This is a genomic window from Anaerovibrio sp. JC8 (assembly GCF_002100115.1).
GTDB lineage: Bacteria > Bacillota > Negativicutes > Selenomonadales > Selenomonadaceae > Anaerovibrio.
Genome location: NZ_ANBM01000004.1, coordinates 115,343 through 301,642 on the forward strand (window position 1 = coordinate 115,343; position 186,300 = coordinate 301,642).

Annotated in this window: 161 protein-coding genes and 3 tRNA genes (1 of these 164 running past the window's edge); 8 read left to right on the forward strand and 156 right to left on the reverse strand. The window is 44.1% G+C overall.

Annotation, left to right across the window (positions count from 1 at the left end; genetic code table 11):
* The 13 genes from D081_RS04915 to mfd all read right to left on the reverse strand — a co-directional run.
* Positions 1-92: the beginning of a type III pantothenate kinase gene (locus D081_RS04915; RefSeq protein WP_085023007.1), read on the reverse strand. The gene continues 673 nt to the left of window position 1, outside the view; only the first 92 of its 765 coding nucleotides appear in the window; the start codon lies at positions 90-92; its stop codon lies off the left edge, out of view.
* Positions 76-1,086 (reverse strand): biotin--[acetyl-CoA-carboxylase] ligase, encoded by a 1,011-nt coding sequence (locus D081_RS04920; RefSeq protein ID WP_085023155.1) that lies wholly within the window; start codon positions 1,084-1,086, stop codon positions 76-78. The genes D081_RS04915 and D081_RS04920 overlap by 17 nt, the downstream gene beginning before the upstream one ends.
* Positions 1,087-1,173: 87 nt before the next feature.
* Positions 1,174-3,171 carry an ATP-dependent zinc metalloprotease FtsH gene (ftsH, locus tag D081_RS04925; RefSeq protein WP_085023008.1) on the reverse strand — a complete coding sequence of 666 codons (1,998 nt, stop codon included), beginning with the start codon at positions 3,169-3,171 and terminating at the stop codon, positions 1,174-1,176.
* A 95-nt stretch (positions 3,172-3,266) separates the two neighbouring features.
* Positions 3,267-3,803: a hypoxanthine phosphoribosyltransferase gene (gene hpt / locus D081_RS04930; protein WP_085023009.1), complete on the reverse strand. Its 537-nt coding sequence runs from the start codon at positions 3,801-3,803 to the stop codon at positions 3,267-3,269.
* 1 nt (position 3,804) lies between these two features.
* Positions 3,805-5,223, reverse strand: coding sequence for a tRNA lysidine(34) synthetase TilS (gene tilS / locus D081_RS04935; protein ID WP_143272127.1), 1,419 nt, complete (start codon positions 5,221-5,223; stop codon positions 3,805-3,807).
* Positions 5,224-5,278: 55 nt separating this feature from the next.
* Entirely contained in the window at positions 5,279-5,770 is a 492-nt protein-coding gene (locus D081_RS04940; protein WP_085023011.1) for a S1 domain-containing RNA-binding protein, read from the reverse strand.
* Positions 5,771-5,860: 90 nt separating this feature from the next.
* Complete coding sequence (locus D081_RS04945) at positions 5,861-6,166, reverse strand: septum formation initiator family protein (protein WP_085023012.1); 306 nt, start codon at positions 6,164-6,166, stop codon at positions 5,861-5,863.
* A gap of 49 nt (positions 6,167-6,215) precedes the next feature.
* Positions 6,216-7,247, reverse strand: a complete 1,032-nt coding sequence (locus tag D081_RS04950; RefSeq protein WP_085023013.1) for a hypothetical protein — start codon at positions 7,245-7,247, stop codon at positions 6,216-6,218.
* A gap of 155 nt (positions 7,248-7,402) precedes the next feature.
* Entirely contained in the window at positions 7,403-8,518 is a 1,116-nt protein-coding gene (locus D081_RS04955) for a glycosyltransferase (RefSeq protein ID WP_085023014.1), read from the reverse strand.
* A 116-nt stretch (positions 8,519-8,634) separates the two neighbouring features.
* Positions 8,635-9,393, reverse strand: a complete 759-nt coding sequence (locus D081_RS04960; RefSeq protein WP_085023156.1) for an SDR family NAD(P)-dependent oxidoreductase — start codon at positions 9,391-9,393, stop codon at positions 8,635-8,637.
* A 100-nt stretch (positions 9,394-9,493) separates the two neighbouring features.
* Positions 9,494-9,826 (reverse strand): HU family DNA-binding protein, encoded by a 333-nt coding sequence (locus D081_RS04965; RefSeq protein ID WP_085023015.1) that lies wholly within the window; start codon positions 9,824-9,826, stop codon positions 9,494-9,496.
* Positions 9,827-9,962: 136 nt separating this feature from the next.
* The gene (gene mazG, locus D081_RS04970; protein ID WP_085023016.1) at positions 9,963-11,405 is read right to left on the reverse strand and encodes a nucleoside triphosphate pyrophosphohydrolase; all 1,443 of its coding nucleotides are present in this window, start codon (positions 11,403-11,405) and stop codon (positions 9,963-9,965) included.
* 18 nt (positions 11,406-11,423) lie between these two features.
* On the reverse strand, positions 11,424-14,726 hold the full coding sequence (mfd, locus tag D081_RS04975; protein WP_085023017.1) for a transcription-repair coupling factor: 3,303 nt from the start codon (positions 14,724-14,726) through the stop codon (positions 11,424-11,426).
* A 233-nt stretch (positions 14,727-14,959) separates the two neighbouring features.
* Here mfd and D081_RS04980 point away from each other — a divergent pair, with 233 nt between their 5' ends.
* Complete coding sequence (locus D081_RS04980) at positions 14,960-15,607, forward strand: hypothetical protein (protein WP_085023018.1); 648 nt, start codon at positions 14,960-14,962, stop codon at positions 15,605-15,607.
* Between the two features lie 68 nt (positions 15,608-15,675).
* On the opposite strand, the gene D081_RS04985 is transcribed toward D081_RS04980, so the two are convergent.
* The 6 genes from D081_RS04985 to D081_RS05010 form a co-directional block, all read right to left on the reverse strand.
* Positions 15,676-17,283 (reverse strand): CTP synthase, encoded by a 1,608-nt coding sequence (locus D081_RS04985; protein ID WP_085023019.1) that lies wholly within the window; start codon positions 17,281-17,283, stop codon positions 15,676-15,678.
* Positions 17,284-17,310: 27 nt separating this feature from the next.
* Positions 17,311-17,688, reverse strand: coding sequence for a DNA-directed RNA polymerase subunit delta (gene rpoE / locus D081_RS04990; protein ID WP_085023020.1), 378 nt, complete (start codon positions 17,686-17,688; stop codon positions 17,311-17,313).
* A 45-nt stretch (positions 17,689-17,733) separates the two neighbouring features.
* Complete coding sequence (argS, locus tag D081_RS04995; protein ID WP_085023021.1) at positions 17,734-19,395, reverse strand: arginine--tRNA ligase; 1,662 nt, start codon at positions 19,393-19,395, stop codon at positions 17,734-17,736.
* Positions 19,396-19,437: 42 nt separating this feature from the next.
* Positions 19,438-19,869, reverse strand: coding sequence for a DUF1934 domain-containing protein (locus D081_RS05000; RefSeq protein WP_085023022.1), 432 nt, complete (start codon positions 19,867-19,869; stop codon positions 19,438-19,440).
* A gap of 187 nt (positions 19,870-20,056) precedes the next feature.
* Positions 20,057-20,518 carry a chemotaxis protein CheX gene (locus D081_RS05005; RefSeq protein WP_085023023.1) on the reverse strand — a complete coding sequence of 154 codons (462 nt, stop codon included), beginning with the start codon at positions 20,516-20,518 and terminating at the stop codon, positions 20,057-20,059.
* Positions 20,519-20,521: 3 nt separating this feature from the next.
* A complete protein-coding gene (locus D081_RS05010; protein WP_233127426.1) occupies positions 20,522-21,385 on the reverse strand; it encodes a response regulator in 864 nt (287 codons plus the stop codon).
* A 326-nt stretch (positions 21,386-21,711) separates the two neighbouring features.
* Between D081_RS05010 and putP the strand changes: the two genes are divergently transcribed.
* Positions 21,712-23,178 (forward strand): sodium/proline symporter PutP, encoded by a 1,467-nt coding sequence (gene putP / locus D081_RS05015; protein ID WP_255375007.1) that lies wholly within the window; start codon positions 21,712-21,714, stop codon positions 23,176-23,178.
* A gap of 368 nt (positions 23,179-23,546) precedes the next feature.
* Here putP and D081_RS05020 read toward each other — a convergent pair whose 3' ends face one another.
* A complete protein-coding gene (locus D081_RS05020) occupies positions 23,547-24,482 on the reverse strand; it encodes a glycosyltransferase family 2 protein (RefSeq protein ID WP_085023024.1) in 936 nt (311 codons plus the stop codon).
* Between the two features lie 177 nt (positions 24,483-24,659).
* Here D081_RS05020 and D081_RS05025 point away from each other — a divergent pair, with 177 nt between their 5' ends.
* Positions 24,660-25,061 (forward strand): GtrA family protein, encoded by a 402-nt coding sequence (locus tag D081_RS05025; RefSeq protein ID WP_085023025.1) that lies wholly within the window; start codon positions 24,660-24,662, stop codon positions 25,059-25,061.
* Positions 25,062-25,124: 63 nt separating this feature from the next.
* Here the strand turns inward: D081_RS05025 and D081_RS12520 are convergent, their stop codons facing one another.
* The 14 genes from D081_RS12520 to D081_RS05090 all read right to left on the reverse strand — a co-directional run bounded on the left by D081_RS12520 (position 25,125) and on the right by D081_RS05090 (position 33,817).
* The gene (locus D081_RS12520; RefSeq protein WP_143272128.1) at positions 25,125-25,304 is read right to left on the reverse strand and encodes a hypothetical protein; all 180 of its coding nucleotides are present in this window, start codon (positions 25,302-25,304) and stop codon (positions 25,125-25,127) included.
* The gene (locus D081_RS05030; protein WP_085023026.1) at positions 25,279-25,560 is read right to left on the reverse strand and encodes a BrnT family toxin; all 282 of its coding nucleotides are present in this window, start codon (positions 25,558-25,560) and stop codon (positions 25,279-25,281) included. Before D081_RS05030 ends, D081_RS12520 begins: the two co-directional genes overlap by 26 nt.
* Positions 25,561-25,787: 227 nt before the next feature.
* Positions 25,788-26,153, reverse strand: a complete 366-nt coding sequence (locus D081_RS05035; protein WP_085023027.1) for a hypothetical protein — start codon at positions 26,151-26,153, stop codon at positions 25,788-25,790.
* A 15-nt stretch (positions 26,154-26,168) separates the two neighbouring features.
* A complete protein-coding gene (gene floA / locus D081_RS05040) occupies positions 26,169-27,179 on the reverse strand; it encodes a flotillin-like protein FloA (RefSeq protein WP_085023028.1) in 1,011 nt (336 codons plus the stop codon).
* A 24-nt stretch (positions 27,180-27,203) separates the two neighbouring features.
* Entirely contained in the window at positions 27,204-27,458 is a 255-nt protein-coding gene (locus D081_RS05045) for an NfeD family protein (protein ID WP_085023029.1), read from the reverse strand.
* Positions 27,459-27,873: 415 nt separating this feature from the next.
* A complete protein-coding gene (locus D081_RS05050; RefSeq protein ID WP_085023030.1) occupies positions 27,874-28,410 on the reverse strand; it encodes a transcription repressor NadR in 537 nt (178 codons plus the stop codon).
* Positions 28,411-28,519: 109 nt separating this feature from the next.
* A tRNA-Val gene (locus tag D081_RS05055) sits at positions 28,520-28,595 on the reverse strand.
* 40 nt (positions 28,596-28,635) lie between these two features.
* Positions 28,636-28,710 (reverse strand) — tRNA-Glu (locus D081_RS05060).
* A 2-nt stretch (positions 28,711-28,712) separates the two neighbouring features.
* Positions 28,713-28,788 (reverse strand) — tRNA-Asn (locus D081_RS05065).
* Between the two features lie 80 nt (positions 28,789-28,868).
* Entirely contained in the window at positions 28,869-30,080 is a 1,212-nt protein-coding gene (locus tag D081_RS12525; protein WP_143272129.1) for a YecA family protein, read from the reverse strand.
* Between the two features lie 49 nt (positions 30,081-30,129).
* Positions 30,130-31,347, reverse strand: a complete 1,218-nt coding sequence (locus D081_RS05075; protein WP_233127427.1) for an N-acetylmuramoyl-L-alanine amidase — start codon at positions 31,345-31,347, stop codon at positions 30,130-30,132.
* A 124-nt stretch (positions 31,348-31,471) separates the two neighbouring features.
* Positions 31,472-32,254, reverse strand: a complete 783-nt coding sequence (locus tag D081_RS05080) for an amino acid ABC transporter ATP-binding protein (RefSeq protein WP_085023031.1) — start codon at positions 32,252-32,254, stop codon at positions 31,472-31,474.
* Positions 32,235-32,879, reverse strand: coding sequence for an amino acid ABC transporter permease (locus D081_RS05085; protein ID WP_027397363.1), 645 nt, complete (start codon positions 32,877-32,879; stop codon positions 32,235-32,237). Before D081_RS05085 ends, D081_RS05080 begins: the two co-directional genes overlap by 20 nt.
* Before the next feature lie 140 nt (positions 32,880-33,019).
* On the reverse strand, positions 33,020-33,817 hold the full coding sequence (locus tag D081_RS05090; RefSeq protein WP_085023032.1) for an amino acid ABC transporter substrate-binding protein: 798 nt from the start codon (positions 33,815-33,817) through the stop codon (positions 33,020-33,022).
* Between the two features lie 234 nt (positions 33,818-34,051).
* Between D081_RS05090 and D081_RS05095 the strand changes: the two genes are divergently transcribed.
* Positions 34,052-35,116: an HD-GYP domain-containing protein gene (locus tag D081_RS05095; protein ID WP_198941955.1), complete on the forward strand. Its 1,065-nt coding sequence runs from the start codon at positions 34,052-34,054 to the stop codon at positions 35,114-35,116.
* A gap of 86 nt (positions 35,117-35,202) precedes the next feature.
* On the opposite strand, the gene D081_RS05100 is transcribed toward D081_RS05095, so the two are convergent.
* The 9 genes from D081_RS05100 to D081_RS05140 all read right to left on the reverse strand — a co-directional run bounded on the left by D081_RS05100 (position 35,203) and on the right by D081_RS05140 (position 44,384).
* Complete coding sequence (locus D081_RS05100) at positions 35,203-36,420, reverse strand: ABC transporter permease (RefSeq protein WP_085023033.1); 1,218 nt, start codon at positions 36,418-36,420, stop codon at positions 35,203-35,205.
* Positions 36,410-37,126 (reverse strand): ABC transporter ATP-binding protein, encoded by a 717-nt coding sequence (locus tag D081_RS05105; protein ID WP_085023034.1) that lies wholly within the window; start codon positions 37,124-37,126, stop codon positions 36,410-36,412. Before D081_RS05105 ends, D081_RS05100 begins: the two co-directional genes overlap by 11 nt.
* Positions 37,127-37,144: 18 nt before the next feature.
* Entirely contained in the window at positions 37,145-38,272 is a 1,128-nt protein-coding gene (locus tag D081_RS05110; RefSeq protein WP_085023035.1) for an efflux RND transporter periplasmic adaptor subunit, read from the reverse strand.
* A 35-nt stretch (positions 38,273-38,307) separates the two neighbouring features.
* A complete protein-coding gene (locus tag D081_RS05115; protein WP_085023036.1) occupies positions 38,308-39,618 on the reverse strand; it encodes a TolC family protein in 1,311 nt (436 codons plus the stop codon).
* Positions 39,619-39,918: 300 nt separating this feature from the next.
* Entirely contained in the window at positions 39,919-41,070 is a 1,152-nt protein-coding gene (locus tag D081_RS05120) for a S41 family peptidase (RefSeq protein ID WP_143272131.1), read from the reverse strand.
* A 101-nt stretch (positions 41,071-41,171) separates the two neighbouring features.
* Complete coding sequence (locus tag D081_RS05125; RefSeq protein WP_085023038.1) at positions 41,172-42,305, reverse strand: murein hydrolase activator EnvC; 1,134 nt, start codon at positions 42,303-42,305, stop codon at positions 41,172-41,174.
* Positions 42,306-42,314: 9 nt separating this feature from the next.
* Entirely contained in the window at positions 42,315-43,202 is an 888-nt protein-coding gene (ftsX, locus tag D081_RS05130) for a permease-like cell division protein FtsX (RefSeq protein ID WP_085023039.1), read from the reverse strand.
* Entirely contained in the window at positions 43,192-43,878 is a 687-nt protein-coding gene (gene ftsE / locus D081_RS05135) for a cell division ATP-binding protein FtsE (RefSeq protein WP_085023040.1), read from the reverse strand. The genes ftsX and ftsE overlap by 11 nt, the downstream gene beginning before the upstream one ends.
* A 173-nt stretch (positions 43,879-44,051) precedes the next feature.
* On the reverse strand, positions 44,052-44,384 hold the full coding sequence (locus D081_RS05140) for a helix-turn-helix domain-containing protein (RefSeq protein ID WP_085023041.1): 333 nt from the start codon (positions 44,382-44,384) through the stop codon (positions 44,052-44,054).
* Between the two features lie 132 nt (positions 44,385-44,516).
* On the opposite strand from D081_RS05140, the gene D081_RS05145 reads away from it, so the two are divergent.
* Positions 44,517-45,893 (forward strand): MBOAT family protein, encoded by a 1,377-nt coding sequence (locus tag D081_RS05145; protein WP_085023042.1) that lies wholly within the window; start codon positions 44,517-44,519, stop codon positions 45,891-45,893.
* Between the two features lie 12 nt (positions 45,894-45,905).
* A complete protein-coding gene (locus tag D081_RS05150) occupies positions 45,906-47,021 on the forward strand; it encodes a hypothetical protein (protein ID WP_085023043.1) in 1,116 nt (371 codons plus the stop codon).
* Positions 47,022-47,094: 73 nt separating this feature from the next.
* On the opposite strand, the gene D081_RS05155 is transcribed toward D081_RS05150, so the two are convergent.
* From D081_RS05155 to D081_RS05500, 70 genes are all read right to left on the reverse strand, one after another.
* Positions 47,095-47,787 carry an Rpn family recombination-promoting nuclease/putative transposase gene (locus tag D081_RS05155; protein ID WP_085023044.1) on the reverse strand — a complete coding sequence of 231 codons (693 nt, stop codon included), beginning with the start codon at positions 47,785-47,787 and terminating at the stop codon, positions 47,095-47,097.
* A gap of 458 nt (positions 47,788-48,245) precedes the next feature.
* The gene (locus D081_RS05160) at positions 48,246-48,629 is read right to left on the reverse strand and encodes a hypothetical protein (RefSeq protein WP_198941956.1); all 384 of its coding nucleotides are present in this window, start codon (positions 48,627-48,629) and stop codon (positions 48,246-48,248) included.
* Positions 48,630-48,642: 13 nt separating this feature from the next.
* Entirely contained in the window at positions 48,643-49,569 is a 927-nt protein-coding gene (locus D081_RS05165) for a ketopantoate reductase family protein (RefSeq protein ID WP_085023045.1), read from the reverse strand.
* A gap of 199 nt (positions 49,570-49,768) precedes the next feature.
* Positions 49,769-50,881, reverse strand: coding sequence for a polysaccharide pyruvyl transferase CsaB (gene csaB / locus D081_RS05170; RefSeq protein WP_085023046.1), 1,113 nt, complete (start codon positions 50,879-50,881; stop codon positions 49,769-49,771).
* Between the two features lie 25 nt (positions 50,882-50,906).
* Entirely contained in the window at positions 50,907-52,952 is a 2,046-nt protein-coding gene (locus D081_RS05175) for a DUF5693 family protein (protein WP_085023047.1), read from the reverse strand.
* Positions 52,953-52,966: 14 nt separating this feature from the next.
* A complete protein-coding gene (locus D081_RS05180) occupies positions 52,967-53,665 on the reverse strand; it encodes an LmeA family phospholipid-binding protein (protein WP_085023048.1) in 699 nt (232 codons plus the stop codon).
* 16 nt (positions 53,666-53,681) lie between these two features.
* The gene (prfB, locus tag D081_RS05185; protein ID WP_085023049.1) at positions 53,682-54,788 is read right to left on the reverse strand and encodes a peptide chain release factor 2; all 1,107 of its coding nucleotides are present in this window, start codon (positions 54,786-54,788) and stop codon (positions 53,682-53,684) included.
* 107 nt (positions 54,789-54,895) lie between these two features.
* Entirely contained in the window at positions 54,896-57,442 is a 2,547-nt protein-coding gene (secA, locus tag D081_RS05190) for a preprotein translocase subunit SecA (protein WP_085023050.1), read from the reverse strand.
* Positions 57,443-57,765: 323 nt separating this feature from the next.
* Positions 57,766-58,314: a ribosome hibernation-promoting factor, HPF/YfiA family gene (gene hpf / locus D081_RS05195; RefSeq protein WP_085023051.1), complete on the reverse strand. Its 549-nt coding sequence runs from the start codon at positions 58,312-58,314 to the stop codon at positions 57,766-57,768.
* A gap of 170 nt (positions 58,315-58,484) precedes the next feature.
* Positions 58,485-58,685, reverse strand: a complete 201-nt coding sequence (locus D081_RS05200) for a cold-shock protein (protein ID WP_085023052.1) — start codon at positions 58,683-58,685, stop codon at positions 58,485-58,487.
* Positions 58,686-58,926: 241 nt separating this feature from the next.
* Positions 58,927-59,646, reverse strand: coding sequence for an amino acid ABC transporter ATP-binding protein (locus tag D081_RS05205; RefSeq protein ID WP_085023053.1), 720 nt, complete (start codon positions 59,644-59,646; stop codon positions 58,927-58,929).
* Positions 59,643-60,299 (reverse strand): amino acid ABC transporter permease, encoded by a 657-nt coding sequence (locus D081_RS05210; protein WP_085023054.1) that lies wholly within the window; start codon positions 60,297-60,299, stop codon positions 59,643-59,645. The genes D081_RS05205 and D081_RS05210 overlap by 4 nt, the downstream gene beginning before the upstream one ends.
* 130 nt (positions 60,300-60,429) lie before the next feature.
* Positions 60,430-61,203, reverse strand: a complete 774-nt coding sequence (locus tag D081_RS05215) for a basic amino acid ABC transporter substrate-binding protein (protein WP_085023055.1) — start codon at positions 61,201-61,203, stop codon at positions 60,430-60,432.
* 104 nt (positions 61,204-61,307) lie between these two features.
* Positions 61,308-61,601 (reverse strand): zinc-ribbon domain containing protein, encoded by a 294-nt coding sequence (locus D081_RS05220; RefSeq protein WP_027397393.1) that lies wholly within the window; start codon positions 61,599-61,601, stop codon positions 61,308-61,310.
* A gap of 122 nt (positions 61,602-61,723) precedes the next feature.
* A complete protein-coding gene (locus D081_RS05225; RefSeq protein ID WP_085023056.1) occupies positions 61,724-63,472 on the reverse strand; it encodes a hypothetical protein in 1,749 nt (582 codons plus the stop codon).
* An 80-nt stretch (positions 63,473-63,552) separates the two neighbouring features.
* The gene (locus D081_RS05230) at positions 63,553-64,245 is read right to left on the reverse strand and encodes a glycosyltransferase family protein (RefSeq protein WP_233127433.1); all 693 of its coding nucleotides are present in this window, start codon (positions 64,243-64,245) and stop codon (positions 63,553-63,555) included.
* Positions 64,246-65,195: 950 nt separating this feature from the next.
* Positions 65,196-66,770 (reverse strand): hypothetical protein, encoded by a 1,575-nt coding sequence (locus D081_RS05235; protein ID WP_085023057.1) that lies wholly within the window; start codon positions 66,768-66,770, stop codon positions 65,196-65,198.
* 29 nt (positions 66,771-66,799) lie between these two features.
* A complete protein-coding gene (locus D081_RS05240) occupies positions 66,800-68,497 on the reverse strand; it encodes a phospho-sugar mutase (protein WP_085023058.1) in 1,698 nt (565 codons plus the stop codon).
* 139 nt (positions 68,498-68,636) lie between these two features.
* Positions 68,637-70,034, reverse strand: a complete 1,398-nt coding sequence (locus D081_RS05245; RefSeq protein ID WP_085023059.1) for a helix-turn-helix domain-containing protein — start codon at positions 70,032-70,034, stop codon at positions 68,637-68,639.
* A gap of 50 nt (positions 70,035-70,084) precedes the next feature.
* A complete protein-coding gene (locus D081_RS05250) occupies positions 70,085-70,870 on the reverse strand; it encodes a DUF6557 family protein (RefSeq protein ID WP_085023060.1) in 786 nt (261 codons plus the stop codon).
* 49 nt (positions 70,871-70,919) lie between these two features.
* Positions 70,920-72,047: a UDP-galactopyranose mutase gene (gene glf / locus D081_RS05255; RefSeq protein WP_085023061.1), complete on the reverse strand. Its 1,128-nt coding sequence runs from the start codon at positions 72,045-72,047 to the stop codon at positions 70,920-70,922.
* Between the two features lie 22 nt (positions 72,048-72,069).
* Positions 72,070-72,381 carry a type II toxin-antitoxin system RelE/ParE family toxin gene (locus tag D081_RS05260; RefSeq protein ID WP_085023062.1) on the reverse strand — a complete coding sequence of 104 codons (312 nt, stop codon included), beginning with the start codon at positions 72,379-72,381 and terminating at the stop codon, positions 72,070-72,072.
* The gene (locus tag D081_RS05265) at positions 72,378-72,659 is read right to left on the reverse strand and encodes a prevent-host-death protein (RefSeq protein WP_085023063.1); all 282 of its coding nucleotides are present in this window, start codon (positions 72,657-72,659) and stop codon (positions 72,378-72,380) included. Before D081_RS05265 ends, D081_RS05260 begins: the two co-directional genes overlap by 4 nt.
* Positions 72,660-72,779: 120 nt before the next feature.
* Complete coding sequence (locus D081_RS05270; RefSeq protein ID WP_158087558.1) at positions 72,780-75,740, reverse strand: flagellin; 2,961 nt, start codon at positions 75,738-75,740, stop codon at positions 72,780-72,782.
* Positions 75,741-75,799: 59 nt separating this feature from the next.
* Entirely contained in the window at positions 75,800-77,569 is a 1,770-nt protein-coding gene (locus D081_RS05275; protein WP_085023065.1) for a flagellinolysin, read from the reverse strand.
* 145 nt (positions 77,570-77,714) lie between these two features.
* Positions 77,715-79,238, reverse strand: coding sequence for an adenylyltransferase/cytidyltransferase family protein (locus D081_RS05280; RefSeq protein ID WP_085023066.1), 1,524 nt, complete (start codon positions 79,236-79,238; stop codon positions 77,715-77,717).
* A 5-nt stretch (positions 79,239-79,243) separates the two neighbouring features.
* The gene (locus tag D081_RS05285; protein WP_085023067.1) at positions 79,244-82,048 is read right to left on the reverse strand and encodes a LicD family protein; all 2,805 of its coding nucleotides are present in this window, start codon (positions 82,046-82,048) and stop codon (positions 79,244-79,246) included.
* Positions 82,049-82,104: 56 nt separating this feature from the next.
* Positions 82,105-84,408, reverse strand: coding sequence for a hypothetical protein (locus D081_RS05290; protein ID WP_085023068.1), 2,304 nt, complete (start codon positions 84,406-84,408; stop codon positions 82,105-82,107).
* 43 nt (positions 84,409-84,451) lie between these two features.
* Positions 84,452-85,423, reverse strand: a complete 972-nt coding sequence (locus tag D081_RS05295; protein ID WP_085023069.1) for a transketolase family protein — start codon at positions 85,421-85,423, stop codon at positions 84,452-84,454.
* Positions 85,423-86,265 carry a transketolase gene (locus tag D081_RS05300; RefSeq protein ID WP_198941957.1) on the reverse strand — a complete coding sequence of 281 codons (843 nt, stop codon included), beginning with the start codon at positions 86,263-86,265 and terminating at the stop codon, positions 85,423-85,425. The genes D081_RS05295 and D081_RS05300 overlap by 1 nt, the downstream gene beginning before the upstream one ends.
* Positions 86,243-87,010: an SDR family NAD(P)-dependent oxidoreductase gene (locus D081_RS05305; protein ID WP_198941958.1), complete on the reverse strand. Its 768-nt coding sequence runs from the start codon at positions 87,008-87,010 to the stop codon at positions 86,243-86,245. The genes D081_RS05300 and D081_RS05305 overlap by 23 nt, the downstream gene beginning before the upstream one ends.
* 10 nt (positions 87,011-87,020) lie before the next feature.
* Positions 87,021-88,211: an acyl-CoA reductase gene (locus tag D081_RS05310; RefSeq protein WP_085023072.1), complete on the reverse strand. Its 1,191-nt coding sequence runs from the start codon at positions 88,209-88,211 to the stop codon at positions 87,021-87,023.
* The gene (locus D081_RS05315) at positions 88,201-89,280 is read right to left on the reverse strand and encodes an acyl-protein synthetase (RefSeq protein ID WP_085023073.1); all 1,080 of its coding nucleotides are present in this window, start codon (positions 89,278-89,280) and stop codon (positions 88,201-88,203) included. Before D081_RS05315 ends, D081_RS05310 begins: the two co-directional genes overlap by 11 nt.
* Before the next feature lie 4 nt (positions 89,281-89,284).
* On the reverse strand, positions 89,285-89,926 hold the full coding sequence (locus D081_RS05320) for a GNAT family N-acetyltransferase (RefSeq protein ID WP_143272133.1): 642 nt from the start codon (positions 89,924-89,926) through the stop codon (positions 89,285-89,287).
* Positions 89,923-91,326: an AMP-binding protein gene (locus D081_RS05325; RefSeq protein WP_085023074.1), complete on the reverse strand. Its 1,404-nt coding sequence runs from the start codon at positions 91,324-91,326 to the stop codon at positions 89,923-89,925. The genes D081_RS05320 and D081_RS05325 overlap by 4 nt, the downstream gene beginning before the upstream one ends.
* Before the next feature lie 15 nt (positions 91,327-91,341).
* Positions 91,342-91,581: an acyl carrier protein gene (locus D081_RS05330; RefSeq protein ID WP_085023075.1), complete on the reverse strand. Its 240-nt coding sequence runs from the start codon at positions 91,579-91,581 to the stop codon at positions 91,342-91,344.
* 24 nt (positions 91,582-91,605) lie between these two features.
* Positions 91,606-92,658: a ketoacyl-ACP synthase III gene (locus D081_RS05335; RefSeq protein ID WP_085023076.1), complete on the reverse strand. Its 1,053-nt coding sequence runs from the start codon at positions 92,656-92,658 to the stop codon at positions 91,606-91,608.
* Between the two features lie 4 nt (positions 92,659-92,662).
* Positions 92,663-93,433: an SDR family NAD(P)-dependent oxidoreductase gene (locus tag D081_RS05340; protein WP_085023077.1), complete on the reverse strand. Its 771-nt coding sequence runs from the start codon at positions 93,431-93,433 to the stop codon at positions 92,663-92,665.
* Positions 93,434-93,446: 13 nt separating this feature from the next.
* Complete coding sequence (locus D081_RS05345) at positions 93,447-94,106, reverse strand: MBL fold metallo-hydrolase (RefSeq protein WP_158087559.1); 660 nt, start codon at positions 94,104-94,106, stop codon at positions 93,447-93,449.
* Between the two features lie 43 nt (positions 94,107-94,149).
* Positions 94,150-94,368 carry a hypothetical protein gene (locus D081_RS05350; RefSeq protein ID WP_085023079.1) on the reverse strand — a complete coding sequence of 73 codons (219 nt, stop codon included), beginning with the start codon at positions 94,366-94,368 and terminating at the stop codon, positions 94,150-94,152.
* Positions 94,369-94,391: 23 nt separating this feature from the next.
* Positions 94,392-95,447 carry a 3-oxoacyl-ACP synthase III family protein gene (locus D081_RS05355; RefSeq protein ID WP_085023080.1) on the reverse strand — a complete coding sequence of 352 codons (1,056 nt, stop codon included), beginning with the start codon at positions 95,445-95,447 and terminating at the stop codon, positions 94,392-94,394.
* A gap of 22 nt (positions 95,448-95,469) precedes the next feature.
* Positions 95,470-96,228 (reverse strand): hypothetical protein, encoded by a 759-nt coding sequence (locus D081_RS05360; protein ID WP_085023081.1) that lies wholly within the window; start codon positions 96,226-96,228, stop codon positions 95,470-95,472.
* A gap of 70 nt (positions 96,229-96,298) precedes the next feature.
* Entirely contained in the window at positions 96,299-97,429 is a 1,131-nt protein-coding gene (rffA, locus tag D081_RS05365) for a dTDP-4-amino-4,6-dideoxygalactose transaminase (RefSeq protein ID WP_085023082.1), read from the reverse strand.
* A 26-nt stretch (positions 97,430-97,455) separates the two neighbouring features.
* On the reverse strand, positions 97,456-98,943 hold the full coding sequence (locus D081_RS05370; protein ID WP_085023083.1) for a hypothetical protein: 1,488 nt from the start codon (positions 98,941-98,943) through the stop codon (positions 97,456-97,458).
* Between the two features lie 165 nt (positions 98,944-99,108).
* Positions 99,109-100,401, reverse strand: a complete 1,293-nt coding sequence (locus tag D081_RS05375; protein WP_085023084.1) for a class I SAM-dependent methyltransferase — start codon at positions 100,399-100,401, stop codon at positions 99,109-99,111.
* 123 nt (positions 100,402-100,524) lie between these two features.
* Positions 100,525-102,000, reverse strand: a complete 1,476-nt coding sequence (locus D081_RS05380; RefSeq protein ID WP_085023085.1) for a glycosyltransferase family 1 protein — start codon at positions 101,998-102,000, stop codon at positions 100,525-100,527.
* Positions 101,984-103,111 carry a DegT/DnrJ/EryC1/StrS aminotransferase family protein gene (locus D081_RS05385; protein WP_085023086.1) on the reverse strand — a complete coding sequence of 376 codons (1,128 nt, stop codon included), beginning with the start codon at positions 103,109-103,111 and terminating at the stop codon, positions 101,984-101,986. The genes D081_RS05380 and D081_RS05385 overlap by 17 nt, the downstream gene beginning before the upstream one ends.
* A 19-nt stretch (positions 103,112-103,130) precedes the next feature.
* Positions 103,131-103,559, reverse strand: coding sequence for a hypothetical protein (locus D081_RS05390; RefSeq protein WP_085023087.1), 429 nt, complete (start codon positions 103,557-103,559; stop codon positions 103,131-103,133).
* A 16-nt stretch (positions 103,560-103,575) separates the two neighbouring features.
* Positions 103,576-104,022 carry a hypothetical protein gene (locus D081_RS05395; RefSeq protein ID WP_158087560.1) on the reverse strand — a complete coding sequence of 149 codons (447 nt, stop codon included), beginning with the start codon at positions 104,020-104,022 and terminating at the stop codon, positions 103,576-103,578.
* A gap of 79 nt (positions 104,023-104,101) precedes the next feature.
* Positions 104,102-104,713 (reverse strand): glycosyltransferase family 2 protein, encoded by a 612-nt coding sequence (locus D081_RS05400; protein ID WP_158087561.1) that lies wholly within the window; start codon positions 104,711-104,713, stop codon positions 104,102-104,104.
* Between the two features lie 85 nt (positions 104,714-104,798).
* On the reverse strand, positions 104,799-106,226 hold the full coding sequence (locus D081_RS05405) for a glycosyltransferase family 9 protein (protein WP_085023090.1): 1,428 nt from the start codon (positions 106,224-106,226) through the stop codon (positions 104,799-104,801).
* Between the two features lie 12 nt (positions 106,227-106,238).
* On the reverse strand, positions 106,239-107,366 hold the full coding sequence (locus D081_RS05410; RefSeq protein ID WP_085023091.1) for a class I SAM-dependent methyltransferase: 1,128 nt from the start codon (positions 107,364-107,366) through the stop codon (positions 106,239-106,241).
* A gap of 15 nt (positions 107,367-107,381) precedes the next feature.
* On the reverse strand, positions 107,382-108,371 hold the full coding sequence (locus tag D081_RS05415; RefSeq protein WP_085023163.1) for a GDP-mannose 4,6-dehydratase: 990 nt from the start codon (positions 108,369-108,371) through the stop codon (positions 107,382-107,384).
* 30 nt (positions 108,372-108,401) lie between these two features.
* Positions 108,402-108,761: a hypothetical protein gene (locus tag D081_RS05420; RefSeq protein WP_143272134.1), complete on the reverse strand. Its 360-nt coding sequence runs from the start codon at positions 108,759-108,761 to the stop codon at positions 108,402-108,404.
* Positions 108,762-108,834: 73 nt separating this feature from the next.
* Positions 108,835-109,548, reverse strand: a complete 714-nt coding sequence (locus tag D081_RS05425; RefSeq protein ID WP_085023093.1) for a hypothetical protein — start codon at positions 109,546-109,548, stop codon at positions 108,835-108,837.
* A gap of 202 nt (positions 109,549-109,750) precedes the next feature.
* Positions 109,751-111,001, reverse strand: a complete 1,251-nt coding sequence (locus D081_RS05430) for a glycosyltransferase family 2 protein (RefSeq protein WP_085023094.1) — start codon at positions 110,999-111,001, stop codon at positions 109,751-109,753.
* A gap of 90 nt (positions 111,002-111,091) precedes the next feature.
* On the reverse strand, positions 111,092-113,404 hold the full coding sequence (locus D081_RS05435) for an NTP transferase domain-containing protein (protein ID WP_158087563.1): 2,313 nt from the start codon (positions 113,402-113,404) through the stop codon (positions 111,092-111,094).
* Positions 113,397-114,260 (reverse strand): phosphorylcholine transferase LicD, encoded by an 864-nt coding sequence (locus tag D081_RS05440; protein WP_085023096.1) that lies wholly within the window; start codon positions 114,258-114,260, stop codon positions 113,397-113,399. The genes D081_RS05435 and D081_RS05440 overlap by 8 nt, the downstream gene beginning before the upstream one ends.
* Before the next feature lie 45 nt (positions 114,261-114,305).
* Positions 114,306-115,499 (reverse strand): hypothetical protein, encoded by a 1,194-nt coding sequence (locus tag D081_RS05445; protein ID WP_085023097.1) that lies wholly within the window; start codon positions 115,497-115,499, stop codon positions 114,306-114,308.
* A gap of 177 nt (positions 115,500-115,676) precedes the next feature.
* On the reverse strand, positions 115,677-115,940 hold the full coding sequence (locus D081_RS05450) for a hypothetical protein (RefSeq protein WP_085023098.1): 264 nt from the start codon (positions 115,938-115,940) through the stop codon (positions 115,677-115,679).
* 12 nt (positions 115,941-115,952) lie between these two features.
* A complete protein-coding gene (locus tag D081_RS05455) occupies positions 115,953-116,981 on the reverse strand; it encodes a DUF2971 domain-containing protein (RefSeq protein ID WP_085023099.1) in 1,029 nt (342 codons plus the stop codon).
* Positions 116,982-117,374: 393 nt separating this feature from the next.
* On the reverse strand, positions 117,375-118,682 hold the full coding sequence (locus D081_RS05460; protein WP_085023100.1) for an ATP-binding protein: 1,308 nt from the start codon (positions 118,680-118,682) through the stop codon (positions 117,375-117,377).
* Between the two features lie 248 nt (positions 118,683-118,930).
* Positions 118,931-120,175 carry a type II toxin-antitoxin system HipA family toxin gene (locus tag D081_RS05465; protein ID WP_143272135.1) on the reverse strand — a complete coding sequence of 415 codons (1,245 nt, stop codon included), beginning with the start codon at positions 120,173-120,175 and terminating at the stop codon, positions 118,931-118,933.
* Positions 120,150-120,497, reverse strand: coding sequence for a helix-turn-helix domain-containing protein (locus D081_RS05470; RefSeq protein ID WP_085023101.1), 348 nt, complete (start codon positions 120,495-120,497; stop codon positions 120,150-120,152). Before D081_RS05470 ends, D081_RS05465 begins: the two co-directional genes overlap by 26 nt.
* Positions 120,498-120,618: 121 nt before the next feature.
* Positions 120,619-120,921: a nucleotidyltransferase family protein gene (locus tag D081_RS05475; protein ID WP_085023102.1), complete on the reverse strand. Its 303-nt coding sequence runs from the start codon at positions 120,919-120,921 to the stop codon at positions 120,619-120,621.
* Positions 120,922-120,961: 40 nt separating this feature from the next.
* On the reverse strand, positions 120,962-122,191 hold the full coding sequence (locus D081_RS05480; protein ID WP_198941962.1) for a nucleotide sugar dehydrogenase: 1,230 nt from the start codon (positions 122,189-122,191) through the stop codon (positions 120,962-120,964).
* Between the two features lie 88 nt (positions 122,192-122,279).
* The gene (locus D081_RS05485) at positions 122,280-123,050 is read right to left on the reverse strand and encodes a glycerophosphodiester phosphodiesterase (protein ID WP_198941959.1); all 771 of its coding nucleotides are present in this window, start codon (positions 123,048-123,050) and stop codon (positions 122,280-122,282) included.
* A gap of 2 nt (positions 123,051-123,052) precedes the next feature.
* The gene (locus D081_RS05490; protein ID WP_085023105.1) at positions 123,053-124,405 is read right to left on the reverse strand and encodes a Gfo/Idh/MocA family oxidoreductase; all 1,353 of its coding nucleotides are present in this window, start codon (positions 124,403-124,405) and stop codon (positions 123,053-123,055) included.
* Between the two features lie 16 nt (positions 124,406-124,421).
* Positions 124,422-125,741: a metallophosphoesterase gene (locus D081_RS05495; protein WP_085023106.1), complete on the reverse strand. Its 1,320-nt coding sequence runs from the start codon at positions 125,739-125,741 to the stop codon at positions 124,422-124,424.
* Complete coding sequence (locus D081_RS05500; RefSeq protein WP_085023107.1) at positions 125,741-128,371, reverse strand: hypothetical protein; 2,631 nt, start codon at positions 128,369-128,371, stop codon at positions 125,741-125,743. Before D081_RS05500 ends, D081_RS05495 begins: the two co-directional genes overlap by 1 nt.
* Before the next feature lie 174 nt (positions 128,372-128,545).
* On the opposite strand from D081_RS05500, the gene D081_RS05505 reads away from it, so the two are divergent.
* Positions 128,546-129,448 (forward strand): alpha-1,2-fucosyltransferase, encoded by a 903-nt coding sequence (locus tag D081_RS05505; RefSeq protein ID WP_085023108.1) that lies wholly within the window; start codon positions 128,546-128,548, stop codon positions 129,446-129,448.
* A gap of 7 nt (positions 129,449-129,455) precedes the next feature.
* Here D081_RS05505 and D081_RS05510 read toward each other — a convergent pair whose 3' ends face one another.
* Genes D081_RS05510 through D081_RS05570 form a run of 13 tightly spaced genes read right to left on the reverse strand, consistent with a single transcriptional unit; the run spans position 129,456 to position 144,556 of the window.
* A complete protein-coding gene (locus D081_RS05510; RefSeq protein WP_143272136.1) occupies positions 129,456-130,631 on the reverse strand; it encodes a glycosyltransferase family 2 protein in 1,176 nt (391 codons plus the stop codon).
* Positions 130,621-132,270, reverse strand: a complete 1,650-nt coding sequence (locus D081_RS05515; RefSeq protein WP_143272137.1) for a hypothetical protein — start codon at positions 132,268-132,270, stop codon at positions 130,621-130,623. Before D081_RS05515 ends, D081_RS05510 begins: the two co-directional genes overlap by 11 nt.
* 20 nt (positions 132,271-132,290) lie before the next feature.
* A complete protein-coding gene (locus tag D081_RS05520) occupies positions 132,291-133,463 on the reverse strand; it encodes a glycosyltransferase (protein ID WP_085023110.1) in 1,173 nt (390 codons plus the stop codon).
* Between the two features lie 39 nt (positions 133,464-133,502).
* A complete protein-coding gene (locus tag D081_RS05525) occupies positions 133,503-134,600 on the reverse strand; it encodes a DegT/DnrJ/EryC1/StrS aminotransferase family protein (RefSeq protein WP_085023111.1) in 1,098 nt (365 codons plus the stop codon).
* Between the two features lie 21 nt (positions 134,601-134,621).
* The gene (locus D081_RS05530; RefSeq protein WP_085023112.1) at positions 134,622-137,105 is read right to left on the reverse strand and encodes an acyl-CoA reductase; all 2,484 of its coding nucleotides are present in this window, start codon (positions 137,103-137,105) and stop codon (positions 134,622-134,624) included.
* A 1-nt stretch (position 137,106) separates the two neighbouring features.
* Entirely contained in the window at positions 137,107-138,231 is a 1,125-nt protein-coding gene (locus D081_RS05535) for an iron-containing alcohol dehydrogenase (RefSeq protein ID WP_085023113.1), read from the reverse strand.
* A gap of 12 nt (positions 138,232-138,243) precedes the next feature.
* Positions 138,244-139,698 (reverse strand): class I adenylate-forming enzyme family protein, encoded by a 1,455-nt coding sequence (locus D081_RS05540; RefSeq protein WP_085023114.1) that lies wholly within the window; start codon positions 139,696-139,698, stop codon positions 138,244-138,246.
* Positions 139,695-139,934, reverse strand: coding sequence for an acyl carrier protein (locus tag D081_RS05545; protein WP_085023115.1), 240 nt, complete (start codon positions 139,932-139,934; stop codon positions 139,695-139,697). The genes D081_RS05540 and D081_RS05545 overlap by 4 nt, the downstream gene beginning before the upstream one ends.
* A 12-nt stretch (positions 139,935-139,946) precedes the next feature.
* Entirely contained in the window at positions 139,947-140,489 is a 543-nt protein-coding gene (locus tag D081_RS05550; protein WP_085023116.1) for a GNAT family N-acetyltransferase, read from the reverse strand.
* Positions 140,479-140,901 (reverse strand): FdtA/QdtA family cupin domain-containing protein, encoded by a 423-nt coding sequence (locus tag D081_RS05555; protein ID WP_085023117.1) that lies wholly within the window; start codon positions 140,899-140,901, stop codon positions 140,479-140,481. The genes D081_RS05550 and D081_RS05555 overlap by 11 nt, the downstream gene beginning before the upstream one ends.
* A gap of 23 nt (positions 140,902-140,924) precedes the next feature.
* Positions 140,925-142,283 carry a hypothetical protein gene (locus D081_RS05560; RefSeq protein ID WP_085023118.1) on the reverse strand — a complete coding sequence of 453 codons (1,359 nt, stop codon included), beginning with the start codon at positions 142,281-142,283 and terminating at the stop codon, positions 140,925-140,927.
* Positions 142,284-142,297: 14 nt separating this feature from the next.
* On the reverse strand, positions 142,298-143,326 hold the full coding sequence (locus tag D081_RS05565) for a CatB-related O-acetyltransferase (protein ID WP_085023119.1): 1,029 nt from the start codon (positions 143,324-143,326) through the stop codon (positions 142,298-142,300).
* Between the two features lie 6 nt (positions 143,327-143,332).
* On the reverse strand, positions 143,333-144,556 hold the full coding sequence (locus D081_RS05570) for an autotransporter strand-loop-strand O-heptosyltransferase (RefSeq protein WP_085023120.1): 1,224 nt from the start codon (positions 144,554-144,556) through the stop codon (positions 143,333-143,335).
* A gap of 82 nt (positions 144,557-144,638) precedes the next feature.
* Here D081_RS05570 and D081_RS05575 point away from each other — a divergent pair, with 82 nt between their 5' ends.
* Positions 144,639-146,162, forward strand: coding sequence for a DUF4422 domain-containing protein (locus tag D081_RS05575; RefSeq protein ID WP_158087565.1), 1,524 nt, complete (start codon positions 144,639-144,641; stop codon positions 146,160-146,162).
* On the opposite strand, the gene D081_RS05580 is transcribed toward D081_RS05575, so the two are convergent.
* The 30 genes from D081_RS05580 to D081_RS05725 form a co-directional block, all read right to left on the reverse strand.
* Positions 146,139-147,425, reverse strand: coding sequence for a tetratricopeptide repeat protein (locus D081_RS05580; protein WP_085023122.1), 1,287 nt, complete (start codon positions 147,423-147,425; stop codon positions 146,139-146,141). The genes D081_RS05575 and D081_RS05580 overlap by 24 nt on opposite strands.
* A 135-nt stretch (positions 147,426-147,560) precedes the next feature.
* Positions 147,561-148,739 carry a glycosyltransferase gene (locus D081_RS05585; protein WP_085023123.1) on the reverse strand — a complete coding sequence of 393 codons (1,179 nt, stop codon included), beginning with the start codon at positions 148,737-148,739 and terminating at the stop codon, positions 147,561-147,563.
* The gene (locus D081_RS05590) at positions 148,732-149,739 is read right to left on the reverse strand and encodes a tetratricopeptide repeat protein (RefSeq protein ID WP_085023124.1); all 1,008 of its coding nucleotides are present in this window, start codon (positions 149,737-149,739) and stop codon (positions 148,732-148,734) included. Before D081_RS05590 ends, D081_RS05585 begins: the two co-directional genes overlap by 8 nt.
* Positions 149,740-149,781: 42 nt before the next feature.
* Positions 149,782-152,820 carry a hypothetical protein gene (locus D081_RS05595; RefSeq protein WP_369823996.1) on the reverse strand — a complete coding sequence of 1,013 codons (3,039 nt, stop codon included), beginning with the start codon at positions 152,818-152,820 and terminating at the stop codon, positions 149,782-149,784.
* A 304-nt stretch (positions 152,821-153,124) separates the two neighbouring features.
* Positions 153,125-155,563, reverse strand: a complete 2,439-nt coding sequence (locus D081_RS05600) for a glycosyltransferase (RefSeq protein ID WP_085023126.1) — start codon at positions 155,561-155,563, stop codon at positions 153,125-153,127.
* Positions 155,553-158,399, reverse strand: coding sequence for a glycosyltransferase (locus tag D081_RS05605; RefSeq protein WP_085023127.1), 2,847 nt, complete (start codon positions 158,397-158,399; stop codon positions 155,553-155,555). Before D081_RS05605 ends, D081_RS05600 begins: the two co-directional genes overlap by 11 nt.
* A gap of 151 nt (positions 158,400-158,550) precedes the next feature.
* Positions 158,551-159,852 carry a flagellin gene (locus D081_RS05610; protein ID WP_085023128.1) on the reverse strand — a complete coding sequence of 434 codons (1,302 nt, stop codon included), beginning with the start codon at positions 159,850-159,852 and terminating at the stop codon, positions 158,551-158,553.
* Positions 159,853-160,015: 163 nt separating this feature from the next.
* On the reverse strand, positions 160,016-162,385 hold the full coding sequence (locus tag D081_RS13060; RefSeq protein ID WP_143272139.1) for a flagellin: 2,370 nt from the start codon (positions 162,383-162,385) through the stop codon (positions 160,016-160,018).
* A 188-nt stretch (positions 162,386-162,573) separates the two neighbouring features.
* A complete protein-coding gene (locus D081_RS05620; RefSeq protein WP_085023130.1) occupies positions 162,574-163,878 on the reverse strand; it encodes a flagellin in 1,305 nt (434 codons plus the stop codon).
* Positions 163,879-164,127: 249 nt separating this feature from the next.
* Entirely contained in the window at positions 164,128-165,429 is a 1,302-nt protein-coding gene (locus D081_RS05625) for a flagellin (RefSeq protein WP_085023166.1), read from the reverse strand.
* Between the two features lie 185 nt (positions 165,430-165,614).
* Positions 165,615-166,922, reverse strand: a complete 1,308-nt coding sequence (locus D081_RS05630; protein WP_085023131.1) for a flagellin — start codon at positions 166,920-166,922, stop codon at positions 165,615-165,617.
* Positions 166,923-167,028: 106 nt separating this feature from the next.
* The gene (locus D081_RS05635) at positions 167,029-167,370 is read right to left on the reverse strand and encodes a hypothetical protein (RefSeq protein WP_085023132.1); all 342 of its coding nucleotides are present in this window, start codon (positions 167,368-167,370) and stop codon (positions 167,029-167,031) included.
* A gap of 1 nt (position 167,371) precedes the next feature.
* Positions 167,372-167,758, reverse strand: coding sequence for a flagellar export chaperone FliS (fliS, locus tag D081_RS05640; RefSeq protein WP_039209488.1), 387 nt, complete (start codon positions 167,756-167,758; stop codon positions 167,372-167,374).
* Positions 167,759-167,777: 19 nt separating this feature from the next.
* Positions 167,778-171,194 carry a flagellar filament capping protein FliD gene (gene fliD, locus D081_RS05645; protein ID WP_085023133.1) on the reverse strand — a complete coding sequence of 1,139 codons (3,417 nt, stop codon included), beginning with the start codon at positions 171,192-171,194 and terminating at the stop codon, positions 167,778-167,780.
* Positions 171,195-171,209: 15 nt separating this feature from the next.
* A complete protein-coding gene (locus D081_RS05650; RefSeq protein WP_233127428.1) occupies positions 171,210-171,665 on the reverse strand; it encodes a flagellar protein FlaG in 456 nt (151 codons plus the stop codon).
* A 34-nt stretch (positions 171,666-171,699) separates the two neighbouring features.
* Positions 171,700-171,921, reverse strand: a complete 222-nt coding sequence (gene csrA, locus D081_RS05655; RefSeq protein WP_085023135.1) for a carbon storage regulator CsrA — start codon at positions 171,919-171,921, stop codon at positions 171,700-171,702.
* Between the two features lie 3 nt (positions 171,922-171,924).
* Positions 171,925-172,368, reverse strand: coding sequence for a flagellar assembly protein FliW (gene fliW / locus D081_RS05660; RefSeq protein ID WP_085023136.1), 444 nt, complete (start codon positions 172,366-172,368; stop codon positions 171,925-171,927).
* Positions 172,369-172,437: 69 nt separating this feature from the next.
* Positions 172,438-173,031, reverse strand: a complete 594-nt coding sequence (locus D081_RS05665) for a DUF6470 family protein (protein ID WP_085023137.1) — start codon at positions 173,029-173,031, stop codon at positions 172,438-172,440.
* A gap of 45 nt (positions 173,032-173,076) precedes the next feature.
* Positions 173,077-174,408 (reverse strand): flagellar hook-associated protein FlgL, encoded by a 1,332-nt coding sequence (gene flgL, locus D081_RS05670; protein ID WP_085023138.1) that lies wholly within the window; start codon positions 174,406-174,408, stop codon positions 173,077-173,079.
* Between the two features lie 28 nt (positions 174,409-174,436).
* Positions 174,437-176,068, reverse strand: coding sequence for a flagellar hook-associated protein FlgK (gene flgK, locus D081_RS05675; RefSeq protein ID WP_085023139.1), 1,632 nt, complete (start codon positions 176,066-176,068; stop codon positions 174,437-174,439).
* Between the two features lie 39 nt (positions 176,069-176,107).
* Positions 176,108-176,575, reverse strand: a complete 468-nt coding sequence (locus D081_RS05680) for a flagellar protein FlgN (RefSeq protein ID WP_085023140.1) — start codon at positions 176,573-176,575, stop codon at positions 176,108-176,110.
* Positions 176,576-176,577: 2 nt separating this feature from the next.
* Positions 176,578-177,063 carry a flagellar protein FlgN gene (locus D081_RS05685; protein ID WP_085023141.1) on the reverse strand — a complete coding sequence of 162 codons (486 nt, stop codon included), beginning with the start codon at positions 177,061-177,063 and terminating at the stop codon, positions 176,578-176,580.
* A 36-nt stretch (positions 177,064-177,099) separates the two neighbouring features.
* Positions 177,100-177,375, reverse strand: coding sequence for a flagellar biosynthesis anti-sigma factor FlgM (flgM, locus tag D081_RS05690; protein WP_085023142.1), 276 nt, complete (start codon positions 177,373-177,375; stop codon positions 177,100-177,102).
* Between the two features lie 160 nt (positions 177,376-177,535).
* A complete protein-coding gene (locus D081_RS05695) occupies positions 177,536-177,949 on the reverse strand; it encodes a hypothetical protein (RefSeq protein WP_085023143.1) in 414 nt (137 codons plus the stop codon).
* A gap of 320 nt (positions 177,950-178,269) precedes the next feature.
* The gene (locus D081_RS05700) at positions 178,270-178,929 is read right to left on the reverse strand and encodes a ComF family protein (protein WP_158087568.1); all 660 of its coding nucleotides are present in this window, start codon (positions 178,927-178,929) and stop codon (positions 178,270-178,272) included.
* Between the two features lie 226 nt (positions 178,930-179,155).
* Entirely contained in the window at positions 179,156-181,321 is a 2,166-nt protein-coding gene (locus tag D081_RS05705; protein WP_085023145.1) for an ATP-dependent RecD-like DNA helicase, read from the reverse strand.
* A 241-nt stretch (positions 181,322-181,562) separates the two neighbouring features.
* Positions 181,563-183,518 carry a ribosomal protection-like ABC-F family protein gene (abc-f, locus tag D081_RS05710; protein ID WP_085023146.1) on the reverse strand — a complete coding sequence of 652 codons (1,956 nt, stop codon included), beginning with the start codon at positions 183,516-183,518 and terminating at the stop codon, positions 181,563-181,565.
* A gap of 61 nt (positions 183,519-183,579) precedes the next feature.
* Complete coding sequence (locus D081_RS05715) at positions 183,580-184,935, reverse strand: LCP family protein (protein WP_085023147.1); 1,356 nt, start codon at positions 184,933-184,935, stop codon at positions 183,580-183,582.
* A gap of 127 nt (positions 184,936-185,062) precedes the next feature.
* Entirely contained in the window at positions 185,063-185,848 is a 786-nt protein-coding gene (locus D081_RS05720) for a histidinol-phosphatase HisJ family protein (protein WP_085023148.1), read from the reverse strand.
* A gap of 1 nt (position 185,849) precedes the next feature.
* Complete coding sequence (locus tag D081_RS05725) at positions 185,850-186,104, reverse strand: TIGR03905 family TSCPD domain-containing protein (protein ID WP_037330146.1); 255 nt, start codon at positions 186,102-186,104, stop codon at positions 185,850-185,852.
* Between the last annotated feature and the right edge of the window lie 196 nt (positions 186,105-186,300).

Consider the following 186,300-nt stretch of genomic DNA (forward strand, 5'->3'; position numbering starts at 1 on the left):
TCCGTGGACACACGCCAGTGACGGTACAGCTTCTTGCCGTCGTAGGTTCCCAATACCACATTACTGTTACCAATATCAATTACTAAAAGCATACTTGCCTCCAACTTTCAGATTATTTTTCCGGGGGCGAATGGACACATCCCCTGCATAAACCTTGCGGATTTCACTGCTGCCCTCCGGCTGTACCAGCAGGGCACCATCGGTATCAATATCCACGGCCCGGCCGGCGAAGGTTTCATTGATTCCCAGCACATTTATGTCCTCTCCCAGGGTAACGGACAGCTTTCGCCATCTGTCCAGCACCCCATCAAAGCCATTGCGTCTGGTATCCAGATAATTGGCCTCCAGCCGACGGAGAACCCGCTGGAAAAAGGCCACCCTGTCAAAATCACCGATGAACATGGACATGGAGCCGGCCTTGTCCTTTATATCCTCCGGAAAGGTGGTCGGGTCAATAATGGCATTAATTCCCATACCAATGACCACGTAATTTATGCGGTCAATTTCCGCACTCATTTCCGTCAGAATGCCCACCAGCTTCCGACCCTGATATAATATATCATTTGGCCACTTAATGCCAGCCTCCAGACCAACCTCGTGCATGGCCTCCACAATGGCCACCGCCGCCAGCAGGGTACACTTCGGTGCCTCCTGAGGCAGAAAATCCGGCTTTAGGATAACAGAAAACCAGATGCCCCCCTTGGGACAGAAGAAGCTCCGGTCCAGGCGGCCCTTGCCGGTGTTCTGGCTTTCCGCCACCACCACCGTGCCATCGGGAGCCCCCTGGGCTGCCAATCGCTTGGCCTCATTGTTGGTGCTGCCGATATCCTCAAAGGCCACTATCTGGCTGCCAATAACCTTGTTTCCCAGGCCGTGGCTGATGACCTCCGGCAGCAGCCTGTCAGGAGCCCCCACCAGCTTGTAGCCGTTACGGGCCTGACTGTCGATATTGTAGCCCGCATTTTTCAATTCATTTATATGCTTCCAGACAGCAGTACGGGATACCCCCAGCCTTTCTGCTATATCAGCCCCGGAGAGGTAACGGTCCCCGGCGCCCCGTAGCAGCTCCAAAATCCCCTGTCGCATAACAAAAAATCCTCGCTTATTTCCATAAACCATCAAAAGGGGCTGCTGCATCTATGGATTACATGCTTCAGCCCCTATGAATACTTTTTATTTATCAGTGGTACTATTCAGTTTTGGTTCCGGCTCAGTATAAGGAACCTCCACCTCGTCCTCAGCCTTTTCAGCAGCCGCATCACCATCGGCAGTTGCCTGCTCCACCGGCTCTACGGGAATCAGCTTTGGCTCATTATCGTCATCCTTAGGCTCTTCCGGCTTCTTTTCAGCCTCTTCCTTTTCGGTGACATTACCAAAGCCAACCAGCTCCTTCAGCTCTGCAGCCTCCAGAGTTTCCTTCTCAATGAGGGCCTCGGCAATAACATGCAGCTTGTCGATATTTTCAGTAAGGAGCTCACGGCAGGCCTCATAGGCCTCCTCAATGTACTTGCGAACCTCACGGTCAATATCGCTGGCAACCTCTTCAGAATAATTTCTCTGATTATTGATGTCACGGCCAAGGAAAACCTGATGGTCACGGCTCTCACCATAGGCCACAGGACCAAGGGTAGGACTCATACCATACTGGGTAATCATGCTTCTTACCAGCTGGGATGCCCGCTGAATATCATTCTGGGCACCGGTGCTGATTTCCTTCAGCACAACCTCCTCGGCTACACGGCCTGCCAGCAGGGTTTTCAGCTGGTCAAGGAGCTCGCTTCTGGTAGCATAGGAACGGTCCTCCTTAGGAAGCATGAGGGTATAACCGCCCGCCCTTCCTCTAGGAATAATGGTAACCTTGTGAACAGGGTCAGCATTTGGCAGGAGCATGCCCACCAGAGTATGACCACCCTCGTGATAAGCGGTCAGCTTCTTTTCCTTATCGCTCATCACCTTGGACTTGCGCTCAGGACCGGCCATTACACGTTCAATGGATTCCTCCATCTCCTGCATGGCAATGGACTTCTTGTCCCGGCGGGCAGACAGAAGAGCCGCCTCATTTACCAGATTGCTGAGGTCAGCACCGGTAAAGCCGGGAGTACGTCTTGCCAGCACGTTGAGGTCAACGTCCTTGTCAATCGGCTTGTCCTTGGTATGAACCTTCAAAATAGCCTCACGGCCCTTAACATCCGGCTTGTCCACCACAATCTGGCGGTCAAAGCGGCCCGGACGCAGCAGAGCTGGGTCCAGAATATCCGGACGGTTGGTAGCCGCAATAATAATAATGCCCTCGTTGGCAGCGAAGCCGTCCATTTCAACCAGCATCTGGTTAAGGGTCTGCTCACGCTCATCGTGACCGCCACCAAGGCCGGCACCACGCTGACGTCCTACGGCATCAATTTCATCAATAAATACAATACAAGGTGAGTTCTTCTTGGCCTGATCAAAGAGATCACGGACACGGGAAGCACCCACACCTACGAACATCTCCACGAAGTCGGAACCACTGATGGAGAAGAACGGTACACCGGCCTCACCGGCAACGGCCTTGGCCAGCAATGTCTTACCAGTACCCGGAGGGCCAAAGAGCAAAACACCCTTTGGAATCTTGGCACCCAGCTGATTAAACTTGGCTGGCTGCTTAAGAAATTCTACTACTTCCTCCAGCTCCTGCTTGGCTTCATCAGCACCGGCCACATCCTCAAAGCGGACCTTCACCTTGTCGCCGCCGCTCATTTTAGCCCGGCTCTTGCCGAAGGACATAACCTTGCCACCGCCCCCCTGGCTCTGCTGCATGATAAAGAACCATACACCAACCAGCAACAGGATAGGCAATACAGAGGACAGCAAGGTGGACCACCATGGTGGCTCCGGCGGATTTTCTGCCTTAATATCTACCTTCTTGTCCTCCAGCAGCTTGATAATATCGCTGCGCTCACTAGGATAGGTAGGCAGAACCGTAGTAAACTCTGTACCATCACTTAAGGTACCCTTTATGATGTTTTCAACAATAACAACCTTGGCAACCTTACCATCATTGATTTCCTGGACAAAGGATGAATAATTCATCTCCATCTTGGAAGGACCCTTGGCAGAGAAATAATCAATCAATGATATGGCAACCAGAATGATGAGCAGGTAAAAACCCACATTACGGATAAACTTATTCAAACCTCAACCCCCTAAAAAGGCAATAATCTCTACAAATAATGATTATATCACATTGAAAGATTATCTTACAAACCCATGAAAATTTCATGAATAAATCATGAATAAATTTCTCTCTTCAAAACGCCAATTACAGGCAGGTTTCTGTATTTTTCAGCATAATCAAGGCCATAGCCCACCAGGAACTCATCCGGAACCTCAAAGCCGCAGTAGTCGATATTTACCTCAACCTGACGGCGGGATGGCTTGGAAAGAAGGGCACACAGCTTCACGCTGGCCGGCTTGCGTTCACGGAGGAGAGCCATGAGGTTGGTCATGGTAAGACCGGAGTCAATAATATCCTCCACCAGAAGGACGTGACGGCCGGCAATATCCTTGTTCAGATCCTTCTTGATATTCACCTTGCCGCTGGACACAGCAGCATCACCGTAGCTGGAGGCCGCAATAAAATCAATGTTGATTGGCAGTTTGATCTGTCTGATAAGGTCTGTAAAGAACACTGCTGCACCATTCAGGATACCTACAACAACCACGTCCTTGCCCTCATAATCCTTGGCAATCTGCTGACCCAGCTCTGCAACCTTTGCTGCAATAGTTTTTTCATCAAACATTACACTTTCCAAATCATTTTTCATTTTATTCTTCTCCTTTTCCATAAGAAAGTATTACATACTGCTTCGTATCCTTGTCAGCCAGGGCCACAGATGTCTGCCGCAGTCCTGCCACCCAGATGATTTCATCACTGTGGGAGCTGACCACCAGTGGTACGCTGTCCCGGCTGCTCCGTTCTACCTTGGCATCAACAAAAAAATCCTTCAGCTTTTTGCTGCCGGCTTCCAGCCTGATTCTGTCACCATCCTGACGATAGCGCACAACAAGCTCTGTACCGCATTTTTCGGCGTCACAATAAATTTTACATCTTGAAAAAGGGGCTTCCCCTTCCAAAGAATCTGTCACAAAAGCAGAAATAGAACCGCCTCCGGGCAATTCAACCTTACTTCCCAATTTAAGAATTATTTTATATGGTGTATCTTTTATTGTACCATGACTTGTCAAAAATTCATCATTATTTTTTGATAAATAAAAAAAGCCATAGCTGATTTTTCCCAAACAACGGTGGGACAGATTAAGAGATGTTCCTGTGGCCCCTTTCTTTATAAGCTCCAGCACAGCTTCAACATGCTGAAAGCCAAAGGCTTTACCCGGTCTGAGCTGACCCACCATATACTGAATCAGCCGCCGCTGAATGGCCAGTGGCTCCTGCAGAAAGTCCCCCACCGGGCACTTCAGGGTGTTGCCTTTCCCCGTATCCTGACTAATGAGCCTGTCCGCCGCCTGCCGGCACAGGCTGTCCAGCAGCTCCTCCTCGGGAGCCGTCAGCTCCGCCAGCTGGCACAGGCTCTGGGATATATTGGGGTTATACTCACTCTGCAACAGGGGCAGCAGCTGAAGCCGCAGCTTGTTGCGGGTGCAGTCCGGCTCCTGGTTGGTGGCATCCAGACGGGGGCTCAGCCCCTGCTGACGGCAATACTCCACCAGCTCAGCCTTGGTAAAGCCCAGCAAGGGGCGGATAAGATTATCCCTTTTTGGCAGCATTCCCGTCAGCCCCTTCATACCAGTGCCACGCAGAAAGTGCATCAGCACCGTTTCCGCCTGGTCATCGGCATGATGGGCCGTGGCAATAAGGGCATTATTCAAGCCTTCAGCCAGCTGCTGCAGAAAAGCATAACGCATTCTTCTGGCACAGGTTTCAAGGGACTCTCCGCTTTCCCTGCTCAGCTGGGGAATATTGCCCGACTCCGCATAAAAAGGAATCCCCTTATTCTGGCAATAATCCCGTACAAAGGCCTCATCATCCATGGAGGCCTGGCCCCGAATGCCGTGCTCGTAATGGGCCGCCACCACCTTAATGGCCAGCTTGTCCCTCAGCCCCCATAGCAAATCCAGCAAAGCCAGAGAATCCGGCCCCCCGGAGCAGGCCACGATTACGGTCTGTCCCGGCTCCGTCACAAAATGGGACTGCCAATATTCTGTTAGGCTTTTTTCAATGGCCATAATGCCCTCCAAAATACAAGAAAAGCACCTTTTAAAAAAGGTGCTTTCAGAAAGCTTATCTTCTGCGGCCACCGCCACGGCCACCGCGCTTTGAATCAGTCTTGCGGCTAAGGTCAGTCAGGCGCTCATCACTGTCCTTAAGGAAGCGGGAAAGCTTATCCTCAAAGGATGCAGTTGCGTTATTAAAGCGACTGCTGCCACCGGCACTGCGGGCAAAGCCGCCTGCTGGTCTGCTGCCCATGCTTGAACGTGGTTCAAAATTTTTCTTTTCAAAAGGCTTCTTTTCCGGGCTTGGCTGCTCCTCCTGCTTCTTCTCCTGAGCACGCTTTATGGAAAGAGCAATCTTTCCCTTTTCATCAACGGAAAGTACTTTGACCTTTACATTGTCCTGCTCATTCAGGAACTCACTAACACTATTGACATAAACGTCGGCAACCTCGGAAATATGTACGAGGCCAACCTTTCCCTCCGGAAGGTTAACAAAAGCACCAAAATTAGTAATGCCAGAGACAACGCCCTCAACAATACTACCTACTTCAATGGACAAAATACTTCCTCCTTAGATAATACAACACTAACACACGTATTGTACCACCCTATTTCTTACAGTGTCAAGAAAATCAAGGGTCTAAGCCCCTTACTTTTTTTGATAAATATAAGGTATTTCCCCATCCTTGGTCATACCCAAATCCTCACGGGCCAGCTTCTCCACATAGGCCGGATCCGCCAGCTGCTCCTTTTCCTGCTGCAGCAGCTCATTTTCCTCCTGGGCCGCCTTCAGCCTTGCCTCCGCCTGAACCTTGTCCTGGCTCAGATCGTGATAGGTGAAGGCCTGCTCCCCCAGCTTAAAGGCCGCCAGCAAAAACATGACCGCCATTATAATAACGAACCAGTTAATCTGACGCCTCTGAGGCCTTACAACATGCAATTTTGCCCTGCTCACAAACGTCCTCCTTTCTGGTTCATACACATCGTCAAAATCACACTAAAAATTACGTTTCACTCCACTGATAATAATCCGTTGTGGCAATACGCCTGTAGATGGAATTGCACTCATCACAGGCAAAGCGGGCCACCGTATCTCTCATATCGGCACGGCCATTGATAATCTTAACCGCCTCCGGCTCAAGATATCTCATGTTGGCACCACAGCGCGGGCAGGCACAGTTGCCATTTTCGTCCCGCTTCAGCTGCATTGGCTCCAAATCACCGGTGCCAATGATTTTCTGCCGCTCCGGAGTCAGGGTAAGCTCCTTCAGCTCAAAGACCTCATAAAGGCCGGAGCTCAGCAGCTCACGGTAAAAGGTATCACAGCGGCGACAGATATAACGCGGCTTGACATTTTCATAATCCACCTTGCCATTGACCACCCGGACCTGTCCCCCGTCGGAAAATTCCAGCTCCTGGTTGCAGACAGGACACAGATAACGGCCGGAGCCACTCTTGGCCAGGGCCACCACCGGATTGATATCCGTAACCGTATCCGTTGCAGTCTGAGGCTCCTCCTCATCCTCCAACGGGAAGGTATCATAAAGCCCGGAGCTTAACAGCTCACGGTAAAATACCCGGCAATCATCACAGATGAACTTGGGCTTAATGCTTTCATAATCCACCTTGTCCCCAATGACCTTGATGGCACCGCCCTCAGTACACCTCAATGTCTTGCTGCAGCGTGGACACTTGAAGCTGCCACCCTGCCCCTTAATGAGGTGAACCACCGTCTCCACATCCTTGGACATGGAAGCCGCCTCCTGATTCTCAGAGGCGGTAGAATCCAGATGCATGGCCTTTGCTTCTTCCTTCAGCTCCTCATCCAGATCAAAAACATCATAGTAGCCGGAATGAAGCATCTCTCTGTAAAACTTCTGGCAATAAAAGCACACATGACGAGGCTTTATATTTTCATAATCCACCTTGCCATCAACAACCCTGACCTGTCCACCATCTTTATATACCAAGGGTCTGCCGCACTCCGGGCACAGCAGGGCCTCATCATTTCCTTTTTCTAATGCGGTAACTGACACCTTAACCACCACACACTTTCTATAAAAGTATAGGAAGAATAGAAAAATAGAAACTCCCCAGATAATCCAGAAAGTTTATTAATAAAAATATTATAACATGAAACTAAAAATTGAATACATAAAAAAATTGCATTTATTGGCAAAAATTCATTCTCTTAGCTCATATATTCTGCTATGGTAGTGGCAGCGTCGGTACGCCTGAATTTTCGGGAATTCTGGCTCATAAGGGCCAGCTTTTCCGGATGCCGCAACAGGTCCCCGATAATCTTGGCCAGACTGTCGCCGGAATGGAGCCAAACAGCCATGCCTCCCTCGGACATGAAGCGGGCATTATCCGTCTCAGGACCGGGAATAGGCTCATGAAGCACCATTGGAAGTCCCAAGGACATGGCCTCTGTCAGGGTGAGGGCCCCCGGCTTGGTTATGATAACATCGGAGGCTGCCATCAGCAATGACACCTTGTCCGTATATCCAAGGGCTGTAATATGGTGGTGAGAAGTAGCCGCAAAGGCCTCCACCTTCCTTTTCAGCTCCTCGTTGCGGCCCGCAATAACCAGCAGCTGCAGCTTTTCCCTAATCTTCTCCAGCTGGTCCAGGGCACCGTCCATACCCCCAAGGCCCAGACCGCCACCCATCATCATAATCACCGGATAATCCATGGACAGGCCCAGCTCTCGGCGGCACTCTGCCTTGTCATAGCCACGGCAGAAGGGCTCCGATACTGGAATGCCGCTGACGTGGATAATATCCCGGCTGATGCCGAATTCCACCAGCTGATCCCGCATGGATTCAATGGCCACAAAATAATGGTTCAGCTTGGGGCAGACCCACATCTGATGCACGGAATAATCCGTAATTATGGCACAGGAATCAAAATCCGCCTTTTTGTGCTCCAGCAGATGGGACACCGCATCCGCCGGAAAGGGATGGGTGCAGATAATGGTATCCGGACGGTATTTCCTTATAAGAGACTTCATGGAATACACAATGACGGAGCTCATGGCCCATTTTACAAAGCCACCCTTTTTCCGGCCGGCAGTAAACTGATACATAAACTCGTAGAGGTTGGGCACCAGATTCAGCATGGTCAGATAGCCGTGCTTCATCATGGCATTAATCCAGGAGGTTTTCATGGACATGAAATCAATGATATTTATGACAGCCTCCGGATGCTGTTTTTGGATGCTTTCAGCCACTGCAGCCGCAGCCTTTTCATGGCCTGAGCCCACCGAGGCCGTTACAATTAGAAAGGACTTGCCCTCCGACATCATCCTTCTACCTCCATAAGTGCAAAATTTAAACTCGACTAAATTAAGCGGGAGCAAAACCCCCGCTTAATATGGCTAATTTTATCACACCGCCAACAAAGTAGCAACATTATCCAATTTTATGCCGTAATTCCCCCGTCAACGCTCCAAATGGCACCGTTGACAAAGGCCGCCTCATCAGAGGCCAGAAAATCAATAACCGCCGCAACTTCCTCAGGAGTGCCGATTTTCCCCAGAGGATAAACAGAGCTCATTTCCCGCAGAGCCTCATCCCGGTCAGGATACTGCTGCAGCTGCTTTTCCGTAAGGGGAGTCATTACATCCCCCGGACACACGCTGTTGACCCGGATATTCCACGGCGCCAGCTCCAATGCCATGGCCTTTGTAAAGAGATTCACTGCCCCCTTGGAGGCACAGTAGGCACTGCACAGCATATTGCCGTGAACTCCCGCATCAGAGGAAACATTGACTATAGCCCCGGAGCCCTGCTTCTTCATTTCCATTGCCACCTGCCGGGTCATGAAATAGGTCCCCTTCACATTTACATCCATGATGAGGTCAAAGTCCTCCTCATCCATATCCTCAATGGCCCGCTCAAAATAAATTCCCGCAGAGTTGACCAGTATATCTATGCGCTTATAAATATCCAGGGTCTTTTGCACCGCATCGGCGCAGTCACTTAGCTTTCGCACATCACAGGGAATATAATTGCACCTTGCATTGCTGACCTTTTCCATCACGGACTTTACAGCCCGCAGGCCACGGTCAGTATCCCGTCCCAGCATGACCACATTATATCCCTTTCCTGCGAATCTTTTGGCGGCAGCCAGCCCTATTCCGGAGGTGCCCCCGGTTATAATAACAGTTTTAGTCTCCATAATCATAAGTATCCTTTATATAGGCCAGGCCCAATAAGGGCAACAAAAAGGCTGCCTCAGAAATTGTGGCAGCCAGATTGTATTACTTTAAAAAGCCTGATTATCTTTTCTTGCCCTTCTTGGCTTTCTTGTCTTTCTTAGCTGGAGCAGCACCCTTCTTAGGGTTAACGGAATCCTTCAAAGCCTTACCAGCCTTGAATACAGGGTTCTTGGAAGCTGCGATCTTGATTTCCTCACCAGTCCGAGGGTTACGGCCGGTACGAGCGGCACGAGCCTTAACCTCGAAAGTACCAAAGCCAATCATCTGAACCTTGTCGCCTGCTACCAGGGCTTCCTGTACGCTTGCGAACAGGCCGTTTACTGCCTTTTCAGCATCCTTCTTGGTAAGACCTGCCTTTTCTGCAACCTTTGCAACCAACTGAGACTTATTCATATACATCCTCCTCTTATTTAGGTTTTTCTGAAACCCGCATAATTGCTTGGTTTCTACCCCTTCATTGTCTCCAATATACCATAAACACTAGGTTTCTGCAATAAAAGTCTCAAAAATTATTGGATTTTTTTGAATTTTAGCACAATTTTGCCATGTTCCAGAGCTCATCCAGCTCATTTAAGGTGAAATCAGACCAGTTTTTCCCCGATTCCTTCACCTTATTTTCCACAAAATGAAACCGCTCCGTAAACTTGCGGTTGGTGTTCATAAGAGCCAATTCAGCATCTACCTTCAGGAAACGGGCCAGATTTACCACCGTAAAGAGCACATCTCCCAGCTCCTCCTCAATATGCTGTGGATTCCCCTCAGCCTGGGCCTCCTTCAACTCGTCAACCTCTTCCTTTATCTTGTCCCATACCGGCGCTATTTCGTCCCAGTCAAAGCCCACCTTGGCCGCCTTGTGCTGGAGCTTCTGGGCACTCATAAGGGCAGGCAGCCCCTTTGGTACCCCGTCCAGTACGGATTGGCGCTCCTTCTTTTCCTTCTTTTTGATGGACTCCCAGGCCAGCACTGCCGCTCCCGCATCAGCCGCCTGTACATCCCCGAAGATATGAGGATGACGGCGCACCAGCTTCTCCGTGGCCTCATCAATAACCTGCTGCATGGAGAAATCTCCTGTTTCCTCCGCCATGCGGGCATGGAACACCACCTGCAGCAGCAAATCCCCCAGCTCCTCGCACATGAGATGCGGGTCCTGCAAATCAATGGCCTCAATTACCTCATAGGTTTCCTCAATGAGATTGGTGCGGATGCTTTCATGTGTCTGGGCAATATCCCAAGGACAGCCCCCCGGAGAACGGAGAGTATGGACAATATCCTTCAACGGGGTAATGTCAAACTCACTCTTCCGCTTAAATGGCGGCACATACAGGCTGGTGAGATAATCAATATCCGGCTGACGGTCCAGCTCAAAGAGCTCAATGGTGCGGATGCTTTCGTCCGGCATACCCAGCTTATGGATGTAGGTTATAGGATACTCATCCGGAAAAACCTCCATAAGGCTCAGCTTGGTATCGGAGGCAATGCGGTCATTATAAACTTGGGTTATAACCAGCCCCGTAGGCATATCCACCGGCAGCTGGTCAAAATCCTCTGCATCAATAATGGTCATGCCCTCAATAGGGTCAATGCCCAGCTTGCTGTACAGCACCTCCACGAAGCTCATGCCCGGCTGGATATCCAGCTCAATCCCGGCCTCACGGCAGTATTCCCGCAACAGCACCACGGTTTTTTCCGCCACCATGGGACTACCGGGAACAGCGTATACCAAATCCTCGGAGGCCGCCTTCTTCACCAGGTCCCTGGCAATGGCCTCATAAAGGGCCTCAAAGCTCTCGGCCCCCTCATAAAAGCTGTCATAGGAGACAAAGCTGACTCCCCGCTCCTTTATCATGGGCACCGTAGGGTGCTTTTCCGTCCGAAAATACAGATGCTCAGCCCCTTGCATACGCTCCCAGCTGTCCATGGTTATAAGGCCAAAATCCCCGGGACCAAGGCCGATAACAGTTATACTGCCCATTTATACAATCCTCCCAATTTATCTTGACGCGGCACCGGCCACAGCCTTGCCGTTCATGATTTCCATAATTTCCAGCACAAAATTGTGAATGGTGGTCCCCGGCACAATGCTCAAATCAATAAGCATGGCCTTGGCCTCATTGTCAAACTTGACGTGATTGCCGTACATCCCCGATATCTCCAGCAGATTTTCTGTCGGACACTTAGGCTTCCCAGCAAAATATATTTCCAGATACTGGCTGCCCTCGGTAATGCGCTGAACCCCCACCTGGCGTGCCTCATTCCGGATACGGGCCACCGTAAAGAGATTCAGTACGGACTGTGGCGGATCACCAAAGCGGTCCACCAGCTCATCCATGAGGATATCAAGGGCATTGTTGTTTCTGAGGGCTGCCAGCCGCTGATAAATTTCAATCTTGTGCATGGCATCTCCCACATACTCATTGTCAATGTAGGCCTGCACCTTGATTTCCACCAATGGGTCCGTCTGGTGCACCACCGGCTTGCCGGTCTTAAGCTCCTGCACCGCATCATCCAACATACGGCAATACATTTCAAAGCCCACGCTGGCAATATGCCCATGCTGCTGGGAGCCCAGAAGATTGCCGGCACCACGGATTTCCAGATCCCTCATGGCAATCTTAAAGCCGGCACCCAGCTCCGCAAATTCCTTGATGGCCTGCAGACGCTTCTCTGCCACCTCGGACAGCACCTTGTCCTGCTTGTACAACAAGTAGGCATAGGCGATATTACGGGAGCGGCCCACCCGGCCCCGCATCTGATACAGCTGGGCCAGACCAAACTTGTCCGCATCATACACGATGATAGTATTGGCATTGGACACATCTAGGCCGCTTTCTATGATGGTGGTGGACAGGAGAATATCAAACTGCCCCTCGTAAAATTCCACCATAACACGCTCCAGCTGGGCCTCCGGCATCTGGCCATGGCCCACCCGTATATTGGCATCGGGCACCAGCTTTTCCAGCCGGTCCAGCATGGAATAAATACTCTCCACACGGTTATAGACAAAATAAATCTGTCCACCCCGCTTCAGCTCCCTGTTAATGGCATTGCGGATAATGTTGTCATTTTCCTCCACCACATAGGTCTGGACAGGAAACCGCTCCTGGGGCGGTGTCTCAATAACGCTCATATCCCGGGCCCCAGCCAAGGACATGTGCAGGGTGCGGGGAATAGGGGTAGCACTGAGGGTAAGCACATCAATGCCCACCGCCATCTGCTTTATCTTTTCCTTCTGGGACACCCCGAAGCGCTGCTCCTCATCCACTATGAGAAGCCCCAGATCCCTGAATTTGACCTTCTTGGCATTGAGAATGGCGTGGGTACCGATGAGAATATCCACCTGTCCCGACTCCACCCGAGCCACCACAGCCTTCTGCTCCTTCTGGCTTCTAAAGCGGTTAATGACCTCCACCGATGGGCCAAAATTGTGGAATCTCTCCGCAAAGGTCTGGTAATGCTGCTGGGCCAAAACCGTAGTAGGCACCAGCACCGCCACCTGCTTGCCGTCCATAACCGCCTTGAAGGCCGCACGGACAGCCACCTCCGTCTTGCCAAAGCCCACATCACCGCAGAGCAGACGGTCCATGGGCTGCTGCCGCTCCATATCCGCCTTGATTTCCGCAATGGCCGTCAGCTGGTCATGGGTTTCCTCATAAGGGAAGGCATCCTCAAATTCCCGCTGCCATACAGTATCCGGGGAAAAGGCATAGCCCTCGTCACTCTTGCGCTTGGCGTAGAGATTTATCAGCTCCTTGGCAATATCCTTGACGGAGGAACGGACCTTGTTCTTGGTCTTGTTCCAGCTGGAGCTGCCAATCTTATGGAGCCGTGGCACCTCCCCCTCCTTGCCGATATACTTCTGCAGCAGGCTCACCTGGTCCGTAGGCACAAACAGCCGGTCCTCGCCCCCATACTGGATATAGAGATAATCCCGCTTGACCCCGTTTATTTCCTCGGTCTTTACCCCGCAGTACTTACCAATACCGTACTGGGAATGAACCACATAATCCCCCACGTTGATTTCCCGGAAGTGATGTATGCGGTCCTCCTTGCTGACACGGGACAGACGCTTTTTCTGGCGGCCGAAAATATCCTTTTCAGTGACCACCACCAGCTTGGCCCCGGGCAGCTCAAAGCCGTTCAGCAGGCTCCCCTTCACAACGGTGGCCACCCCCGGACGAAGAGCAGTTTCCGTATCCCCCTCAACGGAGGCCAGACGGTGACGGGCCAGAATTTCCCGCACCGACTCCACCTTGGCCATATCGCCCAAAGTGACAATCACCTGATTTTTATCTGCCAGCCAGCCCTCCATATCATTGGAAAACATATCAAACTGCCGCTGGTAGGAGGCCACCCCCTGGACAGACACGCCAATAAGGTGGTCCAGATTTATGCTGTGAAGGCTATGAAGCATCATGGCCATATATATTACATTGTAGGAATTGATCTTCCCCAGAAAATCCTCCCAGGAAAAAAGCCGTCCCTTAATATCCGGGTTCTCCTTGGCCAGCTTGATGATTTCCTCACGGACCTTCAAGGGGTCATCAATAATGACCGCCGCCTCGGTGGTGAGAAATTCAGTAAACATGGCCTTCCGGTGCTTGTCGTCAAAGACATCAAAGGGTAGAATTTCCGCCTTGTCGCACTTTGATATGGAGGTCTGTGCTTCCACATCAAAAAAGCGGATGGAATCCACCTCGTCATCAAAGAACTCAATACGATACGGGGCGTGGCTGTTCACCGGGAACACATCCACAATACCGCCGCGGACGCAGAACTCACCCTGCATATCCACCTGGTCCACCCGGTCATAGCCCATCTTTACCAGATGGTCCAGCAAATCATCCCGTTCAATGACATCCCCCACCTTCAGCTTCAGGCTCAGTGCCCGGAACTGCTTTGGTGAGATACCCTTTTGGGCTGCCGCCTGGGCCGTGGCCAGAATAATTCTGGTATCCCCCTTAAGCAGGCTTCCCAATATTTCCATACGGCGGGAATTTCTGGCAATGCCCTTGGCCGCCGCATTAAAATCCACCATATCCAGCACCGGCAGCTCAGCCACCTCAGCCTCCGGAAGCAGGGCGGCGAGATTTTCCCGCCAGGCCGCCAGCTCATCCTGGTCATAGGTTATGATGATGCTTGTCCTGGGATTTTCTGCATAACAAGCAGAAAAGGAGGCATGCTTTTGCGTACCGGATAAACCATACACAAAGGCCTGCCCCTTTCCTCTGTTATAGCAGGTGCTCATTTGCTCTATTGAACTGTCCTTTAACATGACAGATAACAAATTCTGCATTTTTTCACCTTACACTTTTCTATTTATATCAATAACTATCTGCTCAAAACTACCATATATAATATCATAATCCCCCTCCTTTAGCATACCTGTTTTCCCCATAAAAATGTATACACGTATACATTAAATTGAAGTTAATTTCTGAATATTAAGTTTACGATATAAAGGTATAGGATAGGGCAAACTGTCTTTGCTCATAATTTTTCTTTTAAGGATGAAGGAGGAAGATGAACATGGATGTTAACACTATTTCTTCTTTGTCGCAGCAGACAGCAACGGTGAAGGCCAGTGTGACCAAAAGCACTACCACCAATGAAGCGACACAAGAAACCACAACCACCGAGGCATTCTCCCTGGATATTTCCACGGAAGTAAAGAAGGCCTCCACTGCACTGGGCAAGCTAACTCCCGAACAGGTTGACGCATTACAGGATGGCATCAACAAGAGCTATCAGTTAATGATCAAGACCCTTACAGAGCAAAACGCCATGCTGCAGGGCTATCTGGACCAAGGTCTGTTCTCATTTGACTTTGACGGCATACAGATCGGTCTGGACAAGTTTGTATTGCCGGAGGTAGCTACCACTCCTGAGGAAGCCGAACAGGCTGTCAGCGAGGGTGGCGATTACTCCGTAGATGCCGTGGCAACCCGTATCATGGACATGGCCACCTCCATTGCCGGCGGTGACCCTGAGAAGTTAAAAATGATGCAGGAAGCCGTAGAGGAAGGATTCCGCCAGGCCGGCATTGTCTGGAAGGAAGCCATCGGGCAGGATGAAATGCCACAGATTACCCAGGATACCCATGATGAAATCACCAACCGCTTCAACAAGCTGTTTGAGGAAATGGGCATCAATGTAAAGCCTGCTGCCGAAGAGTAAAGAACCAAAGGGCCTGTTACAAGTCGTAAAAACGATTTGCAACAGGCCCTATCTTTTTTTATTTTATATTACTTTACATCCAAGGCAGCGGTTACGAAGTCTCTGAACAGTGGATGTGGGTTGTTTGGACGGGATTTGAGCTCTGGGTGGAACTGGGAAGCCACGAACCAAGGATGGTCCTTGACCTCGACAATTTCTACAAGGCTGTCATCCGGGAGGGTACCGGAAATTACCAGACCGGCATCCTGCAGCTCCTGACGGTACTTGTTGTTGAACTCATAGCGGTGACGATGACGCTCGCTGATTTCCAGAGTGCCGTAAGCAGCCTCGGTCTTGGTACCAGCCTTGATCTTGCAAGGATATGCGCCAAGACGCATGGTGCCTCCCTTGTCCTCCACATCAACCTGGGATTCCATAAGGTCGATAACAGGGTGGGTGCTCTCAGGACAGAACTCGGAGCTGTGGGCATCGCTCATGCCGCATACGTGACGGGCAAACTCGATAACTGCACACTGCATGCCAAGGCACAGGCCCAGGAATGGCAGCTTGTTCTCACGGGCATACTGAATGGCCATAATCTTGCCTTCAACACCGCGGTCACCAAAGCCACCCGGTACAAGGATACCCTTGCAGCCGGCAAATACCTCATCCAGATCAGGATTCTTGGTGTTCTCCAGCTCCTCGGCATTGACCCAGGTAATCTTCACGTCAGCCTCGTTGGCAATACCGGCATGATGGAGAGCCTCAGTTACGGAAATATAGGCATCCGGCAGCTCAACGTACTTACCAACTACGGCAATCTTAACACGCTTCTTAGGATTATTAATCTTATGAACCATCTGCTCCCAGCTGTCCATGTTTACTGGAACATAATCCATGTTCAGCTTTTCCATGGCAATGCGGTCCAGGCCCTCAGCCTGCATCATGAGAGGAACCTCATAGATGGTGGAGGCAGTTCTGTTCTCAATAACAGCTTCCTTGTCCACGTCGCAGAACATGGCCAGCTTTGCCTTCATCTCGTCAGTGATAGGCTTCTCGGTGCGGCATACCAGAATATCCGGCTGGATACCGATGCTGCGGAGCTCCTTAACACTGTGCTGGGTAGGCTTGGTCTTCAGCTCGCCGGCTGCGGAAATGTATGGAACCAGGGTAACGTGGATGTAGAGCACATCGTTCTTGCCTACTTCCTTCTTCACCTGGCGGATAGCCTCCATAAATGGCAGGGACTCAATATCACCTACGGTACCGCCGATTTCGGTGATAACTACATCAGCACCGCTCTCAGCTGCCACATCGTATACACGCTGCTTGATTTCATTAGTGATATGAGGAATAACCTGAATGGTCTTGCCAAGGTAGTCGCCACGGCGCTCCTTGTTCAGTACGTTCCAATAAACCTTACCAGCGGTAATGTTGGAGCCCTTGGTCAGATTAATGTCAATAAAACGCTCATAATGGCCCAGATCCAGGTCAGTCTCCGCACCATCATCGGTAACGAATACCTCACCATGCTGATAAGGGCTCATGGTACCAGGGTCAATGTTAATATATGGATCAAACTTCTGAATGGTAATGTTGTAACCGCGGTTCTTCAACAGACGGCCCAGTGAAGCTGCGGTGATACCTTTACCAAGGGAAGAAACAACGCCGCCAGTGACAAAAATGTACTTTGCCATTTTCTAATCCTCCTATACACTAAAAAATTACATGCTTTCCTGAATGCTCTCGAACTTGTGGGTATCGTTGGCCTTTTTCTTTTCAGAAGCAGCAGCTTCCTTGGAAATAGTGCGAACTGTACGGGAAGCCTTCTTCTTCTCAACAGGGTACCACTCAGTCAGGCCCCACATACCATCATTTCTATAGGTGAAGCGGCTGTCCATGTTAATCTGGGTATAAATCTCAGAAATAGCCTCCGGAAGGGACTGGACAGGCTTCTTCTTTCTCTTGATAACCTCCAGAATGAGGTCCTTGAAATACATTGGCTCGTAAGCGGAGGAATCCACTACATTGCCAAGATCAGCATTGTGCTCTGCAAGAATATAAGCGGCAACTTCAACATCAGTACTCTTTAAATAATCCACTTTAAAAACTCCTTAACTTATATTATATCGTAAAACAAAATTTAATTACATCTTTTCCGGTGCAGAAACGCCCAAAATTCCCAAAGCATGGCGAATGGTATGGGCAGTAACGGTTACCAGGGCCAGTCTGGCCTCTGCCAGATTCTCATCCACGCCCAGAATACGGCACTGGTTGTAGAAGCTGTGGAACTTGCCGGCCAGCTCGTAGGCGTAGCGGGCAATGCGCTGTGGTGCGTACTCAGCCGCTGCGCGCTCAATTTCTTCCTCATATTCCTGAAGCTTGTTGATGATATCTATTTCAGTTTCATCCACCAGCAGGGAGAGGTCCACATTGTCAGTAACCTTCAGGCCGGTTTCCTCCGCCTGACGGAAAATGCTGCAGATACGGGCATGGGCATACTGGATATAGTAAACTGGGTTTTCGTTGCTTCTGGACTTGGCCAGATCAAGGTCAAAGTCCAGCTGGCTGTCCATGGAACGCATGATGAAGAAGTAACGGGCCGCATCGGTGCCTACTTCCTCAATGAGCTCTGCCAGGGTAACGGTCTGGCCGGTACGCTTGCTGAGCTTTACCAGCTCGCCGCCACGGAGGAGGCGGACCATCTGGAGCAGCAATACATCCAGATTGTCAGCATTGAAGCCCAATGCACTCATGGCTGCCTTTACACGGCAGATATAGCCGTGGTGGTCGGCACCCCAGATATTAATGAGCTTGCCGAAGCCACGCTCAAACTTGTCCTTGTGGTAAGCAATATCAGCAGCAAGATATGTAGGCACGCCGTTGTCACGGATTACTACACGGTCCTTGTCGTCGCCGTAGTCGGTGGACTTCAGCCAGAGGGCACCTTCCTCTTCGTAAATCTTGCCGTTCTTCTGCAGTACCTCAACCGCAGCCTTTACCTTGTCAGGATGCAGGGTGCGCTCGCTGTACCATACGTCGAACTCACAGTTGAAGGCCGCCAGATCTTCCTTAAGGGCTGCCAGCTTTTCCTTCAAAGCCAGCTCCTTGAAAATGTCCAGACGCTCTTCCTCGGACATATTGAGGTACTTGTCCCCGTCCTTCTTGATAATGCGCTGGGCGGTGTCGATGATATCCGCACCGTGGTAGCCATTTTCCGGGAAGGTATCCTCAGTGGCCTTGCCCAGCAGCTCCAGATAGCGGTGGTCAACGGACATGGCCAGATTGTTGATCTGGTTGCCGGCATCATTGATATAGTACTCGCTGGTTACAGGATAACCAGCTGCTCTCATTACATTTACCAGGGCACTGCCTGCTGCAGCACCACGGCCATGGCCTACATGAAGCGGGCCAGTTGGGTTGGCGCTGACATATTCCACCTGAACAGGCTTCATGTCCTTCTTTGGCAGCTGGCCAAAGGTCTCCCCACGGTCCATAATGGCCTTCAGACCATCATAAATTACGTTGGACTTCAGAAAGAAATTAATAAAGCCCGGGCCGGCAATTTCCACCCGCTCCAGCCAATCACCCTTGATGCGGCCAGTAACCTCCTCGGCAATCTTCCGGGGATTCATGCGGAATGCCTTGGCAGACTGCATGGCAAAATTGGTGGCGAAATCACCCATTTCCTTCTTTGGCGGAACCTCGAGAATAATATTTGGCAGCTCTGCCTCCGGGAACACACCCTCGGAAATGGCCGTCCTGGCAGCTTCTTCAATGGCAGCCAGCAATGTATCCTTAATATCCAAATCTATAGCCTCCCAAACCTTATAATTTACTATCCATAATATCTATTTATCAGCATTGCTGATTATTATATGAAGCTCGTACTCACCCACCGGCGAACCGTTGACCGTCAAATCGTAAAACAGGTCTATTTCGCCTGAGGCACCGGCTTCATCCATGCGTATTTCCAGCGTTCTGGTGTTGATGTGCAGCTCCATGGGGCCGTAAGGTGTACGGTACATGGTGCTGGTCTTTTTGTCGCTGGAAAAGGTCATTTCCGTATCCACGGCACCACGACGGAAAATTGTCAGGCTCTCACCATCGGTTTTGATGGTGGTGGCAATGACGTTTTCCTGGTCCATGCTGCTGTCATCATATTTGATGTAATGCTTTTTGTTACGGAAATAATACTGGCCCTCCGCCAGGTGGGAAACCTTTTCCCGCTTGCCGTTAAGGTCCTTTTGAAAGCCGGAAGTAACCACCTTTACCTTGTTCATAATGGTCCTTCAATTCCTCATTTTCTATCGAACAAATATTTGGTTCTGCGTTTTTACAAAACTATATCTAGTATAGCCAAAAAACATATTCTTGCCAAGAATTTTTTAATTTTTTTCAGGGCAATAATCAGCCTTCATCAACACGCAAAAAAGGGACTGCCGAAGCAATCCCTTTCATGTGTAATTGTTACTGCTGCACTGCAATATCGATTTCCACCTGATGGCCGCTGACATCCATGATAACACACAGATACTGCTCGTTGCTAATCTTTATCTGGAAATCATTGCCCACGGTAAGTGACGGGGTGGAAATATCCACCTCCAGCCCCAGGGCGGTCAGATTGGTGGCGGCATTGGCCGTCAGCATATTGGACATTTCGGAAATAGCACTCTGGGCCATTTCGTCAAAGTTCTCCACCGGCATACCCATCATCATAGTGGAAGCGATGAATTTGGCGGTGTCCTCACTCATATTATAAACGACGTTTCCTCTTATCTCCTTGGTAAAACCAACGATTACAGCAACGCCTTGACTTACAGCATTTTGTTCATTTACGGTCATACCTGTACGCTGTGGTGTTGGAAAGCCCATCTGAGGAAGTACAGTCGTAAATGCATCTATAAACGGATTAACCAGTTTTACATCCATAAGTTATACTCCCCTCGCAAAACCCACATTCATATGTACATCGCCATAAGACGTCTTAGCTTTTACATTAAAAGAAATTAGCTCAGGATTGGACAGAACTATATCCGAACCAATGACTGTCCCCGGAGGCGTAATACGCATCTCCTTGTCCTTAAACACGTCATTAACCCGTGATACAGCACGACCGGTAATAATATTACCAGCCTCCTCAATAGCAGCCTCTGCCTCGTCGGCAGACAAATCATCCTGAGGATCCAGACCCAGCATAGCCTTGCTGAGGCTGTACATGGTATCGGAATCCATATAAAGCGCAACACGTCCCTTAGGCTCACCAACAATACCGATAACAGCTGCCACACCGTTTACACGAAGGACAGACTCCTCATTCTGGGAAATTTCAATCTCACTCTGAATACCAAAAATAGACACCAGACTCTGCTGGAGCACCTTGGCAAAGGTGGTCACATAGGACTCCCTATAAACAGCCACTGCACCTACATTCTCATTGCACATAATCATGAGCGTATCAATAAGCTCATTGGTGCTGACAGGCTTCTGGAGGAAGGAGCCGATGCCGGCCATACGGCCCTGCATAATCAGCTTGGCATCCTTCATGGCACTGATCATGACGATCTTCGCCTTTGGATCTATAGCATGAATACGGCGGGTGCACTCAATACCATCTGCATCCGGCAAATTCATGTCCATGGTAACAACATCCGGTTTAGTCTTAGCATAAAGAGCTACTGCCTCTGCAGAATTCTCAGCCATTGCGCAAACTTCAAAATTAGTCTTGGCCAGCATGGAGCTAACCATCATACGGCTAATTCTTGAATCATCAACCACCATAACCTTGACTTTTTCCACAAACAATCACCTGCGCTTTTCGTGTAATTTATCCTTCTTTATAAATATTCGCCAAAAAAGTAAAAATCCTTCTAAAAGTACGAAAAAACTATATTTGTTTCTTCTAGTATACAAAAATTAGTAGAGCAATTCAAGGAAAAACGTCCCAGCCGCCCTACAATCGAAGGGTTACTAACTATTAGAATTCTTTATAAAATAAAAAAATCCTTCTTATTTTTTGTTTTTAATTTAGGACAATCCAAAAACCCATTTGCCAAGAAGGAAGTCTTATATGTATAATAGGAAAGTATTAAATTTTGATATAGGAGGAATAACTTTTGGATAATATATTAATAATTTCGGCCTTTGTGATATATCTGGGGCTGATGATGTTTATCGGGCTGTACTATTATAGAAAAACCACCAATATGGATGACTATATAATAGGAAACAGAAAGCTGGGAGCGTGGGTAACCTCCCTTAGTGCCGAGGCCTCTGATATGAGTGGCTGGATGCTGATGGGACTGCCGGGTGCCGCTTATCTGGCGGGGCTTAATGCCGGCTGGATTGCCGTGGGCCTTGCCCTGGGTACTTATGCCAACTGGAAATTCATTGCGGCACGGCTGCGGAAATTTACGGAGATAGCCAACAATTCCCTGACCCTGCCTGACTTTTTCCAGAACCGTTACAATGATAACAGCAATGTGCTGCGGATAGCACCGGCTATTTTTATCATTATCTTTTTCGTAATTTATACCAGCTCCGGCTTTGTCAGCGGCGGCAAGCTGTTCTCCACCCTCTTTGGGCTGGAATACTCCACTGCTGTGCTGCTGGGCGCCTTCGTGGTGGTATTCTACACCCTCACCGGCGGCTTCATGGCTGTATGCTGGACTGACTTTATTCAGGGTGTCATGATGTTCTTTGCCATTATCATGGTGCCTGCTGTGGCGGTATATGCTTTGGGCGGTGTTTCCAATACGGCTGCTGCGGTAAATATTATGAATCCCACCTTCTTTAACCCGTTCCTGGGGCCTGATGGTTCCACTATTTCCTTCATTGAATTTATTTCCCTTATGGGCTGGGGCCTTGGCTACTTTGGTCAGCCTCATATATTGATTCGCTTTATGGCCATCAAATCCTCCAAGGAGCTGAGCCATGCCATGCATATTGCCATGGTTTGGGTGGCCATTTCCCTTGCTGCTGCGGTGGCTGTGGGTATCGTGGGTAATGTGTATCTCACTGAAACCCTGACGGGACCAAAGGTGGAAACTGTATTTTTGGTAATGACCGAGCAGCTCTTTACTCCATTTGTGGGTGGTCTGATTATGTCCGCGGTACTGGCGGCTATCATGAGTACTGCCTCTGCCCAGCTGCTGGTAGCTGCCTCTGCTTTTTCCCAGGACTTCTACCGCTCCGTATTCCGGAGGGAAGCCGGCCAAAGTGAGCTTATCTGGGTAAGCCGCACCGCGGTGCTGGTTATCTCTGCCATGGCTATCGGGCTGGCCATGAATCCAAACAACTTTATTCTGGATATGGTTTCCTACGCCTGGGCCGGCTTTGGTGCTGCCTTTGGTCCGGCTCTCATCATGTCTCTGTTCTGGCGCCGGGCTACCAGAAATGGTGTGCTGGCCGGTATTATCGTAGGCGGCCTTACGGTTCTCATCTGGAAGCAACTGGCCCTCTTTGGACTTTATGAGATTATTCCGGGCTTCATCTTCTCCCTGCTGGCCATTTACATTGTCAGCAAAATGGATAAGGAGCCAAGCCGGGAAATCACTGAAATGTTTGATTCCGTGCAGCATTCTGATATTTAAAAAATAAATTTGAAAATAATTGAAAATTTTTCTCATTTAGGTATTGAAAATCATTTTCAGTTGTGCTATATTATATTCAAGCTTTGAAGAAAGCGTAACTCTCCTAAATATAATACACACACACTAGAAAAGGGATTCCCTCTCGCACTGGGAATCCCTTTTCTAGTGCAAATAACAGCAGCAAAAAGGCAGAAACTGTTATCTTTCGCTCGGTTCCGGTGCTAAAACCATTTTTTGATCTGTAATTAGCAGCAAGAAAAATCGAACTCGCTTCGCTCAGACAACGATATTTTCTCGCTGTGTAAGTTATCAAAAAATAGTTTCTTCACGCACCGAAACCTAATGCTCAAGACAATCAGTTTCTGCCTTTATTTCTCGTCTTTTGGTTTACCGCGGCCGATCAGGTACAGCGGTCTGTTCTTTACTTCTTCGTAAATGCGGCTGATGTACTCGCCCATGATGCCCAGGACTGTGAGCTGGACACCGCCAAAGAACAGAATACTGGCGGTAATGGTAGCCCAGCCGGCTACTGCATCGTCAAAAACAAATTTGGATACGATTACGTGGAGTATCAGCAGTATGCTCAGCAGACCGCAGCCTACACCGATATATAAGCCTATGCGCAGGGGCAACGTGGAAAAGGCCATAACCCCGTCAATGGCCAAGTGAAGCATTTTCTTTGGAGAGAACTTGGACACGCCTGCAAAGCGCTTTGGAGCCACAAATTCTATCTGGGTCTGCTTGAAGCCCATGGAGCCGATCATGCCCCGGATAAAGCGGGCATGCTCACGGTAGCGGCGGAAGGCCTTTACTACCACCTGGTCCATAAGGCGGAAGTCGGAGCCGCCCTCCTGGATATGCACACTGGAAACCATGTTCAGCAGCTTGTAATAATAGGCAGAGGTCAGCTTCTTCAGGGCTGATACGCCCTCAGTGGTCTTGCGGATGGTCTGCACCACCTCATAGCCCTCTTCCCACTTGGCCAGCAGGGTCGGAATCAGCTCAGGCGGATGCTGCATATCTCCATCCATCATAATAACCGCATCACCGTCTGCATGGTCAAGGCCGCAGGTCAGGGCCAGCTGATGGCCGGAATTCTTGGCCAGAAAAATAGACTGAACCCTGGAATCCTTTTTCTCCAGCTCCCGCAGAATTTCCCGGCTGCGGTCCTTGGAGCCGTCATCCACGAAATCCAGCTCAAACTCGTAGTCCAGCTTATCAAAAACATCTACAATGGACTGATAAAAATGCTCTATATTATCTTCCTCATTGTATACAGGAACAACAACTGATATAATCTTCATGGTTATCTCTTTTCTCTCGTGTTATCTATTATAAAATACTTAGATTATTATAACGCCTTTGTTCAAATTTTGCCACCGGCAAAATACTCCTATTAGCGTTTCAACGAGGTGCTATCATTTTTGACCTCGTTATACGTTTTTAAAAGTTAATTCTCAATAGTTTTTAAGGGGACCCCAATGAAATTAATCGAAAAAACCAAGCATCATTTTTTGACAAAAGAATTTTTCCTGTTTCTGGTCATTGGCTGCATCAATACCTTCAACTGCACCTTTATGGCCTGGCTCTGCTCCTTTGTCATCACTGATGCCAACCTGACCTTTAATATCGGCTACATACTGGCCAACCTGTGCGCCTGCTGGATGAACAGCCGCTTCGTATTTCATGACACCCTGTCCATCAGCCGTTTCATTAAATTCTTCATATCATATATACCAAACTACATTATTCAAAATATTATAGTTATTATCTTCTACAATTGGCTGGATTATCCTCCTATAGTAAGCTATCTTATTGCGGCTATACTGGGTATTCCTATTACATTCCTGATGGTAAAGATCTTCGCCTTCGGGCGGAAGTAAAAAAAGGAACTGCATCATGCAGTTCCTTTTTTGATGTCATCTCATCCGTCGCAAGCGGAAGGCTTAAATTGCACTCTTTCTTGGCTTTACCCGATGAAATCTCTTTGCATCATCATCTGTCAATGGAGGGCAATCAGGATCAAAAACTAATGGCATATCCTTGGCTCTGTCTTCTTCCATTTTCATCCGTTCCGGAGTCATGTAAGCATCAATCTCTTCAGACGTCATAGTCACTATAGCCATAATAAATCGCCTCCTCCTTCTTAGTGGCTCTTCTTGCACTTATAATTCTTATCGTATCACCTTTTCGGTCAGTACATACAACGAAGAGGATATCTCTGACCTTTCCCAGCACATCGTATCGATATTCTCCATTAATAAAATAACAATCCGATTCGAGTCTTTCTGAGTCATCAAAAACTTTCTTTGCATATTGAAAAGAAAAACCATGCTTATTTATGTTGTCCTTGTTTTTCTTTTCATCCCATTCAAATTTCATTCTCCCTCATCTGCCTTTATTATACCATACCAATTATATTTCTTAGAAAACAATTTCTCTTAAACCAATATCTACATTATTCATTATAATTTAGTTAATATTTTTATATGTTTTTATTATATATTCTAAATATATTTTGTTCAATCTTTTTATTTCATAAACTATATAATTATAAAAAAATAACAGCCACACAAAATGATGTGTAGCTGTTATCGGGTTGCATTATTTTAAAAGTGTCTACGGCGGGCTTTGGGTTTGCCCAGAATCTCGGACCAGATTATGGCCCGGGCCATGCCGCCCATGGGCTTTTTTCTGTGCTCTATGGTATAGGAAGGGTCCTGAGGAGGTTCCTCATGCTTTTCCTCATAATCATCCGTGTGCCGGGTCAGATATTCCTGATAAGGATTATGGACCTGGGCATATTCATAGGGATGATGGGGCCTGTGCTGTGGCGGAGCGGGCTCCGTTGGCATTTTTATGTCCGGCGGCTGCCAGTCCTTAGGAATGGGCTGAGCCGGCGGCTTTTTCTTGTCCAGCACGTTGCCAATAATCACCACAAAGACAAATACGAGTAATGGAGCTATATATTCCATAGCATTTCACCTGCTTTACTTAATAGGCGGTGGAGTCAGCGGGCTGTCGTCGGCACTGCGGCTGATGCTGTCACGCATATCCGTATCAGCCTTGATATTGTTCAGGTTGTAATAATCCATTACCCCCAAGTTGCCGCTCTTCAGGGCCTCAGCCATGGCGTGTGGTACCTCTGCCTGTGCCTCTACTACCTTGGCTTCCATTTCCTGAGTATAAGCCTTCATTTCCTGCTCCTTGGCTACGGCCATGGCACGGCGTTCCTCCGCCTTGGCCTGGGCAATGCGCTTGTCAGCCTCGGCCTGATCGGTCAGAAGCTCAGCACCAATGTTACGGCCTACATCAACATCGGCAATATCAATGGAGAGAATCTCAAAGGCAGTACCCGCATCCAGGCCCTTGCCCAGCACTGTCTTGGAAATATCGTCCGGGTTGGCCAGCACATCGGTATGGCTCACGGAGGAACCAACGGTGGTTACGATACCCTCACCGACACGGGCAATAATGGTAGGCTCACCGGCACCACCAACCAGACGGTCAATATTGGCTCTTACAGTTACACGGGCCTTGATACGCAGCTCAATACCGTTCTTGGCCACAGCGGAAACCACCGGGGTCTCGATAACCTTTGGATTAACGCTCATCTGCACTGCTTCCAGTACGTCACGGCCGGCCAAATCAATGGCAGCAGACCGCTCGAAAGGAAGCGGAATCTGGGCTCTGTGGGCCGCAATAAGGGCATCTACTACCTTATCCACGTTACCACCGGCCAGGAAATGAGCCTCCAGCTGGTTAACCTCAACACTGAGGCCAGCCTTGTTGGCCTTAATCAGCGGGTAAACGATGCGGGAAGGAATAACCTGACGAAGCCGCATACCCACCAATGTGAAAATTCCTACAGGCACGTTGGCAGCCTTGGCGGCTATCCACAACCGCAAAGGTACAAAGTGCAGGAACACAAAGAGGAATATTATTCCCAGAAAAATCCATAATCCGCTGAAATCCAGCAGAAAATCCAATGCTTTACTCATTAAATACACCCTTTCAATATATTATTATCTTACAACCACATGGTTGCCGTTAACAGCAATGACCTTGACCTCCTGACCCTTGGGGATATAGTCTCCCTCAGAAACCACATCCACCGGCTCACCGTTGATGACAACGGTGCCGGCAGGCCGCAGCTCCCGGGTCACGATGCCCTTGCAGCCCAGCAGCTCCGACTGCTCCACTGCGCTGACATAGCCTTTTTCTGTTGAGGTCTGGTCCTTCAGCACAAAGCTGTGCCACAAATCGCTCCAAAAGGACATCTTAATCCCTCCTTATCTATTAGGGTGACAGGGGCTGGCGTCTTTCACGACGTCCCAGTGCTAAAACTTTTTCTTGCTTATATATAGTGGCAAAAATCATAACTCGCGTTGCCCTACACGACTAGTTTTGCATCGCTCAGACAGATGATTTTTCCCACTAATATTACGGTAGAGCAACAAAAAGTTTCTTGACGCACTGGTACTAATTGTTCAATCCACCAGCCCCAGTCCCCCCCTGCATATCATCATATTTCATAAAGAGGTACGTGGGTGGGTATATATGGGGACGTATTTTACGTCGGTACTTAGTGAATTCAAGCCAATGGCGCAGAATGAACTTAGTATCCACTACGTAAACTAGTGAGCGCGAGCGTTCCCAATGTATGCCTACCCACGGTACCTCGCATTATATCAACTACTTCTGATTATTAGCTGAAAGATTGGCGCAGATGTTTTCCTGCCGCAGCTGGTTCTTGATGCGGTCCAAGGATTCCTGGTCCGGCACCTCGATGGTGTGAAGATGGACCCCCTGGGTCACAATGGAAAGGGGCTTCCCGGCACATTCCTGCATGCGCTTGTCAAAGACCTCCACATCATGGCGGTTGCGGAGCATCAGATCGGCCCTGATTTCTCCATAAAGAGGGTGCTCCACAATAACATCCCGCACATAGCCGCCGTTATCCACGATGATTTCCAGCTCCCGGCGCATCTGCTCCGGACCATGCTTGCAGGCGATAATCCCCACAATGCCATGGATTTCCTCGTCCTCGGGCATTACATAGCCCCTTGGGGTAGCATATATAGTAGCACCGCCAGCACGGATAACGCTTATATCCCCCACAATAATCTGGCGGCTCACATTAAACTTCTTGGATAAAAAACCTCCCGTGAGAGGTCCCTTGGCCTGCTTCAATTCCTTCAGCAGCAGGCTCCGACGTTCCTGAGTGTCCATAATATTCCCCTCCTTCTTTCATTGTATTAAAGCCGTATAAAAAAAGCAATTATCCAATAAAAAAAGCAAACAAAAAAGGCTACTGATTACAGTAGCCTCAATTTTCAAATGGTGGGCGCTAACGGGATCGAACCGCTGACATTCTGCTTGTAAGGCAGACGCTCTCCCAGCTGAGCTAAGCGCCCGTATGAAAAGGGGATTGGGTAATCCCCTCTGTTTTTGAAATGGTGACGCGTACGGGATTCGAACCCGTGAAGCCGCCGTGAAAGGGCGGTGTCTTAACCACTTGACCAACGCGCCATTGGCTCCTCGAGCAGGACTCGAACCTGCGACATACGGATTAACAGTCCGTCGTTCTACCGGCTGAACTATCGAGGAATCTTTTTAATGTCGGTGATGTCGACAAGTGATATAATACTGCATTTCAAAATAAAATGCAAGCATTTTTTCAAAAATTTTTAGTAATTTTTGTCCAGGCAGCAATTCTTGTACTTCTTGCCGCTGCCACAAGGGCATGGATCGTTACGGCCAATCTTCTTGCCAACCCGTACAACAGCCTGGCGTGGCATACTGGCCAGCTCGTCCTCGGTGTGGCCCTTCAGCACCCATTTAGGCAGGGTGTTGTTGTAGCGGCCGATAAGGCCATAAAGCTCCTGGGTCTCCTCCATCTTTGGCAGAACCAGCTTCTGGTCCTTCAGGAAGCCCACGATCTCCTTCATGCCGTAGCCGTTCTGAATGATGATATTAATGGAACGAACTGCCTCAGCAGCCTGAAGCACGTCCAGATTGCACTTGTTCATAAGGAACTGGGCCAATGCTCTGTAGGCACCGGTGGACTCCACATAAGACTCCTGACCGGCATCCCAAACCTTGTTATAAGGCAAGTCAGCATAATCAAGGGCGGTGTTCTTCATCTGCTCTGCCTGAAGAGCCTCCACATTCATGAGCTCCGCATACATCAGCTCATGCTTGCCGGCCTGAATATTGTCAAACCAGCAGCCACCATTGAGAATAATGCCGATAAAATCAGCAAACTCCAGCTCATCATCAATGTAATAACAAACCTTGGCATAAAGCTGGTCATAATCCATTACGCCATAGTAGAACACCAAACCGGAGGCCAGACGGATAACCTCGGTGTTCAGGGCAGTTGCCTGCTGGTAGGCAGCATTGTTGATCTTGCCGTATTCCTTCTGAATCTCCTTTGGCATATACCAAACCAGCTTGCCGTCAGACAGGCCGCAGTACATGATACCGATACCGCGGAGATAATCCAGACGGCCGTCATCTATCTGCAAATCCCCTGCCAGGCCCTTGTGCTTGCAGGCATAATCAAAGATATCCTTCTGCTCCTCAAAGGCACTTACAAACCAGTGCTGGGCAAACTTGATGACCTCAGGCTTCACGGCCTCAACCATCTCAGCCTTCTTAACGCGATTAATATTGGAAGCCACCGGCAGATTCAGATTGTACTGAATATCCTCCAGCTCAGTCTTGGTAAGGGCATTCAGGGCCTCCTCCAGAGTCAGCTTCTCCGGAAGCTTATGACGGCGCAGGCTCTTCATGCGCTCTGCCTTCTGCTCGGCGATAACTTTGTTGAACTGCTCATCGGAGAAGGTAAATTCCTGCTCCACAGCCTCATTCATATTTTCCATATTTTTATCAGCCAAATCACTCAACCTCACATATTTTCATATTCAAACAAAATGTATTATTTTATCAGCCAAAGAATTTTTTAATTCCATTAAGGATACCGTCTGCGGCCTTTCTGATGCCCGCCTCGGAATTCAGCAGACGCTCCTCCCGCTCATTGGAAATAAAGGCAGTTTCCAGCAGAATTGCCGGCATATCCGTGTGCTTTACAACATAGAAATTGCAGCTCTTGGTGCCACGATTACCCGTAGACAAGGAGGATACTACCCCCTCGGATACATACTGGGCCAGCCGTCTTGATGCCTTGGTGCCCTTGCCATAGAAATAGCCGGTGGTACCGCTTGGGCTGCTGCTGGTAAAGGAATCCATGTGTATAGAAATAAAGATATCTGAATTATTTTTATTGGCTATGTCACAACGGGCCTGAAGCTCCTCAACATCGGTGGCCCTTTCCCGCTTGGCGGATACCTCAATATCCTTGTTTCGGGTCATAATGACCTTGGCCCCCTCCTCTGTCAGCTTCTTCTGAAGCTCCAGAGCTATGCGGAGGGTTATGCTCTTTTCCGTAACTCCTGTCGGGCCAATGGCACCCACATCACAGCCACCATGACCGGCGTCAATGGTGATTATCTTGCCGCTGATACCAGGTGTAAATTCCGGCTCCACCACCGGCTTTTCCACAGTTTCCGGCTTCTCCGGCTCTTCCTCCGGCTTGTTGTCATTGGTAGTAGGCGGTTCCGGCGTTGTTGGCTCAGTAGGCTTGGTATTGCCCGTATCAGAGCCGCCCTTGCCAAAGTCTATGCCTGCACCGCTGGAGCCCTTGCTTACATTGCCGAAATCCAGCACCAGCCTGTGGCCTGTAGGGCCCCCTGCCAGTGAAAAGAACTTGCGGTTATTGGCATTCATGGTGCTTTCCACCACAATACGCACTGTATTGGGATCAAACTGGGCCAGACGCACGGTCTTGGCAAACTGGCTGCCAATATTGACGGTCTTTTTGGCCTCGGGACTAATCCAGGCCCCCTGGACATCCACCACAACCCGGGGTGGATTACTGAGAACACTGGTCTTAATGGTAACATCCTTGGTGGTATCCAGCACAATACGGGCCTTGTCCTTGTCGGAGCTAACCCTTACATCCTTGATCTCCGCCATATTGGCCATGCGCTGGGCAAAGGTTGCCGCCTGAGCCTCCGAGGTGGAGAAAAACATAAGAAAACCAGCCAAAAGCAGCATTAATCCGGCAACTTGCAGATAGAGGCCTTTAGCTTTAAGAAAATACATAATAAAAATTCCCCCAAAAATGGGCCTTGCGCCCAAAGAACAAGCATAATATTTTCATTTTCTTCCAATATAAATTAGAAGAACAAATTTCTAAGTAGAAATTCTATCATATAATTATGAAAAATTAAAGCATGTTCTTGAGGAAGGCCTGGGTACGCTCCTCCTGTGGATGGTCAATGACCTGCTGGGCCGGGCCCTGCTCCACAATAACCCCGTCAGCCATAAATACCACCTGGTTGGCTGCCTCTCTGGCAAAGGCCATTTCGTGGGTAACCACCAGCATGGTCATGTGCTCTGCTGCCAGCTCCCGCATGGTTTTCAGTACCTCGCCGGTGAGCTCGGGATCAAGGGCAGAGGTCGGCTCATCAAAGAGCATAATATCCGGCTTCATGCAGAGAGCCCGGGCAATGGCCACACGCTGCTGCTGACCGCCGGAGAGACGGGATGGATAATTGTCCCTTTTCTCAAAGAGGCCTACCTTCCGAAGCAGCTCCTCCGCCTCGGGGATTACCTCCTCCTTCTTGCGCTTCTGAACCTGAACCGGGGCCTCCAGCAAATTCTGCATCACGGTCATGTGAGGGAACAGATTGAACTGCTGAAACACCATGCCGGTACAGGAGAGAATATCCCTGGCTTCCTTTTCAGAAACGTATTCGGCAACATTTTCACTGTTGTTCTGGGCCAAAGCACGGCCCTTGATTTCGATTTTTCCGGAATCAATGATTTCCAGACGGTTAATGCAACGAAGGAGGGTACTCTTGCCGGAGCCGGATGGACCGATGATGGCCTTGGTTTCGCCCTTTTTCAAATCAAGGTCAATACCCCGCAGTACCTCCAAATCCTCAAATCGTTTATGAATCTGCGTCAGACGCAGCATCACTTCATTATTATTGGTCATATTTTCCATAATATGCCTCCAGCTTCTTGAAGCCCCACGTCAGTACGGCTGTCATAATAAGGTAGAAAACTGCTGCCACCACAAACGGTGTCATGTCAAATTCCCGCTGTACGATGGTACGGGCCACCCGCAAAAGGTCATTCATGGCCAGAATATAAATGAGGGAGGTATCCTTTACCAGATTAATGGTCTCATTGCTCACCGGCGGCAGAACGTAACGGATCATCTGTGGAATGATAATGCGGCGCATGGTCTGCTTGTGGGTCATGCCCAAAGTCTTGGCGGCCTCATACTGGCCACGGCTGATGGACTGGATGCCCGCACGGAAAATCTCCGCAAAATAGGCTGCATAGTTTAATGTAAATGCCAGCAGGGCTGCCACCAGATCAGGCAGCATAATGCCCACCATCGGCAGGGCAAAATATACGAACAACAGCTGCAGCATCAATGGTGTACCACGCATGAGCCAAATATAAAATTCCATGAACCGGCTTACCAGCTTCAGGCTGGACAAGCGGCCAAAGGCAGCCAGCAGGCCCAATGGCAGTGAAAAAATCAGTGTAATGAAGAATATCTGCAATGTGACCTGGGTGCCTTCCAGCATCAGGACCACTGTATGCAATAAGCTATCCATATAAGTAGTAATCCCCTTTTAAATATTTCATTAATTTTCCGCTTTACCGTAGCAAAGCACTAAGCCTATATATTTTACATCAAAAAAAGGACTATTGCAAACCGATGCAATAGCCCTTTGGGTTATCATTTTTTAAATTATTATTTCTTCTTTAAAGTGATGTCCTTGGTGAACCACTTCTCGGAAATCTTTGCTACGGTGCCGTCAGCAATCATTTCGTCGAATACCTTCTGTACCTTGTCACGGAGAGCCTGGTCATCCTTGCGGAATGCAAAGCCGAACTGGGTTACATCACCGATAACGGTATCAATGGCGGTAATCTTGTCAGGGTGCTTGCTGATGTAGTAACGGCCGATAATCTCATCACCAACAACGGCATCAATGCGGCCATTTTCCAGATCCATGAATGCATTGATGAAATCAGGATAGTATTTTACTTCCTTCATGGAAGCCTTCAGATCCTTCTTGCCCTCGAAGTATTCCTCAGTGGTACCGCCGCTCTGGGTACCGATAACCTTGCCGGCAAGGTCAGCCTCGGAGCCAATCTTTACGCCCTTGGAGGTAGCCACGAATACAATCTGGCGGTTGTCCATGTAAGGGTTGGAGAAGAGCATGTTTTCCTTGCGCTTCTCGGTGATGTCCAGACCATTCCAGAGAACATCAACACGGCCGCTCTTCAGCTCAGCCTCCTTGGAGTTCCAGTCAATAGCCTTGAATTCCACATCACAGCCCAGGCGCTTGGCAGCCTCCTTGGCCAAATCAATATCAAAGCCGGTTATTTCATTCTTCTCATCCTTGAAGCCCATTGGAGGGAAATTATCATCAAGGCCAACCACGATTTTCTGTGGTGCATCCTTCTTGGCAGCGTTGTTGCCACAGCCTGCCAGTGCAGCCATAGCCACTACCAGCATCATACAAATAGCCAAAATCTTCTTCATAAAACAATACACTCCTTTTTGAAATAAGTTATTGCATTTTCAATACGCATATTATACTTTAGTTCGTTAATGTATTGCAAGAGAAAAATGATAAAATATTAAAATTTATATTCAACTTCTCCGACTTTTGTCCAGTTATAAATATTTTTTTATATTTTTTTCCTTTATGGTAGGATTTTTACAGTATCATATAGAAATGTACAATGGTAAATAATGAATCTGGGGGGACTATGTATGAAAGAATTAACAATAGATGAATTAGAGCCTGGGATGGAGCTTGCCCGCACCATTCTCAACGACGACATGGTTGTTATTCTGTCGGAAAACACCCTGCTGACCAAGGCTCACATCACCAGACTTGAATTCCTTAATGTTCCTTATGTATATGTAAAAGATGAATACGAGCTCAGTCCAAACTACCAGAATGTTATGGCTATGTTTAACCGTAGCAATGCATTCGCTGCCCAGTACCGGGAGGTAGTCCATGAGGTAAACGACATCTTTACCTCCACCCTGAAGGACAATCAGATTCCTGCGGAAAAGACCAAGGAGCTGGTCAAGGAGGACCTGATGCCGATGTCCAAGCAGAGTGGTGCCATTGATTATCTCTACGAGCTTAATCACATGGCTGACGACGTGTACAACCACTCCATCCGTGTATCCATTCTGGCAGGTGTTATCGGCAAGTGGCTGCTGATGCCATCCAGACAGGTGACTGATTTGATTACTGCCGGCTTCCTTCACGATATCGGCAAGGTTCATTTCCCAGAACGCCTGCAGAACCGTCAGGTGGAGACCCTGAAGGGTGAGGACTTTGAAACCTATCAGCAGCACACCTACGACGGCTACAAGATTCTGGCCACCAGCCCGGAGCTTTCCGAAGGCATTAAGATGGCTGCCCTGCAGCATCATGAGGCCATGGACGGCACTGGCATTCCGGATGCCATCGGCGGGGACAAGATTCATCAGTTTGCCCGCATCATTGCCATTGCTGACCTCTATGATAACATCACCACAGAGCGTGAGGGCTTTGTCCGCCAGACTCCGTTTGCAGCCATTGCCAAGATTACGGAGCTCATGTACAGCAAGCTGGACCCGGAAATCTGCGTAGTTATCCTGAAGCGCATCAAGGATGCATTCCTGGGCTCCACCGTAGTGCTGAACAACGGCCTTACCGGCACCATTCTCCGTTATCCTGATGATCTGGCCATTCATCCGCTCATCAAGATCGACCAGGACAACATCATCGATTTGAACGAGCATCGTGGAATCAAGATTGTAGAATACAACGCAAAATAACGAATATCAAAAAAATCCTGTTGCAATCGCAACAGGATTTTTATTTTCTCAAAGTCAACTCATACAATTAGTGTGAGAAGGTGTATTTATTCATATCTCAATGCCTCAATAGGGTCCAGCTTGGCCGCCTTGCGGGCAGGATATATTCCGAAGAACAGGCCGATGCCCACGGAAAAGCTGAAGGACACAAGGACCGGCAGTGGCGTAATAACGGTGGTGAAATCACCAAACTTGCCCACCAGCATGGACAGGCCGCAGCCCACCCCGATGCCGATGATGCCGCCCACAACGCCGATAACCACCGACTCAATGAGGAACTGCATCATAATATTCTGGAAGGTAGCCCCCAAAGCCTTGCGGATACCTATTTCTCTGGTACGCTCCGTAACGGATACCATCATGATATTCATAATGCCGATACCACCAACTATCAGGGATATACCGGCAATACTGCCCAACAACAGGGTCAGCATGGTGGTGGTCTGGTTCATGGTTTCCATAAGGCTGGTCATGTTCCGGACATTGAAATCGTCCTCCTTGCCCCCAATTATCTTGTGACGCTGGCGAAGGAGCACCTCAATATCCTCCTGAACCTGGTCCATCTTGTTGGGATCAGACACCTGAATATTTACCGAGGATACATGATTCATGGCCATGAGACGTTCCATGGCAGTAGTCAGGGGCACAATAACCACATCATCCTGGTCCTGCCCCATTGAGGACTGGCCCTTGCTTTCCAGCACGCCAATTACCTTGAAGGGCTGGTTGTTGACACGGATATTCTGGCCCACCGGGTTGCTGCTGCCAAAAAGATTGGTGGCAACGGTGCTGCCGATAACAGCCACACGATTTCTCTTAATATTGTCGCTATCGCTGACAAAGGAGCCGGTACCCACTTCCAAAGAACGGATGGACATATATTCCGGCGTTACCCCCATAACTGATGAATTCCAGTTCTGGTTGCCATTTACTATCTGATAGGATTGGGACACGGTAGGAGAAACAAAATCTATATTCTTGACCTTGTTTTTGATGGCCACTGCATCATCATATTTCAAACTGGTCCGGGAGCCCGCCGCCCCCCGGATGCCACCTCTGTTGGCGGAGCCTGGAGAAACGATGAGCATATTGCTTCCCAGTGAAGAAATACTGCTTACTACATTGCTTTTTACGCCCATGCCCACGGATACCATGGCAATAACGGCACCAACGCCGATGATGATACCCAGCATGGTCAGCAGGGAACGCATTTTGTTGGCCAGCAGGGCGGTAAAGGCCATGGAAAAGCTCTCTTTAAACAACATCAAGAACCACGCCCTTTCCCTCATCCCGGGTGATTACGCCGTCCCGCACCAGCAGCTGACGGCTGGCACAGACCGCAATATCCGGCTCGTGGGTTACCAGTATAATGGTACGCCCCTTTTCGTGCATGGACTGGAAAATCTCCATGATTTCCTTGGTTGACTTGGTATCGAGATTACCCGTAGGCTCATCCGCCATAATAATCTGAGGATCGTTTACCAGAGCCCGGGCAATGGCCACACGCTGGCGCTGGCCACCGGAAAGCTCATTGGGCTGGTGATCGGCCCTGTCCGCCAGTCCCACCTGCTCCAGATAATACATGGCCCGTTCCTCCCGCTCATCAGAGCCCACCCCGGCATAAACCAGTGGCAGGGCCACATTTTCCAGAGCGGAGATTCTGGACAAAAGATTAAAGTTCTGGAACACAAAGCCAATTTTCTGGTTGCGGGTCCTGGCCAGCATATCATCACTTAAATGGGCCACCTCATTGCCATCCAGCTTATAGGAGCCCATGCTGGGACGGTCAAGGCATCCCAGGATATTCATAAGGGTGGACTTGCCGGAGCCGGAGGGCCCCATAAGGGCGGCAAATTCCCCCTCCTTGATGTCAAGGTCAATGCCGTTAAGGGCCGCTACCTCCTGGTCACCCATTTTATACAGCTTTTTTATTCCTCTGAGGCTGATAGTAATTTTCTCAATATTACTCATTGCGCATCAACCTCCGTCTTACATTGGGGGGCCGCCTGGTCCTCCGCCCCTGGAGCCACTGGCAGCAGCACTGCTCTTGGCCTTGTAGGTAATGGCAACAGTATCGCCATCAGAGAGGCCCTTCTCTATTTCCACAAATTCGTCACTGTAAATGCCAGTGGAAACATAGCGTTTCTCCGTGGTGCCGTCCGGCAGGCTCAGTTGCACATAGGAGCCCTTGGTATCGGTCTTTAAGGCGGAAATCGGCACTACCAGTGCATCCTCCTTTTCGGAGGTTACAATATCCACTCTTGCGGTCATGGCCGGCAGCAGCAGATTATCCGGGTCATCCACGTCCAATACCACATAATAATAAATTACGCTGGCACTGGAGGAAGACGAGGAGCTGTTGCTGGAATTGGTATTCCAGCTGTTGGTCACGTCGGTCTGGGAAATCTTGGAAACCCGGGCCGTAAAGGTCTTGCCGGTATATGTATCAACTGTAAAGGTGGCGTTCTGGCCCACCTTCACGCTGCCAATATCAGTTTCATCCACCTTGGCTAGAATCTGCTTCTTGCTCATATCCGCAATGGTCATAATAACAGTAGGGTTGCTGTTGCCCTGCACTGCCATGGTTCCGGCGGATTTAGGCTCGCCTACCACAACACCGTCCATAGGGGCCACGATAATGGTCTCGCTCAAATCAGACTGGGTTTTCTCCAGATTACTGGAGGCAGTGTCGAAGGTCAGCTGGGCATCCTCCAGCTCCTCCTGGGACTTGGCACCAATGGAATTGAGATATTCCACACGATGGTACTTGCTTCTGGCGTTAATGAGCTTGAACTCCGCCTGGTCGTTGGAGGCCTCATAATCCTTGCCGTCCAAAATGGCCACGGTCTGGCCCGCAGTTACCTTGTCGTTCTCCTTTACCAGCACCGACTTGATACGGGCTGTAATCTTGGAGCTTACCTCTACGGAATCCACAGGACGGATGGTGCCGGTGGCGGATACCGTGGATTTTATCTTCATGCGCTGAACCTGGGCCATTTCAGTGGTTGGCTTGTTTTTCTCAGCATTGGAGCTGCTGAAATATGTATAGGCACCAAATATTGCCACCAATATCACAATAACCACGCCAGCTATGGTGAAGGTCTTTTTCTTTCTCATAATCATGCCTCTTTTCTCATTGGGGAATCACCCTGTTACTTGGCCAGGGGAGCATTGGAAACCGTGGAGGCAGACGGATGAACATCCAGCCCCATATCGCTTTCCACAGCGGCCTTGTGCCTTGCATAGTCGTACTGGGCACTGATGTGGTTGTGCCGGGCGGTAGACAAGGCATTCTGGGCATCAATAATATCCAGCATTATGCCCTCGCCGGCCTTGTATTTCTCGTTGGCAATGAAGTAATCCTCCTCAGCCTCCCGCACGGCTTCCCGGGTAGTTTCAAAGCGTCTTTCCGCTTCACGCATGCTGTTGTAATCGTTGCGGACATTCATGTCCACTGCGCTCTGATCCTTGCTGAGAGTCAGCTTGGCAGTTTCCAGCTCCACAGCGGCAGCATTGACCTTACCCTTGGTAACGCCGCTGTCCCAAATGGTCCAGTTGACACCGATGGTGCCGGATACACTGTGGTTATCCCGCTCCGGCAGCACCTGCTTGTTCCAGCCGGTGCTTACACTGAGGTCCACCGTTGGCATATAGCCCGCCTTTGCATTCTTCAGGGCCAGCTCCTTCTGCTTCACCTGATAGGCATCCACAATAAGGTCCTTGCGGTTTTCCAAAGCATAGGATACACAGGAATTTACATCCTCAGAAAATGGCTCATAAACAAAATCATCTGTCAGCTCCAGAGGCTCCCTCTGGTCCATGAAAAGGAGATTTTTCAAGGTGCCGAGACTGTTTTCATAGGCATTCTGCCCCTTTATGAGGGACTGTCTGGCATCAGCCAGCTCAACCTGGGAGCGCAGCACATCTATTTTGGCCTTGCTGCCGGCACTGTACAGCTGCTCCACGATAGTCAGATGCTGCTGGTATCTGTCCACGGACTCCTGATAAACCAGGGTCTGCTTTCTGGCCTGCAGCACATTGTAGTAGGCCTTGATAACATCCAGCCTTGTGGTCTCCCATTTCCGCTGGGTCTGAAGCTTGGCAATATCCACGCCGATTTCCGCATTTTCAATATTGCGGCCGTTTATGTTGCCGTTATAAATTGGCAAAGAGGCTGAAACGCTGGTTTTGTTGCCATTATCCCAGCCCAAATCATTCTGCTCGGACTTGGAGAAATTGGTTCCCACCTTAACATTAAAGCTGTTGCTGCCCCGGGCCTGACTCAGCTTCGCCTGGGCCGCATCCACGCCAAGTCTTGTTATATTCACGTCAGGATTATTAACCAAGGCCGTCTGTATAGCCTCCTCCAGGGACAATGCCGCACATTCCCCCGTTGACGGAGCACCTACCAAAAAACCACTGGCAGCCAGCAATACGGCTCCTATTAAAAGTCGCTTTTTCATACTATACGTCCTTTCAAGTTTTCCCAGCCTCATAGCAGGAGTAAACCATAAAAAAATCTAACTAAACATACAATTAAGTAACATGTGAATAGGTACATATGGTGAACGCTCTCGCTCACTAGTTTACGTAGTGGATACTAGGTTCATTCTTCGCCTTTGGCTTGAATTCACCAAGTACCAACGTAAACTACGTCCCCATATATACCTATTCACCTTATTTACCTGTTCCTGCTCATAGTATATTCACTAAGCATAAATATTTTATAAACTAAAAATTAAAATACCATTAATTTTAACTTCTTACTGGAGTTTTTCCTTCATAACTTCCACAGCCTTCAAAAGCTGCACGTCCTCCGTAGGATGCTCCGGCAGGGCGATTTCCACGTCCGGCTGGATGCCGATACCATCAATGCTGGCACCGGATGGGGTGTAATACTTGGCCACGGTCAGCTTGATGCCGTCCCCTCTGAACAGAGGCAAAATGGTCTGAACGGAGCCCTTGCCGTAGGATTTCATTCCCACAAGGGTAGCTGCCCCCCTGTCCTTCAAGGCTCCCGCCAATATCTCAGAGGCGCTGGCACTGTTGCCGTCGATAAGCACCACAATAGGCATGCTTGGACCCGTAAGGCTGGATGTAAACACCTGCTTGCTGCCGGTGTTGTCAATAAGGGATACCACCTCGCCCTCCGGAACCACCTGGTTGGCAATTTCCATGCAGGAGTTCACCAATCCACCAGGGTTGGCCCTAAGGTCGATAATCAGTCCCTTGGCATTTTGTTCCTTCAGCTTGTCCAAGGCCTCCGTAAATTCCCTGCCGGTGTTTTCACTGAAGGAGGCAATGCGAATGTAGCCAATTTCCGTATCCGGAATCATATTCCCGGCTGCCGTGGTCATGGCAATACTGGAACGGGTCAGGGTATAGTCCTTGTCCGCCTCACCCTGACGGCGAATGGTGATAACCACCTGGGTGCCCTCCACACCGCGGATTTTCCCCACCACTTCCTCCGGCTGAAGCTCGGAAACAGGGGTACCCTCCACAGCAATGACCTCATCCCCGGCCTGAAGGCCTGCCTCCTGGCCCGGAGTATTTTCCATAACTGACATAATGTGGCAATGGCCCGGCTCCGCAAAGCTCATAACCACGCCAATGCCCCCGAAGGTGCCACTGTTGATATTGCTGAGCTGACGGAATTTTTCCTCGTCAAGGTAAATTGAGTATTTATCCCCAAGGGATTTCATCATGCCGTCAATGGACCCGTTAATAAGTACAGTCCGATCCACATCACCGTCGTACTTGTCCTCCACGAAGTTCACTGTGGCAATAAAGCGGAGCATATCCCCGGCCTTTCCCACGGTACCACCCAGCATATAAAAGATGACACAGCATACCGCCAATAAGGTAACCAGCGCCGTGCCGACTACCAGAAGAACACTTTTCTTAGTCTGACTCATGAACATTCTCCAATCATTCTTCCTAAAATAACCCCAAAGCGAAGCAGAGCCCTTTCACCTGCCACAAAGGCAGGCGAAAGAGCACGCTGAAACTTTATAAATTACAAATAACTATATGGACTTACAGGCTCACCGTTTTCACGGACCTCGAAATGACAGTGAGGGCCTGTGGAATTACCGGTAGAACCACACATTGCAATGGTCTGGCCCTGGGTTACGGATTCACCCTCCCCAACCAGGAGAGACTCATTATGGCCATACAGGGTGGTAATTCCGCCGCCGTGGTCAATAATGACAGTGTAGCCGTAGCCGCTGATCCAGCCGGCGTGAATAACCGTGCCGCTGGCCGCTGCCACAATAGGCAGGCCGTAATCGCCGCCGATATCCAGACCGCTGTGATAGCGCTGGGTACCAAAAATAGGATGGGTACGCCAGCCAAACTCAGAGGTAATCGGACCGTCCAGCGGCCATATCATGGCCCCGGAGCCGCCTGCTACATAGCTGCCCCCCACCATCTGGCTGCGCTGAATCATGCGGGTAATCTCCTGGGATGCCGCCATGATTTCCTCATATGCCTGCTGGGAAACCTCCCGGTCATATTCGGCCTTTTCCAAAAGCACCTGCTGGGCCTGCTTCTTGTCCAGCATATTACGCTGCTTGATTTCCGCGTCGGCCACCAGCACCTCCACCTCAGCCTTGTCCTTTTCCAGCTTAGCCTTGGTGCTCATGACTACGTCGCGGTCAGCCTTAACCTTCATAATAAGGTCATAATCATGCTTGATAATGCGCTTCAGTATGTCCATGCGGGTAAGGAAATCGGAGAAATCCTTGGCTCCAAAGAGCACATCCACATAGCTTATCTGGCCGTTGATATATATATCCCTGACGCGCTTGGCCAGCATCTTGCTCTTTACCTTCAGCTCCTTCTCGGTCTTGTTCAGAAGCTCGGTATTTTCCTCTATATCTGACTGAACCTTGTCCAGCCTGCTCTTTACATCGTTGTATTCAGCAGTGGCCTGATCCACTTCCTCCTGCAAAATGCGGAGCTTTTCGGACAGGCTGTCCACCCGGGCCTGGGCCTCATTGGTGATCTCCTGCTGCTGGGCCGCCTTTTCCTGTAAATCCTGAAGCTGACTCTCCAGATCGTCAGCCAGGGCAGTTCCCGCCACGGACAGTGACATGAGAACGGCCATTATAAGACTTCCCGTCTTATGCTTGGTAGTAAAAAAACTCATAGCCCCACCTCAGACCTTCAGGAAACGCTTGATGGAAACGGTACTTCCGATAGCTCCCATAATCATGCCGCCAATGACAACAATCATGGTCACATAGGTGAGGAACGGCTCCTCCGGAATAAGCGGGAAGAAGGCCAGGGTATCATATATCTTGGCAGTAATGCCGGAGTAGGTCAGCCGCAGGACAATGGAGGCAATAATACTGCCCAAGAAGCCCAGCACAATACCCTCCAGCACAAATGGCCAGCGGATAAACCAGTCAGTGGCGCCTACGTATTTCATAATGGCAATCTCCTTGCGGCGGGCAAACACCGTAAGGCGGATAGTATTGGAAATAATAAACAGGGTGGCCAGAGCCAGCACCATCATCAGGGCAAAGCCGAAAATACGGATCAGACGGGTGATGTCAAAGAGGTGCTCCATAACATCCTGTCCATACTTGGCACTGTCTACTCCCTCGAACCGTTCAATGTTTTCAGCGGCGGTTTTAACCATTTCCGGCTGCAAAACCATAACCTCAAAGGAATCCGGCAACGGATTGGTGTCATCCAGGGCATCCAGCAGGGTCTTCTGGTCTCCCAGACGCTCCTTGAATTTCTCCATGGCCTCTTCCTTAGGAACGAAGGTTACCTTTTCCACGCCCTGCATTTTCTTAAGGTCAACCTCCAGCGACCGGGCATCATCCCTCGAGAAATTATCCTCCAGATACACCTTTATCTGAACCTGGGACTCCATGGTATCCACCATTTTGTTCATGTTCATGACCAGCATGAGGAACATGCCGAAAATCAACAGGGAAACTGCCACAGTACCGATGGAAGCGACAGACATCCAGTTGTTGCGCTTCAAGGAGTGGGCCACTTCCCTAACGAAATACTCAATAGTATTAATTGTCATAGCCGTAACCTCCCCGTGCCTCATCACGGACTATCTCACCATGTTCAATGGCAATAACCCGCTTCTGCATGGCATCTACAATGCTCTTGTCATGAGTTGCCATAACGATGGTGGTACCATTGGCATTAATGCTCTTGAAAATGTCCATAATGCCCCAGGAAGTTTCCGGGTCCAGGTTACCAGTTGGCTCGTCAGCAATAACGACAGCCGGATTATTTACAACAGCCCGGGCAATGGCAACACGCTGCTGCTCACCACCGGAGAGCTGATTCGGAAAGCACTTGTACTTGTCACGCAGGCCTACCAGGTCCAGCACGTTGTTCACGTTGCGCTGCACCATGCGTCTTGGAGCCTCAATAACCTGCATGGCAAAGGCGATGTTTTCATATACGGTCTTGTCGGGAAGCAGTCTGTAATCCTGAAAGATAACTCCCAGGGAACGACGCAGATAAGGCACATCCTTGTTGGACATGCGGATAATATCCCGGCCATTCACAGTGAGGATACCAGAGGATGGCAGGACCTCACGGAACAGCATTTTAATAAAGGTGGATTTGCCGGCGCCGCTGGGGCCAACCAAAAAGACAAACTCACCCTTTTTGATATCTACATTGATATGATTGAGGGCAATGGCACCATTGTCATATACCTTCATGACATCATTCATATGAATCATTGAGAAACCTCCATTTCTACACTAAACTTAATTTTATCACAAATGGAGATATTCTAAAAGAATTATCAATTAGAGGATTTTGATTTAGCCAAACACTTTCAGTTAATCCTAATGAAAAAAGAGAGCTGATGCAACAACATTTTGCAGCAACTCTCTTTAATTATTTCAATAACTTACTTTTTTCGATACAGAACCCGCAATAAATCCCGCAGCATTTCCCTTTCATCATCTGTAGGAAATTGAGCATATATGGTATATCGGCCATTAATCAATATATTTTCCAAATCAGCCAGGTCATCCTCCAAAGACGGGTCATCATTTCCCAGTAGATAATCAATGGATACACCGAAGAAATTGGCAATCTTTTTCAGTGTGGCATAGTCTGGTTCCCTGATTCCACGCTCATATCGGCTATAAGTGTTTTGCATTATATCCAGCTTCTTGGCCACTTCTAATTGTGACATTTCCTGATGTTCCCGCAATGTTCGTAATCTTTCCCCAAACATACACTATCCCTCCTGCTTTAAGAGTACGATAATGCATTTTATAATTATCCTATTTGGGATATTTTTATTGATAATATCCATTTAGGGATATATAATTTAAAAGAGACATTTTCTTAACTGGGAGGACTTACATTGCTCTTTAATTCATATCCATTTATTTTTGTGTATTTGCCAATTGTATTTGCAGCCTTTTTCCTAACGGCTAAATATATCAGCCATCGGGCTGCAACATTTACTTTGGTATTGGCATCCTTCGTTTTTTATGGTTACTGGGATGTGAAATATGTTCCATTACTCTTTGGTTCCATTTGCTTCAACTATTTTATAGGAGGACAACTGGATAAACACACAAAATCCAAATTTTGGCTGGTTGTGGGACTTGGGATCAATATTTTACTGCTGGGGTATTTCAAGTATACAGATTTCTTCCTAACTACCATCAATGATATTAATGGAGCCCAAGTATTTGATCTGCCTCATATTGTATTGCCTTTGGGTATTTCCTTTTTTACATTTACCCAGTCGGCTTATCTGGTGGATGCATACAGAAAGGAAGCCGCTCCCCATAATTTTCTGACCTACTGCGAATTTGTAACCATTTTCCCTCATCTGATTGCAGGACCGATTATTAATCATAAGGAAATGATCCCACAGTTTATTAATGAAAAGACATTCCACATTGATTATAAAAATATTGCCTTAGGGCTTACCATTTTTACATTCGGATTATTTAAAAAGGTAGTAATTGCTGACAAGCTGGCTGTTTGGGCAAACGAAGCCTTTAGCCATGTAAGTTCATTGACCTGTACCGAGGCCTGGGTGGGAGCTCTTGGCTATACCTTACAGCTTTATTTTGATTTTTCTGGCTACAGTGAAATGGCTATTGGGCTTGCTTTGTTATTTAATCTCAAAATGCCTACCAACTTTAATTCCCCTTATCAGGCTCGTAGTATTATTGACTTTTGGCGTCGTTGGCACATGACATTAGGCTTGTGGGTAAAGAATTATCTATACATTCCTATGGGTGGTAATCGCCATGGCGAGTTTAGTAAAATGCGAAATCTCTTTGTGTCAATGCTGATAATTGGCCTGTGGCACGGAGCAGGCTGGACGTTTATTATTTGGGGCGGCATCCATGGCCTATTACTTATGATAAACCACCAATGGCGCAGACTGAATATTAATCTCCCAAAAGTCATTAATTGGGGAATGACGTTCCTATGTGTAATGATATGCTGGGTGTTCTTTAGAGCGGAATGCTTCAATGATGCAATTAATGTATTGAATAGTATGGTAGATTTTCAGTCTCTCGGCATGACAGGGCTCAAAAGACTAGCAGTACTGTGTATAATGATTGGAATACTAACAGTAGTACCAAATCCTCTTATTCTTGTGCAAAATTTTACAGCTAATAATAAGTGGTTGTTAATAGCATGTGTATTATTTTTGATCAGTATATATAGAATTGCTTCAACTGGCACTGGAGATTTCTTATATTTTCAATTTTAGGGAGCATAAAATATGGAGTATCAACGGTTTGTAGAACGGTTCGTAGTAATAAACTTTTCAATGATAGTAGTTATTTTTTCTATATCATATTTTTTATTGGGGATTTGTAAAGAAAATTATAGTGATAACGAAATAGTACAGGATTATAAGAATATACTTTATGGTAGTGCACTAGATGATGGTGCTTTACTAAAGCTTGATATTGTAGAAAAGGAAAAACCGAAAGTAGTAGCCTTGGGTTCGTCACGAGTAATGCAATTTCGTGCAGAATTTTTTAACGACAGAGATTTCTATACATTGGGTGGTATAGGTGCTTCTGTTGACGAGGTGGTATTCGCATGGGATATAATACGAGAATCCTATATACCTGATGTTATTATTATTGGAATTGACCCTTGGTGGCTTAATCCAAATTTTAAACAAGAGAATCGTTGGACTAATTTATATACCAACCAATATGGAAAATATATAAATATATATAAAAACAAGAAAATAATGAAACAAATTTTAAACACAGATGATATTAAAGAAATAGATCCATTAAGCGGATTAAAAAACATTGGACTTGATGCTGCCGTAAATGGCAATGGGTATCGTTTATCTGATGGGAGCAGACAATATGGAAAAATCATTCAAGATAAAGAAGATAATGATACTCGTTTCAAAAGTACCTATGAGCGAATGGATAAAGGAGCCGTTGGGGATAGGTTTGTTTGGTGTGATAGCATATCTAATCAAGAATTGAATAAACTAAAAAACTTATTAGCACAAATACAACAATCAGGTGCACAGATTGTTGTATTTTTACCACCATTTCCCCATGAAGTCTATAACTACATGGATAATAGCATTCATTTCCATGATTACTTACATGCCTATATGGATGAAACGAAAAGAATGTGCTCTGATTTAGATATTCCATGGTATAATTTCACTGATTTAGCGACAACCGGTGGCTCTGATGATGAAACAATAGATGGTTTTCATGGTTCCGATGTTGCATACGCTAGAATTACCTATCTGCTTGGTAAAAATAATATACTCACCAATTACGTTGATAATGATAAATTAGAATATGCCATAAACCATCCTATTGATAATTTTCAAGTAATTCCCGCTTCAAAATAATTTACTTCACATAAAACTGCCCTTAATACACATCATTTATGTACTAAGGGCAGTTTTTATTTATTAGCTTGATTCAGTTGTAGGCCAAATTGTTTCTCTTGGCAATTTCCATAACATTTTCCAGAGGGGTATCAGCCTGTCGCGAGATTTTTTCGTATGGTTCACGGTCTTTGAGCATATTAATAACAACCTTTATAGTTTTTGCTTCCGTAGCTTTCTTGGTGGCTTCTTCAGCTGCTTCTTCTGCCCTGACTTCCATGGCCCTGTTCCAATCCCATTTGAAATTTACCATATCCAAAACCTCCCTCTGTTCCTTGTTGGAGAAATAGTCTTTCAAAAAATCATTTTCTTTACAATACTGTATAGCCTTAATAATAGCTTGACGAAGGGGTTTGCCCTCAGATATTTTCTGCCGCACCTGGGCAACGAAGATACTGTAGCACTTCAAATCATTGCATTTTTGCAAAAGTTCACTGCTTTTATCATAGTTTATGTTAAAAGCCGAAAGCTCCAGCTCCAAAGAATGAGTTTTTTCCGTAAAAGCATCTGACAATCGCATTGTCCAATGCTCCGGTGTCTCACCAGTACCGTTGTAAAACACATAAAACTCTGGTGCAGGAAGTAGTATACGAGTCTTTTTGTAGGGAGCATCAGGTTTAACTCTTTGCCGGTACAATTTAGCAATGTACCAAAGCATCCGTAGTGGCATATTTTCCGACAGTGTTGACTGGTGTTCCATGAGTACGATATGACGGTTCCCCACCATAAAGCTGATGTCATTCTTGATATCTTCAAAAAAATGTTCCCCGTAAGGTAGTAATCTTGATGTCCTTTATAGCGACCTTCTCACCAGTCAAAGCATAATAGATTCCCTGTAGCCTCTTTTTGTCATTAAAAATGTCACGAAACAGTGAATCCTTATATGTTCGTCTAGCCTTCATAAAACGCCCCTCCCATGTCATTTTTAAAAAAATCGACCATGGGAAAGCCCTTAAAAGGCTTCTTTTACATGTATCCTCCCAATCTCAACCTAATTTTATCACAAAAGCGGATAACCTAAAAGAAATATGTTATGGCTCATTCCCTCACATTTCACGATTTCATTCCCTCACATTTCACAATTTCATTCCTTCACATTTCACAATTTCATTCCCTTATATTTCATGTACAAAAAATACCCTTAGTACACAACTGAGTGTACCAAGGGCATCTTTACATCAATATTTATTCCAAAATCCTGCCATCACGGGAGATGGTTATCACCTGCCACGAGAGGAATTTGCCGCTATTTTTCAGGGCCGTTTCTGCGGCTCTTTGGAGACCACCACAGCATGGTACCTCCATGCGGAGAATTGTTACGCTCTTTATATCATTATTGCTGATGATTTCCGTCAGCTTCTCACTGTAATCTCCCTCATCCAGCTTTGGACAGCCACTCATGGTTATTTTCCCTTTCATGAAATCCTCATGGACATTGGCATAGGCATAGGCGGTACAATCCGCTGCAATCAGCAGCTTGGCCCCATCATAAAATGGTGCCTGGGTTGGGAGCAGCTTTATCTGGCATGGCCACTGATTAAGCCGGGACACTGGACGGGCAGAAGTCATTGGCTGATTATCATTATTTTATTGCCTTAGCAGCTCCCCAGTCATTTATCTTCTCATAAAGTGGCACTAAAACGCCATATTCCTTGCCCAGGTTCACCACTCTGATTACCAGACCGCTGAATTCTGACTGGCGGCCCTGTATAATATCCCGCTGCATGGACATGGTGGAATCTGGCTTTAAATTGTCCATCATTTTCAAACCCACTTCCACCAGATCCTGTTCAAATTCCACTCCCATGGCTTTGCCTAGGGTTACTACTTCCTTTATAAGTCCAATGAAAGTATCCCGTTCCTCCCCCGGGTGCTGGAAATTTTCACAGGTGGCATCAAAATAGGCTCCCGCTGCGGCAGCCGGTGATACAAATGCGAATTTCTGCAAGGCATCACGGATAATATTAGCACTGAAATGCCCCTTTATCTCTGCCTCACGCAAAACGCCCTCCAGCTGCTGGGCAGTATCCTTCAGATTTTCCGCCTGACCCGGCCGATAGCCATAAATTACCCGCAGAATTTTGTTGGACTGATAGATTACCCCCGGGGACTCAATTTCACTCATAACGTAAATACAGCCATCCAGACAGGTGTACTCCGTAAGCTGCTCCTGCATTACCCCGCCGGTGCCAAAGACATTCAGGATAGGAATTATCAGGGTATCCTTGAACATCTTCGCTTTGACAAAGGCAATAGCGTCCTCTAAATTGTAATATTTCACGCAGACAAATAATACATCAGGAGTATCGCTGTATTCCGCTTCAGTACAGGCCTTAAGATTATCTATGGTCTCAGTGCCCCGATGGTTGGTATGAAGCACCAACCCTTTTTCTTTAATGGCTTCCAAATGCTTTCCTCTGGCTATCAGTGTCACATCATTGCCAGCCATGGCCAAATAAGCCGCCAAGGTTCCGCCGGTTCCCCCAGCACCAAAAATACAAAACTTCATAACCCCTGCTCCTCTCATAAATTTGTTTCCTGCTAATATTTTAGCACAAAAAAGAGGTACTCAGTTAGGTACACCGGGGAACGCTCTCGCTCACTAGTTTACATAACGGTTACTAAGTTCATTCTTCGCCTTCGGTTTGAATTCACTAAGTATCGACGTAAACTACGTCACCTTGTGTACCTAACTGCAGTACCTCATATTATTTAGCTTTTTCTTTCTTCTTTTTATCCATCAGTTCAGTGGCCAGCTCGGCATTGCGCATGGCAAGGCGGCGCAACTCGGCAAAGAGCTTTTCGTTCTTCTTGCTGAAGCCTGCCTTGTCATTCCACTTGGACCGAACCTTGTTCACAAGCTCATCATACTTGACGTTTTCCAAGTCTCCCACTGGGCTTTCCCCTACAGATTCCAGGAAGCGGTCAATTTTCGGGTCATAGGATACACCAATCATCGGCACTCCCATAACAGCCGCAAAAATCAGGGCATGGAGACGGACACCAATCAACAGATCCATATTGCCCACGATGGACAGCAGCTCCTTGGTGGTATATTCCTTGTGAAGCACCACCGCGTTGCAGCTGGTCATGGAGGCCACCATTTCCGCACAATGCACATCCTCAGGATACTGCATTGGCAGGAAAATTATTCTGGCATCAAATTCCTGGGCTATCTGGTCTGCCGCCCTGGCAATAACTGCCTTGTAATGGGTCCAGTCCTGCCACTCACGGACGGAAATACCCACCAGCGGCTTGGCCCCGAAGGCATTGTTTTCCTTCAAAATGGTGCGGCCGATATTCTTGTCCACTGGATGAATGGCATGCACCGGGTCAGAGGTGCACTCTATGGCCGGGTGACGAATCTTCATCTGAGCCAACTCACCCAAGGAGCCCCTGTCCCGGACTGTAATCTGCTTGATGCCATTGCCCACCAGACGCATAATCCAACGGGCCATGCGCCCCTGAATCGGGCCAATGCCCTGGGCGTACAGCATAACCGGCGTGCGCATTATCTCCGCCAGCACAATAATCATCAGATAGTAGTACAGGCTGCGACGGCTGGTAACATTCTGCAGCAGGCTGCCACCGCCGCTTATCAGCAGGTCTGCCTTGTACAAGGCGCCTATAATGCTTCCAATATCCAGCCAGCCCACGGAGTTCACCTGATGGCGCTCCCTGGTATCGGCGGGATCTGCGGAAATAACTGTAATATTTAAATTGGGATCCAAATCCGACAATACTTCAACCATAGCTGCCAGCATTGCTTCGTCGCCGGCATTTCTGGAACCGTAATACCCGGAAATTACAACATTACTCATGTCTGTTGTCATTCCTTACCTTTACTTATTTTAGAGAGCTCAGCTTCGGGGCAACGAATCTGCTCCAGAGCTGAACGAGAATCATACAGATAGCACCTATAACTGCTCCCAGCACAATACCGCCAATGCCGCGGGCAACGGACATAAATATTGGGGACCGCATGTGAGCGAAGGTCTCAACCATGGAGCCCTGTCCAATGGTGGCAATGAGCACCAGTGCAAAGAGTACCATGGTAGGCCACTTGCGGAACCATCCCAGTACAGCCAGCATAAAGGCCGGATGACCAATGAGAAGCTCCTTGGACCGTGGGCGGGCATACATGGCCTGCTCCAAGAAGGCCCTGAATTTCAGCTCAGTGGCGGAAACAGGCATGCCCATGGTGTGACCGGAACGGGCCACAAATACCACGCCGGCAACCAATACCAAAAACAGAATCAGCAGGGATTTCACCTTTACAGGCATATCCAGCATCTTGCGGCACTGGGCCATAAAGCCCTCTGTGTCGTCCAGCTTGCCGTCAAAGACGTCAAAGCGCTGGAGGAAGGCAATGGCCACCAGAATAATCGGCAGAATAAAGGTCAGCTTGATGCCCCGGAAGATATTGACCTCCAGCAGATATTCCGTATCTGCCAGAGAGCCTGACAAATAGGAGGCACCCACATAAGACATAATACCACAAGTAAAGATGGCCACCAAGCCGGTGCCAATAATCTTCACCAGTGAAGCCTGCTCATCGGGGCTCTTGGCCCGGAATCTGTCCAGCTGCCAAATCACGGCAATGGCCGGGAATACGTTGGCACTCAGAAGGGCTGCCACCACCCGGATCTTGTTGCCATGGCCCATGAGTACAGGGCCGGCAGCCGCCAAAATGCCAATAATCAGCAAACCATAAATATACTTGGACTTAAAGCCGGGAATAATGAGGCAGAGGTACAGCACACAGGCTGCTGCCACGCCCACCATTACCAGAGCTCTCAGCCAGGCGGCAGGATAGAAGTGGTCAAACACACCAGCCTTGCCGATGGTATAGCCCTGGGCTTCCAGCTTGTCCCGAACTGCGGAAAAATAATTCATATTGGTTTCCATCAGGGTCATGCCAGGAGCCGGCTTGTCAAAAATCTTCAGGAGATTGTAGCGGATGTTGCGCTCAGCATCGGTGTTGGCCCAACGCTCCACACACTCCCCGATTTTCATTTTCTTCTGCTCATCCTTTGGAATGGAATAGAGACGGGCCGACAGATAATCGTTGGCCTTGGCAATTTCCAGCATACCATCCTGCTGGAAGAACTGGAGCTGGGTGGTGCCCTCAATCATACCAACAGGCAGGCCACGCTCCGCCATTTTCTTGGCAGTATATTCAGAGCAATTAGGAGCACCCAGGGTTTGGGAGCCGGAAAATACGATGCCGGATACCTTGTAATCGTCAATGCGCTTAAAGAAGGCATCCACATCGTCCTCAGTACATTTGTTGTAGTTGGTTGGACGGGCCAGCACATAGAAGCCGCCCTTGTTGACAGCCTCCATTTCATCCGTTGGCATGCCCAAATCCATTTTCTCGAAGGACTCGAACTGGGCCTTTACTGCAAGCACCGTGGAACCGCCAACATTGAGAGCTGTTACCCTGTCCTTGCCGAGACGGCGCACCAGATCCTCATGAACCTCCTTGAAGGTCTGGGCATGATGGCCGGTTACATAAATCTCAGTGCCCTTGATGGTGCCGTCCTCCACCAGCTTACGCCAGTTAGGGTCGGTCATGGCACCGGTCTGATAGTTGGTAAGAATATCACTGCCATTTACTGCAGTGGTCTTGCCGTTTACATTGAGTTTCTTGAAGGTGGTTTCATAAACAGCCAGGGAGGTAATTCCCGCTTCCTTGGCCTGCTTCATGACCTCGTCCACCGGCAGGCCCTCACATTCAGCCAGGGCCACCAGATCCTCATAATCCACGATCAGCTCAATGGAATTATTGCGGACCTCCACCTCATGACGCTGAATGTTAATAAACAGTGAAGCAAACAGGCCGATAACAATCAGCACAATTAATAATTTATTATACGCAAACTGCTTCATCGCAATTTAACTCCTCATTTATCATTTATATGACGGCTGGCCTTGATAATAACACGGCCCTCCTGCATTTCCACATCGTCCACCTCAACACGGACAGGCATCTTGTGCAAGTCAAAAAGAAGAATGTCCCCGAAGAAATTGCCGATAACCGCCTTGCCAAAGACAGCGTTGCGGATATCAAGATTTGTCATGTGAAAATATACGGCACCCTTTTCCTCAAAGACAATCCCCGCCAGGGTAAGGTCTGCGGTGCGGCCCAGCAGCTTAACTGTGCCGGTGGCCGACAGCTTTTCCTTGTCCATGGTGGCGGTTACGTTTTCCACCTGGTCCAGCTTGTCCTGAAGAAGGTTCTGAAGGGACTCCTGGGAGATAATCCCGGTCATTTCCAGCCTGTCGGCAGAACGTATGGCTGAGCCATCCCGGGCGTTCAGCTTGGTCAAATCGCCGTTGACATTTTCCCCGTCCAGGGTCAGCTTGTCCACCCGGACGTCACCTACCATGGCATTATCCGCATCTATGTGGATGGTGTCCATGTGGCCTGCCAGAAGCATAAAGCCTGCCACGCTGGAAACCTTCACATTTACGTTTTCCGCCTTGGTGGCGTCCTCTATGCTGTGGGCAATGGAGGACTGCACAATAAAGGGCAGAATCAGCTGGCAGAACACCAGCAGTACCACTATTGCCGCTATACCAAACTTTATTGCTTTGCTCACTTAAATCACCTTATTATCAAAGCTGATGATTGGCCTTAGCCCGCAGGAAGGCCTCAATGAACATATCGATTTCACCGTCCATAACGGCACCGGTGTTGCCGGTTTCCGCATTGGTACGGTGGTCCTTGACCATGTTGTATGGATGGAATACGTAGGAACGGATCTGGCTGCCCCACTCAATCTTCTGCTGGTCGCCCTCCAGAGCCGCAATTTCCTTTTCCTTCTTCTCCTCTTCCAGCTCAAAGAGCTTGGCCCGGAGCATTTTCAGGCACTGCTCACGGTTCTGGAGCTGGGAGCGCTCGTTCTGGCACTGTACCACGATACCCGTAGGCTCATGGGTCATGCGGACTGCAGAGGAAGTCTTGTTGATGTGCTGACCACCGGCACCGGAGGCGCGGTAGGTATCAACACGAACCTCATCCATATTAATCTTAACCTCTTCCGTATCATCCAGCTCCGGCATAATGTCGCAGGCACAGAAGGAGGTGTGGCGACGGGCTGCGGAGTCAAATGGAGAAATGCGCACCAGACGGTGTACACCCTTCTCGGACTTCAGGAAGCCATAGGCGTTATGACCCTTGATAAAGAGGGTAACGGACTTAACGCCGGCCTCATCCCCCGGCAGGAAGTCAGCTGTTTCCACGGTAAAGCCATGACGCTCCGCATAGCGGCCGTACATTCTCAGCAGCATGCTGGTCCAGTCCTGGGCCTCGGTACCGCCGGCACCGGCGTGGAGGGTCAAAATACAATTGTTGGCATCATACTTGCCGGAGAGCATAACCTCCAGCTGCAGCTCCTCCAGAGCCTTGTCAATGGCCTCCATATCAGCCTTGATATCTTCCTCAACGCTTTCGTCCTTGTCCTCCATGCCGATTTCCCACATTACCTGGACATCGTCATACTTGGCCACAAGCTCCTTGTACTTATCCACGCTGATTTTAACGTCGTTAAGCTCCTGGTTGATTTTCTGGGCACTTTCCGGGTCATCCCAGAAGGTTGGCTCGCCCATCTTATATTCAAGCTCTGCTATTTTTTCTTCTTTATGAGCTACATCAAGAGCCTTTTCCATCTCCTTCAGCCGCTCCTGGAGTGCCCCAATACCTGGCTTCAAATCCTCCAGCATGTTCTCACATCCTATTTTTATTTTATTTCTTTAAGCAAGATAATCCCCTCTGCCACAAATGTGGGAGAGGAGATTAAATCATATCATATATTTAAGCCAATGGCCAATTATTTGTCACGACCGCAGCAATTCTTGTACTTCTTGCCGCTGCCGCATGGGCATGGGTCGTTACGGCCGATTTTCTCGCCCTTGACAACAGGCTTCTGCTTGGTCTTTTCCTCAGAATCATCCGCCTGGGCATGGGAGCTCTTGGCCTGGGCCAGACGCTGCTTTGCCTGCTCTTCCATGGCACGCTGCTGCTCTGGGGTAATGATGTTTACACGATACATCATGGTGGCAATATCAGTCTGGATGGCATCGACCATGGACTGGAACATATCGTGGCCCTTGATCTTGTACTCAACCAGCGGATTGCGCTGACCATAGGACAGGAGACCAATACCCTCACGGAGCATATCCATGTCATCAAGATGCTCCATCCAGTGGTTATCAATAACACGAAGCATAACGATGCGCTCCAGCTCACGCATATTGACCTCGCCAAACATCTTCTCACGAAGCTCGTAGGCCTCGGTAGCCATATTCATGAGGGTTTCCTGAACCTCGTCGCGGCTCATTTCCTCCAGCTCCTCCAGCTTCAGCTTGCCTGCAGGAGCATAAATCTGCTCAGCGTCCTTAATGAGGTCACCCAGGGTCCACTGCTCAGGATAGAGCTTGGCATTGGCATACTGATCCATTTCGGACTCGATAATCTGGCCAATCATGTGCATGATGTGTTCCTTCAGGTCCTCGCCCTTCAGCACCTGCTTGCGCTCCTTGTAGATAACCTCGCGCTGCTGGTTCATAACATCATCATATTCAAGGACATGCTTACGCATATCGAAGTTGCGTCCTTCTACCTTCTTCTGGGCATTCTCAATGGACTTGGTAATCATCTTGTGCTCAATCGGGTCATCCTCGCCCATGCCCAGACGGTCCATAATGGAGGAAATGTTCTTGGCACCGAAGAGACGGAGCAGATCATCCTCCAAGGAGAGATAGAAACGGGAATTACCAGGGTCACCCTGACGGCCGGCACGACCGCGGAGCTGGTTATCAATACGGCGGGACTCATGACGCTCAGTACCCACGATAAAGAGACCGCCCAGCTCAGGCACACCCTCGCCCAGCTTGATATCGGTACCACGGCCCGCCATGTTGGTGGCAATGGTAACGGCATTCTTCTGACCTGCGTCAGCAATGATTTCTGCTTCCTTCTCATGGAACTTGGCATTCAATACATTATGGGAAATGCCACGCTTTCTGAGAATTGCACTGATTTCCTCGGACTGGGCAATGGAGGTGGTACCAATGAGGATTGGCTGGCCGGTGGAGTGAATTTTCTCCACATCATTGGCCACAGCCTTCAGCTTGGCACGACGGGTCTTATAGATAACATCCGGGAAGTCGGTACGCTTAACCGGCATATTGGTAGGCACCACTACTACCGGCAGGTTGTAAATCTTGATAAACTCGTCTTCCTCGGTCTTGGCAGTACCGGTCATACCACCCAGCTTCTTGTACATGCGGAAGTAGTTCTGGAAGGTAATGCTGGCCAGAGTCTGGGACTGACGGCGAACCTCCAGGCCCTCCTTGGCCTCGATAGCCTGATGGAGACCATCGGAATAACGGCGGCCTTCCATAAGACGGCCGGTGAATTCATCGACGATAACGATTTCGCCCTCTTTAACCACATAATCACGGTCACGCTTCATGAGAGCCTTGGCACGGAGAGCCGCAGTGAAGCAGTGGGACATCTCGATGTTCTCGGAGTCGTACATATTCTTTACGCCCAGGAACTTCTCAACCTTGGCAACTGCACCCTCGGACGGAGCAACAGTCTTCTGCTTCTCATCAACGGTGTAGTCCTCACCGGCCTTCAAAATCTCAACGGCCTTGGCCATGCGGGTATACATATCGGTAGACTTGGTGCCGGCACCGGAAATAATCAATGGAGTTCTGGCCTCATCGATGAGGATACTGTCCACCTCATCCACGATGGCAAAGTTCAGCTCACGCTGTACCATCTGGTTAAGGTCTACCACCATGTTGTCACGGAGATAGTCAAAGCCATACTCGTTGTTGGTACCAAAGGTAATATCGCAGCTGTAGGCAAACTTGCGCTCAGGGAAATCCATGTCGTGCTTAATCAGACCTACACTGAGGCCCAGGAAGTTGTACAGACGGCCCATCCACTCACTATCGCGCTTGGCCAGATAGTCGTTGACGGTAACCATGTGTACGCCCTTGCCGGTGAGGGCATTCAGATATACAGGGAGGGTTGCCACCAGGGTCTTACCTTCACCTGTACGCATCTCGGCAATCTTGCCTTCATGGAGGCAGATACCACCAATCATCTGCACATCAAAATGACGCATACCCAGCACACGGCGGGATGCCTCACGAACAACGGCAAAGGCCTCCGGAAGAATATCATCCAGGGTCTCACCGTTGGCAAGACGCTCCTTGAATTTTTCTGTATTTTTAACCAATGAGGAGTCGCTGAGCTCGGTCAATTCCTCTTCATAGGAATTGATCTGGTCTACGATTGCTCTCATACGTTTTATTTCTTTTTCATTATTGTCGCCTAAAAATCTTTTAAAGATGCCTAACAACAAAACTCACTCCTAACGAATTGGATATGTGCATAAAAACACCTCTTAACAGTTTAACAAACTATATTATAGAAGTCAAAAGAAACCTCTCTATTTAATATAGGTAAATGGGCGCAGGAAAAGGCCGCTGCCCGCACGACCTACGAGCAACGGCCCCTTCTATAATTTACCGATCCTACAACCGGCAAAAGTCTTTATTTATCCGAGGCTAACGGTTGCTAATACTCCTTCCTCTTGGGTGGGAGTTAAGCACCCGTAAAGCCATGGGTAAAATTCAACTAAATTCAGGCGGAGCTAAAACTCCATCTGAATAAGTTATCATTTTATCTGTTATCGGACTCGATCAAGCCATACTTGCCATCGGAGCGGCGATAAACTACGTTGACCTCTTCGGTATCAGCATCACGGAATACGAAGAAATCGTGATTCAGAAGATTCATCTGCATAATAGCCTCCTGAACGTCCATAGGCTTTACGATGAACTTCTTGCGCTTAACGATAGGATACTCATCCTCCTCGTCCTCAACCCGGGCCTGGACTGCGTTGGCAGCGAATGCCTCATCCAGCAATGTACCATCGCGGAAACGGCGCTGCATCTTGGTCTTATGCTTATGTATCTGGCGTTCCAGCTTTTCAATGACCAAGTCAATAGAGGCATACATGTCATGGGATGCTTCCTCTCCCCGGAGAAGCACGCCCTGCACAGGAACTGTAACCTCTACAAGGTGACGGTCCTTCAAGACACTGAGCAATACAGAAATTTCGCCAACCGAATCGAAGTATCTGGTAATCTTGCCGATCCTTTTCTCCACATAATCTCTCAGGGCTGGGGTAATCTCTACATTTTTACCTCTGATAGTGAATGTTGTCATACTAACATCCCCTTTCCATTTTCTATGTATTATAATATTCTCCATTTTGAGAGAAAATCCTTTTATTAATTTCAAATCTTCACACTTAGGACTGAATCCCCTGTTTTTTGCATTAAAAAAGGTGTTCCGGAAATACTTCCGAAACACCCTGTGATTTACATTATTAAGAATCAGGCCTTCTTAACAACATTAGCTGCCTGAGGACCGCGTGCACCTTCAACGATCTCAAACTCTACAGTCTGACCCTCGTTGAGTGTCTTGAAGCCTTCATCCACGATTGCAGAGAAATGTACGAAAATATCGTCGCCACCTTCACGCTCGATAAATCCATAACCCTTTTCAGCACTAAACCACTTAACCTTACCTTCCATTTTGAAACCTCCTAGAAATCCCCGGTTAAAAACCGATAAAACTAACACGTTTAGTCTAGCACCTATAGTTAGCATCTGCAACTATCTTAGTAATTATAATTTAACTGTAAATTACCCCAAAACAGAAAAAAATATAATGGCTAAACTATATTAAGAAATTAATATAAGTTTAACCATTATTTTAAGATTTTTTATATGGTTCTGTGAGAATTTTCAAAAAATTATATTCTATTTAGTCAGGTCACAAAATCTTGGAGAAGAACAATTTTGTCCTTTCTTCCTTTGGATTGTCAAAAACGTCCTTAGGAGGACCCTGCTCAATAATCTGGCCCTCATCCACAAAGAGGAGTCTGTCTCCCACCTCACGGGCAAAGCCCATTTCGTGGGTAACAATGGCCATGGTCATGCCCTTGTTGGCCAGGGCCTTCATAACGTCCAAAACCTCTTTTACCATTTCCGGGTCCAGGGCGGAGGTAGGCTCGTCAAAAAGCATAACCTTCGGCTTCATGGCAAGGGCCCTGGCAATGGCCACACGCTGCTGCTGGCCGCCGGAAAGCTGTGGTGGATATGCATCGGCCTTGTCAGCCAGTCCCACCTGGTTAAGCAGCTCCATGGCAGTCTTTTCCGCTTCCTCCTTGGAAACCTTCCGCACCTTCATAGGGGCCAGGGTAATGTTCTGGAGCACCGTCATGTGAGGGAACAAATTAAACCGCTGGAACACCATGCCGATTTCCTCACGGGCCTTGTTGATATTGGCCTCGCCGTTCAGCTCAATGCCGTCCACAACCACCTTGCCGGAGGTCGGTACCTCCAGCATATTCATGCAGCGAAGGAGGGTACTTTTACCGGAGCCGGATGGCCCGATAATTACCACTACCTCCTTTGGATTAATATGCAAATTTATGCCTTTTAATACTTCGTGATCCTCGAAGGACTTCCGCAAATCTTTAATATCTATCATGATGTCTTCAACCTCTTCTCCATATATGCCACCAGACGGGAAATTGCCAGGGTCATTACCAGATAAATAACAGCTACGCTAAGCCAGATTTCCAGTGAACCGTAGGTTCTGGCAATAATCAGCTGGCCCCGGCGGGTCAGCTCCTCAAAGCCGATAACAGACACCAGTGAGGAATCCTTCAGCAGGGCAATAAACTCGTTGCCCAGTGGTGGAATAATGTTCTTGAATGCCTGTGGCACAATGATATACCGCATGGTCTGAACCCAGGTCATGCCCAATGAACGGCCTGCTTCCATCTGGCCCTTGTCGATGGCCTGAATGCCCGCACGGAAAATCTCCGCCACATAGGCACCGGAGTTGATGCCGCAGGCGGTAATGGCTGCCACGAAGGGGTCCACCCGCTGGCCCAGCATCAACGGCAGGGCAAAGTAAATCAGGAATATCTGAACCAAAAGAGGTGTGCCCCGCAAAAAGTCAATATACACTGCCGCCAGCATACGCAGCGGAGCCACATGGGAAATGCGGGCAATGCCCACAAACATACCGATAATCATACCCAGTCCTACCGACAGGGCCGTAATCTTAATTGTAATGCCCGCACCCAGAAGAAGCAGGGGAAAGGATTGTATTACCAAGTCAAAATTAAAACTCATTTACAACTCACCTGACCATTCTAATTTATATTCTAAACAACATATTGGTATAATTATACAGTTTATACATGTCTATGTCAAGCGGACAAAAAAGGCTGTTGCCCACGCAACAGCCTTTGTATGCATTCAATTATTTAACGTTGCCAAACCACTTCTGATAGATCTGGTCGTACTTGCCATTCTCCTTCAGCTTCTTCAGAGCCTCGTTGATCTTGGTCTGGAGCTCAGGATTATTCTTGTTGATGGCCATACCGTAGTCCTCGGAGGTCAAGAGCTCGGAAAGAACCTTAACATTGTCGTTCTTGGACTCAACGATATAACGATCATTAACCGGACGGTCATTGATAACTGCATCTACGCCCTTGGCGTTCAGCTCAATGAAGGTATCAGCGGAGGAATTCAGCTCCTTAACCTCAGCAGAGCCCAGCTTCTTGGCCTCAGTTGCAGAGGTGGTACCAATCTGTACGGCAATCTTCTTGCCCTTCAGGTCCTGGAAACCCTTGATGGAATCATCATTCTTGGCAAGCATGATGGAAAGACCGGATTTATAATAAGGGTCGGAGAAAAGAACCTTCTGCTTGCGCTCATCGTTAATGGTCATACCGGAAATAATAACATCGATGTTGCCAGCCTCCAGGGATGGAATCAGGCCATCAAATGCTACATTGTTGATCTCAACCTTGTAACCCATTTCCTCACCGATAGCACGGATAAGATCCATATCAAAGCCCTCGTAAGCACTAGGATCAGAGCCCTGGAACTCAAATGGAGCAAAGTCAGCATTGGTGCCGACCTTCAGAACCTTCTCACCCTCAGCAGCCTTCTTATCACTGCCGCAGCCTGCTACCATAGCCATTACAGCCATCAGGGCAGCCATGCACAACACTAAAATCTTCTTGGACATGTTTAAATTTCCCCCTTTGGAATTAGAGATAAACTTTTATGTACAAGAGAAGCCCGGAGAAAGACACTCGCCGGGCTTCTTCGCCATAACTGATTCAGTTCTGATTAAGCATTCTTTTTTGCCTGGAAGCAGTCACGGCAGTATACTGGACGGTCGTTCTTTGGCTCGAATGGAACCTCAGTCTCCTTGCCGCACTCAGCACATACTACAGTGAACATCTGACGCTGCTCTCTTGCGCCCTCGCCATCACGGCTGCGACGTCTCTTGTCGCGGCAATCGCGGCAGCGTACAGGCTTGTTCTCAAAGCCCTTCTCTGCATAAAATTCCTGCTCTCCTGCGCTAAAGATGAACTCCTTGCCACAGTCCTTACATGTTAAAGTCTCGTCTACAAAAGCCATTAAAAAATCCCCCATAATTCTGATTTGACATCCCGCTGTACTCTTACTACTTACCTACTTCCAGGTGGTCAAAGAGACATCCTTACCCGTCAAGTATATATGTAAAAATGAAAAAAAGCAAGCTAAACTTTACAATAGGTAGCCCAAATCTGCTTAAATTTATTCTCTATATCCGCCATATACGACTTATTGTCCATCAGACGTGACATTCGTATCATTTTTGGCAAATCATGATGCAATTCGTTCAACTTCTCCACCTGACGTCCCAGCTGCACCGCCTTGCTTACATAAGTACGGCTTCCATCGCAGATAAGCTCCGGCAAGCCCGCCGCCTGCAAAATGGTTTCCCCGTAACGGGAGCCGTGGGAATGTCCCTTCAGGGTGACCACCGGCACACCCATGGACAAAGCATCACAGGTGGTGAGCCCTCCACAATATGGTGAGGTATCCAGACAGATATCTATATCCTGATACTGGGTGAGATAATCCGGACTGAAGGGCCGCAGCTCCAGCTTGTCAGGGTTGCCCCCGATGCGACGGAACCGTTCCAGAATAATCTCCCGCCCCGATGGCACGCTGCAGGTCTTGTTTTTAAGCACCAGCTTGGAAGGAATGCTTTCCAATATATTGCGCCACATGAGCAGCATATCGTCGGTAACCTTGGCAAAATTATTGAAGCAGCCGTAAGTAACATAGCCATTGGCCTTGGCCGGGGCATCCGCCCCTTCAAATTTCATGGTTCTCAGAGTGCCGGGGCTGAAACAGAGGTGACAGCCCTCAACCTTCAACAGCTTCTCCGTAAATTTCCTCTGGTCCCCAGGAGCAGGGCAGCATACATCATCCGTCAAAAAGTAATCCACGGTGCCAAGCCCCGTGGTGTTGATATATCCGATGCCGGAAACCTGCACCGGGGCAGGACGATAGCCCAATATTGGCAGACAGTTATTCTGGCTGTGGCCGGACAAATCCACCAAAATATCTATGCGGTCATCGAAAATCTGCCGTGCCACTGCGCGGCTGTTCTTGCCGTACATATCCCGCCATACGTCGGGCATCTTCATGAACCGCTGGGTTATATGATCCTTTTTGCCGGTGGAATAAGCATATACTTTAAATTCATTGCGGTTGGCATCCTTTAAAAACGGCGTAAAGAAATAGGCCGCCGCATGCTGACGAAAGTCGGGAGAAATATACCCTATCCGCAGGGAATGATTTTTCCGCCTTTTGTCCTTGTCATGAGGAAATTTCACCTCTGTCCGCAGCAGGCTGGCATATTGGTTATGCTGCTCAAACTGACGGTCCGTGCCGCTTTCGCGGTAATTGGTCAAAAACAGGGCATTGCTGTGATACTGGGCCTTTTTCTTAATGTCAGACACCGTCCGGCTGGCCTTGAAGGTCGCTTTTGCCGCCTTATCCGCAGCCCCTGCCAGCAGACAGGTATCCGCATAAAAGGTATAGCCACGCTCAATAATCCGATGGCTGGTATCGTCCCATTTTCCCTTGCCCACGCTGACATCAAACCGCTTAAACAGCTGCTCGTAGGCCTCCATGGCCTTATCAAGGATAAACTGAGCACCATAAAAAGCAGCCGTAGCAAACAAGCCCCGCAAATTCGCAACCGCCACTGTTTTCTGAGAGTCCAGATGCCACAGCTGGTCCAGGGCAGATTCTGCCGTTTCAAAGTCCTCAAGATAAACCGACGCCTCCGCCACTATGGCCCAACCCTCAGCATTATTCAAATCTTCATCCAAAATCTCCCGGCCACAGGCCCGCATGCTGGAGAAATTCCCATCCTCCAAAAACATTTCCGCCTTGTCAGACCAGGAAGATTTTTTAGATTCATTATCCTTGCTGCTCAATTTGTACACCATCCAAAATAAATTCTTCCAATATGTACTTATTCGCTAAACTTTTCTTAAATCCTCTATAGGGTCTTTAATTAGAAATTCCGTTAAATCTCCGGATTCAATTCATGGCCATATTCCTTAAGAAATATTTTCTGGTACTGCTTATAGGTGGGATCCAAAGCCTTTTCCTTTGGACTGTGAATACACCAGAAGCCCTCCTCCTGATTTGGCACCACAACCCTGTGGCCATGGCGGCGCATTTCCATGCACTGGGAAATCTCATAAAAATGCCAGCCCGTGAACAAATCCTCCCGCCAAGGCAAATCCACCTGGGTGACAAGGATAAGGCCATCAACGGCTTCAACCTCCACATAAGGCCCCTCAATGTCCAGACAGACGCTGTCCACCACGCTTTCCGCCTCACAGGCGTGAAGCACCCGGCCCACAGTACGGAGGCCATCCCACCAGATGCCCGTCTCCGGCAGGCTACGGGCCCCAATGACTCCCAGGGCACCGATGGTTTTATCCTCAAAAATCTTCAATACATCACTGATAAAGTGCCTGTTGGCAATGAAGGTATCCTGATGGAGATACACCTTGTATTTGGCATTGGTCTGCTTCATGCCCATATTGTAGCCCTGGCACATTGACTTGGCCCCCCGCACGGGAACCAGCTCCACCGCCATGCCCTCCGGCACCTCTAAATTATTGATGTAAAGCTGGCACTCCTGATACCATTCTTCCTTATTAATACAGGTTATGAAGGCAAATTTGTTTTCCGGGGCTGCTGATGCAATATTGGCTGGAGCCTTGGTCTGCGTTTTCTCCTTGTGGAGAGGAGCAGCAACCTCCGGCATATCCAATGCCTGCAGAAAATCCCGGGCCCATTCTTCATGGCCCATGGCAGAAAGCTCACTAACGAAATGGGCAGCAAACCGCTCCCGATAATAAACCGCCTGATACACGAAATCCGCCACATATTCCGGAAAAATCATCTTTTCCTCAAAAAGCTGCCACAGCTGCTGCACATTGTCCTGAGCATCAATACCGTATTCAATACGCCGCAGACGGTTGGACAACTCCCGACGGATTTCCTTGGTGTACAGCTTCTTTAGGGCCAGCACCTCGTCAATGGATTTGGTGGCCCTTACCAGCCATGTCCTTACCGCCAGATCGTTGCCATCATTTTCAAAGCCAAGCTTTTCCAGCTCAGCAATAAAATCCTTGTCAGGCTGCTTTTCATCCTGCACCGGCAGGAAGGAAGCATCTTTATAAAAGGAAGCCCCCAGCAGGGACATCATTTCATTGCGGGTAAAGACATGGGTGCAGACATGATAAAAATGCCCGTCCCGCAAGTCCCGAATATTACGCCAATATCTGGCGTTGGTAAAGGAAGTCAGCAGATAGCCTGTATCCTTTAAATAATTCCCCAGCCCCGAGGCAATATCCTGAGGATTCCAGGCCTCCAAAAACAGATTTTCCCCCATGATAATATCAAAGGAATCCTCCTCCAGGGGCAGCCGCTGGGCCAGAAAATTCACCGTAACCCAATGAATATCCAGCTCTGCATGTTCCTCCCGCAGGGACTCATCATCCTCTGATACCACCACAAAAAGCTCCGCCCCGGGCATAAGGGAGCGAAGCTCATGAATATATTCCACGTTTTCTATTAACAGAACCCGCAGCTGTTCTTCTGTATGATGTAAAAAGTTAAGTAAGCAAAGTGTCTGTCCGTCCGCCATCTTTCCTACCTTTTCCCATCCATTAACTGGTGATAAAGCTGCTCCACCTGGGCTGCATATCCCGCCTCATCCATCAGAGGAGAGGCCTTCACCATATCCCGCAGCTGGAGGCGCAAATCCGCCACCACATCCGGGTTGTTTCCCAAAGCCGCGGCTATTTCCACATATTCCGCCGGCTCAGAGGTGGTCATATCCTCAAGGCCCATATTCATCAGCATACTGTAGCCAAAACGCTGGCCCCGGCTGTCCCCGTAAAGGCTTACCACGGGAACGCCCATATACATGGCTTCGAAGGTGGTCATGCCCCCGGTGTATGGGAAGGTGTCCAAAGCAATGTCCATATCCCCATATTGCTGGAGATAGTCCTCGCTAAAGCCCCGAAGCTCCACCCGGTCTGCGGGAATTCCGCATTTTCCCAGCCTTTTCAGCGTATACTCCCGGCCAGTTTCGTGGTCAAAGAGCTTGTGCTTCAAAAGCAGCCTGCTCTGAGGTACCTTACTTAAAATCTGTCCCCATAATTTCAGCATATCATCCGTAACCTTGGCGAAATTATTAAAGCAGCCATAAGTAATATAACCATTGCGTTGCCATGGTGCTTCTGCAACCGCCGGCATTTTCTTGAAGATATGGAAGCAGAAATGGCTGTTCTTTACCGGCAGGAGCTTTTCCACATAAGCATCCTGCTGCTCCGAGCCACTGCAGTATTCATCTCCCAGAACATAATCCACTGCCTGCATGCCGGTACTGCCCACCCAACCAATGGCGGACAGCTGAATACGGGCCGGCCTGTAGGCCAGCACCGGCAGCATGTTGTTGCTTGTATGGCCACCAAGATCCACCAGAATGTCGATTTCATCAATATGAATCTGCCGGGCAATTTTGTCGTGAGTCCAGCCACAGACCTGACGGTACACATCCGCCTTTTCACGGAAGGACTTGGTAACGGCGTCCTCATCCTTATTGCCGGCATAACAGAAAATCTGAAATTCCTTGTTATTGGCCTTGTCCAGCAGCGGCCACAGCAACGAGCTCACCGGGTGCTGACGAAAATCACTGGACAGATAGCCAATGCGAATACGATGATGACTGCGGGGCTTTGGTGTATACGGCTCCACATTGCCCTCGGATAACAGGGCATCATAGCCCTCATAAAGGGTCTGCCAAAACTCCTTGTCCGTATCCGGCAGGGAAGCCGCCGCAAAAACAGCATTGCTGTATTCCACCAGCTTCTGCTGCCACTCCTCTTCATGCTCCACCGATTGCAGAAAGCTCTCCACAGCCTTGTCTGCCCGGCCGATGGTGTTGTAGGCCTGCCCCAGCATGCTGTACACGGTGCCCTTGAGCTCAGGCTCGTCGGTACAGCCGCTTTTTTCCAGAGACTCCAAAATTGCCAGCTCCCCCAGCACATCCTCCAGGGAGCGCTTGATATACGCTCCCAAAAGCTGTGCCTTGGAAACCTGGTCTCCACCTGCTTCCAGCAAGGCCCCCATGGCATCGTCTGCCCTGTGGAACAGCCCCATTTTCCAAAGATCGTGAATCTTGATATAAAGCTTCCAGCATTCCTTGGTCATATTCGCCATATCTATCACCCATAAAACCTTATTTTAGGCTACACGGCTGCTATCATATCCCCACAAGCTGCCGCGATTTCCCTCTCTGCCTCTTCTGCTATCTGTCTGCTGTCCCCGCTGACGCTGAGATACAGCTTTAATTTTGGCTCCGTGCCGCTAGGACGTACCACCACGGAAATATTGTTTTCCAGCTTTATTTTCAGCACATTGGACTTTGGCAGGCCGTTAAGCCCCTGGCTGTAATCCTCCACCTGAAGTACCTTGCGGCCGGCAAAAGCATCCCCGGCAGCCACATTTTCCCGCACATGGGTCATGATAGCCTGCATTTTGGCCATGCCCGCAGAACCATCAAACTTGTAGCTGTGAAGGGTATTCAGGCAATATCCGTACTTGGCATACAGTTCATTGAGCTTGTCCAGCAGGGATACCCCATGGGTCTTGTAATAGCTGAACATCTCGCAGACTATGTAGGCACCGTCTACGCCGTCCTTGTCCCGAACATAGCCCCCGGTGAGATAGCCATAGCTTTCCTCAAAGCCAAATACATATCTGTCTTCTTCGTCATTGCTCTCCAAAATTCCTATCTGCTCACCAATAAATTTAAAGCCAGTAAGGACATTGATGGTCTCCATGCCGTAATCCGCCGCAATTCTGTCGGCCATATCAATGGTAACAATGGTCTTTATAAGGAGAGGCTTCTCTGGCATGGTGTCGTGCTTTGTCCGCTGGCTGCAGATATAATCCAAAAGCAGCAGCCCCACCTCATTGCCGGTGAGAAGCTGATAATCCCCGTCATTATTTTTCACTGCAATACCAACACGGTCACAGTCCGGGTCCGTGGCCAGCATCAAATCCGCCCCGATCTTTTGGCAATACTCAATGCCCAAAGCCAGTGCTTCCTTTATTTCCGGATTTGGATAAGGGCAGGTTGGGAAATTGCCGTCCGGTTGTCTCTGCTCCTCCACCAAGGTAATGTTGGTGTAGCCCTCCTCCTTGAGAATCCGGGTCACAGGCTCCAGACCGGTGCCATTTAATGGAGAATAAACAATGGACACATTCTTGTCGATGTCCTCCCCGTAAAGCACGGACTGGTCCTTTACTGCCTGCAAAAAGCTGTCAAAGACCTTATCCTCAATATAGCTGATTTTTCTGTCATCAAGGGCAGCTTCAAAGGAGGTGGTCTGAACCCCATCAAAAATGTCCACCACTTCAATGGATGCCAATATCTCCTTGGCCGCCTCAGTGGTAATCTGGCAGCCATCAGCCCCGTAAACCTTGTAGCCGTTGTACTGGGACGGATTATGGGAAGCGGTTATCATAACACCGGCACTGGTGCCCAAATAACGCACTGCATAGGATACAGTTGGCACCGGCAGCAGACGGTTCCAGATAAATACCTTTACCCCATTGGCCGCAAACACACTGGCCGCTACCCTGGCAAATTCATCGGATTTCAGGCGGGAATCGTAGCCAATGGCCACGCTGGCCTCCTGACCATACTGCTGACGCAAATATGCAGCCAAACCTTGGCTGGCCTTGGCTACAGTATGAATATTCATGCGGTTGGTGCCGGCACCGATAACGCCACGGAGTCCCCCGGTGCCAAAGGCCAAATTCCTGTAAAAGCTGTCCTCTATCTGCGCCTCATCATAGCCCCGCAGCTCTGCCTGCAATCCCTCATTGGCCTGCTCCAGCCAACGCTTATATTCTTCTCTGTAATCTCTCACTTCTGTCATTTAAAACCTATCCTATACTTAAATTTTTTGCTACATTATATGATACAATGCTTTAGCCTTTTTGAAAATATCATTGGCTAATTTTTAGCTCAGTTTCGGCGGCTTCCAGGGCCTTGGCAATGGTTACATCCATATCATATTATGATTTCTCTTTTATTTCCCAATGACCACTATAACCACGCCCCACATAAGATAGTTGTGGTATCTTCTTTATTTCCCGCTCAATTGTTTTCTTACTAACACCAAGGTTTTCCGCAATATTTGCTCTTGTCATTTTATTATTTTCACGAATCATTTTTAAAATTGCTTTAGCATATTTTCCTTGGGCGACATCTTGGGCGACATCTTGGGCGACATCTTGAGGGACAACCTCATGTCTATCATAATAATTCAAATTATATAAAATCAAAACAAAACCACTATTATCAGCAATGAATTTAGGCATCAATTCTTCTCTCGAATTTTCCTGAAAATCATAATCCTCAAGAATCTTCTTGAAACCGCTGCCACGACGCTCCATTAGTAGTAACCTACTGAAAATATCAGCCAATACCGGATTGCGTCTTTTTGAAGATATGGTTCTTAAATCTTTTCCTTCGAGGGTAGAGCCATCCACCATACCACCCGGAGAATAAATCTCCAAACGGTCATCAAACATATCTATGTGTACTTCGCTGCCTATTTCCAGGTAATTTCTATGAATCAAGGCATTAACCAGTCCCTCAGTTACCGCACGTTCAGGATACTCCGGATATTCCACTCTACTTGTAGGTAATTTCCTCCATGCTTTTCTGTTATTCCGCATTATAAATTTAAGACCATCTTGAAACAACGAAACTAGACCACCTGAGTATTCTTCATCATCTATGGCATCCATCAAACCTGATGCTTTAGTAAGTCCATTCCATCTGGTGCAAAATACACGGGAATGCCTTACAGGAGATTCATCCGCAAGAAGAGCCCCAGCATTGGTAAGATTGCCATTCCCATCCACTATCCCGAAGGACTCATAATCCGTTTCTTCAAAGGATTTACCTGTACGCTGCTTATATACGGAACGGAGTTTGGTAAATGCCATATCTTCAAATCTGAACTTCGAAGGGAGGCTGTCATAACTCTGACCACTTCCCCGAATTATAAGTTCCCGAAGCTGAGCAGGCGTAGCCGGAATGCTTTCATTGCCAACACGTATATAGGCTATCAGCTGGCCTTCACCAGAATAGTAGTATGGTGTTTCATCGCCAACCATCACCTCTACCATGATAAGGTCTTTACCCTCAACTTTTTCAAAGGACAGTTTAAACTTAGGAATAGGATTCATGCGGTTCTTTATTGTTTCGCTAATAATCTCCGCATCACCCTTGGCATCATCCAAACCGATAACCTGTTCATCATCCGACAATCCCCAAATCAGTTTCCCTCCGAAAGTATTGGCAAAAGCACTGACACTCTTCAACCAGCTTTTGGGCTTTTTAATCTCAAGACTTTGCTTTTTGTCGTATTCAGTTGATTCACCAATAAGATGTTCAATCTCCATATTAATAATCCCCTAATCTATTCCGAACCTCATAATACGTGAGTTATACGTTATTTACAAACACTACCAATTTCCTCCCCAACAGTCCGTAATTCACTAATAACGGCATTAGCTGTAAGAGCATGGTATAAAGCAAAACTTCTATCTTCCTCTTCTTTCTCCTCTTCACTACGAGTATCTTCAGACACTCCCAGTTCCTTACGAAGGTCTTCATAATCATGGAAAAACTTTTTCTGTTCCTCTAAAGGCATTTTTTCTATTTCTTCAATCTCTTTAATCGACGCATCCAATTCCTGTCTATGCTCTTTCTGAGATTCTTCGGTCATTCCATTAAATGTCATTTCCTCCAACATTGCGAATATACAATCTTGCAGTCCAATGCGTTGTAAATTACCTACGCTCACCTGATAACCAAGTATCTCACTCCAAAGATTAAATTCAAATGCATAACCTTCAGGGCGGCCTTCATTTATTTCACGTATATACCGCTTTATTTCATCAGTCGGTAAATTCTTCAAATTATCAAATGAATGAAAACTGCGTTTTGCTATAGCCGTGCAATATTTACTCAGTTCATCACGTTTATACAAACATACGTCAATATATTCATCAACCTCACCGTCCCAATTATCCCATACGCTTGAAAAAACAGCTATATCATCTGACTTCACATAGGAGTAGCTGGCCATTCGAGAGAGAAAATCACTCCAAGAACGAGATATTTTTCCATAATCATGTACACTGAGAACATTATCACTCTCAATAGTTTTCCGCACTATCGCATCAAGATCAACCAACTTCAGTAGTTCTTGTACCGTTATAAAAGCTTTTGTCACGCCAGTCCCCCCATTCACTCTATTTCTTAATTATCTTTTTTTAAAATGATTACGTATCATAAGTTTTTAACTCACTTTCAGCATTTTCCAAGGCCTTGGCGATGGTTACATCCATGTCATAGTAGGAATAGGTTCCCAGGCGGCCACCGAAAATTACGTTATTGAGCTTTGCCGCCTCTGCCTTGTACTGGGCATACAGAGTACTGTTTTTCTCGTCATTAACAGGGTAATAAGGCTCGTCTCCCTTTTTCCATTCTGAGGAAAATTCCCGGGAAATCACGGTTTTCGGCAAATCATTGCCATTTTCATCCTTGCCAAATTCAAACCACTTGTGCTCAACAATCCTGGTCCATGGTGTTTCCCGATCCGTATAATTAACTGCCGCATTGCCCTGGAAATTAGGCATATCCAGCAGCTCATTTTCAAATCTTACCGAGCGGTATTCCAAGGTGCCCAGCTTATAATCAAAGAACTCGTCTATTGGGCCGGTGTAGAGGATTTTCTCGGCAATATTTTCGTACCCACTCCGTTTTTTAAGGAAGTCCACCCCAAGCCGAACTTCGATGCCCTCCAGAAGATTCTCCACCAGCTTGGTATAACCACCCATAGGAATCCCCTGATAAAGGGCATTGAAATAATTGTTGTCGTAGGTGTAGCGCACCGGCAGCCGCTTTATGATGAAAGCTGGCAAATCCTTGCAGTCACGTCCCCATTGCTTTTCCGTGTAACCCTTAATGAGCTTTTCAAAAATATCCCGGCCCACCAAAGAAATGGCCTGCTCCTCCAGATTCTTTGGCTCCCCCTTTATCTCCTGCCGCTGCTCCGCAATCTTGGCCGCCGCTTCCTCCGGAGTCACCACTCCCCACATCTTGTTGAAGGTGTACATATTAAAGGGCAGGGAATACAGCTCTCCCTTGTAGTTTGCCACCGGAGAGTTGGTGAAGCGGTTAAATTCAGCGAATTTATTCACATAATCCCACACGGTTTTATTATTGGTATGAAAAATATGGGCACCATATTTGTGGACATTAATGCCCTCCACCTTTTCCGTGTACACATTTCCCCCAATATGGTCCCGCCGATCGATAACCAGCACCTTTTTCCCTGCTGCCCTGGCCTGCTGGGCAAACACCGCACCGAACAGGCCGGAGCCTACTATTAAATAGTTATACTGCATAGAATGGTCCTCTCTTTTGGTTTTAAGTATCAAACAAGCTGCCATAATCACTGCGGTCGTCCAGCACTAAATCTATATATACAACCTTTTCCTTTTTATTCACCCGATAAACCAACCACAAATGGAGCCAAAAAGGAATCAGTCTATACATAGGTGGCAGATACTTCAACCGACGCGCCCCACGTTCAGGCATATTTTCCAAAGACTCTTTGCCACTAATAAAGGCATCAATGAACTTTTGCCCCAAAGCCTCATCCTGCACAATAGTAAGCTCAGCGGCCTTTGTCACCAACTGCTCTTTTGCATTTGGTGAAACAATTACAGTATATTTCATTTCTTAGCCGCCTCTTTTACCGCCCGTCGCATCATCTCCACAACTTCATCGCAGGAATAATCTGGTACGCCATCACGTCTTGCTTCTTCTATTCCCAATAGTTCTTCCCTAAGCGAAAAAGCTGCCTCACGACGGTTATAATTATCTATGTCCATTACAACCAGGTCACCTTCGCCATTCTTGGTTAAATAAACCGGTGAAGCTGACTCCCGACATAGTTTTGCAATACCATTATAATCCTGTCTTATGGACGCTGATGGTTTTATTATGGTTTTCATACCGCTCACCTCGATATAGCAATATTTGTATTATATTTATATGTAATTATACTACATTGACTTGTTTAGGTATAGAAAAACCTCACCCAACAGCTAAAAGCTGACGGATGAGGTTATGTTTCATTGTAGCAAATTAAGTACATTGCTACTATTCTGGTTAGACTGACTCAACATAGCTTGGCCAGACTGAGCTAAAATTTCAGCCGTAGCCAAATCCAAGGAACTCTTCGCCATATCTGCATCCCGAATAACAGACTCCGCGGACATGGTACTTTCCTGATCTGTAATAATATTCGCTTCTGCGTGTTCCATGTGAACTATCTGAGCACCAATCAATGTATTGGCATCGATAAGGTATTGAAGCCCCTTGTCCAATGTTCCTTCAACCTTAGGAGGCCCATCCGTTCCCAATAGCTTCTCCCTTTTCTCACTTGTCATAACACTATAATCGTCCAGAGAATATGTCCCTACTTTGTAACCAAATATATGGTCCATGGTAGTCTGTGGAATCCTGACATGAATATTGGCACTGGCGCGGTCAGTATGATGGATAACCAAATCATTAACATATATGTGGCGTACATCCTCTACAATATTATCCAATACACCATCAGCAATTTTAGCACCGTGAGACTGTTTATCCGGAAAACTACTATCATTAAGAACAGTAAAACGCCGTTTATCATATATTGTAATGGTTCCTTTATCATAATCGGCCGCCAATTCAAACATATGCTTGTAGTCATTTATTAGCCAATCAGCCAACCCCTGAGGATTTTTATTGCCATCACCTTCGTAAATTGTCTTCACCAACGACTGCACATCCGTCACATCAGATACATCCACCACAAAAGTCTTAATATCCTGCGAACCAGTACCACTCTTCGGTCTGTCATCTGCTACTGGACTAATACCATTGACAAATTGAAGATTAACCCACTGCGACTTATCAGTAGCACAATAGAACCTCACTCCTTTACCATCAAGAGTCGCAGCAATATCTCCATTAGTGCCAAAAAAACTTGCGAAATCAATTGTATAGTCCCGTAAATCCCCTTCCCGGAAGGAAATGTATTCTTTATCTGCATCCAAACCCAATACATCAGATTCAGACGTATTATTAGGATCATAATCTATTTTACCAGCCGTATATGACCTGAATTTTAAGCCGATTGTAGCATCAGAAGAATCTTTTACTTCTTCCGTTAGCTTTATAAATTTATATTCTGAACCAACATATCCATAGGTGCCTACCCGTGGAGTTAACAAATCTGCAAATGCCTTTGATACAGTTTTCCCCCCTTCAACACCTTTTCGTAGGGTATCTAGGTCAATAATATTATAGCCATTTAACTTATATATGCTCTCTATGGCAGGTGCCTTACCACTGTCAATAAATTCATATCTTAACTCATACAAATATGGATATCCATTATTTCTAATATAGTAACCGCGTGAAAAACCTTTCCCAACCAATGCATCTATAAACGCTTCTGCTTTATCCATATCAGAGGTATTATACCCGGATAAATCCCAATTCCAATAAGCATATCCCCCCTCTATCCCTTCCTGTTCTGTAATTCCGCCCAGTGCCGTAGTAGTTTTTGCTTGAGTTATTCCGTCAGTTACACTATATGAATTTCCTGTTTCACCACTTACCAATGATGTCAGTTTCATGGTGCCACCAGAAAAATCGAGTCTCATACCACCATAACTGCTATTTCCGAAACTATAGCTACCTGTACAATTTTTCCCTACAACCACACAGCCAGTACTAGGGTCCTTTTCTGGTGGATTATTTCCACTAACAAAGATAACATGTTCAGTAAATTCGGCCGCTTCACCTGCCTTGCCTGCCTTCAACGTTATTCCCGAATTATCTGCCACACCGCTAATATCTTTAGATATGGTCGCATATGTAGGATATTTAACTATAACTGACTTAGGTTTGTCTGTTGCAGGATCATATTCATCGCGATATTCCGCATTTTGCCCATTCTCAAGGTGAAAATCTCCTAAACCAGTAGTTATAGCCTCCTGACGCATACCTGTTAATCCATATATATTATATTTATCAGTGTCATTTGAATCCGCAGCACTAGCTTTGACAGTAAATACTACCTTCTCATTTGATACAGAATCCACGCTTACATCATAATAACTGGACAACTTACCTTTAACAGTATTTGCTATTGCCGCAGCAATTTCATTTTTATTTGTTTTTCCAGAAATATCAATTACAACACTATTATCAACATATTTTGCATTTGTGTCATCCGTTAAGACAAAATTCATTTCCGGTAAATACTGATGATACTTAACCGCAAATGAAGCATTATTCAATGCAGAAATCGGTGTTGTACTTAAATCAATAGTAATTTGTTTGGCTTGACTAGTTGTAGCACCGTGTAAAAAAGACTTTGAATCATCTGCAGGATCACTCGCAGCCTGTGTGTCATACCCAGGTATCGAATTTACTTTTACTTTATTCACATTATACCCATCGTATTTAACCGAATCTGAATCACTGCCAAATGTATCAAACGGTCCTATCTGTTCGTCCAGGTCGCCGAAATTATCCGGTATCAAGTTCAGACTGTCACTGCCCTCTACCAAAACAGCTTTATCCAATATCCGCCAACTGCTCACTGTTTCTTGGACAGTGTCGCCTAACAGTAATAACTTTTTATTAAATGTGGTCTCTGCCGCAATATCATTTATCTCATCATAATACTGGCTGATTTCCTTCTGGATAATCGCCCTATCCACATCTGTATTGGTATCATTGTGTGCATCAATTACCTTCGCCTTAATGGTACGGAGAAGGTTAATCTGGCTCTGAATGGCACCCTCAGCCGTGCGTAACATAGAAGCACCATTCTTTACGTTGGCCTCGTCCTGTTCTAAAGCCCGAATACGCACCCGCATTTTTTCGGAAATAGCATATCCAGAAGCATCATCACCGGCATTGCGAATTTTCTCACCTAATGCAAGCTGAGCTGATGCCTTGGATTTTTTCTTGGTATTTTTGTTAAGTTCTCCCAAAATCATATTGGAAGAAATGTTATTGACAATTCCCATTTGGAGACCCTCCTCCAACAATGAAAACACTAACTGAATGAATAACATTAACTAAAATACTATTGTAACAAGCTAAGTACCGCCGACGAACTCTGATTTGCCTGACTCAACATGGACTGAGCCGCCTGCAGCAGAACATTGTTCTTGGTGTAGTCTGTCATTTCTTTAGCCATATCGGAATCCCTTATTACACTTTCAGCCGAAGTAACATTTTCCGTTGCCGTAGTAATATTAGCTATTGTATAGTCCAACCGACTGTGCAAAGCACCTATCTTTGTCAGTTGATCCAGGGCCCGCTCAATGGATTTATCCAACTGAGCAATAGCATTTGAGGCATCTGTCTGAGTCTGCACACTGACATTTTTGCCATTCTTGTCCTGAAGGCCAAGCGCTTGGGCATCCACATTGGAAAATACCGCATGGATATTCTGAGCTGCCTTGGTCCCCGTCTGGAAGAACAGGCCACCCTTTATCTGCATATATTCCATTGGCCAGTTTACTTTTAGGCCATTTATATAAGTGTGGTCATTATCCGGATTGGTCCAGTATTTCACAGACCCACCCTCCGGCACAACGGAATCCTTTGTTTTATCCTTGCGGCTCACTCCGGCATCATGACCAGTAATAGCCCCGGTATCATCATTGTACAGGTCTATATCACAATAATCTTTCAAAAAGTTGGCTCCAGCCGTTCCTTCATCCGCTGCCATCTGTGTCTGCATGGCGGAAAACGATGCAAACTTACCCTTTGTAGCGGCACTTACCGCTGCATCTATACGGGCAGTAGTCATTGCCCCCGTACCATCAGCCAATGAACTCATAAAATGCGTCAAAGCCTGTTCGGCAGTAAAGCCACTTTGAGCTGCCATATAGCGGAACATTACATAGCCGGCTGCATATTGGTTTTCATCCCCTGTACCCGGACTAGTGCTAAGAGTGTTCGCTATATTCCCCGCCAAGGACGTAATAGTATCCCTCCGCAAATCATCAATACCATGAATAACCTCAGCAGCTCCTTCTGTAATGCACTGATAAAGGCCGCCAAAACCCTCAATACTGGCCGACATTATGGCATGGGTCATTTCATGGGCAATTGTCCGGTCAAGGTAACCAGCTCCTGAATGGGTGGAAGCACCATTTACATCCCCATCCACCAAATCATTATAGTAGGTCATATTGACAGTCAATGTTAATTTATTAGTAACTCCGCCAAGAGAAGAATGGGTTACATACGCCAAAGTACCAGTTTCGCCTTCCTCTTTAAAAACCACATCCATCTCATTAACACTGGTATTGCCCTTATCAAAACCAAGGCCAGTGGAACGGGCAATCATATCAAGGCTGTTCCCAATCCACTCGGTATTGAGAGCCGCCATAATAGTCTGTTCCTTGCTATATGTATGATCAGCTGCCCCATCAAATATGTATTTTCCGTTAAACGTAACCAGGGCATTATCATTCAGCTGGTCAATATGCTGGTTAAGCTCTTTTTGAATAATGGCTCGGTCAGCGTCCGTATTAGTATCATTGGCCGCATCAATAGCTTTTTCCTTCATTGTACGCATGATGGCCACAGAATTTGAAAGTACGCCATCAGCCACCTTCAAAAGACTCTGGGCATTTTGAGCATTCTGGTTGTCCTGATCCAGGCTTCTTATCTGAGCTCTCATTTTTTCGGAAATGCTATACTCGGAAGCACCATCACCGGCACTATTGATTTTCATGCCGGAAGAGAGTTTCTCTACACCTTTATCCACAGCCTTACTGTTTTTCTTTGTCTCGCCCAATATAGTCATTGCCGCTATGTTATTGTTGATAACCATTGCCATAATAATCACCTATACCTTTAAAACAAAAACAACTCTTCTTATCTCGTTTATCGGTAAAACAGATGCGGGACTAAAGTCTAAACCAATCAATAATTTACCACAATCCATCTGGCATATTTTTTATCTTTCTTACAAACCACAGTAATCATGTCCAGAAAATTGCTGTCTGGGAAATTCCCATGAACACTAAATTATCCTTTATTTCACGCACTTTTTCCGAACTCTTGACGGCAATCACGACTTGATCAAAGCCACCCTGCCGCAGGTTTTCTACAGGAACAACGGGAAGACCTTGTTTCTGCATTTCCTCAGCCTGTCTATCCACCCAGCAGACCACTTCTCTTCCCTTCGCTTGCAGCTTGGCATAGAGGTCACGACCAAAATGCCCCGCTCCATAGAGAGCAATCTTATCAGCTAGTACACCAACGGGATAGCTGTTAGCCAACCCGAAAGGTAACTCCGTCTCATCAAGCTTTTTGTCCATTGCATCTATAGATACATCTTCCCCTGCCAGACGTCGCATGCGCAATTCGCCCACTTTCAGTTGCAGATTCACATCATCCTCATGCTTGCTCAGCAGTTCTTTTTCTCTACGTGTAAGCACAGCCCCATTATAAAAAATTGTCTTAATCCCCAATTCGCCGGCACGTTCAATATCCGAAAGCTTGTTATCACCTGTATGCACCCAGTGGAAAATGTCTAATGCTTCTTTCTCTTGAACTTGTTTATAGCTATTGCCACTCCATTTAGCCTTGAGCATATCCGCCGAAGAATAAATAGGCAATTCGCGGAACACCTCATCTACTTTAACCAACAACGAACGAAGTTCCCTCTCACCCAAATACATGTCAGAGATAAGTATAACCCTATGACCAGTTGCCAGCATCTCTTTCACATGTTTGATATTTTCATCCACACCTATGAGATTTTGTGTTTCAATATCCAACTCCAGCTTCATTAACCCCTGAAGTTGAGCATCACTCAATCCTTCTGCCTCGCCAAGACACTTGTATATATCTTTAAAGGTTATATCTTCACGACTATCGCTCTGCCCAAGTTTCCGAGCCTTGCTTTCATAATAGCAACGCATATCAAAAAAGCCCTGCCGTACCCGCAGAGGCAATCCCGGCAAAAGCTTCTCATCTGCCAAAGTCTCCTGCATTAAAGCAAATATTCCCTTCGGCGTTGCCACCTTGCGGGTAACGAGGGTATCAAATACATCAAAGGTCATCACATCGTCCTCGTGATAAAGGATGCGCTTCTTCAACTCCTCCCTAATGCGGGTAGAACTGGTACTCTCCGTATAGGGAAAAAACTCCACCTCAGAACCACGCTCATGCAGGGCAGTTATTAAAGGCTCCCAATTACCATGGTCATCTCCACAGAAATGACAATCATATCGATACTGTTCCCATATCTTTAGTTTGTCATCCGAACCAACATCAACCTTAATAACCTCATCCACATAACGGCAAGCCGCCACAATATCAGCCCGCTCCTCATAAGGTACATATGGCTTTTTGCCTTTATAAACCTCATTCAGCTCATCGGATACCACTCCTGCTATGAGATAATCACATCGTTCCTTGGCTCGCTTAAACAGATTAAGGTGACCAACATGGAAAAGATCAAAGGTTCCCTGCACATAGCCTTTTGTATATTTTTTCACAATGCTCACCTCCCCTGCTCATCCTCCAAAATCCATTCCCGTTCCTGTACATAAACCTTGTATTTCTTAATACCCATTTTTTCAAGTTGCTCCGAAATAGCCTTATAGTGAATACTACATATGATTAAGTGACGTTGACTTTCTGGCATATCCAAAAGTTTCTCGGGCTCAATGATTTCAACACCCTTGCGGGTAGTTCCCCACTTCTTTTCATCATTGTCCACAATAAAAGCAGGAGGATACGCCCTTCCATACTTCTTCATGTAATCCTCAAACATAAAGCCACCACCAAAAAGCACCACAGTCTTTCCTTCTGCGCCATCAAAAAGCTTCCAGAAAATATCCCGATAGCGTACATAAGACACCTCAGGATTAAAAATACCAAGGTGATGAGGTTTACGCTTGGACATAGGTGGTAACTTCATAAAATCACGACCTGCTGTCAGCTGCAGGCATTTTTCATATTCTTTTGGAGCTCTTACCAACAATGAACCAAAAGTCAGCTTTAAGCCTTCACCAAAAAAATCTTTTTCAAATATTCCCGGCGTAGTACCGTTGGTAAAAATCGCCAAATAATTCGAACCATCTTTCAAATCACTATGCAACACTGCCTGCAGTCTTCTGCATAGCCAACTGTGCGGCATAATTTTAGCAGCTAATGAATGCAATGTCCGCAGCCCATAAGGGATGTATTGACGTGATTCACCATAAATCTTGGCATAAAGCAGACTTTGCCATAAATGTATACGCCCTGCCTTCTTCTTGACCTTTTTCCTGTCAGAAGAACAATAATCCAAAGGCATAATATCCATCCAAATGCCCAGATGGCCGTCATGGCCAAAATCATCCCGTCCTATGCCTGTGGTATCATCATTTCTGAGCCGGACATAGCCCCCATAAAAGGTGTCAGGATCATTCTCCATAGTCTGGAGGAAATAAGGTGCTGGGAAAGCATGCCCCAATTCCAAAAGCCTATCATAATCCTCGCGAGGCATTACCACATCCACATCGTCATCCCAAGGAATAAACCCACCATGGCGCACAGCCCCCAACAATGTTCCAAAGAACACGTAATAGGTTAGTCCATGCGCCTGGCAGAACTCTTGAAATGCCCCTAAAATTCCATACTGTACCTGCCATATTTTCTTCATCTTGTCCGAAACAATATACTCGGGGCTATATTCTTCATCCAATCCCAAAATTAAGCTATTGCGTCGCATCTGCGCGGCATCCACCTGCATCCATCTATAAAAATGCTTATAAATATTATGCTGACGCACCTCTGGCAAAAAAACTTTGTTTTCCTCTTCAACAAACGCCTGCCACATCTTATCAGTGATGCTATACCGATTCATCAATTCACGGCGAGGAATATACTCTTCACTTTCTGGCGTAAATGCATATGTGTAGTGAATAGCCCTAAAAATAACATACTTGGCCGGATAATTTTCCCGTACATACTCCTGATCAAAAAACAGAATACCATTTTCCCCATAAAAAGAATTTAGGGGTATTAATTCCAAGCTGGCTTTTTCGAGGATAGGCTCCCATGGTTCAGCCGGTAATTCCTTACAAGCAACCATGGCACATTCTTCTATGTTCACGGTATCTGATGATTGCAGTATATACTGCCACAAATCATCAAAAATTCTGAGAAATAGTTCCGATTTGCTCCGTACAACATCCTTAAGAAAAATCGACAACATAGGCGCACTTATTCGCTGCATTTCTATCTGCCCATTTTGCCATTTCCCAGATAATACGGGTATCCCACGTTCCTTTAGATAAGTAGTTTTTTCAATTAAGCTCTGAGCATATGGCTCCCCCTGAGGAAAAAGGGGCTTCTTTGCTGCTTTACCATCAGAATACAGAACCGTGGCAAAGGCCTTGTCCCTTCCCCTATCGGTAGAAAGCGCAGCATAAACAATCTTTGAAAGTGCGTCCCTCTCATTAGCCAGTTCCAACAAAAACGAATTGGCAAAGAAAGGAAAGACTTCACCTTTTACAATATCACTGTACAGCTTGCTTTCATCTACCACAAGTGTACTGTTATCCAGGTGATAAACCATAAGCCGTTCATTGAGATTGTCCTCCGGCAAGTGTTCATCCGTATATATAAGCTGGGGTAAATGCCAGTCTGGCAATGGATAATAACACTTTATGCCAGACACTCCGGCATCTTCGGCCAGCTCCAGTAGTTCCTGTCTCGAAAAAGACTGTCTTCCACTTCTCTGCCAAATACGATTGATACCAGCAAATGGCCGATCAGCATTTCTATCTTTTTCGCCACAAAAATACCTAAGGCCCAACCTGTTATCCACTGCTATAAACAGCTTGCCTTCAGGATTTAAATGTTGCAATAAAAGCTTTATTACAGCACTAGGACCAGAAAGCTTGCCACCAGATAATACGAAATCCTGCTCTACCTGCTCTAAACCACCGGCAAGCACTATATAGTCATATTTCTCATCCAGCTCCCGTATATATTCCCGCCAATCTTTTTCCACCACAGTAAGTCCTGTGGTACCTTTGCAACGAAGCCTTATTCCCTCGGCCCTAACATAACTTTCCTCTACTGCTACGACTTTCTGACATTTCCTGCAAAAAAGCTCCGTCAAAGCACCGAACTCTGCTCCCAATTCCAAAAGCTTACCTTCAGAAGAAAAATCATACCATCCTAATAAGCCTTGACGATAATCTGCCAGTTGCTCGAAAACCTCAAAACGATGATCCCGTTCCAGAACAGAATCATAGTCACCATAGTTTTCGTCTTTTATATACTCCAATATATCCTTATCCACACAATCCATATTTCTGTCCTCTTTAACATTGCAGATTATCTTTCATAGTTACGTATCCCTAAAAGTTATAATCTCCATTTTCCAAAATACATTATCTTATCCTCAGAGATACCAATTTTTAGCATTTCGTCTTTGACTTCACCAGCTATCCATGGATTATACACAGCAATCCATACCACATCAAAGTGATACTCTGTCAAGTTATCAATAGTTCCCGTAACTGGCTGGCCTTCTTCCCTAAACTGCTTATAGTTTTTATCCAGCCAGCCTACAATCTCACACCCCATTTTTGTAGCTGCACTATAAATTCTGTGTCCCAGTACACCTGCACCATATATTACATATTTTTCACCGACAGCTCTGAATGGGAACCCCCGAAAAGCGGCATAAATATCCTCTGGCGGCAGTAGGTCTTTTCCCCAAATCTGCTTATACCTTTTTATGATTTTTCCACGATTTCTTTGGTACCATGCTATCTTGTTATTCTCCCAGGTATCGCAACGCAATAAGGAATAGTGTATATCAGAGCCCTTGTATTGCGAATAATCTGGGTTTAAAAGAAATAGATTTCTTATATCCTTATCCGTCAATATAGGAGCAAATTTTTTAATTTTATCTGAATACCCGGTATCTTCAAATGGCATATCAGCAAAAAAATCCAGCACATTTTTATCAGGTGTTTCACCTACATCATCTAGATAAAAATATGACATCTTGGCCGACGGTACCAAACTATACTGGCTATAACAATCCATATATGATTTGGAAAACTCACCCACAGCAGATAAATACTTATCGTACCCATAATTAGTTAATATATCCTTCTCTTTTTGGTCATTAACTGTTACAGGAATAATCCGTTCAATTTCCCCACTGTAAGCAACAGTCTGCCCATGCAGAGCCCGACAAAGCAGCTCTAACAACATACTATGGGACAATATCTTGGGCTGAAAATTATAATATTGGGCCTTGCCCTCTATACCATCACCAAACAAATTATAATAGAAAATCTTGACTGGTTTTTCGTATGTATCATGAATAATATCCACCATACATTCAGAGGTGAAACCAGTCCCTACCAATTCCACAAAGGCAAAATCATCCTTGGCAAAACCAATCTCCTGGCAAAGATAGTCCAGAGCCAGCTTGCGTTTCTCACTATGCTGCTTTTTCAGGAATTCACGAAACTCAGACTGCTGAGCTAAATAAAGTCCTAACCAGTTAAATGTCTCCGTATACAGCAAGTGCTCCGTATCCGGCCAATGCTCGGGAAGAAACGGTTTCATTTTATCTATCGATATTTCCAGGACATCAGCTATATCGGCAATTTTTCTGGCCTTGGAAGCAACCCATGGTCTGGTTATATTCAACAGCCTCTTTAGCTGTGCTTCACTTCCATCATAACCAGCCATACGCCAGGTACGGCGTGAACCATAAACATAATGAGTTTCAATAGGTAAATCCCATTTTTTTATTATTTCATCTGCAATTTGCTTCAGAACAAATCCATCTCTGGCGATAAAATATAACCTATGCACACCCATTTCCTGACTTCGCCTAATCACCCAATTTACATAAGGAAAAAGTATGGCTCCACCTACAGATACTCCCACAACAGACGGATTACTCCAATCTTTGTGCTTCAAGCGAAGATTTTTGGCCGTACCGATTGCCAACTGGGCAGCTGAATCATACGCCGCTTGCTCTAAATACCGTTTTTCTACTCCCCATAAGGCCGAAAAATGGTACTGTTTGGCCTGAATCCCAAGCCATTCAGGCACCTTTACATCTGCTGACTCCTCATCCCCCACATGCCGCCATTCACTATATGCAACCTGCTCTTTTCTCCTGATCAGCTCGTATAAGCTGCCAGAACTCTTGCATTTCCGCCAAATCGAAGAAACATATATGGGAATATCAGCAAAAACGCTGTCAGCATTATTCAGCATATTCCGAACTATAGCCTCATCTAAATACGTGTCGGCTATAAGGATAACCCTATTGCCTTCTTCCACCAGTTTCTTTATATTGGCAATATTTTCCTCAACGCCAACTACATTCTGTAGCTCAATTTCCTTTTCCAGGGCCATTAATTGTTCTATAGCAATCTCATTAAACTCACCGGTGGTGGCCATGGCCTTGTATATTTCCGGCAGGGTCACTTCCTCAACATTGACACCGCTGCGATAATTGCGTGCCAAGGACTCCGCCCCAACCCGCAAATCATAAAACCTGTTGCGGATTTCGGCAGATATGCCATGATATTTTTCCTCATTTTGCAAACGATGCTGCATAATGGCAAATATACCCGCTGGTGTTGCGGTTCGCCTGGTAATCAATGTATCAAAAATATCAAAACTGTATAGCATATAGTACACCCTGCCTCGTGATTTACTCCATCCCAAGAAATTCTCATCCCAGTTGATTGAAGTAATCCTTTATTCTCTCAAAAATCTTCTGCGCCGAAAGACCATTTTCTTCCAGCATCCACTCATACTCTCCAGCTTTTCCATAGGCATCCGGCAGCCCCAGGAATATCTGTGGTGGAGACTGTTTCAATGCTGCCTTATATTCAGCAATAGCGCTGCCCAGTCCACCTACAATATTATGCTCCTCCAATGAAACCCACAGCTTGGTAGTCTTTGCATAGGCTTCCAGCACTTCACCATCCAGTGGCTTAATAGTATGTATATTTACCACTGCGGTGCTTATTCCCACCTCGTCCAAAAGCTTGGCCGCCTTCAGTCCATTAGCGGCAATAGTGCCAGTAGTAAAAATAACTATATCCGTTCCTTCTTTTAAATTAACTGCCTTCCCCAACTGAAAATCATAGTCTTCTTTATATATCATCGGTGTATTCACCTTGCCGGTTAAACGGATATACATAGGCTGGTCCGATTCAGCTGCGGCCTCGGCCACCTTCACTGCCTCAAAGGCATCGACTGGTGATACTACAACCAGATTTGGTATAACCCGCATCAGGGCTATATCTTCAAAACAGAAGTGGGAGTTGCCAAGATGCCCATTTACAATACCGGCCCGAGCTCCCACCAGCTTCACCGGCAATTTCATATAGCCCATGTTTACCCGCACCTGCTCACAGCTGCGCATGGTAATGAAATTGGCAAATGTAGCGGCAAATGTTTTGAAACCTGTTTTAGCAAGTCCTGCGGCTATGTTCACCATATTTTGCTCAGCAATACCAACATTATAAAACTGATTTGGACATTCCCGCATAAACTTGCCTATACCGCTGGATTGAGCCAAATCAGCGGCCAATACGGCAAAATCATCCCTTTCAGCTGCCAGTTCAGCCAGGCGGGCAAAAAAGGACCCTTGGGGCCCCAACATGGAATAGGTGCGTAATATTTTCCGATCAACCATCACTCGGACACCTCCTGTCCCAGCTCCTGCATAGCTTCCTTGTATTGCTTTTCCGAAAGAGCACTATGATGCCACTCCGGCTTATTTTCCATAAAGCTGATACCTTTTCCCTTTATAGTATTTGCTATCACAGCCTTAGGCCTGCCATTTTTCAATGCCATAATCTCAGAAAAGGTTTCGCAAATTTTTTCTGTATCATGACCATCAATTTCCCGTACATCAAAGCCAAAGCTGCAAAATTTATCCCCTAAATCCAACAAATCCATAATATCCTTGGTCGTGCCATCACTCTGAATGGAATTTTTATCCACAATAACAATCAAGGAATCCAGTCCAAAGGACGCGGCCGCCATAGCCCCTTCCCATACAGACCCTTCATCACATTCACCATCGCCCATCAGGACAAAAACATGGTTATCATAACCCTTTCGGCGATACCCCAAAGCAATGCCAATACCAGTTCCTATTCCCATCCCCAGGCTGCCAGTGGAAAGCTCAATTCCTCTAGCATCATTCATTACAGGATGTCCCGGTAGTTCAGAACCATCAGCCTCGAATCCCCGTAAATCTTCCATTGGAAAGTATCCGGCACAGGCCAAAGCCACATAAAATGACACAGCCGCATGCCCCTTGCTTAAGAGAAACACATCTCTTTGCTCCTTGGCTGGATTATTGGCATCTTTGTCCATAATTCCACCATATAAGCAGGCCAGAAGCTCAATACAGGAAAGTGCCCCACCAAAGTGAGCCCCTTTTCGTCCAGCACTATATCCTGTCTTTATTGTCTCAATGCGCATTTTTTCCGCAAGGGAGTTGATTTTATCCAAATTTACGATTGCCAATCTTAATCCCCCCATCCACACGAATTACTTGGCCGGTAATATAGCTGGACATATCCGAAGCCAAAAAAACTACCGTATTGGCCACCTCTTCCGGCTTGCCCCACCGGGCCAAAGCCGAATGAGCAATTAGATCCTTGCCCAAAGATTCATCCATAGCCTTTCCCATCTCTGTTTCAATGATCCCCGGAGCAATGGCATTTACCCTAATACCATTATTGCCAAATTCTCTTGCCAAAGTTTTGGTTGCTCCCACCATGGCGGCCTTGCTGCTGACATATTCCAGCTGTCCTGGCGCACCATCCAATCCAGACATTGATGCTATCTGCACAATACTGCCCCCGTGTTCATTTCTCTGCATTAAGCGGGAAACATACTGCACCAGCCGCATCTGAGCAAAAAAATTAACTTCAAAGAGATTTCTCATATTATCAATGGGAGTCATCTGAAACAATGTATTTTCTGAAAGAGCTCCGGCATTATTGACCAGAACATCAATAGGACAATGGGCTTTACGGATGTCAGTCACAGCCTTTTTTACCCCAGCCTCATCGCAAATATCAAACACAACAGGTCTAATTTCCACCGAATACTCATTGGCAAGAGACTCAAACTCTTGCGCCAGTGTTTCAGTCAAATTTCGTACACAGGCAAATACATTAGCCCCATTTTGGGCAAAGGCCGTCAAAATGGCCTTGCCAATACCACGGCTGCAACCGGTTATAACAGCATTTTTCCCTTTTAGCAACACGGTTCCCTCACCTCACATCCACTATTCTCGTCATCTCTTCAACAATATTGTAGCCATCCCAAATAACATCCAAGTCCAAGGCCTTGCCGATTGGCACCAAACGATCAATCCCCAGCCAACCATTCTCCAACACCATACTGGCCAAAGCTTTAGGATCAATACCATAATAAGTCACAGTTTGCATTTTTCCCTTCATTATAGGACCCAATTCTTTTAAATCTTTCACATCATACTCATAAAACAGGCCAAAGCTTCCCCTAAGTTCTGTCAAATCATAAGAAATATTTTTTAGAGGCACACGATAGAGCAAATTATCTTCGGACACAAGATTGCCAGTCTGTTCAAATCTTACTGCATTGCTGCAAAACAGTGAATACTTGCTGGTAGCTTTAATAGGTGGAAAATCATATCGACCTTCAGCCAGCTTTTTTACCGCCAGCCAAAAACGTTCCTTGCCACCTTCGAGTTTTTTCTCATCCCCCTGCCACAATATCAGTTGAGGTGACGAGCAGGCATTCTGATCCATCAAAAAAGTATCATTATAAAAGTCCTGGGCCAGGCGCTGCACAATCTGTTCTTCAGCGTCTGCAACAGCATCAGCGTTCAACAGGGCCACAGAATAACGATCAGCAAAGGTTAATTCCACCGCCCGGGGTGGCAAGGGATATTCTCTGATATTACGAATGGTCTCATCTCCACCCCAAATCAGTCGAACCTGGCACTGGGACGAAAATTCCTTTGTCCATATACTCTCCCTGGGATAACGCACAATAGCCGTCATTGAGCGAATAACCTGATATTCCTCCCTTGCAAGTATCCGATCCAACACAGCACACAGCAGCTTTATCTGGGGATAATCCTTGCTGGCTACCCGCACAATATTGGCATTCCCAGCCAATAACCCAAACATATAGGAAAATATAAACTGCACCGGAATATTGGATGGTGTTATGTGAAAAGCCAATCCACGGCCTATGCGCAAAGTTTCCTGACCCAAGCTGGATTTAAGCCGCTTAATATTTCCTTTACGGGTCCAAAAGCCCACGGCAACAATATCCGGATAAGCCTTGCAATCCCCATCATGTAAAATTTCCGCGGAAAAATCATCCAAAAAGCGGCACACTATATCACTATATGGTGGCAATGGCTTAACTTCATGAATTTCCTCTCCTGCCAAATAGATCAACTCACTGCCCATAGGTATCACTGCACCCCCTGATTTCCGCTTTGCTTATTCGCCCCAAAAGTTCAAAGTATTTTCCCTTTCGGCCGCACGGGCAATCATCCTCACCCAATATTTTTCCCCAGTCTTCGGTCAAAAGAATATGCCCCGGGTAGCTGGAAGGCAGTATCGACAACAGTTCTACCAATCCCTCCTCGCCGATTTTACAACTGCTAAAATCCCGGGGATTACGAATCAAAATATCTGAAAAAACTGAACAGTGCATATGGCCTTCTTCACACTCCACAAAAACCGAGCCCAGCTGCTCGGCCATACCGTAATAGTTATGGATATGCACATTACCGCACACACTCCGTACAGCTTCATTATAAGCTTTTGTACTTACCCGCTCAGCCTGAAGCTTTTTCCAACCTCCAATATGGAACAAAACTCCATCAGGGATTTCCAATGATTTGCCACCGGACCGCAAAGTCTTTACTACATATTGCCAAATCATATACGTATAGCCAAATAAAATAATCCGTTCCCCCTGGTGCTTGGCTAGATAATCCTTCAACTCCGCCTCACGTAATTGCATATTATCATCCAAGGCAAAAAAAACATCCCTGCCAAACATGGAAAAGCCAATAATCCCTGCTCCACGGGCCGAAAACATCCGTGGATCCTTCTTGGCTAATTCCGTGTCAAGGATTATCATGGGAAGGCGTTTCTTGCCAATATAAGAAGCCATTATATTCGCCAAACATTTCGATTGGGCCATGGCAGTAGCCCTATCCAAAAACACCTGTGATCTGGTCTGTCCAGTTGTACCGGAGGATTTCATGGTCTTTACAACTGACTCCCGTGGCACGCTCAGAAGCTCAAATTCTTTAAAAAGCTGTACTGATATAAAGGGAAAATCTGCCAATTCCTCAATCCCCTCGGCATTATAGCCCAATGCCTGCAAAATACGGGCATACTCCGAACAATTATTTATATGGTGGGCTGTCAGTTCTTTCAGGCACTTAACCATAAACTGGCTTTTTTCCTTTGCCTTCATGGAATAAGGCTCATATTTAAGATATGGTACATGACTGTCCAGCATATCCTCATCTCCTAACATACACATCCAAAGGCTGGGAAAAAGCCGCCCCAAGAGATGCATATAAATTCATTACTGACATGTTGCGGCTGGAAATACGTCCCCAAAGTTTCTTTATTCCCTGCTCCCGGCACTTCTCCACTGCACCTGCATATAGGGAAGTCGCAACTCCAGCCACCCGATATTTTTCGTCCACCGCCGCCAAGCGGATAATAGCTTGATTCTGATTTTCCACATCGGGCAGGACCTCCAAAAAACCGGCGATTTCTCCCCTAAAGCGGCAAATATAAAAGGACTTCATCTCATCCACATATGCGCATATGGAGCCTCTTTTCTCATCGTCAGATGTATTAGTCCTATCAAAAAAACGCGAATCAGGCAAAAAAGCCTGCTTCGCTATCTCATAAATGCGATTTTCCAGCTTATTTATCCTCTCTAAAGGTATTCTACACAACCTGGAAAAATCCCTGTCTTTTTTTATAGGAATGGTAGCCTTTATGGTGCGATCAACCATAAAATAGCCTTCTTTTCGCAACAATTCCGCTATTTCCCTTGCATCCGAATCGACTACAAATTTGGACGGTTTCACCTGGAAAGCCGCCCATTCCTCTATATTATGCAGTTCTTTAGCCGCCATTTGGTACTTCACATGCCCAGCCCCTTCAAACTTTCATACAATATCTTCCCCGATGAATTACGGGGTATTTCTTCCACCTTTACAACGGCAAAGGCCGAACTGTGCAAGTGGGTAAATTCCCCCAAACGCAGGCACAATTCCTTGGTATTTATATCCTCCGTGGTGTAAACCACTAGTTTATCATCTGCTCCGGCACAGGCACAGGAAAGATACCCCTGACTTTTGAGATATGCCTCCACCGCATCCAAACTTACACGATTACCAAACAATTTAAGGAACCGCTTCTTTCGACCAGTAATGTAATAAAAGCCATCACCATCCCGGCGGGCAATATCCCCGGTATGAAGCACTCCATGATTCTCATCACCTTTGCTAAGGTCATCCTGACACTCCGTATAACCAAGGGTCACATTATCTCCGTAATAAATGAGTTCGCCATCAATATCCGAAGCCGTTATCTCTGCCCCTCTATCATCCATCAAGGCCAGCCGCCCCTCTGGTATAGCTATCCCTATACTTCCGGCTTTATCCTGGGCATATTCCCATGGAAGATAAGCCATTCGGGCTGTAGCTTCACAGGCACCATACATAGTAATGAATTTTATCCCCTTATCATCGCACACTTTGGCAAACTCAGCAGAAATATCAGCCGCCAACTTGCCTCCCGCCTGGGTAATAAAACGCAATGATGGCAAATCCATGCGCCCAAACCGCATCCGTTTGAGCATCTCATATGTATAAGGTACCCCGCCGAAATTGGTAACTTCATACTTCTTTAAAAGCTCCCAAAAAACTCGGGCAAACATTGAAGCCTCAGTAAGCACTATACTGCCCCCAGCAAACAGCTGCGTCTGGATGATCGAAAGACCATAGGTGTAATACATGGGCATGGTAGTAATGGCCCTGTCATCAGATGTCAAAGACAGATACTTCGCAATAGACAAGGTATTGGCCATTATATTCTTATAAGACTGACGGACAAGCTTCGGACTGCCAGTGCTGCCAGAGGTTGACAGCAAAACCGCCAAATCATCGTTAATAGGATACTTTTCTTCCCCAGTATCCCACAGCTGATAATTCCCATCTGAATACAATACTTTGCCAATACTGGCTTTGCGCCCAACTTCCATCCACAAATACTTTGGATGATATGCTTTCAGCAAATGTTCCAAAAGCTCATCCTGTATTTCCCCATTAAGCAACAAAGGAACCATACCATGTCGCAGAGCCCCAACATAAGCCGTAACCGCCGATACACAATTACGGCACAACAAAAACGCTAGACTGCGCTTTTCCATAAGGCTGGCAATATTATCCGCTTCTGCCACCAACTGATTAAAGGACCACGCCTTGCCCGACTCTTCAATCAGTGCCGTTGTATCACCGAATTTTTCCAACTGGTCAAAAATCATTTTACGTAGCCTCAATCAAAGCTCTACATCATATTTCTGCAAAATTTCCTTGCCCTTGCCAAAGGTACCAAAATCCATAATATCTTCCGTCTCAAACATGATGTCAAAGGCATCCTCTATGGAAGCCATCAACCGCATATGTCCCACAGAATCCCATTCAGGAATGCTGTCAAAAGCAAGTTCATCAGTCAATGCGCTGTCGTCTATTTCCAAAGCCTCTTTAAAAGCTTCCTTATACTTTTCCATATTAGTCATATATATACCTCCAAAACCAGAAGCCTAAAGCTCCCATGTATCATAAATCACTGTATCAGACAAATCCGCTGTCAAAGCCCCCCAGGAAAGTCCCACACCAAAGCCGCAAATCAGTACCTTGGAAAGGCCATTTCTCTCCGCCAATTCTTTGTGAGTTTTTGACAACATAAGTGGCACTGACGCAGAAACGGTATTCCCCATATGCTTCAGCTCTATGGGCATTCTATCCAATGATACACCAATCCGTTTGGCCAAAAACTCTAAAATCAGCTGATTGGCCTGATGCATGGCAAATGTCCCCACATCATCTAGTTTCCATTCAGCATACTCCAAAGTTTCCTTCACCATTGACGGTACCTTACTAAGGGCAAAGTTCATAATCTCCAGACCATCCATATAGGTGTACTCCGGCCAGCGAGGATGTCCATTCTTGTCCATAACAGGTTGAGCGGTTTCCACCGACTTAGGTAATCGCCAGCCACCGGCCTCCATAAATATGTACTGGTAACCACTGCCATCTGAATGAATATTGAAGCACATGGTCTGCTCTCCCCGCTCTACCACGGTGACCGCAAAGCCATCCCCCAATACCATACGGTTGCCCCGGTCCTGCTTGTGAATCATCCGAAGCTGGGTATCGCCAGTGAAAACCAATACCCTCCGGCAGCTGCCAGATGATACCAACAGTGCTGCCTGATACAGACCATAAACATAGCCGGAACAACCATAATTAATATCAAAGGCCACAGCAGACTGGGGCAGTCCCAACCTATCCTGCAATATTACACTGGTGGCTGGCACCCGATAGTCTGGGGTCTGAGAAATAAAAACAATCCCATCGAAGTCATCGCCTGTAAGGCCACTTTGCTGCATCAAATGCTTCGCCAATATCATTCCATAATCAGAGGTACACATGGACTCATCTGCAACATGAACCGACTCCACACCAGTGGACTTTTTTATGCGTTTTACTTCCTTTTCGTTGAAGTATTTTTCATAATCGGAAATATTGATAATCTGTTGTGGTAGACCAGATGCTATATAGGAGATTTTTATGTTTGATAATTTTACCTTCATAATATCAATTCATCCCCGCCAAGCTGCCGCCATCAACCACAATATCGGTTCCAGTAATCCACCGTGCTGCATCACTCAACAGGAACAACACCATAGGGCTCACATCCTCTGGTTTACCAACGCCAAGAGGGTAGGAATCATATATTTCCTTAACCCTATCGGCACCAATTTCATCACGTGATTTTAGTGACATGTCCGTTTCCACCCAACCAGGGCTTATACTATTAATACGATGCTGGTCGCGATACAGCTCCTTCGCCAAGGAACGAACAGCAGAACACACCGCCCCTTTAGCACCAGAGTATGCAAACTGTCCTCTATTACCATAATGGGCAGCCGTAGAGGCAAAGACTACATATGATGAGCCCTTTGAAGCATGCTTTTTCTTGGCCATGCCCTGTATAAACCGCGTCATGCCGAAAAAACTGGTGTCAAGTATACGATGAGCAAAATCATCGTCATACATTCTAAGGGCGGTCATGCCAGTAATACCGGCAGTATATACCCCTCCATGAATTTTCCCATGATTTGCAACAAATTCACATAAAACTCGGTCCCAATCCTCCGGACATGCCTCAAGCACATCCAGAGATTGTACTTCAATCAGGTCAGGGAACGACTTCTGTACTTCTTGCAGTCTTTCCTCATTGCGTGCAACCGCCAAAACATGGGCCCCAGCTTCGGCCAAATTCAATGTAATTTGCCGCCCCATACCAGACGAGGCCCCAACTACCACAAAATTCTTATTGTCAAATTGAAACTTTACATCCTTCATTATTTACCCATCCTTAAGATTTTGTAAATATATCATTCTCATATTTCAAACCTTGGGCCGAATATGGCTCCCCATGTCCCGGCATGATTTCGAATTGCTCCCCCACCGATAGCAAATATGGGAGAGTATATTTTTTATAATCTTTTTTGGAGCCACCTGGCAACCTTAGCAATACAGGCAAATCCAAAATCAAATAATCCCCAGAAAACAAATATTTATCATCAAACTCGATAACCATACTACCCACAGAATGCCCCGGCCTTGAAGATAAATGAAGCTTGTGCTCCCCCCACTGGAAATCATAGCTGTCATCAAAAACTACATCTGCCTCAATGGCATCCGTAGGCAAAGCATCACAAAAGGCCTCTACTTCCTTTTCGTGTCCCTTGGCCTCCGGGCACATCAAAGCCAAAAATGTCCATGGGATATTATTTCTGGAATCAGCAATATATTTAGCACATTCCCTTTGACATATCACCCTCGCATTAAAAACTTTTTTATACCAATTTGCTCCAGATACATGATCAAAATGTTCATGAGTCAGAAGGATTGTTAATTCTCGAATTCCCGCTTCTTTTAATATGTTCATAGCTTCATCAGAACAGCTGGGATCAATAAGTAATGCCATATCTCCTTCTAGCATGAGATACATATTTGATGCCACGTATTTCATAGGAAACCTGTGAAATTCACACATGTTTTTTTATTCCTATATATCAGCGATTAATAAGCTGATACAAATCGCGTACAACCTTAGCATCACGCACCTCTTGCGGCTCCACATGAGTCTTGGCCACCTTGGAGCACAAAGCTAAAAAGGAAACATAGCTCAAAGAATCCCACTCCTCAACCTCCTCCAGAACGGTATCCATCTGAAGCTCTTCTTCCGTATCCATTACATCAACTAACTTTTCAATAAATTCCTGTTCATTCATGGTAAAAACTCCCCTAAGTCAATTTAAATTTCGTTGGTTGGCAATATATTAATATCACTTAAATCCATTATCATGGAAGCAACAGAAAGTCCTGCACCGAAACCGGAAAGTAATGCAGTATGATATTTCGTATAATCTGCCCCATCTTTTTTCAATTCCGTCATAGCTGTAGGTATAGACGCCATATCCGTATTGCCTATGTTGGCACACTTAAATGGCATTACCTCAGATGACATCCCCAGCTTTTCCGCCAAGGAATTGACAATCAAACCATTGGCCTGATGTACTAGTGCTATGTCCATAGCATCTTTACTTAAATCTACATATTTCAACAATGCCGTAATATTATCTGGCACTTCTTTTAAAGTAAAATCCGTAATAGCCATACCATCCATCATAGAATAATTTTCCGGCTCAAGAATCATCTCACCATCTGCGGTAGTCCTCTTTCGTTCTCTGGCTGCACCACGAGGTTCATAAAGCTTCTTAAACCTATCCCCATAACTATCAATATTATAATAAATTTTCTTTTTACAGTTTTCTGGGGTGCGTCCCAATATTGCCACACTGGCAGCATCCCCCATAATAGTAAGGAATGACGTATCTTTGGGGTTGGTGATATCTGGATTAGATGTTACATCTCCACAGCATAACAAAACTTTCTTGCCAAGGTTCGACAGCATAGAAGCAGCAATATATATGCCATATACAAATCCAGGACAGCTACAATTAACATCAAAAGCCAGTACATCTGTCCCCAAGCTCAAACGATCCTGTATGCTGTAGCTGGTGGCTGGTAACGGATAATCTGGCCGTTGGGTTACAAAAAATACTGCCCCAATATCTTCCCGCTTAACTATTCCTTCATCAAATATTCTTTCTGCTGAAGCTACGCACAAATCCGAAGCACTGATACCTGGCTGAACGATACTCAATTTCTCAACCCCAGTACCAGCTATCACCCTTGCCAAGCGTTTGGGTTTTATTAAATCTCCCACTCGTTCTTCAACTGGCACACGATTTTTTGATAGTGATGTCGCCAATGCTTCAATCCGTACATCTTCTATAACACCAAACAACTATCCATACCTCCTGACATTGTCACTCAAAATGTCTGATAAAAACATTCGATATATTAGTAACCTTTCTACCGAACATCAAATGCAACTGCAATATTGGTACATTATTAGAGGATACCATGGTTCTGTCAACTTTTCCAGTTCCATCCAAAAAACACTTAATGGACGAAAAAAGATACAATCCGCCATAATTTCTTGTGTTTTCACCGACAAAAATCCCCCCCAATAAACCTTTTATATTCCCATTCCCCAAATCTTTGCCTAAAAAAAAGCCTATGGGATAATTATTGTAACACGAAAAAAAAATATCTGCCCCACGCCGTACTTCGTCCTGAACCCATAAAGCATACCTTTTATTTGCAGTATTTACGCCAAAAAATGGATCCAAAGCAATCCGGTCTGTGGTGAAAATCCCCTTGTTAATTTCACTCATAACATATTCTAGTTGGCTATTATCAACTCTGCTATAACTAATTCCCGGAAACACATCTTTATACAATTCATATTTCTCTTTTGCATCTTCTCGTGTCAGTTTTAACCCTATTTGTGATTCAATTAATAAATATTTATTCTTCTGAAGTAACTGACTTATCCGTGGGTATTTTGTATCTGTCTTAACAACAACATATTTTGCCTGACAATTATTCCTAAAATCTTCTATTTGTCCACAAATATCCTCATCAGACAATGAAGCATCTTTTTTTTCCAACGAAACTTCTATGGTTTTTACTCCTAAGTTTCGTTCCTCCCATGTTGCATTAACACATTTCATAAATCCCATCCTTTATAACCCACCACAATTTCATCACGATACGATATCCCTACAATTATTTGAAACAGATAGACCAACTCTAAGAAAAATATGATTTTAACCTATAAACAACTTTTTCTCTATCTTGTTCCGTCAATCCATAATACAACGGTAGTCTAACTAATCTTTCACTTTCTTTTGTGGTATATATGTCTTCCCCTGCGAATCTGCCATATTTTCTTCCCGCCGGCGCAGAGTGCAGGGGCACATAATGAAATACGCAATATATTCCATGTTTCCTCATATAATCGATAAATTTGGTTCTTCCATTAAGATTTTCAAGTTTCAAATAAAACATATGCCCATTATGCTCACAATCTGTCGGGACATATGGCAATTCAACTTTTCCTGCATTCTCAAGAAATTGCAATTCATTTTTATAAAATGACCATGAATCTACTCGATTTTTCAATATCTCTTCGGCATGCAACAGCTGCCCCCAAAGATATGCGGCATTTAGCTCGCTTGGTAAATAGCTGTCGCCAAAATCTACCCAAGTGTACTTATCCACTTCACCTCTGAAAAAAGCCGAACGATTAGTTCCTTTTTCTCTAAGTATCTCTGCCCGTAAATTATAAGTATCATCATTAATTACCAATGCTCCGCCTTCACCCATAGAATAATTCTTTGTCTCATGGAAGGAAAAGCATCCAAAATCTCCAATAGTTCCCAAAGGCCTTCCTTTGTATGTGCTCATAATCCCCTGTGCTGCATCTTCAATTACTTTTAGATTATGCCGTCTGGCAATATCTAAAATTGTATCCATCTCACAGGCAACACCTGCATAATGAACTACTATTATAGCTTTTGTTTTGTCCGTTAGAGCAGCCTCAATTTTTTTTTCATCAATATTCATCGTATCAGGACGAACATCGACAAAAACCAGCCTTGCTCCAGCTAAAACAGCTGCTGTTGCCGTGCTAGAAAAAGTAAAGCTGGGAAGAATAACTTCATCTCCTGGCTGTAAATCACAAAGAAGCAGGGCCATATCCAAAGCTGTGGTCCCACTTGTAGTCAGCAATATCTTTTGCGCATTAAACCGTGCTTCCATCCACTTGCTGCATCTTTTGGTAAAGTCTCCATCACCGGAAATCTTGCGGTTGTTGATGACTTCCTGTATGTATTTTATTTCATCTCCTGTACATGGAGGAATATTAAATGGAATAGACATATATCATATCCCCTTCTCGGTTTTTGTTAAGTAGAACAAATTTTTATATCATGTATGATTTTTTTTCCGACGGTTAGTTCTTTTACACGCGCTATCATTTGTTCAGCACAATCATTAGACTTTACAGCAATAATAACAGTATTAAATTCTTTATCCTTTAAGCCAATATCTGGCGAAAGAACTGTCATATCGAAATCTTCGTGTCGGCCGTCGATCACAGCGACTAGCTCACAATAACTGCTTGCTTCGATTTGTGAGATGTAATCATCTCCAATCTTACCTGCCCCGTATATTATGACCTTTTCATTCGGATTGACTCTCCAAAATGGGAAAATGGCCATCCAATTTTTATGTCTATACTTTTTTAATCTTTCAGTATAATATTCCTCCTTTAATGACGAATAGTTCAAATAATCCCACTGCTTTTCATAATAATGTTCCGCCGGCCTATGTTCAGGCATATTAAAGCTTTTGTTATTATACTTATCCGATATTAATACATCTTCCAAAAAATTTTCGTATGTTTTACCTTTAACCTCACTGCCATACCATGAGTCTTGTGTGTCATACCCTAAAACCCCAGATGCCTTTGTTGTCAAAACATTTGCTGTAATGACACAGACACCCTCGTAAGATATAAGCCTTGCGGTTTGAGCCACTGCTATAATTACATCAATTTTTTTAAATATGATTCTTGGAATAGGAACCAGCACACCCCAAAAAATAATCTTAACGTTATCTGCACCATAAAAAATATCATTTATATATTCTCTTATCGGATTTTCATCTCCTATGAAAATCAAATTAATATCGTATGATGGATGTAGTCTAGCAAAATTTTTCACCCCCAAAAGTGCCTTTCTCACAAAGGGTTTATCCATTCTTGAGATAATACAAATATTCCATTTACTACGAGGCAACAAATCAACATTTTCAAATAACACATCCTGCACAGGATCTTGTTCTACTATAAACTCTGGGTATTCTATTAATCTATCAATAACACCTTTGTAACCTTTAAATAATCTTTTTGTGGCTTCCCGAGAAGCAATTAATTCATTTCTGCAATACTTAAAATAAAAAAAATCCAAATTCTCTTTATAATAAGTTTTATAACCATTTTTATTACGATAGTATTCATTACAACAAAAAATATAATGTTTACATTTTAACTTTTCTGCTAACAACTCACCCCAAAAAGCTGCCACATCATAGTGAGATTCAATGATGTTCAAATCTTCTTTTCCTTCAATTCCTATGTCGGTTAATATTCCATCGACAATGTAATCACATACCTTCTCTTGTAAATCATATGGAAGTAGCCCCAGTCCCATATTACCACCAAATAAAAATTTATTAAGATATGCAATATCGCACTTCTCATTATTATTGCCAGCAAATAACACAATTACATTCCAACCGCATTTTTCCAGATATCGTGCCTTACCAGCAGTATATGCCTGTGTTCCCCCTACAGGATGAATATCATATGTGATTATTATATATTTTTTCATAGCTCCCATTCCTCACGAACTAGTTCTTAAGAGCAAACGACATTGACAACACCATAATGATAATCCTGAATTATTCATAAAACAACATTCAAAACCATCTAAGCCCTATCAAACCTGAGCACGGTGGATGTTTTTGCTGTTTCAACTGCGTTGAATAATTCAAAATTAACTTATATTTGGCACCCAAATCATCACTTCTTCGTCATAACCAACGCGCTTTAATTGCATAAAAATCTCATCACGCATCCGTTCTTTGGCTACCGCAACCAATATGTAATCAATTTTTTTACTCATAAGTTTATTCGGATCAGATATCTCACCCCCAAAATGTTCATAGGCATTGTCGACCCAAGCTACAACATCGCAATGCTTGCAATTTAATAACGATGCGTATACTTGACGGCCAATGCTTCCCGCACCAAAAACAGCAACTTTTGCTCCTTTAGGAATTTTTTCTTCCATACTATGACGAAATACCCGTAATTCCAATTCAGCAACTCGTTTCTTCAATGTATCAATACCTTGCCAATAAGAATACATTAATCGATTCATGTGCTGTAAAGAAACCCAATGTTTCTGATACAAACGTAGTTCTCCACTTAATGCCTCCCAAAAACGCTTTACAAAGCTTAATGGATAATGCTTTCGCATAAAGGGAAGCAAACGCACGGATAAATCTTCAATCGATATGCCTAAACGCCCACCAAAACTATCTTTACTTTCTAATCTATAATCAAAGAATGATTCTACAATATCCTGTCCTGCAATCTCCACAAGATTATCATAAAGATCATGCATATCTTTAGGAAGTCGAAGCACCCCAAGTGATTCATCTCCATGCGGTTCCAAACCATTGTTTTTTACACATTGATTTAAATATTTCTCTCCATGCCATCCCGAATACATATATGCCCCACCAAGTTCGCCAGGACGATTATAGAATTCCACATCATGAAAACAGACTATAGCATCGTTTCTCATGTACGGTAACAGCATAATTAAATCTATTAATGGATAAGGATGGGCATGTGCTCCATCAATAAAAATCATATCTATTTTTTCTTTTTCAGACAAAATATTTTCAATATCAAAAGTTGTCATACCATTCATAAATGACCAATGCTTAAGCTCATCGCTGCTTGCTTCTTTTTTTACAACCTCACCATAAAAATCACTTTTCTCTACTTCAATATCATATTGATGATATTGCGAATTAAATATAGTACCCGCCTTCAGCATATAAAGAGCAGATACCCCACGGTAAATTCCTACCTCAACAACTCTGTTAATTCTTGTACCATCTTTAAATATATAATTTTTGATAAGTCCCATCAAAAAGCATAATTGCGATGGAGTTGCTGAAACATTAGTATCATACTTTGTTCTATAATCCGGCAAACTTTTATAAACCTCAAAACCAACTTTTTCATAATATCCTTTCTTAATCCATTCTGTCATTATGAACCTACTCCTTTTCTCTTATGCACACCAATAGCAATCAAATAGCTAAAACCTGAATTATTCATAAAATAAGATACAAAGCCAGTTACACTCCACGTGATAATGCACTTTCTCATGGGATTATGAATTCATTTTGTAGTTAAACCATTCCATTGCATGTTCATGGCCAAACACATATCCCATGCTCTCGTCAAATCCACTACCGCGCAAGACCTCCTGTACCTCATCAAGATGCTCATCTCGCAAGGCTAGCACAGTAATTGCAGAAGCCATAGCAGGCTTTATATCTTCTACAAGAAAAACTGGTAGGCCAAGGTAATATTCTGTATTGCGATGCCCGTCTGAAACAACGAACCCCACCACATCAACATTTTTATGACAAAAAAATTCATATGCGGCGCATCCATATTGCCCTGCTCCATAAATATAAACTTTTTTGCCTTGACAGGATTGGTAAAGAGCATTCAAATTTGGACATACCTTTTGTGACCATTTCAGCATTGATGACAGCCCCTCAGCGAAACGCTTATTAAAGCTTGTGGCACTGAGAGACTTAATACGTTGAAAACCACGCTCACGCAACTCGCAACACAAATCATCATCAAGCCATAACCTTTTCAAAACTGCAACAATATCTTCAACAGAATCTGGATTAAAAACTAAGCCGGCATCTCCTATTTGCCATGGCATAGCATAAAGATTTGAAACAGCTACTGGGCATCCCATAAAGAGGCTCTCCACTGGCGGAATATTCGTTGGTCCATCATATGTAGGCATAACCATGGCTCTTGCATGCTTATACAAATATTTCATCTGTGAATTGTTTATTCCACCTGTAATGTCCACTTGTTCCTCTAATCCAAACGCTTTGATGACTCGCTTTATCTGTTTAGCTGCTCCTGACTGTCCCTGTCCTGTGAATAGAAAATTAACCTTTATTCCTTCTTCTCTAAGTTGTTCCATAGCCATAAGCAGATTCAAATGATTTTTGTGGTATCCAAAATTCGCTGGATAGAAAAAAAACTTCTCATTTTTTAAAGCAACAGGTTCCTCAGGCTCTTCTTCCTCTAAGTATTTACATGGTCTAAATGGTAGCACATAAATCTTGTCCTGATATAAATGACCACATACATGCATTATTTGCTCACGACCTAAATCAGAATCCGTGAAAACACCTATTGAGTGTCTGCAAAACATTTGATACATATATTCATTATCATAACCGCGATGAGTCGCAAAACTTTTATCATAATAGCACATAATATCGTGTATTACATTTATAACTGGTGTTTTAAGCATCATACTACTACTAGCATCTGCCCCATCCATAGGATAAATAATAGCATCACAATTATAACTATCCATTGTCTCTATGGCATTATACACGTCTTTAGACAACAGCACTGCTTCAATATCAGGATATTGATTCATAAGCGTCTCTTTCCATATATCAACATGGCAAAATCCAATAACATCCATTTTACCTATTTGGCAACGCAAAGCATCAAGAATAAAGAATATATAATGATAGCTACCACCTGCTTGTGGCATACGGTTTAGATACACCCCTATCTTTTTTTTATTTGTCACACTCATAAAGAACCTCCTTCAGTTTTTCCACCACATACTCCTGGTCATCGTCAGTCAAATTAACACCGCTTGGAATATAAAAACCTCTACGAGCTAAACGGGAAGCCACAGGATACTCCTCTCCGTCAAACAGGTGCATTCCCTTAAATACCGGTTGCTCGTGCATTCCCCAGAAAAAGCCTCGACAGCCAATTCCCTCTGCACCAAGGCGTTTCATCATTTCATCAGCATCCACAGGAATTTTGTCATCTAACACTATTCCGTATACCCAGTAAATATTATCGGCATAATCTGTACTTGTAACTGGCAACTGCAAACCATCTACATCTTTAAGTAACTTATTATAAAGCGCTCCGATGTGGTGTTTTTTTTCAACCGTTCTTTTCAATTTTTCCAGTTGAGCGCACCCCAAAGCAGCTTGGACATTAGTCATACGAAAATTGTAACCAAGCTCTTCATGAACATACCGCTTTTTAGGACTAAAAAAAAGATTTCTAACTAAAGCACATCTTTCTGCCAAATTATCATCATTCGTCAGCACCATTCCACCCTCGCCACAGGTAATGTGCTTGTTAGGATAAAAGCTGAATGTGCTTATATCGCCAAAACTGCCACATGGACGCCCCTTGTAGGTCTGACCATGCATCTCCGCAGCATCTTCGATTACATACAAATTATGTTTTTTTGCAATATCCAGCACTGGATCCATATTTACCGGCAAACCATAAATATGTACCACCATAATTGCCTTAGTTTTTTCTGTTATCTTAGCCTCAATGTCTTCCACCTTCATATTAAAGGTTAATGGGTCTGCATCTATAAGTACCGGTTTTGCCCCCACTCTTACCAGAGGGGCTGCACAGGAAATAATAGTGAAGGTTGGCATAATCACCTCATCACCCTCACCAATTTTTAAGGCCAATACAGCAGTATCCAATGCTACCGATCCGTTGGATACTGCTACTGCATGCTTTCTATCAGTAAGCTCTGCCATCCCTTGCTCAAAACGCTTTACAAATGGTCCCTCAAATGAAATCCAATTTGTATCTATACATTCATTAATATATTTTCGCTCATTGCCATCTAAAACCGGTTCATTAACAAATACCCTTCTCATACCAATCCCCCATTTTTTATTAATTTAAAATAACGTTCTCGTCTTCAACTGACGGAAACCTAGTCTTATCCCCGTCTCCAGCATAAGGCCCCTGTTTTACCTCAATCATTTCAATATCTTCCAATACCTTAAAACCATGTCCACCACTTACTAAAAGAATAACGTCACCTGCATAAATAATGTGGCTTTCAATATAATTTTGATCATCATCATAAAAATCAACCCTCATTTTTCCTTTACGAATGACCAACGTCTCGCGTGTATATACTACACTTCTATGTACCGGATTATGCACATGAGCTGCTATTTCGTGTCCAGCAGGATGTTCCATATACGCCAGCTGTTGGGACAATTCATTTGAAGTCAAAAACGAAATTCCTGGTTTATGGTATGTGTGGGGAATAATTATCGCCAGAAGATTTTCTCCATTTCTTATCTCTTTAATCATTTGTACCTCACTTTTTTCACCAAAAAATATCACTAAATTTAATATAATCAATATTCCTTTTATACCCAGAGTCGTCCAATTGTTTAGCTATATCATCTTGATAATTTCTTGTAGCAATGATAAAAACTTCATTCTCTTCTTTTCTAATCTCATCCAAGTTATACACAATATTATTATTGAATTGTTTGGCGCTATTGTCTACGTATGCCACTATTTCAACACCAATAGTGCGCAATATTACATCTATCCAACTACAATCCAGGCCACACCCAAACAGTATTATTTTTTTCCCACTAGGCAAGTTATTTAGAATAAGTTTATTCACATAATGTTCAATCATATCATTTCTACGATCAATAGCTTTTCTAACCAATGAGACAATATGTCTATTCCAAGAAATAACTCCACAAATAGACAATATATCTTCCCTATACTTATCTAAAATGTACTCATACCCTTCCATATCCTTATTCATGTCACTAGAGATTTGACCTTCATTATGAAGATTATAAACAAACAAGGGCTTCTCGATGTGGATAAATTCACATTTTTTTAGCCAATCTTAAACTTGTGTCCCATTCTTGATATGTCTTGATGTCCTCCCCTAGTTTTCCTACTTCTAATAAAGCTTTCTTTGAAGTCAACATGGCCTGAAACATAGGTCCCGTACTATTTAGTAGATTTTTATAACAATCATTTCCCTGTACAACAGGCAAATTCCACACATAACTACATTTTTTCGAAATATCATGTACTTTACAATTTCCGTGAATAACAACATATTCGTTATAATTATGATCTTTCAATACATTTAACTGTACTTCCAGCTTGTTTTCTAACCATTCATCATCGCTATCACAAAAACAAATCCATTTACCACTAGCAATATCTATTCCTTTATTTCTTGCTACTTGAGCACCAGAATTTTTCTCTAGTTTCTCATAAATAATATTGCTATCTGTATAATCCTCCTGATACTTCTTCACAATGTCTGATGTTCTGTCTGCTGAACAATCATCTATTACTATTATTTCATCTGCCTTATGGGTCTGTTTTATTATGCTGTCCAAGCATTTTCCTATTCTTTTTTCCCTATTATATACCGGTATTACGACAGATATTCTATTTTCATCATCTATCTTTTCCCCTATCATTTCTCTCCTCCTGCTTACAGCATTTAACATATTGAGCTGGTATGATAAGTGCCACTTTTCAGGCAATACAAGTAGTTAAATGACTCTATAATCTATCATTATTGATATATTCTTTCACTTTTTCTATCACCATTTGAGGAGTGATAGACTTCATGCATTCAGGATGCTTGAGCCCTCTGGCGCACACAGAGAAATCATTATATAAATAGCAACAATCACAACACTTTCCAGCACGCATATTGATGTTTTCTTGATAGCCAAAATAATGAACTGGCGTAGGACCGAACAACACAGCACATTTTGTCCCTATTTGTGTAGCAAGGTGCACTAAGCCACCTTCACAATCAATATGAAGAATTGAATCCCTTAACACATACTTTACTAACTCTAAATCCTTTCCAAACAGATAATAATCTACATTGTCTATTTTTGCACCACCTTGTATACCAATTTGCACGATCTTTATGTCTGGAAATGCTGCATGGAACAATCTATTAAATTCAGAATAACTCTCTATTTCCCACACCTTATTCGGTATTTTTTCCGGGCAGGAATCCCGGTGTCCACCCCAACCGTAATTTATAGTAATATATCGGCCCAAATTAATATTTTTAAATTCAGCTTCTAATTTTTGATCAAATGTTATCTCCACTTTATTATCAATTGTATAATCAAACAGTTCATTGTAATTTGTATAGCAGTTATAACCTAATACCCTGCATCTGGAAAAGTGGATATTTCTATGCAAAGGATTATCTGCATCTAATCCATATTGCTGTACATAATCCTTTGCCTTTTTCAAAAAAATATAAAATCGATGATCCAACGAACATATCTTATCCAAATTTATTTGATAAAACTTTAAGACATAATCATATCGAAATACAACATCATAATCCGATAATTCCTGTGGATACACCGTTCTTGAAAAAATTTCATTAATATTTTTCTTATCTCCAAAAATCGATTTTGCATATTTGTAACGTGCAGGAGATACATATAAATCAACAACGCATTTTTCCATATTTGCATAGGTCAACATTGCATCTAGAAAATACTTGTTGATAATTTGATCTCCCAAGCCTCCCGAAATAATCATCGCAATTGATATTTTATTTTGGGAAGAAATCACATCTTTTTTTACAGTAAAACATGCCATTTGGGATTTGCCCAAAGAAGGAACTGATTCTGAAGATGCTACGATTATTTTATCTTCCGGAATATCATATTTTTCAACAAGCTCTTTCTGAATTTTTGCTACTTCAACCCTATTTTTTACAGTTATTACTACTTTATCATAGTGGTATGCTTTTATCTCTGACGGAGGTATAACCTTCACTAAATTGGACGAATACTGAGCACTCTTCCTATCTGCTACTGCAACAATCTCACAGTATCTGTTTAATTCAATTTGTGACAAATAGTATCGTCCAATAACACCAATTCCATAAAGAATAACTTTTTCGCCTGGATTTATTCTTTCATAAGGAAAAAGATAATATTCCTGTTCCATGCCCCGTATCTCCTAACCAATTAACTTTATTCTCTCCCTTGCCACACCTATTCCCTGTAAATAATCAACAACCTCTGTCGCTATTTTTTCCTTCACAATAGCAACAATTATATAATCAAATGCACTTATATCAATTTCGTCCGCAGATTGTACTTCTATACCATCTACAAATCCGATGCTCTTGTAATTTTTATCAACACACCCAACGAGTTCAACATTATCAACATATTTTATCAACCCTAATAAACTTCTTCCAACTACACCTGCACCATACACAAGCACACGGGTATTCGGTGGAAATGTGCATAGATCTTTAAACTTGGAATTTATTATCCTTTTTGCATTCATTTTGACGGCTTTATCGAACATCGTACATAACTGCTTATCATAATATCTACGAATCATTTTATAATAATTATCCATTTCCCAACTTGAAGGAAAATATTGCCACCTAAGTGTCAAAGCCATAAGCAAATTTGCTAAATTTCGCTTAGTTTCATCGGTTAACCTAAATGCCCCAATATTAGGATACGAATACTCATCATTTTCTAAAGAGTCCATGTTTATCATTTTATCTCCGGATACCGCTGATAATAACATAGCTGTACAATAAGAATGCTCTGCATAAACTTTATACTGCGTCAATGCAATATCATGCAGACATACAACAGCCCCTGTAGACAAAAAAGGGAATATTACTAAAAAATCCAATATTTCGCCTGGAAGCGAGTGAGCCGTATCCAATATAACGAAATCTATTTCATTTCCTATATCGTCCAAATGAGATGCTATTCCTGTACCAAATAGGAATTTATGAGTTCCATGATTCAATTTTTTTATAGCTTCTTCAGCCAAGTATCCGCATTTTTCGTGTGGCTTCCTATAATAAAAAGAATTTATATCCACAGAATACATTTGATAAGGTTCTCCATTTTCTTCCAAACACTTTAATATGATGGCCGTTGTGCCTCCAGCAGCGACTCCAACCTCTAAAATCTTTTTTGGGGCGAACTTTTTTATAAGGCCACACAAAAAAGCTGAATCATGCTCTGACATCTCAATATCTTCAATGTGCTCTATTTGAGAGACAATGTCTTTTCTAAACGAGTAATCCTCAATAATTTCATCTATTAATAACATTTTATCCCCCACATCTCAAAATACATTCAGATACCATTCTGCAAACTTAGTCAAACCTTCCTTAATTGATACCTTTGGCCTATAACCAAACTCCCGTTCCAAGTCAGTCACATCCGCATATGTCTGATAAACATCCCCCGGCTGCATCGGCAAATATTCCTTAATAGCCTTTTTCCCCAATGCCTCCTCAAGAACCGACACAAAATCCATCAACCTTTCTGGATTATTGTTACCAATATTATAAACCCTATGTCTAACGCCATTTCCATCTAGACATGGTGATTTTTCTAATATTAGTGTCAACGCCTCCACTACATCATCTATATAGGTAAAATCCCGTAACATGTTCCCGTTATTATAAATTTTGATAGGAATATTTTTCATAATAGCATCAGCAAACTTATAATAGGCCATATCAGGTCTTCCATATGGTCCATACACTGTAAAAAACCTCAACCCTGTTGCCGGTATTTCATACAGGTGACTATATGTATACGCCATAAGTTCGTTTGCTTTCTTTGTTGCGGCGTATAAACTGATTGGAAAATCCGTCTTGTCCTCCACCGCAAAAGGTGTTTTATGCTGATTGCCATATACAGATGAACTGGATGCATATACTAAATGTTCTACGGAATAATGACGACAAGCTTCTAAAATGTTAAAGAAGCCGCAAATATTTGAATCAATATACTCCCTAGGATGATCAATACTATACCGAACCCCAGCTTGAGCTGCTAAATTCACTACTACATTAGGGGTATATTTGTCAAAAACACTTTCCAATGCTTGAAAATCAACTATATCCAGTAAAACAAATTTATATCCAGAATATTTTTTTAAAATTGCCAATCTCTCATTTTTCAAAGCTGGACTATAATAATTATTTAGATTATCTACACCAATAACCTTATATCCGTCCTCCAGTAATCTTTTTGATAAATGAAAACCTATAAAGCCCGCTGAACCAGTCACTAGAATCACTTTATCCGATTTAACAATAGACATTTCCAATACTACCATCCCCAAGAATAAACTTTATTTTTTCCCCTCTTGCTCTGCCAAATATTTTTTCAAATCATGCAACCTTGAGACATTATGTTCATTATGAAATATCCAATGCTTATCGCGATTATAATTATCCGTAAGAAATAGGATATCATCCAAGGAATATCCGTTTTTCCATAACACATAGGGAAACGCTATCTGATCCCTTCTACATTTTGTTTTAACTTCAGTCCACCACTGATCCATAATTTTTACACATTGCGGGTGGTTATGTTCTCGTAGCAGAATATTATTTAATCCCATTCCCCCTCCCCTGGGAAATCCTTCCAACCAATAACCTTTTACTTGGTCATATACTTTTTCCGGCAAATCGCGTCTCTGCTCTATCACAGTCATAGCTTCTTCGTATATATCACCCCAAATATTCCTCGCAGTTACACCAATACGTGGAGCAAGCAAATAGTCAAAAAAACGATGTCATATCCTCGACGATCTCAACATTTCCATCATAGTAAATACTTCTTCTATAATTCGGGAAAATCTTATGTGCATTAATCTTGCAATAGCGATTCATTCTTGTATAATCACCAACCAGTTCCTCCGGTACAATGTTTTTAACATCAATCCATTTGTACTTTGAACCTTCTATCGGTGGTTTATCAGATATTAGGAAATAATCGTAAAGGGCAGAAGATAATTTTGGCTCAATAATGTTATCATAGTCTCCAACCACACAGGTATAAGCAACGATTCTGTCATCAGTGATAAAATCAAAATATTCCCACCCTATATGTAAATGACGGTGCAAAACATCGTATGGAATAATATGCCTAATCCCCATGTTTCTCAGTTGTTCCACTACATCCGGTACAGTCGAAAAAGCCACAGTCAATACACATATGCATCGTGCACTATATTCTTTAAGCTTATCTATCTCGCAGCATTCAATACCATCTATTATTATCTTTCCCCATTTATCTTTATTATTGTCACAAAAAAAATCTGGTTGAATACCTCTCTTTTTCAGCTCACGGTACCCATATCCTGTTCCCAAAAGACCTGTTCCCCAAAAAACAGTCTTAAATTCACTGTTTTTCATCTTTTGGATATATGATTCGACAATATCTGCCGGATATTTATCTGAATACGACGAAGATCCATAAACCTTCTTTTTCAATTAATCCATCTCCCAGTCAAAATTTTAATATAATTATATATCATATCCATCTCACTTATATATCCCTTATATATACCTTTTCAAAAACATCATCCAGCACATTGTCGTACCGATTTGCTATTATGCATTTTCATACACTTCCGTTAACAAAAGCACATCATGTCAACAACTGCTTGCGCCATTTTAATACTAACCATTATTGTTACGCACGCATTCTATCTAAGATTATCCTTAAGCGATCACTGGTCAATTCTGCGGGATTAAGAAGTTTTATTTTGTTGTTCAATTTCTTGCCATAGGCAGAAATTAACTCCTCCCTAGCACCAGCAGCCAACTCGTACTGCCCAATCCCCATTAAAATATAGTCGTATTCTACTTCACCAATCTTCTCTGGGGAATCAACATTCAAGCCAGCAGCTCGATGTTTTTTATAGGATCGATCGCTCCATAGTACAATATGACCACCATGTGTAGAAATAAAACGATAAAGCTGTACCCCCAAAGATCCGGCTCCATAAAGCACAATTTTTGCTGCCATAGGCACACCATAAGGAAAGATTGTCTTCCCCTCCATTTCACCAAACAGTTCATAGTCATGCAGCAGAATATTATTATAGGCTAAAAGAATCATCTGTCGCTCCACATTTTTCTGGAATTCCGATGGAACCAATCTGCCCTCCCCCTGTAGGTGATTTATCAGTGCCATGCTGCTTTGACGCTGACGTAATAACTCCGCCCCCCGATTAACCTGATGGCACATGGAATCATTATTTTTGTAATAGTAATAAGCCCCTTTATGCGCCACGGACAGAGACTGTGCTGCCAACAAACAAGTAACCATGGCAGCACATCCCTCTCCTATGGAGATACTGTTATCTACTTTCATTTGGCACATCTGAATAAATTTTGTTTTAAACAAACAACCACACAAACTATTACGTACCAATTGACGAAAAACATACTTTTCGTCAATCAGATTCAGCAGAACCTTTTTCTCAATGCTCAATCGGTCATAAAAACCTTCCGTGAGACCACTATTCTGTTTCTGCTGATAGCCATCGCCATATACCTGGACAAAATCAGTGAAAATAATATCCGCACCTCTTCTCATCTCCGGCAACAGCTCCTCACAACGCGTCAAAGATATCTCATCGTCCGCATCCACATAGCTGACATAATCGCCCGTTGCTTTGGCTACTCCTACTTTCCGAGCATATACCAGCCCGCCATTTTTTTGATGAATGATACGAAACCTATGGTCGCAAGACGCATATTCCTCCAGCAGATTACCTGTACTGTCCGTAGAACCGTCATCAACGCATATAATCTCCCAAGGCTGATATGTCTGTCCAAGTATACTCTGCAAACATCTATCCAGATATTTCTCAGCATTATACGCGGGGATAACAAAAGAAACCTTTGGTTGAACTTCTTGTGTCAAATTCGCCTCCATCGATAATTCCTCCCAATACCTTCTTTATGTTGTGGCCAAGTATTGAGGTGGTAAAAATAGCTTTACTATATATACTTGCCATTGCAATTTTTAAACTTTTTGTCCCATAAACCGCTTAAAGTACCCCGTTACCGTCTCATCAAAGGTAAACTGAGCTTTCTTATCTGGTAATGAATGCAACATACTTGTAACCTTATCACTGTCCACATCTGGCTTAGCTATCTCCACAATAATATCTGCCACTATTTTCATAGACTCTACTGGCCAATCGTAACGAGCAATCTCCTGGGTACCCAGACGGATACCAAAACCATTGAAAAGTCTCTTTTTTTTCTTATTTAGCGTTATGCCATAGCGCAAACTATTTGCAAAGATACGTTCCATCATTTCTTTGTCCGTCAAAATAAATACCTGATGAGTCGTACTGTGCATATCACCAACATGGGCGATGTTAAAGCCACGTTGCTCCAACTCCATTGCCAAAGCCTGAGATAGCTCCACGATATGTTGCTGATATGGCTTTCCAAAACTCTCAAACTCAACCAGTGCAAAAAGCAGACTCACTTTTTGATGCATCTGCGTATGACGGATATATATAGGATTGATGGTCCGTTCCAGACGTTCATGCAAACTATCATTATTAGTCATAATCAGACCACTGGCAGGTCCCGGAAAAGTCTTATGCGTACCACCGAACATCACAAAATTATCAATCTTGCCCAGTGGATTTTCCACTACCCCCGCACCAATCAGTCCTAAAGTCTGGCTGGCATCGTATAACAGAACTGTATCACCCAGCTCGATGTTTGTTACATGCAAAGGCTGTATAAGATCTGACGGTGCTAGCAAAATATAATCTATATGCTCTTCTTTAAGGCGCCGATTTAGTGTTGGAAAATCGAGATCATAACGTTCAAAATCATATGGTACCTCTGAAACAACAAGTCCCAGTCGTTCGCAGATAGGTTTAACAGACGCATGTCCACCTGCACTGCTACCTAGAATCATCACATGATCACCAGCCTTAGCCAATGAACTCATGACCATCATAAGGCAGTTCATACCTGTTAGCGTACGGGAATCTGTGTATTTGGCTCCAAAGATAGTACGACATTTTTCCGAAATCATCTCGTAGAAAGGCAATAGATAGGTACTGCCTATAAAATTATCCGCTTCCATATAGGAGTATGTATTGCCAACAATATAACGCTCCTGAAAACCCATTTGCAGTGGCATATTGGCGAAATCAGAAATGACATTTTCTGCAGCACATAAAGGTAATGTCTTGTCATAATAACTCTCAAAACTATCTACAATAGCCGCCAATTCCTGAATCTCATCATCAAAACGTCTAATAACCTCTATGCTGAGATCTTTGCCAATACGGCAGATATATCTACGTCCATCACACGAAAACGTAAAGCCAAGTCCCAAATTTTCCTTGGTAATAGGTCGCAAATTGGTCAAGGAACGCTCAGGCACAGATAAGTGCTGGGCAATTTCCGCCAACAAAGATGAATGAGCATCATTCTGATAGCTATCATCAAACTGTCTTAGTTCCTCCAAAGAATCAAATTCATAAATCACTCCCTGATCACAACGCTTTGCATACATATAAAGCTCTGCAAGGTGCCGATCTTGAATGTCAGCCCAGAAACTGTCTCTTGTGCGAGGAAGATTCCACTCTTTCTCTACAATATCGATAAAATTATCGCTGAAGCGCTTATTGAAGTACGCATAACCGAGCGTAACCCATGTATCTGCCACTCCATAAGCTGTATCCGTGATACGGTCATAAGCATCCGTAGTGACACCACGTTCTTCAGTATCACCTTCTTGATAAATTGTACAATAGTAAGCATCATATGCGTAAGTTTGAAAAATATTCTTAGTAAAATACAAATCAGATGAAGTAATTATAGTGTTGCCAAGTTTTGCCTTGGCAGCATACACACTTGCATGATTATTGCGAATACGGTAATCTTCCGTCTCCACTATAGATACGCCATACTTATCTCGCAAATAATCAAACTTCTCTTTCATGAAGCCTACGACTATTGTTATGTCGTTGATACCTTTTTCTTTTAACTGGTTAATTTGTCGCTCAATTAATACCTCTCCCTTAACTGTAAGCAGAGATTTAGGTTGTTCAAAGCAAAGAGGTACGAAGCGAGTTGAAACTCCAGCAGCCAGAATTATAGCATTATCAATCTTGTGTGCCTGTAGATACCTCTCAGCTTTGTCCGTGAGCTTTTCATCATCCACATATCCATCATAGTTTAGGTTTCTATACTCCTGCTCAATAACTGAGTACGGTTTATATAATGCCTTAGCCGCCTGTCTGGAATCCCATTCATTCTTTTCGTCGAGATAAAGCATAATGTCAAACATAATTTTATTCATAGTATCCCTCCTCTTGCAAAATCTTTTCATTAAATGATATTTCAGAAACTGGATGTGCCTTTCGTTTTTCCTCAGGCGGCAATTTCATGTAGTCTCCATACAGAAAATGTAAATATTCTTCATATTTTCTCGTACCTTGCAATTTAGCCCCAGCAAACTCTAAGGTAACAGTATCTTCATACCACTCACGCTTGTAGCCATATGTATCGTTGCAAGCAGGAAAAGTCAAGCACTTCACCCACTCGGATTTGTAACGGTTACGATGATCAATATAAGAAGCATATTTATCTTTCAATATTCTCTCATCAATCTTTGCCAATACGCTATAAGCAAGTTTTTCTAAACCACTTGATTTTGTCACACCTACCACAGAATAAAAGGCTTTTCGATAAAGAAAGCTATGAAAATTTGTAAGCGCACGGTGCAGATAAAACTCTGGCACATTATCACATACAAAAACATCCAAGAAGATGCCTTGCTCATAAGGCATAAATTCCTGCCCTAAACGTATAAACTTAGTCCCCTTCATGCGTAGTTTGCCATACCCCCAGCGATAACCTGGGGTACGAAAAAGATCCTGGAAATAATAGTTCTCCGGATTCAACTCTGAGTCGCAAACCCTCACCCATTCATCGTAGGCTGGACGGTTCATGATGACATCCGCATCATCATCCCAAGGAATGAAGCCACCATGGCGTATAGCACCAAGCAAAGTACCTCCATCAATGCTGTACTTAATCCCATGTTTCTGGCAAATGCGATCAAATTCTTTCAGCAGACATAGCTCCGTGAATTGTACTTTACGCAATTCTTCACTTGTAAGGAAGTGACGTTTCTTGCCGTCTGCATTCCCCATACATCCATCCCCCTCTTTTGCCTCTCTTAGACATCAATGAGCAATTTAGCATTCACTTTTTCCAGTTTTTATCCTTCTCCATTTTATGTTATTTCTTATGACTCTGCTAGGGATACCAGCACAAATACTATTAGACGGCACGGATTTATTCACTAGGGACAATGCGCCAATTATAGTACCCTCACCTATACTACAACCAGGCAACAGAGTGCTTCCTAAGCCTAACCAAACATGGTTACCTGTGACAATCGGCATGGAATTATCGATAATGCTGTTTGTGTTTACATCGATTATTTCATGACTGCCAGCATCCATTTTGATGTAAAAGGAGAACATATTATCTTCGCCAATTTCTATCTTAGATCGTTCGCACCCAATTTGGAAATTAGAGTTCATTGTGGTTCCGTCTCCGATAGAAATCATACCTCCATCCGCAGCAATTCTCCCGTTGTACTGTAACCTTATTTTTGTTCCTAGCTTAACAGTAGCATGTCTAGCTGCATCACAGATAGTTCTATTACCAATACTACAATTATTCCCAATATATAAAGACGATTCTTCCTTGGCAGAAACCTTTGCTTCTTCTCCTATAGTAGTGCTATCACCTATAATGATAAAACTCTTTTGACCTATTAGAGAACTTTTTTTCGATAGACAGGAATGCCTGCCAACTATAATATTTGCTTCTTCAGCCCAAACAAATGAGGACTCGTGTAATAGTGTATTTTTACTAATAGTAATCCTGCTTCCTTGAGATGCAAATATGCGCACTTTGGAATGAATTACTACACCTGATTCAATCAAAATTTCTGATGTTTTATCTGCAAAAATATGAGTGTCTTCCGCAATAGCAGTATGAGGAGATATTTTTTTACACCCATTGGATTTTATAATATCCATTGGTAAGTCGTCTAAAAACAATGGACTTATAACTCCTAAGCTGTCTATATTGTATTGGCTTAACTCTTTAACTATTTCTTCGCTAAATTGCCAACCGACAGCAACAATTACAGTACCAAAATGTTCTGTTATTAACTCTTCGATTCTAAGAACAGGTTTATTACATAATACGGTAGGATTTTCATACTTATTAGAAACAAGAAAAGCTTTTACTCGTCCGTCAGAATTTTCTAAAAATTCACATATTCTTTCTGCAATTGTTTTAGCACCATATATAAAAACCGCCTTATCTGAGCAAATAGATTTTAGTTGTCGTCTCGTATTTATTATTTTATGCATATACCAAACTTCCTGTCCCTTCCCCTACGGCCAGTCCAGTGCTCCGGAGTTGCTGCCTTTTGCAGTCTCATATACATCACCACAAAACCTCACACTCATACACCGTTGCTTTGTTTATTATTAACATATTGTTCACATAACTCAATCAAGTCCTTCTTTACTCTTAAAGAATCTCCATTATTTTCCATTACTATCCATCTTTTCTAAACAAGAACACTCCTTTGAAGATAAATAGCACAATAGTGCAGTCTTTACGTCATCAACTGTATATTGTCTTAATTCTTTCGGTGAAGCCGAACCAACCAGTTTATGATATGCTCTTAAAGATATTACATAATCGCCACAAGATGAACAGTAATACCCCTTCATTCTGTTTTCATTCATTAAATCTGTCTTAGCAATCAATCCACAAATTTGGCAAATCTCATCATCTTTTTCCATAAAATACCTCTTTTAAAATCTTAATGGAATTTTAGACTTCACAATATTACTTTCTTCTATTTTTATGCCTTTTGACTTTAGGTATTCTAATACTACTTTACCGTCACATTTCGTTGTAGGACTCAAATGTATTTTACATATACTATCCTGCGGTATAGCCATTTCAATATAAGGTCTAAGCATACCATCAATCAACTTATACCTATTGCTATACTCACCTACAAATGCTAGAGTGTCCCAATCTGATTTCTCTGACATAGTGAATTTCTTAGTAATTACTATTCTGCTCTCCTGTTCATTAGAAAAAGACGGATCTTTCATAAATAGTGCCATTGGAAATATTACGCGTTTATAAAATTCATTTCCCCAAAACATATCCAAAACCTTATTGTCATCATCACCACAAAATTTTTTGTATGTCTCTAATCCTTTCATTAAGATTTCTTCGAATAACTTTACTTGTTGGTCAGCATCATAAATAACCTTGCCAATGTACTTATTACATCTTACCGCAACGATTGAATCATGTGCCTTACGGTATTCATATATTTTATCGTAGTAACCAGCACATTTGTCTATATTGAATTTTATACATACGCCATCACCTTTAGAATAATATTTCCACATATCCAAAGAATCTTCTTTAGTTGAAAATGAACAAACATAAACCTCATTACTGTGCAAATAAGAATCAACAGGATTTCTTCCCCATGGGGTTGTTGGTGTACTAAGTTCTCTTTTGTTATTATCTACAATATCTTTAAATACATTCAAAAAATGCCCATCTTTTTCAAGTGTAACTTGTTTTATGCAGTAATCCAGTGCTTTACTAAATTCATTGTGCAAGTATTTAACTTCTTTTTCGTCATTTAACACATCTATTCTACTTAAATGCATAGATGCACTATCAATTATCCCCATCATTCCCTTTAATGTCGTATAATGAAACATGTTATCTACATTTTCATAAAAAATACCTGTTTCATTTATTATTTTTTCCAAATCTTCTTCAAGTTCTGTATATGTGTATTTCTCTGTCATAGTTAATCCCCCGCTTCAACATAGTTTTTACATTAAGTCTCACTGTACGTCTCGCGGCTTCCACAATTATTCGCAACAGTCACTGCTGCATAAATAGCATCCAGCATGCTCTCCTCATTAGTATTACCTTAGGCCTTTCTATACTGGCTCCTCCGTGTATTTCTTGTTGCACATATATATCCATCACAATTTATTCCCTGCAGTATCTATCGAAAGGGACAAATTTAATCTAAAGCCACAAATACCTTTACTTATACAATTCTATCATCCTCCAGCGTAATCCTGCAAAAACAAGATATTTCTTTCCAACTGTGCCAAATTTGGGGCAAAAGAAAACTGCTGCACATCGTACAACAGTTTTACGACAATTCTTTTGTTTAACCATAAAAGATATCATTTTATAAATCTCAGTAAAAAATCTGCAATACCTATTATAGTAAATCCATTTTCATCGTATGTCTCGCTAATCGGCTTATTTATAACCAAGACCTTCTTAATCTGATCATTCAATTTTAAATATGGCCTTATTTCCCGGTCTCTGGTATCCGCATTAGAAATATCCGCAGTAACTTGAATGTAATATGCCCTGCGCCCATTGGTGGCATAGAAGTCCACTTCATTGTTCTTCCTTATTGATTTATGATTTGCATCTTTTTCTACGGTATCAAACGCCCCTACATTTACAGAATAACCATGGTAACATAGTTCATTGTAAACAATGTTCTCAAGCATCTGTCCTTCATCTGGAAATGCAAAGTTTAGTCTGGCATTACGCAGGCCAGTGTCACAAAAATAATACTTTCTTAAGGCTCCGATCTCTTTTCTTCCCTTCAAATCATATCTTTTTGCTTCTCTTATCAAAAATGCATCTTTGAAATAGCCTATATATTTTTCTACTGTAGCCTTATCTATTTTTTCATGCCTAACACTGGCAAATGTATTGGCAATTTTTTCAGCATTTAACAACGAACCTGTGGATGAACTTATAATATTGCACAATTCATCCAAGGCCTCTCCCTTATTCAGCTGGTTTCTCTCAACAATATCGCTGAAATATGTTGTAAAAAACAAGTTCTTTAAGTATTCTTTTCGTTCGTCTTCTATCTTCAATACAGCCAACGGCATACCGCCAAACTGCATGTAAGTATATATTGAATCTGTTGGCGAACCTCCTATGTAGCCATGATATTCCTCAAAAGATAAAGGGGACAAGTTTATATTAGTGGCCTTATCTCTAAACTCGGTGACAATATCAGAGGACAACATCTTTGAATTAGAACCTGTCACATAAAGGTCGATATTCTTTTCCCGTGAAAGTCCTAATACCACATCTACAAATGAAATAGTTTCCGAATCCTTAGCACCAGCAAGAACATGCACGCCACCAGTAAGATTAGGATTAACAATTGAGTAAACTTTCTGTATTTCATCAATAAAAACATAATAAGTATCTCTATCGGCACACTTTGCCCTAATATACGTTCCTAATTCCAAGGGATCACGATATCTGGCATTTTGGTCGTCATCAAGTTCTAATATAATTATTCTATTTTCAGGCACATTTTTAGATAGAAGATATTCCCTGAATATTTCTTTTAAAAGAAATGATTTTCCGCAACGCCTTATACCAGTTATTACCTTTGGGAAGCCGTTATTTTGTGAATTAATTAGTTGATTTAGATATTTGTCTCTCTTTATCATACAATCTCCTAAAATGTAGAATTCTACAGTTTTGCTGATTGTATTTTATCATTATATCCTACAATAATTCAATAAAAATGTAGAAATCTACAATTTTTGTGTTTTCCATGAAAAATTCTATCATTCCCCAGCGTAATCCTGCAAAAACGAGATATTTCTTTTCCTACTGCGCCAAGTTTGGGCAAAAGAAAACTGCTGCTTCTCAAATGCAGCAGTTATATAAAAATAATATATTCAAATTATCAAATTTACTTTTCGACCATACTAAATGCTGCGTACATTTTTTCTATTGCATTTCGGCTTAACCCATTATTTTTAGCTAATTCACGCCAATTATCTTTAACAATCCTAAACATATCCGCAGCAATACTCTTAGCTTCATGCAGATCAATATCATAATATTGTGCCGTTTCTAATGCCAAATCAACATCTACCGTAGATTCCTTATCATCCACCATCAATGACAAATTATCGCCGTAAGGTACTGGATTGACATCATACAACGGAGATAAACGCCACCCCTGAGGGGTATACACAAATCCGTGATTTCTTAAATGATCATCCGTATTATTTACGGCCATACTAAACACAATCCTTCTCCACAATTCAATCAAATCCAGCTTTGGCTTGCAGCCATTGGCGCGAATAAAGGCCGCAATATCCAGATAGCTACTGTCATTTTCGCCATCGACTTTTCCCAACAATGACATTGCAGAAGAAAAATGAATTCTCCTTTTGCCCTCTCTATCAAATCTCTTGACAATAAATGTTGCTCCATTTGCTGAAAAGGTCTCCAATCGAGCTTCCGGAACATTTAATCCACACATTTTTGCCAAATCATGCACTACCATTTCCCAGGCTCCACTATTAAAAGTATCGTGTTTTGAAGGAAACTTAGCAATCCACAATACACCATCTGTATCCTGCACCGTAGCCTTCGGTCTGGCGCCCCCCAATGATGAACCTGGGGCCAATAATTGATTTAGCCATTTTTCTTCAAAACCGTCCTCATCATTTTCAAAGGAAAAAGCAGCTGCCTCCAGCGTCCTCAATGTAACCCAGGGTGGTGTAGCCAAAGACTTATCAGAAGCTTCAAAATGCTCTCCACCATCTACCGAGAATCGTAACGCCCCCATACGCGCTTCGTCATATACACCTAGTAGATAGTCTGACTCAGTCAATTTATTAGGGCGTCTATTTTCCTTGCGGGCATTTATTGCTTCCCGCCTTTGCAACAGTAGTCTTCCCCACCTATCTGGGCATGAATCAGAAAACAAGCCAAATAGTTGCTTTCCCAATGGTGTATATTGGCGGCCTCTATACAGATAAAGCTCCGGATCAAGAGTAATGCCGGCACCATTATTTAATAACCATTTATCATCATATTCAAAGGAAAATTTTTCTGTTCTTTTATCTCCGTCAACATAAAGCCGACCTAAGATAATAGGATTAGTACTACTCCAGTTTTCATACACCCATATTGTCCTGCTCATTATCCATTTTTCTCCTTGGGGCACGTTTTTTAGGCATAATGTCTAAGTCTTGTAGTTTTCTTCCCAATTCATCATCTTTTGCTATTAAAATCAAATCTTTATCCATACCATTCAATGCGTGAAGGACTGCCGCATAAATACCTATGGCTACAGATGGAGATCCCTTTTCTACAGACCATATTGTGGCCCGGCTTACACCTGCCCGTTCTGCCACTAAAGCCACCGATATTTTACGTCTTAGACGTGCTAATTTTATCTGTTCTCCAAGCTTTGACAAATATTCTTGGGTTTTGGGCATAATAACAACTTTTCTGGCAGCCATATATTCATCTCCGCATCAACAATTCAAACTTCTCCGTTCTTTTATCGTCTATTATTTTAAACTATATAAGATAAATGTCAATAATAGTAGACATTATTTGATATTTGCAGCCTACACCACTTCATGCTATCAATACCTTTTCTCTCATAACAGTTTTATAAAATTCACTATCTTGGTTTATTTCATTTATCTCAAAAACATCAACCTTTTTATTGAAGGTAGCGCGTAGTTCTTCGCCTAAAGCAAAAATTTGTGTCAATTTAAATCCTTCGCCACCGATAACGAGAAAATCCATGTCGCTACTCTCATCAGCTTCACCTCGTGCATACGAACCAAATAAATAAATCTCTTTTACTTTATATTTATCTGCTAAAGGTTTTACTAGATAAGTTATATTTTCCAATGTAACAACATTCTTATCCATCTTTCCACCTTCCACAATGTATAATTATATCCAGTATACTTCAGTCTCTCCCGAACAAATCCCTAGTATAAACCTTATCTTTCACATCACGCAGACACTCATCAAATCTGTTTGCAATAATGCAATGGCACATATGCTTAAATTCTTCAAGGTCACCAATCACTTTACTTCCGAAGAAGGTGGTACCAGCATCCAATGTAGGCTCATAAATAACCACATTAGCACCTTTGGCCTTGATACGCTTCATTACCCCCTGAATTGCCGACTGTCTGAAATTATCCGAGTTGCTTTTCATAGTCAGCCTGTATACGCCAATCACGCAGTCTTTTTCCGTATCCTTGCTATATGCTCCGTGACTGTAATAATCATAATAGCCAGCCTTTTTCAGCACCTGATCGGCAATAAAGTCTTTTCTGGTACGATTGCTTTCCACGATGGCACTTATCATATTCTGAGGTACATCTGAATAATTCGCCAAAAGCTGCTTAGTATCCTTTGGCAGGCAGTAGCCACCATAACCGAAGGACGGATTATTATAATGCGTACCAATACGCGGATCCAATCCAATCCCCTGAATTATATCTTTTGTATTTAGTCCTTTCATCTCCGCATATGTATCCAGCTCATTAAAATAAGACACCCGCAGTGCCAAATATGTATTGGCAAAAAGTTTTACTGCTTCTGCCTCAGCAAATCCCATAAACAATGTATCTATATTTTCTTTCTCCGCCCCATCCTGCAAGAGCCTGGCAAATGTTTCTGCCCACACTCTACTATTGTCATCGCAGCCCACAATAATTCTGCTGGGATATAGATTATCATACAATGCCTTGGATTCCCGCAAAAACTCTGGCGAGAAGATAATTCTTTCGGTTCCGTACTTTTCTCTAATTCTTTCTGTATATCCCACCGGAATTGTACTCTTTATCACCATAATGGCAGTATCGTTGTATTTCAGCACCTGTTCAATAACGCTCTCTACTGATGAACAATCAAAATGCTGGGTTACCGGATCATAATTCGTAGGCGTTGCAATCACAACAAAATCAGCCTCTTTATATACACCAGCTCCATCCAATGTAGCTGTCAACTTCAGAGGCTTTTCCTTCAAATACTTTTCGATATATTCATCCTGAATAGGGGATACCTTACTATTTAGTTTCCTTACTTTATCTTCTACAACATCCACAGCAACCACATCATGGTGCTGAGATAATAACACCGCCATGGATAAACCCACATATCCTGTACCTGCCACGGCAATTTTCAGTCTTTCATAATCTCTCATATACTCACCATATATCTATATAGTTATTCATCACCTATATTAATCTATCGGATAAGGCATCAATCGCCACCTATCCACGCCACCAGCTCATATCCCCATCCACTACACGTCTGCCGCTGTCAGGGCAATCGGTGATAATGGCATCCACACCCAGATCAGCCCAGCGTTTGATCTCGCTTTTCATATCTATCGTCCAAAGATGTACCTTGATACCCTTTTGGTGACAAGCTTCCAAGACACTTTCCTGCATTTTGGTATATGGTGGATGATAGGCCTCTGCCCCCAGTTTCAAAACATAATCCGCCGCTTTTCCAATCAAATCACCGGAAAGAAGGCCGAATCGTGAAGGATAGCCTTTTACCTTACTGTATTCCATAGCTTTTTTCACAGAATAATGATTGAAGGAGGAATATATTACCCGCTCATCCATACCCATGGAATGCACCATATCCAAGGTCTTTTCTTCCAAGCCCTCATAATAAATGGCACCAGATTTTAATTCAATATTCAGCTCCAGCTCTGTACTACGTAAAAGACAAAGCAAATCCTCCAGCGTAGGAATCTCCGTTTTACCAAATTCCGGATGGGTTTTGCTAAAGGAAAATCCCCGCAACTCAGCTAAAGTATAATCCTTTAACCAGCCACTGCCGTCGCTTACCCTGTCTATACGTTCATCATGACATAGCACCAATACTCCATCTTTGGTAAGCTGCACATCTGTCTCAATGCCGTCTGCCCCCATCTTTATAGCCCGTTCAAAAGCCGGCATAGTGTTTTCCGGGGCATATTGCTTATCCCAACCGGAGGCCCCCCGATGGGCCCAGATTTTTGTTTTTGCCACTTCTATATTCCCTCCTGAAGTTTCTTTCTGGCTGCCAAAAGTTTCTCCATAATATCAGCCATAGCGATACTTTCGGCGGCTGTGAGCTTAAAATCACTCTTGCCGTAACCATTTATCGTAGAGATAAAGTCACTCAATTCATAACGGAGACCTCCGCCTAAGAAACGGGTAGAAATCTTCTGATTCTGCTCCCTGTCCTCATAGCATACTTCAAATTCGTGGGTTAGCCACCACGGAGATGGTACCAGAATGTATCCCTTAGTACCGGATATAAGAAGCTGCCCTTCCGACTTTACCTTTAGGCCCGTCTTGGCAGTAGCTATAGCTGTAGGATAGGTAAAATAGGCCTTAGTATAAACATCTACACCATTATCAGCCAAAAACATTTTAAACTCAACGCTATCGTACTCAAGGCCCAGAATTTTAAAAATAGGAAGCAGCGCGTAGCTGCCGAACTCCGTGAAACTGCCGCCGCACTCTGTATCCGAAAGTTCACGAAGGTGATCCGCCGTCAACCTCGAAAAACAAGCTTCCACATCACGCACTTCACCAATGGTTCCACTTTTTACTGTGCTAAGCAAACGAATAAAGCCAGGAGCATGGGCGGTCTTTATGGCCTCCATTAGCACCAGTTTTTTTTCTTTTGCTATTGCATAAAGTTCCTCAGCCTGGGCTTTAGTAAGCGCCAACGGTTTCTCACAGAGAACATGTATACCGTGTTCCAAAGCACTCTTGGCATATGGATAGTGAAATGCATGTGGAGCCGCAATATTCACTGCATTTACCTTGCTGTACAGTTCATCAATGTTATCCGTGTAAAAATCCAGCTTGTGACTCTCTGCAAACTGCTTAGCACTTTCAATATGTGGGTTATACACCCCATCAATAGTGAGACCGCTTACGAACCTGGACTCAGGAACAAAGCGCCCAGCGATCCGGCCGCTGCCAATAATCCCCATATGCACCAGCTCATAGGCCTGAGCCCTGAGCCTGGTACTGGAAACGCCCTCGGTACGGGGGAGATAGATAACATCACAATACTCCTTCAGATAGTCAAAATGCCCTGTCCAGTCCGAGCCTACCGTGAATACATCCACCTGATACTTCTGGATGTCCTCTACCTTCTGCCCCATATGATCTTCCACAATAATTTCATCAGCAAAGCCTGTAGCCTTTACATTTTCAATACGTTTCATAATAGGGTCGATAAGGTTCAGTTTACCCCGCTCCTCATCAAAATGCTCCGTTGTCACGCCAACAATAAGGTAATCACCCAATGCTTTGGCACGCTCCAGCAAACGATAATGTCCTCTATGGAAAAGATCGAAAGACCCGTAAGTAATGACCTTCTTCATATGTCGCCCCCCTCAACTATATATTGCGATCATGACCAGCACCAAACCGCACAAAATGCATTTTTCCACTGTTTTTAATAACAAGTATATCCCACAACTCCTGAGATACTTCCCCAAAAACTCTTTCTGGTGTGAAACTGCCTTTCACCTTGCGCTCAGTCATATCCTCACATTTGGCACAACCAATAGCAATGATAGGGAAAATTTTCCTTCCCCGCCACTGATAAACAAAGTCTGCGTGGGCATGCCCATGAATATGGCCCAGTATCCTTGAACCACTGCTGTCCAATGCCTGCATCAGCAAATTACCATTGCGGATTTCCTCCGACCATGGATCCAGTTCTGCCAATGGGGCATCATGGGAAAAAATCATCACCCGCCAGTCTTTCGGTACTTCTTTCAATGTTTCACGCACCCAAGAAATCTGGGTTAAATCAAATCCATATCGCGGCCTGGATTCATTCTGGTATGCACTTAGATAGAAACAACGTAGCTTTTGCTGTGAGTAATCCACAAAATAATACGTCTTGTCTTTATCCTGCTTCCACTTGGCGACATCCCCCTGGTAAAGCTCTGCCTGTTCATGGAGAGACATAGACTCAGGATTGCCATGGAAATAATTGGCATCATGATTTCCCAAAACAATGTGTATCGGCACATTCAACTTATTCAAATCATTTAGCATGGATGACACATAAAATCGTGTCATAGCCTTTGATACCGTGCCATCTGTCATATCCCCCAGATGAATAACACCATCAAAGCTGACTTTTTCCTGTAAAGCCTTGAGATTTGCTGCCGTATCTTGCCATGTGCCATTTACTGTAGCATGAGTATCGGTTAGCACAGCCAGTACCAAATCGCCCTCTGAACGAATATCTTTGACTTTATCTGCCACACGCTGTACCTCATCCCAAAATACTTTTGGCATAGGGCTTTGCCCCAATGATTTTACAGATATGATATTTTCTACATTAGCAGCCTCATCAGAGGTAATTGTCTCACCATCCATCCGCCGTAGGCATACACGAAAATAACATCTATCATTAAATATATAATCTTCATCCATAAAGCTCTCTTGCAGGGAGCCCACCTGGTAGGTACCCCATATCTGTTCAGGAGCATAGTCATAAGTATGAATGTACTTATCTGCCATCTCCAGCTTGTAGCAAGCTACAGCATAGCGATAACGATTGTCTAATAAATGAATTATAGTTCCCCTATCAGCAAGATAAAATCCCTCTGTAGCCATCATCTGCCGATGTCCGCGTTCCAAACAGCCATTTTGAGGATTCAACCAATAGCCATTCGTCACTTCCAGCACTCTTTTTTCCATCAGCCTAGCCTCCTAAGGATTTCTTCCTTAACCTTCTCCCCGCAAGTACCATCACAGTTCTGAGCCAACTCCGACCAGGCCTCACGCTGTTTTTCCCTGTCGTGGGTACCATTTGCCACATAATCAACAAACTGACTTATTGAGCGGAGAGTTCTCTGCTCCCCAGTAGCATAAGGAATATCTTTTCCCATTCGGCCAAAGGTCTGCTCTATAGGTGTAGGCCACAATTTGGTCTGTTTCTCCGTCAATCGGCAAGGAACCTCCCTGTAAGTTAGGGTATGGAAGTCATACCAATAAAGGCGATTATCATAAGCAAACTGTATACCCCTTACGGCCGTATCATTCCAAGGCTGGTAATATAACGACCAAAGGCAACCCACGCTGGTGAGGTGGGACTGCTGTAAAAAGTAATAGGATTTTCTTTCTTCCCAAGCAAATGGCAAGCCCATATCCACCTTCTCCAACTTCTTTTCTACCATATTCAGCCGCATGGCCATGCTACCATAACACGGCAAAAGGTAAATATAACCATCTACCCTAACAATACCAGAAAATTTATATTGATCCTTACCATTCCACCAATCTGTCTGGCATTGATAATTCTCAGGATAATCCTCAATATCCAGCACTTCGCATTCTCCAGTATGAGTATTCCAACGACGAATTTTCGTGGTCAGTCGAGGGAATAGCAAAAAAATTCCCGAGCCGTACTTCTCCTCCACTATAGCACAACAGTCCGTGTCCTCAGGCCCCACAGCCTGCCAAGAATATTCTCCAGTGACCAAATCAAAGTTCATGACCCGATTGGTCTGAAAGGAAGCAACATATGCCTGATTTGGATAGTTTATCCAGCAAGCCGGACCCATAAGTTCCATATGCTCCGCTGTCACCATCGGCAATATTTCTTCTACGCACTCACGGAGGTACTTCAACTCCCCACTTTGCTTATCCAACCGCAAAATTGCAGAATATCTGTATGGTAAAAAATACAGATAGCGCTCCCCTTTCAATATCCCACAAAAATTGCCACTCTCCAATGGATTATCATAAGGTATATCCTGCCGTTCTCCCGTTGTCTCATCAAATATGCAAATAGTTTTTGCACTGCCAGGGGCGAAGTAGGACTTATAATTTTCCTCATCCATTATAAAAGTTGCATAATTCTTACTATCAGGGGTATTGCCAAAATCAATCAATGTTGTAATCTCCCCACTTTCCCAATCCATACGGCAGAATCTGTTATAATGAGGAGCTAAAAAATAGCTGTGTTTAATGTCATTGTCCACAATATGGGTACCAATCTGCAGACTTGCCCGCTCCTCCAAAGTTGGTTCCTGCCACAGAGTATAGTCCTCTGCAAAAAAGATAGGCTTACCCGCATAACCAAAGAGACTTACTACCGATGATGAACTCTCTCCCAAATAGGCATCAGAAATCGCCATAGCCATATCTATATCAGGAGTATCGTCAAATATCCCAATTGCCTCATCTTTAAATCTCTGTTTCAAGGCAAGATAACTATCCAACAAGTCCGACCTTATCGAATTCAAGCAAGACTCTATCAAAGGATGCGGGCGCCAAAGAATAACCACATCTTTGCGCCGACTAAAGACATCAAAAATGTAGCTCATTTTCTTTAAGAACCGATCCCCCTGCTGAAGTATGCCGGAAATACTGGTGTTATAGAATATGACTTTGCGTCCGCCAATATAATCTAGCCATTCCGCTGGTATCTGATGGTGTTTTTCACAATAAAAAATTCTGTCTATCTTTGGCGAACCCAAAGCCAAAATTTTTTCCTTAGGAACGAAATCATAAAGATACGGTTCCTCCCCTTCCTTTATTTCTGAAAAACGCATTGGAGCAATCTGCATATCATCCTGCTGAACCACCATATAATCCATATGATTGTACACAGAAAGGTTAGTTTGCAACTCCGGCCAACGGCGCCCAACAACAAAGTAAGGCACATAAACTAATAGGTCCGTATATTTTTTCAGATTAAAGGAGTAATAAGCCGAATCGACAGATGTGGCAGAATTATAATTATCATACGGATTGTGAACAAAAATCACATCTGGATGCATGGATTCCAAATTAACCGTCTGCCAATCCAATGTAGGTATATCTTTAGGAAATAAATCCCTCTCACAATGCCACTCTTTAACTGTACGGTCCTGGTTTAAATCACAATACGGAATAGGCACAACATGGGCATTGCAATGCTCTTTATCCTCAGCAAGGGCCCTCCACACACTTTCCAGGCTATCCCACATGGAGGCTTTATATGGCAGGAATACTATCTCCTTCTTTATCTCCTTTTCGCCACGCAGCAATTGCAGTACATAATCCACTATTTCCCTGCAAAGCCCACGGCACTCATCTGTTTCAGCACGTCCAAGAGCTGACCAATCCGTATCTGTTATTGTCTGTTTAAGAGTTTGCAGCATATCATGGTACTGCTCATAACGTATTGAAGATAACCCGATCTGGCATTTATCATCAACATCCCGCAGAATCTCCATGACTATATTGGTCTGTTCCTTATCTCGCCAGTCAATCTGCTGAAAAATCTGCAGAAGCGATGCAAAATTCTCTATTAATTCTTTCTGTACAGCCCGATCCATCATCTTAAAAACACATCCTATCTAAAACAATACCTCTTATTAATATTAAACAAAAAATGCCCAAATCCTCTTTAGTTCATCGGATATAGGCACTTTTTACTATACTGACTAAAATCTTTTCCATTAATCCTTACCGTAGTATACTAAAATCAAATAACCACTCAAAGGAGATGTGTCATGAAAATCCAATTTCTCAATGGTGGATTAGCCAACCAGACATTTCAATACATTTTCACCCGCTACTATGAGCTATCTCATCCTGGCGAGCAGATGTTTCTAGATGACTCGTATTTTGCCTTGAACACAGTACATAATGGCTACGAACTGGAAAAGGTATTTCCCAATGCCCGCCCCCGTATGTTGAGCCATTTTTTCGATGAGGATATATGGGAATATATGCTTGACGAAAAGCGCAAAGGTAAGAGCATCCCCCAGATTCTGACCGAAAATGGAATTCCCATTACCATGCTATCAGAATTTGGCGATAGCTACAAAAATTTCAATCCCTTCGATGGTGACGTAAAGTACGTGGAAGCCCATGTTTTCCAGCCGCAAATCTGTGATGTTCCTTACGAGAATGTATACTACCACGGATACTGGATAAACAGGGACTGGCTATATTCATATAAAGAAACCCTGGTGCCGGAATTGGCTTTTCCAGAAGTAACGGAGCCTCACAATATTGCATATATGAAAGAAATCCAAAACACCAACTCCGTCTCCATTCACATACGCCGTGGAGATTTCGTTAAGATTGGCTGGAGCCTCCCTACTGAGCAAATAAGGGATATTCTTCTTTATTTCTTAGACAATACCCCTAAGCACCTTAATTTCCATGCCTTTGTCTTTTCTGATGACATACCCTGGTGCAGGGAAAATTTTATGCAATTAGGCTTAAACAAATTCTACAAATGCACCTTCGTTGAAGGAAACACCGACGGGCTGAACTATCGGGATATGCAGCTTATGAGCAGCTGCAAGGCTATGATACAGTCCAACAGCTCCTTCGGATATCTGGCAGCATTGCTTAATCAGAATAAGCAATACATTTTAAATCCATTTGATGCACGACCAGTTTAATATCCGCTCAATCACGCGCAGGCATGCGATAAACATGCTCAGCATCACCAAAGTATAAAAGGCCTTCATCACTCAACGAAGCACGCAAGGTCTGAATGAGTTTTTCTCCATCTGGCATAATGCGAGCATTGCCCAACAAGGCAATCCTATCGAATTTCTGCCCCGCAAAATGTGCTGCCAGCCCCTGACGGAAATCCTTGCATGCATACACCTGAAAAGTCCTGCCCGCCATCTGCATGCCAATTTCACTATCAGTCAATCCATACAGCCTAAGACTGGCATTTCGTCGGTGCAGCCAAAACAAGTTATAGGCCAAGTCACAATTAACGATTAGAATGTCCTTGCCCTGTTCTATCTCATCTGCCATAGAAGTTATCATTTCATCAGACATGTGATAGTTTTCTGTGACCTCCCACTTCTGCAAAAAATAAGCCCGATTTCTCTCAATAAGCTGCTGATATTTCCGTTCCTTTTCCAACTGCTGCTCAGGATTATTTTTCCCGGAAAATGCCACACTGCCAAAATGATGGATATATGTATCCCCGCATAGCAGCAATTCATACCCAGCCTGACGCATGCGCAGACAATAATCATCATCCTCGAAATTACCTGGACTGAAAGCTTCATCCAGGCCACCAATTCTTTCGTAAACATCCCGCTTGAACATCAGGCAAAACCCCACTAACAGCAGCCATGGATACCATTTATGTGAATCCTGCTGATTAAATTTCTCCGCAGCTTCCTCCAGGCCTTCCAATGATTCATATTCAACATTACTGATACTCTGTTCATTGGAGCAGTGATTTGTTAAGCAACTAACTGCACCGATATCAGCCCCACTATACAAAGCTGCCAGCATATTGTCCAGCCACCGTGGTGTTACTATGGTATCATTATTAAGCAATAACATCTCGGTTCCCTGGGCTATTTTCATGCCCTGATTACAGCCCTTTGGGAAGCCCACATTTTCCTGATTCAATATCAGGCGGATATCATTCTGCTGTTTGAGCCACTCAGCCGAACCATCCTTGGAGGCATTGTCAACCACGATTATTTCATAGGTTCCTGGACGCGTATGTTTACGGATACTATCAATACAAAGCTGTGTGTATTCCAAAGCGTTATAGCTCAATATGATAATACTAGTAAGTTTTTTACCTTCTACTTTGTCATTATCTTTCATAACCATAAGCCTCCACTAATTTACTTGCCATAAACTGCATTGCTTTGTCATTAGGATGCTTTGCTACACCATTATGTTCAACGATATGCTTGTTTCCAGCTTCATCAAGCACGGTGCTATGCAAGCCACACAAATAATTATCATTCTGAATAGACTTCAAGGAAATATACTCAGCAGATACTAACTTACAGACTTGCTCCTTGATTTCATCCAGTAAATCATTTTCCCAAAAATTACCATAAACGAATATCCTTTTATCATTGCCAGCCCGTTCCCTGATATAAGATAACATGTCATAAAAATCATCTACTATAGTGGACATATCCTGAACATTTTCGCCCAGCTGCAAAACGATAAACTTATAACTGCAAAAATCAAATTTTTCCAATAGCTGAAGTGTCTCATGCCGATCATAACTTTGCATTTCCCACGTTGCAAAATTAAAAACCTCTGGTGTTATTAAAATCTCGCCACTAAGGCTTTTAGATATAAGATGCACATAATCGGTATCCTTTGCGGAAGCAGCCATTCCCCATTCCCCCCACCAATAACCGCATTTACCATGCAAAGAAATCGAATTACCGATAACCAGATATTTCTCTTCATTTGTTAAACAATTGTTAAAAATATCATCTTCATATCCATAAACTAGTTTTGCACCGTAATCACATGCTATATCACTTAATTTTAATGAATTAAAACCTTTTGTCGTGATAAGGTAATCTATATCCGGCAAAATATCCAGCGGAAGTTTCCCATTATTGTTGTACAGTATAACCCGAGAATAAACATCTCCCTTATATTTATAATCGTTCAATATTTTCTCAATTAATTCCCCATATTTATATGAATCTATAATCAGCAATTGCTTAGAATTTATCGCCAACAAAAACTGTTTAGATATATGTTGCATCAATATTTTGATTTCATCCGTACTCTCTTCGCCTTGCAAAGATATCAAGTAAATTTCAAAGCCATTATCTTTCAAACGTCTTAAATCTTTGACAAAATCGGAATTTGTGACCTCATAATCCTTTTTATAATGCTCTTCAATAAAACGACCAACTTCTTCCAAATTGCGTGGGATAGTCATCGCTTTAATTTTGTCGGTAGGCCAGTACCACCATTTTATTTTCTGCAATTTATCAATTACTGGTTTAGGGAACCTGTATTTTATTATCTTTGCCGGCGTCCCTGCGACAACCGCGTAAGGCGGAACATCCTTTGTAACCACAGAACGTGCCCCTATACATGCGCCATTACCGATGTGTACGCCCCCCATGATCGTACAACCAAATCCAATCCATACATCATTACCTATGACAACCTGTTGTTTTTTTCCACCAACTTTGTGATCCAAATAATCCCTTAAGGGAGCATGATTACTTTCTTTATCAAGTTGTTCCATAGGATATGTAGTTAGTCCTTGAATAGCATGATCCATCCCCAACAAAAACACACTGTCATACGATATAGAACAATAATTTCCTACCATAAGATGCGCAGCACTAATCCCCGAATCAAAAAATGATCCACCAATATAACTACCTTTCCCGATTGTTACTATATGATTATCATGGAAATAATATTTCCTAATTTTGGATGGAAAGGGTTCTCCTATCAACAATTGGGTTCGCACATAATCACCTCAATTTGATTTCACAAATCTACTCCAGTCAATTCACTAATTTCATCTAATATCTTACGGAATGAAAAATGTGTCTGTACATATTCATTACAACGCAATACCATATGTTTGCGCCACGACTCGTCCGCAAGCACCTTTTTGCATAATTCCCTTGCCTCATACTTATTATTAAAGACTGGAAATAAGTCTTTTGGAAAGCACTTGTCATAATCTTTGTGGTAATCAGAAACCAAGCATGCACTACTGTTTAATATATCTAAAACTCGCCAAGGAAATCCATTGACCGCCTGAATGTGGCCAATACATATTCCAATCTTGGAAGAGTTGTATGCATCCATATTTTCTTTAAAACTTTTCACAATTTGATTGGAATAACAAAGCATTAACTCCGTCTGATAGTAATAATCCGTAGCCCAGTTTCCTGACCCGTATAAATCAAGTCCCAAATCAGCAACCTCAGCTAAAATGCCAATTCTATTTTCATCACTTAACTCCATCCGAAGTGCAGCAGGAAAAAAATGATTAATTACTTTTTCTGACCTAATTATATTTTGCCTAATAAGATCATGCACTTCAGAATATGGGTGCTTTTTAAAATATCGTATAGCCAAACGAAATTCATTACGCTCTTCGTCAGTAGGATTAGTTGACAAAAATGAGTTTACCTCTGTATGCGTCAAGCGGTTGCTATAGTTCATAAACTTGCTGGCAATATAAACTATATTGGATTTTTTCTCTTTTTCTTCAGGGGTAATCATTGAAAATGGATGACATTCACCAATTTGATAATCTTTTACACCTATTTTCCTCAAATATTCTACACTGTCTTCTGAAACGCAGAAAAAATATCTGTCTGGATGAGCCTTTATTTTTGATAAATTAGGCCAATATAGGTATGAATCGGATGCATAAATCAAAATTGGGCAGTCCACGATCTCACTTAAATCCCAAAAGGCAAAATTAAAAATAATGCAGATATCTGGGTTAAATTCCTTCAGCCCAACCACCACATCTTCTTGAATTACGTCCGGCCAATCAACAAAATTACATTGCCTATGAGCTGTATACGCTACTTGATGCCCTGCAGCTTCAAACGCACGAATAAACGATTCATACCAAGGACCAATTTTAGTATTAGTCACTCCATAATCCGGCCCTGCAAACATCGCCATAAAAACTTTCATTCTGCCATCCCATCCATTCTCTTTTTGACTGCAAATTCTTTATACGAAACTGTTAATCATCTTAATAACATAGCCTATTTCTTCATCCGTCATACCATAATACATTGGCAGGCTAAGCTGTGTAGCTGATATTTCCTCAGCAACAGGATAATCACCTTTTGTGAAGCCTAAATCCTTATAGCATTCCTGCATATGCATTGGAATAGGATAATGCTTATTAGTGCAGATACCAGCTTCATTCAGCCATTTTTCCAATTCATCCCTACGCTTGCACCTTATTCCAAAAATATGCCACACTGGAACAGTATACTCTGGAACATATGGCAAAATTATCTCTGGATTATCAATACCATCCATATACAATTTAGCAATACGTCTACGTTCCTTATTCATCTTATTCAAATAGGGAAGTTTAGCCGTCAGGAAAGCTGCCTGTAATTCATCGAGTCGGGAGTTATTGCCTTTATAAATGTGATGATATTTGTAATCTGAACCATAGTTCCCAAGGGCCCTTACCTTATCAGCTATGTCCTTGTTATTTGTAATTACTGCACCGGCATCGCCTAATGCTCCTAGATTTTTACCAGGATAAAAACTAAAGCCAGCTCCATCGCCAAATGTGCCAATTGAATGTCCTTTATAGGTTGCACCATGTGCTTGTGCACAGTCTTCTACCACAAATAAATTATATGTTTTAGCCAAGTCCATTATCGGATCCATATCACACGCCTGGCCATACAAATGTACTGGCATAATAGCTTTGGTTTTATCTGTTATAGCAGGCTCAATGCGAGTTACATCAATATTAAAAGTTCTGATATCAGGCTCAACAAATACAGGGTTAGCTCCAACATAAGTCACTGCCAAAGCAGTTGCAATGTAGGTATTTGACGGCACAATTACTTCGTCACCTTCACCAATGCCTAAAGCCTTTAAAGACAACATCAAGGCATCAAGGCCATTACCTACGCCTACGCAATATTTAGAATTACAAAACTCCGCAAAAGACGTTTCAAAGGCCTCATCTTCTATGCCCTCTATATACCAAGAACGGCTAAAAACACGATCAAACGCTTTCCTTAATTCTCCGTCTAATTCGCATTCCATAGGTTTAAAACTAACAAATGGCACTTTCATGCTCTAAGTGTCCTCCATTGATTACGCCATTGGGCCGCCCAGTGTATTCCACTTAACAAGCCTATCTATAATAAACATACCATCCCAAGGAGACTCAAAATTTAACATTTTACCTGGTAGCGGAAACCTTATTGCTCCACGCTGAACCGCCTTATTAGCAAACTCCAACGCCTTATCCCCATTTGCCGCCAGGCCAATTGTTTGTGTATCTTCGCTGACATATTCCAATACATCACTTATTTTGTCCACTGCATGTACAAATACCACCCTGGAATAAACTGGCTTGTTCAGGGCAGGTTCATCATCATAAAGTACTGTCCATACAGACTCATTATCTCCAAAAACTTTGCCCTTAAAGTCGTAAATTCCTCTAGCCGAATGAACCGCAACAAACTCCTCCGCCGTCATTTGGCCTTTCTTAATCTGTTTGGATACTTTGTCCATGCCAACAGCCAAATATGATGCAAACTCCTCAGGTGATACATTGTCTCCTTTTTCCACAAATACATTATGAGCTGAAGCACAGCCTGTCTGATCAAATACGCTGGCATCAACAGCAATTTTTCTGGCCAATTTTCTAGCCTTGCGCTCATCTAATATAGCCTCTTTAGCCACTACTGAAAAGGAGATTTTGGGTCCCATAATAATATCTTCACAATCATACTTGGAAGGTAATGCTGCTACCGTACCCACAGCCTCGGCACCGCCCCAAGCTATGCGTGCATCTGCCATCACAGACATTTGCTTATTGGCTTTTGGGTCACTATGGTCAAAGAACACCACGGCAATTGTCTTCAATATGTCGTCACCACATACTTCGTAGCCACCACGAGTTACGAACTTTGTTCCTTTGAACGCCGAAACCAAAGACTCAAATGACCCTTTATCACGGCTTGATACCCGCAAAAGATTTACATTCTTTGCCAAAATACTCTGTATTAGCACAAACATCCCCAAGACCTGAACATTGCCGGCCAACCAATGGCAAACCAAACCGCGGGATGTGGCTCTCAACAGCCTGATACCATTATCATCCAAAGAAACAAAGCCATCACTGTATAAACGATTTCCACGCAAGCCATCGTTGGCAATGCGCATTAAATTATCTGGTGAACACCATGATACAAGAAATTGCATACCCTGTTGTTGATTTTGTTCCAACGAATGCATCTGCTCCAACCATTTATCAGCTACGACAGCTATCAACCCAATAAGAGCATCAACAGGCTGCTCCCGCAGCCATGCCAACTGATTCCGTAAGCGTGTTTCCACATTTTTTATAGCCTCAGTGGCTGTCTTTTCTGCAAATTGTCTTTGTCCATCGTAGAACATATGAAATTTAGGCTGATCACTATCATTATTGGTATTAGCATTATTTTGACCAGTAAACTTCAGCTTGCTGGATAAAATATCACCGCATCCCCGTATTTCCGCTTTTTTTAATCTGCCTATCACCTTAAATCTGGTGCCATCACGACCATACTTGCAAGAGCCATCTACCAGTACACCAATATCATCGGTGAGAACCACATTTCCCGGATAAGAATGAGGTATAGGAGTAACAAACTCCAAAAGTCCCTCGTCACCTTGAGACAACACCTCTTTTGTAATCACATCTCGTACAATAACTTCTGAATACAACGGGGCATGCTTACATCCACATGGGCAATCAGGATAGTTAAGGCCCATCTGTTCTGTAAAGCCGTAAATATCAATAATATCCTTTTCATCTACTCCAAATAACTTGGCTGCCAAGCTATTAAACTCTGACTTTGATATCTTTTCACTTTCCAGCTTTTTCCAGCCACCAATATGAATAACTTTAGAGCCAGGTGGAAGCTGAAAAGATATTCCCTGTTCCGTCAACGGCCTAATAACCTCTGAATATAAAATATAGGTAAATCCAAATACAACTGCACTTTGTCCTTGCAGCGTATTAATAAATTCCTTAATTCCTTTAATATCAAAGTAATACTGGCGATTATCATTTACTTTAAGAAAATAACCTACTTCAGAAGCGAAATTCAGATATCCGCTTACAGCAGCATATCTTGCTCCCAAAATCTCCCTAAAGCCCGCCATAGGATCAACATCCATAACCAAGAATGGTTTGCGTTCGTTGCCAATATAATCGCCTACAACTTTTATCATGGACCTGGCCTGTCGCTTTGCGGTTATGGCATCCACTGGTATGCTGCTGGGAATTCCGGATGTGGCTGATGATTGCAATGTCAGCTTGATGTTTCCTCTTGGCACACTGTTAAGGCTTGCACCAAGTTCTTTGAACACACTCACCTGAACTGGGGGGATATCAGCTAATTCCCCCTTAAACCCATGTGGTGCAAATCTTTTGTTATCACAAAACTTACGATAAAGTTCATTATTATCGTAATGAAAACATAGTTCTTCCAAAAGAGCATTATAAAAGCTTCCTTCCGATTGTTTTTCAGCTTCTTCAAAGGCAAAAGGAGCTTTTTTTGCTAATTCATCAGTTAAAAAACCCATACTATATTATCTCCACCAATTTTTTAAGATATTCTTCGGACATAGGTACAGGGTTTCCCTTGCCGCCTTGGTCATTCCTAATACGCTCGCATAAATCCTTTTGTTTAACCAAATCAGCCAATAGTCGTTTAAGGTTCATTCTATCATCAGCTATACCGGATATTGTTAGCAGTTTCTCAATAAACGACTGCAACTGGGAATAGTCAGAGAACCCTGCTCTGCGGGAAATCTTTTCATATTTTGCAGCAATAGTATCAATCTCTGCATTCAGGACCATAACCCCTGATAAAAGCAACCCTATTGCTTCACCATGACTAAATCCGTGGTCAGTTAATTGATGAGCAACACCATGGGCTGCACCTACAATACAATGATTTTGAACCAAACCGCCCAAATAACCGGCATACATAAGTCTCTCAAAATCAATATTTTTCCCGTCTGCCAGTAACTTCTCCAATTCCGAATGTAATATTGAAAGTCCTGTTTCAGCCATTACATCTATAAAGGAATTATTAATTACAGAAACATATCCTTCCACTATGTGGGCCATAGCATCCAAAGCAGAGGCAACCAAAAGCCGTTTTGGTGTTTGTTCTACATAACGCTTATCATAAGCAAGGATCTCTGGCTGCATATCATGCATAACCACCATGTCCTTTGAGTGAGTATTGTGGTCTACAAAAACCGCTGCCGATGACACTTCTGCCCCACTGCCTATAGTGGTTGGTGCAACGATGAATTTAGTCTTAAATACATTCCCTGTTAGTCTGGTTTCACCCGAAACATAATATGGGCACTCCAAAAATAAGCGACATATTTTGGCACCGTCAATTACTGAGCCACCACCAACAGCTATTATAGTATCAGGTCTAAATTCTTCCAACTGTCCTATGGTACCTGCAAGTCCGGCTATATCAGGCTCACCATTCCAACTGCGATCAAAGAATTGTATTGATTTTTTTCTAAAAGTCTCTTTGAATAAATCCTGATCTTTAAATGATTTACCGTGAATAACGGCAATTTTAACAGCAGGATAATTATAAAGACCCTGTACCGACTTTTCCCCAGTGAGTATTACTGGCGTACGCAAAACATATTGATTATAAAATCCCTGTGGTTGCCACATAATAATCCTTTCCTATTTCCCTGTCAAAGCAAGCCGCTGAATTTTTCCAGAGGAGGTTTTTGGAATAACATCTATCTGCTCATAAATTGCTGGGTGCTTGTAGCCTTCCAAGCGGTTCCCTATAAGAACATCCATGTGCTCACCAGTAAGTTTTTCCGGTGATTCTGTCACGACAAAGGCTTTGACCACTTCTCCCAATATTCCTGCAGGATCAGTAACACCAATACAGGCACAATCCTCCACAAAATCCATACTATTTAAAACTTCCTCGATTTCTATAGGGCTAACTTTTTTTCCACCAACATTAATAAGCTCCTTTTTGCGGCTTTTTAAACAAAGGTAGCCATCCTCACGCAAACTTCCCCAATCGCCAGTACGGAAAGCATCTCCCCAAAAAGACTCCGTTGGAGGCAAGTCAAGATACCCTATCGTCACGGCATCGCCACTGACACAAATTTCCCCCTCCTGTTCCGGAGGAAGCTGACGCCCTAACTCATCCCTAACTGTGATAATCATATTAGGGCTTTCTTTACCTACAGTATCCAAATACTCTGCATCATCATGAAATTCCATAAATGCACTACGAGAAGCTTCAGTTAAGCCATAATGCATACAAAGCCTGGTATTGGGCAATAGGTCCATCAATAGGTGCTTATCCTCCAATGACATAGGAGCTGAACCAATCTCAATGTAATGTATATTATCCTTATATTTTTCAAGTTCATCACCGCTTAACTTCTTGAGCAAGGCCCAACTGGCAGGCACCATACCAAAGCCATTGACCCTATATTCCCCCATAAAACGATAAAATCTTTTTATGTTGGCAAAACTCCCCAGCAAAACCAAGGTTTGTCCATTAGAAAGAGCACATTTCATCCGATTCAAACCAAAAGAATGCGCAATTGGCAACGCCAACATCTCCACATCATCGGTAGTATTTTTAATAAACGCATTAATATTTCTGGCAGCAGCCGCTATATTTCGATGAGAAAGTTGTACCCCCTTTGGTTCACCTGTAGTACCCGTAGTAAAGATTATATCAGCCACTGAATCAAGACTCGGAAATTCAATTTGTTCCTCGTTTGTAATCTTTTCCTCACCAATAAAATCGGTGAAAAACGCCGTTGGCAACTCTTCCTCATTTGAGAAACCAACTACCAAGGCAGGGCAAATTTTCTCCTTAATCAGAGCATAACGCTTTGCATTTGTATCTGGAGCAATTGGTACAGCCACTGCTTCAAGAAGATGGCAAGCAAAATACACCGCCACAAATTCAATTTGCTTATCAGCCGCCAAAATAACCTTACTGCTTCTTTCAATGTGGTAACGCTCAACCAACACTTTCCTAGCATATATAATCTCACCCAACAGTCCTCCATATGTCAAACTGCTTTTACCATTTTGTAAGGCTACCTTGTCCCTTTTTTTCAGGCCAAAAATAAAGACCTGCTCTACAATAGAGTTCACTTTCCTGCCCTCTCCTCAGTGGCACTAACAATATCACTGACATCCTCCAAATCCATCATTACATCTGGTGTAAAACGGAAACCAAACTCCTTCTCTATAGCAGCAATAATATGAATGTGATGCAAAGAATCCCATTCCACCAAATCACCAATTGCTGTGTCATCATTAATATTCTCTACTGATACCCCAAGAATACCCGCAATAATGTTCTTTACTTTAGTATCTAAACTATCCATAAAATATTCCTCCTAATCTCTATATATAAGTGCTTCTACTTCCCCTTTATATTTGGGGAATTCACTCTTATAAGCAATACCATATTTTACCCAACGATCCAATTCCCCATCATATTCAGGTTCTTTGAAGTGCATACCAACTGCCTCACTGATATTCAGCGATGGAGTATTGTCCACATGGACATCACCATATAACTCCTCCAAACCTAGTATATTATAGGCAAATTCCATAGACAGCAACACTGCCTCAAAGGTTTGAAAAGGATTGCCTATCATCAATAAACGCCCTAAATGTCCTGTCTTCTCTTTAATATCATAAATGCCAACTGTACCTATCTTTTTTCCATCTAACGCTTCAGCAATGAAGAAATAATCTCCTTCAGAATTTTGCTGTTTTTTAATCCAGGCAATCTGCTTATCTATATTGGCTTCAACCGTATGAAGAAATTTATTTTTTTCCTTATCTTGGCGAATCTCCACCGAAAACTGAGCATCATTCTCTGTTATGGAGCGAATTTGCACATATCGTCCCTTAAGGATTTTCTCACACATCATAATTTTCACCTTTATTATCCGCTACCAATCGTAAAAACTCATCATAATCTCTAATATAATCAGCCTCATCATAAACTTCTGATGCCAGCACCATCAGCACTGCATCAGGCGAAAATTCGAACATCTCCCGCCACATATTATTGGCAACATACAGGCCTTCGTAAGGTTTCTCCAGAGGGACAACCTTTTTCTCCTTGCCATTGTCCAGGCGAATCTTGCAGCTTCCATGAATACATACCAATATCTGCTCCAATGTTTTATGGGCGTGCTTACCACGAACAACGCCTTCGCTCGTATCGTACATATAATATACTCTCTTTATTCTAAAAGGAATATCTACAAATTCCTCCAGCGCCACCAACTGTCCCCTATGATCACCATGGGGCTGAAACATATATTTTACAACCTGCATACTCTACCTCTTTCATATTTAAACTATTTTTTAGCAGTAGAAACCTTGTCCAAAAACCTTTTCATATACCCAGCCCTAAATGCTTCAGTATCAACTGGAGTAAGATCAAACACAGACGGCTGTGGAGAATCTAATACAATCCTCATTCTTTCTATAAAATCCTCACGAGTACAAACAGCTTCTTTTATGTCTTTTTCCAATTCGCGACGATAGGCAACATCTGTTATAAAAAGGTCTATACTCTTTAAATGATCTTCAATATTATAGGTAAATGCTTTCATCTCTGTATCCCCAAGCAAAATACCCAAACTTTCATTTCCCTTCACCAATGTCAATGGTGCGCGTCCAGCCATAGCACTGTATTGATACATAAGGCCTCCGACTATTGGAAAAGTACTAAGGTACATATCAATATTTTTCATGACAGCAAAAAGATCACTACGCTCAGCGGTATAAAAGACACGCCCCGGATATTTTTTTATAAGATCCTGAAGTTCTGTACTATCTCCATAGCCTGCATACCAAAATTTTACATTTTTATGTTGTAAGCAATGCTCCACTATTTTATAGTATGTCCTATGCTCATCTATTGTCTTGTATAAAAACCCACCCGAAAATATTACAAAATCGCCATCTTCCCTATTGAAAGGAAATCCTTCAAATGGCCTTTTAGGGTCAAAGGCAGGATAATAATTCATCCGAATGAGCTTGTTCGCCGGAATCTTACGGTAATTTGCCGAAATCGAGGCACCATAATCCCGAAACTCCAGACAATAGTCAAAAGCATTTCTTCCCAACCAAAAGGCATGATCCGTAAGATTCACCTGATAACGGGTAATCCTACCCGACTGGTGCATAAACGCCAATATACCAGGCACATCATAAGGTGTAGTATACAAAAATGCTTTAGCGGGACAATATTGGGCGAACACCTCGCATATTTTTTTATACGCCTCAACCGTATTGTCTGACAACAGGTAAAATTCTTCAGCACCGTTCCGATCCAAAACAGCTTTAAGTCGAGAAATATTTTCTGCAGCCCGAATCGCGGTAACATAAACTATGTGATAACCAGCCACATCAATTGCATCCAAATAAATCTCCGCCAAACCACGACTGTTCAAACCAAAGCCATCATAAAAAAGAACAATATCTTTTTTCACTTTTCCTTTAACCAACTTAGCAGTTATGTTTTTTTCTAGCTGAACCAAATATTCTTCCAACTCATCATCTGTATATACTTGGTTATACTCATGGAACAATTCGGCCACCTCTAGAATCCTGCCAAACGCTTCATCAAATGAGTTTTGCGTAATAAGTGTACTAATTGATTCCTTTTTTGCATGAAGTATCTTGTCAACAATATCAGCTTTTTCAGCCAAACGGCTATCTGATTTTAAAAGGACTTTAGATTTTTCTTTTTTTTTGAAAAAATACCAAAATCCATTCCATAAACGATTTTGGCATCCATTCCTGACATAAAATCCACCACTACCGAAGTGAACTCATTCTTTGTGGCAATATAGGTATCCACCAGCCGATATAAGGCTGGGCAAATCCCATTAGTGGTTTCATGAGTTACCACGATTGGGGCATTCTCACCGGCCTTGGCGATTATCTTAGTCATCTCCGCTACATAGCGTTCACTGTTCTCTGGTATTTCCACAACCAGCAGCACTTTATTGTCTTCAGAAAAAGTATTGAGATATTCCTCAAGTACATGACGCCACACTGAATCTGTCATTGAAAAATCAGCCACCATGTAATAGATATAATAACTATCAGACTTTAAAAGTTTCAATGACCTCACCGTGTCATCCTCATTGTCACCAAAATGAATATCCTGACAAGCCGCAAGGAATCTATCCATGTCCTTCATCAACGGATATTTTGCCTTTATTTCTTCTTCAGGCCAATACCACCATTTGATCTCCTGCAACCTCTGAATAACTTCTGGTTCAAAGCGGTATTTTATCACTCTGGCCGGATTTCCCACGACGATGGAATATGGTGGGACATCTTTGGCCACTACAGCGCCAGCACCAATCACCGCACCATTGCCGATTTTGACGCCGCCCATTATGATTACATCACAGCCAATCCATACATCATTTCCGATAATTATTTGATTTTTGTTTGCCCTATGTGCATGATTGGCATTCAGTGGATCCATTATCTCGAAATCATCAAATGGATATGTTGTTACGCAGTGATAATCGTGGTTCAATCCCACCTCAAAGACTACACGATGAGCTATGGAACAGTATCTCCCCACCAGCACATGGCATTTTGTATTGCCAAATTCAATACTGGCATCAGTTATATAGGATCCCTCTCCCACCGTTACTGCCAAATACTCCGAATCATCACCATAAGTGATTTTTCTTGTTCCCGACCCATGCCTCACAGAAAAATCATATATCATAATTATTTACCTCTCACCTAAACATAATAATCCCCTATCTTCCATAAGCCGCTCTATTGCTTCCACTACCTGTAGCGGAGTAATCGCCTTGCTGCACTCAAACTCCCGCTCTGTCCCCCTATGGTATGGACAAGTAGTTTTCCAGTCAACCTTAACATCGTTAAAACAGCCATGGCATACCAGCTGGTTATATATCCGATATGGCGTATCGAATTCCCCTATTGGCAGGCTAAAACCACTAATAATCACCACCGGAATATTACAAGCATCTGCCAGCCAAGACAGTCCACTGCTTAGCCCTACAAAAAAATCCGCATATGCCAAAAGATTCACTCTTTCCATCAGCGGTAACATGCCAGTAAAGTCCTCTGCTCCTGCCGGCATGGTGATTTCATAATCATATTCTATAACTTTATTAGCACCATCGATACATAATACCCGGTACCCAATACTCTTTAGATACTCCACCACAATATCCCAGCCATCAGGATAGAGCCACCTTTTCATAATTCCCGAAGCCTGCACTGCAATACACACATATTTTTCCTTTATCTGCCGTGGAGCCGTTGGATAATAATGAATAGGGGAAGCTTTATGATGTACCCCCAATATAGCCTTAGCTGACATATATGGTGGCCAACGCCGTGAATCATCTGGAATAAGATAGGGCGGTAAATCAAATACCGCCAGGCAAAATCCGGCATAACAATCAGACGGTGTCTCTTCCGTCAAAAAAATATTTGGCATATATTCCTGACATAATGGCACAAAGCTCTTTGGTGGATATAAATAAATGTCCGCATTATACATACGCTTTAACTCGTTTATGTAGGGTAATACTGAAATGGTATCTCCCAATACGCCATCAACCATAAAGATATAAATATCTTTATTATTCAAATCCATCAAATGCTCAAAAACTTTTTCTCCATCCAGCCAAGCCTCGATATACCAATGGATATAATATTTTTCCAGAGAAATCAACACCTGCTTTGATATATCCCCATCAAAACCGACCATTCCAGTGTCAAAATCAGAAATCTTAATATGCCAGTTACCAGCTGGAACTTCGATTCTCGCCCCAGCATTAAAATCAAATTTCAGCCCTTCTATACCTGTTTCCAGCTTTACATTCCCCACTGTCTTTTCAAAATTAAGGAGCCTGTTTATCTGTCCTGGGTCTACTTCATCTTTGCGAATGGAATAATAAAAGATAGGATATTTATGCATTATGAAAAACCTCTTCCTTCTTGAGTTTTCTTTCGTGCTTTAGTAAGATTTAGTCAAATAGATGCAACAAAGGAGCATTGCTATGAGCAGAAAAATCGCCCTCTTCGGCTTAGGGAACGAATTATATATTGATGACTGGTCACAAGAAACCATTGTAGCCGTTGGTACACTACCAATTAATGTTTCCATACCAACATCTATTGAACTGAATAGTGGGCAAACCGTGCCAATAGTCGACATTGAAAAGCTAAAAGGAATGGCCTTTGATTTCATCATCATAACTGATACCAGCCAGTTCAACAAGATTTATATTACCTGTGCCCAGGCCCAGATTCCCCAATTTAAAATTATATCCTATGATACTTATATTCACCATGTTCGGAACAAAGTGGAATACAATGTGGACGACGAACAAGCTCTGTTGAAATTAATTCGTGACAAAAATATAGCACGAGTTCTAGATATGGATTTATATTTTGCTGACGGACTCAGCACAACCCGAAACCGGGCAAACTATGCCGAGCTTAATACCTTCCAACTCTCTATCCCTCCTGAGTTGAATCTCATCGGTATATCGGACAATGAATACTGGCCTATATGGGACAATATTTACAGTAGGGTTTATCACAAGCTGGCCAGTCTGCTGCTCCAGCATTTTGACTTGCTCCTTATAATGAAAATCCGCCCTATGGAGGAATATATCCATCTCATAAACTCCACTTATGGTTCATGGAAATATGCCCTTATCCAAGTAGAAAGGGAATCACTGGCACATAATGAGTTAAAACGCCTGGACTATGCCGGATTCAATCTAAAAGCCACATGGCTATCAGCGCAAAATACATCCTGGCTTCTTTTGGAATATGATAAACAGGATGTTGAAATCTATGTTATCTGCCATAAGCCTTATGAATTGCCAAACCTTCCACCAATTTATCATCCTATCCACGCTGGTAAAAATGGTGCAGAAGGCTTTGGGCTGCCTGGAGATGATACCGGAGAAAACATATCCTTCCTCAATCCCTATATCAATGAACTCACTGCCATCTACTGGATGTGGAAGAATACCTCCTCTGACATTATAGGTACCGCCCACTATCACCGCTTCTTCGTCAATGAACCAGCGGACAGTTACATCTCAGAAAGCCATAATTATTTGGATGAACCAACTATTCATGAATTGTTAAAAGAGCATGACATAATTCTCCGCCGCAGTGTCCCTTATGGAAACACCGAGGACTGCTTTAGAAAATTTATGGGCTACGACTTTTATGAAACTGCCAAAAAGATTTTCCTTGGCGTTATAACGGATGTGGCACCAGAATATGAGGATGCGTTTCTCTTTGCACTTTCTAGACACAACTGTGGTCATGCCTTTAATATGTTCGTAACCCGCCGTCATGTATTTGATGCATATTGCAGCTGGCTATTTCCAATAATATTGGAAGCAGCCAACCGCATTGATTTTACACAGCTGCCAAATCCACCTCATAGCCGGATTATAGGCTTCATGGGAGAAGCACTGCTTATGCCGTGGCTAGTGAAGCAACGACTTCGCATCAAAGAACTGCCAGTGGCAGAATTAGGTTATACCTCTTCCCTTTAAGCTGACAACTAACCCAGCTGACGTGTTGGCATGCTCAACGTAATACTGCTCATCCTCAGGTAAATTATTATAGTCATAATACCACGGCAAATGACGTGCCATAAATATTCCTGTGGTACGGGCTGACACGTAGATATTATAGTGCCGATAATTTCGATAAAGGGCAAAAGTGGTATCTACTGATCCAAAATATAAATCATTTTCCATTTTGTGCAAATAAAAGCTCTTTTCCTGAATCCGTATTTTTTCTGAATCAAAAAAGGTTATATCATCCGTTATCAGACCAAGGCCAACCTTTTTCAAAAATGGATATTTCCTTAAAATGTTCAATAAGTGCTGCAATACATTGTTGGGGCATTGCTCTCCAGGGACCACATCGGAATCAGTATAGACGTAAGGACCATCAATATTTAGCTTTTCTAATATACCACTGTCCCACAAAGCCTCATGCCCCATATTCTGTCCAAGCCTTAACACTTGAACATATTTTTCCTGTTGTTCCAGCTGGTCATAGTACTCTAGTAATGGCCCATAGCCGGAGTCATTATCGAGAATATATATACGCCTATAACCTGCATTCAGCAACCAATTCACTAGTTTTTGCAAACATCCCAGCCGATTAAAACTATTAATAAAAATAGGAATATCCCAAATATCCAAGGAGTCAACAATCTTTAGAGTTTCTGTCAAAGGACTCTCCATAATCGGCCAAGACTCACAGCCCAAGCTATCCCCTTGGGCTGTTATTTTTTCGTCAATAATATTGGCATTAAATAGTATCTCATCGAAATTACTACGATTCTTTAAAGCCTCTGTGTAGGCATCCAACGCAGCCTCGATATTTTTTTGCCGTATATATGCATTGCCAAGATGAAAATATCCTACCTCGTCATTGGGATTAGTCTTCAAATAAACTGCTAAATCTGCTTGGGCCTTATCAAACTCGTGCAAACCATAATATGCCAAACCGCGATAATAGTACAGATGGGGGTAATATTGAAAAATATTATCCCCATAGCTGGCATATATTTGCAAACGACGTAATGCTTCTCGATAATCACTTTTTTGCAGACACTGTAATGCTGATAAAAAATACCTGTTCAAATCTGAAACGCTGGTACTTAATGAGTCTATTCTTATTCCCTTTGAAACTGCAATCTCAACACATATATCCGCCGCTTTAGCTGCTGCTTCCTGCACCAGTTCATCGCTGTAACGGCTGGATGCACTTTGATAAAAAGGAACTTCCTTCAGCTCTGCCAATGTTTGAACTATGGAATCAATATTTGCATCTGCATCATAAAGGCAGGGAAAAGAAAACTTTTTCTCAGAATATTTATTTAATAATTCACCTAAAGCAGGTAGTTGCTCACTATTTGGTCTAATATTAACACCTCATTACAGCGACAGCATCTCCATAATACTTTGTGCCCTGTTTACCCAACGATGATTAGAATTGGCCTTACCATAAGCACTTATGGCGGCTGACAATCTCATTGGTTCATTATTTATCAATTCTTTTACTATCTGTAATTGACCAGATGTATTCTTCCAATCAAACAGAAAAATATCTTTATTTACGTCAAATTTCTTCTCAAGATATGTGCTATATTCACTAACGACTACAGCACCGTGCAACATAGCGGAAAACACACGGTCATGACCACCATTATTGAATTCCGCTTGGTCCTGAAATACCACCTTAGCCTTTGAAAAAGCATCCAGTACTTCTTCGTAGCTGACCTCACCATGGATACGCAGCTTACCTGCAAAAGGCACCTGGTCCCAACCACCACCATAAATTTCCACTGGTACCTCTTCTTTGGCTAAAAGTTCCATGATGTTATAGCGGCGACGGTGCTTGACATAATGAAACAGACTAAATAAATGTGGCGTAAATATCTTTATATATTCTTCACCATAAAATCCCCGATCTTCCAACACAATTTTTAGTGCCGTTAAAACACTTACCGGGTTTGCCAACATATAATCCGCTACATCATTCAGTATATTTATGACAAATGGATTTTCTTCATACTCCAGCCAAGCTGGTTGAAAATTTCCTCCATTGTAAAGACCGGCACTATATACCACATCCAGAGGTCTATTATTGCCAAATAGTTCATCCTCATTATCATTAGAGCTCCCCCCCAAGGGCAGCATCATATTCCCAGCAAACTTAACATTTGGATAGCAATATTTCAGAGCCTCTATATGGGTTTTATCCAATACGCACACATAGTGATTTCTACAAGGAAAAGCAATATTATCAGTAGCTACGTTGTAGGGTGCATCCAGCATTATGGACACAAATGGAGAATCAACGTATTCATATACACACCTATCAGTACCATCAACCATATATGAGCCAGCATTATTAGCTCCTACACTAAATGAGATTTTCCCCTCCAGAAGCAGCTGCCTAGCACCAAGCATGGACGACGCGTTATTAATGTCAGCTAATATTACTTCACATCCCAATTTGTAAAATCCTAGGGCAACATCATTTGTAATATGGGCCATAGATGGATGCCCCGAACTGGTTACATAAACTAAAACGTTCATACCATTAACCATGACAATGTCCTTTCATGGCACGCAACAGGCCAAATTCCATCATTGGCATAGCAGATGCAAATTTCATTGCCTTGTCTTTGTCACCCATAGCTAGACAGGTAAATGCTATATTTTTCAACACGAACGGATCATGAGCATCAATTTCCAATGCCTTTTTCAACAAGGCAAAGGCCCCTTCATAGTCCCCATTCATGTATAGTCCACCGGCAAAATTATTTAGGCTTCGGATTTTCTCTCTAAGAGAAATATCACTCCCCATAACCTTGGCAATAATGTCCGCAGAAGATTCTAAAGCGTTTATTTCACTATTTCCATTAGCAGGCTGTACCACCTGTTTAGCTGTAGAAATTTGTTCCGCCTGATTACTTTCAGTCTTGTTCCCTTTGCTCTTATTCAGCAAAGATTTCAACCTATCGACAGCCGCCTTGGCCTTGGATTGACTTTCATCAGATGACGCCTCAGTTTTAGAATTTACTTTCCTTTTTAAGGATGGTGCCGGCAATGAAGCCACATAATTAGCATTGTAATACTCTAGAAGTGAAGCATGTTGCTCCATCATATCCAACATATTATCATGACAGTATTTCAGCATTTCCAACAGTGTCTTCTTATCCTGTTCCTTCATTGAATTTTGCTGATTATCAACCACAAAGCTTAATACTGCAAAACCTTCTTGTGGCTTATCCCCAACAAAACATAATCTGGCCAATAAAATTCGTGCCCCCACATTCTGTGGGTCGTAGGCCAACGTATTATTAACCCAATTTGCCGCCCTTTCATGGTCACCAGTCATAAAATAACAGGTTGCTCCCATAAACATTACTTCTGGGTCCATTTTTTTATGCTCAGCAATCCGGGCCATGGTATCCATAGCCTCCACATATTTCCCTGCTTCGAACTGACCCTTCATTGTCTTTTTTAAATCAATTAATTCATTCAATGCGTCATTTTCCAGTTTCTTCTTTTTCCTATTGTTAATTTTATTTTTAAAACTGCCCATAAAAACATCCTCCCTTTACAAATATCTTTAAATATAATAAATTCAACTATTTTTTATTTTTTCCTGCAAAATAGCAATATACGCTTTTTCTAATTCCTCCATGTATTTGTTTCCGTTCATTATCGGCGAAGTTGACATCATTTTCCGCAAATTTTTGTGGAGCATATCCAAAAGCTCGGAATCATGAGCCAGGCTAACAGCCCGGTCAATATAATCATTGATATCAGATACAGCCAGCTCCCCCAAACCTGTGTTGCTTAAAATACTAAGGCCGAATCTTGAACCACGGCGTTTTCCATATAAACTCACCACCGGCACCCCCATGTATAGAGCATCACAGGTTGTACCACCACCTGGATACGGATAAGTATCTAATGCAATATCCACATCAAGATAACGGTTCATATATGTATTGGTGGCCCCCTCCAATTCTATCCTAGCAACATCAAGCCCCAATGCTTTCAGGCGATCTATCGCCATTGCCTGAGCCGACCCGCTGACCATCACCTGTGATTTGAGCAACAGCTTTGAATTTGGCACCTTAAACATAATATCCTTCCATGCCAGCAGCATTTTGTCTGTAATCTTATGATAGTGATTAAACACTCCAAAGGTCACATAGCCTTTTTCCCGGCATGGTGCCCCTTTTGCTACTGGCACATCATTGCGGCCTGTATAGCAAAACTGGCTGGTAAGATATAGTGGCTGTTCTGTTATATTATTTACGTCCGGGTCGATATATCTATCTGAAATCAGATAATCTGTGCATCTCAGCCCCGTACTTTCCATCCAGCCCAGCCCAGAAATCTGCACCCTGGCAACCCTATCATAGAATATCGGCAAGCCACTATTAGCACTATGTCCAGCCAAATCCACCAAGATATCTATCTTCTCCTTTTTGAGCCGCGAGGATAATTCCTTGATTGACTGGTCTGAAGCATCTATCCAATTATCCACTAACCCCTTTAAATGATCTGTAAACCCGTCAGGCTTTTCCGTAAGGCTTATACAGGTAACCTTAAACTTTTCCCGATCGTATCCATGAAGCATGGTGTAGTAAAAAGAGAACATCACATGCTGCCGAAAGTCAGGAGAAATATAGGCAAGATGTATCTTCGCTGTTTTCGATGCATCATATAGACTCTTCATTACTACCTTTTTCTCAAGAGGATGGCTTTTTCCCATCACCCCATCAATGTCTTTTAACCTTCGCCGTACTTCCTCACAATTCTCCGTATGACATAACAAAGTCAGCAATGCCGAACCCATTTCTCTAATTTTCTCATAATTATCTGTCGATAGCTCTGCTGCCCTATAGTAAGCTGCCACCGCCTCATCTATAAAACCGAGTTTATAGCCACGGGAAGCACAATTAATCCAAAGCCTTCTTTGAAACTCCTTGGTCCCCTTGTCCTTTTCAGCCGCCAATATATCCAGTGCATCCTTGCTGGCCTGCCATGAAGCTTTATAATCCAATTTCTCCTGCAAAATATCACTAAGCAGGCTTGTTTCCTCCAATAAGTATTTCCCATTTCTATTGTTAGCAAGAGCCAGCCGGCACCACCCCTCCGCTCGCTCATAATCCCCTGCCGTATAAAAATCAAAGCAGTAATTAAATGCTTCTTGTTCAGGTGGGCAATCCATTTTGGGCAAAGCATTGACATATTTCAGCCAAACAGCTTTGTAGGCCGCCTCCAGTTCCTGCATATATAGTTTTCTGTCCATTAATGGAGATTTTTCCATCATGTTACGTAAGCCAATATGAAGATTATTGATTATTTCCTGATCATTGGCCAAGCCCACAGCTAAATCATAATACGCCTGTTTACTATCCACAATAAATTCCGGCAAACCAATATTATTAAGCAGACTATAGCCAAAGCGTTCCCCGTGATTTTCCCCCTTTAGGGTAATAACTGGTATGCCCATGTACAAAGCATCACAGGTAGTACCACCCCCAGGATACGGGAAGGTATCCAGGGCAATATCCATATCCAGGTAGTCTTTTAAATAATCTTGTGAGAACCCCCGTAACTCAATGCGTTTTTTCCACTCACCTGAATTAATATCTATTCCGAAATTATTCAAGCGTTCACAAAACAGCTTATGTCCATATTCATCATCGAACACTTCACTTTTTAGGAGAATATGTGAATCTGGTACAGCCTTTATGATATCTGTCCAAAGCTTAAGCACCTCGTCATTCACCTTGCGTAAATGGTTAAAGCTACCAAATGTAATATAATTATTTTTTTTGCAAGGAGCATCTCCCACATCAACTATCTCACCAATAGCCGAGTAACAAAAATGTGAATGATCCAGTTCAATAATATCCTCAGAAAAATATTCCCGTTCCGAAGCCAAATATTTATCTGATAGAAAATAGTCCACTGTATCAAGCCCAGTAGTTGCAAAATACCCAATACCGCTTATCTGCACCGGAGCTGGTTTATACGCCAATATTGGTAAAGGATTTCCTTTGGTATGTCCCGCCAAATCCACCAAAATGTCCACCTTGTCCTGATAAATCAGTTCTGCGGCCGCCTGAGGAGCCATTCCACCGATGTTCCGCCAATTATCAGTCATAGTCTTTATTTCTTCACTATATTGGTCCTCATTAAGGTTATTGTAATAGCAATATACTTCAAAATGTTCCTTATCGTAGTTAGAAAACATCGCCCAACAAAATCTCAGTACCACATGATACCTTAAATCAGGCGAAATATATCCCACACGTATTTTGCCAACAGGTTTATTGCATATTGACTCCAATCTATACTTGTCTTTATGTTCATACCGCGGAACATCTTTAAATAACTCACTATATCCTAAATGTGCCTGAAAAACTTCGTTTGGGGAGGTATGCAAAAAATGATAGGTAAATACATAATTACTGTACTCCAAAGCCTTCAGTTCCCGACTATCCGCCGCATGCACAGCTTCTCGATAATACTTTAAGGAATCATTATGTTCACCATAATTGCTAAGTAATTTCGCCAAAAGATTATAGATTTTTTCCATAATAACAATTGGCGTAGTATCTTTATGACTAATGGCAAAAGCTAAAGCCTCCCGCCCCATTTTCAAAGCCCCAGCATTATCTTTCTGGAGAAGCAACACCCTTGCCCTGAGAAAAGTACTATACGCCGTAGGAGGGTATTTTTCCAGTTCTTTTACTTGTTTTTTTACTGCTGTAACATCGTTGGTCTCTATAGCTATTGCCAAAAGAATTTCCAAGGAATTGGTCAAAGGCTGCTGCCACTTATTCTTTTTTGCTTCCTTAGCAAGTTTTTTTGGCTAATTTAGTTGCCTCTTCGTATTTCCTTGCATCCAAGAGGTCATATACATGTTCCCATAAATCCTGCCACTGCTTTATAGTCATACCCTACACCAACCCTACAATCAATTCCATTGCTTCCTTGTAAGTAACAAAATTTGCCGCCTGACGCAAATACTCATTATTACTGAATTTGTTCACATATTCGTTATACAATGCCATCAGTGCTTTCTTATAATCAGCATGGTTCTTTATAAACACCCCTTGTTCATAATAATTGGTAATGAGCTTCATCCACTCAAGTCGGCTCAACAATATCACTTCCTCCTGCTGCCCCTCCTGATTATCATGGCGACGATAATAACTAAGTGGTTTTTTAAACACCACAGCATGCCCCTTTTCTAATAGCTCACACCACATGGCCACATCCGAAATAGTCTTATAACCTTTCGCCTCAGCCTGCCAATAATGATGCGTTAAGTCATTACGTCGAAAGAGCACAGCAGAAGGCTCACCCAAAAGATTTTTACAATTCAAAAGCATTTGCCGAGCCATATCCTCACCGTAAAAATATCCATATTCATCATTTGCTGGGATGGGTAACTTTATTGCCGTACTAGAATCAATAAGCTCGTCGTTTGCATCGATAATCCCCCGAACAGAACTCACCACGGTAATATTAGGATTATCCCTGAGCACTGGCACCATCTTTGACAATTTATTCTCTGCTAATAAATCATCATCCATACACCACTGGAGATACTTTCCTGTTGCCAAATGCTCAAAAGTCATGAAATTCTCTGCTTTTGTTTTTGCCTCCTTGTTGCGGAAAAAATGAACATTTACCACTCCAGAATATTTATCCATAAGTACTTCTGTATCATCATTGGTACTATTATCGTTAACTAAAATCTCCACATTTGGATAGCTTTGATTAATGGCACTCATCAAAGTCCGCTCAAACAGCTCCGGCCGGTTATAGGTAGGTATCATAATACTCACCAGTGGCATACTATCTTCCGGGAAAGAAATATCATCCAACTCTATTCTTATACGATATTCTTTTAGTCGCTTTAAAACAGTCCCTTCATCCGCACTCTTATCCAAAAGCTTTTCCCTATACTGATTGCCTATCAACGTATCAATATAGCCGTCCACAGGAAACTCATCCATATTATAGGCACTAAGCACCCCCAGTTGACTTAGTTCCTTATATCTCTGCCCCAGTTTTACGGCACCGCTGTCAAAGCGGCCACCTGCCATATAAACAAAGCCCTCATTATAATCCTTAACCGACTTTCCGTAATAGGCCATAACTCCTGTGCTGACGCATCCCTTTAAAGTACGCACAAGGAAGTTCCCATCCTTTTCCCTGTCAAAAAAGGAATTAAGAAGCTGAATTAGCTCAATATCATCACTGCCTAACAGTAAAAGACACAACCCTTTTAAGGCATCAGTCTGATATTTATGATTTTTTAATGCCAAAATATAATTATCGGCAGCCTGTTGCTTATCCCCCTTCATTGCATAGATTTTCCCCAAACGCTCGTAAGCATAGGGAAGAAATCCACGGGATGTGTCCGAAACGCCAATACCACAACGCAGTTTTTCCTCCACGGCTTCACGAAGTTTCAAACCTTTAAGCGTTGCCTTTTCTGCCCCAAGATAATCTTCCTGTTCTTCTAAAGCCATAGCCCGGACGAAATGGAAAAACGGTTCCTCCGGGAAAGCCGCCTCCGCCTCATCCAATGCTGAAAACACTTCTGATAAAGGTTTTTTAGCATTATACATGGACATAGTCATTACTTCGTAGAAGTGACCTTCTGCCCCTATCATCCGATATCCAGTAGATATACATTTTTTTGCATACAAAAGCACCTTATCATGGTCACCCAAAGTGTTATAGGCATCCATAAGATAAGGATATAAACGGCGGCGCTCCTTTTCCGTAGTAGCTTTATCTAATTCCGAAAGCAAAATTGGTAGATTTCGTTCAGTTTTTAATTTTACAATGCTGCTGGAATAGCCAGTATGGATAAATTCCAATTTTTCGGCAAAAACCATCTTTTTATTTCCCTGTCTATTCTCCACCTGCTCATGAATAGCGCCCTTATATCTAATATAGGGGCTACAACGGAAAATTCTAGGAAGTAACGCCGTATTGAATACACGATAGTCGTTGTCTGCATCTACATCCAACATCCGACACAGAAGGCAGCCCACTGTTTTGTCCCGATGGAACCGTTCCAGTTCTTCCCGCATCAGCTTTTGTGCTTCAGGTGTAAAACTTTCATCCGCATCCAAAAACAAAATCCAATCTCCAGTAGCCTGCTCAAGTGCATAATTTTTAGCTGCTGCAAAATCATTTATCCATTTAAAATGATATACATTTACACCAGCCGACTGGGCTATAGCCACTGTATTATCTGTCGATCCAGTATCCACAACAATAATCTCATCGGCTATTGCTTGCATACATTCAAGCCAGCGAGGCATATTTTTTTCTTCGTTTTTGGTAATAGTACATGCTGATATTTTAATTCCCATTTTCCATCGCCTCCCGGCACCAGGTTACATATGTATCCGTTTTACAGCTTGTTTCACCCTTTGCCAGAACCTCTAAAGCAACTTCATATTGACCCAGTTCATATAAACATATACCCACTTGCTGCCAAAAAGTTCCATCTACATTAGCAGAGTCCGCTGGTATCCTTTGATACAACTCCAAGGCCTTTTCTGTTTGATAATTCTTAAGGAACATTTCTGCAACTTTTAAAAGCTGCTGTTCTGCTTCTTGCTGAGTAGTTGAAAAACTCTCCAGCAATCCTAAATACCTTTCCAAAACCTCCGTACTTGCAAAATTCATCACTTCATCAAGTAAAGAGATATATTCATCGAAACAATTATCTATGGACACAGTGCCAGGCTTATCATGAAAATAACGTATTAAACATTGCAGTTTATCTGGCAACAGTTTGACATATTCCTCATTATATTTTTCTAACAGACACACATAAAGGAATGGTAATATTTCAGCAATCTCCTTCATGGATTTATTATAAATAGTTTCATAGGATTTTTCTTTTATCAGGCTACTATATTTTACCTTGGTAAAATGTCCCGCCAGTTCTGGGAAACCGTTTACAGCAAAAATTCCAGCCAATAATTCCTGGCTGTTCTCCAACTCTCCATAAATATCATCTATTTTTGCCAAAAAGTCTTTATCCAGACGTCCTTGGTAAATAGCTGCCCAGCCACAGAGTGCCTTTTCAGTCCACGGATTAATATCTAAAGCCTTTTGATATTTTTCTTCCGCTTGCTGACTAAATCCGGACCTGTATAAGCACGCCCCCCAATCAGAGAAGAGCTGATGCATAATTGATACCATATTACTGGCTTCCTTATGGACACTTTCTTTATTGTATTCAGACATTTTATCCACAGCCTGCTCAAATAATTTTATAGCCTGATGATAGTTCTTGGTCTCACAAAGTATCATTGCCTTTCGGCCATAAAAATCTGGCAATTCCGGAAACAAATTAATACCATTATCCACTATGGACATCTTGTCATCTGCTGCATATTCCAATTTTTCCATGGCATTCAATGCCAGCCAATACATATCCCCTTGATGACCGATGGGCTGATATTCCGACTGGGTTGCCTGCAGGGCATTCTCCAATGCCTGATTGTAGTCACCTAGGGCATAATAGCTCTCTGCAAGATATCTATATAATTTTTTTATATTTTGCCCATCTTCAATATCCCTCAGTAAAAGTCGTAGATTTCTTTTTGCCTTTTCTTCATGAATGCCGGAAGAGTAGCCAGTGTGCTCCATAAACAGGCGTTTATCTCCATAAGTAGTTTTCAGCCGTTCAGCCCCTATATCATTTATGGCAATCGTTTCATGTATTCTTCCTTCATAACGAAGGCCATCTTCCCGACGGAAAATTCTAGGCACACTAAAAACATTTATAATACTGTTGTTATCGTCCGTATCCACATTGGCCATTGGCACCATAATAATCTGAGTATCAGTATTACTCAGTCCACCCAAATAAGCTCTAATTTTTTCCGGAGAGAGAAACAGCTCATCAGCATCAGTGAATACGATCCAATCCCCTGTGGCCTCAGCAATACATTGATTTTTGGCAAAAGAAAAATCATCCTGCCATATTGACTCAATCAGCATAATATCAATATCAGGATTTTCTTCGCTGAACTGACCAATAATGGCCTTTGTTCTGTCCGCCGAGCCGGTATCATTTATTATGATTTCATCCGCAAAAGTTTTGACATTGTCCAGCCAGCTATATATATTTTTTTCTTCATTTTTTGTAATTGCACAGGCCGATATTTTGATTCTCATCTTATTTCCCGCCAGCTTGGTTATTTCCTGTTGCCGTTTTTCCATCAAAGGAACCATTTCAGAAGTTAAAAGGCATGGTTCCAAACCGTTATAATCTTTAAATAATGAAATGGCCAAATCTATTTCCTTTTTGGCTTCCTTATATCGCCCATGCTGACACAAACACTCACTATATTCGGCATGAAAGTCCGGTAACTCCGGAAAATCCTTTACCGCTTTTTCAGCCAGCTGCAGCCTTTTTTCCATGCCTTCCTTAGAGTTATCCTTGGCATAATGTGCCATCAATCCACGATAGCTACGACTGGCATAAGTAATCGGCTGTCGGCCTCTTTCCACATCCAACCGGGCATAATACAAAGCCTTTTCCATGTTTCCCAAAATCGTATAAGATTCGTATAAGCTGGTATAATATCGATCCTCTGGTTCTCCAGCAGCAATGGCAGCCTCCATCAGCCGTATATTGCGCTGATTCTTCTCCTGAGAAATGCTGGCCGTATAGCCAGTATGATCAATAGACAAAAGCTCCGGTGCAACCCGCTGCATCCCGTAAAAATTATCATTACCAATGTACAACATTTCGTGAATTCTGCCCTTATAATTTAACTCCTTCACATTCCGTACAATCCGCAATTGGTAAAATTCGTCCAGCTCTTCACCAGTATCCTTATCATAATTCACCATGTTGATTAGTAGTCCCTTGGCCTCTGGTGAACATGACTTCAGCACTGTCTTGATATTTTTCCTGGTGGCTTCCGAAAAACTCTCATCTGCATCCAGAATAATAATCCAATCACCAGTAGCCTTTGAGAGAGCTAAATTTCTCGGTGCAGAAAAATCATCAGCCCACTCCTGAAAGAATACCTTTCCGCCGTAGGATTTAAAAATATTTACTGTTTCATCCGTGGAACCTGTATCAACCAAAATCAGCTCATCCGCCGCATCCTTGATGGACTCCAGTGAACGAGCTATATTATGCGCTTCATTTTTGGCAATATATACCGCAGAAATCTTCATATCATCAGGCTCCAATCTTATTTTCTACTTTATATTATACTGCATGAATAATGATTTTTCCTTTTCTGCACCGTGAAAATATAAAAAAAGGACCGCCCCGCAGGACGGTCCAAATTTTATGGTTGTGTTAGTTTGTAATCTAGCTATCCAATTACTGGAGCAGGCTAAGTACATTGGAGCTACTCTGGTTAGCCTGAGACAGCATGGACTGTGCAGCCTGGAGAAGAACGTTGTTCTTAGTGTAGTTGGTCATTTCCTTAGCCATATCAGCATCGCGGATTACAGACTCTGCACTAGTTACATTCTCGCTTGCAGTGGTCAGGTTGCTCTGAGTGTACTCGAGACGGGACTCGATAGAACCGATAGTGGTCTGCTGATCGAGAGCCTTCTGAATAGCTGCATCAAGAGCATTGATAGCTGCATTAGCCTTTTCCTGGGTACCTACGGAGATGGTGTTACCATCCTTGCCCTGAAGACCAAGAGCAGTAGCCTTCATGTCGGTGAGACCAACATTAATGGACTGAGCAGCCTTAGTACCAATCTGGAGAACAATGGAGTTATCCTCAGACTTATTCTGAGCACGGATAGTTTCATCAAATGCATCCAGAGAAGCATTAGCAGACTTGTTAACATTACCCTTGTTATCGGTAATATACATGGTGAAACCACCAATCTGTCCAGTGATACCACCAGAAGCAGACTGAATAGTCATAGCCTTCTGACCGGATGGAGTATAAACATTATTACCAGAACCATCTACGCCAATCAGTGAAGACTCACTCTTCATAGTGATTGCACCACCAGTCAGCTTTGTGATTGCATGCTGCAGGGTAGTACCAGTTCCGATAGTCATGGAAGAAGTAACAGTCTTACCGTCCTTAACATAAGATACAGTTACAGTATCAGTGCTGTGAATGTTCAGGCTGTCACCATTACGAGCCTTCAGTTCAGTCAGGTTAGTACCATTTGTGGTCTCCGTAGACAAGCTCTGATTGGTCATCGTGGTGGTAGTTTCATCAGTCTTCTTGTTGTGTGAACCATCTACCAGATACTGACCATTAAAGGTAACATTTGCGTTATCGTTAATCTGGTCAATAGACTGATCAAGTTCCTTCTGGATAGTAGCACGGTCAGAATCAGTGTTGGTGTCGTTTGCTGCACTAACTGCTTTTTCCTTCAAAGTCTTCAGGATTTCAACAGTAGAGCTTACAGCACCCTCAGCAACCTTCATCATAGAGCCGCCGTTCTGAGCATTCTGATTTGCCTGATCCAAGGAACGGATCTGAACGCGCATTCTCTCGGAAATAGCGTAACCGGAAGCATCATCAGCCGCGCTGTTGATCTTCATACCGGAAGAAACTTTTTCCAAGCTCTTCTTGAGAGCGTTAGTGTTCTTGTTCAGAGTGTTCAGGGTGTTAATTGCGGACATGTTGTTCTTTACAACCATAGCCATGATAAATTCCTCCTTGATTTTAAAAACTTTACAGGCATCCTTGCCTGTTATTTACTTATCTCTGCCTATATTATCGGGGAAGAGTTCTAAGGACTTAAATATTATTTTTAAAAAATTTAAAAACCTCATCCGGCAGTCAACAGATTGACGGATGAGGTTTATCTTACTGCAGCAAATTCAACACATTATGAGAATCTTGATTAAACTGGCTGAGCATAGCCTGGGTGGACTGGGATAAAATATTGTATTTGGCAAAATCCATAGCACTCTTTGCCATATTGGCATCCCGCATTGTCGACTCGGCTGCTGTGGTATTTTCAATCACTGTTACCAGATTAGTATCTGCATTTTCCATGTGGTTTATCTGAGCACCTATCAAGGTATTGGCATCTATAAGATATTGCAACCCTCTGTCCAACGTGCCCTGTACTTTAGTTGGATAGTCCTGTCCCAGCAGCATTTCCCGCTTTTCACTGGTCAATACACTATAATCATCCAAAGAACTTTCACCTATCTTGTAGCCAAAAATATGGTCCATTGTTGTCTGTGGTATCAAAACATGGATATTAGCACTGGATTTATCCGTGTGCTGAATAACCAAATCATTTACATAAGTATTTCTATAGTCATTTACCACATTATCAAATATACCATTGGCAATCTTGGCACCCTTTTCCGCATGAACAGCCCCATCCATTACTGTATAACGACGGGTATCATAAATAGTTACAGTACCACTGTTATAATCTGCCGCTATTTGGAAGTCCTGACCATTGCGGCTAAGGAATTCATTAAGTCCCATAGGGTTTTTGTCGCCATCGCCCTTGTAAAGAGTTCTTATAAGTGACTGGACATCCGTTACATCAGACACATCCACCACAAAAGTATCTATATCCAAATCCCCCGTACCACTTGCTGGACGCGGATCATCATTCGGATTGACACCATTTACAAAAAGTACGTTTACCCACTGATTTGGATTGGTGGCGCTGTAGAATCTAAAGCCTTTACCATCCAATGCCCCGGCAATGCTGGAAGCCCCACTTAAAACAGAGGCAAAATCAATGGTATAGTCCCGCATATCACCCTTCTTAAAGAGTATTTGCTGGCTATTCCCCTCTTCACCACGAACCGTGGCATTAAATATGATACCAGTAACCTGGCCAGAATCATTCTTTTTCGCTGTTGCCAAAGATGACCCCATACTGGAAACTACCAGATTAGCAAAAACTTCGGCCACAGTTTTGCCAGAACTTACAGCACTTCGAATACTATTCAAATCAATAACCTTAGAGCCATTAAGTTTTGGTATACTTTCCATAGCCGGTGATTTGCTGCTATCAATAAATTCGTAGGTCTTGTTATTGCCGCTATGATAAATCGCCTGACCAGTATAAGTGGAAATAACTGTTTCCACATCACTAAAACTGGACAAATCCATGGTACAGGTTGCAGTTGCCCCATCTTTTCCCTTTTGGGTAGTTGTAATATAGTCTGGATTGAGTGGATTTGCCTTGGTATAAATTCCACCGCCTTCTAACGTAATGCCTTTTACATCATAACGTGCTGTGATATTTGTAGCATCTCCTTTTTCTACTGTGGTAAGTCGTATTGTCAATTTGTCGGAATCAGTAGTATAAGATAGATGAACCTTTGCACGAATTCGTGCGGCCACAGTTGCTACAAGATCTTTAAGAGAATCTGCATTGGCCATATTAACAACATTTACATTATTTCCCCTGTATTTATTTGTGCCATTTGGTGAAAAAACGAATATCTCTTCTCCGCTTGGCTCTCCAGGATCACCAGGATACACAATGCTAAATGCTGTATTATCAAGAGACTCAAAAGATGTACCCTTTGGAATGGATATCTCAACTACTTTAGGAAGATCAACTGTACCACCTGACATATTATAGGTCTTAACCGTCTTAACATTATATCCATCAAAAGCCACATCATCAGTTGAAGCTCCAAATGTGGCAAAAGGCCCCTCCTGTCCATCCAATGTAGTAATGGAAGTAGCCGCAAAGCTCAGGGTATCACTGTCCGCTAGTTTTTCCGCATGATCCAGCTTAAACCAGCTCTTTACAGAATCCTGAACCTTATTTCCCAGCAATAAATGCTTGCCATTAAAGGTAGTTTCAGCTGCAATATCATTTATTTCATCATAATACTGGGTGATTTCCTTTTGGATAATCAGCCGATCTGCATCAGTATTGGTATCATTATGGGCATTAATAACCCGTTCTTTTACTGTACGCAACAGATTTATCTGGCTCTGAATTGCCCCTTCGGCCACCCGTAGCATAGAGGCACCATTCTGGACATTGGCATCTGCCTGATTCAAAGCCCGAATAGACACCCTCATTTTCTCCGAAATGGCATAGGTGGAGGCATCATCCCCAGCACTGCTTATCTTTTCAGCCAAGGCCAGCTGCTTTGTGGCCTTGGACTTTCCCTTTATATTTTTATTTAAATTTCCCAAAATCATATTTGCGGAAACATTATTGGTAATAACCACTTGTTTCACCACCCAGCATCCTTGCTAAAAAATCCTTTATTCAACACTTTTAGTATGCGTCTCAATATAGTAATCGTATATTTAGGTGATTTTCTAAAGGTTTTATGGAAAAAGTTGATAAATAAAAGATGAGCCGGTCAAAGACCGGCCCAAATTTTATGGTTGTTTTAAATTGTACTATCCGAAAAAGCTTCCAATTACTGGAGCAGGCTGAGTACATTGGAGCTGCTCTGGTTAGCCTGAGACAGCATGGACTGTGCAGCCTGAAGAAGAACGTTGTTCTTAGTGTAGTTGGTCATTTCCTTAGCCATATCAGCATCACGGATTACGGACTCTGCACTAGTTACATTCTCGCTTGCAGTGGTCAAATTGCTCTGAGTGTACTCGAGACGGGACTCAATAGAACCGATAGTGGTCTGCTGATCCAGAGCCTTCTGAATGGCTGCATCAAGAGCATTGATAGCTGCATTAGCCTTTTCCTGAGTTCCTACAGAGATGGTGTTACCATCCTTACCCTGGAGACCAAGAGCAGTTGCCTTCATGTCAGTAAGACCAACATTGATGGACTGGGCAGCCTTGGTACCAATCTGGAGAACGATAGAGTTGTCCTCAGACTTGTTCTGAGCACGGATAGTCTCATCAAATGCATCCAGGGAAGCATTAGCAGACTTATTCACATTACCCTTGTTATCGGTAATGTACATGGTGAAGCCGGCAATCTGGCCTTCAATACCTGCAGTGCCGGAACCGATGGTAACAGCGTTCTGACCGGATGGAGTGTAAACACTGTTCTTGGACCCATCTGTACCAATCAAGCTAGTGCCATCCTGCTTAACCTGAACAGCACCACCAGTCAGCTTGCTGATTGCAGAACCCAAAGTTGTACCAGTACCAACAGTCATGGAAGAAGTAACTGTCTTACCATCCTTAACATAGGATACAGTTACAGTATCTGTGCTGTGGATGTTCAGGCTGTCACCATTGCGAGCCTTCAGCTCTACCAACTTAGTGTCGCCATCCTGTGCGGTGGACAAGCTCTGGTTAGTCATCATGGTGGTAGTAGCATCAGTCTTCTTGTTGTGAGAACCATCTACCAAATACTGACCATTAAAGGTAACGTTTGCGTTATCGTTAATCTGGTCAATGGACTGATCCAGCTCTTTCTGGATAGTAGCGCGGTCAGAATCAGTGTTGGTGTCGTTTGCTGCACTAACTGCCTTTTCCTTCAAAGTCTTCAGGATTTCAACAGTAGAGCTTACAGCACCTTCAGCAACCTTCATCATAGAGCCGCCGTTCTGAGCGTTCTGATTTGCCTGATCCAAAGAACGGATCTGAACACGCATTCTTTCGGAAATAGCGTAACCGGAAGCATCATCAGCTGCGCTGTTGATCTTCATACCGGAAGAAACTTTTTCCAGGCTCTTCTTGAGAGCGTTGGTGTTCTTGTTCAGAGTGTTCAGAGTGTTAATTGCGGACATGTTGTTCTTTACAACCATAGCCATGATAAATTCCTCCTTGATTTATAAACATTTGCAGGCTTCCTTGCCTGTTTTAAATTTATGAACAAAGGCTATTGGCATAACCTGAGTTCACTTCACTTATCTGCTTATAATATCGGGAGAGGGGGGCAGATACTTAAATGAAAACAGTAATTTTTTATAATTTTTATTTATTATCCGTACGAAAAAAGGACCGGTCCGAAGACCGGCCCAACTTTTATGGTTGCGTTAGTTTGTAATCTAGCTATCCATTTACTGGAGCAGGCTGAGTACATTGGAGCTGCTCTGGTTAGCCTGAGACAGCATGGACTGTGCAGCCTGAAGCAGAACGTTGTTCTTAGTGTAGTTGGTCATTTCCTTAGCCATATCAGCATCGCGGATTACAGACTCTGCACTAGTTACATTCTCACTTGCAGTGGTCAGATTGCTCTGAGTGTACTCGAGACGGGACTCGATGGAACCGATAGTGGTCTGCTGATCAAGAGCCTTCTGAATAGCTGCATCAAGAGCGTTGATAGCTGCATTAGCCTTTTCCTGGGTACCTACGGAGATGGTGTTGCCATCCTTGCCCTGGAGGCCGAGAGCAGTTGCCTTCATGTCGGTGAGACCAACATTGATGGACTGGGCAGCCTTAGTACCAATCTGGAGAACGATAGAGTTGTCCTCAGACTTGTTCTGAGCACGGATAGTCTCATCAAATGCATCCAGTGAAGCATTAGCAGACTTATTTACATTACCCTTGTTGTCAGTAATGTACATGGTGAAGCCACCAATCTGGCCAGTAATACCACCGGAAGCGGACTGAATAGTCATAGCTTTCTGGCCAGATGGAGTGTATACCTTGTTGCCGGAGCCATCAACACCAATCTCTGAGGTATTGCCCTTAACAGTAATTGCATTGCCAGTAAGAGTTTCAATAGCACCCTTCAGAGTAGTAGCAGTTCCAATGGTCATGGACGAAGTGTAGGTCTTACCATCCTTAACATAGGATACTGTTACAGTATCAGTGCTGTGAATGTTCAGGCTGTCACCATTACGAGCCCGCAAATCAGTCAAGTTGGTATTAGATGCAGTATCAGTGGACAAGCTCTGATTGGTCATCGTGGTGGTAGTTTCATCAGTCTTCTTGTTGTGTGAACCATCTACCAGATACTGACCATTAAAGGTAACATTTGCGTTATCGTTAATCTGGTCAATAGACTGATCAAGTTCCTTCTGGATAGTAGCACGGTCAGAATCAGTGTTGGTGTCATTTGCTGCACTAACTGCTTTTTCCTTTAAAGTCTTCAGAATTTCAACAGTAGAGCTTACAGCACCCTCAGCAACCTTCATCATAGAACCGCCGTTCTGAGCATTCTGATTTGCCTGATCCAAGGAACGAATCTGAACACGCATTCTCTCGGAAATAGCGTAGCCAGATGCATCATCAGCTGCGCTGTTAATCTTCATACCGGAAGAAACTTTTTCCAAGCTCTTCTTCAGAGCGTTAGTGTTCTTGTTCAGAGTGTTCAGGGTGTTAATTGCGGACATGTTGTTCTTTACTACCATAGCCATAATAAATTCCTCCTTGATTTTTAACATTTCAGGCTTCCCTGCCTGTTATTTACTTATCTGCCAATAATATCGGGAGTAATTCATGATTACTTAAATTAAATTTTAACTTTTTCAACAGAAAAGGACCGATCCGAAGACCGGCCCAAATCTATGGTTGTTTTTTATTTTGTAATCTTACTGGCCAATTACTGGAGCAGGCTGAGTACGTTGGAGCTGCTCTGATTAGCCTGGGACAGCATGGACTGTGCAGCCTGGAGCAGAACATTGTTCTTGGTGTACTCGGTCATTTCCTTAGCCATATCAGCATCACGGATTACAGACTCTGCACTGGTTACATTCTCACTTGCAGTAGTCAGGTTGCTCTGAGTGTACTCGAGACGGGATTCGATTGCACCAATAGTGGTCTGCTGATCCAGAGCCTTCTGAATTGCTGCATCAAGAGCATTGATAGCTGCATTGGCCTTTTCCTGAGTACCAACGGAGATGGTATTACCATCCTTGCCCTGAAGACCAAGAGCGGTTGCCTTCATGTCGGTAAGACCAACATTGATGGACTGAGCAGCCTTGGTACCAATCTGGAGGACGATGGAGTTATCCTCAGACTCATTCACAGAACGAATAGACTCATCAAATGCATCCAATGCTGCGTTTGCAGACTTGTTTACATTACCCTGGTTATCAGTAATATACATTGTGAAGCCGGCAATCTGACCTTCAAGACCTGCTGTCTTAGAAGACAGGGTAATAGCTTTCTCACCAGACGGAGTATAAACCTGATTCTTAGAGCCGTCAAGACCAATCTTGGACGATGCACTGTCGCTCTTAACAGTAACTGCACCCTTAGTCAAAGAGCTAATTACTCCATCAAGGGTAGCAGAAGTACCAACTGTCATGGATGAAGTAACTGTCTTGCCATCCTTCACATAAGAAATAGTTACAGTGTCAGTGCTGTGAATGTTCAGACTATCACCATTACGGGCCTTCAATTCGGTCAAGTTAGTGTTAGTTGCCGTGTCAGTTGACAAGCTCTGGTTAGTCAGATGAGTAGTAGTAGCGTCGGTCTTCTTGTTATGGGAACCGTCTACCAGATACTGACCATTAAAGGTAACGTTTGCGTTATCATTAATCTGGTCAATAGACTGATCAAGCTCCTTCTGGATAGTAGCGCGGTCAGAATCAGTGTTGGTATCGTTTGCAGCACTAACTGCTTTTTCCTTCAAGGTCTTCAGGATTTCAACAGTAGAGCTTACAGCACCCTCAGCAACCTTCATCATAGAGCCACCGTTCTGAGCGTTCTGATTTGCCTGATCCAGGGAACGGATCTGAACACGCATTCTCTCGGAAATAGCGTAACCGGAAGCATCATCAGCTGCGCTGTTGATCTTCATACCGGAAGACACTTTCTCCAAACTCTTCTTCAAAGCATTAGTGTTCTTGTTCAGAGTGTTCAGAGTGTTGATTGCGGACATGTTGTTCTTTACAACCATAGCCATAATAAATTCCTCCTTGTTTTGTCTATAGTGGCTTCCCTGCCACTAGAATTAAAATAATTTTTATAGTAGCAGCCTGACAGTTGAGCTGCCAGGCTGACAGCTAACATTAATATTCACGATTGAACATATTGCTTGATGCGAGACCAAAGGAATCATAGCCTCTCACAGTCTCATTGTTACGTCTGGACTTGTTCAACCAAGAGCGAGCTTTGTGCATTATCTGCATATCAATAGGCTCAATACTTTTACGTAGAGCTACTCCCTCAGGAGAACGGGCATACTCATGATCTGGCAGATCCTGCAACATTTCCATCAGGCGCTGGCGCTGATCCACCAAGTCCAAAAAAGTATCAATGTCTTCTTCATTAATGAACTTCAATAACTCCTTGGTGACCGCCATATACTTTTCCCAAAGCTCCCGCTCTGTCAACTGATGCTTACCATCCATATCAAGATGCTCCCTTTTCCTTTCTGGCCTTAATCATGGCCTGAGCCCATGCGGAGCGCAGCTCCTTAATGATATCCATGCACTCCGTAACCTTCTCGGGCTTACTTCTCATATTGGCCTCCACCAGGGAATTATACACATAATCATATAGCGGCATCAGCTGATGGGCTATCTCATATTTCATGTCCAAAGTCACACGGAATTCATTGATAATATTCTGGGCCTTCTGGAGAGAAGTATTACACTGCTCCCACTTCTTTTGTTCCATGGCCTCCAACCCTTCCTTCATAAAGCGAAGACACCCATCATAGAGCATCAGGGTAAGGGCCTCTGGGGTAGCAGTCATCACCTGCTGGCGTTTATATGCTTCTGCAGCGTTATTCATCATAATACAAATCTCCTAACTATCAGGAAAATGAACCACTAATATAACCAAGCTGCATATTAAGTTTGGACAACGCCACCTCCATGGCATCATAGCGCTTATACAGCTTGTTCTCATATGCAGTCATCATAGTCTTAAAGCTATTCATCTTTGTCTGCATATTGGTAATCAGCTTACCAAGATAACTCTGGTCATTAGTATCCTTAGAGGTACCGGCTATATCAGAAATTTTGGACATATGATTGGTCATCACATTGTACAGGCGGTTGGCCACACCAGTATTGGCATAATCCAGCTTGCTCTGTGCATTGGTAATCTTGTTCTTGTTTGTAGATCCGGCAATATAGGTGCTGTCCTGATCGGAAGCAAAGAGCTGATATACACAGTCAGGATCCTCGGCCAGTGCTTTCTTCAGCTTATCAGTATCCAGAGTCAAATGTCCCTTGGTATTAGTGGTAGTAATACCAATAGATGACATGGTGTTATACTGGCTGTCAACCGCATCCACCTTGGTGTAAATTGCTTCACGCATAGCACTCACCAAGGCCTGGATTTCGCTGTTATGATAAAGGATGCCGGATTTTGCCTTCTCATTCCACTTATCTATCTGCTTTTCCGTCATTTCATCTTCCTGACGTTTGCTAAGTGGCTTGTAGTCAGAATATTTCTGCTCGGACAATTTCTCATTAAGGGAATCCAGTAGCTTGTTGTAGTCATCCACAAAGCTCTTTACGTAATCCACAATCTTGTCCGTATCCTGACTAACACTGATAGTAGCCTTCTTTCCTACAAGATTCTCCGTAGATTCCAAGAATGTGTAGGTAACTCCAGCCACCGTCAGCTTATTTGTATCATTGTCATATTCTTTACCATCAATGGTAACCTTGGCATTGGAACCAGCCCAGGAATGATTCTTGGCGGCTGCAGTAGCTGCATTTTCCTTCAGCCCCATCATCGAAACCAAAGCACTGCCCAAAGGATCGCTGCTTGTCAATGTAGCATATCCATGGTCATTGGTCAAGCTAAGCTGGCCAGTTTCTCCATCATAGGACGCTTTTACCTTAATCACAGGTTCTTCCTGATCATGCTTGGTAACGGCATTAATCCTTTCAGCCAGAGTACTATAATCACCTATACTGTTGCCATTAGCATCAAACAGGTCTTTATAAGTAATGCTTACAGTTGCCTCATTATCGCTATCGCCTACCTTAAGCGTGAATGCAACATCCGTAAGATTAACCTCTTTATCTTTGATAGTACCATCTGCACTGTTAATCTTTAATTTGCCGTCACCGCTCTTTACAGCACTAAGTCCCAAAGCCCCTGCCAGGTCATCGTCAGTACTATGGGCATTAACACGGGTGATTCCCTTAGTGGCATCCGTGGTCTTGTAAGCAACAGATGTCGGGTCCCCTGGAGCCAAAGTGAGTTTTGTAGCAATTTTAATAGCCGAATCGTTTTTATCGGTCAAAGATATTTCACCGTTAGGGTTCAACAGGCTAAACTCCCCAGTGGAACTATCATACGCAGCAGTTATGCTCAAATGGTTAGCACTGGCCACTGCATTAATTTTAGTTGCTAAGGCACTTAAATCATTTTGTGATACCTGAACACTATGTTCCTGGGAATCTTTCAACAACTCTCGCTTTACACCGTCTTGATCCCTATAGTAAAACAATCCGTTGCCTTCAGAATCAGGTTCCATGCCAGCAAAGTTGATTACATCACCATAAGTCACATCAACCGTAGCTGTTTTGAGAGTACCGTCTTCATTTTTGCTACCATCACTAATATTAAAGCTAAACAGCGTCTTTCCGGCGTATGTACCATTATAATAATTGGCCATATTATCGTAGGAATAAGGAATAGTCGCACCTGAAATCCCTGTGCCATCCTGTTTAACCTTCATGGTTATTGTTGTTTTGCCGTTTTGCCTATCCTTTTGTATGGTGGATGTTATTCCCAAAAATTCCCCAAAGCTTTTATCATCATTTGTGTTAGTAACTGTTTCATATTTAATTGAAGGTGAATTAACAAGGTTCAAGCTGCTAATCAGTGTCTCAGCTACAGACTTATCTGCGCCGGCACCCAATGCAGTAAAATTGGCCTGACCTGTAGGATTGGTCACCGAGAAGCTGTCCTTGGCTGCATCATAAGCTGCCGTAATCCCCAACCCGGTGTCTGTAATCTTGTCAGCAAAGTCATTGAGGTCAGCTTTGCTGTTCAGATTCTTTTTCTTCCCAACATCGTCTAGATTGAACAGCTCATTTAACGTAAAATTAATAGTTTTAACGGAGCCATCTGCAGGATTACCCTCTCCATCTTTTTTCCCATTACTAAGGCTCATGGAGAAAACTGCCACGTCAGCCCCAGTAACAGCACCAGTGCCAGCATCCTTGGTAACGCTGTAGGTTCCTAAAGTTCCAACAGTCTTGCCAGACGCATCAACCTGGGTAACCGTAATATCGTATGCATTATCCCCAGTTTTAACTGAGGTAGCCTTTAATCCCAATACATCCTTTAAGCTAACAGACACATCACTACGGGTAATTCCACTGGACTCAGTAATGGTCTTCATGGTGTTATCTGCCTTAAAATCGATACGAGATCCCATCTCACCAGAAGCCGCATCAAAAGCACCCAGATTGAGGTTATTCATCAATTTGGCTGTAAGAGCATTATCTGCCGTAAGACCAATGATATTCTTCTCACCACTTGTCTTGTTGTAGAAGCTAAAGGAATCATTGGCGGTATCGTAGCCGCCTTGGATATTAGCACCCGTTCTGGCTATGGCACTGGCAAAATCATTAAGAGTCTTTTCACCCTCAAACAATTCATCATAAGTATAAGTAAGCGTATACTCCTTGGCATTATCACCGGCAGTATCCTTTAACCGCAGAGATATGGCTATACTGTCGCCATTCACAGTAGTTGAACCATTGAGCTTGTAGGTGCCAACCCCATCTGCACTCTCACCAGTCTTTTCCACCTTCTTGAACAACACGTCCTTCAGCAGATTGCTGTGGGATGCATCTGTATTTTCTCTGGTAACACCGTAGTTTACCATTTTACCAGGTGTTTCTGGATCTTCATACTGTGTGGTCTGCAAATAAGCATTGCTGGCTACAGATGTAATTGTAACAGTATGATTCATAGCTGCAGCAGCACCATTGGCAGTAGCAGTTACCACGCTGCTGTTGGAGCTGGTTGCCTGCATGGCGTTCATGTTTGACTGCATTTTGTAGTCAGACAAAGTGCCATACTTATATGTGGTCAAATCATTATATACATCATTATATGCTTCTTTCAGCCAGGTGTTTGCAATTTCCTGCTGTTCCATCTTGTCATACTGCTTGTTTTTGCCGGACATGCCCATCTTAACCAAAGACTCAATGTCCAGACCAGAGCCTGACAAGCCATAAATTCCATTTACGCCCATTTTAAGGACCCCCTTTTACGCATTACGATCGAGGAAAGCACCCAGCCACTCCTGGGCCTTTATCATACCCTCTACCATTTCCTCAGGTGGGTATTCCTTAATAACCTCTTTTGTCTCCTTGTCTATCATCTTGACAGACATTACATTTACTTCCTTGTGATACTGGAACTCAAGATTACAGTTGAGCTTGCTCATAAGCTCATTGAGCTCCTTTGTCATTTCACTGACAAATTCCTCATTGATGTTGTCCAGAGCCTGACGCTTTGGATCCTGTTCTTTTTCTTCGTTGTCTGTCTGACCTGCCTCGCTGGCTGTAGCAACCTTTTCCGGGGTCTGAGCCTCATCCGGCTTTATTTCAACAGGCGCCACCTTGCTTTCAACTGGCTCCGCTGTCCTTTTCTGGCTAGCCCCGCTATCCATTGCTGAAACAACAACTGCAGCAGCTGTCATGTCTGAAATGCTTCCTACCACTTTGAATCCCTCCATAGAAAATACTTTTAATCCTTTATTTCGGTAATGCCTGGGACAAATCTATATTATCTGCTGGAGCAGCAGCTTTACGGTTTTCTTCCTTAATAACCCTATAAATTTCTCCTCTATATACCTTTACATTGCGGGGAGCGTCGATGGCTATACGCACATTGTCGCCGTTCACCTCAACAATGTTGATAACTATATCGTCCCCAATCATAATCTGTTGCTTGGGGTGTCTTGTAAGTACCAGCATGGCCTATTCCTCCTTCTTCTCAGGGAACAGTCTATGCTTTGTTGTATAATTGGTCTTTTCAAGCACAACCTGCTTTGCCTTCATGTTCGACTGATTAATAACGATAGGTGCCAGCAAGTTTGCTGTCATATTTGGAATCCCTGTAGGGGGAATAGTAATGAGAGAACATACCAGCACATCAGCATCATTGGTAATACCAAGATTCTCCATGTTGGCATCGTCCAGTTCAAAGGTATAATCCGGGAAAAATACAAACGGATCGGTCATGAGAAAGGCCAGTTCCGGTGTAGATGCCGACTGCAAAAACAGATATGGACTTTCCGCATCATATGGGAGAATGGCAAAATCCCTTTCATCCTCAAATGCCGGAATACCATGTTCAAAGGTAACAATAGACTTTTCTTCAACTTCAATTTCACCAAATCTGGTAGTACTGAGCTTTCTCATTAATTGCCTCCGTATTTACACCTCATCCGTCAGTTCTATCGAACTGACACCTTCCCCTCAAGGGGAAGGCTAAACTCTCATATCATAACGACCAACGGAAATCCATTGGTTTACATAACCTTTTTTAGCCAGGGTGGTCTGAGCAGAGCCTGGGCGAATCTCAATCTCAGGAGTAGCCGTGGACTGGATACTGGTGGTATCACTGCCCGGGTCCATCCTACCCTTTATCTCAGAAGGGTGTACGGTAAATTCCGGATCTGGAATCTTCACTGCCTCCCACTTCGGCCACTGCAATATCTCTCCCCTCAGCCGAGACTTGGCTTCATTGCCGATAAGATTAGCCCCGGGATGGGCGCCATTCTTGGCATAATTCCAAGCAGAACGGGTAAGTCTTGAGGTATTGGCCTGTACATCACTGAAACCTTCCCCACCGTATTTCTTGGCAAAATCATCGTGATTTAAAAACCCATACGCCTTGCGGGAATTGTAAGTATCAATATCTACCTCCACCAAGGTGGCGGCCACATCCGCCAGCGGTGGATCATAGTGACGATGGAGCTCCGCCGGGCGAAAGGTATTCTTTATGGCCAGGGCCTGCTCCTGATGAATACTGATCTGAGGCAGCTCATGACTAATATTCAAATATTTCATTTCTGCCAACATAGTATTCACCTCTTTAATATATTTTCGAAAAGTTAATCAGAAATATTAATGTAAGTAATCTGCCAGGGTACCAGGCAAAATCTTGGACCCTACGGAGAGGGACAAGCTGTAAATTGTCTGATACTCCATAAGCATGGTAGCCAGCTTGGCCACATCGGTGCTGGACACATCTGTAATATCGCTGGTAATGGACTCATCCTGGGTGGTGAGCATATCCGATGCTGCGCTATAGGCCTGCTGGCGGGCAGCCATAGTAGTCTGAGCGCCCAAAACAGTAGCATGTGCAGTATCACTGATGGTAAGGCCATCGTTGGCAGTCCAATGATAATCCGCAGAATCAATCTTAGCTACAGTATATAACAAATCATTTAACATTGCTGTACCAGTGGCTGGGCTGTTACCATAATCGAAAATGTCACTGCCAAAAACATCCTGACCGGTCTGATTAACTGTATCTGTGGCCTTATCTATGCCACCAGTCTTCTTTACCATGGAAATATACTTGGCATCGCCCTTATAGGTAACAATATACTGCTCGGTGGTAGCAAATTTTACTTCGACATTCTGTCCCTCAACAGTTACGTTACCCCGCCAGTTATCACCAACATTAGCAGTGCCTTGAATAATAACACCATTTTCCTTAAAGTTATCACTGACTGGAAAAGCACCGCCTAAATCGCCCACTTGCTTGCCCGCAAGCTTTGCAGGATCAAGATAATTAGGGTCAGACGTATCTATGTCCTTAAAACCATTCTCCACAAAGTCCTTGGTGTATATTCTACCATCCTTAACATTCATATAATAAACATTGTTGTCATTATTAACGTCAACGAGCTTTAACATCTGACTAACAGAACCTGTCTCACCCACGTTAGTGAAAAACTTCGCCTGGGCTTCACTAAGAGTCTTAGTCTCACCACGTTTTTGTTTATCGCGGCTAATCTCAAACGGCATAGTGGTGTCGGACTGACCGGAGAATAGATAGCGGTCACCAATCTGGGCATTCATATCCGCTACTACCTCCTGAACACTGGCCAACAGCTCCTTGGCAATGTCCTTCATATCGTTCTCGTTGTTGGTAGAGTTGCCGGCGGCTACTACCTTCCCCTTAAACTCCTTCATTCTCTCAGTTACATTAACCAATGACGCATCACTGTTCTTCATCCAAGAAACTGCAGTAGTAATATCCTCCTGGAACTGCTCCACATTGGTAAGAGAATTTTTATATCTTAAATATTTGGAATAACCTACCGCATCGTCAGAGGCCCGATGGAGCTTCTTGCCATCGCTCTGCTCAAACAGCTTGGTATACTGCTCATAGGAGCCATTGAGCTGCTTTAGGTAGTTATTGGTCATCATTGTGCTGCTTATACGCATAATCTATACCTTACCTTTCTTTGGTCAATTATCTGCCAACTACGCCTGTGCTGTTAATAAGTCTGTCCAACATCTCATCCATGGTGGTGAGACAGCGGGAGCAGGCTGCATAGCCCTGCTGATAAGTAATCATATTGGTAAGCTCCTCATCCCAGTTTACACCGGAAGTGGATTCTCTAAGATTTTCTATCTGAGTCATAAGGTCACTTTGGAATTCTACCTTATTATTCATATTTTCAGTAGCACCGCCCAAGGTGGTCATGCTGGTGTTGTAGTAACTATAGAAAGACTCATCACCAATGGCACGTTTGCCGCCAGCTGGAGATAGGCCATAATTTTGAGCCGCTGCTCCTGTATTTTTTAATACACAGTTAAACAGCGTACTAATCCACACAGCGTTGGAGCCATCAGCCACACCATTTACCTCACTTGCAGGAGACGAAGCTGCCCCATGTGCAGGATCATCACCCGTCGTATCTGTAGTAGCTCCAGAACGGGCTGCCAACAGCTTATGTCCATCAGTAGCAGTTAAATCCTGATTTATGGTGAGTTCTTTAATGATCTGGATGCCACGAAGTTGTTCGGTGTCTTTGGTCAGATATGCATCACCAGTCGTCGAATCAGTCACCCAAGTATATTCCACTCCAGTCTGGCCATAGAAGTTGCCACCCTTCTTAATCTGGCCGCTAGTTTCTTCAAGGGTGTAGCCCGCTTTATGCTGGGCATTAAGGGTGCTCAGGAGGAACCCGGCCATATTGGCTAATCTATCAATATACTCCTTATCCTCATATACAGCCTGTATCTGACCATACAGTTCACCATTGCCAGGATTAAACTGAATATCAGATTCCTTAATCAAAAGAGTGTAGTCACTGACACCATATACCTTGTTATTTAATGGGGCAGATGCGGCAATGGTCACCTTGCTGGTACCATTTACCAGGGTAGTACCGTTACATACCAGATTGTACATACCATTTGGAGTTTCATTTACGCTGATATGCATAATTCTGGACAGCTGGTCCACCAGCAAATCACGCTGGTCGCGAAGGTCGTTGGAACTGGAGCCGTCGGCCTCCTGTTCCAAAATCTGACCATTGAGAACTGTAACTCTGTCCAAAATACTATTTACATTATCTACACTGAGAAGAATCTCACCATATACGGATTCAATCTGGGACTGAACCTGGGTTGCGGTGGCATTCAGTGTCTCAGCGAAATTATAACCGGCATTGATAACATTCTGACGGCTGGAAGCGGTACTTGCTGTGGTAGAGCAGTCCACCCATGCCTGATAGAATTTCTCCATGGAATCCTGGAGAGCATTGTCATCGGAATCGTTGAAAATGGTCTCCAGCTTGGAATAATTCTTTGCTTTGGCATTGTAGTAGCCATCGTTGGTGTTTTCCTTCCAGTACTGACGGTCAGCATAAATATCTCTTGCCCGGTTAATACCATAGACACCTACGCCGCTACCAATCTGATTGGCCCGGGAATAGGACCAGATAGTCTGGGAACGGGTTGCCACAGAATTAACCTGCTGACGGGAATAGCCCTCGGTACTGGAATTACTGATATTGTGACCTACTGTGTTTAAGCCTACTCTGTTGTTCTGAATACCACTTACCATGGTATTGAGGCCGTGAAATGTGCTTAACATAATTCTCTCTCCTGTCTCAATGTTTTTTGCCTTGAGTCCTCAGACTCCGGTATCAAACATCTTTCTCCCCTGAACAGGCATCCCACCGTTATCGCCCGGTGTTCCGTAGGTCACCCCCGCACTGGTCTGGGTCATTACATTGATGCTATAGTCGATAAATTTTGAATGTCTATCTAAAAATTGCATATTCCTGGAGTTTACATCCTTCAACTCCTGCAATATTTTGTCCTGTTTAATCAGCAGCGTATGGAGAACCACCTTGTCAGGCGAATTTGACTGGTCTTCCAGCCATTCTGACAGATTGCGTATATGGTTTTCTGCCATTATTTCGTCCTTGCGCTTGTCCAGGCTGCCTATATCTATCATTAATGGTTCCATTTCAGCAGACAGCTTCCTTGCTGCTTCTGCGTCAGTCTGGACCAACTTTTCCTGCTGTGCTTTTGCCAGCTCCAATAATCTTCTCAACAAAACAAGCTGCTGGCGAAGAATATCGATTATATCCTTCATGCTTACACCTCAAGATCCAAATTCTTCTCATGGGTATATTTTTCCTGTCCTGACTGGCCGTAGGATGGTTCTGCTGTGGTCCCTCCAAGCTGGTTGAGCTTGAAGTTGATAACGCTCAGGGCTGCTGAAATCATGATTTCATTGTTCTCCTGAAGCGCCTGGACTTTTTTCACCACGTCCTCCAAAGTCTTGTGGGAACGCTCCAGCAAATTGCGCATCTGACCGTCGGTACACTGCCCCCATACATCTTGCATAGCCATGTCAGGCTTTATCGTAACGTATTGCTTCGCCAGCTGGTTGATAACATCTTGACGCTTTGTTTCTGCCTTATTAATTTGTTCAATGATAGTTTCTTCCTGATGGACGATTTTCTCCAACGCCTTCAGGTCCACAGCTGCCAAAACTGCGCGCTTTTCTTCGCCCAGCTTCTTAAGCTTCTGATACTCAGTTATCAGGGTGGCTATAATCTCTGTTAAATCCTGCCACATTTCGATGCATCCCACCTCTCTGGCCAAGCCGTTCCATTAGAAACGACAATTCAACATGCTTGATGCCAAATCATAGCTGCTTACGTGATAATTGCCGGCAGCAATCATGTTCTCCAGCTCCGCAACACGGTCAGAGCGAACATCATCCATGGCATTCATCTTCTTCAGCATTTCGCTGGCATTCTGAGCCTTGGAGGAAATGTGAATCTCATCACTTCTGACCTCTTCCCGCTCGGCGTGCGCAACCTTGTTGGCACTGCGATGGTTTGCATAAACACTTGCAATTCCTTGAAGATTGTTGTTTATAATCATGGTTTTTCACCTTCCTTTTTCTCTATCTATGCCCTGATTTCTATCTAAAAATGAAGACACCTCTAGCCTCTACTCAGGTTCTAATCTTTTATCGAAAAAAAAAGCAGGACACTTAAATCCTGCTTTTAAAAATATCTTCTTATATAAAATAAAATTTTTCTTAGGACCGGAAATCACGGCCGGCATTGTACATGGTACTGCTGCGGTCCACCTTGTTCTGTGCCATTTTCTTGGTCTTGGCCTCCAGCTTTGCTGCCTGATCCAGCAGATCCTGGCTGCACTTGTCGCAGAAACGGCCAGTGTAAATCTCTTCACCGCACTTCTCGCATGGGTAAGTAATAACTGCACCGCCGGAATTGATGAAGCGACCGTTTTTGAGCATGCGAAGAACAACCTTCTCCTTTACGCCGGTCTCCTCAACAATCTGGGTGATGCTGCATTTATCATGATCACGAACATAGGTATGTACAATCTGCTCCTGCTCAAGCTCCAAATCATAGCAGGCAGGGCACATCTTCTGGCCTACTTCCAAATAAAGCTTTCCACATTCCGGACAATTCTTCAACTTATTCATGGTAATTCACTCCCGCTTCACTTACTGCTCTATAAATATTTTTACTCAATTTTTCATTCAGAGTTAGCACAATCTATTATAGCGAAATTTTCATTTCTGTTCAATAGCAGTTTTTATAGGCAGGGGACCGATATCTTTCGCCAGTCTTGGTGCTAAAGTGTTTTCTTGCTCTTTATATAGCGGAAAAATCATAACTCACTTCGTTCAAACAGATGATTTTTTCGCTAATACATATGAATAGCAACAAAACTCTTCTTAACGCCCCAAGCTCTAACGCGAAATCCATCGGTCCCCATGCCCACATATAACCATTAGCAAAATCACTTATGATTAGACGCGATAACAAGTCCGAAAATTCGGCTGGCTCCTGCTTCCCGCAGCACCTTCCCGCACTCTGCGAAGGTGGCACCGGTAGTGAAAATATCATCCACCAGCAGGACAGTCTTCCCCCTCACCAGCTGGCGGTGCTTCTTATCCGCCACTGCAAAGGCACCCTTAATATTTTTCTTACGCTCAGCAAACTTTAAACCAAACTGAGGACGGGTTTCATGCACCCGCCGCAACACCTCCCAGATTTCCAAATCTGAGTTTTTCATGGCATCCTCAAAAAACAGGATGCTTTGATTAAAGCCCCGCTGTTTAATTTTGTTTTTGTGAAGGGGCACCGGCACCACGATATCAATATCGTGCAAATCCAGCTTTTCAAAGCCCCTGTCCACAAAAAACTGCAGCTTCTTCACGGCGTTTTTCTTTTTTTCGAATTTGGCATCAGCAATGAGCTTCTTCACCGGGTCCTCATAATCACAGAAGCACAATACGCCGCCATCAAAAACAGACCCCATTTTGTCATCCAGGGGCAGCTTGCGGACCCGAAGTATTTTGTTAAGGCACTCCTCGCACCACTGTCCGTTATGCTTAACATAGCTGCCACAGCCCGGACACCTGGGCGGGAACAAAAAATTAAGTATCGCTTCTAACATAGTAAATCTCCATAGACGAGATAGCTTTAGCAAAATGCGGGTGACGTGGAATTGAAGCATGACAAGATGGAGCGTAAAATGGCATATCAGTAGAAAATATAATGATGACGTTATGAAGTGGCGGCCGGCTGCGCAGCCCGGCCATACTTATAGTATGCCGCAAAATATATTGATATGACACCAGCGTATTCGCGGAATGATTCATTCCACGGCAGGACCCGCCTTATTACAACGACCTTGCCAGGCGCTCCGCCAGCAGTGTGTAGCGGCGACGTGTCTTGTCGTTGGCCACGGCCGTATTAAGTGCCGCCTTAGTCCCAATCAGAATAACTTTCTTCCTGGCACGGGTAATAGCCGTATACAGCAGATTCCTCTGAAGCATAATCCGATGCCCCGGCACCAACGGCAAAATCACCACCGGATACTCACTGCCCTGACTCTTGTGCACACTCATACAATAGGCCAGCTGCAGCTCACCCAGCTCACTCTTTTGATAAACCGCCGACAAATCATCACTGAACTGAACCGTGATACTGTCCTCGTCCATCTCCACAATAAACCCGATATCCCCGTTAAAAACACCCTTATCGTAGTTATTCTTGGTCTGCATCACCTTGTCTCCCAAACGGAAGTTACGGGTGCTGCTGACATATTCCGACTTATAGGAGGCCGGTGGATTCAAGGCCGCCTGAAGGCGCTTGTTGAGATTTTCAACACCACAGGCCTGACGGTGCATTGGGGAAAGCACCTGAATATCCTCATAAGGAGCATAACCCTGCTTGGGCAGAAGATCCCGGCAAAGGCTTACTATCTGATACTCCACAGCCTCAGGATTATTCAGCTCAATAAATTCAAAATCACTGTTGGGAGCATTGTTAAACCGCGGTACCCGTCCTGCATTAATGGCATGGGCATTCATAACAATACTGCTGGCCTCACTCTGGCGGAAAACCTCTGTCAGACACACGCTGGCAATGACACCGCTCCGCAGAATATCCTTCAGCACGGAGCCCGGCCCCACCGCCGGCAGCTGGTCCACATCCCCGACCAGAATCACATGGCAGCCCGCCGGAACCGCTTCCAGGAAATGACGCATCAGCACAATATCCATCATGGACACCTCGTCCAAAATAATGGCATCGGCTTCCAGCTGGTCATCAATATCCCGGCCAAACATGGACCCATCGGAGGAATCTCCCCCCTGGGCCTCCAGCATTCTATGAATGGTAGAGGCGGTACGGCCCGTGGCTTCACTGAGGCGTTTTGCCGCCCGGCCCGTAGGTGCTCCCAGAATAATCTCCATGCCCTGGGACTCCAGCATATCTATCATGCCCCGGATAACTGTGGTCTTGCCTGTGCCAGGGCCGCCGGTCAGCACGAAAATACCGTGCTCCAGCACTCCCTGTATGGCTTCCTTCTGCTTCTGGGCCAGTTCAATGCCCGTGAACTTCTCCCATTTTTCCACCAATTTCATGGAATTGCCCACATTGATGGGCTTGGCCCTTTCCTGCAAAAACAGCAAGGTCTCAGCAGTTTCCACTTCAGCCTGATATAAGTATTCAGGATATACCAAAATAGTATCTCCCACTACTTCCTGATTCAACACCCCGGTGGCCAAATCCTGCTTCAAAACTTCCCAAATTGAATTTCTTCCAATACCCCGGACCCGTTCCACTTCATCCACCAGCATATTTTCCGGCACACAACAATGACCGGAAAGGGAAATACGCTGCAGCTGAAACTCCAGCGCAGCAGAAATACGCAGGGCGTCATCCGCCTGCATGCCAATCCCCGCCGCAATGGCATCCGCCGTGGCAAAGCCCACGCCGTCAATTTCCCGCACCAGACGGTATGGATTTGACTCCATAACCTCAATGGCAAAGGAACCATATTGGCCATAGATTTTTCCCGCATAGATTCCCGATACGTTATGTTGCTCCAGCCAAATCATAATCTGACGGAGCTCCGCCTTTTCCATGTAGGATTTATGGATTTTCTCCGCTGTCTTGGCACCAATACCGCTGACTTCCTTCAGCCTATTGGGAGCCTTTTCAATAACCTCCAGGGCTGCCCCACCGAAATGGGCCACAATCCGCTTGGCATTGACAGGCCCCACACCATCAATGGCACCACTGGCCAAAAAACGCTCAATCCCCTCCAGGCTGGTGGGAGCCGCCACCATCATGTGCTCGGCCTTGAACTGCTGCCCAAAACGGGGATGCTCCACCCATGTGCCCTTCAGCTCCAGCTGCTGCCCCTGCAGGGGTGGTTCCATCTGCACGGTAACCGTCACCATTCCCCGCTGCCCGTCAGGCCGCAGCCGAAAGACGCTAAACCGCCCATCAGAACTGGCAAATATTATATTTTCAACAGAACCCTGCAGCTCTTCCATTTATTACACCTCATAGTACAGAATCTTTAGGCACTTATCATTTTACATAAACTGCATTCAGTTGGCGACAGGGGATGATTCGATGAATAAGCGTAGCTCTATATGTCATATCAGTACATCTTTCATAAAAGGCTTGGTGAAGTTGCTGACGGCCCTTTGCCGTCAAAATATATACAAAGAATATATCTCATGTGACACCAGCGAAGCGCATGAATAGAACATCCCCTGTCAATCCCCCAAATCATGCTTCTGTCAGCTGTTCCCACTTCTCGTACCACTCATCCAGTTCCTTGGTCTTGGCCTCATACTCCCGGGCAATTTCCATGCTCTGCTCAGGATCCGCCTGAATCTGCGGACTGTTCATGGTCAGCTCCAAATTCTTCAAATCCATCTCAATGGTGGCAATCTGAGCCTCGGCCCGGTGAATCATCTGGGCCCGCTTGTCATCGCTCATGCTCTGGATGGCACCCTTTTTCGCATCAGTCTTGGCCTGCTGTTCCTTGGCTTTGGCCGCCTCAGCATTGACTTTGGCCTCCGCCTTGGCCCTTTCTCTGGCCAGATGGTCCTCTGCAGCCTGAATTTCCGCCAGCTCCGCCGCTTCCTTGGCTTCCTCTTCCTTCTTTTCCCGATAATAGCTGTAATTGCCGTCGTATTCCGTCAATCTGCCGTCTGCCAGCTCCAGCACGCAATTGGCCACCTTGTCAAGGAAATAACGGTCATGGGACACAGTAATGTAGGTCCCCGGAAAAGTAGAAAGTGCCTCCTCCACCGCCTCCTTGGCAGGAATATCCAAATGGTTGGTAGGCTCGTCCAATATCAGGAAGTTGGCTCCCGTCAGCATCAGCTTCAAAAAGGCCAGACGGGACTGCTCACCGCCGGACAGGTCCCCGATAATGCGGAACACCTCGTCCCCACGGAACAGAAAGGCGCCCAAATAACGCCGGGCCTGTTCTTCATCCAGCCCGTATTCATACTGCATTTCCTCCAGCAGGGTGCGCTCCATGTGAAGCCCCTCATGCTGCTGGGAGAAATAGCCAATCTTTACTCTGGAACCAATTTTCAGCTGGCCCGTTGGGGATTCCAGTTCCCCTACCAACAGGCGCAAAAGGGTGGTCTTGCCGGCACCATTAGGACCCACAATAGCCACTCCGTCCCCTTTTCTAATCAGCACATCAACATGCTCAAAGAGGGTTTTATCCGGAAATTTATAGGAAATATCCTCCAGCTCTGCCACCCGCTGGGCGCACTCTGCCGGAGCATTAAATGCAAAATAATTAAAGGCCGCTGTTTCCGCCGGTTTTACAATACGCTCCAGCCGATTCAGCTGGCTCTGCCGCCCCCGGGCCTGCTTGGACTTGATACCCGCCTTGTACTTGCGGATATAATCCTCAGTCTTTTTGATGTATTCCTGCTGCTTCTCGTAGGCTGTGAGCTGGGCTGCCCGCCGCTGCTCCTTCACCTTCATGAAATAGGAATAGTTGCCCTCATAGGCAGTAAGCCCCTGGGCTTCTATCTCAAAAATACGGTTGGTTACCTTATCCAAAAAGAAGCGGTCATGGGAAATGATCAGCACGCCACCGGAATAATTCTGCAAAAAGCCCTCCAGCCACTCAATCATTTCAATGTCCAAATGGTTGGTCGGCTCGTCCAAAAACAGGAAGTCAGGCTCCCGCAACAGGGCCTTGGCCAGACATACACGGGTCCGCTGACCGCCGGAGAAATGCTCCACCCTGCGGTCAAAATCTTCCTCTGTAAAGCCTAAACCGAAGGCTGTACGACGGATGCTGCTTTCAAAATCGTAGCCCCCCATATGCTCGAACCGCTCCACAATACGGCCGTACTGGGCCAGCTTTTCCTCATCATGGGAATGGGCCAGCTCCGCCTCCAGGGCCTCCTTGGTGGCCCCCAGGGCCATAACATCCGCAAAGGCACTCTTTAATTCTTCGTATAAGGTGCCCTTGACCTCCATATCCGCCTGCTGCTCCACATAGCCGATGGTATCCACCGGGTCCATGCTGATAATACCCTTGTCGTATTCCTCCTTGCCCAGCAGACATTTCATCAGGGTGGACTTGCCGGTGCCATTGGCCCCCACAAAGCCTACCCGCTCGCCCCGCTTTATTTCAAAGCTGACGTCATTAAATAATTCTTCTATGCCAAAGGCCTTGGACAGGCCTGTAACCTTAATTGTACCCACGCCTCAGCGTTCCTTTCCAAACAATCTTTTTTCTAATCTTCTAACGCAATTATACCTATGCCTATTCAAAATCCTTGCCCACGTATACCACGGCTTCCATAGGGTCAGCACCGTCCATAATGGTACAAGGGAACGGCATGCCGTAGAACCAGGTAACATTGGATCCATCTGTCACGATGATAGTATGCTCCCGATCACTCTTGTTGCCTGTATCAACACCGGTTACGTTGAAGCCCTGCTGAATGAGCTTGTTAACCATTTTGGCCCCGGCCCCGTTGACACCGCTGTCATTAATAACCAATACGGAAATCTGGCCTGGCCCTTCAGCCTTCTTGGCCGGCTTTTTATCGGTTTTCTCAGATTCAGGAATTTCCTTCTGCTCCTGTTTACCGGTCTCCGCCTTATCCTGCTTGTCCTTCTTGGCCACATTGCCGTCGTTGAGGGTCATGATACCCTTTGGCAAAGCTTCCATATATGTTTTCTTCTCTGCCTCAGCAGTCTGCAGTGCCTTTTCATCCAGAGTCTGGCCCATTTCCTCAGCCACCATTTCACGGAGGGAAATAATATCCGGCAGCCAATAGCTTACATCATCCAAAAATGCCGGAGTTCCCGGAAGCATCTCCGACTCCAGGCCCTGCTCCCGCACCTGTGGCAGCAGCTTGGACAGGGACAGCATTTCGGAAAGCGGCATATCCGTTTCCAGTGTCTTGCTGATAATCTCAATAATCTTTGGCAGCTTCGGCAAGGTGGAAGGATGCAGCATCTTGGTCATGACAGCCTTCATGAAATGCTGCTGGCGGCCAATACGGCCAATATCACCCTCACCGTCACGGAAGCGAACATACTGGATGGCCTTTTCACCGGTCATGTGCTGCATGCCGGGATAGAGGTCAATTACCAGACCACCGTTGTCATCCCACGGATCCTCGTAATACATCCGCTTTTCCACGTCAATATCAATGCCATCAAGGGCGTCAATTATATTTTCAAAGCTGTTCAGATCTATCAGGACATAGTAATCCATGGGTATCCCCAGCAGATTTTCCACCGTGCTGCGGGTAAGCTTGTGACCGCCGTAGGCATAGGCATGATTAATCTTGTCATAACCGTGGCCCTCGATCTTAACTCTGGTGTCTCTGGGAACTGACATAAGCTCTGCCTTGCCGTTTTCCTTGTTCACAGTCAGCACCATCAGGGTATCACTGCGGCCGACATCATCATTGCGCCGGTCCACACCCATAATCATAATGTGCAGAATCTTGTCATTGGTTTCAATTCCCGCCTCAGACACCACAGGCTGTACCTCCCGATGGGTCCACCAATGGGTTGCCAAAGCCGCCACCGCAAAGGTGCAAATAAGGGCCGCCAATATATATAAACGTGTATAATCTCTACGCCGTCTGCGCTTAATTCGCATGAAATAAATCCTCTTTTCAAGTTGTATAGTGTGGAATTTACCACATCGTTTCATTATACCAAGCAAAAAAAAAGAGGACAAGTAAAATACTCGTCCAAAGCAGATATATGGAATCCATGTACTATATTTACTTACTGTATTCTATTTTCCGTTCCTTGAAATGCACTGGCTTCAGGCCGATAAATTCCACCAAATCCTGAGCCATCTTAAAATTCATGCCAACATTTTCCGCCATATGGGCATCGGAACCAATGGTCACATACTGTCCCCCCAGCTCCTTGTAGCGGGCATAAATCATCAGCAGTGACTCTGCCACTGCCTTGCTGTCCAGCCGCCGGGTATTCAGCTCCATTACCGTGCCGGTGTCCAGCACATTCATCAGCACCAAATCCACCAGGTCATGATATTCCCGATAGCCAATTTCCTTGTCATCATAAGGAGAATAGCGGCTGATGTAATCAATGTGGCCCAGCACATCAATATATGGATTGGCCTTCACCATATCCGCCATGGTTTCCAGATAATGGCCATAGGCCTGCTCCTTCTTTTTGCCATCGTAATATTCCGGATAGTAAATATCCAGCTTATCAACGGCATGAATGGAGCCAATTACTTGGTCAAAGGGCACTTCAGCAATAAACTTTTTATTGGCCTCAATGCTGCCCGGGGTCATGCCTACCTCCACTCCCAGCAGCAGCTCATCGCACCGTAGGGCCTCATACCGCTCCCAATATGCCTTGGCATCAAAAAGAAAGTCCATATCCTTGTAGTGTCTGGACTCTTTATAATCAAAATCGTAATGCTCCGTGAAGATGAGGCCAATGCCCAAGCGGCGGGCAGCATCTATGGCATCGGTGGCCTTCATATCAGAGTCGGAAGAAACCTCCGTATGGGAATGACAGTCATAGATCATATTACAGCTGCTCCTTTGCCTGCTTTAAGGCCTTGGACAGCTGGTCCGGGCAGGAGGTTGGACGGGCACCGCAGCGGATACCTTCCACACGGCTGATAACTTCATCAATATCCATGCCTTCCACCAGCTTGCCGATGCCCTGAAGGTTACCGTTGCAGCCGCCTACTACCTTGAGGTTATGGATTTTGTTGTCCTCGATGTCGAATTTCATAAGACGGGAGCATACTCCCTGTGGTGCGTATTCAAAAGCGCTCATAAAAATCCCTCCTACACTACTTACACAATATATAATTTAAATCCTGCGGAAGGTACACATGGGGAACGCTCTCGCTCACTAGTTTACGTAACGGACACTAAGTTCATTCGGTGCCTTCAGCTTGAATTCACTAAGTACCGACGTAAACTACGTCCCCATTGTGTACCCTCCCGCGTTATTTTATTCATGACTGTAC

Bases quoted from the DNA above. Each gene is read 5' to 3' on its own strand.
- D081_RS05495 (WP_085023106.1), bottom strand. From the start codon at position 125,741: ATGGAAAAAAGAGTGCTGGAAGTGACGAATGGCTATTGGTTGAATCCT.
- D081_RS05220 (WP_027397393.1), bottom strand. From the start codon at position 61,601: ATGGCTTTTGTAGACGAGACTTTAACATGTAAGGACTGTGGCAAGGAG.
- D081_RS05455 (WP_085023099.1), bottom strand. From the start codon at position 116,981: ATGACAGAGAAATACACATATACAGAACTTGAAGAAGATTTGGAAAAA.
- mfd (WP_085023017.1), bottom strand. From the start codon at position 14,726: ATGCAGAATTTGTTATCTGTCATGTTAAAGGACAGTTCAATAGAGCAA.
- D081_RS05475 (WP_085023102.1), bottom strand. From the start codon at position 120,921: ATGGATAAGAATGTTGTTACATTGGAAAATATAACTTATCTAGTAAAA.
- D081_RS05505 (WP_085023108.1), top strand. From the start codon at position 128,546: ATGAAAATCCAATTTCTCAATGGTGGATTAGCCAACCAGACATTTCAA.
- D081_RS05265 (WP_085023063.1), bottom strand. From the start codon at position 72,659: ATGAAAACCATAATAAAACCATCAGCGTCCATAAGACAGGATTATAAT.
- D081_RS05330 (WP_085023075.1), bottom strand. From the start codon at position 91,581: ATGACTAATATGGAAAAGTATAAGGAAGCTTTTAAAGAGGCTTTGGAA.
- D081_RS05360 (WP_085023081.1), bottom strand. From the start codon at position 96,228: ATGGGATTTATGAAATGTGTTAATGCAACATGGGAGGAACGAAACTTA.
- D081_RS05325 (WP_085023074.1), bottom strand. From the start codon at position 91,326: ATGATTTTTGACCAGTTGGAAAAATTCGGTGATACAACGGCACTGATT.
- D081_RS05235 (WP_085023057.1), bottom strand. From the start codon at position 66,770: ATGGCGAATATGACCAAGGAATGCTGGAAGCTTTATATCAAGATTCAC.
- D081_RS05545 (WP_085023115.1), bottom strand. From the start codon at position 139,934: ATGGATAGTTTAGATACTAAAGTAAAGAACATTATTGCGGGTATTCTT.
- hpt (WP_085023009.1), bottom strand. From the start codon at position 3,803: ATGAAAAATGATTTGGAAAGTGTAATGTTTGATGAAAAAACTATTGCA.
- D081_RS05270 (WP_158087558.1), bottom strand. From the start codon at position 75,740: ATGGGAATTGTCAATAACATTTCTTCCAATATGATTTTGGGAGAACTT.
- D081_RS05450 (WP_085023098.1), bottom strand. From the start codon at position 115,940: ATGGAAAAAGATGATGAGATTTGCCAAATTTGTGGATTGATTGCTAAG.
- D081_RS05285 (WP_085023067.1), bottom strand. From the start codon at position 82,048: ATGGATTGTGTGGATAAGGATATATTGGAGTATATAAAAGACGAAAAC.
- D081_RS05370 (WP_085023083.1), bottom strand. From the start codon at position 98,943: ATGAAAAAATATATAATAATCACATATGATATTCATCCTGTAGGGGGA.
- D081_RS05215 (WP_085023055.1), bottom strand. From the start codon at position 61,203: ATGTCCAAGAAGATTTTAGTGTTGTGCATGGCTGCCCTGATGGCTGTA.
- D081_RS05260 (WP_085023062.1), bottom strand. From the start codon at position 72,381: ATGAAATATACTGTAATTGTTTCACCAAATGCAAAAGAGCAGTTGGTG.
- D081_RS05525 (WP_085023111.1), bottom strand. From the start codon at position 134,600: ATGAAAGTGCCATTTGTTAGTTTTAAACCTATGGAATGCGAATTAGAC.
- D081_RS04965 (WP_085023015.1), bottom strand. From the start codon at position 9,826: ATGAATAAGTCTCAGTTGGTTGCAAAGGTTGCAGAAAAGGCAGGTCTT.
- D081_RS05395 (WP_158087560.1), bottom strand. From the start codon at position 104,022: ATGGAAGGGTATGAGTACATTTTAGATAAGTATAGGGAAGATATATTG.
- D081_RS05335 (WP_085023076.1), bottom strand. From the start codon at position 92,658: ATGAAGGTAAAATTATCAAACATAAAAATCTCCTATATAGCATCTGGT.
- D081_RS05430 (WP_085023094.1), bottom strand. From the start codon at position 111,001: ATGGAGGCGAATTTGACACAAGAAGTTCAACCAAAGGTTTCTTTTGTT.
- D081_RS05155 (WP_085023044.1), bottom strand. From the start codon at position 47,787: ATGGTGGGGAACCGTCATATCGTACTCATGGAACACCAGTCAACACTG.
- D081_RS05275 (WP_085023065.1), bottom strand. From the start codon at position 77,569: ATGGCAATGGTTATCAACAATAACATAGCGGCAATGACTATATTGGGC.
- flgM (WP_085023142.1), bottom strand. From the start codon at position 177,375: ATGATTATAAACAACAATCTTCAAGGAATTGCAAGTGTTTATGCAAAC.
- D081_RS05085 (WP_027397363.1), bottom strand. From the start codon at position 32,879: ATGGATAGCTTATTGCATACAGTGGTCCTGATGCTGGAAGGCACCCAG.
- D081_RS05415 (WP_085023163.1), bottom strand. From the start codon at position 108,371: ATGTCTATTGTTAAATCGGATAAAGTGATTCTAGTGACTGGTTCAGCG.
- D081_RS05590 (WP_085023124.1), bottom strand. From the start codon at position 149,739: ATGGGCAGTTTTAAAAATAAAATTAACAATAGGAAAAAGAAGAAACTG.
- D081_RS04960 (WP_085023156.1), bottom strand. From the start codon at position 9,393: ATGGAGACTAAAACTGTTATTATAACCGGGGGCACCTCCGGAATAGGG.
- D081_RS05165 (WP_085023045.1), bottom strand. From the start codon at position 49,569: ATGAAGTTTTGTATTTTTGGTGCTGGGGGAACCGGCGGAACCTTGGCG.
- D081_RS05125 (WP_085023038.1), bottom strand. From the start codon at position 42,305: ATGAGTTTTTTTACTACCAAGCATAAGACGGGAAGTCTTATAATGGCC.
- D081_RS05700 (WP_158087568.1), bottom strand. From the start codon at position 178,929: ATGTTAGAAGCGATACTTAATTTTTTGTTCCCGCCCAGGTGTCCGGGC.
- D081_RS05240 (WP_085023058.1), bottom strand. From the start codon at position 68,497: ATGACAGAAGTGAGAGATTACAGAGAAGAATATAAGCGTTGGCTGGAG.
- D081_RS05225 (WP_085023056.1), bottom strand. From the start codon at position 63,472: ATGGTGTACAAATTGAGCAGCAAGGATAATGAATCTAAAAAATCTTCC.
- csaB (WP_085023046.1), bottom strand. From the start codon at position 50,881: ATGAGTAATGTTGTAATTTCCGGGTATTACGGTTCCAGAAATGCCGGC.
- csrA (WP_085023135.1), bottom strand. From the start codon at position 171,921: ATGCTGGTACTTACAAGACACCCCAAGCAACAGATTATGATTGGGGAC.
- D081_RS05005 (WP_085023023.1), bottom strand. From the start codon at position 20,518: ATGGATGTAAAACTGGTTAATCCGTTTATAGATGCATTTACGACTGTA.
- D081_RS05350 (WP_085023079.1), bottom strand. From the start codon at position 94,368: ATGAATGAACAGGAATTTATTGAAAAGTTAGTTGATGTAATGGATACG.
- D081_RS05565 (WP_085023119.1), bottom strand. From the start codon at position 143,326: ATGATATATGATTTTTCTGTGAGGCATGGGTCGGGAACAAGAAAAATC.
- prfB (WP_085023049.1), bottom strand. From the start codon at position 54,788: ATGCTGGAGGATTTGAAGCCAGGTATTGGGGCACTCCAGGAGCGGCTG.
- D081_RS05705 (WP_085023145.1), bottom strand. From the start codon at position 181,321: ATGGAAGAGCTGCAGGGTTCTGTTGAAAATATAATATTTGCCAGTTCT.
- D081_RS05470 (WP_085023101.1), bottom strand. From the start codon at position 120,497: ATGGCTGCCAGAAAAGTTGTTATTATGCCCAAAACCCAAGAATATTTG.
- D081_RS05080 (WP_085023031.1), bottom strand. From the start codon at position 32,254: ATGGAAAATATGACCAATAATAATGAAGTGATGCTGCGTCTGACGCAG.
- D081_RS05490 (WP_085023105.1), bottom strand. From the start codon at position 124,405: ATGAAGAAGGTCATTACTTACGGGTCTTTCGATCTTTTCCATAGAGGA.
- D081_RS05120 (WP_143272131.1), bottom strand. From the start codon at position 41,070: ATGAGTCAGACTAAGAAAAGTGTTCTTCTGGTAGTCGGCACGGCGCTG.
- D081_RS05385 (WP_085023086.1), bottom strand. From the start codon at position 103,111: ATGAGAAGGGTATTTGTTAATGAACCGGTTTTAGATGGCAATGAGCGA.
- D081_RS05100 (WP_085023033.1), bottom strand. From the start codon at position 36,420: ATGTTGTTTAAAGAGAGCTTTTCCATGGCCTTTACCGCCCTGCTGGCC.
- D081_RS04985 (WP_085023019.1), bottom strand. From the start codon at position 17,283: ATGGCAAAGTACATTTTTGTCACTGGCGGCGTTGTTTCTTCCCTTGGT.
- D081_RS05630 (WP_085023131.1), bottom strand. From the start codon at position 166,922: ATGGCTATGGTTGTAAAGAACAACATGTCCGCAATCAACACTCTGAAC.
- D081_RS05025 (WP_085023025.1), top strand. From the start codon at position 24,660: ATGAAATTAATCGAAAAAACCAAGCATCATTTTTTGACAAAAGAATTT.
- D081_RS05035 (WP_085023027.1), bottom strand. From the start codon at position 26,153: ATGGAATATATAGCTCCATTACTCGTATTTGTCTTTGTGGTGATTATT.
- D081_RS05570 (WP_085023120.1), bottom strand. From the start codon at position 144,556: ATGCATAAATATCCTATCTTTTATTATTCCATTCGCAAAGATGAAGTA.
- hpf (WP_085023051.1), bottom strand. From the start codon at position 58,314: ATGACAACATTCACTATCAGAGGTAAAAATGTAGAGATTACCCCAGCC.
- D081_RS05075 (WP_233127427.1), bottom strand. From the start codon at position 31,347: ATGTATTTTCTTAAAGCTAAAGGCCTCTATCTGCAAGTTGCCGGATTA.
- D081_RS05115 (WP_085023036.1), bottom strand. From the start codon at position 39,618: ATGAAAAAGCGACTTTTAATAGGAGCCGTATTGCTGGCTGCCAGTGGT.
- D081_RS05050 (WP_085023030.1), bottom strand. From the start codon at position 28,410: ATGGACACTCAGGAACGTCGGAGCCTGCTGCTGAAGGAATTGAAGCAG.
- D081_RS05680 (WP_085023140.1), bottom strand. From the start codon at position 176,575: ATGAAGGATATAATCGATATTCTTCGCCAGCAGCTTGTTTTGTTGAGA.
- D081_RS05105 (WP_085023034.1), bottom strand. From the start codon at position 37,126: ATGAGTAATATTGAGAAAATTACTATCAGCCTCAGAGGAATAAAAAAG.
- D081_RS05345 (WP_158087559.1), bottom strand. From the start codon at position 94,106: ATGAAATACGTGGCATCAAATATGTATCTCATGCTAGAAGGAGATATG.
- D081_RS05175 (WP_085023047.1), bottom strand. From the start codon at position 52,952: ATGAAGCAGTTTGCGTATAATAAATTATTAATTGTGCTGATTGTTATC.
- D081_RS05210 (WP_085023054.1), bottom strand. From the start codon at position 60,299: ATGAGTTTTAATTTTGACTTGGTAATACAATCCTTTCCCCTGCTTCTT.
- rffA (WP_085023082.1), bottom strand. From the start codon at position 97,429: ATGTCTATTCCATTTAATATTCCTCCATGTACAGGAGATGAAATAAAA.
- D081_RS05245 (WP_085023059.1), bottom strand. From the start codon at position 70,034: ATGGAGATTGAACATCTTATTGGTGAATCAACTGAATACGACAAAAAG.
- D081_RS05715 (WP_085023147.1), bottom strand. From the start codon at position 184,935: ATGCGAATTAAGCGCAGACGGCGTAGAGATTATACACGTTTATATATA.
- D081_RS05635 (WP_085023132.1), bottom strand. From the start codon at position 167,370: ATGGATGGTAAGCATCAGTTGACAGAGCGGGAGCTTTGGGAAAAGTAT.
- D081_RS05510 (WP_143272136.1), bottom strand. From the start codon at position 130,631: ATGAAAGATAATGACAAAGTAGAAGGTAAAAAACTTACTAGTATTATC.
- D081_RS05390 (WP_085023087.1), bottom strand. From the start codon at position 103,559: ATGATTAAAGAGATAAGAAATGGAGAAAATCTTCTGGCGATAATTATT.
- D081_RS05685 (WP_085023141.1), bottom strand. From the start codon at position 177,063: ATGTGGCAGGATTTAACAGAGATTATAGCCACCCTGATAACTGAGTAT.
- D081_RS05340 (WP_085023077.1), bottom strand. From the start codon at position 93,433: ATGAAGGATGTAAAGTTTCAATTTGACAATAAGAATTTTGTGGTAGTT.
- D081_RS04980 (WP_085023018.1), top strand. From the start codon at position 14,960: ATGGATGTTAACACTATTTCTTCTTTGTCGCAGCAGACAGCAACGGTG.
- D081_RS04955 (WP_085023014.1), bottom strand. From the start codon at position 8,518: ATGATGTCGGAGGGCAAGTCCTTTCTAATTGTAACGGCCTCGGTGGGC.
- D081_RS05720 (WP_085023148.1), bottom strand. From the start codon at position 185,848: ATGATCTATGACTGTCATTCCCATACGGAGGTTTCTTCCGACTCTGAT.
- D081_RS05550 (WP_085023116.1), bottom strand. From the start codon at position 140,489: ATGATGTGTGAGAAAATCCTTAAGGGACGATATGTGCAAATTCGCTCC.
- D081_RS05020 (WP_085023024.1), bottom strand. From the start codon at position 24,482: ATGAAGATTATATCAGTTGTTGTTCCTGTATACAATGAGGAAGATAAT.
- D081_RS05555 (WP_085023117.1), bottom strand. From the start codon at position 140,901: ATGCAGGTTGTAAAATATATGTTTCAGCCCCATGGTGATCATAGGGGA.
- D081_RS05410 (WP_085023091.1), bottom strand. From the start codon at position 107,366: ATGTTATTAATAGATGAAATTATTGAGGATTACTCGTTTAGAAAAGAC.
- D081_RS05725 (WP_037330146.1), bottom strand. From the start codon at position 186,104: ATGAGCGCTTTTGAATACGCACCACAGGGAGTATGCTCCCGTCTTATG.
- D081_RS05000 (WP_085023022.1), bottom strand. From the start codon at position 19,869: ATGAACAAGGTAAAGGTGGTTACTTCCGGCTTTCAAAAGGACCTTAAC.
- D081_RS05205 (WP_085023053.1), bottom strand. From the start codon at position 59,646: ATGATAGATATTAAAGATTTGCGGAAGTCCTTCGAGGATCACGAAGTA.
- D081_RS05625 (WP_085023166.1), bottom strand. From the start codon at position 165,429: ATGGCTATGGTAGTAAAGAACAACATGTCCGCAATTAACACCCTGAAC.
- D081_RS05535 (WP_085023113.1), bottom strand. From the start codon at position 138,231: ATGTGGCAACCACAGGGATTTTATAATCAATATGTTTTGCGTACGCCA.
- D081_RS05575 (WP_158087565.1), top strand. From the start codon at position 144,639: ATGAGCAGAAAAATCGCCCTCTTCGGCTTAGGGAACGAATTATATATT.
- ftsX (WP_085023039.1), bottom strand. From the start codon at position 43,202: ATGACAATTAATACTATTGAGTATTTCGTTAGGGAAGTGGCCCACTCC.
- flgK (WP_085023139.1), bottom strand. From the start codon at position 176,068: ATGTTAAGCACATTTCACGGCCTCAATACCATGGTAAGTGGTATTCAG.
- D081_RS05585 (WP_085023123.1), bottom strand. From the start codon at position 148,739: ATGGTTAATGGTATGAACGTTTTAGTTTATGTAACCAGTTCGGGGCAT.
- tilS (WP_143272127.1), bottom strand. From the start codon at position 5,223: ATGGCCATTGAAAAAAGCCTAACAGAATATTGGCAGTCCCATTTTGTG.
- fliW (WP_085023136.1), bottom strand. From the start codon at position 172,368: ATGAGAAAGCTCAGTACTACCAGATTTGGTGAAATTGAAGTTGAAGAA.
- D081_RS05665 (WP_085023137.1), bottom strand. From the start codon at position 173,031: ATGTTGGCAGAAATGAAATATTTGAATATTAGTCATGAGCTGCCTCAG.
- D081_RS05405 (WP_085023090.1), bottom strand. From the start codon at position 106,226: ATGGAACAGGAATATTATCTTTTTCCTTATGAAAGAATAAATCCAGGC.
- D081_RS05110 (WP_085023035.1), bottom strand. From the start codon at position 38,272: ATGAGAAAGAAAAAGACCTTCACCATAGCTGGCGTGGTTATTGTGATA.
- D081_RS05295 (WP_085023069.1), bottom strand. From the start codon at position 85,423: ATGGTTGATCGGAAAATATTACGCACCTATTCCATGTTGGGGCCCCAA.
- D081_RS05595 (WP_369823996.1), bottom strand. From the start codon at position 152,820: ATGGGGCGGGAGGCTTTAGCTTTTGCCATTAGTCATAAAGATACTACG.
- floA (WP_085023028.1), bottom strand. From the start codon at position 27,179: ATGAGTAAAGCATTGGATTTTCTGCTGGATTTCAGCGGATTATGGATT.
- D081_RS05200 (WP_085023052.1), bottom strand. From the start codon at position 58,685: ATGGAAGGTAAGGTTAAGTGGTTTAGTGCTGAAAAGGGTTATGGATTT.
- D081_RS05310 (WP_085023072.1), bottom strand. From the start codon at position 88,211: ATGGGCAGTGAGTTGATCTATTTGGCAGGAGAGGAAATTCATGAAGTT.
- D081_RS05500 (WP_085023107.1), bottom strand. From the start codon at position 128,371: ATGATGGATCGGGCTGTACAGAAAGAATTAATAGAGAATTTTGCATCG.
- D081_RS05695 (WP_085023143.1), bottom strand. From the start codon at position 177,949: ATGAATAAGTTGAAGAATTGTCCGGAATGTGGAAAGCTTTATTTGGAA.
- glf (WP_085023061.1), bottom strand. From the start codon at position 72,047: ATGCAGTATAACTATTTAATAGTAGGCTCCGGCCTGTTCGGTGCGGTG.
- D081_RS05140 (WP_085023041.1), bottom strand. From the start codon at position 44,384: ATGTTTGGGGAAAGATTACGAACATTGCGGGAACATCAGGAAATGTCA.
- ftsE (WP_085023040.1), bottom strand. From the start codon at position 43,878: ATGATTCATATGAATGATGTCATGAAGGTATATGACAATGGTGCCATT.
- fliS (WP_039209488.1), bottom strand. From the start codon at position 167,758: ATGATGAATAACGCTGCAGAAGCATATAAACGCCAGCAGGTGATGACT.
- D081_RS05380 (WP_085023085.1), bottom strand. From the start codon at position 102,000: ATGAGTGTGACAAATAAAAAAAAGATAGGGGTGTATCTAAACCGTATG.
- D081_RS05605 (WP_085023127.1), bottom strand. From the start codon at position 158,399: ATGAAGATTTCTGCGGTATATATTGCCAAAAATGAAGCGCATAATATA.
- D081_RS05465 (WP_143272135.1), bottom strand. From the start codon at position 120,175: ATGAGCAGGACAATATGGGTGTATGAAAACTGGAGTAGTACTAATCCT.
- fliD (WP_085023133.1), bottom strand. From the start codon at position 171,194: ATGGGCGTAAATGGAATTTATGGCTTGTCAGGCTCTGGTCTGGACATT.
- D081_RS05435 (WP_158087563.1), bottom strand. From the start codon at position 113,404: ATGAATAAAATTATGTTTGACATTATGCTTTATCTCGACGAAAAGAAT.
- D081_RS05090 (WP_085023032.1), bottom strand. From the start codon at position 33,817: ATGAAGAAGATTTTGGCTATTTGTATGATGCTGGTAGTGGCTATGGCT.
- D081_RS05445 (WP_085023097.1), bottom strand. From the start codon at position 115,499: ATGCATAAAATAATAAATACGAGACGACAACTAAAATCTATTTGCTCA.
- D081_RS05030 (WP_085023026.1), bottom strand. From the start codon at position 25,560: ATGAAATTTGAATGGGATGAAAAGAAAAACAAGGACAACATAAATAAG.
- D081_RS05460 (WP_085023100.1), bottom strand. From the start codon at position 118,682: ATGATAAAGAGAGACAAATATCTAAATCAACTAATTAATTCACAAAAT.
- D081_RS04920 (WP_085023155.1), bottom strand. From the start codon at position 1,086: ATGCGACAGGGGATTTTGGAGCTGCTACGGGGCGCCGGGGACCGTTAC.
- D081_RS05600 (WP_085023126.1), bottom strand. From the start codon at position 155,563: ATGGGAATTAAAATATCAGCATGTACTATTACCAAAAACGAAGAAAAA.
- D081_RS05160 (WP_198941956.1), bottom strand. From the start codon at position 48,629: ATGACTTCTGCCCGTCCAGTGTCCCGGCTTAATCAGTGGCCATGCCAG.
- D081_RS05375 (WP_085023084.1), bottom strand. From the start codon at position 100,401: ATGACAGAATGGATTAAGAAAGGATATTATGAAAAAGTTGGTTTTGAG.
- D081_RS05315 (WP_085023073.1), bottom strand. From the start codon at position 89,280: ATGCTGGACAGTCATGTACCATATCTTAAATATGAGCCTTATTCCATG.
- D081_RS05095 (WP_198941955.1), top strand. From the start codon at position 34,052: ATGAAAGAATTAACAATAGATGAATTAGAGCCTGGGATGGAGCTTGCC.
- D081_RS05290 (WP_085023068.1), bottom strand. From the start codon at position 84,408: ATGCTATACAGTTTTGATATTTTTGATACATTGATTACCAGGCGAACC.
- D081_RS05520 (WP_085023110.1), bottom strand. From the start codon at position 133,463: ATGAAAGTTTTTATGGCGATGTTTGCAGGGCCGGATTATGGAGTGACT.
- D081_RS05150 (WP_085023043.1), top strand. From the start codon at position 45,906: ATGGAGTATCAACGGTTTGTAGAACGGTTCGTAGTAATAAACTTTTCA.
- D081_RS05045 (WP_085023029.1), bottom strand. From the start codon at position 27,458: ATGTCCTTTTGGAGCGATTTGTGGCACAGCTTTGTGCTGAAGGACCAG.
- D081_RS05400 (WP_158087561.1), bottom strand. From the start codon at position 104,713: ATGATAGGGGAAAAGATAGATGATGAAAATAGAATATCTGTCGTAATA.
- flgL (WP_085023138.1), bottom strand. From the start codon at position 174,408: ATGCGTATAAGCAGCACAATGATGACCAATAACTACCTAAAGCAGCTC.
- D081_RS12520 (WP_143272128.1), bottom strand. From the start codon at position 25,304: ATGGCTATAGTGACTATGACGTCTGAAGAGATTGATGCTTACATGACT.
- D081_RS05610 (WP_085023128.1), bottom strand. From the start codon at position 159,852: ATGGCTATGGTTGTAAAGAACAACATGTCCGCAATTAACACCCTGAAC.
- D081_RS05620 (WP_085023130.1), bottom strand. From the start codon at position 163,878: ATGGCTATGGTTGTAAAGAACAACATGTCCGCAATTAACACTCTGAAC.
- D081_RS05530 (WP_085023112.1), bottom strand. From the start codon at position 137,105: ATGGGTTTTTTAACTGATGAATTAGCAAAAAAAGCTCCTTTTGCCTTT.
- D081_RS05440 (WP_085023096.1), bottom strand. From the start codon at position 114,260: ATGGGGAATGCAGACGGCAAGAAACGTCACTTCCTTACAAGTGAAGAA.
- mazG (WP_085023016.1), bottom strand. From the start codon at position 11,405: ATGGGCAGTATAACTGTTATCGGCCTTGGTCCCGGGGATTTTGGCCTT.